The sequence below is a fragment of the Vibrio aerogenes genome, from assembly GCF_024346755.1.
GTDB lineage: Bacteria > Pseudomonadota > Gammaproteobacteria > Enterobacterales > Vibrionaceae > Vibrio > Vibrio aerogenes.
The window spans coordinates 576,717-807,402 of record NZ_AP024862.1 but is presented as its reverse complement, the minus strand read 5'-3'; the positions used below and the strand labels follow the sequence as shown (position 1 = coordinate 807,402).

The window sequence follows — 230,686 nt, the reverse complement described above, 5'->3', positions numbered from 1 at the left end:
TTTGAATGGCTGGATAACGTATTAGACAGACTGGCAGAGAATGGCATCTCTGTTTTTCTGGCAACGCCAAGTGGAGCGCGTCCGGCATGGTTGTCTCAGCGATATCCCAGCGTATTGCGTGTCGATGAAAACCGGGTGAAGCAGCGACACGGAGAGCGGCACAACCACTGTTACAGTTCGCCGGAATACCGGGAAAAAGTGACGGTCATCAATACAAAACTGGCAGAGCGCTACAGCCATCATCCGGCTGTGATTGGCTGGCATATTTCCAATGAATATGGCGGTGAATGCCATTGTGAACATTGTCAGCAAGGGTTCAGGGAGTGGCTGAAAGCACATTATGGAACTCTGGAAAAACTGAATGCAGAGTGGTGGACGGCATTCTGGAGTCATACATTTACAGACTGGTCTCAGATTGAGTCACCGTCGCCGGTCGGTGAAAATTCAATTCATGGACTGAAACTTGACTGGAAACGCTACCGGACCGACAGAGTCGCGGACTTTTGTCGCCAGGAAGTCCGGCCGTTAAAAGCTGAAAATCCTGACTTACCGGTGATTGCGAATTTCATGGAATACTTCTATGACTACAACTACTGGAAGCTGAGTGAAGCGGTTGACATTGTTTCCTGGGATAACTACCCATTATGGCACCGTGACGACGATGAAACCGGTCTGGCGTGTTATATCGCGATGTATCACGATTTAATGCGAACGCTCAAGCAAAAGCCTTTTTTGTTAATGGAATCCACACCCAGTCAGACGAACTGGCAGCCGATTACCAAGCTGAAGAAAGACGGGATGCATTTGTTGTCCTCAATGCAGGCCGTGGCGCATGGCTCGGACTCTGTACAATACTTCCAGTGGCGTAAAAGCCGGGGATCGGTTGAGAAGTTTCACGGTGCTGTGATTGATCATGTGGGTCATGCGGATACCCGTACCGGCCGCGAGGTCACGCAGGTTGGTCAGATGCTGGAGAATATTTCTGCGGCCTGCGGTAGCCGGACCGTTTCAGAAGTCGCGATTATTTTTGACTGGGAAAGCCGCTGGGCAATGGATGATGCCTCCGGCCCGCGTAATGAAGGCCTGTTTTATGAGCAGACCGTCGCGGATCATTATCGTGGTTTCTGGGAACAGGGGATCAACTGCGACATCATAGAACAGTTATGTGATTTTACGCCGTATAAAGTGGTGATTGCGCCGATGTTGTACATGATTAAGCCTGGTGTTGCGGAGCGTCTGGAACAGTTTGTTGAAGCGGGCGGTGTATTAGTTGCAACCTACTGGAGTGGTATTGTCAATGAAAGTGACCTCTGTTTTCTGGGTGGTTTTCCCGGCGGAGAGAACAGTCCGTTGCGCCGTACACTGGGGATCTGGGCCGAAGAAATCGACTCTTTGTACGATCATGAGCGCGTCACGCTGGAAATCGCCGCAGAGAATACATTGGGGATGTCCGGTCGCTTTCAGGCAAAGCATTTGTGTGAGCATATTCATGCTGAATCTGCACAGGTTCTGGCGCATTACACGGATGATTTATTTGCCGGTACACCTGCATTAACCTGTCATCATTATGGCCGGGGAGCGGCATACTATATTGCGTCCCGGAATGACCCCGGTTTTCATCGCCAGTTTTATCAGCAATTAACCAGAGCACATGGTTTAAAAACAGTGATTCAGGATATACCTTACGGGGTTTCAGTGACCACCCGGCAGAATGATGAGCAACAATTTATTTTTATCATGAATTTTCTGACGACACAGATCGAATTAATACTTCCCGACAAAGATATGTTTAATTTAATCAATCAGGAGGAAATAATAAGTAAAAAACTAATACTTCAGCCTTACGAAGTGAAAATATTATCCGGAGAAACACAGAAATAATAATAACCCTCAGATGAATGTTGTATTTTATATCTGATGATCGATGGTTTAATTATCTGTTGACTTACTAATTATATTCATTGGTTTTATCAGGGGCACACATGATATTTATCAGGATTTTCCTGAGGGGTTTGTATTGCCTGTTATTGGTGATTGATATTCAGGCAATACATATTGAAACAAAAGGAAAACAAGGAGAACAAAATGAAATTTCAGAAAAAAAATCTATTTCTTGCCCTGAGTGTTGCATTCGCTGTTACCCCGGCTCATGCAGTGGATTTTAACGGTTATGTCCGCGCGGGAATTGCCGCAAATGCAGATGGCGGAGGCCTGAAAGGCGGGGATGAATTTAACAAAAGCAAATTAGGCCGGTTGGGGAATGAATTCGACAATTATGCAGAAATTGGGTTAGGTCAGGAACTGTTTAACGATGATGGCCACAGCATGTATCTGGATACAATGTTCTCTATGGAATCTTCGGGAAGCATGAACAATGAAACGACCTCCCGGAGTAATTCTGAGGAAGCAACGTTTGGTATTAAGCAGGCAGCACTGAAGGTCAAAGGTTACATTCCTTCTGCACCGGAGGCGACTATCTGGGCCGGAAAACGTTTCTATCAGCGTCAGGATCTTCATATCATCGATACCAAATATCTTAATATCTCTGGCTACGGTGCTGGTGTGGAAGGGGTGAATGCCGGGCCGGGAACCGTGTCAGGGGCAATTGTCCGTGGTGACGGTGAAGCATGGGATGACTCGGTATCCATTGGTGATCTGAACATTTACTACGCGGATTTTCGCTACTCAAACCTGAAACCATGGGAAGGTTCATGGGCAGAAATTGCGGTTGATTATGCGATAGTCAATCCGAGTGATGCGCAAAAAGAAACCGGGGCAGAAGTTGCTGAACTGGATAATGGATTGATGCTGACAGCACAAGTGAGTCAGAATTTCAGCTGGGGCTGGGATAAAGTCGTGCTCCAGTATGGGGACAAAGGGTTGGCGCAAAATATGATCTCGCAGGGAGGCGGATGGTACGATATCTGGAGTGGCGATGTGAATCACGCGAAAGGGTATCGTCTGATTAACACCGGTGATATTAATCTGTCTGATAATTTCATGATTGACCATGTGCTGACTTATGGTTACGCCAAAGATCACGGAGACTGGGTTGATGACGAAAATTTGCTGTCGTTTGTACTGCGCCCGGCGTACACCTGGTCTCAATACAGTAAAACAATGCTGGAACTCGGTTACTTCAAGAGTAAGAAAACCTGGGACGGTGGTCATGAAGACAAGTCAGCAGGTAAGAAAATTACACTGGCTCAGGCGCTGACAGTCGGCAAAAGTTTTTTCTCACGTCCTGAACTTCGCTTTTATATTTCTTATCTGAAAGATGATGAAGGAAAATCATTAAATAATGGTACCGATAATAGTGGGGTTAATTATGGCGTACAGTTTGAAGCATGGTGGTAAAGACCCGGTTTAAATTTTAATTGATGACTTGCCTTTTCTTATTTCCCACAGACTCCCCCGGTCTGTGGGCTTTTTATTATATTTCTTGTGTCTTGAATTTACCGGAGAATAAAAGAGAAAGATATTATTCTGTTGACTTTATTTTTATTGGTTCAGGTTGTGAATATATAAGGATCGCATCACTTTGAATGCAATATCACCATGTGACTGTGGTTTGTTTTTATAGTAAAAATTTACGCCTGAGAATTGAAAGTTATCACAGAACGATTCTAAACAATCAAACAATTTGTTTAAGTGTGATCTGTTTGTTATTTGAACAGTCTCAGGTTTGATTATATACCCAAACAACCTGAACAGAGCATCTTCAGGTTGCTTGGGTATATATCCGGGAAGTCCATTTTCAGAGGGAGATTATCATCAATGAAACAGACAATAAAAATGATTATTGGGACAGGCACACTTTTGCTTGCAACACACACTTTTGCTTTTACCAAAGGGGCTGATATCAGCTGGTTAACTGAAATGGAGGACAGTGGTTATCAGTTTTACAATGACTGGGGTTATAAACAGGACGTTTTGTCAATTCTGCGGGATCATGGCATGAACGCAGTTCGCCTGAGAGTGTGGGTGAACCCTGCTGATGGTTATTACAACTCACTTCAGGATGTCATTGTCAAAGCCAAATGGGCGAAAGCTGCTGGTATGGATGTCATGATTGATTTTCATTACAGCGATAAATGGGCGGATCCCGCCAACCAGTGGAAACCCGGCAAATGGGACAAGCTGAGTTTTAATGATCTGATGGCGAAAGTCTGGTCATATACCAAAGAATCTCTGACATCACTGAAAAATGCCGGTATTACTCCTAAGTGGATTCAGATTGGCAATGAGACAAATAACGGCATGTTATGGAATGACGGGATGGCTTCAAAGAACATGCGGAATTTTGCCTGGTTGTACAACAGTGGCCGCAATGCAGCGAAAGAAGTTTTCCCTGATGCGAAAATGATTGTTCATCTGGCAAACTGCCATGACAATGCGAATTTTCGCTGGATATTTGACGGCCTGAAAGCCAATGGATCGCAATGGGATGTCATTGGCGCTTCTTCCTATCCGCGCAGTGCAACCGGGATGACCTGGCAACAGGCAACGGCTAAGTGTTTAGCCAATCTCAATGATATGGCCGAGCGGTATGGATCGGAAGTGATGGTCACAGAAGTTGGTGTTCCCTGGGATGATTCGGAAGCGAAAACGATTGTTGCTGACGTGATAAAGAAAGTCCGTCAAGTCAAGAATGGTAAAGGCTTGGGCGTTTTCTATTGGGAACCTGAAGCATATAACTGGAAAGGATATACCTGGGGAGCATGGAATCCGGATACCAAACAGCCGACTGAAGCGCTGGATGCTTTTCTGGAGTAGGTGATGAAAGATAAATAAACCGCTCTGGGACAATACATCCTGTTCACCTGAACAGGATGTATTGTCCGTTATTTGAGCGTGAACCCGGTGGGGTGCATTTAGCACGTCTGGCTCGTTTTTGTTATCGTTTACATTTTTGTATTGTCTCTTGTTGCTTCTCTGCTCACGGTGGCTTTATTGATCCCTTTGAATGCCTCATGCTTCCTTCCGTGTTATCTGATTTGAGAAAGATAAACAGCCAGTTTATGGTCCGTCTGATACATATTATAATTTATTTAACTTTCTGATTATTTGATAAAAATGTAAAAATTATCAAATCTGGCTGAACCATGTCTTGTCAGACTGAATTTTCTGGTTTAGATCACTGAAACCTCAACTCTGGAGATATCAATACAAGATAAATTTAAGTGGAAACGTTTACACTATGTGGATTTGATCACAATCGGGGATCGCTGAGGTTGATAAACTACAGTCAGATTTTGCCGGTGTTTCACTGGCTGATGAGATTTCAATCTGGCAGCAATTGCGAAAGAGAGGTGAATAGTGGAAGTTCTGGTGACTGGCGGCATGGGATATATCGGTAGCCATACCTGTGTTCAAATGATTGAAGCAGGGTTCACACCCATTATTATCGATAACCTGTGCAACAGCAAATTCGTGGTACTGGATCGGATAGAAGCATTAACTCAGGTCCGGCCTTTATTTTATCAGGGTGATATTCGTGATGAATCGTTTCTCGATCACGTGTTCAGTCAACACAATATTCAGGCTGTCATTCATTTTGCCGGATTGAAAGCCGTGGGAGAGTCGGTAAGCCAGCCATTAGCGTATTATGATAACAATGTGACAGGGTCACTCGTATTGGTGCGTGCAATGTGTAAAGCCGGCGTAAAAAGTATCATTTTCAGCTCTTCTGCAACGGTGTATGGCGACCCGGAGCGAGTTCCCATCACAGAAGAGTCACCCATTGGAGCAACGACCAATCCGTATGGCCGGAGTAAATTTATGGTCGAAGCCTGCTTGTCAGACTTTTTCCATGCTCAACCGGACTGGAGTGTTACTCTGCTGCGTTATTTTAATCCTGTGGGTGCCCATCCCTCCGGCACCATGGGGGAAGATCCAAATGGTTTGCCGAATAACCTGATGCCGTTTATTGCTCAGGTTGCTGTGGGGCGCCGGGAAAAACTATCGGTATTTGGTCAGGATTACCCGACGGTTGATGGTACCGGAGTCCGTGATTATATCCATGTCATGGATCTGGCGGACGGACATCTTGCTGCACTCAATGCGGTGGGCAGACAGGCTGGATTACATATTTATAACCTGGGAACCGGCAATGGGGCGAGTGTACTTGAAATGGTCGATGCATTCAGCAAGGCTTGCGGGAAATCCATTCCTTATGAAATTTGCCCACGACGACCGGGAGATATTGCCCGTTGCTGGGCGGCGACGGCAAAAGCAGAAAAAGAACTGGGCTGGAAAGCGACCCGGACAATTGCTGACATGACCGCAGACACATGGCGCTGGCAGTCACATCATCCGCAAGGTTATCAGAGTGAATCGTGACAGTGTCTGGTTTAGTAAAATTTTACCTGGCTTCTGTTCGCCGGAAGCGCATGAGCAAGAATAGAGAAAAGTATGTCGAATATTAAATTTAACCCGGTAGATCATCCACATCGTCGTTACAATCCTTTGACTGGTCAGTGGATTCTGGTTTCGCCACATCGTGCGAAGCGTCCGTGGAGTGGTCAGGATGAAAAGCCACAGCCGGCTGCTCTGCCTGAGTATGATGCCCAATGTTTTTTGTGTCCGGGTAATACGCGGATATCCGGCGATAAAAACCCGGATTATCGGGGCACCTATGTATTTAGTAATGATTTTGCCGCATTAATGCCGGATTCTCCTGATGCGCCTGAGTCTGATCATCCGCTGTTCAGAACACAAGGTGTCAGGGGATTAAGCCGGGTCATCTGTTTCTCTCCGGATCACAGTAAAACACTGCCTGAACTTCCGGTTGAACAGATCCGGTGTGTCATTGATACCTGGAATGAGCAGATTGAATCTCTGGGTAAAACTTATATCTGGGTTCAGGCATTTGAAAATAAGGGAGAAACAATGGGATGCTCGCAGCCTCATCCCCATGGACAGATCTGGGCAAACAGCTTTTTGCCTAACGAAATCGAGCGTAAAGAAAAACATTTGAAAGCCTATTACCGGCAGTACGGTTCCAGCCTGTTGGTTGACTATGTTCAGGCGGAGTTAAAAGACGGGGCACGTCTTGTCGTCGAAACTGAACACTGGGTCGCTCTTGTACCTTACTGGGCGGCATGGCCGTTTGAAACCATGCTGCTGCCAAAGACGCATATCCGCCGGATGAGTGATTTGACGGAAGCACAACGAGATGACCTGGCGGTTGCCTTGAAGAAGCTGACCAGTCGCTACGACAATCTTTTTCAGTGCCCGTTCCCGTATTCAATGGGTTGGCATTATGCCCCTTTCTTTGCTGAAGGCACCGATATTTCTCACTGGCAGCTTCATGCACTGTTTTATCCGCCTCTGCTGCGCAGTGCTTCGGTTCGCAAGTTTATGGTGGGATATGAAATGCTGGCGGAGTCTCAGCGGGATTTGACACCGGAACAGGCGGCGGAGCGCCTGCGGGCACTGAGTGATATCCATTACAAAGCAAGAACAGTATAAAAATCAGTCAGCTGAGACAATTTCCGGTGCCTCTGATACAAACTCAAAGCATCATACAAACTCAAAAACACCAGGCTATCAGGTAAAAGAGAACAGACTATGAACCAGTTAATCCAGAATGTGCAAGCGGTATTTTCCACTGCGTTTGGTTACGCACCAACCCATTTGATACAGGCGCCCGGACGGGTCAATCTGATTGGTGAACACACCGATTATAATGATGGTTTTGTGTTGCCTTGCGCGATTAATTATCAGGCGATGGTGGCGGCAGCCAGACGTGAGGATGATCTTGTCCGGGTTCTTTCCGTCGATTACGGTCATGATATCGATGAGTTTCACCTGAATGATGACATCGCGTTTCAGCCAGACTGTATGTGGGCGAACTATATCCGGGGGGTGATGAAATGTTTGTTAGCCCGTGATTATTCGTTTGGCGGCATGGATATCGTGGTCAGCGGAAACGTGCCACAGGGCGCGGGTCTGAGTTCATCAGCGGCACTGGAAGTTGTGACAGGACAGACCGTCAAGGCATTGTATGCTCTGGATATTTCTCAGGCAGAGATCGCACTGAACGGGCAACAGGCCGAGAATGAGTTTGTCGGCTGTAACTGTGGCATCATGGATCAGTTGATTTCGGCTGAAGGGCAGGAGAATCATGCATTGCTGATTGACTGCCGTTCTCTGGAAACCAGGGCCGTCAAAATGCCGGAAGACATGGCGGTGATGATCATTAACTCGAATAAACAACGGGGTTTGGTTGACAGCGAATACAATACCCGCCGGGAACAGTGTGAAGAAGCGGCCCGGATTTTTGGCGTCAAAGCATTAAGAGATGTTTCTGTTGAACAGCTGAACGCCCGGATTTCAGCGCTGGATGAGGTGGTCGCAAAGCGTGCCCGTCATGTCGTGACAGAAAATGAGCGTACAAAAGCCGCAGTAAAAGCACTTGAAGCGGGTGATATGAAGCGTATGGGGGCGTTGATGGCTCAGTCACATCTTTCTATGCGCGATGATTTTGAAATTACGGTTAAAGAAATCGATACGCTGGTTGAAATGGTCAGCGGTGTGATCGGGGAAGAAGGCGGTGTGCGGATGACTGGTGGTGGTTTTGGTGGCTGTATTGTTGCACTTGTCCCGCCCGCTTTGGTTGATCAGGTGAAAGCGACGGTCGAAAGCCGTTATGAGGCGGAAACAGGTTTGCGGGCGACAGTCTATGTTTGTCAGGCAAAAAATGGTGCAGGACCCGCTGTCCCTGTTTCAGGTTGAGAAGAGAGTAACATGACAGGTATTTCCCTTTTAAAAGCAATGACTGCCGAGCCTGCATTTGATGGTTGTCCGGCCAGGCTGGTGACTTTGAAAAATACGGCAGGCATGTCTGTGACTTTGATGGATATTGGTGCAACCTGGCTGAGTTGTGTGATTCCCCTGCAATATGAAAACCGCGAAGTCTTGTTGGGCTGTGCAACGATGGCCGGGTTTAAGCAGATGACGTGTTATATGGGAGCGACCATTGGCCGGTACGCGAACCGGATTGCATCGGGACAGTTTGCTGTTGATGGTCAGGTTTACCGGTTAAGCCAGAATCAGGCCGGAAATACCCTGCATGGCGGAGAAGAGGGATTTGATAAGCGTCGCTGGGAGATAGCCGATCAAGGCAGTGACTTCGTGCGTTTCAGCCTGACTTCACCCAATGGTGATCAGGGGTTTCCGGGCAGGCTTGAGGTGTCGGTCACTTATCAGTTAACGGCAGATAACCGGATGGAGATCGATTATCAGGCGTGCACAGATCAGGTGACGCCGGTTAATCTGACAAACCATGCTTATTTTAATCTGCTGGGGCCGGCATCCGGGACTGATTGTAAAACGCATGTCGTACAGATCAATGCAGATGCTTATCTGCCGGTGAATCAGCATGGCATTCCCGTCAGTCAACCTGTACCAGTCCATGGAACTGGTTTTGATTTTCGTCACCCCAAAACGATTGATAAGGATTTTTTGACTGATGAACAACAACAGCTGGTAAAAGGGTATGACCATGCCTTCCGGCTCAATGCGGCATGTCGCTCCGGGCGTTGGGCTGCCGTTGTTTCTTCTCCGGATCGGTCGGTAACAATGAAAGTGTATACAGATAAACCCGCGCTACAGTTATATACGGGAAACTGGCTGGCCGGAGAACCCGATCGTTGCGGTGGCGAATATGGTGATTATGCCGGGTTTGCGCTGGAAACACAGTTCCTGCCGGATTCTCCCCATCATCCGGAGTGGGATCAGGAAAGCTGCATGCTTTTGCCGGGGGAAGAATACCGCTACCGGACAACTTATTTATTTGAGTTCTGAATTCATTGAATGCTGATTTCCACATTTATTTTTCTGAAAAATTTTTTTATAACAAGGAATGCTCCTGTTTCCGGACAGCCTGAAACTGTATGGGTTGTCCGGTTCTTTTTTAAATTTTTTGTACTGAATCTCTGCGTATGATGGTTGGTGTAAAACGATGAGAGATGTCTTTTGGAGCTTCCCCTTCAGCCAGTGCAAGTGAAAGCCGGGCAGCCTGCTCTGCCATCAGTTGGATCGGGTAGCTGATGGTTGTCAGTTTCGGATACATATATTTTGCAATGAAGCTGTCATCGAATCCTGTCACGGAAATATTCTGAGGTATTTTGAAGCCATTTTCTTCGAAGACTGTTATGGCGCCAGCAGCCATATAATCGTTGTAGGCGACGATGGCAGTAAAACCGACAGACTTTGCCAGCAGATTCCGGGTCGCCAGCTCACCACCTTCACTGTTTGGTTCACCATATTCAATCAGGTTATCAGGTACATCCAGACCATTATCCGTCATTGCGGCACGAAAACCGTCAATCCGTTCGGTGACATCTTCAATCGGATGATTGGAAGCAATATGGGCAATTTTGCTGTGTCCGTGCCGGATCAGCAGCTCTGTCGCCAGATAGGTGCCTTTCCTGTTATCCAGCGAAATACAGCGACTGGCGAGTGCCGGGATATAGCGGTTGATAATCACCAGACCTTTTACCTCTCCGGCATAGCGGATTAATTCATCATCAGACAAGGCTTTTGAGTGAATCACCAAAGATTCACAGCGGCTGTTGATCAGGAGTTCAAGGGCTGCTTTTTCTTCACTGTGTACATGATAGCCGTTACAGACTAACAGGTGTTTTCCTGCCGGTTTTGTGACATTGTCAACGGCTTTGACCAAAGTACCGAAAAATGGATCCGAAACATCCGCAACCAGTATCCCCATCGTCTGTGTATTTTGGCTGACCAGGGCTCTCGCATTTGCATTTGGCCGGTATCCGAGCTTTGACATGGCTTTGCGGACAGCGTCAACAGAAGCTGCACTTGCTTTGGGTGATTGATTAAGTACCCGTGAAACGGTAGCGATTGATACACCGGCTTCTTTTGCTACATCTTTGATGGTCGCCATGATTTCGTCCATGTGTGCTTTCAAAGCCGCTATTATCGCTTTAACTGTGAAAAGAAGAAATGGGTGAAAAGAAGAAATGGGTGAGATTTAAAAAATATATTCAATTGCCGGTAATGAAAAAGTGATGACAACAAAGATATGGTATTCATACCATTCTGAATCAGTTTCTGATCAAAATATATCTGGTTCCACAAACCGCTCAATACACCCCTAAATACCTGTTCCTAATTGTAGGTCACTCAGGCAGATATCGAACACAGACACGCATAAACCCATCCCTGGGGCTCTGCCGCGCCTTCCCTGGCGCGGAAGGTCTGCTTATCGATACCTGCCTCGTAACCAAAAGTGGCGAATATTTAGGAACAGGTATTTAGGCCCTGTATGTTTGAGCCTTGTGATATCAAAGGCTATCGTCAATTCAGGTGTTATTTTTATGCTGCGTCAATAAAAAGTGATAAAAAAGTCATAGTTATGTCAATCATTAATTTTCAGGGTTATCGCATAGATCAAATAATGATAGATTAATCATCATATTCGGAAAGTCTTGCACAAAATGATACTTTAATTATTGATAAATAAGGTATTACGGAGTCACTTTGTTGTTGATTTTGTTATTAAAAAAAAGACTTAAAGCGCATTAAGTCTCAGAATGGTAATTTTTTCAAAATTCTGATGGTTTTTCTTATAGTTTAATAAAATCATATGTGAAATTTTAATCACGAATTATTTCAATAATAAATCAGGTAACTTAATTATGGATACGTTTTTTCAGTTAGTCAGAATGACCAGCCGGACTCATCCTGAAATGAAAGTATATTTGGATGTCATCGAAGAAGAAGCTGAAAAATATGCCGGGTCCTCATTAATATCCAGTATCGAAAAGGTTTGTAATGAGTCTCAGTTGATGAATGAGTTATTTACAGAAGATGAACGTATTCTTTGTGAAATATTCTTAATCTCTCAGATACAGCATAATATTGTCCATTAGATAGGTCCGGGTGATCTCAAAGTCCGGGACTCGCCACGCCTTAAGCTATATGTTTACCAAGGCAGTTGTTTACCAAAGCAGTTGCTTACCAAGACAGTTGTTCACCAAGGTATATGTTTACTAAGTCATTTGTTTACCAGAAAATCTGTTTGCGTTGATACAAGGGCATCATGCCCTTGTATATCCAGTCAATTCTCGCTGAACATTTATCCTGAGATATCCTTGTTTGCCGGATTCATTTATATAATCAGTGCAAATACAATGGCGAATATGGTCGTACTGAAAGCAAGTCCGTAACTGACAATTTTACCTGTGTTGCCGGTGTGGATTTTTAAATCATGCATGCCGTGATGAACCCGGTGCATTGCATGCCACATAGGCAGTGACAGGGTGCCAATGATAAACAGTGCACCTAACGTATGTGAAGCGAAACGAATCATATGTGCATAACTCATGATTTCCGGATTGAGGATCCCCATTGGAACCAATATACCAACAACCAGAATTGTGATGGGCGAGACCATTGCAAACCAGCTGCCTCCGGCACCGAATAATCCCCACCATACAGGTTCGTCTGAACGTTTTGGGTTGGTCTGAATCATTTGCGGTCTCCTTTAAATGGTGATCAATACGATCAGGGAAATGGCAGTAACGAGACACCATTGCGCCAGAACGATTGTTTTTTTATGGATCAGTTTTCCTCTCAGGCGGATGGGAACAACCTGTGGCATCATGCTGAAGAAAGTACCGGCATGAAACAGGCTACCCGCCAGTGCGATCACATGAATGATCATGATGATTGGATTCGCCATATAATTCAGCCATGATTGCCATGCCTCCGGGCCCTTCATCAAACAGCCAAGACCAAACAGTAATGAGAGTGTGAAAAATATCAGTGGTAATACGGTGGCTTCCCGCAACATGTAAAGTCGGTAGAAAGCGTGCTTTTGCCACCAGGTTGCATTCATTTCACGAATGTAAGGTTTTCGATGCGTCATTTTGCTCTCCTATGGTTTCATCATGGCAATAACAAAATCAGTGGATGACTCTATTTTCCCCTGATTGACCGCCGCTGCCGGATCAACATTTTTGGGACAAACTTCGGAACAGAAGCCGACAAAGGTACATCCCCAAACACCATTTTCACCATTGAGCAATGTCATGCGCTGGGCTTTGCCATTATCCCGGCTGTCAAGATTATAGCGATGGGCTAATGTGATGGCTGCCGGGCCGAGAAACTCCGGATTCAGACCAAATTGAGGGCAGGCGGCATAGCACAACCCGCAGTTGATACATCCGGCAAACTGTTTATATTTTGCCAGTTGTGCCGGTGTCTGATTATTCGGGCCGTCCTCTGGTGTTCTGTCGTTGCCAAGAATATAGGGCTTCAGTGCTTCCAGACGCTCAATAAATGGCGTCATATCGACAATCAGGTCTTTTTCGATTGGAAAATTTGCCAGTGGTTCGATAAAGAGGCCATCCGGATAATCCCGCAAAAATGACTTACAGGCGAGTTTCGGGATCCCGTTCACCATCATGCCGCAGGAGCCGCAAATCGCCATCCGGCAGGACCAGCGGAACGAGAGGTTTTTATCCAGGTTATCTTTGATGTAACCCAAAGCATCCAGGACTGATTTTGTTTCATCGAACGGGACTTCAAATGTTTGCTTATATGGTTCGTTATCTTTTTCCGGGTCATAACGCAAAATTTCAACTTTTTGAACTCTGATATCTGACATGTTATTCCTCCGCTTGTGTGGCTGCAGTGGCTTCTTTTGCGGCAGCCTCTTCTGCTGCAGCGCCATACAGACGGGCTTTAGGTTGAGATTGAGTGATGGTCACCTGACTGTAATCAATGACCGGATGTTGTCCGGGCTGATAAAACGCCAGCGTATGTTTGAGATAATTCACATCATCCCGTTCGGTACAACCTTCATCCAGCCTTTGATGTGCGCCTCTGGACTCTCTGCGCTGAATGGCGGAATGAGCCATAGCTTCTGCAACATCAAGGCCATAACCCACTTCAATGGCATAGAGCAAATCAGTGTTAAATACTTTGCCTTTATCCTGAATCCGGATATTTTTGTAGCGGGCTTTTAACTCACTCAATTTAGCAATGGTCTCTTCCAGCAGATCTTCCCGGCGATAAATACCACATCCGGATTCCATCGCCTGGCCCATTTCTGTCCGGATATCAGCCCAGTTTTCATTACCATCCTGAGCAAGAAGTTCTGTGATACGTTTTTCAACCACGGCGACCTGTTTTTCAATTGAATGTTCGTTCCAGCGGGTGAACTGGTGAGCATGCTGAACGGCATGTTCTCCTGCAACGCGGCCAAAAACCACGAATTCTGCCAGTGAATTTGAACCCAGCCGGTTTGCACCATGGAGACCGGAAGAAGCACATTCTCCGACAGCAAACAGTCCTTTAATTCTGGTTTGGCAATGAGGATCGCATTCAATACCACCCATGGTGTAGTGTACTGTGGGCCGGATAGGAATTGGCTCTTTGGCCGGGTCGACATTGACATAGGCTTTTGCCAGTTCACAGATAAAGGGCAGGCGTTCGTGCAGATAATCCTGGCCCAAATGTGTCAGGTCAAGATGTACCACATCACCCAGCGGATGTTTGATGGTGTTACCTTTCTGCTGCTCATGCCAGAATGCTTGTGAAACTTTGTCCCGCGGACCCAGTTCCATATATTTATTTTTGGGCTGACCGACGGGGGTTTCCGGGCCCATGCCATAATCCTGTAAATAACGATAACCGTTTTTATTGACAATAATTCCGCCTTCACCACGGCAACCTTCGGTCATCAGGATACCGGTTCCCGGCAGGCCGGTTGGGTGGTACTGAACAAATTCCATGTCCCGGAGTGGGACGCCATGGCGATAAGCCAATGCCATACCGTCTCCGGTGACAATACCACCGTTGGTGTTTGTATGATAAACCCGTCCCGCGCCGCCGGTGGCAAGGATGACGGATTTGGACTTGATGACGACGAATTCACCTTCAGACATATGTATGGCGACGACGCCCTGAATTTCTTCGTCTTCAACCAGTAAATCAACCACAAAATATTCATCAAGTCGTTTAATTTGCTCATACTTGAGAGAGGTCTGGAATAGCGTATGCAACATGTGAAATCCGGTTTTATCCGCTGCAAACCAGGTCCGTTCGACCTTCATGCCCCCGAAACGACGGACATTCACTTCACCGTTATCCTTACGGCTCCAGGGACACCCCCATTGCTCCATCTGGATCATTTCTCTGGTCGAATTTTCAACAAAATATTCAACAACATTTTGCTCACACAGCCAGTCTCCACCGCCAACAGTGTCATTAAAATGGTTTTCCAGACTATCTTCTTCTTTAATGACTGCCGCAGAACCACCTTCAGCAGCAACGGTATGAGAGCGCATCGGATAAACTTTAGATATCAGCGCGATATTGATATCCGGATCTGCTTCAGCAGCGGCGATAGCGCTGCGTAGCCCGGCACCTCCGGCACCGATAATCGTAATATCTGTGGTTATTGTTTTCACAGTGAATCTCCAGTGATAATGATATAAAAGTCGGGTAACAGGGATAACTGGTACCCCATCGATTGATGAAAGCGGTCATCTATGGGAGCGGTCAGGGTTTAACCGCTCTTTTGTTTTTTGTTATTCGCAATACTGCTTCTGTTATTCAGAATAGAGAGAGTCATTGATTGAAACCGGCGCTTCCTGCAAATCGTCATCCCCGGCGATTTCTTCATGCGTTGTCATTCTGTCAATAAATAACGCGATTACACCATCTCCGGTGACATTACATGCCGTGCCAAAACTGTCCTGAGCCAGATGAAGGACAATTTGCAATGCGATCATTTCTTCAGTAAATCCAAGCATGGAGCCAAGTAATCCGGCAGATGCCATCACGGCACCTCCCGGAGCCCCAGGTGCTGCAACCATGGTAATACCCAGCATGGCGAGAAACGGGAGTGCCTGTAACAGTGTTGGCAGTGCCGTTGTTCCTGACATCAGCATGACAGCGACTGCAACGCCGGCAATACTGATGACTGAACCAGACATATGAATATTGGCACAAAGCGGTACAACAAAGTTGGCAACCGGACCTGAAACACCGTTGCGTTTCGTTTGCTGAAGGGTTACCGGAACGGTCGCCGCTGATGACATGGTTCCTACCGCAGTAAAATAAGCCGGCATCATTCTGTGCAATATTTTCATGGGGGAGTGGCGCAGGATGATGCCGGCGGAGCAAAACTGAATGGTCAGCCAGATCCAGTGCATGACAATAATGGCAAGCAGGACAAGGCTGAAGGTCTTAAGCGTAGCAAAAACGGTTCCTTTGACTGTGATGTCAGCAAACACACCGGCAATATAAAAGGGCAGGGCAGGGATCATGACTTTATTTAAAAACATTTCAATAATATCCCGTCCCTGATTACTGACTGTCCGGAGTTCTCCTGCATCGTGATTCGATATGCCCAGCCCGAAAATAAATGCAATTGTCAGCGCGGTCATAATATTCATCATGGGAGGAATACGGAGCTGGAGAAAGGGTTTGATAGCCGTATGAGCTTCAGGAAGATGACCAGCACCATGAAGCAGCACCGGGAACAGTCCGGAAGCGACAGCATAGGCAAAGAGTCCTGCGCCAAGCGTAGAGAGATAGGCCAGGCCAACGGTTTTTCCAAGTAATTTACCTGAATTTTTGGGTAATCCGGCGATACCGCTGGTGACATAAAATAATATGAGGAGTGGTATAGTAAATTTAATTAGCTGACTTACAATGTATTTAATGGTGATTAAACACTGAACAATTACTTCCGGCGCGAATATTCCCATGAGAATTCCCATGATTATTCCGCAGAATAACTTAATAATTAAACTCATTGTTTTGACCTTTTGTTGAGAGTAAGAATTTTTATATGTTTATATTTATTTGTATTTATTATATTAATATTTTATTAATGATTTAAATATTTCGTTATTTATATATGGGGCTGTTACAATATAAATGATATATTTGTATTTACCTGATGTGAAATGCCAAAATGAAGTGAACAATTATTATATTGCATCACGACAATTTACTTTATGTGATCTGGTTAATAGACAAGAGTAAATATAATTCATGACAATGAAATAATTAAGATAGACATTGAGACTTATTTCTTGTATTTTCTTTTTGGTTTCTAATTTCAGGATCGTAACTTTGATGACTTAGCTCATCAGCATATGAGAACACCACGGAGAATGGATTTAACCCCTTTTATATGCATGGTGGTGTTTAAATTGCAAGATATATTATATTTATTTCATATATACCCGTTGCTATTCATATCTGCTGCTGACTTCAATTCAAATATTCACATCGCATGGATTGCTCCCGATAACCCTATAACAACAAACAGAGCTAATTTTTGATGAAAAATATAGAAACAAAATGGTTAAAAGATTTTCTCACTCTTGCTGAGTTAAAAAACTTTTCCCATGCCGCTGAAGCCCGCAATGTCACTCAACCTGCTTTCAGTCGCAGGATAAAATCACTTGAATCGGAACTGGGACTTGAACTGATTGACAGAACGAAAACACCGATCGAGTTAACTCTGGCAGGAAAGCAGTTTAAAACGAGTGCATTATCTATTCTTCATCAGCTGGATGAAGAAGTGAAGCGCTTGTCTGGCAGTTCTTTTGACGGATGCCATACCGTCCGGCTGAGTGCAGTTCATTCGATTGCGATTACATTATTACCCAAGTTGCACTCATGTTTATTCCACCCTGAGAAAAATACCCGATTGTCGGTTGTGGCAAATGAAGTTGAAGATGCTGTCGAGTTGCTGATTGATGGAAAGTGCGATTTTCTCTTTTCTTTCTACGAAGATAAACTCCAGGTTGCACCATATCGTTCCATTCATTTGGGGAGGAGTTATTTATATTGTGTTTCTGCGGTGGACTCTCAAGGGAATGCATTGTTTGATTTATCAGCTGATAATGACGTACCGTGCCTGGATTATACACCTGAAAGTTATATGGGCAGAATTATTCAACGGACCAACAGTCATCTGACATCTAACTCAGTTTGTTCATCTTCAATGACCAATTTTATCAAAGCGTTAGTGATGCAGGGGAAAGGAATTTCCTGGTTGCCTGACTATGCGATTCGTGAAGAACTTGAATCCGGTCAGTTAAAAATATTGAAAGAAAGAGAGCCGGTCCCGATCGATTTGTATGTCTATCGTTATTACTCCCGGTTACATGAATCCTGTGAAGCCATCTGGAGTGAGCTGAATAAAATTTGTCCGATAGAAGATCTGAATGGTGAATCTCTTTTATCCGGTAAAACCATTTAAAATGAATCATATCACCTGATTCGAAGAAAAAGGGCTGATTTTTCAGCCCTTTATCAATAATCAACCAAGATTAATAAAACCGGAACATTTTCTGAATTTCACGGTAATTGTGAGTCTGTGTCAGTGATAACATCAGCAGGATTCGTGCCTTCTGCGGATTAAGTGTGCCAGCGGCAACAAATCCATACTTATCGTCATCAACCTCTGCATGTAATGTTGTCGAGCCTGTAGGTGTTCTTGAACTGCGAACAACCATCGTGCCATTTTTACTTGCTTTGGCTAATGCATCAAATACAGTGTGATACATATTGCCATTTCCAACACCAGCACTGACAATTCCATCATAATCAGCACTGACAAATGCCTTCACCGGTAATTCAGAAGCATTCGCATAGTTATAAACAATGCCCACTTTGGGTAACTTCTTCACTTTGGAAATATCGAATGTTGTATCCGTTGTATGGTGACGGGCAGGGGTGCGCTGATACTGAATTTCACTGTTGTGAATATAGCCCAGCGGACCAAAATTCGGTGCCTGAAAAGTTTGTACAGATGTGGTGTTGGTTTTCGTGACATCTCGCGCACCAAATACGGTGTCATTCATTGCCACTAATACACCACGTCCTCTTGAATCTTTATCCGTTGCGGTCACCACTGCGTTATATAAGTTCATTGGGCCGTCGGCACTTTTGGCTGTCGAAGGTCGCATTGAACCCACAAGGACAACCGGCTTATTACTTTTGACGGTCAGGTTGAGGAAGTAGGCGGTTTCTTCCATCGTATCTGTCCCATGGGTAATGACAATGCCGTCGACATCATCTTCTGCCAGAAGTGCATTGACCCGTTTTGCCAGTTTCAGCCAAACCGCATCGTTCATATCCTGTGAGCCGATACTTACAACCTGTTCACCACTAATGTGCGCAAGCTTTCCAATTTCCGGAACAGCATAGACCAGTTGATCGACACCAACTTTACCCGCGGTATAGCTGGAATCAGTTGCACTTTTTCCTGCACCGGCTATTGTGCCGCCAGTTGCCAGAATTTTAATATTCGGAAGGTCAGCTGCAAAGGAAAAAGAGCTGATACTGAGTGCTGCAATAATCAAACTATTTCGCATTGGATTGAGCGTCATAAGCGGTTTGTCCTTATTATTTTTTGATTGAAAGAATACAGAGGAAAAAGCTCAGAATGAGTACAAACTGAGCTTTCAATCGGTTATTTATATAATTCGGCGGTATATTTCGGATGCATCAGATTCTTCACAGAAAATATTTCATCAATCTCATCTTCTGACAGTAAATTCCGTGACAGGGCGACATCCCGGACACTCTGGCCCGTTTCTGCGCAGATTTTTCCGATAATATCACCTTCATGGTGACCAATCAGTGGATTCAGATAAGTGACAATACCGATGGAATTCAGAACAAAGTTTTCACAGACTTCTTTGTTCACTGTAATTCCGCTGATGCACTTATCCGCAAGATTGATACAGGCATTATTCAGCAGAGATATCGACTCGAATATCGCTTGTCCGATGACCGGCTCCATGACATTCAACTGCAACTGACCTGCTTCTGCAGCAAATGTTACCGTGGTGTCATTCCCGATAACTTTGAAGCAGACTTGATTGACAACCTCCGGAATGACAGGGTTAACCTTTGCTGGCATGATGGACGATCCCGCCTGCATTTCAGGAAGATTGATTTCATTCAGACCTGTCCGGGGACCAGATGAAAGAAGTCTCAGGTCATTACACATTTTGGATAGTTTCACAGCTAAACGTTTTAAAGCAGCGTGGACCATCACATAAGCACCACAGTCAGATGTTGCTTCAATCAGGTCTTCTGCCGGTTCACAGTTCAGGCCGGTAAACTCCGCCAGGTATTTGACTGCAAGTGCCTGATAACCTTCAACAGCATTGAGGCCAGTACCAATCGCTGTCGCACCAAGATTGACTTCAAGCAGCAGCGCTGCGGTATGTTTTAAGTTTTTCTCTTCTTCTTTTAATGATGTACTGAAAGCGTTGAACTCTTGTCCGACAGTCATTGGAACTGCGTCCTGAAGCTGAGTTCGTCCCATTTTCAGAATATCTTTATACTCCTTACTTTTATGGTTCAGTGTTGAACGTAAGTGCTCAACCGAATTCAGCATTTTGATAATACTGTTGTACACCGCAATGCGGAATCCGGTTGGATATGCACAGTTAGTGGACTGACTTTTATTGACGTGATCGTTTGGATTGATTATGTGGTATTCACCTTTAGGGCACCCTTTGAGCTCGAGTGCTATATTTGCGATCACTTCATTGGCATTCATATTGACCGATGTTCCGGCGCCTCCCTGATATACATCAGAGATAAACTGATCCATACCTTTTCCGGTATTCAGAATCAGATCACAGGCTTGCATAATATACAGACCTACGTCTTCAGGGATGGTCCCAAGTTCCATATTGGCTTTTGCTGCTGCTTTTTTTGTAAAGACCATACCTCTGACAAGTTCTGGTACATCAGAAATCTTTGTTGAGGAGATATTGAAGTTTTCATACGCACGTAATGTATGAATACCGTAATAAGCTGATGCAGGGATTTCGCGTTGACCCAGCAGGTCTTCTTCAACACGAAAATCGTTAGAAGTTCCGGACATAGGAGGCTACCTTTTTGATTATAATTAATTCCTTTCCAAGATGTTATTTTTGCGCCTTAAAGTGAAATGCTTTAAATATAGCGATAATGCATTTATTGCATAGAGATGAGGATGTACATTATTTAGTCGTATTGTTGTTATTACAAATGATATGTTTGTTTTTTGTTATTGAATATAATCTGTTTGTTTTCACTAAACCTGAAAATAAAAATTAATGTGATCTTCTTCAGGTTATGATGATGCATTTTTTTTATGGATAAGCTTTTTTAAGCATTTCAACCAGTGAGAAGACTTGGGTAAGTTATTTTATTAATAGAAGATGAAAATTTTCGAGCGAATTAAATATATTATATTCGATAAAGGATTATTAAATTAATAATAAAATATGACTCATATGATTATATGCGGATAATATTTTTCTTATAAGTGTTTATTTTACTTATCGTTTGACTTTTTCATGGTATCACTTCTTGTAACGTGAATGATTAATTGATGTTACATCCAAAAGAATTAAATAATAAGGAAGTAATTGCTATGTTATTAATTGAAACAGTACTACTCTTAGGGTGTATTATACTCGCTGCCCGGTTAGGTGGAATCGGTGTCGGACTGGCAGGTGGCGTTGGAATGGTCATTGCCGTCTATGTATTAGGTCTGGCACCCGGTTCTATTCCCGTCTCCGTTATTTTAATTATTATGTCGGTGATTCTGGCACTATCGGTTATGCAGGAAGCCGGTGGAATGGGCTATATGGTGAAATGTGCTGAAAGCCTGCTTCGTAATAATCCCAAATATATCAATATCATTGCCCCGGCGACCACTTTTGTTCTGACAACACTTGCCGGAACAGGGTATACCGCAATGTCTGTCCTGAATGTGATTCAGCAAGTTGCCAAAGATAACGGTGTACGTCCCAGCCAGCCTCTGAGTTCGGCTGTTGTTGCATCCCAGATAGCAATTACAGCGTCACCGATTTCCGGAGCAACGGCAGCCATGTATGTCGTCGTTGAACATATGGGCGTTAGTTTTCTCGATGCGATCTGCGTCATTTTACCAGCTGCATTATTTGGCTGTACTATTGCTGCTTTTGTCGCCAGTAAGCAAGGATGTGAATTAAGTCAGGATCCGATTTATCAGGATCGTTTGAAAAAGGGACTGGTGAATTTCAGCTCCGAAGAGGAAAAAAATTCTGAGACGACTCCGGAAGCAAAGCGTTCGGTATTTTTGTTCCTTGGTGGTGTCACTTTTATTGTTGCGATGCTGATGTTTAAATCTGTGATTGGCCATCATTTGGGATCGAAAGACATCATTATTATCACCATGTTTTTTGTGTCTTTTCTGACCGCAGTGACGTGCAAAGTCCCGCTGTCAAAAATCAAGCATGCACCGATATTCCGTGATGGTGCGGAGTCAATTATTGTCATACTTGGTATTGTCTGGTTAAGTTCAACAATTATCGGTGCGCATATTGATGAGATTAAACATATTGCCGGTAGTTTACTTAATGAATATCCTGCACTGCTTTCTTTAGTATTTTTCGGCACCAGTGCGTTATTGTTCAGCCAAGGGGCAACCAGCGCTTTATTAGTACCGATTGCAGCAACGTTGGGTGTGGATGCAGGAACAATTCTTGCGAGTTTTGCGGCAGTGAGTGCTTTGTATATTACGAATATTTATCCGACGACTGCTTTTGCGATTGCAACGGATGATACCGGTTCTTTCATGAGTAACCGATGGAATGGTTCTTTGATTATCAATCACCCTTTCTTCCTGCCTGGCGTGATGGGTATCATGAGTGCGGTTCCAATGGGATTTTTACTGGCGCGGATTTTTATTTAGTTTTTCTGATTGCTTTATTGTTGAAACTGCTGGCGTCTCTCAGGCGTCAGCAGTTTTTTTGATCATGCGGATGGTCGTTTCAGCCGGACACGCGCTGGGAAGAAGGACTTATACCATTCTAAGTCATTTTCTGATCTGGATATATCTGGTTCCACAAACCGCTCAAGCCATCCTCTTTTCGTTGATAAAAAAGGGCTTAAACAAGGGTATCCATGCCCTAATGCTCTTGTATTTTAGCTCAAATCTAATCTGACGAAAGCACCGGAAAAATGGGTAACTGCCAGATCAGGTCTGAGCTAAATACCTGTTCCTGAATATGCGCCACTTTTGGTAACGAGGCAGATATCGATAAGCAGACCTTCCGCGCCAGGGAAGGCGCGGCAGAGCCCCAGGGATGGGTTTATGCGTGTCTGTGTTCGATATCTGCCTGAGTGATCTACAATTAGGAACAGGTATTTAGTACAATTTATGGTAACTACTTAACGATTTTGACTCTGTTACGTCCGGCTTTTTTCGCTTTATATAATGCCTGATCGGCTAATTTAAGAACTTCGTCAGGTACTTTACTTGAGTGACTGTCACTGACTCCGATACTGATTGTAACATTCACGGTTTTATCCGGTTTCGGTTTTTTATTACTATTCCGGCGTTTTAATAAGCCTTGTTTATTATCTTCAGGCCGGTCAGACGAATTGCGGATACTCATTTTATAATCCTGAATATCCTGACGCAGAATATCAAGATACTTTGATGCTTCCTCAGCATCTTTGCCCTTAAAGATGATAGTAAATTCTTCGCCGCCATAGCGGTACGCTTTCGCCCGGCCTTTCACATGAAGCATCCGGCTGGCGACGAGCTTGAGCACGTCATCACCGGTATCATGGCCATAAGTATCATTAAATTTTTTGAAGTGGTCGACATCCAGCATGGCAATGGCAAAGCGACGACCTAAGTGTCTCATGTCAAACTCAAGGGCTCTGCGCGCCGGAAGTGTCGTCAAACGATCGTTAAATGCCATTTCCTGACCTGCAGAGATCAGGTACAGGATCAAAAAGATACCAGAGACTGAAGCCAGTAATGTTGAAATATAAGGTACATGGAAGAAGATAAAAATATTGGCATTGAGCAGAATGGATGTGTAGGTAATCGCATCGAGTGCTTTATTTTTATTCAGTAATAAAATTGCGGTAATCCCGGTGATTGCGAACAAATACAGGACAATTACAAATGGAAGTCTGGAAAATTGCGGGACGGAAGCCAGCAGCCCAGCCGAAATATCATCAAATCCCCCCTGAGTTGTGTGATTGATAATCAGCATGGCCCATGCAAAAAACAGAATCAGAATCAGAATATATAAGAGGAAATTTTTAGTCAGAACGGCCGCATTCCTGAACGCATAATTTAACATGCATGTGACCGGGAAAAGGAAACTCAGTAATGACAGCTCCAATTTTGCTGAGCCGATTGAAAGAGGGACCTGAAGACGATACTGAATAATGCCATAGCAAAGAAGTTGTGAAATGGCGAGCATTCCCATTCTGCTTTGCTTGAATATTTGAGCAATGATAAGGGAGACAATAAACAGCACATACGGCATGTTGACCAGGACAGAATCATGGAACGGAAGCCGTAAAAAGTTTTTCTCAATACCAACCCATACAGCGAGAACCACCACAACAGGAGTAATGAGGCGAAACCATGGGGAATTGATTTGCATCGGAGACATATGATGATTGTTTCGTCAAAAAATAAAATAAAGGCTGAAAACAGACATATCCTAGTATGTTTGGAAGGTTAAGTAAATCAACATGTTCAATGATTTGTCTTATGATGAGTTCATCTTATTACCTCATATGCATAATATACTCAAAATAACTATAGCTGATTTTTTCACTGTCTTTATTTCCCCGGATGATAAAGACCTGAGTGTCAGTGAATCGTTGTCCGGTCAGGTCACTGATCGATGCAGAACAGTGACGGTGCTGAGGCCGCTCAACAATTGATATGTTACGCATCTCATGTCTCTTTAAATGAACTATGCTTGGGTAATAAATATGTAGAGACTTTTAGTTTCACAGCATGGTGGTATCAAAAAGACTGGAATGAGAGAGGATAAACATTATGCAGATTAATGTTGAAGTGCATAACTACATGGAAACACTGGTCGGTCAGTTTTTGGCAGCGGACAAGTACACCGACCAATATAGTCATGAACAACTGGCCGATTTGGCATGTTTATCATTAAGTCAGATAAGACCCGTCTATATTCGTTATGATGTCGATTTTCTGTCTGCAATTTCTGAAACTCGTTTGATACAGCTAAAAAAATATGCAAAAGATGCAGTTGAAGCCGCTGAATTGATGATCAAGAATGATCGGCGTAAAAATCGCGATAAAACAGGGGAAATCCCTGTCGTCATTTCAAGTGCTCGATTTGATGAAGCATTGGAACTGGAATGGTATGAGCGGCCAATCAGAGGCCATCATGAGGAGAAGTAAGTGGGTTTTTTATCTCGGCTGTTTGGAAAGAAAACGCAGCAAACACAGGCTGCTGCAGAACCTGTTGAATATAAAGGTTTTTTTATTTACCCCGAAGCGATTGCTGAAAGTGGACAGTACCGGATTGCAGGGCGTATTTTGCTGGAAAAAGAGGGGGAAACCCATGAACATCGATTTATTCGCTCTGATGTTGTCATCAGCCGTGGTGATGCGGATGAACTGATGGTTGCAAAAGCGAAAATGATGATCGATCAGATGGGAGAAAAAATCTTTCATTAACTTCCTGAAAAATAATGAGTGTCAGTCAACCACAAGTGTCCGGCTTGTGGTTTTTTTATGTGCATCATCCTGAGGTATAACTTTAGGGCGTTTATCTTTCATCGCTTAACCTGTCGTCGCCCGAAGGGATGGCGATGAAAGATGAAAGATGAAAGATGAAAGATAAACAAGCCTCAAGAGAACAGAACCGGGTATATTGCTGCATAGCTCTCTCTTACAAAAAATGACTGTTGCATCAGGGCAGGAAGTCAAATACAACATTAAATCAATGTGTGTTGAATAGTCATATTACCGCCTCCTGAGAAGATGTATCCATGCTTATTTCAGGGGTTGATATGAAGAATTGTTGACTGCGATAGATTATAACCATGCGCTATATGTAATAATGTTGTTGGACTGTTATTACGATTTGATTGATGTTAAATAACCTCTTAGACGAAAAAAGAATATAAGAATTGCAAATAGTAAAGGAATAAACATATGCAGATTGGTGTACCTACAGAGCGACTCCCCGGAGAGACGCGGGTAGCTGCTTCTCCGGGCTCGGTGAAACAGTTATTAAAATTAGGCTTTGAAGTTGTGATTGAATCTCAGGCGGGAGAAAAAGCGAGTTTTGATGATGAAGCTTTTAAACTGGCCGGAGCACAAATTGTATCATCAGATGATATCTGGAATGCGGATATTATTCTGAAAGTAAATGCCCCGACGCCGGAAGAAATTGAACTGATTAAGGAAGGCACAACCCTGATTAGTTTTATCTGGCCAGCACAAAATCCTGAATTACTGGAAACTTTATCCACGAAGAAGATCAATGTGATGGCCATGGACTCTGTACCCAGAATATCAAGGGCTCAGGCGTTGGATGCACTTTCTTCTATGGCAAATATTGCCGGTTATCGTGCTGTGGTTGAGGCTGCCCATGAGTTTGGCCGTTTCTTTACTGGTCAAATTACCGCGGCAGGGAAAGTTCCGCCAGCGAAAGTATTTGTCGCCGGAGCCGGTGTTGCGGGACTGGCAGCGATTGGTGCGGCAGGAAGTCTGGGAGCCATTGTCCGTGCATTTGATGTGCGTCCTGAGGTAAAAGAACAGGTGCAGTCGATGGGCGCTGATTTTCTTGAGCTTGATTTTCAGGAATCTTCCGGGTCAGGGGATGGCTATGCGAAAGAGATGTCTGATGAATTTAATCAGAAAGCGGCTGAACTCTATGCTGAACAGGCAGAAGACGTTGATATTGTGATTACAACTGCCTTAATTCCCGGCAAGCCAGCACCCAAACTGATTACCAAAGAGATGGTTGACAGTATGAAGGCCGGCAGTGTCATTGTTGATTTGGCAGCAGCAAATGGTGGTAACTGTGAATGTACGGTTGCAGATCAAGTCGTGACAACTGATAACGGAGTTAAAATTATCGGTTATACCGATATGGTTGGACGTCTTCCCACACAGTCTTCACAATTATATGCGACAAACCTGGTCAATTTACTGAAGTTACTGTGTAAAGACAAAGACGGGTTAATCAATATTGATTTTGAGGATGTCGTGCAACGTGGTGTTACAGTCATCAAAGAAGGTGAAGTGACATGGCCGGCCCCGCCAATTCAGGTTTCAGCCCAACCTCAGGTAAAAGCAGAGCCTGTAAAGCCTAAAGTTCAGAAAGAAGAGAAACCGATTTCACCGACAAAAAAAATTGTGGGTGTTGCTGTTGGTGTCGGTATTTTTGCCTGGATTGCCTCAGTTGCTCCGGCTGCATTCTTAAGTCACTTTACCGTTTTTGTACTGGCGTGTGTTGTCGGCTATTACGTGGTCTGGAACGTCACTCATGCGCTCCATACACCATTAATGTCTGTAACGAATGCGATTTCCGGCATCATCATTACCGGTGCCTTACTCCAGATTGGTCAGGGCCATGGTTTTGTGAGTTTTCTCTCTTTTATTGCTGTGCTGATCGCCAGCATTAATATATTTGGTGGTTTCACTGTGACCAAGCGTATGCTTGAAATGTTCCGTAAAAGTTAAGGAGTAACAGAATGTCTGCAGGATTAGTACAGGCAGCGTACATTGTTGCTGCTTTATTCTTTATTATGAGTCTGGCTGGTTTATCAAAGCAGGAAACTGCAAAGTCAGGAAATTATTATGGCATAGCTGGAATGGCGATTGCTCTGATCGCGACGATTTTTGCTCCGGATACTTCAGGTTTCGGCTGGATTATTGTCGCGATGGTAATCGGTGCCAGTATTGGTATCTACTATGCGAAAAAAGTAGAAATGACCCAGATGCCGGAACTGGTTGCGATTCTCCATAGTTTTGTGGGGATGGCTGCGGTATTAGTCGGATTCAATAGCTATCTGGATTCACCGGAAGTTGCAACACATGCAGAGCATGTGATTCATCTGGTTGAAATCTTCCTGGGTGTGTTCATTGGGGCCGTGACTTTTACCGGTTCAATTGTTGCCTTTGGCAAGCTCCGCGGGGTGATTTCATCCTCTCCGCTGAATATTCCGCACAAGCATAAGTGGAACCTTGCCGCTGTTGTTGTTTCTGCATTACTGTTGATTTATTTTGTGCAGGTAGATGGCAGTGCCTTCGCTCTGCTGATCATGACATTGATTGCTTTTGTATTTGGCTATCATCTGGTTGCTTCGATTGGTGGTGCAGACATGCCCGTTGTTGTTTCAATGCTGAACTCCTATTCCGGGTGGGCAGCAGCAGCAGCTGGTTTCATGCTGGCCAATGACTTATTGATTGTGACCGGTGCCTTAGTCGGTTCTTCAGGTGCGATTCTTTCTTACATTATGTGTAAGGCGATGAATCGTTCCTTTATCAGTGTGATTGCGGGTGGTTTTGGTCAGGAAATTGTGATTTCTGAAGGTGATGAGCAGGGTGAACACCGCGAAACTTTTGCTGAAGATGTCGCAGAATTACTGAAAAATTCAAAATCAGTCATTATCACGCCGGGATATGGTATGGCGGTTGCGCAGGCACAGTATCCGGTTTATGAAATTACTGAAAAACTGCGGGCACTTGGTGTTGAAGTCCGTTTCGGGATTCACCCGGTTGCCGGACGTTTACCCGGTCATATGAACGTACTGCTGGCTGAAGCGAAAGTACCTTATGAAATTGTTCTTGAAATGGATGAGATCAATGATGACTTTACTGAAACAGATACAGTGCTTGTGATTGGTGCAAATGACACGGTGAATCCTGCTGCGCTGGAAGATCCAAACAGTCCGATTGCGGGAATGCCGGTACTGGAAGTGTGGCATGCCAAAAATGTCATTGTATTTAAACGTTCAATGAATACTGGCTATGCCGGTGTACAAAATCCGCTGTTCTTTAAAGAAAATACCCAAATGCTGTTTGGTGATGCAAAAGAGAGTGTTGATTCAATAGCAAAATTCTTATAAAAAATAAACACGCTCTAGTGAGTAAATTTCATTCAATCAAAAGCCAGCAGTTATAAATTGCTGGCTTTTTAGTGATGGGTTCCATTATTGACATCAACATAACATGCAGAAAGGCATTTTTGTCATAATGTTAACTTAGTCATAGAACTTAAATGCAAACATAAAGCCCTACAGAATAATGATATTAAAACAGTTTATGTTGTTCATCTTCCTTGTTAGTCCATATGTGCATGCAGATTCACTACCAACAAGAATTAACCATTTTATTTCTTTATTTAAATATGGAAACGCTGAGGTATCCTATGACCTGCGGGAAATTGAATCAGAATATGCAACGAAACTGTTAACACCGGACTCTATGCTGCCTCAGACATCTTTATACCCATTAAAAGATATCCAGCAATTACATTTTCTGGCAGAAAATTGTACCGGAAATTTTCCACTGAGCCCGTTGGTCACGGAACCACTCGTTTTTATACGGGCGATGTGTAATGGTACAAAGCTTCCTTTTCGCTGGTTTGCCCGAAGCTCATTAATTCATCCGGGGGGAGGGACTTATGCCGCCCGGTATGTCAGGAAGCATCCTGAGTCTTTCAATGAACTGAAAGTTTTTATGCATATTCAGGAGCGACCGAAAGCCTTATCAAATACTTTACTGGGACGTTTACAGCATATGGAGCGTGACTCCGTCATGTCTTTGATCTCGGGTGATTCCATGTTCACTGAACAAAATGAGCTTTGGCTGAGGAAAGGGGATAAATACTATGTGTTTCCTGAATATATTTGGAAGGAGAACGCACAATCAGCCGGTCTGACCTTTACATACGCAAATTCTGATTCAAGCTGTTTTGTACGGCGGGGGAACCTGTGCTGGAAAAAAGAAGATCAATCAGAGTTTTTGCGCTTTGTGCTTGTCGGGTTGGTTGTTGCAAATGTGCTGATGGTGATTGGATGGTTTATCTACCGGTGGAACAGTAAACGCCATGAACTGAAAAGCAGGATGCTGGTTCTGCAGATTCTGACGCATGAACTCAGAACCCCGATTGCCAGCTTATCTTTAACAGTGGAAGGATTTCGCCGGGAATTCGAACAACTGCCGGAAACTGTTTACGATGAATTCAGACGTTTGTGTGAAGATTCACGACGGCTGAGACAACTGGCAGAAGCCAGTAAAGACTATTTGCAATCGGACACAAAACCGTTAGCTGTCGATTGGATTCCATCCGTGAAAGAATGGCTGCAATTCAAAATCGAAGATGAATTTAACTCAGAAATAATTTTTTCAATCAATGAGGATATTGCTGCAAAGCTGAATGTCTACTGGTTGGGAACCTGTATTGATAATTTACTCCGGAATGCAATGAAATACGGTATTGCCCCGGTTAAACTGGACGTCATTACTTCAAGTCATATGGTTACATTTAAGGTGATCGATCAAGGTCAGCTGACGCAAAAGAACTGGCGTCATTTGCGCAAACCTTTCGTCAGTAAAAGTGGCTTAGGGCTTGGTTTAACAATTGTTGAATCTATGGTCGGGAGAATGGGAGGCAAAATGTCTCTGATTGGTCCCCCGACAACATTTATTTTGGAGATACCCTGTGAAACAAACGTTACTTCTTGTTGAAGATGATAAAAACTTGGCTGACGGACTGCTGGTTAGTCTGGAGCAAGCCGGATATAACTGTCTGCATGCAGAAACAATCGCAGAAGTAAAACCATGTTGGGAGCAAGCGGACTTAGTGATTCTGGACAGGCAATTACCGGATGGCGATTCCGTTGAGCATCTGGAAGACTGGAAAAAACTGAAAGATATTCCGGTGATTCTTTTAACGGCACTTGTCACCGTAAAAGATAAAGTGGCTGGGTTAGATTCTGGTGCAAATGATTATCTGACTAAACCATTTGCCGAAGCTGAACTTTTTGCCCGAATCCGTGCTCAGCTCCGCATGCCGGATGGTCAGAATGATGACTCTAAAGTTGCAACGACCGATCTGATCATCGACAAAGCAACCCGTGAGGTAAACTATAAAGGCGAACTTGTTACTTTGACCCGGACTGAATTTGATTTGCTGTTGTTTTTAGCCAGTAACCTGGGGCGTGTTTTTACCCGCGATGAATTGCTGGATCATGTTTGGGGATATAATCACTTCCCGACAACACGGACGGTTGACACGCATGTCTTACAGCTTCGGCAAAAGTTACCCGGACTGGAGATCGAAACATTGCGTGGTGTCGGGTACAAGATGAAAGCCTGATTTATGCGTAAACTCCTTATTGCGGTTATTCAAAGTTTGGCTTTATTCATGGCGGGAAGCGTTGCTCATGCTGAGTGGTTCGAGCAGAGTACACCGTTGACGAAAGCTCATGAACATTTACTTGATAACCATTTATCAGAAATGTTTGATTCTATGGTAGAAGTCTGGCAGAGCCAGCGTAGTTCAGATTTAACGAATCATCTGAATGACTTGCTGCTACAGTCACTGGATGTTGACTGTGGCAAAAGTCTGGTCCAGTCATCTTTTCCTGATTGGATACAGTCACTGGCAGTCAGACGTATCGAGATACAGAGCCCCGGAAGAGACGCGTATCAGTTGTTGATTGAATTAGTTACAACGTCACAAATAAAAGATATTTCATTGACGAAATGGCTGGATCACTCAATATCTCTGGATACTTCTTTCTCCAGATTGAATAGTGACAATGTCACTGATAAAAAGGCTCTTGCCTATGTCAAACGCTATAATTTGAATAACCGCCTGGATATGGGGTTGTATCGCTTAATTATCTCCCGCCAGTCGGGAGATTCCTGGAGCACCTGGATCATTCTTGAGCATCCAAAGACTTATCACAAAATTCACTGGACTTCGAAAGATCAGTGGGGCGTGACAAAAACAGCGATTCCAAATCCATATTGCCCACTCCCCAAAATGAGGGTTTCTATGTATAACTTTCGGGGAGGCAAATATTCAGAAGTATGGCGAAAAACGTATGAGTCCAGTTATCCGACACACTTGCCGGATAAAATCCTCCCGCCAGACCGGTATATCTTGGCGGTATCAATGAATCATCAACGCTGGCAGGGACCAATAACTATAGAGCAATCTCAAGTAATTAGTAAAAACTACAATATTTCTCTAGAGGAATAGCTCAAGTTATATAACAATGTACCGTTATAAGATTAGGCATTCATTTCACTTTAGATTGGTTATGAAAATTAAATTAAAATATCTGGTTCCTTCATTGTTAGTTTTTTCATCTGGTAGCTTTGCCGCCTCACATGCAGTTGAAGCCAGAGGTGATGCAATGGGTGGTACAGGTGTTGTTTCAGCCAACTACCTGACCGCTCCGTTTTATAATCCGGCGATTGTTGCGATTTACCGCAGAAGCGATGATGCCGGAATGATTTTGCCAAGTGTTGGTTTTACTTACGATGATCCGGACGATATTACCGGAACACTTGATGATATTGGTGGACTGATTGACCAATTGTCCGGTGGTGATACAAGTGTTGCGCCTGAATTACAGAATCAGCTTGATAATCTGGCGGGTACTGAAGTCAGGGCAAATATTGGTGGAGCTGTCGCTTTTGGTATTCCAAATAAATACATGTCGATGAACTTATTTGGTAAGACTTATGCTGAAGTCTATGCTGCGCCGGCAATTGAAACAAGTGGGGCGACAGTACTTCAGAACGCTCAGCGAAGCACCGTCGATATTGTGACTGTTGCTGTCACAGAAGTCGGCCTGTCACTGGCGAAATATCAAACATTTTTAGGTCAGCATGTTTCTTTTGGTATTTCTCCTAAGCTTCAATACATCAATACTTATGTTTATGAAGCCAGCCTGGAAAATTATGACATTACCGATGCTGATAAAAATGGCAAAGGTGATACTGCAATTAATTTGGATTTTGGTGCTTTGTGGTTTTATGGGCCATTCAGAGTTGGATTTGCCGCAACAAACCTGATATCTCAGGATATTCAAACGGCAAGAGTCGCCTCAAACATCTCTGGTAAAAGTGATCTTCAATACGCTTATCAATTAGGGCCGCAATATACTGTTGGTGTTGGATTAGTTGGTGATTATGTTTCTGTGAGCGCTGATTTAGATCTGAATGAAGAAGAGCACTATACCGGCTTTGACGACAACACCCAAATGCTTCGAATTGGTGGTGAGGTTGATTTACGGCAAATGAAACTCAGGGCAGGGTATAAGAAAAACCTGGCTTATAGTGGTTCAGAAAATACTTTTACGGCAGGTGCGGGAGTCGCTATATTGGGTCTTGAGGTTGATGTTGCCGGTAGTTATACCAACTCAAATGCTATGGGGGCTTACATCAATTTCTTAGCGTCATACTAATATTTCTCCTGCCGAATTTCGGATATCGTTTTTTTGAAAAGGCTCTCAGATATGAGAGCCTTTTTCATTCCAGCTCCTGTTTTCCCTCAAGCTTATACCAATCTGGAAAATTAATTGATCTTCTGACTGCGTCTGGTGGAGCAGGCCGGTACATACAAGGGCGTGGATGCTCTTGTTTCAGCGCCCATGGATAGCTTGAGCACTTCTTTTTGACCTCCTGTTATCCTAAATCACCACATCGATAAGTAAAGACTCGCTTTCATAGAAAGGGCTGTTATATCTTGTTATTTTCCAGAAAAAAATAAGTTGATCTTATTTGTTAACCAGAGCGTGGTTTATTTATTTTATTAATTAAATCAATGGTTTATATTAGATTAAATCACTTTTCTCCGCGTGGTTTATAAACGGTTTTGTACTCTTTTTTCAATCTGGATCTAATAAGGATCGATATGAGGGAGATTATTCTGATGTGTGATGTTGTCACATTGATTGCATGGCTGGGTTACCTGAAAGGTAGCATGAGGGAATGTTGGGACTGGTGGTTTGATGTGAAGGGTCAATACAGATTAGAAGTCAGGCTAATATGATAAAATTGTTTTCACAAAGACATCAGCATTCACTTTATACCTGACGATGGCACATGGCCAGATGAATAGAGGCAGGGAGCTTTCTGAAGTGCAGGATATAAAATCTGGATTAGATTCACATCTGTGAGTACAAAGTAAAATTTGGTGGTTATTCTTACAGATTACTTTGTCATAAACGAAGCAAGATATCCGTTCAAAAATACATGGCATGCTCTGCCTTTCCCCTGGAACAGGATCGTTGTGTGGTCAGAGGCTGATAATTCTGCATTAATTTTTTCTATGCAGTAGTCACTTTCATTGTAAACCAGTGCCAGTCTTTCTTGCCGGATCTCTGAAGACAGCTCATTGATACATTGAATTTGAGCGTTAATCACTGGTAGATAGTTATTTTTAAGCGTTTCTATACCGGACATATGAAAACTTCCTTATCTTGGTATACTGAATTAATTAATGAAACTTACATCAGAATAAGAATTTATAAGTTCTCTTTATATCTATGATCTTAAAATATAGATCTATAAGACAATTAATAGCTTTATATACACAGAGAAGTATCACTATATATAAATTTGTATTATTATAAGTTAGTTAACTTAATATATTACCAATGTCATCAATAAAGATTCATGTCATTAATAATAGTAAAGTGTTCATAAGCTAATAATAGATATTGTACAAATTCATGCTATTTGTGTTCAGTCTTGCAGGCTTTAAATATGATGTGTGTCACAAAAAATAATTTGTATAGCGTGTCAACACTTTCAGTGTATAGTATGGAGACAGGATGAAAATAAGTAAGAAAGACAAAATTGATAATATTAAGAATAATCTTTCCTATGGTATTAAAAGCCGCAACGAAACAAAGAAATCTTTTTCAGAAAGAACAGGAATAACCAGAACAACGTTATATAACATTCTTGATGGAAAAGTTGACAGAATACAGACTCAAACAATAGAAAAAATTGCTGATTTTTTTGGAACAACCTGCTCTGTGATTGAAGAAGGTTGTTTGGAGTCAATTGAATACAAAAATAGTCTTATTTCAACAGATGGTAATAAAAATCCACTGTGTATCCCTGTGTTAACAGAGGTCGAATTAATTGATAATTTAAATGGTTATATCGGTGAGTTAATTGTCAGTTATCCATCTACATATTTTTTCTCAGAGGGAACGAATATCATTGGTCTGAAAATTACCAAGAAAATACATAATGATTACGATATCGGTAGTTTATTAGTGATTGAACGGTTTAAGAGAGACCATATTGATGATTTGGTTATTTTATGTCCTCACGCTGAGATAAAAATAGTACCTGCAAGTTATGTTCTGAGAGAGCAGGATATACTGATTGGCAGTATCAGAGAGGAAAGGGTTCATGCATAATAAAAAATACAAACTGATTGGTTTTAGCAAACATCCGGAACAAGTTGCAAACGTGATGGTTTTGGCAACTGGCAAGCAGTTATCAATTCCGCTGGCAGAAATATTCAATACTGCAGTCGCGGATGACTTAACTCATACAGAAACAAAAGAAGTGTGCAGGAAACTTTATAGTGCAAAAGGTTTTCAGGGGGCATATGAGATTAAGGAACGTAAAGAAATATACTGGATTACATTTGCCATAATCACGACGATGCTTTCAGCATTGTTTACATTGTCTAATATCAGTGGCGTGAAACCGATTGAGGTTGGCAGCAGTGGCTTTGTTGTTCCGTTTGCCATTTTCTTGTATCCGGTTTCATTTGTTTTAGTTGATATCCTGAATGAATTTTATGGCTTAAGAATGGCCAGAACAGCCATTGTTCTCTCGACAGCAATTAACATTTGTTTTCTGATGATGCTGAACTTGTCCCGTTACGCACCAACAATCAGTGAATGGGAAACGTTGAACGAAAGTTACAAAGTGATTGTTGATGGAATAAACTCAGTTTTTGTTGCGTCAATTCTTTCATATTTTATCTCAGAAAATATTAATGCTTACCTTTTACAGAAAATCAAACTGCTGACTAATGGTGAGCGTTTAATCATAAGAGTATTTTTCAGTACATTTTTTGCCTCTCTTTTTGATAGCGCTATTTTTGTATTTCTGGCATTTCATCATGTGCTGAGTACATCAGTCATGGTTAATATGTTCTTGTGTCAGGTGTTTGTGAAATCTCTTTATGCGATTGCAGGCATCGGACCTATTTATGGTGCACGTAAAATATTTAATAAATACATCAACGGATAGTTATTGAACGGATAATTATGAATACAGCATATTCAAAAAACCTCGGAAAAAAAACGAGTTATATATCAACATACTCACCAGAACTATTGGATCCAATCCCCCGGGCTTATGGCAGGGAAAATATCACTGACTGTCAGAATCACTGCTTTTCCGGGTATGATTTATGGACTGGCTATGAGCTGTCCTGGCTAAATTTAAAAGGGAAACCAATGGTTGCTGTGGCAGAATTTATCATTCCGGCAAACAGCCTCAATCTTATTGAATCGAAATCATTCAAGCTTTATCTGAATAGCCTGAATCAAACGAGGATTTCGTCTGAAGACGAATTAGTTTCCATGTTAGTTCGGGACTTAAGTCAGGCAGCAGAAGGTGATGTAGAAGTAAAATTATTGAATGTAAACCGGGATTTTTCACCCCGGGTCAATACGACTTTTGAATGCATAGATGATTTAGATATTGAAGTGAATTCTTATGACTACGACGAAAATCTTCTGCAGGGTTCAGTATCAGAAACACACGCAGAAGAAAGCTTGTGTTCCCATTTGCTGAAATCCAACTGTCTTGTTACACATCAGCCTGATTGGGGAAGCGTGTATATTAAGTACAAAGGTAAAGCAATCAACCGGGAAAAACTACTTCGGTATATCATTTCTTTCAGAGAGCATAATGAGTTTCACGAACAGTGTGTCGAGCGAATATTCTCTGATATCAAGCGCTGTTGTTCACCAGACCAACTGACGGTTTTTGCCCGTTATACGCGTCGTGGCGGATTAGATATTAATCCATTCAGAAGCAACTTTGAAGATGAAATGAGTGTCGAAAGGGAGTACCGGCAATAGTTATGCTGAAAAGAGCCGGGCAGGGAACCCGGCTGATTCAGAGTCATTATTTTTTAAGTTCAGGATGCTGAAATTCTGGGTACTGTATTAAAAAGTCGAAAAAATCAAATGGTGAAACGCCACCTTCTTTTTCATACCAAGACATTAGTTCAGACACATCCAGATTTTTAAAAGTATTTTCAAGCATTTTATTTCTGTATACCTTAGAGAAATAAAGTCTTTCATTTAGCTGCTTCTTATCATTTGATTCAGCGGCATATGATAATAATGCTGATTCATATTTTGTCAGTGCGTCTCCCCAACAATCTTTGTCAGCTAAATATTGTATATAGCTTGCCGCGGCTAATTTTTCATTTTTGGATAAATGGATAAACCAGTCATCTGTGATTTTTTTCAGTGGCTGTTTATTGGCGTTACAGTAGGCAATTTTCTCATTAAATTCCGTATATGCTTGATCTACATTGGATTTCAGTAGAGCTTCCCATGTTGTCGAATAGCTCGTTAATGGTATGCAGAGTAACGTTAGCAGATAAAACTTATTAAAGCGCATTGGAAACACATCTCCAAAAATCATAATCTTTACCACTTGAAGTAAAAGCCATTACACCGGCAATTTTTTGCAATTGTGATCGTCTCTCATCTCCGACACCTTTTAGAGCTTGAGAGAATAAGTTCCAGTCATATCTGGTAACGTTGTATCCGGTTGTTGCAACAGAAACACTTCCATTTATAACTATTGAACCGGCAGGGCTTCTTGAAGCAAAAAGTTGAAACAAGGGAACGCCAGCTAAAATGCGTTCTAGCATATTAGAAATATTAATGACTCTGTTCATCTCTTTGATTCCATCCAGTGTATTTGAAGTTGGCTTGAATGAGTCGATGTTACAAAAATCGCCTTTAAAGTGTGCAACGGGCATGTTAAAAAACCTCTGACGTCAGTTAATTATTGTGAAGTTGTGCACCTTAACACACAAAATAACGGGGCAAAAACTTGCCCGGCAGTCAGACAGGCCATTTCATAAAGGTGCGCATTATATACGTTATGTTAAATATATATAATGAACCTTTTCAAGGTGTTATCTCAGAACTGATACATTATTTATCTTTGTGTCACTACATCAATATTCATACTACCTCTGATTTTGAGCCTTAGAGTAAATTACTCCCCTCTAACGCTCAAAATCATCAATCTCTATTTTTTTGATGATTATTTGAGGTATGTCACATGAAAAAACTAAAACAACAAATCAAATTACGTGATGAATTGCATCGGTGTGGTGTTTTCAACCGTCAGTTAACTGATATTTTGTTGTATGAATTCGATTCTATGGAAGAAGCCGCTGATTATTTGGGATGCTCTGTTTCTTCTCTGTACCGTTTCAAGAAGACAAATCATTGGCCTGTTGCTCAAGCCCGGCTTTTGCTAATTCGTCATCGGGGTTTTCTCCCTACAACCTCGCCTTGGTGCGGATTTAAAATTAAGGGGGAAAATCTGATCACACCATCAGGCCGCGAGTTCTCCGCTTTGGAATTGAATATACCAAAGAATACTGAATCTAATGATAGCTATGCGTTACTGATGAGGAGTAAGAGACGCTTCCGACGTTGAAATTAAATTTGATTTTCAACATATATAGATTAATAATATTAGGGTTCGGTTTCATCTGTTTGTAGCTAGGTTGCTACCAAACGTAAAGTTGGCCGATGGCAAAAATTAGCAATATAAGGAGTCTATTATGACTACACTATCCCTAGATCCATCTAATAAACCTCAAAGCAATTTTGTATTACCATATCATTCTCTTCGTAATATTTCTTGTCCAGATGACACGTCAAATAATCGTAAGATACTATCTGGCCATGTAGCTGCTAAACATGTTTTAGAAATGTCGACAAATGAAAATGTGCGTACATATTTGTTAGAAGCTGAAGGTAAAAAAAGGAAGGTTCCTACTGCGGTTCATCGTGCTATAAGAGAGACTCTGGAAAATTCTCCGGAAAAATTTTCTGTATTGAACGGGGGTCTTACTATTGTATGCTCTTCTTATTCTGTAGATGAAAAGAAAAAAATACTCACTCTTGTCAATCCAAGCATAATTAATGGTGCACAAACTCAGGGTATTCTACGTGATTATTATAATTCATTAGATGATCCTGAGACTAACTTCCCCGATATCCACATTTCGTATCAATTAATTGTCACAGAAGATACATCTTTGGTCGCTGAAATATCGATTTCTCGTAATTTCCAAAACGATGTTAAATTGTTATCTATTTCCGGGAAATTGAGCTATTTAGATGACTTAGCACATTGTATGGAAAAAGGGCTTGGTAAAAAAATAAAACGCTCAGAAACAGACGTATCCGATTCGTATATTGATACAGAGAAGTTGTTACAAGTGCTGACAGCTTTTATTCCTGAACCTATCTGGGTTAGCGTTGGTCGTGGTGAGTTATCTAATAAAACTTATGCTTATAACCAGAAAGCTAAATGTTTAAAAGAGTTTATAGAACTAAAAAAAGCTATGAGTAATAATCCTACAGAGGCTCAGTCGGAGTTATATCAGTTATTATTAGATATCGCTCCACGTGCTTGGGAGATCTATAATGGATGGAAAGTACATGATGGTTTTCAAGGCACTGGTTTACGATGTATTCAGAGAAATGGTAGAGATATTGTCGATGTTCCTGATGGAATTGTGTTCCCTATAATTGCAGCTCTTTCAACATTTGTTACCAAGATAGATGATAAATGGATTATTGATATTCCCGATATTTTTCGAGATGATGATCTAATTCAGGCTGCAAAATCAACGTATATGGAAATTGCAGGTAGCAAACCATATGTAATGGGACGTTCAAAAGCTTCGTATTCCTCTTTAAGTCAAGTGACTAGTATCTACAAACGGTTGATATCTTCTCAGCACTAACAAAGTCATAGCAAAAAGCCCCTTCCGGGGCTTTTATCATCATTTCTTTTTCCGAACTCTGGCGCTTTTCTTTCCTGCTGCGCTGAGCTTTTTTCTCATGGCTTCAGCAAAACGTTTATTGGTCTTCCATTTCCGTTTGGTTGCGTTGCCACCTTTCCGGCCAGCCTGACGAACGGTCATTGATTTAGCCATGACTTTCTTTCTCCAGCTGGGTGATCCGGTTGTTGTGTTGATCGAGTATCCGCTTAATCCAGCTGATATCCGTTCTGAGCGTCACACCAACCCCGACACCGCTAAACAGCGCACTGACTCCGGCAACAATTAACGTCTGATAATCTGCCATTATTTAAACTCATTGCGCAGTGTTTCCCATAAACCAAGCAGAACGGGGACTGTAGTCCCGATGATGCCGCCATACTGCACGCCGGTATCTGTCACACTGGCTGTGAGTAAATCCGGGTGTCCCATTGCCAGTGCTGCACCGGCCCCGACCAGAGCCAGACCTTTTTTAGTTGAAGGCTGACTCAAGTCGATACCTAATTTGTCTTTGATAAAATCACTCATAGTAAACCGCCCTTTTTCAGATATTTAATTGTGTACGCTGCAACAATCGCCCCGGCGACCGACAGCGCTATTTTTTGCAGATAGAATTTGGTTGTTACATTCATGCAAGCATCACCCCATCGCGGGCCGTGCCGATATCGTAATACTGGCCGCACTCCTGCCGACTCATTGCAAGCAGCACATTCGATAAGGTGTTTTTGTCGTAGACATCGACCACCTGACCGGGCGCAATGCCGGTCCAGTTACTCACGTTCTGAATGTATATAGCTGTGTCGTTCTCGCTGGCCGGTGCCCAGCGGCTGATCATTTGTGACAGGGTTTTGTATCCGCTCCGGTAGTACGTGCGCAGAATCCTTGCTCCGGCCCTGAATCCGTATTCCGGGGATTGAAACTCAACAAAGGACGGGTCAGCGTTGACCGTGCACATGCCCTGCCAGCTTGTGCCGTTGTCGCGGATATTGAGCGGGTTATTGTTGCGAACGCCCCGCGGTTGATTTGATTTCACTGTATTCTCTCCTGCTCCTGTTGTTGCAGTGCTGGCCGTATAGGTCCGGTACATCAGGTAACTGATACCGGCCAGTGATGAAAGTGCAGCACTGAGCAACACCCATTTATTCATTGCTGGCTGGCTCCGGCTCTGTGAACTGGCCGTTGATGTATTGCTTGCCCAGTAAACTATCGTCAAATGCCTGTACAGCGATTTGATTAGGCACTTGAGGCGGAAATGACATCACTCCGACAACAATATTGTTTTCATTCAGTTGTACGCTAAACATATTCAATGACCTGTATTCTCATGTATTTATCTGCTGAGCCGATTCGGTTCAAACTCAGTGTTGTTGATGACGTCAGCACTGCATACCCAGCCGAATCTTCTACATTCACGTTCACAAATGTTTTTGCCGGGTTCACCGCAGGAATGTTGATGGTCCCGTGTGACTTGACTGTGATTTGATAAATGCGCCGTATCACGCTGTGATTACTGATGGCCGTCAGAACCTTTGTTTTTGAATCGGAGCAAGCCGTAATCACCGCTGTTTCTGTCGCTGCAACAGCCGTTTTTGTTGATTCAATCGCCGATTCAAGCGCTGTTCTGGTCTGTGTGAGTGTTGTCGATGCCTGCTCACTGACAGAGCTGAGCGATTCAGTCACATCGGTTTTCACTGCATCAAGCTTTTCTGTGACCGCTTCAGATAAAGCGCTCTGGCTGCTCTGCATCTCTGTCTGAGTTGCTGCGAGTTTCTCAGCCAGCGCCGCAAAATCTGAAGACAGGTCAACCGGATTGTTAATTTTCATTGAACCCCCATAATGGTTAATATTGCGGTGGTCTGACTGGCGTTATAAGCATACAGTTCACCCGTATAATCAATGCTTAGGCTACCAATCGCGGACTTACTCCCCATCACCAGTAAGCCCCGGTTCGCACCTGTACTCTTGTCACCAATCCTGACTTTCGTCATCTCATCACTAATCACCTGAATCGTGACCTGACGGAACCCGCCAGCGGTGAGCCGGACGCTTTCACCCGGCTGGATGGTGATGTCATCAAACGTACTCATCTGAGCGGGCAGAATGGTTTTCACTTTCAGCCCGTCATCTACTTTGACATGAGCTTCAAATTGAATTGGTTCAACGATACGGCGGATCACAATGTCATCGGTTGCCGCCGGTTTGTGCTCCAAATCTGAAATCTGATAGTCAAAATTCACATCATCTGACTGATGATGCTCGATAAACATCTGTTCGAACTGCTCGACATTGATCCGGTCTCCGGTTTGTAACCGCTGAGGCCGCAGGCCGTCGGCAGAAATAAACACCGGGGCGGACGTGGAACGGACTATCAGATAACGGCCCCGGCCACCGACTGAGATAGCTATCTGTTGACTTGGTTTGACAATCATCAGTTATCTCCTCATCACTGCAATGGCGACCAGACCGACACCAAAGGCCGCAGCTACAGCGATGGCGACTTTCATCATGTCCGATGAAGCCCCGGTTTGACTGCGTTGTGCTGTTTGGCCCGCCATGGTGAGCGCTGCCCTGGCATTCTCATTACTCTGATTCGCCATAGTCTTGACGGCACTGATACTGTCCGCGCTGTTCTTGCGCAGATTTTCCATAGCTGCCTTGGTTGTTTCCGTCTGTTGCTTCACTGACTTTGAACCAAAACTAAGTGCATCAGAGAATGACTCCTGAGCGGTAGACAACGCGCTTTTCAGTGCTGCCTGATTCGACTTCAGGGCCTCTTTCGTGGTGTCTTTACTGAAGTCGAGCGCCTGATTACCAAAGTCGAAAGCGCCTTTCATGGCTTTCTCATTTGACTTCAGAGCATCTTTACCAAAATCCAGTGCATCACTACCAAAATCAAACGCGGCTTTCGTCGTCTTTTCATTTGACTTGAGTGCATCAGAGACCGCCGCTGAATTGCCTTTAATCGCAGCCCCGGCGATGTCTGCCGCCGCTTTAACTGCCCCCTGATCTGTCATGGTTGCGTTCAGTGTGCTGTTGTTCGCACCACTGATGACCACCCCCAGATTATCGCCACTGATCGCACTGGTTCCGCTTGTGTTCGTGTTTGTTGTTGTATTTGAACTTGAAGATTTTCCCCCGCCTCCCATAGTTAAAGCCCTCCGGTATTCATAAACATCACCGGCATCATTTGAGGCCTGTGATATACCGGCCGGGCGAATCCGGTTTCAGCATTTCTTGTTAACCCGTACCCGGCCCGGATAGCTTCCTGACGATTTGATTTGTACAGATTCAGAGACAAGACGGATTCAGCACCGGAAGTTTTGATAACTTTAAAACCAAATGACCGCAATAACCGGGTCATACCGGGCCGGACTGTATGATATTTAATACTGCGATACCCCTGAGACCTTACTGCTTCGATGATATGCGGTGCTGCCTGTTTCAGTCCCTTTCCTGTCATGGCCAGAATCAGATATTCGTTATCACCTGTCACATAACCGATAAAGCGCACTGATGCCCCATGCCCTTTTAGTTGATAGAAACTGGCTCCCAGATTCATCACTGATTCACGACAAAACTGATATTCGTATTTCGCTGCCGGAACCCCGTTAAATGCCGGACGAATTAATGAAAATTGCGTGTTGATATCGGCCCGTCCGGGCCGGATTAGTGTAAATTTCATTTTTTCATCACCCACCATGTCACCCCCACTGCGACAACAATCCACGGTAACCATGTACCGGGGCCGTTGCTGCCAAAATTGATTGAACCATTCTTGATTCCCCCGATATCGTTCTGACCTTTCGCCGAACTCGGGCCAGCGGTTCCCCCGCTGGCACTAATCGGCATTGAGCCACTGTTTGTCAGGCCGCCGCCAAAGCTCGGTATCATTTCGCCCCCTTAACCATCTTGTAAGCGAGATAGCCCCCGCCCCCAATGGCCGCAAGTTTCAGCATCTTGGTTGCACCTGAGCCGGACCAGAACCCGGCACCAAAACCGAGCGTTCCGGCTGCTCCGGCAACAAGTGGGATCAAATAAAGTAACGGCATGTGACCCCCTATTTCTTCAGTGCCATGACACACACCCCCAGAACGAGCACCGCAGCGATACCCCCGCCAACATAAATCAGCGTTTTATCTTTCTGGCTGGCTTGTGCTTGCTGGCTGCCGGTCACAGCATTGCCGTGATTATCAGCCTGCTTTGTACTCTGTGGCTGGGTGTTAGCATTGACTGTACTTGCATCTGGCCGGGTGACACTGTCAACCAGTGAATCCCAGCCTTCCCCAACGCTGTCGAGCATGTCTGTCCCGTAATTCAGGGCGTCATCCACCCATGATCCCCATGACATAGAGCCCCCTTAAGCCTTCGCCGCCTGAGCTGCTTCGAACACTTCCGGACGAACAATTTTCACGGATTCAACGATGATCGGGATAGCTTCGCCCGGCTCATCGGTTTTCACCGTGAATTTCAGCTCATTGATATGCTCTGTACGGAACAGCTCATCAATAAAGTAACCGCGCATGATTGGATCAAAGACATACATATCTGAGGGCCAGTATTTCTTGTTCCGTTTGGCCCGCATCATCTCGACTGTTTTAGTCGTGTCATAGACCTTGATGTAGTCGTTATGAATTTCGAGGGCATTGACCTTTTCAGAGAGAAAGAACATCCGGCGGACCAAGATATAGGGGCCGGATACCAGATTCAGAAATTCATTTTCTGTAGAGCTGGCCTGCATGGTTTGTCTTTTGATTTGCGGTACCACAACCCGCATCGGTTGCTCTGGTGAAACGCTCGCATGACCCTTGAGCATAATTCCCGGCGCGTTATCATCTGAGCTGGAAGCGATTTCAACTTCAAGAATGATGTTGTCCCCCTGTTCAGTCACCAGTGCCGAGTACCGCATTCCGTTTTTAGTCTTGGCTGAAATATCCGCCAGCGGGATATGATAAAAGCCGGGACTGCTTGGCATGCCTTTATAGGCTTCCAGTGCTTTCATCAGTTTTCCATCAAGTACAATGATTTCATCACCGTTGAGCGTCACTGAGACCCGTTTAAGCTGTTCCGGGGTGAGGTTTGTTTCTAAGAAGATCTCTTCATAGGTTGGCCCGGTTGGTACGGTCAGAGTGGCCTTTTCACCATAGCCCACACCGGTAAATGAGTTCATTTTCATCACTGAATTCATGGTGTTAGTCTCCGATCACGTCTTCGACTGCATCAACGTTGTTCGATGCCCAGACTACGCCAGCCGCTACAACCGCAGCAATGATGCCAACAATGGCAATATTTTTTCCTGTAAGTTTCATTTCTACCTCAATAAAAAACCGTCCGATGTTGGACGGCTTTATTGATACAGGGAGAAACGGCTTGAATGCCTAATACGGATATGGCTTCAATATGGCTTAAGTGTGATTTACCTCTCAAAAAAACCGGTTTACCAGCGGATTTTACCCCTTTCAACCGTGATACCGGACTGCTTAAAATACTCAAATTGTTTGAGCTGTGACTGTTGTGTTTCGCTGATACCGGTCAAATCTTCAAGATACCGGCGTCCCTTGGGTGTTTTGGTCAACATGATGTAGCCATACTCACAATTATCAATAATCGTCTTGCTGACTTCCTGCCCGCGCTGAAACAGGTTAATTGTATGGATATTGTAAGAGCGTCCCAGACGTAATAATTTACCGTGATAGCCGGTTGCTTTCCCGGCCCCTTTTGAGTTCTCCGCCACTTCCTCGCATATCACTTTGAGTGGTTTGATATGTTTGCCGTTGCCACACCCCCAGATAACTTTACAGAACAGATCAAAGTCATCCGGGCCGGATTCTTCAGGCCGGTAGGCGATTTTAAACCCCTGCCCGGTTTCGCGTCCGGCCAGCATTGCCCGCGCAAACTCCCCCGGATGGGTATAAACCCGAATTTTGCGACCCTGTAACAGACCGTCATACTCCCGTTTGGGGTCGTAGATAGCCACTTGGTCAGTCGGCTTTATCAGTAATTTCTTTGCCAGTGATGATTTCCCGGACCCGGACATCCCGACCACGTATGCATGATTGTTGCTGAGTCTGTTGTTGTTATTAATTGGCTCCATAATGCCACCTCAATAAAAAAACCGCCCACATCGGGCGGTTCTATTGATATGTCTTTATATGGCTTCAATGCCTAATACTTATATGGCTTGGATACCATATAAATGTGAGATACATCACGCCGGGACTACTTCAACCTGTGCTTCCTGTTGGGCTTGAAGTGCAATCCGGTCAGCAATTTTATTACTCCGGTACTGACGGGCCACAGAAAGGCCTACCGTCATCAGGGTCAAGCTAAGCATGGCTTCATCTTTGAATTTCATGACTTTGGCCAGCCATGGCGGAACTTCATTACCATACTTGAGGATGAGCGGCGCGGCGTACTTCGTCAGTGCTTCCGCATTTTCCTGACCAATCTCAAGTCGTTTATCCAACAGGGTCTGAATCCCTTTTTCCAGTCCGCCAACGGCAATCATGGCAGCAAATTCAGCAGATTCCTCTGTCAATTCATCATCTTCCGCCTGTGCTTTGGCCTCTGCCGCTTTTTGGGCTTCTTCTGCCGCAGCATCAGGATCAAATTCCTGATTAATCTCCGCGACAAAACTTTGTTTATCCGCATCAGAGTGCGTTTCTGTTTCACTGGCCTGTTCAGTCTCAGGCACTAAATCTGTTTCTTCACTCATGGTTTTTCTCCACTGGTTAAAAAGCAAGCCGGAATAAGCCGCCTAAGATACTGCCCAATAACCCGCCCGCGATAACACATTTACCCATATCAGAATGACCTGATTCAGGCTCACCAGTGCGGATTAACTCACCTTTGACAGCTTTTTCCGGGGATGACGGCTCAGGGATAGTTTTTTCAGGCACTTTATCAAGTTCCTCAAGTGGCTTGTAGCCGCTTAAATAGTCCTGAACCTGTTTGGTGCTGCGTTGCTCTGTTCCGCAGTTCTCACAGCGACCTATCAGAAATCCGGCACGTTTCCCGGCACAAGACCTGACGGCCATTGGCCGGGAGCACCCCGGTGCAGTACATTTGACATACCCGAGGATTTCTTTGTCGTCTTTATCCATGCTGGCGAGACTCCTCAAGCAAAGAGAACTTGCGGTTCAGCTCGTTGATTTGCTCCTGATGATTGCGAAGCAGATCAATCAAGCGATCAAAGATCCGGTTTGCACTTTTGAAGTGCGTGACAGCAAAGTCTTTGACCACGCTAACAAGCTTATAGACGGAAACTTTTGACCAGTCCGGGGATTCAGCTTCAAGCTGGTTCCGGGTGGTGATGATATCGTTCAGATTGTTCGTGAACTGTTCGTGAAGTGAAGAAGATATTTTTTGTTGGCTCATATTCATTTGATACCTATGAATAAGAACGCATCCAAAGTCACGCACACTGTATATTTGTGCATATTAAATGTCAAAATTTCCGCCCTCTCTCCTGCTAAGCCCGTCGCGAAGCGACAGAAACGGCCCCTGTCACTCAAGCGCATGATGAAGCTGATCGACTGTGTTGAAAGAGTCTCGTTCCGGGGCCCGTTAAATCGCCTGATGCAGTGTTGATAGGCAAGTTGTCCAAGGCGATTTAATGGGAGGTATTTTTATCCCCGGTTTTCCGGGGATAAGGAAATAAAACTCTTTATACCCTTAAGGGTATCTATTCTAGTCTTTAGACTATGAGTGCATGTTACAGGGGCTGTGAACCGGGCCGGTCAACCGGGAGTAGTTTTAGTTACCTATACATAGGCTTATCCACATGTGGATAAAAAAAACGGGCAAATAATGAACAGCAAAATAGATCTGCATTGTGGATAAAGGATCTAAACTTCCGCTTCCCGGTTTACGTTTGCTTATAAAGTGAACAATAAAAAATGACAGGTACAAAAAAAGCCCCAGTGAAGGGGAAAAACAACGTCAGTAAGGCTAGGTATGAATGGGTTCTGATGCGGCCTGACGCGCTTCTTTGCGGCGTCGGCGTAATAAAGTGATTGGGGTCTGAATATATTTCACAGGACGATTCAGGCGCTTAGCGAGCAGCTCAAGCCATGATTTTGAGGCTTGCCGGGCTTCTAAATACTGTTCGTAAATGCCTAAATCAATAAAGTATTCGACGGTGACACGCTTGATAGATGCCAGTCCCCGCCATTGATCGCGGTTTTCTTTCCCGGTGTAACGTTCTCTGGGCTGTTTTGAGGTGATCCAGCCTTTGATAAAGGCATACTTTGCGCATTGCTTCACGCGCCAGACCGGAAGCCCTGCCGCTTCGGCAATGAATCCCCACGTTCTGAGTGAAAAGCCGTGTACCGTTGCGACACCAACTTTGTTTGAACGAAAGCACATCTCATTGACAAGCACAGTCATCACTTTGCAGATGTCACGGACAAATGATTGCCGGGTCGCCCTGCCGTTATCAGTAGTGAATGCTGATGAAGAAGACGGACACTGAGCCACCTTTTCCAGAACAGCACGATTCAGCGCCGCCAAGGGGCGGTCTGAACGTTGTTTGCCGGTCTGGTTGATTAGGCTCATGCTGATAGTTCTTCCTGCAATTCACGGATCGCATGTTGACTCAGGTAATGCTCAAGTCTGGATGTCGAATGATAGATGTCTTCTCTTGCTTCAAATGCTTTTATAGCCGCTTCAAAGAAGTCAAAGTGTTTGAATGGCATGTGTTCAAGAACTGAGGTCACAGCATGATTAAAGTCATCAAACTGATTTGGATCGAGCTTCAGAGCTGGTTTGTAGATCGTTTTTATGATGCGGTAAGCATTTTTAAATGCTTCCTTTTCTTGAGGGATATCACAATTTACAGAATCGTGTAATTTTCGCTTATTAACCATGCGCTTAGTTCCTTGTGTTCAATGCCTTGTGTTGCCTTCCAAGAAGGCGCTCTCTTCCCCGGCACTGATTCGACTTCGGATGGTTCCCGGTTTCAGAGTTGCAATCCGGAGAAGAGAGCTAACACGGAATTGATGTTATTTGACTTACTTTGCATACGCAATCACTTGATAGCGTAGTGCACTGCTCCATGTCCTAGTTTATCCTTGGCTTTAGGAGGCAAATATGATCACTAGTCTTGAACTTTTGGACATGCTAAAAGCAGAAGCTGACTTGCATAGCGATTATGCCGTTGCAAAATTTCTGAATGTTTCTCATCAGGCTGTATCAAGGTGGCGAAATGGTAAGGTTATGAGCGAGGAAACAGCGACAAAGATAGCAAGAATTTTAGAAATAGACGAAGACGTTATTATCTTGTCTAATATAGTTGAGAAGCAAAAAAATGAAAAAGCGAAAGCAGCCTTGTTAAAGCTAATGGCCTCCTGACCTTCTCAAAATAAGAAATGTATATTCAATGATAAGCCTCTGATTTCAGAGGTTTTTTGTTTAACTTAAATAGTCGTGATTCTATACGTTATGTTAAATATATAATGATCCAAAGCAACCCACAAACAACTCGCCCACAAGTTTATAAGCTGTATTCATTCAATCAGTTAAAGGAATTTTATTCAGCGATTCTCTTCCTCTTAAGTTTTCCTTAAGTTTGTGCCGTAATACTGAAACCGTAATTTATACAGCCATTAAGGAATATATCATGAAGCTTAACAAAACAACGTCTCTGATCACCCGTGGTTTTCTGTTGTCATTTACTTTGGTCTCTGGCGCAGTATTTGCGGATCCGCAATGTACAACCGCACCTGAAAATAACTGGATTCCTTTCGAAAAAGCCAAGCAGCAAGTTTTGGATATGGGGTATAAAATTAAAGTATTCAAAAGAACACATACACAATGTTATGAACTTTATGGTTATGACAAAACCGGAGAACGGGTAGAAATCTATTTTAATCCGGTTGATATGAGCAAAGTTAAAGAGGAATGATATGTCTAAACATTACCGTTGGGACCTATTTGTCAGACTGACTCACTGGATCGTTGCTGTTTCGTTTTTTGCGAACTTTTTATTGACTGAAGAAGGCGGCTTAACCCATCGATGGGTTGGATATACGGTGATCGTGACTGTCAGCTTACGTTTGCTGTGGGGGCTGATTGTCAAATCCCCTGCCCGGTTATCTGCTTTTAAACCTTCGGTGAGTGGTGCACTTGAACATTTGTCTGAAGTATTTAAAACCAAAGAAGACCGGCATGAGGGACACAATCCAGCCGGGGCAATAATGGTCTGGGTGCTTTGGTCTGGGTTATTACTGACAGGTTTGTCCGGATGGGCAACACAGTGGGATGTATTCTGGGGTGAATCCTGGCTTGAAGACGTCCATGAAACTGCAGCAAACCTGACAATGGCCGCGGTTGTGATTCATGTCAGTGCAGTCATTTTTATGACTCACTGGACAAAACACAACTATATCCGGGCAATGTGGTTCAGAAATAAATAAGACTTTAAGAAATGAAAGCCTTACAACAATGATGCAGTAAGGCTTTCATTTTATTCTGGTATAAATGCTGTGATGGATACCGGTGCTCCGGATCCTTGATTCAGCCGCAATAAACCAATGGCTATCGTAGCGCCTTTTACAGGCATTTGATCCAGATTTGCAACACATTCAAGAGCGATTTTGTGATGAGTGGCCAGTAATGTGTTCGTTTGGTATATCTCGCTCTGGCTTGGGTCCAGCCCGTGAGTATCAATCCCTAATCCACCAATTTGTCTCTGAGAGATTAAAAAACCGGTGACTTCTCCGCTGATTCCAGGGAAATGTAAAACACCCTGTTTATCCTGATTAATAAACTTCTCCGGAGTGCTCCAGTAGTCTCCCCAACCCGTATTAAAAAAAACTAATGTTTCGGCTGGTATTTGTCCGTTCACTTTTTTCCCAGGACTGAATATCTTTCATCGAAATAATATAGTCCGGATTGTTTTTTACGGCAGCCTTCACATTGATGACAATGGCCGGAAGTACCAAAGAAGAAGCCGGAAAGCTATCAATTCCCTGCCCGTTATCAACAAAACTATTTGGGGCGTTCATATGGGTTGCACTATGTTCGCCAATTGTAAACTGCCTCAGGTAATAACCATCTTTGCTCATGGTTGCGACGGATTTGAATGAAACTTCAGGATCTCCTGGCCACAGAGGTATTGACTCTTTAATCGGGTGACTCAATTCTAATATATGGCTGTACTGTATACTTTTCTCTTTCATTTCTTTCGTAAATCCATAAGGGCTGATGAGTAACATACTGAAGAGTAATGGAATTAATGTATATCCGGATAAAGTTTTTTTTAAAGGGAGGCTCTGATAACGATACTTCATAATTTTTCATTCCTACAGCGAGAGAAAAACCGGTGCCCGGAAGCATACCATAGTTCTATATTCAATAAATATTATCCAGCCATATTTCATATATAACTATTTTTATATATAAGTTCTGTTAATCAATATGTTATCCGGAAATACGATGTTTGGCTCTGGATAATACCTTTTTGATATCCTTTTGCAGAACCGGTTTAATCAGGATGTCATTCATACCGGATTTCCGGTACTTCTCAATATCACTGGTATAAGCATTGGCTGTGTAAGCGATGATATAAGGCTGTTTTATTCCATTCATCTGCCGGATCTCTCTTGTCAGATCAATGCCATTGAGTCTGCCCATGTGAATATCCATTAAAATCACATCATATTGATTTTGATAAACGGACTGAAGAATAGTATCCATATCTTCTTCTCCCCGTTGTATTTCAACCTCATGCCCCTGATGTTCAAGCATGATTTTAGCCAGTGACAAATTGACATCACTATCATCGACGACCAATACCCTCAGGCTTTTGGAAAGTATTGAATTGACTCCTGTTCCATGAATCTGACTTTCAGAGTCTTCAACAGGAGCCTGAGTGGCCACCTGACATTGAATATCAAAGAAAAAAGTTGTCCCTTCATCAACTTTGCTGTTCAAATCGATAGATCCACCCATCATTTGAATCAGCTGCAGGCTGATTGATAAACCGAGCCCGCTTCCGGCGGATTTATTTTGATGATGGTTTCGTATTTGGTGAAATGGCTTAAACAGTTGATCCCGGTATTCCGGCGCAATTCCGATACCTGTATCTGATACTTCAAATCTTAAATTCAGTGCCGGTAACTCCGAGACCTGCTGTAATACAGTTAAACGGATATGTCCTTTATCAGTAAATTTTGCTGCATTACCTAATAAATTGATCAGTATTCTGCGTAATTTTTCTGGATCTGCGTTGATATACCCGGGAACAGTCTCCGCCAAATAATAGTCAAGGACAATATCCGGTGAATTTAGCTGGGGCCTGATTAAACCGAGTATCGACTGAATAAATGGTTCTAAGGCAAAATCATGGCATTCTAAAGTCTCCTGCTCTGATTCTATCTTTGACAGATCAAGCACATTATTTGCCATGGACAAAAGAGAAAGGCTGCTGGAGCTGATAATATGCAGGTACATTTGCTGAGAAGAGTCCAGAGATGTTTCTGAAAGCAATTCTGTTGCTCCGATCACACCATTTAGTGGTGTGCGTAACTCATGACTCATGACGGCGACAAACCGGCTTTTTGCCAGATTGGCTTCTTCGGCAGCTTGTGTTGCTTTCTGAAGCATCTCTGCATGAGCCTGAGCCTGAGTATACCGGTTGCGGATATATGAGAAATACACTGCAACAAACATACTGAAATCAACAAATAAGAAAATGGAAAATCCGGCAAAGTGGATGATCTGGTTATATAAATGCTCATAGTAATCTTCCATTGAAACTTCAGCACCGGCAATATAAGTTGTGCCATCAGCTGAACGCTCCGGAACAAACACAGCCCGGAAATCACCCCAGTGATCACTATAATCTGTCCAGATAACCCGTTTTTCCCGTAAAGCAGTTAATAACGCCTGACTGGCATCTGGATATGGGTCAAAAAAGCGCACGTAATTATTTTCTTTCAGCTCTTCTTCTGTCGCACTGGAAGAAATAAGAATAGCTTCTCCGTTCCTTTCTATAACGGTATATAAATAAGTTAAATTCAGTTGACGGCTGAAACGGGTCAGATTCTGAATCGTATTCCAGTCTTGTGCTTCTGTTTTGTCGTGTTTACTTTTCAGATGATCATGATAATGATCACCCAGCGCAGCGACTGTCAGTAAAGCGCCACTATAGAGACGGCTGTTAATTTCTTCATCAATTGACTTTTTTGCCTGACCATAAAGATAAAAAACAAATGAAATGCACGAAAGTACATAGATAAAACCAAACAGGATGAACTTCCATTTACTGCGGAAATAGTGGTTATTTATCTTATCCTGCTGCTCCTTCACTTCAAAGGCTTGCCCCATGTACTTCATCCTGCTTTTCTGATCATGCGATGAAAACGACCATTTTATAGAAACATGATTTAATATAACAGCTATCTTGATCAACCTGCGGGCGCTATCTCAACTATAAGAAAATCTTAAATATAAGAATATCTTAATTATAAGAAAAAGCTTGCCTGATCGAACCAGACAAGCCTCTGTTATGAGAACGTCATGTGACAGGACGTGACAGATCATCTCAGTTTTTAATCAAATATCGAATCCAGCTCTTCATTGGTGATATCGATATCAAATGACGAAGTTTCAGAGTGAGACTCATGATAACAGGTCAGATATTCAGTCAGCTTTATCAGACTATCTTTAAAGAGGCTGACCATTTGCTGAATTTGCTCATCACTATATTGTTGTCCGCAGCTGATAGTGACCATCAATCCGGCTGCTTCCCTTAACATCAGCCAGTCCAGTTCATGTTCGCACGGCATATCCGGATGCTGTGCCAGCCCCGGAACATCGAGATCCAGCCTGAGATCTGCTGATGCAGATGACTGATGCTGTGAAAAATCGCCCAGATAATTAAAACTTACCTGAGGCGTGAACTGATACTGCGCGTCATTCTCAGCCCAACGGCATAACATATAAGCCAGACCTGGTTCCGTGATTTCTCCGGCTTCTGCCGCTAATTGCTGCAATGTTGCTGCATCGTCCGGCTGATTTTTCAGCCTGAATGGATAGAAGCAGGTAAACCAGCCGACGGTCCGGCTGATGTTCAGCCTGACTTTGTCGGCTGGGAGACCGCTGCGGCCATGCCCTTCCATTGTGATCAGATGTTCCTGATGACCTGTCAGCGACTGCAAAGCCCGTCCAAGTGCTGTCAGATATACATGCTCTGTCTGATAAGGTGTCTGGGCCAATTGTTCTGTTAAAGCCGCCACTAGCGTATTATCGATGCAGAAGGTATGACTCCGGCTGGTTCCGGCAGTTCTGCCGCAATGATGCGTGCTTGTTGTATGTGATAGTTCCGCCAGTGATTTCCAGTGGTCATGATGTAACTGGTGCATGACCGATGAATCAGATTTTAATTGCATCACATGTTGGCTCCAACGGCCGTATGAGTCTGTTTTTGATGGCAATTTTGTTTTTGATGGTAACTGTGCGTGAGCATCGGTCAGCAGCGTCGTTAAGTCTGTCAGAATAATCCGCCATGAAACCGTATCAATGATCAGATGGCTGGCAAGCATCAGTAATACATCGTGTTCTTTCAGATGGATAAGAATCACCCGGAACAGGGGTTGCTCTGAACAAAATCCGGATTGCCACTGATTGAAGCACGCTGTATCCATCTCATCGATCTCAGTTACCTTCCGTTGATCTGAAGTTTCAAGCCGGAATACAACCTCTCCACCGATATGGCAAACATACGCATCATTATGACGATGAATCTGTGCTCTTAATAAGTCATGGTGCGCCAGCAGGTGCGTGAATGCCTGTGTCAGGCTGTTTTCGTTCAGACGTCCGGCCGCGTGCAACATACAGTTTTGATTAAACCAGAACGCCTGATCACCAAATGTTGAGAAAGCCCAGCGCTGTACCGGACTGAGCGGGAATGTGCCCGAAACTATACCCTGATCGATGGTTTCACTTCTGTGCTTATCCGCAACCAATGCCAGTTGTGCAATTGTCGGATTGAGGAATATATCCCGGGTGTCCAGACTGATATTCACCTCTGATAAACCTGCGACAACCCGGATTGCACTGATAGAGTCACCGCCCAGCGCAAAGAAATTATCTTCGGCACTGATCTGTGAGACAGACAGCACCTGTTGCCATATCCGGGCGATTTCCTGCTCCATTGTGCCGGAAAGTGGCACGGGTTCTGAGCCCGTGGTTTCCGGAAGCGGTAAGCGGCTTTGATCGACTTTGCCATTGACCGTCAACGGAAAAGAATCAACCAGATTGATCAGATGAGGTACCGAATAATGCGGCAGACGGTCAATCAGATATTCCTGGATACTGGTTGCCTGCAGCGCTGGTTTTTCCAAAATCACACCGGTTTGATGCTCAGGAAAGACCCGCCGGTAAAACTCACTGTCCCGGAAATGATGACTTTGATGTAACGAGTGACAGTCTATTGCCGTGCTTTCTCCATTTGATTGCTGCAACTGACCCGTGATGTAAAAATCCGGATTCAATCCGTTATCGCAAAGCCGTCGTTCGATCTGTAAAATCAGTTCATCGCCAGGTGCGACTGTTTTCGTTTGCCCGTCAAAGAGCGGAATGTACACTGGCAGCCAGCTTTTATCCGCGAAGAGTGAATCCAGATAATTGTCCTGATCAACGTATAACTGCAGCCAGCAGATTAAACCGGACAACGGGGCCGCCTGAGTGATCGAAAGCCGGGTTTCGTGCGTTGCTTCCGGCGGAACCGGCTGTGTGTAATCCAGATCTTCGAACACGCCATAATCACTGATAACAGCCTGCTGCGGTAAGTTTTTGATACAAAGGCGTAAATCAAACGGCTGCCCGTTCGATTCAAAAATCTGCGTTATATAATGAGATGCAATCGGCGAAAATCCTGCATATAACATATCGTGATCCAGAGATACGGCTGCAAGCGATGTCAGGGTTCGCATCGGCAACATATGAGATGGATCTTTGAGTAAATGCCGGCAACTGTTGATCAGCTTTGCGGCGCCCTCTGAGCCACCAATACCGCCGATAATTTCAGAAATACACCAGTCTGCCGGTTCGGGTAACACAGCCTGCCGGATATCGGCATGGATGATTTCTATTTTTTCTTCCAGCCCCAGTGACTTCACTTTTTCGGTCGCTTTACGGTAGGTTTCTTCCAGTAACTCAATGGCATACACTTTTTTTGCGCCGGCCTGCACGGCCAGACGGGATAGAATGGCTTCCGAGCCCGGTCCGATTTCCAGGACCACTTTATCTTTCAGATAACGACGAAATGCAGCGGAATACACCGCATTCCGGGCTTCATCATTCGCCATCGCGCCGTACAACACATCGTCATAAACATAAAACTCAGCCACTGAAGGCCACAGTTCCGGTTGCTGCTCCAAAATCACCCATGCTGCCAGTTTGGTTTGCTCACCCGCCTGATAACCAGCCACATGAGCCGCAGCAATCTCATGATGTGCCAGCAGATGGTTTTCAACTTCGCTGGTATCAATCCGGAACGCATTGATTTTCACCTGATGATCGTTACGCCCCGCATAGATTAAGCGCCCTTCCCGGTCCCGGCATGCCAAATCGCCGGTTTTATACATCCGGGTTTGATCGGTGAATAATCGCAGAGATTCGGGCACATCGACAAAAGCCATTTCAGTGGCCTGCGCATCATTGACATAACCTCTTGCCAGCCCTTCTCCGGCAATCCAGATTTCTCCCGGTACACCCACCGGGGCCAGGCAGTGATCGTCAGTGACAATCCACATTTCTGTATTCGCCACTGGGTTGCCGAGTGAAACAACGGCATCCGGGTTAATTTGTTGTTCAGACATCGCAGCAATGCTGGCACACACTGAAATTTCCGTCGGGCCGTAAGCATTGAATACGTTCATTGACCGGCTGTAATGCAACATATCTTTCGCATCTGCTGCTTCTCCGGCCGTAATCAATGTTTGCAGCCCCGATAAATCCGGCTGATTCAGCGCCTTGAGATAAGCCGGAGGCAGCGTTACGGTCGTGATCTGTTGTTCACTGAGATATTGCAGAAAGCGTTGCGGCTGTTCAATGGTTTGTTGATCGATCAGAATCAGCCGTGCCCCGCTGAACAGTGCCATAAAAATATTCGCCAGCGATGCATCAAATGATAGCGCGGCAAACTGCAGCACCCGGCTTTCCGGATGTATCTGAAATATCTCAATCTGGGCCAGAGACATGTTAACAAAACCACGATGTTCAAGCAGGACGCCTTTGGGTGTGCCGGTAGAGCCCGAAGTGTAAATCAGGTAAGCCGGCGCCTGAGGAGCGATGTCTGGTAAAACAACAGATGAGGTGACATTGTCACTATTTGTGGCCCCTTGTGATGATGTTGCGCATAATTCTTCCGGAGAAAAGCAGCGTATTTCAGGCGGGAGTAACGCACTGAAGGCAGCTTGTGCACAGATGACTTTACAACAACCACTCTGTTCGAGCTGAGAACGGATTCGCGCCTGTGGCAGAGCGATATCCAGCGGCATATAAACACCACCCGCCATCAGGGTAGCCAGCATCGCCACAACACTGGCTGGATGTCTGTTATAGGCGACGCCAATGATTTCACCGGGCTGACATCCGTTCGCCAGCAGCGCTCTTGCCTGGCTCCGGGCTGCGGACAATAATTGCTGATAAGTTATTTCGTCACAGCCATCGCTCAGCGCGATTGCTGATGGAAAGCGCTGGCAGGTTTGTGTAAACAGCGACGGAATCGTGTGAGACTGGCGCGGTATCACCGGCCCCTTGCTCCATTGCCGGAGCTGCTTCTGCTCATCTGGCGGCAAAATATTCAGACTGCTGAGTGTCTGTCCGGTATGGTTGATCATCCCTGTAATCAACTGAGTAAAGTGTTCTCCGCAGCGCCGGATGCGGTCCGGTGAGAAAATATCACTGTTGTAGTTAATATCCAGCAATAGCCCGTGCTCATCTTCCTGAACATGAAACAGTAAATCACACCGGCTGATATCCCACTGGCTGCTCTTTTCGACCGGGATCAGCGCGGTGTCTCCCAGCCGGAGCGCGGCAACGTCAAAGTTTTGCATCACTAACATGACATCAAATACTGCGGCACGGGAAATATCACCGGCAATATCCAGATCTTCAATCAACGCTTCATAAGGATAATGCTGGTGTGCCAGTGCTTCATTGATACAGGCTGACGTCTCTTCAATCGCCCTGCCAACCGGCGCGAGCGGGTCAAGTGCTTGTCGCAGTGCCAGTGTATTGACGTAGTAGCCAATCTGTTCATTCAGTTCCGGGTGCAACCGGCCTGCAACCGGTGAACCAATCACCACATCTTTCTGGCCGGTGTAGCGATACATCAGGGTTCTGACGGTCAACATCAGCACAGTGAACAAGCTGACTTTGTGTTGTTTTGCCAGCTGGTTCAGCCCCTCACTCAATAATGATGACAACGCAACCCGCTGGGTTTTCCCGTTGAATGTCCGCATGGCCGGGCGCGGATAATCCCGCGGGAGTTCCAGCACCGGTAAAGGTCCGGCCAGATGATTCAGCCACCATGTGCGGCTCTCCTGCCCGGAGACTGACTGCATCTGTTGCTGCTGCCAGATGACATAATCTTTAAACTGCAGGCGCAGGGGGGCTTCTGTCTTGAGTGGATTCAATATGGGTTGATTCGACATGGACTGATTTGCAACAGCGTCTTGTCTGTATGACTGATATGCATCTGCCAGCTCTTTGATGAAATTCGTCAGAGACCAGCCATCACAAATCATATGATGGATGTTAAACAGGAAAAGCTGTTTGCCGGTTTGCTGACAGCGGCAGACATCCATCCGGATTAATGGCCCCTGTTGTAAGTTAAAGCTCAGATGCTGGTTTTCATCGCAGAGCTGCTGAATCACAGTGTCGCTCAATTGATCATACGTCTGCTGTCCAACCTGAAAGGTCGTTTGTGGCTGTATTTTCTGCCAGACTTTGCCCTCTTTTTCGAAAAAGACGGTCCGGAGCGATTCATGACGTTGAATCAGTTGCTGACACGCCTGATTGAGAGCAGGAATATCAATCTCTCCCTCGACCAGATACTCTTCAGGCAGGTTATACACATGAATGCCCGGATACATTTTATGCAGCGTCCACAGTCTTTCCTGCGCTGCCGTCACCGGATAAGCATCCTGTACGGGTGCACAGGGAATGGTGAGATATGTGTGTTGCTCCTGCTGTGATAAATATGTCGCAACAGACTGAATCCGTGAATCAGCCAGCCACTGTTTGATACTGACTTCCTGACCGAATTCTTTGTAAATTGCTGACAAAACCCGCATCATTTTGAAGGAGTCACCACCCAGATCAAAAAACTCAGTCGCAACACAGACGGTTTTCAATCCCAAAATCCCGGCCCAGATCTGAGCCAGCTTTTCTTCAACCGGTGTCTGCGGTGCAACAACATCCTGACAGGCATACAGCATTGCTTCGGGCTCCGGCAGAGCCTTACGGTTAATTTTGCCATTGATCAGTGTCGGGAACTGAGGCAGATGAACAAAGTGTGCCGGGATCAGTGCCTCACCGATCCGGGTCGATAACGCCTGACGAATCTCCGCTGCCGTCAGTGTTTCCGCCAGAGTCTCTTTGCAGTTGTAATAACAGCAAAGCGTTTTCTGATGATTTTTTTCGATGGCTTTCACTGCCACCTGATGTATGCCGTCAATATCACGGCAGGCTGCTTCAACCTCTCCCAGTTCAATCCGGATACCGTTCACCTTCACCTGATTATCCAGCCGCCCCAGGCACATGATATCGTCGTCATTGAGATAACGCCCCAGATCACCGGTTTTATATAAGATATCACGCTGATCATCCTGCAGAGGATTTTGCACAAATACAGCATCGGTGGTGGCCTGATCCTGTAAGTATCCCAGGCTGCGATAAGGTGTGCGGATGTAAATTTCACCAATAGTGCCGGGCGGACATAACTGTTGCCCGCTGATAATCAGCACATTCGTTTGCGGTAAAGGTTGCCCGATGGGAACCATTCCTTCTCCGGTTTCATCCCGATCAATCACATGGAATACTTTCGCCAGCGTGGTTTCCGTCGGGCCATAGAGGTTGACCAGAGAAATATGCGCACCACCGGCCGCCCGCCAGGCAGAAACATCCTGATAATACAGCGGCTCACCGGCCAGTAAAACGCGTTTCAGGGCGGGTAACTTTTGTGTCTGTTCTGCCGGTATTTGTGACTGTTGCAGTGCTTCAGTCATGAGCCTGAACACCGAAGGCACACAATGCATATGCGTGACACCGGCTTCTGCCAGCCAGTGAAGTAACCGGTGTACCTGCCGCCGGATTGCTTCTGTCGGCACTGCCAGCGTGCCCCCGGCAGTCAGTGGTAACAGAATATCCCGCAGACTGACATCGAAGGTGACCGGTGCCAGCCAGGAACAAACGTCGTCCTGAGTGAAGGCAAAAGTCTCTCTTTCCCAACTGAGGAAATGGGCCAGCCCTTTGTGCTGCCCGACCACAGCCTTCGGCAGACCGGTTGATCCAGAGGTAAACATGATATAGCAAGGATCGGCTCCCTGAACCGTAATTCCCGGATTGTTATCATACTCAGCCTGCTGACATTGCGTCTCATCAAATCTGACATCAATCGTGAACAGGTCCGGATGCCCGGCGGGTAAATCCGCTTTATTGCGGGTATACAGCACGGTATTAATCTGTGCTTTCTCCAGCAAATAGCTCAGACGCTCTTCCGGCAGGCGGGTATCGAGCGGAACAAAACACTTCCCTGCTTTACCGCAGGCAAGCATTGCCGCCACATAAGCCGCTTCACTCTCAATCATAATACCGGTATGAAAAGAGAGCTGAGGCGCTGAAAGCTGCCGGGCAATCATATTGCTCCAGCGGTTTAACTGACGGTAAGTCAACTGATGTGTTCCGGTGTTGAGCGCAATATGTTCAGGATGGTGAACCACCTGATCTTCAAACTGTTCAAAATAAGCATGACGTGACATGACGTTTCCCCAGAGTATTGTTGTAATCGAAAGTTGTTTTAATCGAATATTGCTGTGATCAAATATTGTTGCCATCAAATATTGCTGTAATCGTCCGGTGACAAACCGACAGCTTCTCTGGTTGCCCGTGTTCTGATCTGATCCCGGTCAGATCATTTTTCCCTGTCAGGCGCAGTAATCCGGCAGTCCGAATTCATCGAGCCAGATACCGAAAGTCAGCACAATCATCAGTAAATCATCTTCAAATGTCTGATTTAAATGATGATCGGGCTGTAAGTAGCTTTGGCGCAGGTATTCCACTGTGTCCGGGTCAAAGTATCCCTGACGCCGGATACGATCCGGCGCCAGAATATCGCCGGTCAACTCCGGATAATCCCGCAGCAGGTACGCACTGGAAGGCGCGACAAAGCTGAATTTTTGCCGCTGGATAATGGCCTCGGGCAAATAGCGCCGGGCCAGCTGTTTGAGTAAATATTTTTCTTCGCCCTGATGTGTCAGCCATTGAGGCGGAATCCGGGTAACTTCATCAATCAGATCTTCATCCAGAAACGGATACCGGCCTTCAACCGAGTGAGCAAACGCGACCCGGTCGCCATGGTCAGCCAGCAGGTGATCAGCAATTCTGAGTTTAAAATCAAGGTAAGAGCGCTGATGTACCGGATGACGGTCTTTGAGTTTACGGGTATCGACCAAAGGATACTGCAGGCAGTCAAACTGCGAATGCTGCTGTTGAACGGCTTCGCTGTAGAGGCAAACTTTCTGCTCCCGGTGCGCATAGTAGTTTTTCTCATAAAACAGATTTGAATCACCCCAGAGCTTCTGCCTGAGTTCATTTTCCAGCATCTCTTCCAGCGTATCTGCCTGTCCCTGATGGCGTCCCTGTTGATGAGCTTCCTGCAAACTCGGGTCTTGTAAACGCAGATCTTGTAAACGATAGCCAACATAGCCGGCAAATAATTCATCAGCACCTTCACCGCTGACAACCGCTTTAATCCCTTCCGCTCTGACCAGACCAGAAAGAACCAGCGAGCAGGCATTGTAAGATTCTCGTAGCGGGGCTTCTGCCCGGTTAACGATCTGATGCAAATGTCCGGCAAGATGTTCCGGCCTGAATTCAAACGAATGATGCCGGGTTCCCAGATGATTCACCATCATCTGCTGATAACGGCTTTCATCAAGCGCATCTGAAGGAAATGTGATAGAAAAACTATCACGTACCCTGTGAGGCGATACCTCTTTGACAATTGCAGCAATCAGAGAACTGTCCAGCCCGCCAGAGAGATATAATCCAACCGGTACATCACCTTGCAGCCGGCGCTCTACCGCTTCACACAATCGGGTATCCAGCTGATTGATACATTTTTCTGTCGCAGTTTCAGTGAAAGGCTGATCGTGAAACGATGCCGGATAATTCAGATCCCGGAAACACTTCTCTTCACAGCCTTGTGGATGAAAGATCAGACAGTGACCCGGCCGGAGGCTGAAAATGTTATCGAAAAAAGTCTGTGGACTGACGCTGCCAGGAAACGTCAGCAATTGATCCACCGCCGTCATGTTGACCTGCTTTTTCACACCCGGTACACACAATAACGCTCTGATTTCTGAACCAAACAGAATTTGTCCGTTCTGACGGGTCCAGAACAGCGGCGCAATTCCTGCACCATCTCTGGCCAGCAATAGTTTGTGTGCCTGACGGTCATAAAGTGCGATAGCAAACTGCCCTTTGAGCTGGCTGACAAAGTCATCTCCATACAGTTCGTAAAGGTGAGGAATCACCGCGACATCACAACGGTTTTGAAGTGTAATCCCTTTGCTTGTCAGCTGTTCTCTCAATGCTTCATGGTTATAAATTTCCCCATTAACGACCGCAATGACACTATCATCATGATTAACGACGGGCTGCTGTCCATGCCGGATATCGACAATCGATAAACGGCGAAATGCCAGCCCGATGCCGTCACCACAATAAAACCCATCCTCATCCGGACCACGATGCCTGATCGTTTCCGCCATGGTGTGTAACAGTGACAGATGAATGTGACTGTCCGGGCTTATTTTTTGTTCCGGCGACTGAATAGCAGCCGGCGAATAGATTCCTGCGATGCCGCACATTTACCAATCCTCTTCTTCAATCTGATTATGAATCAGTGACATCTCATCCTGTGACGTTGTCACCGTTTTGATGTGTTGAACCACATCGTTAGCCGGACAGGATGCCAGAACCTCTTCAACCGTCTGCGTCTGAATTCCCTGCTGCTGCGTAATGCTGTGCGCGATCGTCACGATATCTGCCATCATCGACCGGGTGGTTACCGGCTCAAACAGTGCAGTTGCGTATTCCAGTTGCAACTCAATATCATCGTCATTACTAAACATGATATTCAGATCAAATTTGGCACTGACCGTTTCTTCCTGATGCATCGTCAGCCATGTATTGCCGAAATCCAGTTGCAACTGCGGATTGTTCTGCAAAATAATCTGCACATCAAACAGGGCGTGTCTGCCGGGTTGTTTCTGATAACCGACCGCCTCGGCAAGCTGGTCAAATGCAAGCTGCTGATTGGCAAACGCTTCTGTGATCAGGCTGCGGTTTTGTTCAAGCAACCGGGAAAATAGCTGATTTTCGTGACACCGTAACCTTAATGGTAATACATTCAGGAAGCATCCAATCAAAGGTTCCAGTGCCACATCATCCCTGCCGATCACCGGTGTACCAAGCACCATGTCGTTTTGCCGGGTGTAGCGGTAAAGCATCAGCTGTGTGATCGTACTGAGCAGCATAAACAAGGTGCATTGTTGCTGCTGTGCTAACTGGCGCAGCGCCTGAGACAAGGGCTCTCCCAGATGACAGAGGTGCATCGCGCCCTGATGATCAACCTGTGACTGGCGTGGCCGGTCTGTCGGTAAATTCAGCTGTGGAATCCCATCTGCGAATACCTGCTGCCAGTAATTGATCTGTTGATCCAATACACCGGTGCGGTGGATGTGTTGTTGCCATGCCGCGAAGTCACGAAACTGAATGGTCAGCGGTGCCGGCAATTTCACCTGCGGGTCAAAGTGATGCTGATAAAAAGCAGACAGCTCATTCATCAGTACCACAACAGAAGCGCCATCACTGATGATATGGTGCATATTGATTAACAGATGACCCGCCTCCTGGCTGCCTGTTTCAGGTGCGATCAGAAAAGCGCGGATTAAACAGTCATTCGCCAGGTCAAACTGATAGTTCAGCTCGGACTGTTTCAGCGTGCTGAGATCGGTGTCAGCGCCGGTGACTTTAGTCAGAATATGTGCCTCCTGCTGCGAAGGGACAACATGCAGCGCCCCGCCCTGCATCCGGTAGCGGCAACGCAGCACTTCATGCCGGGCAATGACCTGCCGGAATGCTTCACTGAATGCTGCATACAATACATCAAATCCGGGTGTCTGCGGTGTCCGCTTCAGGCTAAACACACCGACGGAGTTATAAGATGTGTCCTGTGGATTTTGTTGCTGCGTCAGCCATAACCGTTGCTGAGAAAAAGATGGCACGGATGCTTCTTGTGAACCTTGAGGCAGTAGTTTGGGTAAAGCGCCTTCCTGTGCGGGTTTATCGTTTATCAGCTGATCAATAAACGACGCCTGAATCAGAAAATGGGGATGACTGAAGAAATCTTTCAACGTCAGAGACGGGCATAAACGTTCCCGGATGCGAAGCAATGCGCTGTTGGCTTTCAGGCTGTGCCCGCCGATTTCAAAGAAATTATCATCATGACTGACCTGTGAAACCCCAAGGACTTCACACCAGATATGGCGTAGTTCACGATCGGTGCCGGAATCAATTTCATCCGCCTGTAATTGTGCCACAGCCATTGATTTCAGCGGCTTGTCACGGCATTTCATCAACGCTTTTTTATCCACTTTACCATTATGGTTGAGCGGAATATCGCTGGTAAACCAGAAACCGGAAGGGATCATATATGCCGGTAGCCGGTCACCCAGCCATGAGAGGAGTTGCTCGTGGCTGAAATCCGGCTGTCCCGGCTCAGGAACCAGCCAGGCCACAATGGCTGCATCATCACCGGATACGCCTTGTGCGACTTCATCTGTGACCAGCACCACGGCAGCATTGCGGATACCGGGATAATGAAGTAAAACCTGTTCAATTTCTCCGGTTTCAATCCGGAACCCCCGCAATTGAACCTGCTCGTCCTTCCGGCCGAGATAAATCAGTTCGCCGTCCGGTGTCTGACGGGCTAAATCGCCACTACGGAATGCTTTGCCCTTGATCCCCGGTAATTCAATGAATGCTTTGTCATTCAGTTCCGGGCGATTCAGATATCCTCTTGTGACGCCGTAACCGGTTATCACCATTTCACCAGGAACCCCCGGAGCGCTCGGGACAAGCTGATCATCAACCAGTAAAACACCATAGTTTGGCAACGGACGGCCAATGTTGCTTTGTCCGGATTCGCATGCGATATCATCAATATCTTTATATGTGACGTGTACGGTTGTCTCGGTAATGCCATACATGTTGATTAACCGCACCTGTGGATAATGCTGCCGGAATGCCTTGAGGCGAGCCGGTTGCAATGCCTCTCCGCCAAAAACAACTGTCTGCAAAGGCAGCACCGGCCAGTCCTGTGCTTCCAGCTGTTCCAGCAAAGCATAAAAAGCTCCCGGCGTCTGACTGAGTACCGAAATCTGATTCTCCACAATACAGTGTAAAAACTGCCGGCTGTCGGGAATTGCTTCCGGTGGAACAACATAAACGGTTCCGCCAGTCATCCAGGCCCCAAATGTTTCCCACACCGAGAAGTCAAACGCATAAGCATGATAAAGCGACCAGCGGGCTCCCGCTTCAAACTCAAACCAGTTTTTTTGTGGCGCTCTCTCCTTAAGCAGTTCAACCTGCGGAAGCACAAGCTGCACGACATGGCGGTGTTCCACCTGCACGCCTTTCGGCTGCCCGGTTGAACCCGAGGTGTAAATCAGGTAAGCCAGCTGGTCTGGCTCAACGACCGGCAGTTGTACCGGGTCAGATGTCGTCAGCGCCTGTTCGTGAATGACCAGTCCGTTAATGACCAGTTGCTGTCCGGATAATCCGGTAATGAAAGCTTCAGCTGTTGGCGGACAAACCGCAGCGTAGTCCGGATCTGCGGTAATCAGCAGGCATGCTGACGCATCCTCTGCAATGGCTCTGAGCCGGGCGGACGGATGCTTTTTATCCAGTGCCAGATAGGCGCCGCCAGCCTTGAGAATAGCCAGAATAACCAGCGACTGCAGCAGTCCGCGCTCCATATAAACAGCAACCACACTCTCCCGCTGCACTCCCTGCTGAACCAGAACTGCCGCCAGATTGCGGGCCAGCTCATTGAGCTGAGCATAACTGAGCTGGCTGTAACCATCATCCAGCGCCGGGTTATCCGGATATTGTGCAGTCATCGCATCAATCACGGACACAATGGTTTGCGTCTGGTCAAACCCGGAGAATTGGCAACTTTGTTCTGTCAGCTGTCTGGCGGTCTCATCTGTCAGCAGGCGAAGGTCGCAACATAAAGCTGATGTATCGGTTAACGCCGATTCCAGTAACTGGATATAAGCGGTCATCATTTGCTGAATTTTACTGCCATGATAAATGGTGTTGTTAAAACACACCGCCATCTGGCTGATATCTTCAGGGTTATCTGCCGCTGTCAGGCAAAAGACCAGATCATATTTTCCCCAGCCCTGCGCATTGACCAGCAACCGATCCGTGAAGGCCAGATCAAGGTCATGCTGCGGCTGTTCAAAAACAAATAACACATCAAATAACGCTGTCCGGCTCATATCATTATCCGGATTGACCGCCAGCACGACATCATCAAATGGCACATCGCCGTGGCGACGGGCGTCGGCGATGGTGGCTTCCATGATTTTACTCCAGCCGGCAAAACGCCGCTGCGGGTCATGCTGACTGCGGATAACAACCAGATTATCGTCTGCCCGCAGATATTGACCGTCCGGCATTGGGTTGTCAGCCGTCAGCACCATCCCGGTGACGATATCCTGCTGACGCGAATACCGGTGCAGGAGCTCATGCAGCAGTGTCAGCGCAACCGCTGTCTGGCTGCAGTCAAGCCTTTCTGCCAGTTCTCCCAGCCCGGTGAAGGCCGAAGTTTGCTGTTCGCCCTGATACACATGAATGGTTTTCCGCGGCATATCTTCAGGCAGTTGTAACGGAGTCAACTGCGCTAACTGCTGTTGCCAGTAGTTGAGCTGACGGTCTTTCTCCTGTGCGCTCAGTGACGGTGGCGTCAGACAAAGGCCGGTCAGCGCACCGGATGCCTCAGAGACTGAACCGGCAGCCGGAAGCGGTTCTGTTTCGTAACAGGTCATCACCGCAGCAACAAAGCGACACAGGGCCGATTTATCAGCGATCATATGATGGGCGGTGATCTGCAAAACAGCCCGGCCATCCGTGCAACAGACAAGTAAAGCCCGGAGCAACAGATCAGAAGATAAATCAAAGGGTTGAAAGTTAAACGCACTGAGTTGCTCTGTCAGCTGCTCCGGTCCGCATTCGGCGACCGACAGTGTGGGTGTTTGTCTTTGGGCGGGAACCCAGCAGTGACTGTGTTCTGAATCCTGATCGGGTTCACTGAGGCAAAAGCCCAGAATGATCTGCCGGGCTGCAACCTGCTGAATCGCCAGCTGCAACTTCTCTTTATCGATCGTATCCGCATCGAGAACCACCTGACATGGCATGTTGTAATACACTGGCGCTGCATCATAAAGATAGCCATTCTCAAATGCATCGACGAACCATAACCGTTTCTGCTGGGCGGTCAGCGGATAACGCTGACTGACGGGCAGTTGTGCATCCGGTGCTGAGACAATCTGTTCAAGAATCTCATTCAGTGCGGACAATAGCTCGCTCACCCGCTGGCGGCTGTATAAGTCACTGTTATATAAAGCATGCATTCGTATCCCCTGACGGGAATAACTGACATACAAAGTAAAATCAAACTGATTTTGCCGGACCGGAATTTCCCGGAAACCCAACGCATGACTTTGGGCAATCTGGTTCAGTTTTTCCCGGTCATCCATCACCAAAACAATATCCAGCAGAGGCTGGCGATCAGGTTTCCGGCTGATATTCAGCTTGTCGATAAAGGTATCCAGAGTCAGATGACCATATTGCATCATCTGTGTCATTTTTGCGGCACAATCCCGGATAAAGTCATCGTTGGTCATACCCGGTATCAGCTCAAAACGAACCGGCAGCGTGTTGGCAAAAAATCCCAGCACATGTTCAAGACCTGCATATGCCCGCTGGGCAATGACAGTCCCGATGATCATCTGCCGGGCTCCCTGCTGCTGATGGACAAGCAGTGCCAGTGCCGCAGAAGTGATGGCGTGTAAGCTATAATCCCGCTGTCCGGATAACTGATACAACTGCTGCGTTAATGGCTGATCGATCCGGATAAAGAAGCTTTCTCCGGCCAGACTCCGCGGTGTCTGGCGGGGTTTATCCGGATTCAGATCAACCGGCTCAGGCAGAGGCTGCAAACTGTGCAGATAAGCCTCTGTATCACGGTCATAACGGGCAGAGTCCTGATAATCATTCATAGCAACCGCGTAGTCATGGTAAGTGAGCATGGCGGATTTTGCCGGCAGCTGATAACCAAACTGTAGCTGTTGTAATGTCCCTGCCAGCTCATGACAGAACAGTTCAACCGACCAAAGATCACAGATAACATGATGCATGGTCACTATCAGGGTGCTTTTCTCCGCTATCTGTTGCAAACGTATCCGCCATCCGGGCTGGCTTTCCGGCATAAACGGCGTTTCGACCTCCTGTTGTGCATCAGCCATGGCTTCTTCTGCCGTAGCAAATGAAGCGCTGCTCATCAACTGCCGGGGATCGATATCAATCACAACCGCCGTTTCAGGCTGCGGGAACCAACAGCGCAAAACGGGGTTGGCCGTGATAACGGGCTGAAGTGCCTGAGCTAACAATGCCGTATCAATCCGGGTTGGTAAAGACACAGAAAAACCGACGTTGTACGCGTAAAACTGGGGTTCTAAAATCTGTAAAAACAACAAGCGCTGCTGATTATTCGAGCAGGTGATCAGCTCCGGTTCTCCCTCATGCAATGGTTGCTGATGCAGCGGGATAATTTCCGGCCCGGCAGTCTGCTCATCTGCCATGGCTGCATGCTGAATCAGTTGTTCAATACCGGGAGCCTGAAGCAGATCGCTGAGACTCACAGAAAAGTTCAGCTGAGTTTGCAGTTTATGAATGACATTCAGCGCTGCCAGACTATTCCCGCCCAGCTGAATAAAAGAAGCATTCACCGGCGGGAGTTCTTTGAGTCCGAGTGTCTGAGCCCAGATCCGGGCAACAGCTTCTTCCTCTGCTGATGTCACCGGCTTCTGCACATGGATGGCGACATAACCGGACGCATCCGGCAGCCAGATGAAAGCCGGTTGCCATGATAAAGCGATTGACTGACTGATTTTCTCTGCCAGAACCGGCAGCGCAATCGATGCCAGTGGATGGAGCGGACTCTCAACCTTCAGGGCTATCTGTCCTTGCCAGAGCTCAATTCTGACGCCTTCAGCGGGCATCTCAAGCAAGTCAAGCAGGGCGTGGGCATAAACGGGTTGACCGTGCCAGTTCAGCGGAGACTCATCGGGAGCCAGTTTTTGAATCCGGCTGTCTGCGGTCAGCCGTGCAAGCCAGTTTTTATCCTGATGCGCGTCGTGATGCCAGCCACAGGCACCGGCAAACAGCGGAATTCCCTGCTCATCGGTCAGTACACCCTGATAGGGATCGATGGCTTCCATCAATTGTTCAATGGTTTGCTGTGTATCACTGCACAGTTGCCGGACGATAGTCATATAGTGGGATAACCAGCATTGACCGGTTTCTGGTGTCGCGACCGAAGTATCGACATCAAAATCAATACAGAACTGATCATTGAATTCAAGAATATTGAGAAACAGCGGCTGTTTGACACAGCTGACAGGCACATGTCCCCAGCGTGGCCGGGAGTCGAGCGTGAGTGAAATACCCCGGTCGACATTAAACAGACAGGACACCGGAATTTGTGCGGTCGCCTGATGCTGCTGCGCTTCACGAATCCGGCCGGTCAGTTGTACGATCCAGTCGCCGATTGTCTGCTGTGGTGCAATGTCAATTGGTACACCTCTGACTTCAGAGGCATAACCAACCAGATGTCCGGCTCCCATGCTGTTATGTCCGGCAACCGGTATACCAATCACAAACCGGGACCGGGCACTCAGCCGGTTAAGTAATATCGCCCAGGCTGCCATCAACAGACTGAATGAACTGACCTGAAGCTGTTGCGCACAGACTTTGACCTGTGCAAAAGTTTCCGGCATCAGCCGGGTTTGAATCCGGGTGCCCTGACCGGTTGCCGGCGCGTAAAGCTGACTGTCTCCGGCGATATAAACGGGTAGCAGATACTCAGACTTCAGCGGATGCGTTGTGACTGATGTCTGACGGTCTCTCACACCGTCCTGTGCCAGCAACTGCAACAAGGGAATCACCGGTTCCGTTAAAGGGGGCTGCCCCGCTTTGAGTGACTGATATATGGTGGCCAGTTCGTCCGCCACAATGCCCATCGACCAGCCATCGACAATCAAATGACTGAAACTCAGCAGCAAATCACACGCTTGTGGTGTGCAGACCAGATGGATCCGCCAGAATGGACCGTACAGGGTATCAAAAGGCTGCTCCAGTAACTGACGCCGGAGCTCTGTGCGTTGTGCTTCAGTTGCCTGCTTCACGGTGATGACCGGATCCATTGTGGCCGAAACATACTGACCTGTAGCTGTGATCCGGCTGACCCTCAGCGAATCATGACGTTCCACAACTAACCCCCAGGCTTGTTGCAGGCGTGCATGATCCGGTGAATGATCAAATTCAAGCACCATCATTTCAGTGTAAGCCGTCGCATTATCCGGCTGAGATTCCAGTAAGAAATGCATGGCCTGCTGGCCATGACTTAACGGCAACATCAGAGACTGATTTTCACAGCTCAGCCCTTCGGTCCAGCCCCCATTGACCAGTTCCCAGGCACTGCGCTTGACTATCTCAATGATTTGACGGATATCGTCATCGGTATGTGCGCACCCCAGAAAACAATTGCGCCCTTCCCAGACATATAAACCATTTTTCAGCAGATGGAAATTCAGCAGCTCGGTCTCTGGTGAATATTCAAACCGGAACAGCGAGCCAAACCAGACCAGATGTACCGGAATATGATTGTCCTCAAACCATGTATTCAATGTCTGACACATGGCTTCGGTTTTCTGATTCAGCGTTGCCAGCAAACTTTCACCTTCGGCAAGCAGCTTATCCAGTACTGCATTCGCTGCCGTCATTGCCAGCGGATGACTGTTAAAAGTCCCGGCAACAAAAGCGGTTCTGCTCTGTGGTACCGACTCATCCCCATAGCGCCAGTCACCCCCGTCGACTGCATCCATATATTTGCAGGATCCAGCCAGTACACCAACAGGCTGACCGCCGCCAAGTACCTTACCGTAAGTCACCAGATCCGGCGTAATACCGAGCCAGCTCCGGCTGCCATCCAGTGCGTAACGGAAGCCGAGAATGATGTCATCACAAATCAGGGCAATCTCTTTCTCCTCAGTCAGTGCCCTTAATTCACGGACAAACTCAACCGGCTGGAGTGCCGGGTTCCGGCTTTGAACCGGTTCAATGATCACTGCTGCAATTTCACCGGCATGTTCACGAATGACATCCAGCGAGCGAGCTTCGCCATAAGTCAGGACGATGGTGTCATCCACCATGCCCTGCGGCGAACCATCAGTCAGTGGCACGGTTTGCGGCTGTCCGTTTTCAAGCCAGCCGGACGCAAGCACGCCGTCGAAACTACCGTGAAAAGCGCCATGGAAAATCACAATCTTCTTACGCCGGGTGACACTGCGGGCAATCCGCACACCAACCATAATTGCTTCTGTACCGCTGGTAAAAAAGCTGGCCCGTTCATTGCCGGTCAAACGGCACAGTTTTTCAGCCGCAGTCGCCGCCTGAGGGTTTTGCGGGCCGACCGGTGCACCTGATGCGAGCGCCTCTGACAATGCCTTTTTGATGAAATCCGGATTGTGGCCAAATAAAACCGAACCAAAACCCATGGTGATGTCGATGTAGCGATTGCCATCCAAATCCCACAGATAAATGCCTTCAGCTTTATCCACATGAACCGGATAGGTCATCTCTTTGGTTTCGGGTTTAAAGCCGAGAATACTCCGGCTGTTGGCGTAATGCGCACGATGTGTTGCGGTGTATGCTTTAGAAGTTTCTGTGCGTTGATTCAGCTGCTGCTGCAACCAAATCAGATGTGCACGCTGACGGTTTGAAAGTGACTCATTTTTCTCTGTCTTCAGAGACTGATATAAACCTTTAATTTCAGTGCGGGGCCGGTTGACTTTTGGAGAGGCTTCCGGTGCAGATATTGCCAGCGTTTCAGCCCGGCTTTCCGCTTGCGGCTGTTCGGAAAATGCACTCAGCTGGGATGCAAATAGCTGATTCATGGCCAGCATTTGTTGTTGACACAGAGATTCAAGTGAGCCGGGCGCTGCGGGCAATGAAGGGTTAACCGCTTGCTGCACCGCAGTATGATTTGCAACCGCAAGCGCTTCTCCGGTTTCCTGTACTGACACTCCGGGCGCCATTTTTTCAGGCTCTTGATTTTCAGGGGACAGAACACCGATTTGTGCGGCCAGTTTGTGACAGGTATCCAGTTCCCCCATCAGGCTTGCCAGCTCAAATTCAATTCCGAAATGTTTGATCACCGCCTGCTGAATCTGAACAATGACCAGCGAATCCAGCCCGAGAGCAAACCAGTTGGCGTCTGCATCCAGCTGTGCTGATTGCAGCCCGGTGACGGAAGCAATCAGCTGCTGTACTTCCGCCTGTCTGTCAACGACATTCCCTGAGCAAGCCGTTGAAGGGACAGACAACTCTGAAGGGACAGGCACCTCTGAAGGGACAGGCACCGCAGCCGGTTCCCCGATGATTGCGCTTGGTTGCGCTGCGACAGTCAGCGGCTGGCTGGTCACGCTATCAGCAGCATGCTCCCGGGATTCAGGTATTTCCGGCCGGTGCCGGTAAGACTGAAACGGATACAGCGGTAACGGACAGGCATGCAGGCGCTCTGCTTCGGGTAACACGCCACCGAAGAGTGGCGGCCACTGCACATCCATGCCAGCCTGATATAGTTCGCGAACCGCCTGCCGGAAGGAATCTGTCATCTGTTTTGCGGTTTGGCTGCATATCCAGTGACTGTCCGGGCAGCACTGTTTTCCCGGCAACATCAGGGTTGGCCTGGGTGAAATTTCCAGAATCAGCGAATTCTCTTGCTGCGGCAGGCTCATCATGGCTTCCTGAAACAGGACCGGATGTGTCAGATGATCGACCCAATATTCCGGACGCTGCCAGTCATCCGGATGCAGCTGTTCACCCGTCACAGTTGACATCACATGATATTTGGGCGGCTGAAACGCAATTTTGCTGACTGTATTGGCAAATTCAGCCAGTACCGGTTGTAGTAACGGGCTGTGGAACGCATGAGAAATATCCAGTTTTTTCACCCTTATACCGGCTTGCTGCAAGTCTTTCAGTGCCTGTTCCAACAGTTCATTTTCACCGGAAATCGTCACACTTTCCGGCGAGTTATGCGCTGCAATCACCAGTTGACTACCGTCACCGAGACGATCCAGCACTGACTGAACCCTTTCCGGTCCCGCCATGACTGCTGCCATCGCCCCGCCAGCCGGTAAAGCGGCAATGAGCGCTCCCCGGCTGGCAGCCAGCAGAATGGCATCTTTCACAGACAGACTGTCGCAAACGACGGCCGCTGCAATTTCGCCAACAGAATGGCCGACACAATACGCAGGTATCACCCCGAAAGATTGCCATAATTTCGCGAGTGCAATCTGGAATGCGACAACCGCGACCTGAGTCACTGCGGTATGATTGAGCGTTTCCTGCGGCATTTGCGCATCGGTCATGACTTCAACCAAATCATAAGGCCACACTGGTGCCAGCACCGCTGCCATTTCATCAATACAGGCTTTAAAACCAGGGAAACAATTGTAAAGTCCGGCTCCCATCGCCGGATACTGACAGCCCTGCCCGCTGAACACGAAGGTCAAAGTTGGCTTTTCCCGGTGGAACGTCAGTGTTTGTGGTGAAAATCCGGCTAACTGCTGGCTGAGGTCTTGCTTGTCCGTTGCGTAAAAGCAGGTCCGGTAAGGCAGATGAGCCCGGTGCACCGCATTGGCAACACAACAGACAGCCAGTGTTGGTTCATCTTCGCAGTCAATCAGCGTCCGCCACTGGTTCAGTAACTCAGACAGACTTTCCGGTGAGGCCGCGCTGAGCGGCAGGCAAAAACCTTCGGTTTGCCAGCTTATGTCCTGTACATCTGCCTCTGCATCTGTCTGTAAATCCGGCGCTGTTTCTGTCTTGTCATTCCGGTAACTTTTTAAGATCACATGACAGTTCGTCCCACTCAGACCAAACGCACTGACGCCGGCATAACAGGTTTCATCAGGCAGCGGTTGCACGTGGTCAGCAATGGTTGCAGGGACAGACGGCCAGTCAATATGCGGATTCAGCGCTTCACTATGTAGTGTGGCTGGAAGTTGCTGATGCGTCAGTGCTAAGGCGGATTTAATCACCCCGGCAATCCCCGCAGCCGCTTCCAGATGGCCTATATTGGTTTTTACCGATCCCAGATATAACGGAAAAGCGTCAGGATCCCGCCCGGCATAGACCTGACTGATGGCGTTCACTTCAATTGGATCGCCCAAAACAGTACCGGTGCCGTGAGTTTCAATAAACACCACATCCTGCGACTCACAACCGGCATCACTCAGCGCCTGCTGTAACACCGCCTGTTGTGCTTTACCGCTGGGGGCGGTCAGCCCGTTACTGGCACCGTCATGATTCACGGCACTGCCCTGAATCACCGCCCGGATCCGATGGCCCGCCGCGTCTGCTTCACGGCGCAGAAGGATGACTGCACACCCTTCTCCGCGGCCGTAACCATCTGCCTGCGCAGAAAAAGTTTTACTTTGCCCGGAGCCGGATAAGGCCTGCATACTGGTCAAAGCAGCGGAAGTACTGCCGTCCAGTATCAGATTTACGCCACCGACAACGGCCAGGTCGCAGGCTCCTGACCGCAGATCCCGTAAAGCGTAATGAATCGCAACCAGTGATGAGGAACAGGCGGTATCGATAGTGATCACCGGGCCGGTAAAATTAAAACAGTAAGCAATCCGTCCGGCAGCGATGCCGGGAGAGTTACCGGTCAGCCGGTAAGCATTGAGTGCCTGGGGATCACCGGAGCGTTGCAGGATATGATCATAGTCGAGTGTCGACAGCCCCAGATAAACGCCAGTGTTGCTGCCGGCCCACTGCTGCGGATCCATACCGGCATCTTCAAACGCATGCCAGCAACATTGCAGCAGCAACCGCTGTTGCGGATCCATCGCCAGTGCTTCTGCTGGTGAGATACGGAAAAACTGGTGGTCAAAACACCATGGGTCGTCAAGAAAGTGACCTTTGTTCAGGCCCGGATACTGCTCAAGGCGTTCAGCGCTCACCGGCTTGCGATCGTCCGGCAGGTCGCTGACGAAATCGGTTTCTGCCATTAACTGTTGCCAGAAGGTTTGCGGGTCACGGATGTGGCCGGGAAAATAACAGCCAATCCCAACCAGTGCCGCTCCGGTTTGATGAGGGTGATCCGTATGGGCAGACTCAGCGGACAATGACTGACTTTGTTCGCACAACATATCTGCCAGCCTTTCAATAGTTGGATAATCAAACATCACCCCGACCGGGTAAGCATGACCGGCAGCCTGACTGATCCGGGAAGCAATTTCAGTGAGGTGCACTGACTGCAACCCCTGCTCCATCAAGGGCTGGTGAATATCCAGAAATAGCGGTTCCTGCCCCGGCTGAGCTTCAGACTGTTGCGGCAGCAGCGGCTGAATCAGCGCTTTCAGCTGGCTGACAATTTCACGATGATCCCGGCTGAGAATCGCCCACTGCATGGGGTGCATGCCGGCAGAAGATTGCGCCTGGCTCAGCTGATGAATCACGGCATCAAACGTACCCTGCTCATACTGGCGGACCAGATCAAACCGCTTGAGTTTACCACTGGTGGTTTTCGGAATATGTTTTACCGGCAGGCAATGATCCGGTTTAATGCCCAGTTCCCGGATCAACAGTTCCTGAGTCTTTTTCATCAGTGGCACAAAGGCTTGTGGTTTGTGGCGGAACAACAGGAACACGATGAACACGGCTTTTCCGCCAGCGTCCTGTGCTGACACGGCCACAACCTTATTCAACCCGAGCTCCGGCAGTTCAGCGCAAATCGTTTCAATGTCCTGCGGGTAATAGTTTTTACCGTTAATAATGATGATGTCTTTGCTGCGTCCGGTAATAATCAGCCTGTCATCGCGGAGAAAACCCAAATCGCCGGTATCCAGCCAGCCATCAGTGGTAAACAGTGCTTCTGTGCGGTTTGGTGCGAAGTAATAACCCGGCGTGATGATATCTCCCTGAAGCTGAATTCTGCCGATATGCTGCGCGGCAACCGATTGATTGTTATCATCTGCAATCCGCCACCGGACATGATGACCGGGATAACCGACATCGACAAATTCACAACCATCCTCCTGATAGTGAACCTGATCGCCCGGTTTGAGAAAGTTCCGGTCACAACGGTAAGTCACCGGAGTTTCTCCCAGGTTTGCAGAAGAAACCAACAAGGTAGCCTCAGCCAGTCCGTAGCAAGGTGTAATGACTCCGGCAGAGAGACCATAAGGCGCAAATGTTTCTTCAAAGCGATGGCAGATCTCTGCGTTGATGGGTTCTGCACCATTAATGATGTAGCGGACATCTCCCAAATCCCACGTTTTTGCGGCATCAGGCCGGAACATTTTCATCACATGCTCAAACGCGTAGTTAGGCGCACCGGAAATCGTTGCCCTGCTGCGGTTCATCTGCTCCAGCCACAATACCGGATTACGGGCAAATATTTTGGTCGGAATCAGGGTAAAGCGTAGTCCGCAGATCAGCGGGAATAGCATAAAATAGATCACCCCGAAATCGTGACTCAGCGGCATCCAGCTCAGAAAAGCGTCCTGAAGGGTGATTTGATGAATATGAACGGCAAGGTCGCAGTTGGCGATCAACATCCTGTGGGTGACTTTCACGCCTTTCGGATCGCCGGTTGAGCCAGAGCTGTACTGGATAAAAGCCAGACTATCCGGATCAGGTATGATGATCTCACCGTCCGGTACTTCCCGCTGCGTCTGTGCTGTATCAATCAAGTCAGTCTCAATCAAGTCAGCGCTCAGGGTGCGTGAAAGTAAATGGCTGGCATGTTCATCATCGTATTGACCAAATACGGTATCAAGCGGCTGATCAGAAATAATCCAGGGGTGACGCAGTTGCTTCCACACGGCTAAAACTTTTTGCCGGGAAGATTCACTGGCAGGAAAGCTCAAAGGCACCGGGACGACCGAAAACAGCATGGCTGCCACAAAAGCACGGGTAAAAAAAGCGACATCGTCAGAGAGAATGACCAGCTCATCTCCGGGTTGAATGCCGTGGGCAACCATTTGCTGGCCTGATACACAAGCTTGTGAAATAAAATTCTTATAATCAGTGACCTCTGATTCATTCTTACGCCGGATGAATTCAATACTGATGTCCGAATCTTTGTGCGACAAAACTGCCGACACTACATCTGTATAACTGATTTGCATCATGGGTTACTTTTCTCCGCAACAGTCTTACTCTCCGGCGGATCAGAAGCCAGAGTCTGTTCTTTTTGCTTAGTCTTATTTTTGGGGTTGACTTCATCACACCCGTTGACACAGCGCGATGAGCCATTCACAGTCACGTGTTCTTCTTTTTTCAGCTCATCAGGCTTCACGGATAAAAATGTGTCGGATCGGGCTTGTTCCGTTGTAGTTTTCTCTGTGACACTACTTTTAGCCTCCCCGGCAGTGTTAAGAATGATCGGCAATCCGTCCTGACCGCCGCCAATGACAACGACTTTGCTGTTATCTGATTTCGCCAGCTCAAGCGTCGCTTCTATCCCGCGCCAGCGGAGATAAGTGTCTGAAATACCGCCGGTGACAATACTCTGAAATTTTGCAATCCCTTCGGCTTCTTTCTCTTTACGGACCGCTTCTTTTTCGGCCACGGTGATCCGCCAGTCATACTCATCTGCCAAATGTGTCTGTTCTATTTTTCTGACAATGGCTTCTCTGATACCCTTTGGTAAGTCAATGCTTTGAATCAGAAAATCCTGAATTTCAAAGTAATCTTTAGCACTGCAATGCGCGTTTCCGAAATGGCCGTCGCCATCATCTTCAGTTAATTCACAACTGAGTCCTTCATCACTTTCCAGCGTTTCCACTTCCCCTTTCAGCAGAGAGAAAATCTCTTTCTGTACTTCAAGCCGGTTGGATGAGTAAACTTCTTCTGCTGAATGGCGGGCTATCACCAGACGGGACCATGAACCAATTTCCGGTAACAGCATGCGTTCGATATAGTGAACACCGGCATTCACATGCAGGTATGGCAAGGTACTGCGGATGACCCGGAAACGGAGAATGACATAAACTTTTGTGGCCAGACCGTTTTTGGTCACCGCTTCAAATTCATGGGTAATGGTCTGATATTTGGTTGAATAAATATAAATCCGGTTCCACGGCATCACCAGTGCAGTCCCTTCACGCAGGGTTTCGCTTAAATCGGTTCCTCCCCCAAAACGTTTCCAGAGTACACCGGCATGACCGTAAGGCACCGGAATCAGGACTTTCGGCCCGACAGTGAGCAAGATAAAAATGAAAAACAACGCCGTCAGTGACAGCTGAATCCGGTTCTTTCTGATAAAACGGATGATCCAGAAACGCTCCGGATAATGTTTCGACAGAAAAAAATACATGCCGCCAAAGGTTATCAGGCCGAATAAAATTGATGGCAACAGCCAGACAGGAAGATTAATATTCAAAGCGGAGACTCCATATGACTGTGATGTTCAATGATCTGACCATCAACCATTTTTAACCGCCGGTCGGCACGGTCGAAGTACATATCGTCATGCGTCACTGCAATCACGGTCTGCTGGTTGGCTTTCAGCCGCGGAAGAATGTCTGAATAGAATTTCTCCCTGAATGATGGATCCTGATCTGCGGCCCATTCGTCAAAGATACAAATCGGCCGGTTCTCCAGAGCGCTGACCATCAGCGCCAGCCGTTTTCTCTGACCGGTGGATAATTTTATGGTGCTGAACTGTTTATCCCTGACTTTGACTTTGTGTGACATTCCAAGATATGCCAGCCATTCTGAATAAACCGCTTCGTCTTTATCAGTGATACCATATATTTCCTGAAATAAATGAAAGTCCGCAAATACGGAAGAAAATAAATTCCGGTAGGCCATACAATTATTTTTATCGATAATCCGGCCATCAACTTTTATCATGCCGCCACTGGCCTGATATAAAGCCGTCATCAAGCGCATAAATGTTGTTTTACCACTCCCATTACCACCGGTAATAAATATCGTTTCGCCACGGTTAATGACTAAATTGACGGGGCCGACAGTAAATGGTTTTTCATCATCACTATGAGAATGACTGAAATAAATCCCGGCCAATTCTATTTGCTTAAACCCATTTGAAAAATCATCAGACGGTTGATCAGAAATTAAAGTTTTTTTGCCATCCTGCAACATTTGTTCAAGCTCAAGTACATTCTGAATTGCAGCATTAGCATTGGAAAAAATAGGCACACCACCGACAATATTAGAAATGGGACCAATCAAAAATAAAGATGCGGTGGTCACTTTCATGACCACATCCGGATAAACACTTGACAAGATCGGGACAAGAAAAACCATGGCTCCGGTCGGAATGAAGAATGTCAGCTGTGAGATCACAAAATCAACGGCATATATTTTCTGGGTAGAAATCTTGGTTTCTGTCACTTCTCCGGATAAACCAAGAATCCGTTCTTCCAGCTCACCGGCCCGGTCTGAGTTTAGTTTCACTTCTTTGAAACCATTGAGTAAATCTGAAAGCCGGGTCACCAGAACATTTTCAATATCAAAGGCTTGCCTGAGTTTTTCCTTGACCTCTTTTGAGCGCAGAATATGCCAGCCACTGCCAATAGATAAGAAGATAAATGTCAGAAAAAATGCCATGGGTGATAGCCAGGCGACATATAAAATTGTAAAAAACAACAAGATGGCGGCCTGTCCGCAAATCACAAACAGTGCGGATGCCTGCGACATGGTTTGCAGCTCTTTACTGACAATGGTGTATATTTTTTCTTTTCCAATCTTCTCAATGGTACTTAATTCACTGTGAAGGATATCTTTCACCAGTTTAATCCGCAGACTGTTGATTGATTTTTCCACATGGCTTGTGGCTTCCATCATCAGTTGTTTCTGGGCAATCGCATAGATAGCACTGACCACAATAAACAGCGCCAGATAATAGAGGGTATCCTGCTTATTGGACACATGCTCTGCGGAAACATTAATCACAGCAAGAATTGCCGCATTGGCAAATCCTGATATTCCGGCAAAGGCTAAAAAACTTTTTCTGTTGATTTTTAATTCACGATCAATTAAACGAAAAACATTCATAAATCTTGATTCTTTTTATCTGGATCAATACGTGATTTTTTATTCGTAACAATCAGGAAGAACAGCGCAATCGGGGGCGAAAATATACAAGATAGTAAAAAATAACCGACCGCACCGGCAAACGTATTACGTCCCATATAACCGACTAATACACTGGCGAAAAAATATATAATTAAAATATAAATATTCATTAAAAACCTGCTGACGAATAAGGGTGAAACTTTATTATTTTCCGAAGAAATAAGGCTAAAGTTTCACCAGTTCTATTCCCGGGTCATCGCCTGGGTATCCATTATGCTTTTGCGGTTTCTTCATCCGCGACAGAGGCATCCTCATCATCTTTGTTTTTATTTTTGTATTTTTGAACGTTTTCTTTCACTGCATCCTTCATTGAACTGATATTCAGACTGAGCAGTGTTCCGCCATTGGCAAAATGGCTGATAAAAGCGCTGCCAATGGCATAACTCGCACCGGCAGACAGTAATGGCATGGTAGATAAACCAACCAGAGTGCCATAAACCGGAATGGCTTTCACTGTCGAGCTGACACCGCCGGTGGTCAGTGCCTGTGGCATTGCTGCACCGAGCAGCGGAACCAGAACTGACTTCAGCTTGTGCTCACTGAATGATTGTTCAAATGCTTTGCAGATTTCAGAAACCATTTTGATCTGCACAGCAGTCAACGCAACCAAATCAATCGCAGGGGCAGGAATCAAACCTGTCGCCAGCGACCATTTGCTGTACTTCTCAACAACTTTTTCTGCTTTTTCTTTGCAGGCAGCCAGGTCAACAGGCGGTTGCTCTGTTACCTCTTCAGCCGGCGCTTCTTTTTCAGGAACGGCTTCGGCTTTCGCCTCCTGGGCTGTGGTTTTCTTTTGTGGTTCTCTCATCACTGTCTCCATCGGTTAACGGTTAGGTTTGAACGTAATTAACTTAATTCCACTTTGCTTAACATTTGCCGCCGTTGTCCGGGCTCTGATTGCCCGGGATGCATGAGTCGTGTCATTGCATCGCGGATGTTGCTGAGTAATCCGTTAAAATGTGGCGGCTGGAACATACTGTAATGATCACCGGAGGTGGACATGACCCGGCAATGACCTGTTGTTTTCCGGCCAAAACAGTGCATATACCCCTGATCAGCGTTTTCGCTGCTCTCAATACAGATCATTTCTGAATGCAGTAAATGATGATTTATTTTTTGCTGGTTCAGGTAGCGGGAAAGTATGTGCTGATGACGAATCACCCCGGCTTCGATTTGCCGGAGTTCGGCCTGATTCAGGTGTTTTTCAAACAGAGAGATAATTTTGTCCCAATACCGGATATGACGCATTTCATTCAGGGTTTGGCCAGTGTCGGTATGCTGTTTTAAATTTGAATCCAGCAATAATAAAGTGATGGTATGTCCGTTTTTCTCCAGCCGCTTAGCGACTTCAAGCGCAAGAATTGCCCCGAAAGAGTAACCAAAAAGCATGATGCGGGGCTGCTGATTTGTCATGGTGATGCTTTGACTGACCATGCTTTGACTGGCCATGGTCTGATAATGCTGTGTAATACTCTCAGCCGCCAGATCAGCAAGCTGTAACAGGTTTTCCGGGAGCGCTTCACTGACAAAACCACCACATTGAAAGCCGAACACCTGAACCGGCATTTTTAACGCCTCAAAAATTTCTTTATAAACCGTTGAAGTCCCTAAAATGGCCGGTAAGCAATACACCAGAGGGTCTGTAGTTTGTGCTGAGTTGCCGGTCTTGACAGAATTCCCATCATAAAGCGGCAAAATCCGCTGATCGGTATGAGTCATCAGCACCGGTTTATCCTGAGATTCGCCGTCGTCCAGAGTGAGAACCCGGTCTATCTCCGCAGCGAGAGCCTCAATTGTCGGATGGGTAAAGATCTGAGTGACCGGCAATGTGATATCAAATTGCTTGCGGATTTCACTGATACAGATAATCGCTTTAATTGAATGTCCACCCAATTCAAAAAAACTGGTTGTCGTACTGATGGGGTGTTTAAGAAAAATCTTCTCCCAGATGCCGGCCAGTTTTGTTTCTGTTTCTGTCCGGGCAGCCTGATAAGACGTCCCGGAGGTTATGTTGAGGCGGTTTGTCCAGAATTGCAGCAGTGTCTTCCTGTCCAGCTTTCCGTTTGTGGTCATCGGAAAGCGGGAAACTTCGATAAAATCGGAAGGATGCATATAATGCGGTAACTGCTCTCCCAGCCAATGGCGTAACTCATGCAGGCAAATTCCGCTGTCATCCGCAGGAATCACCAGTGCCACAATCATGATGGTGTCATCATCGCGCCGGAAACTGTCAACCAGACAATCCTTAATCGCACTGTAATTTTGGATGACACGCTGCACGGCATTTAAGTCCACCCGGTAACCATCAATTTTGACAGATTGTTGCTCCCGCCCAACAAAAATAATATCGCCCTGTAAGGTACGGAAGGCTCTGTCACCAGTCCGGTAAACCGTCTGATTGTTGAAAACCGTAAGACGATTGTGATTATGGTCCGGATTCAGATAAGAATGCATGAGCTGGCTACCAGACAAACACAATTCACCTTCGACATATGGCGGACATTCGTTCATGTCCCGGTTCAATATACAGGCACCGGTATTGTGTGCCGGCCGCCCGATATTCTGATACTGCCCGGAAATATCACGCGGCGTCATCTTGTTGGCACAGCATCCAATGGTATTTTCAGTCGGTCCGTAGTGGTTAAAAAGATGTAATGCCGGGTTGTGCTGACTCAGCCGTGACAGATCGCTGTAATTCAGCGGTTCTCCCCCCATAATCAGTCGGGTCAAATGGCTGTCATTCAATGCCTGTGGACCCAGAACTTCCAGCAACATATGCAGATAGGAGGGCGTCAGTTTGAGGAAAGTCACCTGATGCGCGCGGATATAGTCAGCCACCCATTGCGGATCGCGCCGCTGTGTCTCACTGGCGATATGTAATGTGCCACCGGAGAGCAAACTGCCAAATATGGCGGTATAGCCCAGATCAAAATTGAACGAAGTCAGAAGTATGCTGCTGTCAGAGGCAGAGAACTGAAACCGGTCGCGGCACCAACACACATAGTTGATCAATGATTGGTGAGTGACCGGAACGCCTTTGGGTTCACCGGTCGTGCCGGAGGTGAAAATTATATACGCAATGCTGTCTGCCCCGGCCTGAGCCGGGCAGGATAAAGCATGTGTCTCCGCTGCCTGCGAGGCGTCAGAGAGAATTTGATCAAGGTTGACATTCAGACATGCAATGCCAGAGTCCATCGTCAGCAAATCGGTTTGTTGGCGGCTGGTCATTATCAGCCCGGCATTCGCCTGTTTCAGGACTTTTCCGGAAATCGCCAGCGGATTGGCCGGATCCATCGGTACATAAGGTATTCCCAGATGGAAACAGGCAAAAATCGCGACTATCATTTCAGTCCCTGCGGTGTCATACAGTGCGACTGTTTCCGTGTTTGAACTGAGTCTTGATTTGATCTGACACGCCAGAACGAGACTGGCTTGCCGGAGCTGTTGATGTGTCAGATGTCTGTTCCCTTCAATCAGCGCGGTATGCTCATCACGGGCATACTGTTGATGAAATCCGGTTAAACAAGATGCAGTTAATGCAACCTGCCGGCCAGCTGAGCTGAGCCCGGAGGCTGACGGTCCGGATAAAGAGATATCAGCAACCGGTGAATCAGGCGCGGCAAGACAGTCTTCAATAAAGCGGCAGAAAGTATAGGCGAGTGACCGGACATTGTCTTTCTCCACTTTTCTCGGTACATATTTGAACAAAATCTGTAGGGTTTGACTGACGGATGAATCTGGTTTTACTGAGACATCTGATTTTACCGACACCTCTGAGCTTACAGCGCGCTTCGTGGGTAATACCGCAATATGAAATGGATAAGATGTCGGCATATATTCACGAAACTCATCGGCATACAGCCCTTCAGTCAGTTTTTCTTTACCACACGCTTGTGTATCGGATGCCGGATAGTTTTCAAAGGCAATAAAATGGTCAAACAGCTGACCAGTCTGACTGCACTGGGCCTGAATCTCACTGACTGACATCGTCGCATGTTCGGGGCAGCCCAGTTGTTCAAGCTGTAGCTTGCCCGCAATCTCTTCCAGGCTGTCTCGCGCGGAAAAACGAACCCGGAAAGGGATCGTATTTATACATAAGCCAATCAAACGTTCAAACTGCGAGTTGGCCAGTGGACGAATCGACTGGACACTGCCAAACACAACATCATTGGTTTCATTCACTTTTGCCAGAAACAGTCCCCACAAACACTGGAATAAGGTGCTTGGTGTCGCGCCTGTCCTGATACTCAGCTCACTGAACGCCAGCCATTGCCGCTGCCCGATCAGGCGAACTTCTGTGTCATATTCATGATGGCTTGATTCATCATGGCATGACACTTTCCTGCGCTTCTGATCATCATGGTGTAAGGTTGGCAGCGGTGGCGATGTTGTCGTTGTGTAACCGCTCAGATACTGACGCCAGAAGTCCTGATGGGATTCCTGACTTTTATACCACTTGATATAACGGCTGAATGAAGGCGCCGGTGGTAAGTCAACCGGGCAATGATGAATCAGCTGCTGATAAACAGTAAATAGCTCCTGTTGAAGTGATGCAACGCACCATCCGTCGAGGCAGATATGATGAAATGACCAGACAAACCAATATTCCTCCGGACCAGACTTCAGCAGAGATACCCGCATCGGAATATCCCGTTCCAGTACAAATGACCGACGTTTATCAGACTCAATAAAACTATCAAGCTGCTGCGTCTTCTCCCGTTCATTCAACGCAGTCAAATCCATCACATGAACAACGAAGTCCCGTTCTTTCAGAACAATTTGAATCGGCTCAGCGGATTTGTCATGTTTGAACACCACACGGAGAGCGGCGTGACGGTCAATTAAACACTGCCAGGCCTGACGAAAAGCATCAACATTCAATGTGCCGGTCAGCCTGAATCTGACCTGCTGGTTATAAGAGACATGATGATGACTGTCTTTCTCTAACAGATCGTGATAAAGCATTCCGGCCTGAAGTGGTGTAAGCGGAAGGATATCCTCGATATTATTTTTACTGAGTTCCATCATGGGGTATTTCCATTCATCTCTCCTGTCAGGAAGATGATTCCTTAGCCACTGATTCTCCGTCAGCAATAACAACTGGCATTGAACAGGTGATACGACAGACCTGAAATGTCATAAAGGACAGAACTAGTTATAGTTGGAGCACTTTTCAGGGAACCCGACCCCTGAATACATATTAAATCATATTAGTATATGCATGATATAAGTGGTAATTTTCTATATTTATTTTTTATGAAACTACAATTCTCCGATACCGGAACAGCCCACCCAACAGCAAAATCACCAAGAGGAAAGGCCCGAAAACACCAGAGCTTTTGCCGGATGCAAAAGAGAAATGAGTATCAAACAGAGATGTGCTGACTTTTAAAGCCAGTGAATTTAAATCATCGCTTTGATAAACCACTAAATCGTACAAACCGTTGTTATCAATATCGACGGGGATCAGCAAAGTCTCAGATGAAATGGTGTCGTTGTCTATGGTGACTTCAGTCAAACTTTGATTCTGTGTGTAGCGCCTGATGCGTTTCTGTGCATCAGTAATTGTGACCTGATTATTGCTGACACCGACCGATAAGGAACCTGTGCCGCCGGATAAGATCACATCCGGTGTGCTCAGAAGCACATTTCCGGTGAAGGATGCACCGTCTTCCAAAACAAGTTCGTTGTTGCCCGCCCCCAGGTCAATATCACTACTGACAGAAGCCCCGGAATACATGTTGACCGTTTCATTGCCGCTGCTGCCTTTGATTGCCTGACTGCCTGTCCCTTCTGTGGTAATCGTGCCGTAGATATTGAGCACCGGAGAGCCGGTTGTTGCAATCGCACTGCAATCCCGGCCACTGCATTGCAAAATAGCGCCACTTTCCAGTGTGAGTGTCCCGGAATCAATCTGAATGCCTTCCAGATGATGGCCGTAAAACACCAGTGTAGGCGCAGTATTATTTTCTGCGGTACATGTCATTTCTCCGGTTGTACTGTCAGTTGAGCAATCACTGGTATTATAACCGGTGTAAATTACCTGGGAGGGGTCGATAATCAGCGAATTACCGGACGGAATGGTGAGTGAAGATGTTCTGACACTAAGGCCGGTGCAGGTTGAGGGAACCGGCTGGGGTGAACCCGTACAATTCCCGTTTTGATCCTGAGAGAAACGGATACCTTTGTCGATTTGCCACAGGAAATCTCTGGCGGTTTGCCAGGCTGGGTATTGATTCACATCCACAGCATAAAACAGATCCGTTTCCTTGTTATAAAACAGCGAACTGGTGAAACCAAAAATAGCCCCCGAGTGGCCGGTAAATTCAGAACCGTTATAGTCTGAATTCATATGATAAACGGCGAGGCCGTAGCGCGCCGGAATACCGGCGACACTTCCGGCAACTGTATCGTCCAGACGTTGACTTTGCATCGACGCTGAAAGCAGGCTCTGATTATTTTTGACCAGCTGGCGGGCCCAGATAATCTGATCATCAAGCACTGAAATAATCGCCCCGGCAGCCCAGGGAAGTTTAGGATTCAGGAAAGTAAAAGAATCGATCAGTTCGTTGGCATCGTCACTTTCCAGTGATGCTGTCCCGGTGATTTCTTTACCTGACTCTATCATCACGTATCCGGACGCATGTGCCAGAGAGAATTGATCATCCCCGGGGAAAATGGTGCTGTTCAGCGCTAATGGCTCAAAAACGTAGTGAGAGATCAACTGTTCAATGGTCTGGCAACTGGTAAAGTCCGGCATATCACAGGATGTTTGCTGGGCAATCAACGCCAGAATCGCAAAATTGGTATTCGAGTAGCTCATACCGGACGTTCTGTCCTGACTGTTAGTTGCCATGATATAAGCATCTGGCGGGGTAATTTCAAGCTGCCCATACTGAATCACATATTGATCATTGATGGTTAAATCTGTATCGGAACCGTAATAAAGCGCTGGCGCGTTAAGGTAATCCGGTATCGTGCTGGTCATCTGCAGGAGATTTTCAACCGTGATGGATCCGGCATTGGGAATATCAAGAAACGGGGCCAGCGAATCCAGTGTATCGGTTAAATTCAGATAACCGTCATCAATCATCTTCAAAATCACTGTACCGGTATATGTTTTGGTCTCACTGCCAATCCGGAATTGATCTGTGGTATTGACCACAGAGTCAGGACAGGCAAATCCTGACGATTCATATTGCTCATCACAGTTACTTTTGCCTGTCCATATCACCGAATCATCATCAGCGATCGCAGTCACTGCTCCCGGTATTGTTGACTCATCCTGTTCCAGATCCAGAGCCACCTGAGCAATGGTTGCGACCTGTGTATTGTCCAGACTATATGCTGACGTCGTGAGCAGCATAAAGGTGAACATAAAAAAGCGTGATTTGTATTTCATCCTGAAATCTCCGGCCATCGTGACGTGTGTTGATCGAATATTAAAATTATCGATATAAATATAGCCACTATGCGTGTAAATGCATTTTGAGGAGGTGATGTTGATGAAATATTGTTGTTTCCCGGAAAGATCTCAAATGAGCGAAGTATTTTCTGTTCGGGACAGAAGCCAGTCACACAAAGGAAAAGTGATGTTGCAATGTGACACAGAAGCCAGCAAAATAAATTTTTATTAATATGAATTGAGTAGATATACTTATTCAGGTACAGAGACTTTTAGTACAGCCACTTTGAGTACAGTAACATTAAGAACAGTAACCTTAAGAACAGGGATGAATAACTCTGCTCAGTCAGGTATGAAAACAAAAGGAATATTCATTGGAATTGATCTGCTTTCCTTATGCTGGCGGAAGCAGCCGGGCTTACAGTCAACTGTTCAGCCGGCTGAACCAGCACATTCATGCGCGGTGTATGGAATATCCGGGTCATGGCATCAAAAGTCATGAGCCGCTTCTCTATGAAATTGAAACCATCGCCACTCAGCTGTTTCATGAGCTGGAATGTACGAATACCTTTCACTCGGACTATGTATTTTATGGGCACAGCATGGGCGCACTGGTTTCATATCTGGTTGCCAGGATCGCCGCAGAGCATGGATACCGGCCTCCCTGTCATTTGATTGTTTCAGGCAAAAGTTCTCCCACATTACCATTCACGGGAAGAAAGCATCTGCTGGATTCTGAAGATTTCTGGCAATCACTGTCTGCCATGGGCGGAATACCTGATGAACTGATGCATGATCAACAACTGAAGTGTTATTTTGAACAAATACTCAGGGCTGATTTCACTGCCGCAGAAACCTGGCAATGGCAACCGGCCCGGCCTTTACAATGTCCGGTGACCGTCTGGTATGGGGATCATGAAAATGTGAGTTTTGAGACGGCGTCAGCATGGCGACAGGTTACAACAAAGTCTGTCAATATCCAGAGCTTTCCCGGCAACCATTTTTTTATATTTGATCACAGCCCGTTACTGTGTGCAGTGATTAATCAGCTGTTAGCTCCGGTACCGGTTCAGCATGCATGCTAACAACGATTTCGTATGATGAAAAATCTGAACGCGATTGACTCAGATTGCGTGACATAAAAAAGAGCCATTTGAAAATGGCTCTTCAGGCTTTTCTTTCAAGGTGCGGGTTTCAAAGCACGAGTCTCCAAATACAAGCCTCCAAATACAAGCCTCAAACTACAAAACCTGAGAACTATCCACCTGCAAGTTTGACGGAATACCCTTTTTTCTCCAGAAATGCTTTCATCTTATCTCTGGCATCTCCCTGAATTTCTATGGCGCCATCTTTCACTGAACCACCACATCCGCAGTGCTTTTTCAGTTCGGCGGCAAGGCGTTTTAGCGGTGCATCATCCAAATCAATCCCGGTAATGATACAAACACCTTTGCCTTTGCGTCCTTTGGTTTGACGCTGAATCCGGACGATACCGTCTCCTTTCGGGCGGGATGGCTTCTCTTCTTCCGGCTTAATCCGCCCTGTTTCTGTTGAATAAACGAGTGACATACTATTCTTTCTTTGCCTGGCTTGCCTGTCGTAACTCTATAATAGTTTTTTCAATGTGTTTTTGAAGTCCTAATTTAGAGCCTTTGATCAATCGACCATTAAACATACAGTACCAGTCTCCAGGCTGGCCGGTATCATTTTTTAACGTAAAACCGGCAAACTGTTCCTGCATCCCTTCACTTGTTTCGTGTTTTGAAGCTAAAGATTCAAATTCTTTTGGATCAATAATGGAGGCTGATTCACACCACCAGTCAACACTTTTTTTGACAGCAACCATACTTCCGGTCAGAACCCGGTTTTTGATTTTTACCTGCCAGATGTCCGTTGACTGGCCCACTGTTTTCAATTCCATACCCCGATAGCTTGCGACTGCCATATTCTGGTAAGCCTCCGTTGCATTTTTTTAGTAGTATTAATTGTAATTCCATAGTTATCAAGTATATTTACATCAAAATACTTAGTTATAGTGCGTTAAAATGTTAAAAAGACGAACGAGCTTCACAAAAAAAGAAGAAGTTAGTAAGTATAAAGAAATTTTAAGTAAAACAATCACAACAGAACAGCTGGCATTACTGACCGATCATCAATATGCTCACAGTTCCTTACTGGCCATGGCTAAGGACTGGAATTTATTTTCTGAATTTTGCCGGCAGCATCAGTTATGTGTTTTACCTGCATCTTCGACGACCGTTCGTCGGTTTATCGAATATGAGAGCCGGAAGCGGAAATTTTCCACCATCAGACGCTACACCGTCACTATAACCGTCATTCACAAGTTTATGTCCTGCCCCGACCCCATCCGTCAAACCGATGTCAGGTTATTACTCATGTCGCTCAGACAGGAAAAAAAGGGGGATAACAAACAAGCTGATGCTTTTGATTTAACTCATTTGCAGATACTGAATAAACGTATGCAACATTCAAAAAGCAAACGGGATATCCGGGATCTGGCGATTTATTTTCTTATGTTTGAGTGTGCTCTGAAACGGGCAGAACTGAGAGACTTTCAAACCAGCCAGCTGCTTGATCATGATATACAACATCTGCACGTCACCCTGCACCAGGAAACTTACGGACTGTCAGCAGAAGCCACACTGGCTATCGGGAAATGGCGCTCCCTGATTGATACCGGAGAAAGCCCCTATCTGTTCCGCTCCATTGACAGACATCAAAATATCGCAGCCAATAAACTGAATGATTCCTCAATTTACCGGATATTGAGAAATGCCGGAGAAAGACTGGGCATGAAACACCTGAAATTTTCCGGGCAATCAACCCGGATTGGTGCAGCAAGGGAGCTACATAAGCAAGGGATGAAGGTGAAAGAGATTCAGTCATTCGGACGCTGGCACAGCCCTGTGATGCCCGCTCAGTACGTCGGGAACACACACAGTGCTGAAACCATGATGTTACATTACAAGTCGTTTAAACCCTGGAAGTAATACTCTGTTCGATGCAGTTGTACAAAAACTGACTGAACTGATGCCCGTTATGCTCAAGCATCTTGGGAAACATCGAGATTGGTGTCATTCCCGGAAAAGTATTCACTTCATTGAGGTAGATTTGTCCCTCTGGTGTCAAAAAGAAATCGATTCTGGCCAGATGACGTAACTTCATATGCCGGAATACTTTTTCACAATATTGGCGAATCAGACTTAACTGTTCCTGTGACAGGTTTTGCGCTTCAACCTGCGTATGGGAGTGACTGTCCTGACTATATTTTTCTTCATAAGTATAAAACTTATCCTCCGGTGCAATCACTTCCCCCGGTTTTGAAATATACAGTTCCCCGTCAATCTCATAGGCTGCCACTTCCAGCTCTCTTGGCTTGACCGCTTTTTCAAGCAGTACCTGTTCTGAATAATCAAACGCAGCTTCTATCGACTCACGAAGTTGTGACACTTCAGTGACACTGTAACACCCAACGGAAGAGCCCTGCCGGGCGGCTTTCACAAACACGGCTCCCCACTGCTCAAAAGCCTGCTCTGCCTGTGCCAGCGTTTCATCATTCAGCTCAGAAAGAAACAGATAGGGTGTATTCGGGATACCGAGCGCGTCATACCACAATTTTGATGTGATTTTATTAAAGCTGTTTGTACTCGCTTCAGGTCCACAACCGAGATACGGAATGCCAGCCAGCTCAAGCATTGACTGAATATCTCCGGTTTCCCCCGGATAACCATGAATACAGGGCACAACAAAATCAATTTTATGCTGTGACGTCTCAGCATGTAGTGTCGCTGTATTAATATCCAGATAAACCAGTTCCCCACTGCCAGAAAACCAGCCATCGGATTTCATTTCTATACGTATCACATGATAGCGGTCACTGAGTGCCAGCTGCGCCTGAATAAAATCTGCCGAGACGACAGAAACCTCATGTTCTGAAGAACCTCCTCCGCAAAGGAGTAAGATATTTTTCCGATTCATTCGACGAGTATTGTCCTGTTTTTTTAAGCGGAATGAGTGAAAGGAAGGGGCCAAATGCCCCCTTCTCTTATTTTATTAATTTAGCTTATTTAAGGTCGGATATTCAGAATTCTTGATTGCATCAAGACTTTTAACAAAAGGTTTCAGCTGGCGGAAGTCTTGAGGCAGAGTCTGGATGGCGTTTTTTGCCTCTGCACGGGTCGCAAAATCACCAAACAGGATCGTATACCATTTCGTGCCATTGACCACTTTATAGTTTTCCCAGACTGGCTGACCATTTTGTGGCAGTTTCGATGCAAACATATCAACTTTTGCCTGATTGCCAACGGCTATCACCTGAACTGTGTAACCAAACCGGTGTGCCTGATGCGCCATATCTTTTTTAGTCGGCGCAGTAATGACAACTGACGGCGCTGTTTTTTCAGGTTTAGATTCTGTCATTGCTGGCGAAGGTTCAGACATTGGTGCGGTGTTCATGTCCTGCATCGACGAAGCAACTACCGGTTCTTCGGTTACACCATTCATCGAACCATTTTGAGAAACCACAGGCTTCTGTACGGTTGCTGCCGGATAATCTTCTTTATGTGTTTCAACGGTCACATCGCTGACATAAGAGCCAGTAGAACATGCCGCTAAAAGAAAAGCAGACATTCCGACAATGATTCTTTTTTCCATAGTATTTATGCCTTTCATAAAAAGTATATCAATCATGCCCATAGCTGTCTCCGGAATCAAGTTTGACTCGTCAATTCGACCGGATAACCTGTGATATTAAACACAAAGTCTTCAACAAGTTTAGCCGGAACGACAAGTTTTATCCCTGCTGCTCGGTGATTCCACTGTCTGATTATATAATCAAATCAATATCCTTGCAGATGTGAGACCCAAAATGAATGATTTGTCCCATTTTCTGAATCCCCGGAGTGTGGCTGTAATCGGTGCATCAAACCGCCCGCTTCGTGCCGGAAATGTCGTGATGAAAAACCTGCTTCATGGCGGATTTAACGGCACCATCATGCCGGTTACTCCAGCCGACACATCTGTATGCGGTGTCTTATCTTATAAATCTGTCAACACACTGCCCATCATACCTGATATCGCAGTTTTGTGTACGCATGCTTCCAGAAATATAGCCATATTTCAACAACTAGCTGAGAAAAAAGTTCCGGGCGTGATTGTTCTTTCATCAGATATGTACAGTGATGACGCAGAAGGACACCAAATTCAGGCGCAGTGTATGGAAATTGCCCGCCAGGCTGATATCCGTATCATCGGACCAAACAGTCTGGGGATCATTCTTCCGTGGATCAATTTTAATGCATCATTCTCTCCGGTCGCCGCTGTCAAAGGCAATATCGCTTTTATCTCTCAGTCTGCTGCGCTTTGTACCACCGTACTGGACTGGGCTAATGAGTCACACATCGGATTTTCTGCATTTATTTCACTTGGGAATGCTTCCGATATTAATTTCAGTGACTTGCTGGATTACTTCAGTACGGACAGGCACACTGATGCGATTTTGCTTTATATCGATACCATCCGGGACGCGCGCCGTTTTATTTCCGCCGCCAGAGCCGCCTCGCGTAACCGGCGAATTCTGGTGATAAAAGCCGGACGGACCCGCGAAGGCCGAAAAGCCGCACAGTTACATACCGGTGGCGCAGATACACTCGATATCATCTATGACTCTGCAATCCGGCGCAGCGGGATGCTGCGGGTTCACAACACCCATGAACTGTTTGCCGCCGTTGAAACCCTGACTCACCCGCTGCCTCTGAGAGGAGAACGGCTCGCCATCATTACCAATGGCGGCGGCCCGGCAATTATGGCAATCGACACTCTGCTGGAACGGGGCGGCACACTGGCCGGATTGACCCGTGATGTGATTTCGCAACTCGATCAGGTCTTACCTGCCAGCTGGTCTCACGCAAATCCAATCGATTTAGTCGGCGATGCCGGTCACCAGCGCTATGTGGCAGCATTGAACATATTGCTTGATGCTGATATTGCCGATGCGATTTTGATTATGCACAGCCCTTCCGCTGTTGCAGCATCAGATCAAACCGCACAGTCGGTGATTGACGCGCTGAAAAAGCACCCCCGGACACGGCAGTTTAATATTCTGACCAACTGGGCAGGTGAAAAAACCGCAAAACCCGCCAGACAAAGTTTTTATCAGGCTGGTATTCCGACCTACAGAACACCGGAAAGTGCCGTGATTGCATTTATGCATATGGTCAATTACAAAAGAAACCAGCAACAGCTGATGGAAACACCTACCACCGCCGATTCCCTGCCACAGACACAAATTAATCAGGCAAACCAGTGGATTCAAAAGCGGCTCAATGCCGCAGAGATCATTCAGTTTGATACCCACCTTGCCGGCGAGTTTCTTCGCTATTTCGGCTTTCACGTTTTGCCCACCTGGATGGTACAGGACAGTTCAGAGGCGATTCACGTTGCTGAAAACATCGGCTATCCCGTAGCCGTTAAGCTCCGATCACCCGATATTGCCCATAAGTCAGATGTGCAGGGGGTGATGCTGAATCTGCGGAACCGGCATGAAGTCAGCAGCGCGGCACAGGCCATCCTCGACCGGACACATCTTTTCTATCCTTCCGCCAACATCCATGGTCTGGCGGTTCAGGCCATGGCCCGGCGTGCCGGTGGTGAGGAATTACGGGTCAAAATCAAACATGATGACACCTTTGGTCCGGTGATTCTGCTCGGTCAGGGCGGCTCCGAATGGCAGGAAGCCACAGAAGCAGAAGCGGCTCTGCCCCCGTTAAATATGGCGCTGGCCGAATACTTCATCGCAAATGCGCTCAAAAATAACAAAATCCGCTTTCAGCGTCAGCCTGATCCAATCCACCTTAACGGACTGGCTGAGTTTCTGGTCCGGCTGTCGCAACTGATTGAATCTTGCCCGGAAGTTCATGAAATTGATATTCATCCACTGCTGATCAACGGCGATCAATTCACCATTATTGATGTAGATTTAACCCTCAGGCAGTATAGCGGTGATGCGCAGGGCCGGTTAGCCATTCGCCCCTATCCGGCAGAGCTGGAAGAGATGATTTCTATTAAAAAAACACAGGAAAACCTGTTGATTCGCCCGATCCTGCCGGAAGACGAACCCTGTCATGCAGCTTTCATTCATAAAGTCTCAAAAGAAGATTTATATAAACGCTTTTTTACTGAAGTGGGTGAATTCAGCCATGAAACACTGGCGAACCTGACACAAATTGATTACGACCGTGAAATGGCTTTTGTGGCTGTCCGTCAGTCAGATGAACCCGAAATATTAGGCGTTTCCCGCGCATTAATCTCACCGGATAACAGCAATGCAGAATTTGCAATTTTGATCCGGACCGATCTGAAGGGGATGGGACTGGGAAAAATTCTGATGAAAAAAATCATTTGCTATTGCCAGACAAAAGGAACGCAGCAGATTTCCGGTATGACGATGCCAGCCAATCAGGGCATGTTGTCACTGGCCCGCTCTCTGGGTTTCACCACGAACATCGATTTTGAAGATGGCACAGCGACGATGCAGCTGAACTTACAACAGGAAGCCGGTTCATGACCGGCCTGCTGTTATACTCTCTGCGCCCTGTTCAGGTAATACCCAAATGTTCAGACCATACTCAAATGTTCAGGTGATACTCAAATCATGTGCCAGTGTTTTTTAAGATACTGAATACACCACGATTTCGCCTCTCCCATTTTATTGCGCCGCCAAGCCAGCACCAGCTCAGAAGTTCGTGTATCCGTTCCGTCAATGAGCCTGAGCTTGCCCTGTTCAATGTAAGCATCCGCCACCTGTTTTGGTAATGTCCCGATTCCCAGCCCATCCACCAACGCTTCACATTTGGCGGCCATGGTTGTCACCGTCATCCGTGGTTGTTTGTGTAAGATATTCACACTCAGGGGCGGCTGTTCGCGGGCTGTATCTGAAATCGCAATAATCCGGTACTTTAACCGGGCTTCTTCATCAAACACCCCCCGGCGTTTATGAACATAATGATCGGTTGCTGCAACCCAGATAAATGAAATTGAACCCAGCGTTTCCACTTTAACATCATGAGGCAACGTATCCAGACGCGGACAAATCAGCAAATCAGCCCGATCTGTTGCCAGTGACTCCCAGCATCCTGCCAGAATCTCTTCCTGCAACCGCACCCGTGTTTTGCTGATATCTCCGAGTGCAGACACCATCGGAAAAAAATTATTGATCGGAATAATGCCATCATAAGCGATGGTTAAATCCAGCTCCCAGCCATTAGCCAGTACCGTCGCATCATTCACCAGTTTATCCGTGGCCGATAAAATTAACCGCCCCTGATCCAGCAGGAGCCGGCCAGAGTCCGTAAAATTCGCTTTATGCCCTGAACGATCAAAGATAATAATATCCAGTTCCTGCTCAAGTTTCTGAATCTGATAGCTCAGTGAACTGGGCGCACGGTTCAGTTCATGGGCCGCCGCTGCAAAACTGCCCCGCCGGTCAATGGCATCAAGAATATATAATGCTTCTAATGTAATCGGACTATGCACAACAAATTTCCTTTATTGACCGGATACATGCAGGTCAGGTTTAACCCATACCCGGCAAAAATCAAACCATCCTAACGCATTACACTGCGCATTTTGTAAGGCACCACACTGATCATGATTCACGCCCAGCCAGCAATGAAAAAGCGGAACAATCTGGTAGCGTTCGATCAACGACTTCCCTATCTCAGCTGCCGGGAAAGGCTGATTCATCTCTGATCGCCAGTCATCAATCCTTTGTTGCCAGGCTCTGAAATCGTCATCCTGACTCATTTCGCTCAGGTCAGAGTAGTCCAGCAACCATCCGGCCAACGCATCATCCCGGCGGTTGGAAATTCCCATCGCTTTGATCCAGATATCCACACCCGACATATCATCAATTGTATGTTCGTAAGTCACAAACTCAACATGAATCCCATCTTCACTTAAGACCGCCTGAATAATTTTCTTTAAATGCGGAAACATCGGATGACGGGCATGGTATGCAACTGTCAGCGTCGCTGCACCGGGCGGATCAGCCTGATGCTGCGGACTATGATGATACCAGCCGGGTTTGAGACCATGTGCCGGTAAAATGCCCCATTCGACAATGGTTTCTTCAGGGCAACGGCTGAAGAAATTAAGTGCATTGAGCTTCTGAGTCAGATAATCCGCCCAGCTCTCATCCTGAGCAATTCCATTTTTGCGGTTCAGTTGCAGGTAAATACACCCCGGATCCAAATCCACTTCTTCCGTCAGCCGGTTTCTTTGCCGGTTTTTCATCGGAGTGTTTAACGTCGGAAAAATCAGGCAGGAATGAGTTTCATCAATCACATAAACTTCGATCTTATCCAGCAGGGGACGATAACCGAAATAGCCATCGAATGCCTGAAGAATCAATCGCTTGTCATCATTTAAAACCACTTTATATGGCCCGGTCCCTACCGGCATTAGATCCGGATCGCTGCAATGAAAGTCATCAGCAATGATTTTTGCGCAGGTTTCAGCCAACAAAACCGGCAGGCGATAATCCGGCTTTTTCAGATAAATATCAACCACATAATCGCCCGGAGATATCACCGATTCAATATGCTCAAACAACCGGAAGCGGCGTAAATCAAGCAGGTTGTGAACCACCAGCTCAGGAACCAGCAATTCACCATTATGAAAACGCACCCCCGGACGCAAATAAAACCGCCAGTGGCATGGCGACAGATTTTCCCAGCTGTGAGCTAAATCAGCCTGTACTTCATCCCGTTCATCAAGCGTGGTGAGACCACTGAAAATCTGCCGGGCAATATGTTGCTCGGAGCGGCGCATTTTTTTACGCGGGTTCAGCATCGATAAGGGACGGTAATAAGGCAAACGTACCACCTGTAAACCTTCCTGATGCTGCACACCCAGATAATTTTGAATCACCTGGGTGAGCTTTCCCGCATCCTGATCCAAAACCGACAACGCCTGACTTATTTTTCCTTCTTCGAGATAGCGCCGGGCCAGATTCTCACTGACATCACTGCGGCTTCTTTTGAAGATCAGTTCAGACAGCTTGCCTCTGCCAGCAGCCGGGTGCCATTCAATCCAGCCTTCTTCTTCCATTTTATTCAGAACAATCCGGGCATTACGCCGGGTGCAGAACAGAATGTCGGTCACATCTTCCAGCCGGATGCTGGTATTTTGCCCGTTAAAATATTCAAACAGTGTTTCGAACTGAACCCGTAATCTTGGACTGCTCATAAAGAGGAAATTCCACCCGGAATGATAATAAGACTATTTTCCTCATTTCTGTAACCAGCTGCAAATGCTTTCATGGAATTAGTCGCGGCGATCACGCTTTTTCTTCACCATGACCGTTAACCGACTCTGACAAACCAACCGTCCCCGTTCATCAGTGATATTGATTTGCCACACCTGAGTCGAAACACCCAGATGAACCGGCTCCGCCGTACCGGTAACTTCCCCTTTATACATTGCCCGGATATGATTGGCATTGATATCCAGCCCGACAGCGTAGTGATCATCATCGACACAGAAATTCGCCGCCACCGAGCCCAGAGTCTCCGCAAGCACCACAGATGCCCCGCCGTGTAACATGCCCAAAGGCTGATGGGTAAAGCTGCATACCGGCATGGTGGCCGAGACTGAATGATCCGTAACCTCGCTATACACAATGTTCAGGTGTTCGATTAACGTATTTGGCGATGTCTGGTTTAACACATCCACATCAATTGGTTTTTTCCAGATTTTCATGCTGTTCCTCTTTTTTGCCCGGCATTGCGTGGTTCAGATATCGTTCCACAACATCAGCACATTCACAATTCACCGGTTTAGTCTATCATGAGCGCCGATATCGCGGTTTATCTCATACTATTTATCGATTAATCCTTTCATTTCGTGTCACAGAATGGATAATACCCCCTTAATTTTTCAGACAGGATCAAGATGCGATGTCTACAGAAGCAACTTTATTAGAACGCTGTGGTTCAGCATGCGAGCTGTGCTCAGCAACATCTCCGCTTCAGCCATTTGTGGTGGCACCCCATACTCAGGTTACCGTTGATCACGCGATTATGCTGTGTGATACCTGCCGTGAACAGATTGAAAACCCGGAAACGGCTGATGCAAACCACTGGCGTTGCCTGAACGACAGTATGTGGAGTCAGGTCCCACCGGTACAGGTCGCTGCATGGCGTCAGTTAAAACGCCTGTCTGAATCCGAGGGCTGGGCGCAGGATTTGGTAGACATGATGTACATGGAAGAAGACGTCGCCAAGTGGGCCGAGATCGGCATGGACGAAGACGGCCAGAAGCACGTCGATTGCAACGGTGCAGAACTGAAAAAAGGTGACGACGTCACAATTATCAAAGACCTGCCGGTGAAAGGCTCCAGCATGGTGGTCAAACAAGGCACAGTGGTGAGAAACATTGGCCTCGCGCAGGATGACCCTGATCTGTTCTCCGGTAAAGTTGAAGGCCAGTCTATCTGGTTGCGATGTGAATTTTCACGCAAAAAGTAATTTTTTCTGCATGAATTCAGATGGAAAAAGGCGCAGGGTTGCGCCTTTTTTGGTGAAAAGAGGAGAGTGAACCAAGGACACACGCTTTAATACCGGATGACAGCGCTATTTTATATGCTTTTTCACGTAGTCCAGATTATTAGCAATGATCACCGTATTCGGGTGCGCCGCACCCAGGATATCTTTCATAATATTGAGCGCACGCTGAACCAGCGGCAAAGCCTCCTGATACTGGCCTTGTGACAGATACAACCCAGCCAGATTATTCAGGCTGGTCGCCACATCCGGGTGACTTTCTCCTAAGCTCGCTTCACGAATCGCTAACGCCCGCTCATACAGCGGCAAAGCCTCCGGATACTGGCCCTGTGACTTATACAACAAAGCCAGATTATTCAGGCTGGTCGCCACAGACGGGTGACTTTCTCCTAAGCTCGCTTCACGAATCGCTAACGCCCGCTCATACAGCGGCAAAGCCTCCGGATACTGGCCCTGTGACTTATATAATCCCGCCAGATTATTCAGGCTGGTCGCCACTGACGGGTGACTTTCTCCTAAGCTCGCTTCACGAATCGCTAACGCCCGCTCATACAGCGGCAAAGCCTTCGGATACTGGCCCTGTGAATCATACAACAAAGCCAGATTATTCAGGCTGGTCGCCACTGACGGGTGACTTTCTCCTAAGCTCGCTTCATAAATCGCTAACGCCCGCTCATACAGCGGCAAAGCCTTCGGATACTGGCCCTGTGAATCATACAACAAAGCCAGATTATTCAGGCTGGTCGCCACATCCGGGTGACTTTCTCCTAAGCTCGCTTCACAAATCGCTAACGCGCGCTGAAACAGCGGCAAAGCCTCCGGATACTGGCCCTGTGACTGATACAACCCAGCCAGATTATTCAGGCTCCCCGCTACATCCGGGTGACTTTCTCCTAAGCTCGCTTCACGAATCGCTAACGCCCGCTCATACAGCGGCAAAGCCTTCGGATACTGGCCCTGTGACTTATATAATCCCGCCAGATTATTCAGGCTGGTCGCCACATCCGGGTGACTTTCTCCTAAGCTCGCTTCACAAATCGCTAACGCGCGCTGAAACAGCGGCAAAGCCTCCGGATACAACCCAGATTGATACAAACAATATCCCAGTTGATTCATCAAAAATACTAAAGGTAGTTCATGCCTGTTTTGAATATCCCAAAGATACTGAGCAAAAGCCCCGGCGGCTGCAAACTTATCCTGATGCTCAATACCATGCCCGGTTTCCCCCACAGCAAGTGATTCAACCACGTTTTCAGTCAACCGGTCGGTTATTTCATCCGTCAGATAAATCTCACGACATGCAACATCGACAATTACCGGGTGCAGACTAAAAAATTGTTGATTATTTTCATCTTGTGAACGCTGAAGCCACCCTGTTTTGACCAACTTTTGCAGCGGCGTTTTATTGTCTAAAGACAACCATTGCGTCAGGTGGTCTGCGGCATGTGCGCTGGTTCCCAGCACAGCAATTTGTTTGAGGATGATTTTCTGCACGTCATCCAGAGTTGCTATATCAAAAAGCATCCGGATGTGGTCATACAGCAATTGTTCACTAAACTGCTCTTGTTCCCCATAGCAAGCTTCTACGGTTTCCTGACAGGTTGATGATAAATCAAACCCTGTATTTGTCAGGGTCTGGCATAAATCAGCGGCTGTTGTGCCCGAATTCGCGGCTGTCTTGCCAAATAATTCAACCACCAGCGTGTGATAACCAGCCTGCTGCACCAGCTTGCGAACCTGCTCTCGGTCATCGTCAAATTCACAGTGCTGAAGATAGAGTTCAATACATTCTTCTTCAGCCAGAAATTGAATATGTTCTTTGTGAAAACCACCCAGTTGATGGCGGCTTGTTGCTAAAATCCGCCAGTTCGGACAACGCATCAATAGTGTAAACTGCTGTTGAGTTTCCTGAGACAAATTATCAATAACGGCCAGACATGGCCCCGGTAAATTGGATAAAGTTTGCGTGAGTTGTTGCGGCCAGTGTTCCTGTGTCACATCAACATTCAGGGACTGAGCGAGCCGTGCAAGTTCATTCGGATTATTGGCATGAAGCCAGATTAAATGGCTGAAACTATCGTCTGCATAGCTGCGGGCAAATAAAGCTTTTGCTAATGACGTTTTTCCGATGCCCCCGATTCCCTGAAGCAATAATCTGACAGACGTCGTCTCCTGATTGGTTAATGTCTGATACAAAGACTGTTCAACAGACTGACGGCCAATGAGTGATTCTGATAAAAACTGTGGCAGTGATGACAAGACTCTGGGAAGTTGCTTCGTCTGGTTTAGCCTGGTATGAAAATGTACACCACCTTCAACATCACCACCGATACTAACCCCTGAATTATCTCTGCCAATCTGTGTTCCTGTCATTTTTGATGAACTCCCCCATACACATCACCACCAATGACAATACCGGAATTATCTCCTTCAATATGGATATGCGTCTGTTTCAGGTGTTTTTCGAGAACCGGACGGACATGCTGAGAACCAAGGTATTCTTTTAACGCTTCAGGGGAAGACCTGGCATAAGATGGCACATTCTGTAATTCATCAGCCCATGCATCAAGTGCTGGTTGATCAACCGGCATAGAAATTTGCTGTTGTTTCAATTGATCTTTCAGCCATTCTCCCGTAATCAGTGTGCCGCTTTTAATCGCATCATAAAATACGCCACCAGCCACAGTACTGATAAAAAACGAGATCACATCCATCATCATTTCCTTATGCATAATCATCTGGTATTGATGCAATTTAGCACACAAACTTGTATATCATCTATGATTCAGGTTTGAAATTGCCCTGACGATGCCGGCCTGTTTTCCGGTCACATTAAAGGCCGGTAATTTTTATAGGGAAGATGATTTGATTTTAGCGTCTGTCCCTGATTTTAGCGTCTGTCCCGATTATTCCGCTTCAAGTTTCTGGTGATGAAAGTGGTGAGTTGCCAAAGCCTGAAATGTTTCCTGCACTGCCTGCTCACCTAATCGTTGCCGGGCCTGTATGCTTTAATGAGATTTTTCAGACTTTTTACTGGTCTCCAGTTCAAGCAGCACCTTTGCTTTATGACTCACACCAGCCAAAAGTTTTTGTAGTGCACAAACACCAACATTTTCGCAAAGCATTGTTGAGGTCAATGCCAATATTGCCAATTCTGTATCATCAATAATCGATTCTAATTCACTCATTGTATTTTTCATATTTAACCACCTGCGTTTTATTTAAGTATCATCATGAACATGGCCTGACTTAGTTGACAGAATTAATCCCATCCCTTCAAACCCGCTATAGCTCACAAAACCTCATACAAAAACCACACTTTTGGCTTCTGAGATAAAAGTAACCTTAGTGATTGCCATTACGTAGCGTAAACACTACACTTTTCATGAGATATCAGGTCAGAAGAACGAAAAGCTTTATCCTCTGGATGTCAAAATTAAAGGACAGACAGGCAATCAGTGCGATTGAACGAAGAATTATCCGGGCCAGTCTGGGCAATTTCGGAGATATCAAAACGGTTGGTGGTGGGGTCTTTGAAATGCGGTTGTTTGTATCCAAAGGTTACCGGATATATTTCGCCCTTCAGGAATATGAATTAATTCTGCTGATTCATGGTGGGCATAAAGGCACACAACAAACGGATATCCAAACTGCAAAACGAATCCTGAACAATCTGGAGAAATAAATTATGGGCGAAAAAACCTACCCTTATAATCCATTTGATTTCATGGAAACTCAGGAAGAAATTAACAGCTTCCTGTGTGATTGCTTTTATAATGAAGATTCACGGGTTTTTATTGAAGCGCTCGGTTATCTGGTAAAAAAACGGGGCATGACTCATGTTGCCAAAGCCGCCGGCCTTAACAGGGAGAACCTCTACCGTTCATTGAACGGCAAAACGCAGCCCCGCTGGGACACCATACACAGGGTCATGCATGTTTTAAATCTGAACATCGTCTCTTCCCGATAGGCACTTAATTCCGATAAATCAGATCGTTACGACAACCCCAGATAATCTCCAACGGTTTGCCGCATAATTTCTACCAACTCACGATCCATATACTGATAATCATCCGGGATATCTAAGACCTGAATGTCTTTGTACTGAAGCAATCGGGTAAATGACGCTTTCAGCCTGTTTTTATGTTTTTCTTCCATCACAAAGATCACATCGGCCCATTGAATATCTTTGGCACTGACCGTTCTTTTCGCTTTCGGGCTGGTTCCGGCAGAGCGGACCTCAAGCCCCGGATGGTTTTTCCACACCTGTTCACCGGTCGGACTGCGCCACTGATTTCTGCTGCATATAAAAAGAATGTTGGTCACATCATTACCTTAAATAGTTGGAGTCACATCATGGGGCTGTGAGCTAAAATGCTTCTTTCACCGCTTGTGCAATATAGTGAATGCATGAAACCGCAGACTGGCTGACGCCAGCTAACTGAAAGAATCCATGGATCACACCTGCATAATGCTTATGCTGAACGGTTACACCTTGTGTCCGGAGACGTTCATACAGCGTAAAACCCTCATCTTTCAGCGGATCAAATTCAGCCGTAATAATCCATGTTTGAGGCAATCCGGACAAATCTGCCGCCTGTAATGGATGTAACTCCGGATTACTGCACACAGATTCAACGGTTTGATTGGCTGTATACATCGCAAAACCCGAAAGGAGTGCCTGCGCCGTAATCATATAATCTTGTCCGTTCATCTGATAACTGTGTGATGAACCAAACGGATCGAGCATTGGATAAATCAAAATCTGTCCGGAGGGCAACCCTTGCTGCCTTTGCTTCAAACGTAGTGAAGTCACCAGCGCCAGCTGCGCTCCGGCACTGTCACCGATAAAAAACATCCGCTGCGAATCCACTCCCAAGCGCACTGCTGAATCTTGGATGCCAAGTACAGCCTGATAAACATCATCATGGGCTGCCGGATAAACATGTTCAGGCGCTAAACGATACCTGATACAAATGACCATGCATTCCGACAACTGCGCCAGCTGTCTTAACTGGGGTGTGTGAGTCTCAAAGCCACCACTCACAAAACAACCGCCATGAAAATAGACAATCACGGGTAAATCATGCCGCACCACGGGTTTAAACACTTTTAACTGAATGCCATTCAATTCACAGATAAACTCTTCTGCCATGTCCGGGCTCTGGCCTGCCAGTGAAGTACTGGCAACATACCCTTCCCTGCGTTGCTGAATCGTTTGTTTTGAAGAACAGGGTTTTCCGGATGCGATAAATTCCTGAACTAATTCTCTGATACCCGGTTCGATTTGCTCATACATGGGTGAGTGCTCCACTAATTATACCAAATGACCTGGACACAATATCTTCAGGTTGTGTGGGTGTACAATACCGGAGGATTATAAATGAGTCTCATATTACTGTATATAAACACAGGAAAGAAAATGTCTGTCCCGGAAACTCATTAAACCCGCTAAACCGCCTTCTGAGGTCTGTTCGGTTATAAAATCTCAATTATCAGTTGCAGCCAGCGCCTGAAAGCCTCAGAATATTGCACCTTTCGCCACCATGAAACCGGGGCGAATTTTCTTTTCCATCAACTATTGAGAATCAACTATGGGTTTTACCTCGTTAGGTCTGTCTGCACCAATCCTTCGCGCCATACAGGAAATCGGCTACGACACACCTTCACCTGTTCAGGCGCAAGCCATTCCGGCCGTACTGAAAGGTCACGATGTGATGGCTGCTGCACAAACCGGCACGGGTAAAACCGCAGGCTTTACACTCCCTATACTGGAACGCCTGACTCACGGAGCCCGGGTTCGCAGCAACCACGTCCGGGCACTGATACTGACACCAACCCGCGAGCTGGCTGCACAAATTCAGGATAATATTGAGACTTACAGCCGTCATTTATCACTCAGCAGCACCGTGGTGTTTGGTGGCGTCAAAATCAATCCACAGATGCAGCGTCTGACAAAAGGTGCCGATATTCTGGTCGCGACACCGGGACGGTTGCTGGATTTACATCAGCAGAATGCGGTGAAGTTCGCACAACTGGAAGTTCTGGTTCTGGATGAAGCAGACCGGATGCTGGATATGGGCTTTTTGCGTGATGTCCGTAAAATTCTGAAAGTTCTCCCGGCAAAACGTCAGAACCTGCTGTTCTCCGCCACATTTTCTCAGGAAATTCGTGACTTAGCGAAGGGACTGGTCAATAACCCGGTTGAAATTTCGGTTAACCCGGCAAATTCTACCGCCCGGACTGTTGAACAGTGTATTTATCCGGCGGACGTCAAGAAAAAACCGCCCATGCTGGCGAAACTGATCAAAGAAGGAAACTGGCAACAGGTGCTGGTATTTACCCGGACCAAGCATGGAGCCAACCGCCTGGCTGCGTTTTTGACCAATGAGAAACTGGCAGCAGCGGCTATTCACGGGAACAAAAGTCAGGGCGCGCGGACAAAAGCACTGGCTGATTTTAAATCCGGTCAGCTGCGTGTACTGGTTGCCACAGATATTGCAGCCCGCGGGATCGATATTCCGCAACTACCTCAGGTCGTGAACTTTGAACTGCCGAAAGTGCCGCAGGATTATGTCCACCGGATCGGCCGGACAGGGCGGGCCGGAGAAACAGGGAAAGCAATTTCACTGGTTTCAGCCATTGAAGCGCCGGATCTGTTTGCGATCGAACGCCTGACACAACAATTGCTGCCACGCCTGGCACTCAATGGTTACCAGCCAACCAATCCACTGCCGGAATCAAAGCTGGACACGCGCCCGATCAAGCCGAAAAAGCCCAAAAAGCCGAAGAAAGTAAAAACAACTGAAGGCCGGAAACCGGATACCGCCGGGCAAGCGTCTTCAGCTTCATCTCAAAAACCAAAACGCCGTCAACCCCGCCGGTCAGATGGAACAACGGCAACAGCCAGATCTGGCCAACCCAGCTCTAATCAACATCAGGGAATGCACCAGGGAAAGACATCCGGCGAAGGCCGTTCAAAGCAGAGGAAACCTTCGGGCAAGAAGCCCCTGAATCAGCAAACACACCCTTCAGATGCCGCAGGAAAAACCAAGCCAGCCGGACAGCGCCGCAGAACACGTCGGCCATCAGGTGCAGCGAAGACACAATAAGAATCTGCCGATTCCCCTGATACAGGAAATGTCATCTTGTATCAGGTCAAGCAACAATATCCAGCAAGGTGCCATCAAGGCACCTTGATGATTCCCCCGCACAATCAGGCTCAGTTCAGAAATCTTCCCGGCCTTTCAGCTCCGTAAAATCACTCATAATCCACCGCTGATAGCCGGAACGTTGTTTTAACTGCTCATACCAGCGTGCCACATGTTCTGGTAATGGCACCTCCAGCCCCTGAGATGTCAACCGGTAAAGGATTGCACCGGTGCTGATATCCCCGAGACTGATTGTTTTACCTGCAATAAATTCGTTTTCAGCCAGTGCCCGATCCAACTGCGCCAGACAACGCATACAGCGCGCCAATGCCTCATCAACGGCCGCCATGTCTCTTTTCTCTGCCGGCTTCCGGTAATATCCCCAAAACATATCCATGAATGCCTGTTGAAAAGTCAGGTGTCCCCAGTCCATCCAGCGTTCAGAGAGCGAACGCTCGTAAGCACATTTTGAATACCATGCTTCACCACCAAATTCAGCGGCAAGATACCTGAGAATGGTATGGGATTCCCACACGACATGGTCGCCATCGATCAGAACCGGTACTTTCTGCATCGGATTCATCCGGATAAATTCCACAGTGTCCAGCCCCCCGAACCTGCCCCCACATTCAATATGCTCATAGCACAGGTTGAGTTCTTCCAACAGCCACAGTACTTTCTGTACATTAAATGACGTTTTTCTGCCGTATAACTTCATTTTTTATTTACCTCCGGCTAAATCTACTGACGATCCGGTCACATAAGAAGCCTTTTCAGACAATAGCCATACAATCGCTTCAGCAACTTCTTCGGGTTCCCCGCCGCGTTGCATTGGAATTTGTGGCGATAAACGGGCCACCCGACCCGGCTCTCCGCCATCAGCATGCATGTCAGTGTGGATAAATCCCGGACGCACAGTATTCACCCGGATTCCCTTTGAGGCGACTTCCAGTGAAAGACCTTTGGTCAGCGAATCCATGGCGCCCTTTGAGGCGGCATAATCGACATATTCAAATGGTGCGCCTGTTCTTGCAGCAGCAGAAGACACATTCACAATGGCGCCTGCCTGCGAAATCCGCTGCACAAACTCCCGGCAACATAAAAAGCAACTGGTCACATTTGTCAGTAAAACCTGATTGAAACGGGCAAGGCTCATCTCCGCCAGCAATGTTTGTTCAAACAGAATACCAGCGTTATTCACCAGATGCGTCACCGGCCCGAGTACCTGCTCAGCAGCATCAAATAAAGCCATGACCTCATTTTCATCCGACACATCCCCCTGACAGGCAAAGGCAGTTCCTCCTTCAGCCTGAATATCAGCGACCACGGCCTCCGCACTGATTTTGTCTGATCGATAATTCACACACACGGCATATCCTTCTTTTCCGAGCAGCCGCGATGTTGCCGCGCCAATTCCCCTGCCACCACCAGTAACAATGACTGTTTTCTTCATGAGCTATTTCCGTGATCCGAACAATCTGAAGATGAAGATTTATCACTGATTACAGGATGAATCAAATGGAATGAAAATTATTGTTGCCTGAACCGGTTGAGGCTATTTGGGTATAAATATTTGAATATAATGAATTCTTGTCTTAGGCTCATAAGAGTGTTTATGAAACTGGATCATTGAACATGATGTCCCCGACATTCTTAAAGAGCTACAGAAAGTACATTTCCTACTTTCTGTTATTTGGCTTGGTCATTGCTGTGGTTTCTTCTTTTGCCAGTTATTTTTACTTCTATAATTTTTCAGAAAAATTAGTCGAACAAAGAATTAAATTTCAGTTTGAGCGGGCAGAAAGTGCCTCACGCTTTTTTATAGAAGATACCAAAAGAAAAATCAGCTCTCTCTCTGAAAGTCAGGTTGCTGAACAATATGCAACATCACCAATCAATCAGTATTTACTCAAGCTGGAAGATTCGATGCTCAATATTGTTCGCTCAAGCTCGAACATTTATCAACTCAGATATCTGGATGAATATGGCGATGAAATTGTAAAAATTGAAAAAATCCAGCGGCTTGATGCTGAAGTGAGCATAAAGAAAACCGAAACCCGGGACCTGCAAAATAAATATAAACGTTACTACTTTCAAAAGACGAAAGGGATGCACCGCGGTGATTATTACATTTCACACTTAGATCTTAACAACGAAAACGGCAGAATTGAGGTTCCTTATAAACCAACACTCAGAGTTTCCACCCCGGTATTTGACACGAAAAAAAATACGTTCAAAGGCATCGTGATTGCAAATATGGATGCCTCCTATATGCTCAGGATTCTGACCAAATCAAGTGAACTTGATCTTTATCTGGCTGATAAAGAAGGGTTCATTTTAAGTGCATCCGAACCAGATTTAAACTGGTCAAGATATACCAGGTCAGGATACACCATCCGCAGTGAATTGGGACAGAAGTATGAACATATCCGGCAAAATGGCGATCCAAGCATACAAATGTTTGATATGTCTGGCATTTTTAACAATGGAGAAGGATTAAAGCTGGTTGCAAAACCTTCTGAGAAACTCTACAGCACGTTGGCCCGGGATGCGATTCAGTCCAGCTTTTTTACCTTATTGGTTGTCATGCTGGTTGCGATTCCGTTAGGTGCATATATTTCTTATACACCGTCGAAAAATGCTTTTGAACTACAGCGCATCACCAAAACCAATCAGCTTTATGCCAATATCATCGACCAGCATGTCCCGATTGTTGATACAGATCTGGAAGGCTATATTACCCGGTGTAATGATGCGATTTGTACACTGAGTGGCTACAAAAGAAGAGAACTCATCGGAAAACATTCATCCATATTCCAGACTGATGAAGCCCAGCCAAAAGATTTTTCAGTGATGTGGCGGGAATTAAATGACGGCCGGAGCTGGAAAGGAGAGTTTCACAACAAATCCAAATCCGGTCAAAGCTTCTGGGTCAGCAGTTATATCATTCCCAAATATAATGATGACGGCGAAAAAATTGGATATATCTCTGTTTCAACTGATATTACAGACAAAAAGAATCTGGAACGCTACTCAGAAAAAGATACCCTGACCGGCCTGTTTAACCGGTCAAAAATCAACCGGATTCTGGACATCGAGCAACAAAGAACACAAAGATACAGTATTCCTTTCACTCTGCTCCTGATTGACGTCGACCACTTTAAAGCAATCAATGATAACTACGGGCACCTGATTGGCGATGAAGTGTTAAAAGAAGTCTCAAACCTGTTCAGGTTTAATATCCGGCAAACTGACTATGTCGGCAGATGGGGCGGAGAAGAGTTTATTGTTGTCTGTCCCCAAACTGAAATTGAAGAAGGGAAGTACGTTGCAGAAAAGCTCTGCACTCTCATTGCTCAATTCGATTTTGAAAAAGTGGGGCAAGTGACTGTGAGCATCGGCGTATCCGTTTTCGAGTCAGGTTCGGGACTATCTCAGGTGCTTGATTCTGCCGACCAAAACCTTTACGAAGCCAAAGAAAGCGGCCGCAACCGGGTTGTCAGTGATGTGGATAAATATAAAGTACTTCACTTTCCCGGCCATGACCAAACATGAATACAAATGCCTGAATTCAGCACGGCACCGGAAAAGCCATCGACCTGTATACAAACGATTGACAGGACTAAACTAAACTATTTACACTATAAATCGATACAATCATGTGACAACGTCACTAAAATCAAGAGAGATTAACCGCTTACCCTTGTCTTTCTCATCACGGTTAAGCATCATCGTGCTCTGCTGTTTTATCGTTTTTTTCTTCGCATACATTCCACAGCATCACTGTTGTAGACATCACACCATGATTTGTCCGGTGCAGAGCATGAAAACCGTATTTACGGTACAACCCGATATAGTCATCTTCACACTGAAGATAAAGTTTTGTCAGCCCGAGTTGTCTCGCATGTTTTTTTGCCGTTTCCAGTAAGTGCCCTGCGACCCCTTTCCCCCTGAATTCCGGAGAAACATATACACCACCAATCCAGTGTTCATAATCCGGATGATTGGCATTCTCACGATATTTCAGTTCAATGGCCCCGATGGGTTTGTCTTGCTGATGAATCACAAATATCAGTGGAATATCATTTCGGCTCTGCGCTTTTCTCAAGACATTTTCTTTCACTGTTCCTATCGTGATTTCAGGGACTAAATATCCCCATTGCTCAAAATACCAGTGCGCGATTTGTTCAGCATACTGCGGATAATCCGCTAAAAATGAAACTTCCATGATTTTTCCTGTATTCACCGATAAGATTCTGTCAGCCACTTTTCCATCCGGACTAAGTCCCATAGTTCGCCCCCATAAGATCGGGTCCCTTTCTCAACCGCTGTAATCTGAAAGCCAAGTGATTCATAACAACGCCGGGCAACCTGATTATGGCCAAACACAGCCAGACTTAACAACAGACAATCAAAGTCTGTCTTCGCTCTGTCAGCCAGGAGCAACAGCATCGGCTTTGACAATCCCTGTCCCCGAAAATCATCAGCAATAAATACCCGGCAGATTCGGTAATGCCGGGGAGCAATCTGATACAGCTCAACAAAACCAGCACGTTGTTCATTGACCCGAAACAGAAAAGGAAAGACTTCCCGTTGCCGGCAATGACGTACGATCTGACGCCGGGTCAACGGATATTTATATGACGGCCCACCCCACAGATAATTCAGTTCAGGTGAATCGATCCAACCAATCAATTGATCATAATCATCTTCGGTAAATGTTGCTAATGTCAGTGAATTTGGCACCATGATCTTCCCTGCTTCTTTTGGCTTTCCGGCGGGACTGCACATTTCAATTATACCTGAACATCCCCGATATGCATCGTTCAGGATATTTTATGCGGTAACCCATCTTTTATACAGTCCCGGGAAGACTTGGTACGATAGTTTACCGGGCCTTACAGGTCACATTCGATTCATTACAGTAAAAATCATCAATACCAGCTTGCTGACACTGATTGACCACATCGAAGATCGCGGCAGATTTGTTCAGCGATGTCGCCATAAATTTCTGTTTTTCAAATGTAGGAGAGAGAAAACAAGCCCATGCATGAACACCGCTGTGAGATTGACTGCTGCTGCCCTGAGCCGTCTGATATTCGAGCCTTGCCAGTTTGCTCTCCAGTGAATAGACCTGGTTTTTCAGGCTCATGATCTGCCCGGTCAGATTCTTTTCCATCGTATTGAGTTTCGCCAGCAACGCAGATTCCTGTATACATTGTTCAGACTGAGACACCGGCTGGGATTTCTGTGTGGTTGCCAACGCACTGCCTGCTGTCAGGCTGCATGAGATGGCCACCATCAGTAAAGCAATATGGGAAGGTCGAAAATGATACATAGTAAAATCCTGTGTCTTTAGAAAATAGATACCTGAAATATATCATATACCTGATAGTTATTATTCAATGAAACACATCTGCAATATAAATAATATGGCATGGCGCAATCAAACGATTGTAAATAATACAGGCTGATCACATCTTTATCACGACAAAGGAAGAAAGGGAACAAGCCCCCTGAGATACAGGAGGCTGGCAAGTATCAGATTTTTTCAGGAACAGCCCAGCTCTGCTATCAAGCCGCCCAGAGTGCCCTCTGTTTCAGGCTCATCAATCACAGAAAGTCCGGGCATGAAATCAATACCGGATCTTTGTTCTGCTTCATTCACGGTAACTTCAGTATCACAGTAGTCATCATAGCGACCAGCAGTTTGCTCCATAATAAACGCAGAAGCTTTCACTGTACTCCCGCTTTTTTCAGCAATCACCTTAAAATAGCCACTTGGAATCGTATGAGTTTTATCGGTATTTGGCAAAGAAGCAAAATAGCTCTCATATAATGGCCCGGAGACAACATACACATCATGGCCTGATTTCACATATTGCCGAACGGCATTTTCAAGTTTATTCCACGGCCCCTGATTTAACGCTGAAGACTGCGGTGTAATATTCGACAGGAAGTTCAGCTGAGCCCAATCCGGTGTATTACTGAATGACGCCAGTGGAACCTGATGTCCGCGATCGGTATGAATCGTCGCATATGCATTTTTATAGTCAGATGGCTCCAGCGTATTGCCATCAGCTAATGAAGGATCTGTTTTCCAGTTACGTTTCCGGGTTGGCCCACTGATGGTCTTGGTGGTGACATGATATGCGACCCAATCGGCAAATTTAGTCGTTGCATTATTCTTCAGTGTATAAACCGATCGGGTAATTGTTTTTCCGTTATTGACCCCGGCCGGACACTCCATTAAACAATTATCAGCATAGGCTGCGGCACTGACCATGCTGCAGGCAATTGCCAGGTGACGTTGCAAGTTTCTCATTATTTTTTCCCTGAATTCGGTCAATTCCGGTGCTTCAAACCGGACTGATCGTCAATGTGTTTGCATAAGAAACTTGTCACATTAATGTTACATTTTTACTACGGTTAACCTTAAATTTACACACCTTAACAAAACTGAAATGTTTGAGTAAATTTTCACCACCTCAGCGGTATAAAAAAACCGGGACTGAAGTACCCGGCATATCATGATTTATTTTAATTCAGCGTTATTCGCCTTGTGTTATTTATTCTACGTCTCAGACTTCCTTATCTTTGCTTCTTGAATCTCCTTAACCAATGATTCAAATTTATCAAACACGGCCTTGTCTTGAGAGTCACCTGCAAATGAATCCCCACTGATATTCTCTTTCTCAGCTATTAATTCAAGAAAGTCGATCACCGTTCCCAACTGACTACCGTAGCTGGCAACTTCCTGAACAATATCAGCTTCCAGATCGGCTTTTCCTTTCATTTCTTTGGTCAGACTAATCAATGAAAAACTCCACGGGTTAATCGTCTGCTGAAGAAATTTCGGGCAAAGATTAATCAGCTCCTGAAATGGCTCAACTCCCCAGAACATGTCCTGATAATTTCTGGTAATCTTTTTCTGATACACAGATATTTCCGACAAAACTTTGAATTGATCCCGCAAATGATTCAAGTATTGCAATGATGATTCTTCATCTGTTTCGGTCATAACCAGCCTCTTTTTAGTGGAATACTTCAGTTTTGTTAAGTATCAGACAATATGAGCAAAGTTGAGTAATGAAGAAGCAGTTCTGTGATGAATGATCAGAAAATATCATTGAAAAATGAGTGAGTTATAAAGACAGTTATGATTTAAAAATGGTCAAATGAAGTCTCAGCCAAAGCCGGGCAAAGATAGCCCGGCACCGTCATGTTCAACACTTATCCTTTGACACCGCCTGCGGTCAGGCCACCAACCAGCCATCGCTGAGCCAACAGAAAAACAACCGTGATCGGCACCGCTGAAAGCACAGCTGCGGCTGCAAAGTCCCCCCACAAATAGTTTTGCGGATAAAGATACTGTTGCATCCCAACGGCCAGCGTATATTTATTAATATCAGATAACAGCAGTGAGGCGACCGGTACTTCGCCAACAACCATAATAAATGACAAAATAAACACGACGGCAAGAATGGGGACAGACAAGGGCAGCAGGACCAGACGAAATGCCTGCCATGGTGTCGCACCGTCCAGAGCCGCCGCCTCTTCCAGTGAATGATCGATTGTCTCGAAATATCCTTTGATCGTCCAGACATGCAAGGCAATCCCGCCCAGGTAGGAGAAAATCAGCCCGCCGTGGGTATTCAGGCCTAAAAACGGAATATACTGACCGAGCTTATCAAATAAAGTATATAAAGCGACCAGCGCCAGTACTGCCGGAAACATCTGAAATATCATCATCGCTTTGAGAATGAGACTCTTACCACCAAATTTCATCCGGGCAAATGCATATGCGGAAGTTGTTGATAATACAACGATAAACACCGATGAAATTCCGGCAATTTTCACCGAGTTCCATAGCCAGAGCAACACAGGAAAAGGTGGGGGTGTCACCGAACCATCCGCATTGGTCACTGAAAAACCAAGGGCCAGTTTCCAGTGCTCCAGCGAAGGGTTTTCCGGAATCAGACTACCGGTTGCGAAATTCCCTTCCCGGAAAGAAATCGCCACAATCATCAGCAGCGGAAAAATGATCATTGACAGAAAAACCCACAGTGCAATATGAGTTGCCCAGATCCGGTATTTCTGATTTTTACCTTGTACCATTGCCATCATCAGCTCCTCATTAGTCCTGTTCCAAACGGGTAAAACGCAGATTAAACAGTGCCAGTGCACCCACGAGTAAGAAGATCAGGGTTGCAATGGCACTCGCCAGCCCGAAGTCCCTGCCACCACTACCTTCAAATGCAATCCGGTAGGTATAACTGACTAACAGATCTGTATAGCCAGCCGGCTCACTCGTACCGATCATATTCGGACCACCGGAAGTCAGCAGATAAATCATCACAAAGTTATTGAAGTTAAATGCAAAACTGGCAATCAAAAGTGGCGTCAGGGGTTTAATCATGAGTGGGACGGTAATTTTCATAAAATTATAGAAAGGCCCGGCGCCATCAATCGCAGAGGCCTCATATAAATCATCCGGAATCGCTTTGAGTAAACCCATGCACAAAATCATCATATATGGAAAACCCAGCCAGGTATTGACGATAATCACCATAGACCGCGCCAGAAACGGATCAGAAAACCACGCAGGACTGAGGCCAAACAACGCTTTAAGCACCAGATTGATTTCACCGAAACTCTGGTTAAATAACCCTTTGAAGATAAGAATTGAAATAAATGCCGGCACCGCATAAGGCAGGATGAGCAACACGCGGTACACTGCACGCCCCTTTAAAGCTTCCCACTGCACCAAACTCGCCAAAATCAGGCCGATTGCCAGTGTCAACACAACGGTTGCAACTGAGAAGACCACCGTCCAGATAAAAATACTGACAAAGGGTTCTTTGATGCCTTCATCCTGCCAGACCCGTTGAAAATTTGCCGTGCCTGTCCTGACAATAAAACCAGGAGAAACGGGCTGTCCTGTAAAAGCCCCTGCTTCATCGACCGGCTGATAAAACCCTGTCGACATATTGGGTTTGAGGTCTTGTCCTGTCTGATGATTATGAAGTGTCTGTCCCTTATCGATCCGGCTGTATAAAGGTGAAATCGCTGCAAATTTCCTTAGGCCATTCATTCTGACTAGCGCACCGTCCGGCATCTGCAATGTCGTCTGTCCTAATTGCTTGCGGTGTTGAATCACAGTTTTCAGTTTGACTTTCTTCAGTCCGGCTAAGGAAGCATCAGATACAGATAAACTCATCCGCTCACGAGATAGTTTATGAAAATCAAAAGGGGCGGTCGTCAACTGCTTGCCACCAGCGTTGATGATAATCCGGTATCCTTCCTCCCCCTGATAAAGCGTGAAGGGGAAGTTTTTCCCGCTCCGAAACGTTTGAGCAAGCAAGACAGATTGCGCACGTTCCAGTGATAACTGATTTTTAGCGCTGTAATTGGTAAATGACAATCCGACGGTATAAAGCAACGGAAATAAAATAAACAAAATCATGCCGGCAATACCCGGATAAATATAGCGATGCGCATATGTTTTCCGGCTGCCGAATATATAGATCGCCAGCGCGGTTAATACGATGGTTAACATCGCAAACGCCAGTTCTCCACGGGAAAACATCAAAATACTCGCATAACCATTGCATATACCGATGATGAGTAACACTCCCCATTTGAGAAGCATTTTTTTGCCGGAAAGTATGTTCATAGAAGCATGAACCCCGGACCCCTGAACTAACTGCATAAAAAATCCCGCCAACGAATGATATAAAACCGAGTCATCTCAGTGTAAAAAGAGAAGTTTGTGAAAATATCGACTGTAAAGTCAGTTTGGAAAAAGCCGGTGAAAACTCATATTCAGCACAATATACGGCGCTGTCTGTCGTGCCTGTCCTTTAAAATAGTGCCTGTCCTTTAAAATATATCCTTTAAAACAGACAGATCCGTAACGACTGAACGGTCAGGATTCGAAAATCCTGACATCTGCCTGATTATCTGGTCATTTGTTTTCTGGCATCAGACAACGCAGCATCTACCGGCTGACGACCATCTGCTATATTGATGATCGCATTTTTAACCGAACTCCAGAAAGCGCTCATCTGGGGAATGTTCGGCATAATTTCACCATTCATGGCATTCTCCATGGTCGCTGCAATCCGGGGATCTTTCGCCAATATTTTTTCAAATGACTTCAATGCAACTGCGCCAAGAGGTTTATCGTCATTGACCAGTTTTAACCCCTGATTCGTTAGCAGATAATTTTCAATAAATTCAACTGCTAAGTCTTTGTTTGGTGAAGCAGTACTGATACCGGCAGACAGTACACCGACAAAAGGTCTTGAAGGCTGACCATTAAATTTCGGTAACGTGGTGACGCCATAATTTATGCCGGATTTTTCAATGTTACCCCACGACCACGGCCCATTGATTGTCATCGCCGTGTGTCCTTTGTTAAATTCTGCTTCGGAAACCGAGTAATCCATATCCGGTGAAATAACCTTCTGATTGATCATACCTTTCAGAAATTTCATTGCCATCTTCACACCAATCAGATCAACGCCGACATCTTTCACATCATACCCACTGGCCGGATTGTATTTGAATGCATATCCGCCATCTGCGGCCATGAGCGGCCAGGTAAAATAGGGCTCTTTCAGGTTCCACATCATGGCTGATTTTCCCTGTTTTTTCAGCTTCGCATCAAGTGCTGCCACCTCTTCCCAATTCTTCGGTGGCACAGGAACAAGGTCTTTGTTGTAGATTAAAGAAAGTGACTCAACCGCAATCGGATAACCAATGTATTTTCCTTTATATTTCACCGCATCCCAGGCAAAACTGACCATGCCATCTTTAATCGCTTTGGAAGGATGAACTTCGGTCAAAAGTCCGGCTTCAGCATAACCACCAAACCGATCATGGGCCCAGAAAACAATATCCGGCCCGTCTCCGGTTGCCGCTGTTTGCGGAAACTTATCCTGCAAACCATCAGGATGGACGACTTTAACCGGAACCCCGGTATCTGCTTCAAATAATTTCCCGACACGTGCCAGACCATCATAACCTTTGTCGCCATTAATCCAGATGGTTAACTGACCTTCCTGAATGGCAGCATTCGTACTAAAAACACTCAATGATCCAAGCGCAGCTAAGGTGCAGACAGCAACAGTACTCAGAGCTTTTTTCATAATTTATATCCTTTTTTATAATAATGCCGGACAAACCGGAAGACGCATTACTCCGTTTATCCGGGAATCAGACGCAGGGTTATCCCAGACACAACGCCGGAAATCCAATTCATACATGGTGATTCAGACTGCTATCCACCAGAACAACAGGGCTTTCACCGGATAACATGCTGAAGCAACTCTGGTTGATCATGTAAGAATATTGTCATCAAATCATCATCCCGAAAGCTACGCCTTTCATTCCCCTGTATATTTTCGTGATCTGAATCAGACTGTCACCTCACAGACTTCACAGATAAACGGCTTAATTTAATCTTGATCACAATTTGTTTGCCTGTTTTTTTGAAGTTGATCAGAACATCTACTGCTCTCCTCCCTCCGGCTCCTCCTCCCCTGCTCCCCCTGAAATTTATTCGGTCAGGATGATGTGTCTGTCCTCTGAATCAAAGACACTGGAGCCCTCCAAGAGGAGTCTCTTTCAGCATACAAACGTATTGCTGTTTTATTACCGGATACAGCACGCCACTGATTTCGAAAGTCGTCATATTATGTCGTCGTATTTTGGGGGGACACTTTCTGACTGAAAGTATAAAAACGGGCTTTTTCGGGTGATAGCAGGTGGATGAGGTGTTTCTCTCCACCTTTTTTCTTATGATAACATACTGATTTAATACAAAATCAGAACTGACTGAAGTTGCAGCCAGGTTAGCTCCCGCGACATTCATCCCGGTAATCACTTCAGACAAAGCTGAAATCAAAATCAGAAGACATAACCAATTGATTCGAGGACTGGCAGCATGGCGAATGTCACGTTAAAAAATGTATGTAAAGCCTATGGTGATGTAATGATCTCCAGGGATGTGAATCTGGAAATCAAAGAAGGGGAATTTGTTGTCTTCGTCGGTCCTTCTGGCTGTGGCAAATCGACCTTACTCCGTTGCATTGCCGGCCTGGAGGATATTACATCCGGCGATCTTTATATCGGTGGTGAAAAAGTCAATGATATTGAACCTTCCAAACGAGGGGTTGGTATGGTGTTTCAGTCTTACGCGCTCTATCCACACCTGAACCTGTACGATAATATGTCCTTCGGACTGAAACTGGCCAAAGCAGATAAAAAAGAGATTGATAAGCGGGTCAATCACGCGGCTGAAATTCTCCAGCTCAGACATCTGCTTGACCGGCAACCCAAAGCACTCTCAGGCGGGCAACGCCAACGGGTCGCAATCGGCAGAACTCTGGTTTCTCAGCCCGAAGTTTTTCTGCTCGATGAACCGCTGTCTAATCTGGACGCAGCACTCAGAGTCAATATGCGCAGTGAAATCACCAAACTGCAGCGTCAGCTTGGCTGCACCATGATTTACGTCACTCACGATCAGGTTGAAGCCATGACGATGGCGGATAAAATCGTTGTGCTGGATACGGGTTCAGTTGCACAAACCGGACAACCACTGGAGCTCTATCATTACCCGAAAAACCGTTTTGTGGCCGGGTTTATCGGCTCACCCAAAATGAACTTCATCACTGTACAAATCGAATCAGTGGAAGCTGAACGGGTTATGGTTCAACTGGCAAATGGTGAATCATTCTGGATTCCCGTTGACGGCACCTCCGTTCAACCCGGAGAAAGAATGTCACTCGGCATCCGCCCTGAACATTTATTACATGCCGATAGCGCCAGCGCAACCATTGAAGGTTATGTTCAGATTGTTGAAAAACTCGGTAATGAAACACAGGTTTATCTGCATCTTGACAGTGCTGATGCCGATGTTATTTACCGGGCTCCAGACACTCTGCCTGTTGAAGCTGGAGAGACTTATACGATCGGGATTGAACCAAACCGTTGCCATTTGTTCCACAGTAATGGCAACGCATGCAGACGTTTATACCGTGAAAGCGGCGTCGATTTTGATGCCATCTCTTCCATCGCCTGAAATTTGTCTGGTCCATTGTTCAACAGCGGTCATTAGATCGCTGTTATTCTGAAGTAAAATCACAATCTTACAATCTTCCGTTTTGAACACGGCACGATTTCCCTTTTCTTTATGAATCAGAATGTTTATTCAATTATGATGAATATCTTGTAACTGTTTGAGTTGCATATTGGTTGAATCATGAGCTGCATCAGACCGTTTCCCTCCCCGGATACGCCAGCCATTGGTTCATCAAAAACAAATTAAAAATAAAGAATAAGAGATATCATCATGAAAAATCATTTAAGAACTGTTCTCAGTACGTTAGTCAGTGCTCCTTTTTTTATATCAGCGGCTTCCGTTGGTGCAGCAACAACACCGGACTGTGAATCTCTCAATACACGCTGGCATTCAACCGATGTGCAGGTTGCCGGCTATCCGGCACCAAATGATGAATATACGCCTGCGGTTGTGGCTCCGCTTGCAACCGGAAATACTATCCTGGCCTGGAAAAACCAGTACAGCGATGAAATCAGGCTAATGCAATTAAATTCTCAGGATCAAAAACTGAAAAGTCTTAGTCCGCTTCCCGGTCTGGAAGTCCATGATGCGATTGCAACCAATAATGGCATTGCACTGGCTGTCATGGCTAATGACCCGGATATTTATTCCTCAAAATACTGTAAAAGTTCTGCCACACCAGACAAAGCGGTCTGTGGAAAAATGGATGTCGTTTTGCTCGATGAAAGCGGGACGCAAACAGCAAGAACAACCTTAACGAAAAAGACCAATGTAGATGCCAACAATGCACACTTTATCTGGTGGTACGGACATACAGCAAGACTAGCCACAGACGGAGATAAAGTCGCAGCTTATTACCGCTCTGCACTGTCGGTTAACCGCCCGAATACACCGGGAGAAGTAGATATCCATGCAGGCGATACACTTAAGTTTGTTGATCTGACCAGTGGCAAGCTCCTGAGCGGTGGCTGGGATTGGGGATGCAGTCACAGCTGGTCCGTTCGTCTGGGATATAACGGAAATAACTGGGCAGCCGTCTGCCACGGCGATGCTTATCCGAACGCGATGCGCATAGCACGCATGACGAGTACGGCTCAGGCAGATTATTCAACCTGGCTTAATAACACGGACCCAAGCAAGCGTGCATTAGGCGGTATAGTGCCAACCGATGATGGGTTCTGGATGAACTATATCCAGACAGAAAACAACGCATTGGTACTGAAACTGGCAAAATTTCATGATAATTCTGATCAGCCAGAGCAAATTCAAACGGTCACTATTGCCACCGACCTGGACAGCGGTTATCCGTTCAGGGCTTATATGGCAAAACTCGGCGATGATCAGCTGCTGTTGGGATGGAAATCAGGCGGAAAATTAGTGATTGCGACTGCCGATGCGGCAACTGGCAGCATTCTTGAAGGACCGGTTCAAACCACACTGAGTATCGATAACTTTCAGGATATGAAAACCACCGGAAATGGCGATGTTATCTGGCCTTATACTTCAGGCAGAAATCAAACGATTCAAGTTAACCGGATTTCAGCCTGTCATGTGACAGAATAATGCTCCATCACGATTGTTCATTTTAATCAAAACCAGCCCGTATTTTTGAGCGGGCTGGTTTTTAACAGGGACAGGCACTTTAATTGAGTTTGGGGACAGTTTTTGAGGACAGTTTCAGGGACAGACGTTTTAATTACTGCCGGTTTGGTTTCATTCTAATAGCTGAGCAAAAACCATACATACATGCCTGAGTAGGGACATACACGATAAATCGGGAAACAAATTGCCTCACATCACAAATAGTCAGTCTGATATGACACTGGTTTTTCACTGACAGAATGACATCTCCCGCATTGTTTTCAATCCGGCTTTTCATTCTGATTCGTTTGCTGCAAGCTCTTTCTATTCATCCACAATTTCACCGGACCAGATGACCACAGCCCGCTCACAACTGATATCTCTCGATGTCACGCCTTATTATCACTGCGTGTCCCGCTGTGTCCGGCGTTCATTTCTATGTGGAGAAGATTCTGTCACTGGAAAATCTTATGAGCATCGCCGGGACTGGCTGGAAAGCCGGATTTTAAAACTGGCGACCATCTACTGCATCGATATTTGTGCCTATGCTGTGATGGCGAATCACTATCACTTAGTCGTACATGTGAACCGCTCAAAAGCGGAGTCTTTGAGTACATTTGAAGTGATCGAACGCTGGCAACAGGAGCATCATTTGCCCTGGTTAATCCAGCGGTTTATGAAACAACAGCTCACCTGCAAAGCAGAAATCAAACGCTGCCATCAAATCATTCAGCAATGGCGGGAAAGATTATATTCACTGAGCTGGATGATGAAGGAGCTGAATTTTAACATCGCATTACAAGCCAACCAGGAAGACGACTGCACCGGGCACTTCTGGGAAGGACGGTTCAAATCTTATGCGCTTTTAGATGAAGCAGCCTTACTCGCGGCGATGACATACACAGATCTCAATCCTGTCCGGGCAAAAATAGCTGAGACGCCGGAAACATCACAATACACATCACTAAAAAAGCGACTGGATGCTCTGGAAGAACATCAACCAACACCACACGGCTTGTATCCATTTATTGGCGATAGACACCCGGAGCAGCCAGCAGGTATCCCTTTCCGGCTCTCCGATTATATTGAATGGGTTGATTTCACCGGACGACAGCTCCGTCAAGACAAATGTGGGTATATCAGCCAAGATCAACCCGCCATTCTCACCCGTTTGTCACTCAGTCAAACCAAAGCGCTGAAACTCGTCACTCATCTTGAACGAAGAAGAAAGCGATGGATTGGCAGCCCCGGGCATCTGCTCCTTGCAAAACAACGCCTGAATAAAAAACGAATCGATGGGTTAACAGTATAACTCATTGACTTTAGTCGAATAAAACCCCAACTATCTTATCTTTCTCAGCATATTTATCCTGAATTGAGCCCCCAAATGATCAAATTTTGATGACTCTCAGATAAATCAGCTAAAAATCATCTCTGGCAGCTTCTGTTTGATTACAAACTTATAAGGTCTGTACCCATTTTAAATGGGTCTGTCCCCGCTAATCGGGGACTGTCCCTGGTTACACGCCGAGGACAATTCTCCACGCCAGTATCACCCTGCATTTTTTCTTACTTCCGTCAGCTTATGGGCTATCTCATTGACATCATGACGGGCAAATAAGTCATCCAAATTGACTGACAATTTACGCCGCCAGTTGGGATATTCATCCACAGTACCGGGAATATTGACTGGTTGATCCATCTCCAGCCAGTCTTCCAGCTGAACACTCAATAGTGCAGAAGCACCCGATGCCAGATGAATGTGCAACGCTTCGCTCAGAGCATGATCCATCGGGACGGTAGTTGCATCCATACCAACACCCTCCGGTAAATTACCATGCCAGTTCACACTGTTAAGAATCTCCTGTTTACAACGTAACCGGCTATCAAACAAGCCTTTCAACTGTTCTTCATCCGGATACAACCCAAGCTCCCGGCCGGTTTTTAAATCTTCACAATGCCAGAACCCGCGCAGTGTCGGCATGTCATGAGTACACAGTGTCGCCATCGACTGAGAGACATAGTGAGCCGGAGAATAATAGCCGCCATCTTTTGACGTTTCGAAGAAAAACACTTTGTACGAATGAATCCCGGCTTCAGCAAGGATATCGACAATTTCATCCGGCACTGTGCCTAAATCTTCACCAATTACGGCACACTGATGACGGTGCGATTCCAGAGCAAGAATCGACAACATGTCCTCGACCGGATAATACATATATGCGCCATCAGAGGCAGTTTTCCCTTTTGGAATCCACCACAAACGCAGTAATCCAAGCACATGGTCAATCCGCAACGCACCGCAATGTTTCATGTTGGCACGCAGCAAACGGATATACGCATCATAGGCTGTATTCAGTAATACCTCAGGGTTGAGCGGCGGGAGTCCCCAGTTTTGTCCGAGCGGCCCAAGCACGTCCGGTGGAGCACCAATACTGACATCCTGAACCAGACTACCATCATCAGCCCAGGTTTCAGAACCGGAATCAGCCACACCAACTGCCAGATCCCTGTACAGACCAATCGACATCCCCTTCTCTTTCGCCAACACCTGGGCTTCATTAATCTGACTGTCCGCAACCCACTGTAAATACATATACAGATGGACCAGATCCCGCTCTTCTTCAATAAATTCTTTCACGGCAGCACTGGTATAGTGGCGATATTGTTCAGGAAAAACCGGCCATCCCCATATTTCAGGGTTTTCCTGATGTAATTTGACGTGTAAAGCATCAAATGCAGCCTGATGAAGCAAACTATCCCCACCATCCTCTACAAACGCCAGAAATGCATCGGCCCGATCGGTACCCTCGCTAAGATGACGGGTTTTGAACTCTTCGTATAACAAAGGCAACACATTCATCTTCAAACTGGCGACTTCAGAGTAATTGACCCAATGCTCCGCCCTCACTTGCTGTAAACGGCGCTGAAAATCCGCATGACCAACCACTTGCTGCGCCTTCTCACTTAACACAAATTCAGGCACAGAGCTCACATCTATGTACAAAATATTCAGCCAGGAGCGGGAGGAAGGACTGTAAGGACTAGCCCCTTCAGGATTAGCCGGAAACAGAGAATGAATCGGATTCAGACCAATAAAATCCCCTCCCCGGGTAGCGATTTCAGCAACCAGTTGTTTGAGATCTCCAAAATCACCAATGCCCCAGTTATGACTGCTGCGCAATGTATACAGCTGCACACTCGGCCCCCACATTTTTTTATTTTTCCCCAGGTCATCCTGTTTATAACAGGATTGAGGCGTGACAATCAGCGTCATACTGTAGGGCGATTTTCGGCGCTTGCGGGTCACGGTCAGCTGGTGATATCCCCAGGATAACATCGGCAACTGAAAAACCAGCGGTCCGCCATCTTTTCTTTCATCCCGGATAATCTGAGACTGCAGATAACCTTCTAATATCTCTCCCTGCTCGGTTTCAACCCGCCAGCAAAACTCACTCTCTCTGGCACTCACACCAAGGTTCAGATCAATTTCTATCGGCTGATCATTACTCTTGATAACCTGAACCGGTGCCAGTACGTCTTTTCTCTGTTTCTTTTCCGCTGATTTCAGTAACTTCTCATCATTTGATGTATCGTAGCCCAAAGATGCCAGCAGAGAACGAATCGTCTCATCAGAAACACTGGCGTCTTCTCCCCACGCATTAATATAGTTATCAGAGATATTTGCTGCTTCAGCGACTTGCTTTAATGCTGATTTTTTTGTCATTTTTTTGCTCCGAAGATGTCATCACCCCCAGACAGGGATAAGATAAAAATCCACTCAAGCAGAGGACTGTCCTTTTCATCGTGCTTTTTCCTGACCGCTTTCTCAGGAAGTCCCTGAAAATACTGCCATCAAGCAAGCCGCGACGAAAACGGCAAACCACTGTTTGAATGATCCTCAGTTTTTATATGCTTCAGACCGGAGCCTCCACTCCGGTCTGTCTGTTGGTTAACGATGTACAGCTTTCAGATGCCATATATTCTCAACATAGTCCCGAATTGAACGGTCTGAAGTGAATTTTCCGACCGAAGCAGTATTTAGTATGGTCTTACGGGCCCAACCTGTCTGATCCCGGTACTGCGCATCAATTGCTTCATGAGCCTTCACATAGGAAGCAAAATCTGCAAGACATAAATACGGATCACCACCATCAAGCAAGCTGTCGTATACCGCTCTCAGTTTATCCGGCTGACCGGGCGTAAATGTTTCGCCAATCAATAACTCCATAGATGATTTTAGCAGTGGATCGGCGTAATAATAATCAAACGGGTTATATCCCTGCTGCTTTAATGCTGTGACCCCCGTGACATCAAGGCCGAATATGTAGATATTTTCATCGCCGACCTCCTCACGGATTTCGACATTCGCACCATCCATCGTCCCGATGGTCAGGGCGCCATTCAGTGCCATCTTCATATTCCCGGTCCCTGAGGCTTCTTTTCCGGCTGTTGAAATCTGTTCCGACACATCAGCCGCAGGAATAATAATCTCAGCCATGCTGACCCTGTAATCCGGTATGAAAATCACTTTCAGCTGATGGTTCACACGCGAATCGTTGTTAATGGTTTGAGCAACTTTGTTGATGGTATAGATAATCTCTTTTGCCAGATAATAGCCCGGCGCAGCCTTCGCCGCGAAGAAGAATACCCGTGGTACCATCTCAAACTCAGGGTCGTGAAGTAACCGGTGATATAAAGACAGAATGTGTAATAAATTCAGGTGCTGGCGTTTATACTCGTGCAACCGCTTAATCTGTACATCAAAGATCGCCTCTGTACTGATGTTGATACCGAGATGCGTCATCACCCAATCAGCCAAACGCTGCTTGTTGCCTTTTTTAATGGCCAGATAAGACTGCTGAAAGACCGGATCATCAGCATAAGAGGCCAACCTTGAAATCTGCTCCAGTTCACCGGCCCATCCATCCCCGATTTTTTCTGTAATCAATGCGGACAGTCCCGGATTACAGAACTTCAGCCAGCGACGTGGCGTGACACCATTGGTCACATTCTGAATTTTTTCCGGATAAAGTTCATGAAACTCAGGGAACAGATCCCGTTTCACCAGTTCGGTATGCAGTGCGGCAACACCATTGACCGCACAGGAGCCGACCACGCACAGATTAGCCATTCTGACCATCCGGTGTACCCCTTCCTCAATGATGGACAGTTTCTGTTGCTTGCCGACATCTCCCGGCCATTTCTGCCGGACTTCAGTTAAAAACTGGTAATTAATCTGGTAGATAATCTCCATATGTCGGGGCAGCAAACGCTGAATCAGCGATTCACTCCAGGTTTCCAGCGCTTCAGGCAACAATGTATGGTTGGTATATGCAAAGGTTTTTGAACAAATCGCCCAGGCATCCTCCCAGCTTAAATCCCGTTCATCCATCAATACCCGCATCAGTTCGGGAATAGCAATTGTCGGATGCGTATCATTAAGCTGAATCGTTTCATAATCAGGCAGTAACCTGAGCGGATGTCCGGCTGCTTCATGACGACGCAAAATATCAGCAATTGATGCAGCACTATGGAAATACTGCTGCATCAACCGTAAAGTTTTACCCTTTTCATGGTTATCATTCGGATACAGAATTTTTGTAATGTTGCCTGCATCAATCAAAGATTTCTGTGCATCGAAATAATCACCATTGTTGAAGCTTTCCAGAGAAAACGGTGCAATCGCCTGACATTCCCATAAGCGCAGCGGATATACGGTCTCACTCTGATAACCGACAATCGGTAAATCCCAAGGCATCGCTTTGACAAACATCCCCGGCACCCAACGACGCCGCTCCCGTCCATGTTCCTCATAAATTTCAACCTGACCATAAAATCCTATCTGCTGAGCCAGCTGCGGCCTTGCAATCTCCCATGGATAGCCTTCAACCCCTTGCCATGCATCGGGTGATTCCTGCTGCTGCCCATCCAGAAATGATTGTCTGAACAGGCCATATTCATAATGTAATCCATAGCCAACTGTCGGAAATTCCTGCGCTGCACAGGAATCCATGAAACAGGCAGCCAACCGGCCTAATCCACCGTTTCCTAATGAAGGATCGCGTTCTTCTTCCAGCAGGTCACTCAGGCTGTGTCCAAGCTCTTCCATCGCCTCGCTAATTTGCGTATAAACGCCCATACTAATCAGATTATTGCCTGTCAGGCGACCAATCAGAAACTCCAGAGACAGATAATTCACACTTTTGGAGTTTTTAATTCTGATGTCATTTTCTGTTTCAAGTAAATCGAACGCGGTCAGTTCTGACAACGCTCTTGCCATCGCCAGATACCAGGTTCTCGTACTTGCCTGCTCAACGGTTTGAACATACGTCGAGGTCAGGTGGCGTTTCACGTTGTCTTTAAATTGTTCTTTATCAAATTGCTTTTGCTGATTCAGTTTCATCATGACATCTCATCATCGTTCCAATCCTGTTATCACATCCTGCATGGGGTTAACGGCTATAACATCCTCCCGGAACTTCTGTGATTCAGGAGGAGCAAACAGGGCGTAGACCAGTTTTCTCCATATGTACATTGATATTGATCGCATAAATTTATCCGGAAATAATTCATTTGGTGATTTGAGTCACACGATATTGACCTGAATATGATCCAGCCAGAAACGAAAACAGAGATAAGAAATGTGGGCAATGCCACAAAGTGCGATGATGCTGATGACAAACATACACCTTCCTTGCGCAATGCAACTTAGCCAATATAAATAATCAGCACTTTAATGTGATACATATCCCATATTCAGGGCGTAGTGACCCGAACAGTACAGCCTGTACCGGCAGATTAGAGCTGGATCAATTTATGAGCAGAACACCCTGACGTAGGATGCTCTGAGATTAACTTATCATCCGGGCTTGTTGATTTTTCTGATGTTTTTTAATGAAACAGAGGCCCGGTATAACAAAGGAATATGTGGGTTAAGGTATGTGGATTCCTTCTAAACTCACCCGTCCGGGCCGGTTACACAATGCAATCGTACGTCCGCGGGTACTCGAAATGCTCCGGCAGGCCCCCTGCTATAAAATGGTTCTTTTTTGCTCACCCGCTGGTTATGGCAAAACAACCATGGCAGCTCAGTGGCTGACCGATAAAAATGCGGTTGGCTGGTTCAGTCTTGATGAGGGGGACAATGATCAGTTTCGCTTTATTAATTACTTTATCCGTGCAATCAATAAAGCAACAAATAATTGTTGTCCGAACTCTCAGACTCTGGCAGAACGCAGGCAGTTCTCTTCTTTACGCTCTTTATTCAGTGAAATATTTGCTGAACTCAGTGAATTTCATCATGAATGCTATCTCGTTCTGGATGATTACCACCTGATTCAGAATGATGAGATTCATGAAGCGATTCGCTTTTTTCTGAAGCACCTGCCGGATAACATCACTCTGGTCGTCACCAGCCGGGCAACCCCACCTCTGGGAACTGCAAATCTGCGGGTGCGGGACATGATGATTGAAATCGACAATCATATGCTGGCATTTGATGCCGAAGAAACCACCCGTTTTTTCAGTCAGCGAATATCAGACGTCATTGATGACACGACCATTAACAATATCCGTGACTATGTGGAAGGCTGGCCATCGGCGCTTCAGCTCATCGCCCTTCAGGCCCAGCATCAAAACCGGACGCTGGCTCAGTCGGTCCAGTCCGTTTCACAGTTCAATCATGCTCATTTATGGGATTATCTGGCTGAAGAAGTATTTGACGCGATTGATGCAAAAACCCGGCACTTCCTGATGCAGTGTTCCGTACTGGAAACATTCAGCGATCAGCTGGTGAATGAACTGACAGAACGCAGCGATGCACTGAGTATGATTGAATCCCTGAACCGGTACGGACTGTTTATTTACCGCCTGGACAGTGAAAGTAACTGGTTTCGCTTCCATCATCTGTTCGCTGAATTTCTGGCGCATGAGCGTAAAGCACGGATTCCGGAAGAAGAACAACCTCTCCATCGCAGAGCGGCCAATGCCTGGCTGAAACTGGATATCCCGCATCAGGCACTTCGGCACGCCCAGAGAGCCAACGATGCAACATTAATTTCCCACATTCTGATTGATCATGGCTGGCGCATGTTCAACCGGGGCGAACTCCACATCATGGAGACCGCTATGAACGAACTGGGCACAGAACAATTGTATGCCACCATGAAACTGCCCTTGCTCCAGGCCTGGCTCGCTCAGAGCCAACACCGTTACAATGCGGTGGAAGACATGTTGCTGACGGCGGAAAATGAAATGGCCAGCCGCGATATCAAACTCACCACCAGTGAAAAAGGCCAGGTGAATGCGCTCCGGGCCCAGATTTCGATCAACAAAAATAACCCGGAAAATGCCCGTAAGCTCGCCGAACTGGCTTTGAGTCAGCTGGATACGACAGACTATCGCAGCCGGATTGTTGCCACATCGATTGTGGGTGAGGTCAATCATGTTCAGGGAAAACTGAACAGGGCCCTACCGCTGATGCAACAAACAGAAAAACTGGCCCGCCAGCATCAGGTTTATCATCAGGCACTGTGGGCTCTGCTGCAGCAAAGTGAAATTCTGCTGGCGCAGGGGTATGTACAGGCGGCTTATGAACTCCACGATTCAGCCTTCAGGCTGATTGAAGAACAGAAGCTTCATCAGGTACCGCTGCATGAATTTTTGCTCAGGCTTCATGCGCAGGTACTCTGGTGCTGGAATCTGCTTGATACTGCCGAAGAATGCGCCTACAAAGGCATTCATGTACTGGGCAATATCGACCCGCTGAAGCATCTGCACTGTTATTCGATGCTGGCCCGGATCGCCATTGGCCGGGGTGAATTAGATAAAGCAGGAAAGCTGATAGAACAGATCGAATTACGTCTGCAACAATCGACTTACCATCTGGACTGGACGGCGAATGCATCGATGTCTTTATTACTTTACTGGCAGGCCCGGAATGACAAAGATTCGGTGATGGTGTGGCTCGAGCATGCCACCCGCCCGGCAGAAGCCAACAACCATTTTCTCCAGTTGCAGTGGCGCAACATAGCCCGTGCACAAATTTTCACCGGCGCTCTGGAAGAAGCCGGACAAAGCCTGAGTTTTCTGCAAAGTAAAGCCCGCACATGCAACCTGATCACGGATATCAACCGTAATCTGATCGTTGAAGCGGTTCTGGCGGTGATGCAGAAAGATGAAACAACCGCGGCATTGAAGCTGAGCGAAGCGTTAACGCTGATGAATCAAACCGGAATGACCGGGAATTTCCTGATCGACGGACAGACGATCTATCCGGTTTTACAGCAACTGATTCAGCAAAATGCGCTGGGTGATATGGAAAAGCACCGGGCGCAGCATTTAATCAAAGAAATTGCTCACAAACAACGCAGTCATTCGGTTCATTTCGACGAAGGCTTCATCGATAAGATCATCCATCACCCGGATGTTCCGGAGCTGGTCAGAACCAGCCCGCTGACACAACGGGAATGGCAGGTATTGGGACTGATTTATTCCGGCTTCAGCAATGAACAAATCGCACAAGAGCTTGATGTCGCCGGAACCACAATCAAAACCCATATCCGTAATCTGTACCAGAAACTGAACATTGCGAACAGAAAAGAAGCCATCGAAACAGCAGAAGGCCTGATTCGTCTGATGGGATATTAGGCCATTTTCGGTCGCCATCTGCTTATTGTCTTTCCCTCAAAACAACATCCCCTTCCCGGCCGGGAAGGGGATGTCTTTGATTTATCTCCGCCCTGAATCAGTGATCAAGTCAGCAAATCACAACAAGGCTCATTTGATCTACGCCTGCCTGCTCCCCCGTTTTTTTTTCCGCGGTGGAGGAAGTCATTTTTAATTAATTTTCATAGGATAAGTCGTGTTGAAACAAGCGGATGGCATATCACCATTCTTACCCTGCACTTTTTTGGACACGCAGCTGACCGGGCTGCTTACCCAAAAAACACCACAATAATAAAATCGTTAAGGAGCTAACGAGATGAAAAAAATCAGCTTAACCGCCGTTGCCGTATCAAGCGCTTTGTTAGCCGGTACTTTCTCAGTCAGCAATGCTGTTGCCCAGGATAAAGTGACTGAGGGATGGACTGTCAATGGATATGGCCACCTTTTATACAATGTGGGTGAATCTCTGTCTTTAAACGACAGCTACCATCACCGCCGGGATTATCATGCCGCCGGTGCCGCTTTTTCCGGAAACCCGACTCAGGTCGAGTTTACCATCACCAAAGGACATAATTATGACAGTGGCGCATGGTCAAAGTATGTCCTGAAAACCGAATATGGCAATCATGAAGGCGGGAATGGCCGCGGTTTTTATACCTCCTCATCCGGTAACGAAGATCACCTCGAAAGTGGCCAGTTAGAGCTGAAAGAAGCCTATGTTGAACTGGGTGATTTGTCCTATTTTGCCGATGGTTTAAGCCTGTGGGCAGGCCAGCGCTATCTGAACCGTCAGTCAGGCATCATTACCAAAGAGTTCTGGAAACAATCCTCCGGGGTTGGTGCCGGTGTTCAGTATCACAACGCAGGGATTGCCGTTATATCTGCAGATCCGGGAGAAGGCAGCTGTCAACTATCCGGGACAGACAGTGATGTCAATGCCAAGCAGTGTACACTCGATAGTCAGGGACGGAGCAGTACACTGACTTCTGCTGATTTCTATTACTATGGTGTTGAGGCGCTGGGAGGCAAATTTGATTTTGACCTGAAACTGATGTCAAGAAGACGCCTGTCAGAAAGTGAAAGCAGTTCCGGTGATCCGGCGAAAAAAGGCTATGGCGCGGCTATCACATACAACCGTGATTATTATGGTTTTGATGGCTGGTCAACCACAGCGATTACCTACGGAAAAGATCTTTCTGCCAACCGGGGTGTCAATTTTGGTCAGTGGAGCAGTAACTGGCAAAAACATGATCGCTCAATTTTCCTGACATCCTACGGTGTCGCCAACGTCACTGACCAATTGCAAATCGGTACAGAAATCACTTACTGGGATCTGGATAACACCACAACAGACAGTGTCTGGGGCTCTGAAAATGGTTTATCCCGCTTTATTGTCGGTGTTACCCCCTCTTATCAGGTCAATGATAATTTCCGGCTGGAAGGTGTTTTCACCTACGCGCTTGAAAGTCTCGGTGCTGACGGTACCTGGGGACGTGAGGATGCAGACACCAGCTTTTATACTGTCACGCTGGCTCCTGTATTTACGGTGAATGCAGATTACTGGGGACGTCCGCAAATTAAACCGTATATCACTTACATGAAATCAAGTGACAGCGGTTATGCATGGACGACCGGCGGCGATGACGACGACACCCGGTTTGGTATCGAAGCCGAAATCTGGTTCTGAGCATCATTGTTAATGCAAATGGTTCTGAAGATAAATGATTCGGCAGACACAGAAAAGACAGCCCTGGGCTGTCTTCTTCCTGACATCTCTGAGGCACACAAATGAATAAAGCATTCAGTACATTCATGATCGGCCTGACTGTCAGCGGATGTTCATCCGTTGCCCCGCCAGACAGCCACTCTGCCCGTCAGTCACTTTCCGCAGCACAGATTTGCTGTTCTGCTTACGCCGGTTTTTACTGGACCGAAGTTAACAAAAATGATCCGATCAGGCTGAAACTCAATCAGAGATCTCCCGTCTGGTCTTTTCCGGAAGGTAACTCTTATTTTGGTGCATTTCATTTTTCTGAGCTCTCCGGTGAGGTGAGTGTCAATATCCGCAGTACGATGTCAACAGGGCAGGTTTTTGCACCCACCGTTCTGTTGCTGGATGCGCATTTTCAACCCCGGATTAAATGGGATTTAACCCATTTTGAAATTCGCTATGCCGATGCTTTCGGCCAAAACCGCTACGAAGGCCGGTTTAACATCAACGCTGAAGAAACACCTTATATGGTGATTTACACGAATGCAGAAAAAATTGGTGACAAAGTCATCATCCCGCATCCGGCTAAAAGAAGAGCAAAGGAAAGTGGTGAGCCCTTACCGATTGTGTCAGATATCAGTTACGCCCGTACTTATCAGGGTACAATGGATATTCAGGTAACCACAGAATCTGTCCGTCAGCACCCGGTCACCCCCCCTTCCCCGCAGAGACACGTTCAGGATACCCGCGTGGTTGAAGCTGACTCCACACATTACTACCACCACGCCATTCAGCAAGCCGTGGCGAATCATCATATCGATAAGGCTCTGGCGCTTCTTGAAGAGGCCAAAATACTTAACGTCCCAAAAGCCCGTCAGGTATTTATTGAAGCCATCAACAAAGAAACCGTGAAGTAAACCGTCTCCTTCATTTAGTCAGATAATTTGACTCGGGTGATTCCCTGACCAACTGGGGGAATCACCCTTTTTTTATATCCGGACCTCCGTTCAGAAAGGATAGCTTTCCCATAACAGACGAATCGCTTTGCCCGGATCTTTGACTTCAGCGGATTGCCCATCAAACCGCATCACCCTGCGCTCCTGAGACTGGTAGACAGACCAACCCGCCTGACCGGTTTGGATAAAGCGTACCCACGTGGTATGCATATCACGAATCAGTGACTGAGGTGGATGATCGCCGAGAAAAACTTTCGATTTGGGTGCCTCTGTCGTATCAAAAGCAAACGGGACATCCACCAGATGTGCGGCCCCTAACCGGTTGTTAAATGCCGGCGAGCGCCATGCAAAATCATAAACCCAAACGGCATTCCCGTGATTCACCAGTGTCTGGGCAATATGTTGGGTCGGCATTCTGAACGTATAATCTGATAAAAGCGCCGCGTAAACATCCCCGACCGTTGGATTCCCTTTTTTATATGTTTTGATGATATCAGCATCCATGTTTAAGTCATGAATCAGCTGGAGCGAATCTGACATATGCACTTTATCAATCTGACCATTTGGCACCAGATAGAGTCTGGATTCCTGTTCCGTACTGCCAATCAGGACGGAAACGGATGGATCAGCATGATGGGCCAGATTTCCGGTCAGCGTTCCGGTCAGCAATGACTGATCAATCACAGGTAAAAATGCTGTGCCGCCCCACGACATCATCCCCCATTGCGACCGATCCTTGATCTCTTTGCCCGTCTGAACAACAGCTTTCACCAGTTCAGCGAAAGGCACACGTGCCAGATTCTCTGTAGTTGGTTTGATGCCAAGCAGTTTGCCGACAGTTTGTGCTACCCGTTCTGACTGCGCCAGCGTCACAGTCTGGACCGGGGAACTTTGCATGATCACACGCCGGAACAGTCCTTTGGTTCGCGGAATACCGGACAAAATTGCAACACACTCAGCGCCGGCCGACTGACCGGCTAAAGTCACCTGCTCTGGATCCCCACCAAAGGATGCAATATGAGACTGAACCCACTCGAGAGCGGCAATCTGGTCTAAAATTCCCCGGTTATCCGGTGCTCCCGGAATATGCATAAAACCATCAATGCCAACCCGGTAATTCACGGTAACCACGATCACACCGTCACGGACAAAACTTTCCCCGCGATACATCGCATCCGAGGCATTTTCACGGATAAATGCACCACCGGGAATCCACACCATCACCGGCAGTTTTTTTGCTGTCTTCACCGGAGCCAGTATATTCAGGGTTAAATCTCCCGGAGCACCCAGTAAGACGGTTTCTTTACCGCGATCAGGTTGTGGTACCGGCGCTTTATAACGGGTTGCATCCAACACACCATGCCAGGGCTGAACTTTTTCCGGTGCCTGAAAACGCCTTGTTCCTTCAAACGGATTCACGGCATACGGTACACTACGAAATTCTGCAATCCCGTTTTCAACCACACCTTTCACTTGACCCAACGCAGTATTCACAACCGTCGTTGAGACTTCTTTTTTTGAGACTTCTGTTTTCATATTCGTCGTCGCTGACTGTGCCGGCACTGTACAACAAAGACTGATCAGGCTAATCAGTAAAACCTTTAATTTCATATTTTCACCGTTCTTTTCTCAGACAGACCAGGACTGTGACAACGCATCATCCGCGTTTATTGTTTTGAATGACCGCCAAATACTGTCTTTAACTACTGTCACAACCCGATTTCAAACGCACCTTATCATTGAATTAATAAATTGATAAACGTAATATTTAGGATTTACCATCTAAAAAATTGATGATTATGTATCGATCAACCATTGAACAATGGTTTGTTTTGCAAACCGTCATTCAGGCAGACGGGTTTACCGCTGCTGCTGCACAACTACACAGAAGTCAGTCATCTGTCAGTTATACCATCAGTAAACTACAGGAACAGCTGGGTGTTTCCCTGATTGAAATCACCGGGAAAAGAGTCCGGCTGACAAAAACAGGCGCAGCACTGCTGGAAGATATGCGGCCATTAATGGAAGAGTTTGCCACCATAGAAAATAAGGCGCGTGCGCTCCATGCCGGTGCACCGGCAAAAATCAAACTGGAAGTCGACAGCCTGTATCCCAAGCCTTTACTGTTTTCTGCATTAACCGAATTTCAGCAGCAATATCCTTACACTCAGGTTGAACTGAAAGAGTTACTGCGTCTGGTCTCTCCGGATGATGCCCGAAACTGTGATCTGGCGATTGGCTTGCCATATAACCGTCAGCTGATGAAAAACAGGCTGCTGGAGATAGAACTGATCGCGGTCGCTCACCCGGATCACCCTTTACACCAGCTGGATAAATCAGCGCTGACAGCCGCGGATGTCAACCGCTACACCCAGGTCTATCTGGACAATAATCACGAAAGAACCAGCGAAGTGATGGAGCTGCCCCGCTACCGCTGGATTGTGAATACCATCGATGCAGCAATTGAAGCTGTTCGCAGTAAACTCTGCTTTGGCTGGCTGCCGAAAAGCCTGATTGAAACTCAGCTGGCAAAGGGAGAACTCAAACCTTTACCTCTGGAAGTCGGCCTGGTACGCTCAATTCCCCTGTTTTTAATCTATACAGACTTTGACCGGGCAACCGATGCAATCAAAGGGCTGGCTCAGATGATCTCCGACGCGGCCAAATCTGCTGATTAATCCGGCGGGCCTGAATCTCACTGTGCATTCATGATGACAGCGCCAAACAGACTCAGGCCCTTTCGTATCTTAATTTCCGGCGGATATAAATCTCTTCAACATAAAATATCTGACTGTAAACCTCTGATATATATAGTTTTTGATATATACCTTGGTATGGTTTTTATGATGCCGAAATACGCACAATTTCCCGGGCAAATACCAGATCCTGAACGGCTAATCCTATCGATTTAAACAAAGTTCGCTGTCCGGTCAGTTGAAGCGGTTGTTCAGGATGCAATTCGCCAATTTCCCGTCCCGGATCTTCGGGAGAAAGATAACCCTTTGCTCTCGCCTGCTGCAAACATTGTGATGCTGCCGCAGACGCATTCCGTGAATCGAGAAAATAATCACACACACGGTAAACATCCGCATCCAACTCCTGAAATCCCATTGCGGAAGCCCCAACAGCATTGATATGACATCGCTCCGGCAAATCAGCTGCGGAGAGCAAAGGCTCACGTGACGCCGTCACAGTACAAATAATATCCGCATCGGCAACGGCTTCTGCAGGTGTCTGTACAATCCGAACGTCAATCCCGGTTTCTGTTTGTGCCCAGTCTGCAAAACGCTGAGCACTGGCCTCCCGCCATCCCCAAACCGTCACAGAACGGATGGGACGCACCGCTTTCATCATCTGCAAATGTTTTTTTGCCTGTATGCCTGTCCCCAGTATTGCCAGACGGGTTGCCCCAGCCGGAGCCAGCAGATGCGTTGCCCAGGCCGATGCTGACGCCGTGCGGATTTCTGTCACCGAACTGGCATCGACTGCCATCATCCCCCGGCGGTCATACAATAAGATACAGCCTTCGTGAGGTTCAGAGACTGAAAAGTCAGCCAGAATCGCTTTCAGACCAAAACCGGCATAATTTCCTTCACTGATATATGCGGGCATTGTTCCCATCAGCCGGCCATCACCGGAAGCAATTATGGTTCGGTCCGGCTGCTGCACTAACCCCTGAGACTGGAGTTCAAACGCCTTTTGACTGAGGTTTAGGCATAAAGAGATATCCAGACATGATTCAACATGCCGGCGATCGAAGTAACGCATAATATTTCCTTTTTGATAACGGAACAGATGCAACCGTCTGCTCCGGATAACACTTTGGGTTGTTGTGTTTCACTTTTTTTATGATGCCGGATGACCTGTTTCTGATTATCCGGCTCGTCATTATTTTCCGGCCGGTTGCTCTTTTATCTCCCTGCCAGTTTGCATAAATAACGCTTCTGTGGGCGTTTGCGCGAGACTATTCACCAGAGCCCCATAAAGTTTTTGCGACAAAGCGAGAAAAATTTCCAGCATATTCCGCCGGGTGTACCCTGCCTGCAGGAACTTCAGTGCGGCCTGATGCGGAATGTTTCCACGGGCCAGACAAACCACCTGGGTAAACTCACGTAAGGCAGCAAGCCGGGCCGGTAACTGCTCCGGCGTTTCATCCAGCTGACGCAGTAACTCTGGTGAGACACCACGCTGAACCGCAATATACTGATGGACGTGCACAGTATACGTACACTGAAATGTCTGCCCCATGGTTATCCAGATGACCGTGCGATCTTCTTCTGCCAGCGTACAGCCGGAAAACAGTTGATGCACATACTGATACGCATCAAGTAACTCTGGAGATTCCGACATATAAGCACTCTGGTTGACGATAAAACCGAACGTATCCAGCGAGCATTGCAGCAGTTTCCGGCTCTGCTCCGGTGCCGTATCCATTGTGTGTTTTTGCATTGTCAGCATACCATTTCTCCCCGTGTATCAATGTCACCCGGACTGTCAGGTGATTGAGTGCTCTTCACTTCATCATCCACGCTATAGCCAAAAACAGACCACAGCATATGAATGGGACGAATTCTGGAAATAAACCTGAGCTTGTGCAAACCAGCTGCAATTTCCGTTGTCAGAGCCATGTCGACTTCATTATTGACAACCGCTTTAGCTGCAGCGCTGGTTGATGTCATCCGGATGATTTCGCTGACCTGCAATCCATCAGGAATCAGTTCTTCAATTAAAGGAATGGGAGCAGGATGTGAAGCGACCCGCAATTCCCGATCGGGAACCTCCTGTTTTACTGCCAGCCCGTAAAGCGGGGTATCAAAAACAAAAGTCGCTAATAACTCGAGATTCGGATCCATATAAAAGTCATTAATACTGGCGTACGCATTTGCCACGACCATCACACCATGTTGATTTTTGACCTGATCCCTTGCTGCCTCGTAGGTTGGCATCAAATTAATCCGGTGCCTGCGCTGCTGATAGTTCTGGTTCATTCTGTTGCAAAAATACTGAGAGGCAAATTCACTGCTGGTTCCCGGAGGGCCCAGCGTATAAACAGGAAAATTTACAACGCGATTCAGCCCCATATCCATAAAGTTGAATTCCATTATTCTAGCCTCCTGTCGGGGTGTAAACGGGTGTCAGCCAGTGACGGAACGCCGGAAGTTCACCGCGTACCGCTTTCAGATAAGCCGACTATATCTGGCGGGTCACACTCTTTTCTTTGTTACTGGCAAGAAAGCAGTGGTCGATCTGCGTTACCGGCCTGATCTCTGCGCCTGTCCCCGTCAGAAAACACTCATCCGCAGCAAAGATCTCCGATGGTGCAATATTCCGCTGTTCGACTGTCAGCCCCATGTAATCGGCCAGCTGAATCACTGAATCTCTGGTAATCCCTTCCAGAATATGTGCACTGACCCCAGGCGTGATCAATTTTCCCTGACGCACCAGAAAAACATTCGAAGTGGTTGCTTCCGCCAGATAGCCCTGCACATTGAGCATCAGTGCTTCATCGAACCCGCCCTGGCGGGCGGATTCCATTGCCAGTGCAGAATTTACATAGCTTCCGGTAATTTTAGCTCTGGCCGGAATCACATTATCCGGGACCCGCTGCCAGCGGGAAATGGTACAGCGGCTGACCAAACCCGCATCTGTGGCAGGCATATTCAGGGAATTGACCGACAGACCACTGCTGACCCCTGTCAGCTTGACACCAAATCCGGCACCGGGAAGCAGGCTCTGCTTATACGCCACGGGACGGATATAACAATCCTGCGACACGCCATTTTTTTGCAGCAGTTCCAGTATAATCATGGCGAGCTTTTCTGCCGAAGGTAAACTGTCTATCAACAGCAGATCCGCAGATTGATTCAGTCGCTGCAAATGGTCAGCTAAGCGAAAAACTGACAATGTCCCGGTCCGGGGGTTCAGATAACCACGGATACCTTCAAATACGGCAGTGCCGTAATTAAATGCCTGTGTTGTTACAGCAATTGAAGCCTGTTCAGCAGACACATACTCCCCCCTGAGATAAACCCAGTGGTGATGAATCTGTGCCGGTGAGCCAGCTCCGGTTGTTGATTGATTGAGTAATTTTCCCGGATGACTCATGACCGAAACCCCCGGCTTAGCAACGCCAACGCAGCATCGCGATCCGAATTATCCCCCTCCTGACGTAAATCATGCAGCCGGGCTGCTTTCCAGCTCACCATCGCAGAGGTCGCAGTCAGGGCGGAAGTTTGACCAGCATTCAGCTCAATCGTCACACCGGCCAGCTGCGCTTCCATGTATGCTTTCACCTGCGCTAATGTACCGGCATCATGGGCTGATGTATCGGTCAGCTCAGCAATGATGTTCAGGCAGTCTGAGCCATTTTCACTTTGAATCTGAATGGCATAATCAAGACAACCCGGCAGATGTTCTAACAGGGCGGCTTCCAGGTCCCAGGCATAATACTCTGTGCCGTTGAGTATCAAGCGATCACGCACCCGGCCAACCGGTGTGATTTTTAACCGGCCGTCCGGTAATTGCACGGCACGGACCATATCACCTGTCCGGTAACGAATTAATGGTTTCTGTCCCGGATATAAATGAGTGATCACCAGTTCACCAGCCAGCTCATCATCTCCGGGAGTCAGTAACGCTCCGGAATCCGGGTCAATCAATTCATAATAATTATTCAGCGGCACGGTATAAAGGCATTCGTCAGCGGCACAAACGGCCAGAATTGATGATTCCTGCGACGCATACATACAATTGTAAATTTTTGCTCCCCAGGTACGCCCAAGATTGCGTAACAGTGCCGGTGTAGTCAGCTCACCCAGGGTGAGAATCAGACGAACCGGACTCTCTGCGGCTGATTTTCCGGCATCAATCATGTATCGCGCCAGATCAATGGCAACTGCGGGGGTACAAACCAGTGCGGTGATTCCCAGCTCTTCAATCAGCGCCACGGCTCTTTTCATTCCAACCACCGGAGAACGTGGCCACATTTTAACCACACTATGGCCGAGGCTGCGCATGACATCTTCAAAGGTGTCGCCGGTCGAATGTAATTCAGTTGGCCCCATGACACCAACAATATGCTGTGACCCATGCTGACTGAATATATCCCGGTAACGGAGAATCAGCGGGGTGTTATTATGCATCGAATCGGTTTCACTTCTTGGGCATGGTGTCGGTGCGCCTGTAGTTCCGGTGGTCTCATAGTAAACCCAGGACTCATGTAAGGGCGCAGACGGTAGCTGGGTCCGCGCCTGTCGCATCTGTTCTTTGGTGGTGAAAGGCAATAACTTCAGCTGGTGTAAAGTCATGGTTTCACAAACCTGCTCACTGAAATCTTCCAGTTGTTTCCGGTAAAACTCAGATCCCTGCCGGACATATCCCAGCACCTGGCGCAGTTGTAATTCCTGATACTGTTTGAGCTCATCAGGCCCGACACCTCCTTCTTCAAATCGTTGATGGAATTCATAAACTGCTTTTGCTTTCTCATATAAGCCTTGCTTAAAAATTGCGTACATAATGATTATCACTCCAACTGACTTTTGTTTCTGACTGACTTTTATTTATGCGTGTTTATCTTTCATCGCCGTTCCTGCTGGAGGCTATGAAAGATAAACACGCTCTAGCGACAGGTATATTCAGCTCCGCCCTGAGCTATCTTTGCCGGCGAATGCAACTGTGGCAGCGCTGATACGGTGCTGATTGATGTTTGAGGGCAGTTCCCTGCTGCTGTTCCGGCTCAAGCGCGGAACATCATGGTCATGTTCAGGAAAACCGGCGCGATCAGGCTATCGAAAATGGTCAGACCATTTGTAAAAGAGACAACCTGCCCGCACTATGGCAATCCTCACCAGACAAATTGATGTCCACAACCTGCCAGTCTGCAAGTGCCTGCCAAAGTCTGACGCCTTGCTGATGATCCGGGTGTAAGAGATAACTTTGCAGCTCATCCGTGTTATTGAACAGACCCAACACAGCAAAATCAGCAGCAACATCACGCAAAGTCATATTTCTTCCACAAAACCAGCCCTGAATTTCATCGATCTGTGTCGGGTGGTTTCGTGTTACCTGTTCGGCTTTCTGTACTTGCTCTGCCGACCAGTCCCATGGAGCCCGGAACTGAAACAGGACAATATGTAATATCATAGGTGTGCTTCCTTATCTGACTAATATACTGTTTTTATTAGATTTATAATTTTAACTGCCTTGTTCTTCCATCTGGCAGTCAGATACCCGCGACCTGAAAACATATGAATCAGGTTGTCTTGGTATAAAAACATTATGCAAAAGCAAGCCTGAAAAATGTCACCTTTATTGAAAGAAAAAGGACAGGAAACATTCAAATTTCACCATGACATTCAAAGAATCAGAAAAATTTCACCGAATCGGTTCACAAATAAAATTTAATCAATAAAATAAACTAATTATTTGATGAATTCAGATTAGTTCCATCGGATTTTCTTATCACAACGATTGCTAATACTGATTTTCATTACTCATAAGCACACATATATACTCTGAGGGATTGAACTGAGAATCACAGCTTCCGGAAGGTCTCAGGAAAACGTCATCCGGAACTGATAATAAATAACAAATGGCAACGACATAAACGTTCAGAAGGCTAACAAAGAGGAACTCTACACCATGACTCTCAATAAAACGGATAGTAAAATCCTGATGTTGCTGCAGCAGGATGCCCGGATCACAAATCAGGTGCTTGCAGATAAGGTTGGCATCTCTGCCTCACCCTGCTGGAGAAAAGTCAGAAGACTGGAAAAAGATCAGGTGATTCAGGGCTACCGGGCCGTGGTTGATCGAAAAAAAATTGGCTTAAATGTGATGGTTTTTGTCCGTGTTCTGCTCGATAAACACGGAGAATCCGATTTAAAACAGTTTGAAGAGGAAATAGGCACCACAGAAGAAGTCATCCTCTGCTATAGCATTGGTGTCGGTGAATTTTTACTCCAGGTGTTGGTACCCAATCTGGACACTTACGATGAATTTACCATGAAAACAATTCGTCGCTTACCTTTTATCCGTGAAATGCAAAGCATGTATGTTCTGAAGGAAGTAAAACCGTCCGGGATTTATCCTGTCCTTTAGAGCCGTTATGTTATCGTTATGTTATACAAACACGTCCTGATTTGACTGCTCATCCCCCCACGGGAACAGTCACCGGTTTGCAGGAAAAGCCATCACAGTCACTCCCCCCGACACCTTTGGCTTTTTCCTGCTTTTTCCTGCTTTTTTTGTTTTTTCTACTTTTTCTGCTTTTTCAGATAAAAATGGCTTCGCTCATATCAGATAAACCATCAGAAAGCGTGTCAAAACCTGCCCGGTTTTTTCAGGCTGGCACCTCTGGAAGCAATCACTTCTTTATACCAGTAGAAACTTTTCTTCCGCGTGCGCTTGAGGCTGCCATTGCCCTCGTCATCACGATCGACATAAATGAACCCGTAACGTTTTGACATCTGCGCCGTGCTGGCACTCACCAAATCAATCGGCCCCCAGCTGGTGTACCCCATCAAATCAACCCCATCTTCGATCGCTTCACCAACCTGTACCAGATGATCATTGAGATACTGAATGCGATAATCATCTTCGATTTCACCCGATGCCGTGACGGTATCAACAGCACCCAGGCCATTTTCAACAATAAACAATGGCATCTGGTAACGATCGTACAGGAAGTTCAGCAGATATCGTAACCCGGTCGGATCAATTTGCCAGCCCCACTCCGATGCATCCAGATGCGGATTTGCAACCATCTGCAGCATATTTCCGTTCGCTTTGTCCTGCTGTGACGGATCAGCACTGGCACATCCGGTCATGTAGTAACTGAATGAAATAAAGTCGATGGTCGCTTTCAGGGCTTCCTTATCTTCCTCGGTTATCTCAAGCGTCACCCCGAGTTCTTTGAGTTTGCGGGTCATGTACGACGGATAATAGCCACGGGCCTGCACATCACCAAACATCAACCATTCCCGGTTCTGTTGCAGGGTTTTCATCATATCATCCGGATGACAGGTCAGCGGATACATCATCGCACCCAGTAACATATTGCCGATCTGACCATCCGGAATGATCTCATGACACAACTTCACCGCTTTTGCACTGGCGACTAACTGGTGATGAATCGCCTGATACCGGGTTTGTTCGGAACAATCATCCGGCAAACCAGAGCCTGTAAAAGGATGATGCAGCGTGATATTGATTTCGTTAAATGTCAGCCAGTGTTTGACAAAATGACCGTAGCGCTGAAACACTGTCTCTGCATATTTTTCGAAAAAACCGATCAGCCGCCTATCTGACCAGCCCTGATAGTGCTCCGCAAGATGAAGCGGTAATTCATAATGCGACAAAGTCACCAAAGGGGTGATATGGTGCTTTTTCATCTCAGCGAACACCTGATCGTAAAATGCCAGCCCGGCTTCATTGGGCTGCGCATCATCCCCGTGAGGAAAAATACGGCTCCACGCGATAGAAATTCTCAGGCAGGTAAAGCCCATTTCAGCAAACAACGCGATATCTTCTTTAAACCGGTGATAAAAATCTATCGCAACATCTTTAATATTAAAATCTCCCTCCTGACGGGGATGCAGCGCACCAAATGAGCCAAATGGCTGAATATCAGAGGTTGAGAGTCCTTTATTATCACTAATGTGGGAACCTTCGATCTGATTGGCAGCCGTCGCACCACCCCATAAAAAATGTTCAGGAAATTGCGTTTTCATGATGTTCTCTCTTCTGTAGCCTGATTCTGAATACGTTGAATTTCCGGGTAATATATCCGATGCGACTTCTGACGGGTATACAGTATAGTCACAGAATCATTCATGGCTTCCTCCCCATATGACCCGTTTCCATCACGTCTGTCCTTTATCTTTATCTCTATCTCTTCTTTCTGCGCTTTCTTTATCTCTCTGATTTGTTCCTCCGGGCAGAACCTGAGTGAAAAAATAAATAAAAAACATTTACAATCGAACACCGTTCAATTAAACTCCATTTCATCAATTGAACACGTGTTCGATTACAGTGGAGAATCCGTGATGAATAACGTACTGAAAATGAAAGGCTTCGTAACATTCTTACTTGTTGCATTCATGAATGCCTTTGTTGATTTAGGCCATAAAATTGTCATTCAGAATACTTTGTTCAAAAGTTTTTCTGATAATCATCAGGTCTTGATGACTGCCGTCGTCAATGCGCTGATCTTAATGCCTTTTGTATTGCTGTTTACCCCATCCGGGTTTCTGGCGGACCGATACAATAAAGTCAAAGTGATGAAAGTCAGTGCGCTGCTTGCTGTCGTCATTACCCTTCTGATCACCTGTTGTTATTATCAGGGATGGTTCTACGCCGCTTTCGGTCTGACATTTCTGCTTGCAATGCAAAGTGCCATTTATTCGCCCGCCAAATATGGCTACATCCGGGCGCTGGTTGGTGCTGAAAACTTAAGTGCCGGAAACAGCTGGGTTCAGGCGGTTTCCATGATTGCTATTCTTGCCGGCAGTGCTGTTTTCTCAGCTTTATTTGAAATGAAATTAAACTGGACAGACACCATGCAACCCGATGATATTCTGAAAAATATTTCGGTATTAGGCTGGCTGTTGGTTGCAGGCTCTGTCATTGAATGTGTCCTGGCGTTCCGCTTACCGGAAAAAGATACACCGTCTTCTGCGCCATTTAGCTGGAACGACTATCTGTGTGGTAAAGCGTTAAGCCGCAACCTGACTCTGTTATTTAAAGAAAAACCCGTGTGGCAATCGGTGTTAGGTCTTACGTTATTTCTTTCTATCAGTCAGGTGATGATTGCCGCCTTTCCTGCTTATGCAAAAAGTCATCTTGCAATCGATAATACCTTCATTGTGCAAAGCATTATTGCCATGGCCATTGTCGGTATCATGCTGGGCTCATCGCTGGCAGCAAAACACTCAGTCAACCATATCAATCTGGCTTTGATTCCATCCGGAGCGGTGATTGTTTGTGCCGGTTTATTCATTCTGCCTCAGACGACGTCGTCTGTCCTGCTTGGTCTGGTGTTTCTCACCGTCGGCGCTGGTGGTGCGCTGATGATGGTGCCGCTGAATGCGCTGATTCAGTTCCATGCCGGAGAATCTCAGACCGGTAAAATTCTGGCCGGTAACAACTTTATCCAGAATATAGGAATGCTGTTTTTCCTCGCCATTACTGTCGCATTTGCCACCACAGATGCAGACGTCTCATACCTGCTGTGGGGCTTATTCATTCTTGGAAGCATCGTTGCTCTGACCGCAGTGATTCTGCTTCCGGATGTATTGATCCGTGCCATCATGGGCAAGTTAATCGGCCATAAATATCGTTTAAAAGTACTTGGGTTTGATAATCTGCCTGAGTCCGGACGCGGGACGCTGCTGCTGGGCAATCACATCAGCTGGCTGGACTGGGCCATTGTGCAAATGGCTTCTCCGCGCCGGGTTTACTTTGTGATGGACCGTGGTATTTACCAACGCTGGTATCTGAAATGGTTATTTGACTTATTTAAAGTGATTCCTATCTCTCCGGGAAAAAGCCGTGATGCGCTGCAAAAAGTAACGGATTTACTCAATCAGGGTGAAATGGTTTGTCTGTTTCCCGAAGGCCGGATCAGTCATTTAGGCCAGCTGGGAGAGTTTAAGAAAGGATTTGAGCGGGCCTGTGCAGAAGCAAATGGTGTGATTGTACCCTTTTATCTGCGGGGCATGTGGGGAAGCTTCTTCTCACGTTCCAGCAAAAAACTGGCTCAAATCAGAAAAACAGGTATGAAACGAGATGTGATTATTGCATTTGGCCAGCCAATGGATATCCATTCCGGCGCTTCCGAAGTCAAACAAAAAGTCTTTGAGATGTCCGTTGCCGCCTGGAATGAATATGCTGAAACACTCGAAACACTCCCTGAGGCCTGGATTACCACAGCTAAAAGCCGTCCGGGTCACTGGGCTGTGACCGACAGTCAGAGCAAGCCGGTTTCTCACGCGAAATTTCTGGCTGGCAGCCTGATGTTGCAGCAGCGCGTGAAAAAACTGGCCGGGAAAAATCTGGGGCTGCTGGTTCCGACATCTTCTGCCGGACTCATGAGTAACCTCGCTGCAATGATGGCTGGTAAAACCGTCGTCAACCTCAATTACACCGCTTCAGCAGAAGCATTGCAGGCAGCAAAAGCGCAGGCAGACATTCAGAGTATTGTCACCTCACGACGCTTTATCACCAAACTTGAAAAACGTGGTATCAACTGTGAAGCCATTCTCGACGGCTGTGATGTCTTCTGGCTGGAAGACTTTAAGGCCCGATTGACGAAAACAGAAAGTCTGCTGATTATGGCTGCTGTAAAATGCCTGCCTGCCAGCTGGATTCAGGCGATCTGGTGTAAAAAACAACACCGGGATGACACCGCTGCCATTTTGTTTTCTTCCGGAAGCGAAGGCACCCCCAAAGGCGTCATGCTGACGCATAAAAACATGATAGCAAACCTGCGTCAGGTTTCAGATGTGCTCAATATGCAGGACAACGATCGCATCATGGCAACCCTGCCATTGTTCCATGCTTTCGGATTAACCGTCACCGGCATGCTGCCGCTGATTGAAGGACTGCCGGTGATTTGTCACCCGGATCCGACAGATGGCCTGAACATTGCCCGCGCCGTCGCGAAATTCGAAGCCACTATCATGTGTGCCACATCAACGTTTCTGCGGATGTACCAGCGAAACCGCCGGATTAATCCGATGATGTTCAGCTCACTGAGGACAGTCGTCTCCGGCGCAGAAAAACTCGATACCAAGGTAAAACAGGCGTTCCAGCAGAAATTCATGGTACCGGTACTTGAAGGGTATGGCACAACAGAAACCACACCGGTAGCCAGTGTCAACCTGCCCGGCCATCTGGTCAGAACTCAGGGATATATTCAGGAAGCGGCCCGTGAAGGAACTGTCGGACTGGCACTGCCGGGGACCACATTTAAAATTGTTGATCCGGTGACACTGGAAACCCTGCCAGCGGGTGAAGATGGCCTGATTCTGATTGGCGGTGCGCAAATCATGAAAGGTTATCTGGCTGATCCACAAAAAACGGCGGACGTCATTATCGAACTGGAGGGGATCCGCTGGTATAAAACCGGAGATAAAGGTCACCTGGACGAAGATGGCTATCTGACTATTGTTGACCGGTATTCGCGCTTTGCCAAACTTGCCGGAGAGATGGTGAGTCTCAGCGCCGTCGAGCAGTCAGCGAAAGAGTTGCTGGAAGAGCCGGACATGAACTTAATCGCTGTGAACTTGCCGGATGAAAAAAAAGGCGAACAAATTGTGATGCTGGTTGAAACAGAAACCACGCCGGAAACAATCAGAAAAACACTGACACAAAAAGGCATGCTGGCGCTGATGTTACCGGGAAAAATCTTTCAGGTCGCACAAATTCCTGTACTCGGCAGTGGTAAACCTGATTTTGCAGCCGCAAAGAAACTGGCAATGAACTTAAGCTAACCTCCGGATAACATCTGTTAACGACAGGAAATACATTAAACAGGGACAGTCTGCCTTATCAGAGGTCTGTCTCTTAAAGGGACAGACAGCACAATGCGTTGCCTGTCCCGGCTGTGGCATCAAAAGGTGTCAACACAAATATAAACATTTTGCATAAATATCACTTTTGACCATTTTCTTTTCAGGAATCTTTGCTAACATCGTTGGTTGATCCAGCGCGACCTATACTTTGAAACGGAAATGAATTCCCGAGGAACAAATATTATGTGGAACGCCAAAGAGCTTGCCCAATCACTTAACTGTGAAAAATTTCAGGCAGAAGCTATCACTGAGTCGTCTTTGTCTGTCATTGTAAAACAACATGCTGAACTTCCGATTGCCATGGTCATTCAGGATCAGTTTATGTTTGCCGAAGCCATTCTGGCGCGGGTTGCTGATGTACATAACCCGGATTTGCTGAACAGAAAACTGCTGAGCGTCACGAAATATCTTTCTTTATCCAGTTTTGCAATTGAGAAAATAGATGGTCAGCCGTGTTATGTGATTCTGGGTGAATCGTCCTCATCATCAACGCTGGAAAACGTTGAACTTGAGCTGGAAACTCTGGCAAGAAACGCCCTCGAAGTTGCAGAACTCATCGAAGATCATAACCAGGAAAATGAAGGTAAATAATCATGGGTCTACTAAGTAAATTGTTTAATCTGGGTGAAGCCGGTGTCAACAAAATCGAAGAAGCGATTGACGATAAATGGGGTGTTGAAATTCACGAAGCGAATATTGCTAAAGCCCGCAAAAGATTGATTGAAGCACAGGATAAAGTGGATTCGGCAGAAGCACGGGCCACGATTCAGAAAAAAGATCTCGAAGAATATGAAGCGCAGGTTGCTAAATACGAAAACAATCTGGCAGAGATGAAATCGCTGTATGAAAAAGCGGCCACCGGGGGTGACGAAGAGACCGCAACCAAATACCGTGACTTAGGTTTTCGCGTGAAAGCTGAAATCGATAAGCTGAAAAAGCAATATGCGCCGCAAATCGAAGCTTATGAGTTTTCAGTGGACTCTATCCGTGAGAACCGGGCTCTGATTGAAGAGATGACGGCTGAGATTACGCAGGAAGAGCAGATGATCAAAACTGTTCGCAGCAATCAGGCCATGATCGACGTGCATAAAGCACAAACCAAACTCAGCGAGGAGATTAAAGGCGCCTCAATCGGCGGCTCCAGCGCTGTCTCTAAGCTGCAGCGTCGTCAGGAAGAAGAACGTGAGAAAATCCGTATCCAGCGTGAACGTAAGCATCAGAAAAGCCGTTCACTGGAAGATGAACTCAACGATCTGAAGAAATCTTCAGGTGACGAAATGCCGTGGTAACCTCATGATTCTGAGAAATCCTTTGCTGCTGACGATGTTGCAACGGATTGTCGGCCAGACAAGATGGCGGCTGTTAGTCGCCATTTATCTCGGTCACTTTCTGGCAACCTGGGTGCTTTTATTTCTCTGCAATGAGCCGATTGCCGGAAACGTCTATGATTATATCTATTTTTATGTCGTTTCCAGTTCCACGATTGGTTTTGGCGACCTGTCACCGGTTACCAATGCAGGAAAACTGGTCTTTGCACTGTTGATAGCACCGATGGGAATTGCCTTGTTCGCGGTCTTACTTGCAAAACTCGGGGAACTATACTTCATATTGAGGAAGAAAATTTTGACCGGAGAAATTGAAATTCATCATTGTCAGGATCATGTCGTCATCTTTGGCTGGCAGGCAGACAGAACGCCGAAACTGATCGATCTGATTCATGCCGAAGATAAACAAGTCGTGATTGTTTCTGATGAAGAAGGCCTGGAACATCCGCTCGTTGACACCGAAACGCGTTACGTCAATGTCGGCAGCTATATCACCGAAAAAGCACTTCAGCGCTTGAGTCTGGATACCTGTACCAGTGTCGTGATTAATACCGGCGATGATGCGAAAAATTATCTCGCCTGTGTCGCCGTTGATCAATACCTGAAAAAAATTCAGGCTGATGCACATATCGTCGTCTATGCAGATAATGAAGATATTCAGGCGCTGCTGGAAAGTACCAGCCGGAAAATTGAAGTCATCTATGTTCACAAAGAACATCTTCTCTCCCGTTCCGCCCTGTTTGCCGGCAGCAGCTCATGCTCCGAAGCATTACTGAATCCCTATATTTCTGCAACGCAGTATACTCTTCAGCTTCCCGGAGAGATAAATCCCGTTGAATTTCAGCAATTATCAGGGCTTCTGCGTCAGCATTTTGGGGTCATAGCGATTGGTATCTCTGATAAAGACGATAAACTTGGCAGAAATCTGGTCCTGAATCCGGTTGATTCGGTTCAGCTGAAGGCCGGTGATTATGTCCATTATATTGCCAACACACCCATCGATCTCACACACAGTAAATTTGAGAACCTGTTATGTTCAACAAACTAAAAACATTGTTTGAATTGAAAACAGATCGCATCCCTGATGTTCAGGATATGAACGAACTGGCCACAAAAGGCATTGATTTAAACAGCCTGATTACCGTGGATTACCCACTGCTTGATTTAACGCCTTCGCTGATTTTTTCTTTGGGCGATAAAACCAAAAAAATCACCGGAAAGTCCAGTGCCTCAGAACGGGGAGAGCACACGCATCGTTTCTACACAGAAGACGATTACTTCTTTCAGTTTGATTTCTTCGGTGAGAATAAACGGGAGAACCTGAACCGCCTGGCTGTTTTTTCGTACCTGCTGGATGAAGGGGAAGCAATTGTTCCCGGTGATGAAGCTGCTGCTGCGCGCTGGCGACAGCTGATCGAAGATAAAGATACTTACACCTACGCCGGACAGATTTACCAACGTATTACCAGTGGTGTGCTTGGCGGTCTTGAAGTTGTCGAGCTCGTCGGTGATGACCTCAATACACTGGAAAATAACTTCGCTGTCTTTGCCCGGGAAATCTCTGATGATTTCTTTGAATTTCTGATTATCAATATGGAGCAGGAAGTTTCTGTTGATGATGACGACAATGTGTCCGGTTATGGCGATATGACCGCGACCATGGCCATTGGTGTTTCTATTCCTCATTCTCAACTTACAGTTAACCCAAATCAAGGTAAATAACCACCATGTTTAACTCTGAACATTTTAACTTAATGGAATCTCTTTCAGGCGTACTGCCTTTCCTTGCCTATTTTATTACTGCCGTCGTAATGACCGGGATTTTTACCTTTCTGTATACGCTTTCAACCCCGCATGATGAACTGAAGCTCATTAAAGAAAATAACGTCTCAGCGGCGATTTCTTTCGTCGGAGCACTGATTGGCTTTATTATCCCGCTCACCACCGCGATGAATGTGTCGGCCAATATTGTCGACTTTGTCATTTGGGGGATTATCGCGCTGCTGGTCCAGATCATTCTGTTTTATCTCATCCGTTTTCCTTTTCCGAAAGTCATTGAACGTATCAAAAACGGAGAAGCTGCAATGGGTATTCTGATTGCAGGTATTTCTATCGCTATCGGTGCTTTAAATGCAACCGCGATGAACTACTAATCTCTGCCCAAAATTTGACAGGTATCTGTTCAATGACGAATTCATTTAAAAATATAACTGCGGAATTATTATGAAAAGGGAAACGATCGCCTTAGTCAGTGGCGCAGTATTACTGACAGGATGCGGTGAAGAACCACCCAAAGTCGTTTACAGGGATCCGACACCGGAACAAATTCAGGCCGCCGTTGATCAGGCGCTTCTGAAACTCAACAAAGAACAGGAAGAGCTGAAATCATTTGTTTCTGAAATAAAGAAAACAAATCCGGATATTGTTGATGCCCGCTATGACTATGATGCAAATGGCGAAAAAGTGATTAAAATTGCCATGGAAGATCGAAATCATAGCTCAGGCCTGGTTGAGTATGCTTTACCAATTGCCACAGGAGCACTGGCCGGATATGCCGGGGCAAGACTGGCTCAGAAACTTCACTCGTATACGCGCCGAGGCGGAAATGGTTACGGCGATTGTGATCTTGAAGACTTGCTGACCAACGATATCGATTGCCGAAGATACAGCCGGCCTTCATTTTTCAATACCTACCCTTCTTATCGTTACTCAAGCTGGAACCGCTATCAGACGGTTGCCCGCAAAGAACGGAAAGTCTATAGCGCCAAAACAACCCGGAAAACAGCCGCTGAACGAGCCAACCAGATCAAAAGTAAGTCGAAAAGTCATTATTCCAAGTCGACTTTATCCCAGTCGAGGCAAGCTTTTTCGACCAAGCGTTCTTCAAGCCGTTCAAGCTCGATGAGCTGGGGAAGTTCCCGTTCCTGGGGCGGTTAAGTGAGTCGCATCCGGTACAAACAAACACTCCGGACAACAAACTCCGGTGGTTTGTTTGAAATATTCGTCTGAAAGAGAGATTCGTCAGAAAATAGCCAGGGTCTGTTGACCCTGGCTTGAAAAGTTTACCATGAGAAAAATCACACTGAATGTCGTTCCGGATTATGATCAACTGGAGGACGATTGCCCCCGTACAACCGCAATTGCCGCACTTCATGGCGACCAAACGCCATTGACACCACTGCAAGATGAATTTGTATTTCCGGAGAACCAATCCGGTCAAACTCCGTTTTACACGTTCACCCGTGAGGAAGTCAAAGCACTGAATATTGCGTCCGAGCAGGTTTATAATTTGCTGGCTGATTCGCTCGATTTTCTTTTCAGTGCCAAATACCGGCATCTGATTCCTGAGTTTTACGGCAAAGAATTTATTCAGGCCTATCCGGAATTTGTCGATTACGCCATTTACACCTTTCAAAATGAGCATGAAGCTATTTATGGCCGCTTTGACATTGCCTATGACTTTGAACAGGGAAAAGTCCTCGGGTTTTATGAAGGGAACCTCGATACACCGACGATGTATTATGACAGTGTGGTGATGCAGCACCATTTGCTCACCCGGCTGGGACGTGAGCAGGCACAGTACAATCTGCATCAGGAAAATCTGGCTAAAAATATCCGCAAAGTTTTAGGCCCGCAGGAAAAACGTATTGCTTTTTTATGTGATACGAACATCACCGAAGACTGCATCACAACAGAACTGCTTTTCCACACATTTAATGATCATTGCGACGATATCGTTCTGTTTTCAGATATCAACCAGCTCAGATATGACTTTTCTGCCAGCCGCAACAAATGGGTGCTGGATGAGATCGAAGTTGATGTCATATTTACTTTATATCCCTGGGAAGATATGGTCGCCGATTTATACGCGGACTCCCCTAACCCACTCACAGAGTGGCAAAAATGGGCTGGTAAAACCCGCTTTCTTGAACCGGCGTGGCGTTGGTTTATTTCAAACAAAGGTGTCTGGGCCTGGCTGACTTATCTGAAAGATGTGCTTGCTGCTGACGATCCGGCGCTGGCTCAGTTTGTTCACGAAAATGAAGCCGCATGGCAATATGTGATTCCTTCTTATATGGACAAACCGCCCTGGCTGAAAAACTATGTCCGTAAACCACTTCAGGGCCGGATGAGCAACAATATCGGCTTCTATGAAAATGACCAGCTGACTCATGAAACGGAAGGATTCTATGCTGAAGACGACTGTATTTATCAGGCTGTTTGTCCAACCACATCAGCAGATGGTGGCCACACACGCGCAATTGTCTGTACCTGGCTCGCGCCATGGGATCAAGGACTCCCGCTGGATATGGAGTCATCAGGCATTGCTGTGCGGGAATTCACCGGTGAAGTACTGAAAGTCAAACACGAACGCTTTATGCCACATATTGTGACGGATTAAATTTGTATCCGCTTATTCTGGGTAAGTCTTGCTGTAAATGGCTGTATGCGCCAGTTTTCCTGATGGTAACCGCCGGGCATTGCGGAGGATGCCATCAAACTGATAACCACAACGTTCAGCAACTGCCCGGCTTTTCATGTTGCAGGAGGCCGCTTTGATCTCAATCCGCAGCGCTCCGAATTTTTCAATCGCATATTGCTCCACAAGCCCCACAGCTTCTGAGGCATAGCCGTGACCTGTCACCGATGTCCTGAGCCAGTAGCCAATTTCAAAATATGGCACGGACATATCACGGATAATTAATCCAATCATCCCAAGTAAGCAATTCGTCTGCCGGTGCCAGATAGTCAGTCTGAGCTCTTTCTGACAAGTCTCAAAATTCTGTATCGCCTCCTCCGTTGTGCTGACAACAAACGCCTGTGTCATGTGCTCTGGTACCCAGGGAAGATATTCTTCCAGTACGGTTTTACTTTCTTGTATAGCATCATAAACTTCAGCCGCATGGGCAACAGACGGAGCCGTCAGTCTGATACGGGATGTTTCTGAATTCAGCATATATTCTCCTTTCAAATGATTTTACAGGGACAGGCATATTGGGGCCGACATATTGGGGTCAGGTCAAACAGATAAAATCAGTGCCGGTAAATACCATCTCACCAATAAAAGCAGCCATACAATCATCAGGCAAATACACTGAATGGTACTATCCTGGCAAAACAGTTCCGACATCGTTAATCCATATTCTGGTATTTCTGTATTCATAACAAGTTTTATCCCAATGATCAGGCTGGTCCCGGAATAGAAATAAAACATCCCTCTTTTCAATCTGAATACCAAGGTCCGGATTCGCCCGGAATAATACTGAACGCCGGGTTCAATCGTCCGGTAAAAACACCAGCTCAACCATATGCCGGTATGTAATAACAGAATACTGCCACCGTCGGAGATAAAAAATTCATTCATTAACTGGAAGATTGAAACATGGTCATCAGCATCAAGACTGGCACCCAATAAAAGGAAGAGGCAATAAATGGTATAGAGATAGAAACAGCTGCCTTTGATTAAAAAAAGCAACTCAGTCACCCCCTGTGAATAACGCTTTCGCTTTCCGGGTAAATAGCCGCGGAAAAATAATAATAAACCGATCATCACCAGAGTCAGTATCGTCAGCATGCTTCCGGGCTGAGAAAACACCGACTTTATCTGGATGAATGAAAAATTACGGTGCGAATCCAGACTCGAAGAAAGCAGTAACATCAGACAAAATATACAGTACAGATAGAAAAAAAACCGTTTTGCCAAATAATTCAGCTCAACAATGAGTCTGGGTCTGAGTGTTATTTTTTCTTTGTACTTTGTCACATATTTCAGTACCAGAGAAATAGCCAGATGACGAAAACGGAGTGAATAGCGAATAAACCAAAAGCACCATAGTCCAAGCACAACAAACAGCGACCCTTCCTCTCCGGGAGATTGCAGGGAACGCACTAAAGAATGAAAAGCAAAATACCCATCATGACCCAGGCTGTCCCTGAACAACGTAAATAAACAAAAAGCAGAATAGATATAAAAACAATATCGCTTAAAGGCTGCAGTCCATTGTTTTTTGCGAAGGATGCTGGGCCGGACCTCTTCGCTGCTTTTCTCCTCAGATTGATTCTTTGGTGTGGCCACAGACGTACAAACAGCCTGCATCACGGTTTCATTTTGACCATCCTGAACGGACGTGTTTTTAATAAACCGGAATAAGTGCTGCTTTGTTTCCTGATCCACCTGCTGTGAAAAAGGTATCGTTATTTTCCACCCCTTCGATGTATATTCCACAGTTTTCTGACAGATTGACTGCCAATATACAATTCCCTTTTGTATATCACACAAAACAATTAAGACTGGTAATGAATGACCAAGCCAGTATTCTAAATGTGCAATATTTCCGCGGTATACAAAGCCCGTTTCATTCCTTTCACGAAACCATGACTTTCCTGATTTAATCTGCAACGCAATTAATTCACCGGAAGCCAGACTATCCTCTTTTATACGCTCAATATGGGCATCAATACCACAATCACTGACCGGTTGTTCACGAAATATATAGCCATGTTTTTCAAACATCAGTCCCGTCAGCTGTACACCAATTCTGCTGATATTTGCTCTTTGTGAAAATTTCATACAAGTTATTCACCGGAATTCCATGCCATTGCAGAGTTCTCCGTCTCACAATAGCGAACCTAACCTAAGCTGATCTGAATTTAATCAGTAAATTATAATTTTATCACTAAAAAATGTTATCATAACATCCTGATATATCGAATGAAATACTCTATTTCAGATGAAATAAAACACTTAATTATGAAACTTCACACAATCACAGGATTAATTAAAAAATACAGTCGACGGTATAAAACAATGTTTTTTACATTGTGCGAGAACTGTATAAAAAGGCAAACCAGCATGAATATTAATCTGGTAAATAAAAAAATAAACCATTATTGAACACAAAAGACAAAGAATATATCTCAGATCACCTCAAGTCTGTGCTTGGCAAAAGTTGACTGGCTGCTGGTTAGAGCGTGTTTATCTTTCATAGCCTCCAACAGGAACGGCGATGAAAGATAAACACGCTCCAGGGTCTGTTCCCTGATTCATATCTCAAATTCAACTGATTCATCATTTCGCTTGCAAAAAACAGAAACATTGAGATAATCCGGAACCGCTCCAGCCACTTCCTGAGACCGGGTTACATTCAGGATCCTGACTTTAACGGAGATAGTCATCATGTTGCGCTTTCGCAGTATTCAAATGCAAATTCTGCTTTCGTTTTTAGCCCTGTTGATCACGGTTCAGTGCATCCTCTTTTATTCTGTTTACCAGTCAAATTTTCAGGCCGGTCAGGAACAAACACAGCTCAGGCTAAATACTGCCAGAGCCGTTTTGCAGAATCAGCTGGAAGAAAGACGCAAATTCCTGTCAGATTTTGCATTAACTGTGGCCAAAGACTTCGGGCTCAAACAAGCGTTCAGTGAAGATGCGCAAAAGTTTGCTGCCGCACTCAATAATCACCGGCAACGGATTGATGCTGATTTAACGCTGGCTCTGGATAAGGAGGGAAATTTAATGACCAAACTTATCTATGATAAAGCCACCCGGGAAACGCATCCGGAACAATCGACATCATTGCTCAATCATGGCCTAACCCGGCTTTCATCTCATGAGCAACAAATTTTTCATCAAAGCGACAACACAATTTACCAGACGATTCTGGTCCCGCTCAAAAGTGACACACAAATTATCGCGTGGATAGGATTTGGATTTGCACTGGATACGGAGCTGGCCAGACATCTCGCTTTATTAACCGGCATGAACGTCGATTTAGCTTACTATCATCGCCGATCGGTTCCTCCGGTCACACCGGACAATACATGGCTTCTTTTTGCGACCAGTAATACTCAATTGCCTGCAAAGATAAACCACAGCGAGCACTTCAGACCGCTGATCGAGGCAGATAATCCTGATTATGTGTCGACATGGCGTCCGGTTGGCACCATGGATAACAAAACCATTGTGGCGGTTTTATATGATTCCCGTGATGATCTGCTGGCGACATTCACAAAACGCTGGTTTCATATTCTGCTTGTTGTCGTCGGTACTTTTGGTTTTTCAATTATTGCTGCGTATAAACTGTCCAAAAATATTGCCCAGCCCCTCAGAATTTTTGCAGCAAAAACCAAACAGGTTGCCCAGGGCACCTGTCAGCCAATTCTGACAGTCAACCGCAGAGATGAACTGGGAGTGCTGGCCAATGAATTTAATCTCATGAATTGTGCGATTGCCGAACGCCAGCAGGCACTGAATTTTCTGGCTTACCATTCAGATTTAACCCATCTGCCAAACAAGAAAAAGCTTTCAGAAGATATTGACTCCCGGATTCAGGCCGGAGAAGGCCCCTTTTGTCTGATCCGTTTCAGGCTGGCAGAGTTTATTGATTTAAATTACAGCCTCGGTATTGATACCGGCGATGAATTGCAGATTGCCACAGCAAACATGTTGTTACGGTCAGATCAAAACGCACAATTTTATCAGCTGGAATCTGCTGAATTTGCAGCACTGGTCCCATTGACTGAATCAACCGTCTCTCATCAACCTGTTCATCTGATTTCAGACAATGATGAAGTCCGCTGCCATCTACAGCATATTTCAGTCACTGTGCACCGAATCTCTGGCTTTTGCTATTATCCCAAACATGGCAATACAGCAAGGGAACTGGTTCATAATGCCGGGATTGCCCTGCAGGAAGCCCTCAAACTGAACATGCCATCAGTCGAATTTGCGACCCGCATGGCCGATCAGGCAATTAGCCGGGTCAAACTGATCAATGACCTTTCCGAAGCAATCCGCTCCAGCCAGCTGGCCCTTTTCTATCAGCCCAAACTGAATTTAAAAACAAAGCAGATCGATAAAGCTGAAGCGCTGGTTCGCTGGCACCATCCTTCACGGGGCATGATTTCTCCGGATGAATTTATTCATATTGCAGAAACTACAGGACAAATTAATGCTTTAACAGACTGGGTCCTGCATGCTGCGATGTCCCAGGTTGCGCAATGGCGACAGCAGGGAATTAACCTGAATGTGGCGGTCAATATTTCTGCCATCAACCTCAAACAGGCAGGCTTTGCTCAAAAAATAACCGCCCTGTTTGAGCAATATGGATTACCAATTGATGCAATTTCTCTCGAAATTACAGAAAGTACACTTGCCGACGATCCGGAATATGCTTTGTCTGTCCTCCGCCACCTCTCTGAGCAGGGACTGGCAATTTCTATTGATGATTACGGGACCGGCTACTCCTCACTATCCCAGCTGAAAAATCTGCCCGCCAGTGAGCTGAAAATAGACAAAGCATTTATCCTCAATGTCGCTGAAAATATGCAGGACCAGCATATCGCACTGTCGACTATCCGGCTTGCGCATCAATTTCGCTTACAAACGGTGGCTGAAGGGGTGGAAACTCAGGAAGCCATCGACTGGCTGGCACAGCATGGCTGCGAATATGCCCAGGGTTACCATATCAGCCGTCCGGTTCCTGCAGATGAACTGGCTGTGTTCATCAGACAACAAAATAAAACATTCACCTGAATACCTTTTCGTCCCTGCGGGTGGATTTTCCCGCCGGGACGAAAGCCATCGACGCAATCATCAAAATCCTGAAAAAACTGATTGATAACAACAGCCCAGACCATTGACGCCTTGTTCACATCATACAAATTTATCTGCTGCATCCCTCACTATTGACACGACAATCAATTTAATTGAGTGAAATATTTAGCATTTCATGAACACTCCCCTATATTTATTTTACTGTCTTTGTCAAAGGAAAACTGATCATGAAACAATGGCTTTTAATCACGCTAGCAGCAATCCCTACATTTTTATCTGCAAATGAGTATGAAGCACAACTGAAAGAACTGGCTTTTTCTAAAATTGAACCCCTGACAACTCAGCCTGATGTGATTGATGCCATTAAAGCCCAAAACGTAAAAAATGCGTCATTATCGGAAAATCAGATTATTGAACTGGATAACACCTGGCGAGCTGAAGTCAGCGCTTCAAACCCCACCCTGATCAATCAGGTCCTGAATAATCCCTTATCCATGAAACTGAAAGAAACGCAGGAGATGAGTGAAGGCATGTTTACTGAAATCTTCATCATGGATAACAAGGGACTGAATGTCGGTCAAAGCTCAATGACTTCAGACTATTGGCAGGGTGATGAAGCTAAGTGGCAGCAAACCTATCTTAAAGGTCCTAAGTCAATTCACATCAGTGAAGTCGAAGAAGATGAATCGACCCAGACATTCCAGTCTCAGGTCAGTATGAGCATTACAGATCCATCATCCGGACAGGTTATTGGAGCAATTACTGTTGGTGTCAATATCGAAGAACTCTGAAAACCATGTTTTGCGGTAAAGGAAATCAATCATGAATATACGCCGGATCCTGATCGCAGGGACTTCCGTCCTGATTGCCATTGCGATGATCATCATTCTCATCACCACCTGGAACATCAGCATGAAAGCGCTGCATGAGTCCAGTAAAAAGAGTTTTTTACAGGCAACAAATACCATTGCGGAAGGGATTGCCACATCGGTTCGTTTTAAAAAACTCAAAGCGGTTGAAGGCAAACTCACCCCTTTTATCGAAGAGAATCAGGACGCTTTAGCCGGGGTGAGTATCTATTTAAAGGATGGTCAGCACCTGTATGATGTTCCCGGACAGAGCCGCATTACCGCAGAACAAATCAGTGCTGATCTGAAAAGCACGCAGATATTGTCTGAAACGGATGAACAACTGTCACTGGTCACTGCACTCCGGTCTGGTAAAAAGGCAACACTGGTCGGGTATATGTATACCAACTGGCAGTTTTCTTTTGTGCAGCAGGTCGGATCAGACATGCTTCAGCAGGCTTTCATTATCGGAAGCCTGGTATTAATCGGAACGCTGCTGCTGATGTTTTTGTTTATCCGTTCACTGCTGGGGGTACCCTTTGATAATTTCATCGGGCTGACCCGCAAACTTTCATCCGGGGACTGTAACCTCGCCCAGCGAATTACTTATCACAGCAATAATGAATTTGGTCAGCTGGCACAATATATCAACAAGTTCATTGCGACACTGGAAACGTCAATCAACACCATCCATTCATCATCAACCAAAGTCGCCGGCATTGCCAACGATCTCGAATCCAATGTGGAAAATCTGGAAAATCAGGTCAGCCATCAGCGAACAGAAATCAAAGATTCTGTTCATTTAGGAGAAAACCTGCAGCAATCTGTTGAAGAAGTGAAATTAAAAGTTGAAACTGCATCGTCCTCTCTTGAAGAAGCCGTCAGCTCAGCTCAAACCGGGCAGCAACAGCTGAATCAGGCTGTCGATCAAAACCTTGAGCTGGCTGAAAATACCCGCAAAAGCTTTCAGGTTGCCGATGAGCTCAGCACTCAAACAGAAAAAGTCACCACCATCCTGGAAATTATCCGCAACATCGCCGATCAAACCAATTTACTGGCGTTAAATGCTGCCATTGAGGCAGCCCGTGCCGGTGAAAATGGCCGCGGCTTCGCCGTTGTCGCTGATGAAGTCCGCACACTGGCAGAAAAAACATCAACCTCAACGGATCAGGTTGAGGAAATACTGGTTCACCTCCGGCGCTCCTCCACCGAGCTGACAAAAACGATGAAACAGGGACTGGAGCACTCTGACGCCTGTGTCGAAAACCTGCAACTGACATCCAGTCAGATTCATGAAGTGATTACCAAAATTGAGTACACCAATACACTCAATTCAGATGTGGTAGAAACAAACCATAATCAATACGGCTCGATGACTGGCCTGATTGATAAACTTGGTATTCTGGACGAACAGATTGATGAAATGTTCTCCGAAAGCCAGAACATGACCAATTACAGCAAAGCGCTCCGGAACAATGCCGGGCAAATGCATTCAAATCTGGCGGTATTTAATCTCAACAAATAACGGCGATGAAAAATAAACACGCTCTAATACGGGACAACAGAGTCATCATCATGATCCATCGTTTTTACCGATGAACAGAATAGGTATATCCGGCTACCCATAGTGCGGTATACCTCATATACTCATTGACGTAATCTGCACTACAATCGGTATTAAACGAAGGAGACGTGCTTATGAGACATTCCGAAACTGAACATACCGTTGATGATATCAACACTCCGGCGGATACTCCGGCGCCTTCTTCGATGCAGAGTGATTCTTTTCTGTCTGCTCAATATCAGTTTGTTGCATCACTGGCTTCTGAAGCCGATGAGTATTCAATCCGGGATATATTTTTCTGATATCCCTTATCCGGACAATGTGAAACAGGAGTAAAAACATGGCGCATAATAATAATTCAGGCGCAGGAAAATGTCCTGTCATGCATGGCAGTCACACCCGTTTACGGAGTGAAGGCATGACAAACAATGACTGGTGGCCTAATCAGCTGAACTTAAAAATTCTCCATCAAAATGATAAGAAATCGAATCCTTTAGGTGAAGATTTTGATTACGCTGCAGCATTCAGCACGCTGGATCTGAACGAAGTCAAACAAGATATTACCCATGTACTGACCGACTCTCAGGACTGGTGGCCAGCAGATTATGGTCATTACGGCCCATTTATGATTCGCATGGCATGGCACTCCGCAGGAACATACCGTACGGGTGACGGCCGCGGGGGCGGTTCAACCGGGAATCAGCGGTTTGCCCCATTAAACAGCTGGCCGGATAACGGTAACCTGGATAAAGCACGCCGCCTGCTCTGGCCGGTGAAAAAGAAATATGGGAATAACCTTTCCTGGGCCGATTTATTTATTCTGGCCGGAAACGTTGCTTATGAATCCATGGGGTTAAAAACCTTCGGGTTTGGTGGTGGCCGTGAAGACATCTGGGAACCGGAAGAAGATATTTACTGGGGCGCGGAAGACGAATGGCTCGGGAATAAAAACCGTTATACCGGAGAACGGGATCTGGAAAATCCACTGGCTGCAGTTCAGATGGGACTGATCTATGTCAATCCTGAAGGTCCGGACGGTGAGCTCAATCCACTCGGTACAGCCAAAGACTTGCGGGATACGTTTGGCCGGATGGGAATGGATGACTACGAAACCGCTGCGCTGACCATTGGCGGCCATACGGTCGGTAAGGCACACGGAGCCGGAGACCCAAGTCACGTTGGTCCGGACCCGGAAGCGGCACCACTTGAAGAAATGGGCTTTGGCTGGAAAAACAGCCATGGTAGTGGTAAAGGCCGGGACACAATCACCAGTGGTGTGGAAGGAGCCTGGACACCCACCCCAGTCGTTTGGGATTACAGTTATCTTGATGTTTTATTCAAATACGAATGGGAAGCCACCAAAAGCCCGGCAGGGGCCAATCAATGGCGTCCGGTTGGTCTGGCAGAAAAAGATCACGCACCAGATGCAGAAGATGATGCGATTCGCGTTGGTCTGATGATGACAGACGCAGATATGGCGATGCGGGAAGATCCCGGATTCCGTAAAATTGCCCTGCACTTCCGTGATAACCCACAAGAATTTGATGATGCGTTTGCCAGAGCATGGTTTAAGCTGACTCACCGGGATATGGGACCGAAAGTCCGCTATCTTGGTCCTGAAGTACCGGCTGAAGATCTGATTTGGCAGGATCCGGTTCCTTCAGTTGATCATGGTCTGGTCGATGCCCATGACATTGCAGCTCTGAAAGTGAAGATTCTGGAAGCGGGTTTAACCGTATCTGAACTGGTTTATACGGCCTGGTCTTCTGCAGCAACATTCCGCGGGTCAGACAAACGCGGTGGCGCAAACGGCGCACGTATTCGTCTGGTGCCGCAAAACAGCTGGGAAGTCAATCAGCCGGAGCAGTTGCAGAAGGTACTGCGGGTTTACGAAAGTCTTCAGCAACAATTCAATCAGGCTCAGTCAGGCAATAAAAAAATCTCTCTGGCAGATTTAATTGTTCTCGGCGGTTCAGCAGCGATTGAACAGGCGGCAAAACAAGCGGGTCACGCGATTACGGTGCCGTTTACGCCGGGCAGAATGGATGCACTGGCTGAAGAAACTGATGTTGAATCATTTGAAGTCCTTGAACCGGTTGCTGATGGCTTCCGTAATTACTCAAAATACCGGTTTACCGTACCGGCAGAAGAGATGTTACTGGACCGGGCCCAGTTGCTGACCCTGACCGCACCGGAAATGACAGTCCTTGTCGGAGGGATGCGGGTACTGGATGTCAACTTTAACCAGTCTCAGGATGGCGTGTTCACCAATCAGCCAGGCACACTGACGAATGACTTCTTCGTCAACCTGACAGACATGGGAACGGAGTGGAAACCAACGTCTCCGGAAGCAGAACGGTTTGAAGGGATTGACCGCAGGACAGGTCAGGTGAAATGGACAGCCAGCCGTGTTGATCTGGTTTTCGGTTCCAATTCACAGCTTCGGGCATTATCTGAAGTGTATGCACAGGATGATGCACAGGAAAAATTCATCACTGACTTTGTCAGCGCATGGGTGAAAGTGATGGAAGCGGACCGGTTTGATTTAAAATAATCAGCCGGATACAGTAAAAATACAATCCCCTGCCCGCAGGGGATTTTTTTTAGCAACAACGGCGGACACGTGCCATATGATAAGCATTCACATATTCACCATTTCTGAAAGCGAAATCTCTGGCTTCTCCTTCAATTTCAAAACCAAATTTTTTATACAGATGCACCGCCTGCGCGTTATCGACAAATACCGTCAGTTCCAGCCGTTTGATATTCAGCCAGTTATCGGCCAAATCAACCACGGTCGCTAACAACTGACTGCCAACACCTTTACCCTGAACACTGTCTTTCACTGCCATGCCAAGGTAACCCGAATGACGACGTCTGGGCTGGCTGCACATTTCGAACCCGATAATCCCGATCACTTCATCCCCCAGTAAGGCAACGTAGACATAATGATCTGACGGAATCTTTGAAAGCCGGTTTTCCCATACTTCCAGAGAAGGATGAGGCAGCTGCAACGTTCCGGAATACGCATTGCTTCCCTGATATAATTCCTGTAATGCCTTTGCGTCTGAAGGCTCTGCTCTTCTGATTTTTACTTCCATCATTGACTCCGGATGAGGTGATATAAAATCCCCGAACGACCTGAAGAGGTCATGTTCAGATCGTTGGGAAATAAAAAAGATAAATTATGACGGAATGTGACAGAGTTCAAGCAGTTTGTTCGGCAATAATTTCTATACAGTCAATCAGTTGCGATTCAAATGAGTCATCTGTTGTTGCAGAAATCAACTCAATCCGGCTCCCGGAACAATCATCCAGTTCCACCTCTGTCACCCCATCGGGGGTGAGGTTGTAACCAAAAATACCGCTGCTGGTAATAAATACAGCTTTCATCCGCTCAACTTTCAGCGCCACAAATAATAGAATCAGTTTTCTGCGACTGAAAACTTTATCCGGGGAAAAACGCCACCCGATGCTGTGAAACCCTTCTCCCTGATTCACAGCTTTCAGAATACCGCTCTCCGGCATTGGCGCTTCAGAAATGAGCGGTTTATTGTGATGTTCATGGTGATGATGATGTTCATGATGAGGGTGATGCGCGTCATGGTGATCGTGGCGACCTGCAGGCTGCTCATACAGGGCGGTTTCGCCTTCCAGCACCTCTAAAGAAAGATGACCATGCTGCGTAAAGCACACCTGCGTCTCCGGGCGTCCGTGCACTGCCACATACGCGACTAACTTTTCCTGATCACCCTCCTGATACAGATCCTGCTTATTCCCGACCACGATATCGGCAATCGCAATTTGCTGGTTAAAGGTTTCATGGCTGGTATAACGGGTATCGGACAGGTGCCTTGCATCCACCAGAGTTACATTTTTTTGCAGTGAAAGCACCTGGCGATAATGCTCTGAGGATAATGCCTGCAACACTTCTTTTGGATGACCCAGCCCGGTCGGTTCAATCAACAACCGGTCAGGTCTGGCTTCCGACAGCAGCTGATTCAGGGCAATTTGCATCGGCAAACCAGCGGCGCAACACATACATCCTCCCGGCACTTCGCGAATAAAAAGCTGTTGGTCTTTATTTTTCCGGCCCCGGAATAAACTGCCATCGATTCCAATTTCCCCAAATTCATTGACCAGCACCGCCCAGCGCTCATTCTCTGGTTTATGCTTCATCAAATGAAGAATTGCTGATGTTTTCCCAACCCCCAAAAAACCAGTCACAATGTGTGTGGGAACACATAAAATCTGTTTATTTTCAGTGCTCATCATGTGCTCCTGTCGCTCTGAAGTCATCTTGATATTGCATCTGCTGCCTGCAGCGTCACTGACGAAAATATCGTTGCATTAAATTAAAATGTTATAACATAACAATTTCAAACAATAAAGCCAACATCAGGATATTGCCAACAGATGCTCATGCCCGAATGACCGGCACATCACGCCAGCAGGTCGAATACTGTGGCGTCAGGAATGCCCGGCGCATTTGCCACTTCTGTTCGATCCCCTGTGCAGCAAGAAACAGCGTATCATTGCCGTACCGGGTATTGATGTCATCGTAAACTTTCATCAGCGACAGGTTATTCGGTGCCGGATTCATCAAATCAAACTGCTCGTGCTGATCACTGATTAGATCGAGCAAACCCACACCAATTTTGTAATACTGTACTTGCTGTTGAAACAACGCAGGGACCATCTGACTCACCGTGCTGGTGAGATGATGTACATCAGCCGTCGGGTAACTAAACCGGTGCACCACCCGTTTACTGACCGGATACCGATCATAAGGGCTGCTGGCGGCAAAACACACCATGACCCGGCATAAAGAGCCCTGACTTCTGGCTTTGCGTGAAGCAATGCCTGCGTGTTTACTCAATGCCTGTGCCAACCCGGTGCTATCTGTGATTCTTTCGCCGACACTCCGGGTCGAAAAAATTTGTTGCTTATCCGCCCTTGCCGTCTCCCAGCTGATGCAGGATTGTCCGTTCAGCTCCCTGACCGTACGTTCGATCACCACATTGAAATGCGCCTTGATCACACCGGGCGGTTGCTGTGCCAGCTCCAGCGCGCTCCGGATTCCCATTCCAGCCAGACGCCGTGCCACACGGCGACCAATCCCCCAGACTTCTGAAGCCGCCATCTGTGATAACACGCGCACTCTCTCTTCCTCACATTCAAGCACGCATACACCGTCATAACCGGCCATATGCTTCGCTGCATGATTTGCAGCTTTGGCTAACGTTAATGTCTGCCCCATACCAACCCCGACCGGCAAACGACACTCTTTCCATACCGCTTGCCGGATGACATGTCCGTACTGCTTCCAGTCACTGACCACAGCAGCACAATGGCGGAAGGCCAGAAATGACTCATCAATCGAGTAAATATGCTGCTCCGGTGCAAAACGACCAATCACGGACATCATTCTGGCGGATAAATCGGCATAGAGTTCATAATTTGAGGATAAAACGATCACACCATGGCGTTGACATAAAGCCTGTACCTGAAAATAAGGTTTAAATTTAGGGATCCCAAGCGCTGTAGCCTGCCGGTTTGCGGCAACCACACAGCCATCGTTGTTCGATAACACGACGATGGGTTTGCCACGCCAGTCCGGCCGGAAAACCTGCTCAGCACTACAATAAAAGGAATTCGCATCGACAAGGGCAAACATCATTCACTCCGTCAGCAAATAGCTGCTTCGGTGACACCGGACAGAACGTACCACGACACCTTCAAGCGTAAAGGTATCATGCCCGGATACCGGTACCGGTGGCATCTCAGCATTGGCAGACAGCAGTAACCGGCGGGACATATCAAGCAGTTTACAGACAAATTCGCCATTCAGATTTGCCACCACCACATCGTGATTTCTGACGTTTAACGATCGATCAATGATCAGCAGATCGCCATCAAAAATACCCACCCCCTGCATCGAATCGCCAGCGGCCCGTCCAAGCCACGTCGCTCCGGGATGCTCAACCAGCAATTCATCAAGACTCAGTTCCAGTTGTTTATACTCTGCAGCCGGGCTTTCAAATCCGGTAATACCGGCACTTGCTTTGATCGGAATAACTTTCATCACACACTTGTACTGTATTTATATACAGTATAAATTTATCACAGTTTTCACCATCTTCAAGATACAAAGTGTTTCTCGTCCTCAAGGCTCATAAAAAATACTTTCACACTCCACCAGACCAGTTATTACGTATGACGTGCCTTATTCAGCAAACATCTCTTCCTGATAATCAACCAGATAAGTAAAACGATCATCATAAGAACTGTAAACCTGAACCCGCAAAACTCATTTTTTACAACGTACAGAACTTCTCATTCTATTATTTGTAACCCGTTCAAAAAATATATAAATCCAATTGATTGCATTCATTTCGTTTATAAGAATGCACATGCGCCTTCGCAGAACGAAACAACGTTCGTTATCAAATAACATACCACTGCAGGAAAATCATCATGTTTCATCTCAGGCAACAGACAGTGAATGCCAGCCAGTCATGGTTCAGGGCATTCCTGATATCTTTTCCGTTACTTACTACAGCATCCGGGGTTTTAGCTGCTGACATGTATTACGTCGCTAAATCAGGAGACGATGCAAACAACTGCTCACAGACTCAACCCTGTTTCACATTACAAAGAGGTGTCAGCCAGCTGCAACCGGGAGATACATTAAATATCGGAGCCGGTATTTACTCAGATATAGGTTCCTCAAGTACTTACTTCAACGGCGGAACGACCGAAAATGGAACCACTCCGAAAGTGAGTGACTGGCTCATCGCTTTTGATCGTTCAGGGACCAGGGACAACCCCATCACGATTCAGGCTGATCCGGCCAATCAAGGAGAAGTCATTCTGGATGGTGGCTATCTGGGCGTTGAATCGGCTAACCGTGTCGGCGGGATTATGATCCGCCATCATGACTATATTCACTTCAAAAACTTCACGATCAGAAATGTCTCAGCAGCTGGCATTTATAACTGGGATCATGAAGGAGAAGTGGAAGACCCTGATCATATCTCTTACGGTGTGGTCATCGAAGACATGACCATTCACCATGTCGGTAATGTCGATAACCTTGCTGCCATTGGCATGTGGTCAAGCAAAGACTGGATTGTCAGAAATAACCATATCTATGACGTTTACCGTGACCATGAAAAAGATTACGGTAAAAAAGGTGCAGGAATTCAGTCTTACGGCACCATCAATGCCCTGATTGAGCATAACCTGTTTGAAGATGTCGGCAGCGGTATTTTCCTGAAAGATCACTATGTGATAAATGCAGAAACAAGAGCACCGGTCTTTGAATCAGAAATCCGCTTTAATCTCATCAGAGCAACCCGCTCAGGTGTGCAAATTGGCGTTCAGCCGCAAACGGAAGCCGGCGCAAATTATATTCACCATAATATCGTTCACACGACCGGTAAAACAGCCAAAGCCATTCTTTACAATATGGCTGCAGTCTCAGAACCCACAACCGCACCACAGCGGGTAGAACATAACCTGCTCTATGGTGAAAACAGCAAAGATACCACAGCCATTCGTTTATCCGGTGTGGCTGACGTCAGTGTGAAAGGCAATATCATTTCTGGCTATAACAAGGTATTGAACAGTGTCTATATCACGAATCACCCGGCAGGACTGAGCGACAGTGATTACAATATCTTCGCAGCAAACGGAAAAATGGCGTTCCTGGATGCCTATTCTGCCAGCGGCGGCTATACACCGGTTTCTTACACATCTCTTGCCTCTTGGCAGACAGCACTAGCATCGGGCTCTGTGACCCTGAAGTTTGATCATCCCGATACACATAGTCTGTCCTCATCTGTGACCGATCTGTTCAGTGAACTAAACACCTTCGCCTATGCAGACAATTCACCGGCAACGGCCTTGATGGAGGATGGTTCCAATGCGGGTCCGTATCAAACCGGCAATGAAGTGATTGGTATCAACAAGGGAAGCCTTTATTATGTGGCTAAGTCCGGTAATGACTCGGATGACTGTTCGCAAACCTATCCTTGTCTTACCCTGCAAAAAGGTATCAGCCTGCTGCAACCGGGAGATACATTAAATATAGGCACCGGGGTTTATTCTGACATCGGTTCATTAAGTCCGTATTTTTCTGGTGATACTAGCGGTATTGTTGAAAATGGTACGGTACCTAAAGTATACGACTGGTTAATTGCCATGGACCGTTCAGGAACCAAAGATCATCCCATCACGATTCAGGCCGATCCGGCCAATTCCGGAGATGTGATTCTCGATGGCGGTTATCTGGGAGCAGCTTCATCGCATCTTGTTGGTGGCATCACCATTCGTCATAACGATTATATCCATTTCAAAAACTTCACGATCAGAAATGTCGCTGCCGCAGGGATCTACAACTGGGATCATGAAGGAGAAGTGGAAGACCCTGATCATATCTCTTACGGTGTGGTCATCGAAGACATGACCATTCACCATGTCGGTAATGTCGATAACCTTGCTGCCATTGGCATGTGGTCAAGCAAAGACTGGATTGTCAGAAATAACCATATCTATGACGTTTACCGTGACCATGAAAAAGATTACGGTAAAAAAGGTGCAGGAATTCAATCTTACGGCACCATCAATGCCCTGATTGAGCATAACCTGTTTGAAGATGTCGGCAGCGGTATTTTCCTGAAAGATCACTATGTGATAAATGCAGAAACAAGAGCACCGGTCTTTGAATCAGAAATCCGCTTTAATCTCATCAGAGCAACCCGCTCAGGTGTGCAAATTGGCGTTCAGCCGGAAACAGAAGCCGGCGCAAATTATATTCACCATAATATCGTTCACACGACCGGTAAAACAGCCAAAGCCATTCTTTACAATATGGCTGCGGTCTCTGAGCCCACAACCGCGCCACAGCGGGTAGAACAAAACCTGCTCTATGGTGAAAACAGTAAAGATACTCTTGGTATCCGTATCAATGGTATCAGTGATCTGATGGTAAAAGGGAATATCATTGTCGGATATAAAAATATCTTCGGTAGTCAGGACGTTGATAATGAGCCGGCGAAGCTGAACAGCAGCGATTATAATATTTTCGCTCCGACGCAGAAAATAGCTTATTTTGATGCTTCATCGGTCGGCTATCAACCAGTTTCATACACTTCTTTGACATCATGGCAGGCTGCACTGGTATCGAGTTCTTTCACCCTGAATACGGACTATCCGGATACACACAGTCTGAGGTCTTCAGCTGACGCTCTATTTCAGAATTTGACCACATTTACTTACCCGGAAGATTCACCGGCAATTGGCTTAATGCCTGATGGCTCAAATGCCGGCCCGTATCAGATCGGGAATGAAATCATTGGTTTATAAATATTAAGCGCATGAAACGCGACAGCCCCGTCAGGGGCTGTCAAACAAAACACAAGCCTTTAGTATCATTTCCCAAATACCGGTGACATGCCGAATGTGCCCTGATTGAGTAAAATCAGACCCAATAACACCAACACAATCCCTGCCAGTATTTTGAGAATCAGACCGGTATGTCTGAAATCTGCCAGTGAATCCCTGGTATAGAAACTGATGAATTTTTTTCCGGATACCGTAAAAAACGCGATACAGGTTGTCGTCAGCGCAGTTCCGGCTCCCATCAGAATACTGCTGATCACCCCCAGCCAGTAAGCATTTGCCAGATGCGCAAAGAACAGCACCAGTAATGCGCCGGTGCATGGCCGGGCACCAATACTGAAAATCAGTGCCAGATATTCTTTCAGACTGCTGGCATTATTAATCGCATCCGCACTGACAACATGCTGGTGCCCGCAGCTACAGTGATGATCGTGATTGTGGTCGTGCTCATGTGCCTGTCGACGCCAGGTCATGACTGATCGTCCCACCAGATAAATACCGATCAAAATAACCCCTGACGCACTGGCATGGAAGAAGTACTGCACCGTGGCGTTGAGCTGATGCATCGTGGTGTGAAAAATATATAAAAACAGCGTGACCAGAAAGATCGCCACCAAAGCCTGAATCAATGCGGCAACCACCGGAATCACCAGCCCGATTCTGATTTTAGTTTGATGGGTCGCCAGATAAGTACTGACAACCACTTTGCCATGCCCCGGCCCAAGGGAATGAAAAATACCATACAGAAAACTGATTTCCAGCAGCAACCGGACTGAACCGGGATCGTGCCGGGCGGTATAGATTAATTCACTCAGTTGATTGATGATGTTTTTCTGCCAGTGAATACTGGTCATCAAAATGACCGGCCAGTGAGACCAGACAATCCAACCGGCGGCTATCATGACCATCAAGACAAGATACAGCGGATTGAGCCGTAAGTATCGGGGTTTTTCCGGATGCTGATGATTGACTTTACAATGTTCAGTATGCTGGTGAGATGGCATAGATTCAGAATCCTTATCAGGAATGGTTCGGTTCGGGGTGACAAGTCAGCTCAAGCGTCTGAGTAAAAAGCTGGCCCAGCGTATCATCCGGATCAGCATCTGCCGGGATCGACATCGCATAACTGACCTGTGCAGATGTTGGATGAGGCGCTTTCAGCCGGGTGACACAATGTTCCCCTGCTGCCGGATTCAGTTTCACATCTTTGGCTGATTTCCACGACATATCGACATAGTAAGTCGGGTCAAAAATCCTCAGCTGCAGCGTATGACCATTGAATGGATAAGGCTTGACCAGATTCAGTTCAAAGCTGAGCGTGGCTTTACCGGCATGTGTGGTCAGTTTTGCTGTGTTGACTTTCTGATAACGGACTGGCGTCTTGTTATCGTAAAAGTAGGTGAAATAGTGCGTTGAAAGCATATTGCGGATCATCGAGTCAGCCAGTTTCTGCAAGGTCTGTTTACGATGGCCATCTGACATATCCTCACCATCAAACAGATAAGCAGTTGTCATAGGGTCAAAGGTCCAGACCATGGAAAACCCGGTCAATGCTGTCTGGCTGCTCTTGATATAAGTCTGAAGATCCATCCATGAATGCGGGTGTGCAAATGTCCGGCATGGCAGGCTCAGCAACATAAGACAACACACGATCCGGAGTTTGATTTGATTTTGCCGGTTCATCACAAACAAAATGGCACCTGATACGTCACATGAATTGTTACTTTATAACATATCACTTCCCGGATAAAGTCAAGAATCTGTCAGGGAATCCATCACCTTTTTCTTCCGCAATAACCCGGCTTATCGTGCTGCTGCTTCAGGTGTCAGACATAATTCACAAATCGTTTCACACACTTCATAGCCAACAGAGCGGTATATTTCCGCTGCAATATATTCACTGTCAGCATGCAGAATTAAATGCCGGATTTGAGGATGTTGCTGCATCGCTGCAACCGATATATCGTAAACCATGGTTTTACAAATACCGCGTTGCCTGAAGTCCGGATGGGTCTCAACATTCTGAAAACGGCCAATCTCCCCATCAAAAAACAGCCCCAGACTTGCGACCAGCTGATCGCCAATAAAGGCGCCGTGCAACCCTCCGAGCCCGGCAGCCTGCATGCTGCGATACGCCGCATAAGTCCGGTCAACATAAAGACACTCCGCTTCATTCCGGCAGCTATCCGGATAAACCAGTAAGTGCAGTGCAATCACCTGTTGCCACTCTGCATCGGTTAAAACCGGCCGGCACTGAATCTCTTCATTCCGGCGTCCGGGCAAACAGAACTGACTGCCTTTTAATACCAGTACTTCATCATATTCGAACCCCTGAGACAGAAAGTCTGAATATTCAGTCTGAATGTGTTCTGTCGGTTTCAGCCAGCAAAATGACATATGTTTAACATCTTGATCATTCCGGAATTCAGAGACGAACAGGTGACGCCAGTGCAGAAAATCCCCCCCAAGCGGCGGCTGCGGAAAAACCAGATAATTCCCCCAGTAGAACCCCGGGTTGGATGGTGTTTTAACAACGACATAATTTTCCTTCTCCGTGACCTGCCCGGAGAAATGATGAAAAATCATATCAGAACGAATGCCGTCAGAATCGATATGCATCTTTACCTCAAATCAACATAAAAGCCGAATGCAAATAAAATCAGTATATTACATCCTCAAACAACCTAAAGTAACCTCAAGATGCATACATATCATTTCTGACCTGTCATCCGGGTCAGAAACGAGGTCACCATGAGTCAGGCCATGCAATAAGACTCTGCAATTTCATTCGCTTTGACCATCGCCTGATACACGTCATCCACACTGACCGGGACCGGCATATTACTCATGGTATCTTTCTCATCACAAGCCACTTCAGCCACTTTTCGCCAGTCGGCTTCAATGAAGGACTTCAGGCCCATTTCTTTCAAACTCAAAGGCAACTCAGCCGCTTTCGCAATCCGGATCACTTCATCAAATTCATCCTGCGGTGCATCTTCCAGCACTAACTGCGTCAGCAGCCCAAAAACCACTTTCTCACCATGCTGGGTCTCATGCAGATCAGCAATGACAGACATCCCGTTATTCACGGCATGTGCAGCAGCCAGACCGCCGGCTTCAGCACCGACACCACTGAGATAAATAGTGGCTTCCAGCATTTGTTCCAGCGCCGGTGTCATGACTTTATCGCGAACCGCTTCCATCGCCTTTTCTACATTTTCACTCAGCAGCTGATAACATAAACGCGCCAGCCCTAAACCTGTTCGTGAGGGCCTTTTCAGCACCAGATTCACCCCGTCTGCCTCATAGCAGGCTCTCGCTTCGAAGTAAGTTGCCAGCGCATCCCCGACACCCGCAGAAAAGAAATATTGCGGGGCTGCGGCAAGAATCCCGGTATCCGCCACCACAGCATCCGGATTACGGGGTAAAAATAAGTAACGTTCAAACTCCCCTTCTTCGGTATAAATCACAGAGAGTGCCGTACACGGCGCATCCGTCGATGCGACTGTCGGATAAAGCACAAGGGGCTTTCTCTGGTAATAAGCAACGGCTTTAGCGCAATCCAGCGCCTGACCACCACCGACCCCAACTATCACATCAGCTCCCCGCTGAACAACGATTCGCCCCAACCGCTGAATTTCTGCTTCGGTGCACTGACGATTAAATTTTTCAATGACACATCCAATCCCGGCTTCTTTCAGCGCCGGAACGGCCAGTGATTCAACCCGATCAAAATTAGATTGGCTTGACAAAATAAAGGCATGTTTTCCCAGTGGAGAGACATATTCAGCCATTTGTGCCAGTTGATGTGTTCCAATGATGAATTTTGTTGGTGAAGTGACTGTGCGTGGCAAATTGCCCATAATAAACTCCTTTTATAAATGAAAGAACAAATAGACAACGCGTCACATATTACGGCAGCAATTGAAAACACTCTATCAACATAAAACCAAGCTTAATTTAACAATATCCACCAACAATCATCAAAAGAACAGGGGATTTCACTGACATTTAACACGGGCAACCATCCAAACAGTCACTATCACCATAATCAGGCCATTATGCGGTTAAATTTTTCCGGCATCAGTTTGAGGTAAATCAATCAAAACAAAGATATATATACCCAAGTGACCTTAAGATGCATGTTCAGCGAGAGTTGATTGGCTTCTGACCAAGGCACTGATTTGTAAACATAGTCATTCTACGTTGAAAATCAGTAACACAGGGCAGGAGCCAATCAATCTCGCCCTTCGGGAGCGCATCAACAGGTCCATTTCTGCGTCAAATAACTTCGAAAGGCGGGTGCATTCCTTCAGTTCTTTTCCTTGAACCGGACCTGTTGATGGCGCTCTGAATCCTGCATCTTAAGGTCACTTGGGTATACACATATGACCTGAAAATGTACCATACGGCCCAGGTCAAAATACAAGGAAAGACAAATGGCACGAATTACCATCTCAGCACCTGACCCGCAATGGCCACAGGCATATAAGCAAATTGAACAACAACTACAAAATGTTCTGGAAAGTCTGGCAATCCAAATCGATCATATCGGTTCTACATCTGTTCCCGGACTACCGGCCAAAAACGTCATCGATATTCAGGTCACCGTCCGTGATCTCAGTCATCCGGAAATTACCGGAAAACTATCTCAGGCGGGTTACAGGTACTTACCTGACATACAGTCGGACAACTTAGTCGGTGAAGATGAAAATTCGGATGAACTGAAAAAATTGTACTTCCGTGAAAAAAACGGTGAACGTGAAGCGCATATACATATCCGCGAATCCGGCCGGCTCAATCAAAAATATCCATTATTATTCAGAGACTTTCTGCGTCACGATTCGATGGTCAGACAAGCATACGCGACCGTAAAACAAGCGCTTGCCAAACGCTTTCCTGACGACGCTGAATCCTACTACGCAATTAAGGATCCGTATATGGATACCATTTACCGCGCTGCCTGTTTATGGGAACAAACACGCACCAGGGTCTATTGACCCTGGAAATAATGAGTGAGAAAGCGTACATAAGGTAACAATGACCTCATATAAGTAAAAATGTCATGACCGTACTTTCCCTGCAACTGTATTTGCTATTTGATTTCGGTCGTTAATACCCAATGCTAATATCAGTAACACAGAAAAAATTCCCAAAGCTAAGTACGACACACTAACACTATGATGTTTCGCCAACCAACCTAACCCTAACCCGATGATTGCGAAATGAGCGCGGTTGATCAAGGATGTAAAAGAAAGAACGGTGCTCCGCTGTTCATTTTTAATCCTCATATTCATGAGCGTACTGTAGAAAGGGCCGGTTACTCCCTTCAAACATCGCAAGAGCGCATAGGCAGATATTGCCGACCATACTGAAGAAGACAGACCAAACCATATCAATGAAACAGCAATCAAAAGATTAATAAGTCGTAAAGCACGCCTTTCCTGACCTATCCATGAAGTGACCACATGTGAGTATTTTGATGACAACGATACCAGCATGCTAAAAGCAAAGAAAACGTAACCAAACCAAGTGTAGTCCATATTAAATTCACGGAAAAACGCTTGGTAGGTTTGGTTACCATATTCCATCGCAAACGTGAAATATGTGACACTCATAATCAGTGTCACTAATACTCTGTCTCCGGACAAACTTTTTATCGCTCCCCGGAGATGGGCCAAAACACCTTGCCCGGCTTTCCGTTCGGTCTGAAACGGATCTTTCATTCCCAACAAGCACAAGAATGAAAGGCTTACCGGAATCAGCGTCAGAAAATAAGGCAATCGCATATTGTATTCAATGACATATCCAACAGGAATCGAGAGGAATGCAACGAAAAGAAAATTAAAGAACCCAATTTTTCCCATATATTGATGAAACTCTTCCTTTCGGCCCAAAGATTCCAGAGATTCAAAAAACAGAGCAGAGTCCGTACCTGAAATCATTGCAGCCGAACAGCCAGAAAGGAATGAAGCAATATATAAATCAATAGCAGTCTGACTCAAAGAAAATAACAACACAGAGATAAAACTCAATATAGCACCACATACTAAGGTTCCTTTGCGGCCAAACAGATCAGCCAGAATACCCATAGGTACTTCCAAAGTAACCACTGCAACAGAGAAAAAAACCTGTACGAGAATAATCTGATCATAGCTAAGACCAATTGTCTCTCTGAAAAAAATCGTCATCATCGGGAGAAACAAAAATAGTCTTGAACAAACTGCATAGGTCATAAACAGTGGTATATTTCTTTGCATTTAATGTCCTACATTCTTTCTATAATTTTTGGAACAACATGTTTCACAACGTAACAACGATATGGATCGGGTTTATAAATATCTCCGGAGACATGATAATTCCTTGAGGGACATCCCCCTGCACAGTTATACTTCATAAAACATACTTTACAGTCATCATTTGCATCAGAGATTGGGTTATTTTTAACCAAAGTCTCTGTTGTTAAATCGTCAACCATGAAATAATCTTTTGCTTCATGATTTAAATCATTTACTTCCACGCAACTGCTAACACTACCATCATAATTTATTATTTTTCTTTTATCTCCCATACCATCACAGTAGTGAACTGAAGGTGTGAATAATCTCGCGTATGCTGAGTTTAGTATTTTCATATTATTATCTGATGCAATATCAATTGCTTCAAATAACATACTGACAAAATCTTCTCTAGATGGTCTTGGAGTATTTGTTCCTCTTCCACTTTCAGTTACTGGTTCAAAATGAATTTCTTTCACTCCCAGATTTCCTAAATATTTGACAATCTGCGGCATGTGAAAACAATTTACCTTGGTTACAGTCACCCGAATTTTAGGATAAATATTATTCTTTATTAAGCGAGTAATTGTTTTTTCGACAGATTTTGCCGACCCTGCACCATTTTCGAACGGTCGCTGCAAATTTTGCACTTCAGGAAGCCCATCCATACTCAGGCTAACAGCAATATTATTTTCTATAATAAAATCAGAAACCTGCTTTCCAAAAGCACCATTAGTCGTGATTGAATAACTTACTTTAATATCTTCAGGTTTCTGTTTATTTACAAAGTTAATAGCATGTCTAATTAAATCAATACAAAGAGTCGGTTCTCCACCAAAAAAGCTCAATTGAAAGTTTGATATATCTTGATTTTGTATAAATTTAAAAGACTCTTCAATACGTTCTTCTATTAATTCTTCAGTCATCCGTGATTTAATGTGGCCACCATTAACGAAACAATAAGTACATCTTAAGTTACAGTCATTAGTTAATGATAAAACCAAATTGTATCTGTCGAGATAATCATTCACAATCTCTTTAGGTCTCTGAAAAAAATCTGGTGATAATAAATTTATTTCATTACATAGCTCTTCAGAGAAATAATCCTTATTATCGATAATTATTTTCTCTCGGGTATAGGGAGAGAAAAGTATATATTTACCTTGTGATGATATAACAGGTAATTCATTAAATAAAAAGTGACTCACTATATGACAGCTCCATTGTTATTATCCTATATTGGCAGTAAAACCACATACATAGTATGTGGTTTGTTTTTAAAAATTAGTCGTCACAATTAGATCCACCTCCGTGAGCTGAAACACCAGAGACTTCTTTAATTTTTTCAATTTTAACATTCATAGAATTAATCCTTAATATAAATTATAAAACATTAACAAATCACTTTAATTATGAATAACAATAACCACAATATTAGAAAGTGATTAACATAATAATACAATCTTAAATACTATAGCTCAAGGGAAAATATATCAATTTATTCATATAAAATAATTATATATAAATCATTAAAAATTATTTATAGATATTTAATGTCAAATTACTGCCTGAATAAATTATTGAACAATTATAATTTTAGAAGATAATCAAAAAGTACATTACCCTTAGTATGAAGGATCAAACATTCAAAATACTGCGCATCATTAACAAAACAATAAACTTTAACTTGTCCCTCTCTTCCCGGAACATGCCACCTATATTTTCAAGATACCACCCAAAAATCAGAATGTTGGGAACCGCCCGGCTTTCCGATTAACGAAGAAAAACAGAACCGGCGTATATCCGGACGGGTTACACGATGCATCACCGTGCAGGACTGTTCAAATTAGCTCCTCAGCTTGATTGACTGAAAGACAGCAGCAACAACCACATGATTTATCCCTGGTATGCATGTTGAGGACGATGAATGAATCATCTCAAATCCGGCCATCTTTTGCATCACCCTCCTGACTGCTCGCATATTGATTAGTGCCACTTTAATAATATATTTATCAAAAAATATGTGTTATCATTTAGGCCAAAATCACTCATCCCGTGAATATAAATGATGCCATTTGGCTTAAAATTATCCATTTTGTGAACAAAAGGTAATCTCAGGGATGAGGGATTTTGCACGAATACTGCAACTCCTGATTATCACAGCACACAACCCGTTTCAATATATCTCGAATGATAAAGAGAAGAACAAGGGGCGACATGCGCACGATTTTACTGACTTTGGCTTACACCGCAGCTCTGTCACTCGTCTGTGGCACAGCATCCGCAGCAACTATTTTTGACAGTGAACAAATTCGCTTTGGGAATGGCACAGAAGACTCAATCAACAATTCAGGGCTGCCAAAGCAACCTTTTTATTACAATGACAGCGCAACAACCTGGTATCCGTTAACTTACGATGATTATCCACTGGATTCAGCCATTGGTGTTGGTGGTGACGGCACTGATTTGTGGAATATCAACGGACAGATAAGTTCCGGCTTTACGCTCTCCGGCCAGACAACGGACACCTCGTTGTTTACCAAATATGATGGTGATCGCGGCTATGGCATTTTAACCACCGAAGGCAGTGTGACGCTCAACAGTATCAATCTGGGTTACAGAGCAACTTATCAGGTCAGCCAGAATTCGCCTTATGTCAATATCATTATCCAGCTGACCAATAACAGTGCTCAAAATGCTGAAAACCTGCGTTTCTGGCTCGGAACCAGAGACGATTTTATTGATACTGAAGATCAACCTCAAAAAACCAGGGGAAATTTAACCAATGGTAGTTTTGTCTCACTGACCTCGGCTGGCGATCAGGCACAGGCACTGCAAATTACCAGTGGTGACAGTGGTGTACTTTTTTTCTCCACTTCGGATAATTCTTATGTGATTCAGAACCTGTGTTGTTCTTTTCAAAATGTGATCGACCAGAACCCCACGACATCATCCGTTCAGGCAACAAATGATGGTTCATACGGTTTTTATGTCCGGATGAAAGACCTTGCACCCGGAGAATCTGACAGCTTTACCTGGTTTTATGGTGCCGGTGATATCGCCGATCTGGCAGATATCGCTCAAAGTATTCAGGACGCAGCGACTTCAAAAGAGATTGTCGAAGATGTTTCTTCAGGGTTTGATAACGCCGATTTTACCGGTGATTCAGGCCTGATAACCCGCATCCGCATTGCTTCTTTGCCTGCGCACGGCACACTGACATTAAACACGACACCGGTGAGCGTTGGTCAGGAAATCACCAGTGCTGAATACTCCCTGCTGAACTACACACCTGATGCTGACTTTACCGGTACCGATCAGTTTACCTGGCAGGGCTGGGATGGTTCAGGCTTTAACATCCTGACCACCGTTTCATTGCAGGTGCTTCGCGATACAGACAGTGATGGCATCGCTGATGTGAATGACGATGATGATGATGGCGACGGCGTTGATGATACCAGTGATGCTTTCCCGCTTGATGCCACTGAAACCACAGATACTGACGGTGATGGCATCGGGAATAATGCTGATACAGACGACGACAACGACGGCGTGGATGACACCAGCGATGATTTACCCTTAGATCCCACAGATAGTGTCGACACCGACGGCGATGGTATCGGGAACAGTACCGATACGGATGATGACGGTGATGGTGTTGATGATGCCAGTGATACTTTTCCGCTTGATGGCTCAGAAACAACAGACAGCGATGGCGACGGCACCGGAGACAATGCCGATACGGACGACGACAACGATGGTGTCAGTGACACCAATGACGCTTTCCCGCTCGATGCCACTGAAACGACAGACACTGACGGCGATGGTATCGGGAACAATGCAGACACCGATGACGACAACGACGGCGTCAGTGATACTCAGGACACCTTCCCGCTCGATGCCGGTGAAACAACTGATTTTGACGGTGACGGTATTGGTGATAACTCCGATACAGACAATGATAATGATGGCATCGGTGATGCTGAAGATCTGTTCCCGCACGACCCGGCTGAGTCAGCAGATACCGATGGGGATGGTATCGGCAATCATGCAGACACAGACGATGACAACGACGGTGTCAGCGATGCCAGTGATGCTTTCCCGCTTGATGCCACTGAAACCACAGATACAGACGGCGATGGTATTGGTAACAATGCGGACACCGATGACGACAATGATGGCATGAGCGACAGCTGGGAAAACACATGGGGATTTGATTCACTCGACAGCAGTGACGCTGCACTCGACAGTGATGGCGATGGTGCAACTAATGCCGCGGAAGCCGCCGCCGGTACCAACCCACATCAGGATACCGTTCCGCCCCAAATCAGCCTGGCGTCCGTCATCCGGGTCGATGCCACCGGGCTTTTCACACTGGTGAATCTTGGCGATATCACTGCAACCGATTATCTTGATGGCGCCGTTGAAGTCAGCGGGAACCGGGAAGCACGCCTGTCTCCGGGGCAACATACCCTGACTTATCAGGCTACGGATTCCGCCGGAAACACCGCTCAGGCAACGCAAACAGTTTATGTCCGCCCCTTAATCAACTTCGCCAAAGATCAATCGGTCACAGAAGGGAATCAGGTCACCGTCAAAGTCCTGTTAAATGGCCCCTCTCCTGAATATCCGGTGACCATTCCTTATCAGGTCACCGGTACCGCCATTCCGGGAGAAGATGATGACCTCAGTGATGGTGTCGTGACCATTTCATCGGGAACAGAAGGAAGCATCACCTTTCAGACACTGGCAGATACGGTTGAGGAAAGTGACGAAACGATTGTGATTTCCATGCTCAACTCCGACGGTACACTGAATACCGGCAATAAACCGATCCATACCGTGACCATCAGTGAAAGTAATATTGCGCCGGAAATCAATCTGTCTGTCATCCAGAACCAGATACAAAGTGCTGAGATCTCGCGTCGTGGCGGCCCTGTCACGATTACCGCGACAGTGACCGACAGCAATCTGCAGGATACGCATTCGCTCCAGTGGAACCTGCCGGCAGAGATTTCAGACAACGCCGCCATGACCAACCAATCTGCCATTACTTTTAATCCGGCCACACTGGCGTCAGGGTTGTACCGGATTGGTGTGACAGTGAATGATTCCGGCTCCCCACAACGCTCTGATTCCGCAACTCAAATCATCAGTATTACTGAAACAACAGAAGTACTCACAGAAACAGATGATACCGATCAGGATGGCTTGTCAGATCTGGAAGAAGGATACAATGACAGTGATAACGACGGTATCTACGATTATATGGATAATCAGTACCAACTGGCGAATGTCATCGGACATCTGGCATCTGAAGGGAATTACAATCTGCTGGAGTCCGATCCGGGCACCCGTCTGCACCTTGGCCAAACGGCACTGAGGACCGGGCGCAAAGGTACACTGGTTCATACCAGTGATGCTTATGATGACACGCAAACCATCGAAGCCGATAGTGCCATTCATAGCGGCGGCCTGTTTGACTTCGAAGTGCATGATATTGCTACCCACGGCCAGTCTGTCAATGTTGTGATTCCTCAGCGCTCAGCCATTCCGGACCATGCCATTTACCGGAAATGGTCTGCAACCAGAGGGTGGCGGACGTTTACAGAAGACAGCCGTAACAGTCTGGCTTCTGCGCCCGGACAGCCCGGTTACTGCCCGCCTCCCGGAGATAAAAGTTTCGAAACCGGGCTCATTGCCGGTTACTGGTGTGTGCAGCTGACCATCGAAGATGGCGGTCCGAATGATAACGATCAAAATGCCAACGGCACGATTATCGATCCCGGCGGCATCGCAACCCGAACCGCAATCAGCGAAAAAGTAAAAACCGGAGGCGGCGGCTTCAGTCCATTTGCAGGGCTGTTATTAGGTTTGCTGTTCAGTATCCGGCTCCGTCAGTATCCCAACCATCACCGGGCAGAGATTCAATCATGAAGAAAATTTATTTATTGCTGATCGCGGGCAGTGCTGCCACGACTTCCTGTCATGTTTTTTCAGAAACTGAAGTCAGCACCGAACTGCCGCAAAATCCGTGGCAATTCAGTCTGGGAGCCGGCTGGCCGCTCACAGATACAGACGCTTCAGCAGTCAATCATGCACTCCGTCAGGCTGGTGAATCACAGCTCAGGGTTTCAGACATTAGCCAGCGACCCGGTTTCAGTCTCTGGGCGGGTTATCAATGGTCGGCCCATTATCGTCTGGAAGCGGGCTATCTGAACTTTGGCCCCGCCTCAGGACATCTTTCCGGTTTTGTCAACAACCCGCAGACAGCCAGCCAAATCCTGACCGACCAGTTTCCACTTTCAGCACAGGGCATCGCGTTTACCATCAAGCCATCTTACAACCTTTCAGACTCACTGTCGGTGTACGCTCGTGGCGGGCCGTTTTTCAACAAAAGTGAAATATCAGCCGGACAACTGGCAGAAAAGACCGTCCGGGGGATGGATTTGCTTTTGGGTGTGGGTGCCCAGTGGATGTTTTCCCAAAGCTGGGGAATCGGCATGGACTGGAACAGAGGATTGATCGAATCCCGGCAGACCGATCTAATCACTTTTAATATTGTTTATATGCCTGAGTGACACCGTCACAATGAAAGGATAAATCACATAACCATCCGCCGGTATCCGCTCAGGATTTCACGACAATCATCCGGGCTGAAGCATCCATTCAATTCTGAAAAAATCAGAAGAAAAGATGTTTTACGATTGACTCTGGTTAAAAATTACTTTTACTATGACCTCACACTGTTATTTCATGGATGAAAAGCAATGGGGTCATCACTGTCGAAAAAATACACGCAGATTTTTCTGAAAACCTACTACATTATCGAAGCCGTCTTGCTTGCAGCCATTATGCTGTCCACTTTGTTTGCAATCGGAAATGAGTTTCATCACGTCTTTACCGCCAGGGCCGTTTTACTGACAGACATTTTGCTGATGTTTATTTACCTTGAAGTCCTCACCATGGTGCAGCAATTTGTGACCTACGGGAAAATTCCGGTCCGCTATCCTATCTATATTGCGATTATGGCAATTGCCCGTTACATCACGCTAGGCATGAAAGAACTGGACGGAATATTTGTTGTCTGGCTTTCTCTGGCCGCATTAATTTTAGCGATTGCAACGCTGGTGATTCGGTTTGGACATCACTACTGGCCCTATAAACCGACCCGGAGCGGTTTCGCCGCTTTTTTCGATTCAAAATTAAATGAAGAAGAAAAAACCAAAGAAGCAGCGCCTCTTCAGTCGTCCCCCCGGAAAACTCAGCAGGAATCCGGAGAAGAATAACCGGTACAAGATCGGGCTCCCGGCATACAACCCGGATTGAATCCGCACAGACCGGTTTGCAAGCAAACGACCAGCGACAAACAACTCAGGACAGGTATTTTTCAGTTTTTTTGAAATTTTTAATTTTTTCAAACGATTAATACCAATTCCACTTATTTTCTGATCAGAATGCGTCTGGTTCCGCAAACCGCTCAAGACAGCCATGTACGCTTAATCCATGTACGATTTAACAAGGAAAAAAATGCCGCTCACGTCAAGTGAACGGCACAGCATAAAAGATAAAGTTTTGTCCGGCAGTATCAGTCACCCATTGCGGTTCCCTCACGACGGGGATCTGCACCACCGGATAGCTGACCATCTTCGAACACAATCCCTTGCAAACCTGAGTTCAGATCCCGGATGTTCACCCTGAAACCCATTTTTTCCAGCGGCGCCTGCATTTTTTCAGCCGCCGTTCCCGCTTCCAAATCATAGGTGCCAAAGCGGTTCAGCAAATGCGGCAAAGAAATCGCCTGCTGGATATCCATCCCCCAGTCAATATGAGCAATTAAAGTGGAAGCAACATAACCGATAATCCGCGAACCTCCGGGAGAACCCACCGCCATGTAGGGTTTTCCGTCTTTCATCACAATCGTAGGCGCCATCGAAGAGCGGGGCCGCTTTCCCGGCTCTACCCGGTTCGCGATGGGATAACCATTCGCATAGGATGCAAAAGAAAAGTCCGTCAACTCATTATTCAGCAGAAACCCATGGGACATCACCCGCGAACCAAAGCCATTTTCAATGGTACTGGTCATCGAAATAATATTGCCATACTGATCTGCAATAACGATCTGCGTAGTGCAAGGTAATTCAATCGCCTGATCGTCCGCCAGTGTTATCTGGTTTTTCCATGGTGGTTCACCGGCAGACACCGTCTTCAGTGCCTCACCCGGCCGGATTAATTTTGCCCGCGAGGCGAGATAAGCCGGATCTAATAACCCTTCAGGCATCGGGACAAAATCAGAATCCGCCATATAGCGTCCGCGATCGGCAAAAGCCAGACGGGATGCATCACCAATAATCTGCCAGGCTTCAGGACTGTCCGGCCCCATTTTTTTCAGGTCAAAATGGCTGACCATTCCCAGAATCTGTCCAACGGTCAGTGCACCGGAACTTGGCGGCCCCATTCCACAGACATCATACTGACGATAGGACGCACAAACCGGCTCTCTTTCTTTCACCCGGTAAACAGCAAAATCCTGTGCCGACAGCACACCCGGATTATCTTTAACACCGTTCACCTTTGCTGCAATATCTTTGGCAATCTGGCCATGATAAAACGCCTTTTCTCCCCCGGTAGCCAACAGCTTCAATGTTTTGGCATAAGCTTGATTGACCAGCAAATCACCTTCTGCCAGCGGAGAACCATTCTGATGAAAGAAATAAGCACGGGTATCGGGATAACGGCTGAGTCGCTTCTGATCATCGGCGATAGCACCAGCCAGACGCTGAGAGACTTTAAAACCATGTTGCGCCAGATGTTCAGCCGGCTTAAATAGCTCTGCCCAGGGTTGCTTCCCGTATTTTTGATGCAGCGTCGCCAGTAGTTTTACCGTACCGGGTGTTCCCACAGATCGACCACCCACCACCGCATCATAAAATTTAAGCGGCTTGCCGTGTTCATCCTGAAACAGTGCAGGACGCGCGGCCATCGGTGCAGTTTCACGACCGTCAAAGGTTGTTAATTTTTGCTTTCCGGCATCGTAATACACCAGAAAAGCGCCGCCGCCTAAACCAGATGACTGTGGCTCGACCAGTCCGAGTACTGTCTGCACCGCGACCAGAGCATCAGCCGCCGTACCCCCTTTTTTCAGCACGTCATAGCCAGCTTTGACAGCATGCGGATTTGCAGCAGCCACCATATATTGCTTTGCCGTGACGAGATACTTGTTGACAACCGCCGTAGTCGATTCCGGCGCAACAGCATCCGTTACCTGAGAAGCCGCCAGTGTAAAAGAAGAAAAAGCCAGTAACGACGTTATCGTGAATAATTGTATCTTCATAAATATCCTTATTTAATCGATGAGAATCCCTGAAATATCTCCCCTCACGGAGAAACAAGCATCGGTGTTTCCCCGGATGAGATAATTGTCAGTTTAAACAATAAATCACCTGAAAATAAAGTACTTATACCCATATGGCCTGAAGATGAATGATTCGGCGCCAGCCCAAAATGCTGTTCAGGAAAAATAGCTCAAGGGATGATAACGCCTTTCTTTGATGCAGAAATGAGCCTGTTGATACGCTATCGCGGGGCGGGTTTGAGCCGGATTGATTCCGGTGGCTGAAAATATATTTTATCTAATTTAAATAATTCACACAAAAACAGCCACAACAATGTGGCTGCTCGTTTATTTTAATATTAATTTTTACTACAAAAACCTATCGTGACATCTTCCACATAAAAATATTCTTTAAATTCTCCATGAGGATCGATATGACTGATCCCGAGTGTTGTTTTACCGGTTCGTTTGATTTGGTCGGCATAATATGAACTATCTAAATTATCAAACCGGATCCAATCATATCCTTGCACACCTAATTTCCAGTAAATATCCTGAACATTGGAACCTGTAGGGACAACATAGACGTTATGTTCGTTATATTGGGTTTTATTTCCAAAGACGACCTGAACAAAGAAGTTACGAATATTCTGGGCTTTATTTTTATCGATCGAAAAATTGGCCCAGGCGATGTTAGTAACAATGTTATCCCCGGCGCTAAAACCATGAATAGGAGAGAAACTATAAGTATCCCATACCAGTGTTTCATCAGCATTGCATGTTGGAACAGGTCTGTGAAGAGTGCTTTGATATGCAAATGCCTGGGAAGCGAATAATGCTGCAACTGAACATAATCCGGCAGCTATTTTAGAGTATTTCATACATTAACCTATTATTTTATTACATTATAATTTCGCCATGTTTATACCACTTAAAAAATATTAATAAAGGACATCACGATGACACATTCATAAAATAACAGTATATTTGTGAATAATCACAATTCACAATCACTATATTGATTTTAATATTCATAACAAAAAACAATAAAAATTATATAACTTCATCAATTCATAAAAATTTAAAATACATAACAAACTGATTCATTGAAAAATAAAATAATCATCTATGATTCAACACACCTTAACTGATGGCAAAAATCTGATAATTTTATAAGTGGAAGCATCTAATAATACACGGGAATATCAATTCTCACTGAATCATGCATTTTCAGGTCTTTTTGGTATATGTAACAATTCTGTCATGGTATCGTGCATAAAGACACCAAAATAGTTTTGATTGATATTGACTTAGCTCCAAAAGACAAAGCAGGCCAGCAAATGAAAATTTTTCCCCGGTATCCACCTGATATTCAACTCTCTGATTTTTTTGCCACGCTTTTATCCTATCTGATGCCCTTAGACAGAGACCCGCTGGAAAAAGATATTCTCTCATTCTGGCATCGTGAACATGTCACCGTGATGGACGATAAAGTGATTCACAGCCTTGCGTGGAACCATCCCCGGAAGAAACAACATGCTTCTTCCGGGTCAAATCAGCTATTCGGCTTCAACCAGTTCATGACCAGACGAATTGCCCTGTATAAAAGCAGTCACACTATCCAGTGTTGTTGTCGCAATATTACGTAAAGCATCTTCAGTCAAAAATGCCTGATGTCCGGTAAACAACACATTGTGACAGGCAGAGAGGCGACGGAACACATCGTCAACAATCACATCATTCGATTTATCCTGAAAAAACAAATCCGTTTCATTTTCGTAAACATCCAGCCCGAGTGACCCGATACGTCCCGCTTTCAGCGCCTCTATCGCAGCACTGGAATCGAGTAATCCCCCACGGCTGGTATTGATAATCATCACGCCGTCTTTCATCTGCGCAAATGCCTCATCATTGAGAATATTGCGGTTTTCTTCCGTCATTGGACAATGCAATGTAATCACATCCGACTGTGAAAAGATGGTACTCAAAGGCACATAGCGGGCATCCAGTTCGATTGCCTGCGGATTTTCGAACGGATCAAAACACAATACATTCATCCCTAGCCCCCGTAAAATCCGGATGACCGCCAGACCGATTTTTCCTGTCCCGACCACCCCGGCAGTCTTACCGTAAAAGTTAAACCCAACCAGCCCTTCCAGGTTGAAATTTGCATCACGGGTACGCTGATAGGCCTTATGAAAGCGGCGATTCAGACTCATCATTAACCCGACCGTATGTTCTGCAACCGCCTCCGGTGAATAAGCCGGAACCCTGACAACCTGGATCCCCAGCCGTTTTGCCGCTGCTAAATCCACTTTATCGAATCCGGCGCAACGCATTGCAATCAGCCGGGTCCCGCCTTCGCTGAGCGCGGTCAGCACTGCATCATTTAATTCATCATTGACAAAAGCACAGACGACCGGAAAACCCGCAGCCATTTTTGCGGTGGTTTCAGTCAGACGAAATTCATGAAAATGAAGCCGGAACGATGCTGAATCAGCAACCTGGCTAAACGAAGTCCTGTCATAAGATTTGGCACTAAAAAAAACGATGTCGATCATAACTTTCTCCGGAATCAGTTTCAGGTCAATAACCTGTGAAAACAAACTGTGATAATTATCATTAAAACACAATTCATCTGATGGAATCTATTTTTTGACCCGGATCATGTTCAGGCACATGCAAAGCACCCGTGTCACATGATATGCATAGATATGTGTCCGATCAATTTTTAACCAAAACCACTTTCAACTATAATCAATTGGATGCTTAATACCAATCCCATTAAATACTTGATCATCTGGGTGAGTCTGGTGCAGCAAACATATAAAGACATGGATGCCCTTGTTGAAGCCTCTTCTTATAAACGAAAGCTGGATGGCTTGAGCGGTTTGCGGGACCCGGCTCATTCTGATCAGAAAATCATGGAATTGGATAATTCAGGATCTGTTGATCCTGAGTGATCTTAATTTGTTTATTCTGAAAAACAGAAAAGGAAGTTGATATGAAAATGACACTCACTTTTATTGCGCTGAGTATTGCCGCAGCACCGGTTATCGCCACCCAGATGTTGCAAACTGAAGCGGCGATGATGCCACATCAGGCGATACCTTATGTTCCGTCAGACACGCCATACAGCCCAGCGCTGAATGAAAAGATTCAGTCCCCTTTACCGACACTGAAACAATTCCGTGGCTGTGACGATCCCCTGAACTGCTGAATCCCTGAGATGATATTCAGGCCTCAAAAGACCTGAATATCCATTCAAAAAAATGAGTGATGCCCCGCCGTCTGAAGCCCTGCCTGCATCATTTGCTGGGCTTTTTCTATCCCCGGCCCGAGATCAGCCAGCGTGATCTGACTCTGATTCCCGCTCATTGCCCTGAGTGCTGCATAACGAACAATGTTAATGATGTCTGCACCACTGAATGGGTAATCACGGGCCAGCTGACGAAGATCAATCTCCGGTGCACGTTTAAATGACGGCAGTGCATTTTCCCACAGCGCCAAGCGTACTGCTTCATCCGGCTTTGGAAAATAAACGGTAGACTCAAACCGACGGAAAAATGCCTCGTCTAAGTTATCCTGTAAGTTCGTCGCCAGAATAATAATCCCGCCAAAAGACTCAATTCTCTGCAACAAATACGCCACATTCTGATTCGCGAACTGATCATTTGCCCCACTGGTCTGAACCCGCTGACCAAACAAAGCATCCGCTTCGTCAAAAAACAGCAGCCAGTGATGACGTTCGGCCAGTTGAAACACCTGCTCCAGATTCTTCTCCGTCTCTCCGATATATTTGGATGTCACCGCACCGATATCAACCCGGTACACAGGCCGGTGAGTTCGCTGGCCCAGCAACGTCGCCGTCAGCGTTTTTCCGGTGCCCGGCGGACCGTAAAACAGTGCCCGGAACCCATCGCGGATTTTACCGGCCAACTGCCATTCAGTATCCAGTCGCTCACCATAAGTCAGCCACAACTCAATTTCATCCAGATCCTGATACACCGCATCCGGCAGGATTAAATCCGGCCAGCGCAGTGACGTTTCGAGGCGGGTTGCCAGATGATTGATGATCACCGGCCGGGCTGGTATGTCCGGCAAGAGTAATTGCTGTAAAATCTCCGGACGCAATTGCAGTGCCTGCCACAAAACCGGCGCAGCTTCGGCGGATGTATCCCGGACCAGCCACTCGCATAATGGTGTCTGTCCCGACAAAGGCGACTGTCCCGATAAAGGCGCCTGTCCCGATAAAGGCGTCTGTCCCGACAAAGGCGTCTGTCCCGATAAAGGCGCCTGTCCCGATAAAGGTGCCTGTCCCGACAACGGCGCCTGTCCCGACAAAAGACGCAACGCCTGAAGACGGCTTTGCAGCGGGTCGCCACCGGGTAAAAAACCGAGCGTGTGGCCGGTAGCCCGGACAATACCGTCACATTCCACCAGACCAAATTCGGTGTAGGGCCGCTGGGTCTGTTCATTGATCTGAAGCAGTCCGTCAAACAGATAAGGTGCCACTTCAGGAATGATGGCAAGACAGATTGCCAGACGGGTCAAGGCATCACAGCCCTGTGCTTTGATGAAATGCCCGTACGGATCGGTTTCTTCAGGCTCAGGCAAATCAGCGACAAATCTTCCGGTTGGTGGTTCTGACAAACGGGTGTGAATCAGATTCCGGCACCAGATAAGTTCTGCCGCCAGTGATCGGCCTGCCGGTTGCAATTCATGATGAAAAGTAAATCTCGTATTTCTGTCTCTCATGTCCATTCAGCTCTGATAAATAACCGACTGTACGGACTTCACAAATGCAGGTATCGGATAAACCGGGGGAATTTGCGGTGAGAATGAACAGATATTCCACAGCGCCCTGAAGATGCAGACACCATTAAGAAGATCTGACTTTCCCGGTCAAACAAGCCAGTCAAAAAATAGATACGCTGCCAAAGCTTTTCCTGCATCCGCCAAAGATCGGTCTCTGTTCCCCTCCATACACTGAAAAGTGCAAATCTTCTTTTGATAAACAGGAATTCACAATGAAGAAAAACAAAACCAATCCGGTACCGGCCCGGTATATTTTATCCGCGCTGCTCTTTCCGCTGGCAAGCTACGCAACCGATAAATTACCGGCTGTCGGCGCTGAAATCAGCAATACATCAGTCTCAGGATTGTCATCCGGTGCTTTTATGACCACCCAGTTTTTTGTCGCACACTCTGCCATCATGCAAGGTGCCGGGATCATTGCCGGTGGCCCCTATTTATGCGCACAATCCTGGCCAACCAGTAGTTATCTGGAAAATGCGATGAATACCTGTATGAATCCACTGACCAAAAGTTCAGGCCCAAATACACCGTTACTGGTCAAAAAAACCCGGCAGCTCGCCAAATCCGGAAAAATTGATCCGGTCGAAAACCTGAAAAAAGACCATTTGTATTTATTCAGTGGCAGCAGTGACAAAACGGTCAGTACGCTGGTCATGGATCAGACCCGGAATTTCTATCAGTCGCTGGGCGTGACGGATATTTTTTACAACCATAATACCAATGCCGGTCATGCAATGATTACAGCAAATGCCAAAGACAGCACATGCAGTGCCACCAAACCCCCCTTCGTCAATAACTGTGATATCCCGCAGGCCAAAAATATTCTGAAAACAATTTATCCCGGACTGAATACCAGCAAGATGAATCAAAGTGCCAAAGCAATTCCTTTTGATCAATCGGAATTTATCAAAGCACCTTATACCAGCATGGACAAAACAGGTTATGTCTACATTCCCGGACAATGTAAAAAAGGGACTCATTGCGGCATCCATGTGGTTTTCCACGGCTGTGAGCAGGGCGCAACGGTGATTCAGGATAAATATTATAACCAAACGGGTTATAACGCTTATGCCGATGCCAACAACCTCATCATGCTCTATCCACAGGTTCACCCTTCGACCGACAAGCCCTATAACCCCAAGGGGTGCTGGGACTTCTGGGGCTATTCTTCACCGGACAATCCGGAGCCGGATTACTTCACCAAAAAGTCACCACAAATCAGCGCCGTCTATCGCATGGTCGAACGCCTGAGCAGCAAGCCGTAAGGTTTGTGGCTCGATCACTGGTCAATCAACCGGTTTATAACAAAAATCAAAATTAATGGAGATAATGTATGTTTTATCTGATGCCTTTTCAGCAAGACTGGTCAAAAGTCATAACTTCGATGAAGCACTGGTTTGATTTTCAGCAACAATCACTGAAAGAGGTCACCGATTTTATGGCGGCCATGTCACCTCAGAAAGATATGGCTCAAATGATGGCCGAATTAAAAGCGGCTCATGCGGGGCAAAATGTCTATGCCGGGATGAACTTCTGGCTTCATCCGGAAAAAAGCCATCAGGCGGTGATGGAATTATTTGAAATTTTTCAGGCCGTTGATCAACGTTTACGTACCAGTCAGAATCACGCGGCCAAAGTCTGTCTGGAAAATGCATCCGGCACCAGTGTCCTGTTGCATCAACACAGCAACTCACCGAAACTTCTGGCAGATCTGATTGAACACCAGCTGGACACAGCAAAATCACTGAAAGGGGATCAGGGTGAGATGATTGGCGCTTTATCCGCACTTCAGGTGGCCTTAAAAGCATGGACATACCGCCAGATCGCACAGGAAGAGGAAAGCACAACAACAGAAGCCGTGGCAGAATAGCTAAAGCTATTTCCTGTCTGACGTGCTTCATCTGTAAAAAAGCGATGCACCCGCATCGCTTTTTTTACCCCCGTCAATTTATACCGGAGCCGGTTGCGTCGCTCCAGAACCGGACCGTTTGGCCGTGCCGTACTGATGCCGGAGACGATATTCGCTGGGTGAACAGCAAAATCTCTTTTTAAATGCAGTTGAGAAATTATTCGCGTCAGGGTACCCCACCCGATAAGCCACCTGACGGATATCAAAATTGGTTCGCAACAGATAAGCTGCCGCTTTCTCCATCCGGCATTGATACAGCCAGTGAAACACCGTACAGCTGAATGCCTGTTTAAATGCTTTCGACAACGTCGTCCGGTTGGTATTCATCTGCTGTGCCAATCTGGTCAGTGTCACCGGTTCTGCGAGATGCTGACGCAGGTAATCAGCGGTTTTATTTGCCAGTTCATGATACTCAGGCAGGTCCGAAAACAGTGCCTGAAAGCGATCACCAGACCGGTACGGTGTCAGGCCGTGATGAGCCGCTTTCAGCAATAGCAGGCTGTATTCAATCCGCATCATCATTTCCTGCACATCAAAGGGATAATTGATGCAATCAACCACACCACAACGCAACACATCGCCCCGCTGGCCGCAGTTTCCTTCGATCACAGCCAGTACCGGCGGCACTGCCATCTGCTGGCTGTTCATCTGTTTTTGTAATAACTGACAAGTCGCGCTGAGATGATGAATCCTGCCGTAAGTGGCATCGACAACAATGACATCAGGGGCGATATCAATCACCCGATCAACCAGCCTGTTCAGCGTCACCGGAATTATTTTCACTGGTTGGTCAAATAAATTTTCACAAAATTGCGCCAGCACCGTCTTATTCCCTGAAAGCACAATGATGCGATAAGGCACATCTTCCATCATTCATTCCTCTGCGAGAAATGGAGATAAAATAATCCGGCAGGTATTGATATACCCCGCCAGTCCGATGCAAAAACATGGTCAACCCATGAACTCAAAAGATCCGGCTCTTTTGTACGGTCACCCCAGGCGACATCCACAGATTTTTTGATGCTGGCAAAGACATTTCTGTCGCAGCAAAAGAACAACCCCGGCAAGTCTCATAAAGTTATATGACCCGTCATCCACCTGAGAAGAGACATGACAATGACAGAAGACACAGCCAATACTTCGCCACAGCCGTCCCATACAGAGCAAGTCACCCCATCCCCGGAAAAACCAGATGCCATTGTCGCCAAAGCACGTCTGGACTATGAGTCCGAACTGAGCTGTGCCATTGAAGAAGTTGATTTAATTTTGAGTTACCTGTGCCGTAAAGGAATGAAAATTCCGCCCGACATCATTCAGGACATTTTAAATACCAAACAGGCCTTTACAGAAAACGGGAAAGTGTCAGTCACAGAAGAGTCCCGCTTCTGGCAATGCTACTGCGCACTGGCCGAACAGATAAAACCAGCCACCTTAACCAGTGTCAAAGAAACCGCCCCCTCGGGTTTCTGGCAAAAGCAGCATAAAGGTCATTATAAGCGGGTAAAACGTGTCCCGGTTTACTACGGTATTGCTATCTGTATTCTGATTCTGCTCACAATGATGATGCAGTCTTACTATATGATTGGTCTCGATGTATTAAACAAGTCCGACAAGCTTTATCAGGCACAGGCTGACCTGCAACAACAGATTTCACAGTTAACCAGCCAGCCGCAGGATACACTGTCCGGTGAACAAAAAGAGCAACTGAAAAACCTCATCCGGGAAGAAAAAGAGTCGGGGCAGAAATTTGATTCCAACCGTATCTTTCTTGATCAATGGAATGCGGTATGGCGGCTTGGCATTCAGCCTCAGATCCGATTCTCTGAGTATGATGACTATATCTATCACAAAAAACTCAGTACCGCCCAAAAGCAACTCGAACAACTGAAAACTCAGGAACGTACCAGACAAATCACCCGGAAAATTGTCCGCTATCAAAAAGTCGTTGACCAGCTGACCTCAGAACGTCAGCTGCAAATATCCAACTATTTGTTTTTCGGCGCACGCATCTCCGCCGGTCATATGATTGATTTACTCGAAGGCTATATTCTGCCGTTATTACTGGGCTCTCTGGGCGCATTCACACTGGTACTGCGTTCGATTTATCAATCATTCAAAGAAGAAACATTCACTGTAAAAAGCTGTCTCGACTATAACCTCAGAATCCTGTTAGGCAGCGTGATGGGCATTTCCAGCGGCATGATCTTCAACAAAGAACAAACCGTTATCGATGCAGAATATTCTCCGATGCTGATTGCTTTCCTGATTGGATATAATGTCGAGATTCTGTTTTCGCTGATGGATAATCTGGCCAGACGCTTGTCTCAAACCGATGTCTCCGGTAAACGAATGTCCTGAAGAAAGAGACATCATGTGTCTGATCCAGAAGTTCCGCAAAAGAAAGGCACCTGAACACGGTGCCTTTTTCATTGACTTCATCCTGAGACGGGAAGAACAGTACAGACAAATTAATCCTGTAGTGCCGCTTTCATCGCAGCGCCCCACGACCCGTCTGTATCGCTGTCAATACACCAGCCCATGATACCGCCAAAACCAATGCCCGCTGCTTTCGCCTGTTTCAGAATCGCCGTCAGATCTTCCGGCGACAGATACCCGGTTCCATCCAGATCTTTCGTTGAAACAGGTTTACCGACATACAGTTTTTCTGCCGGAATCCCCTGCTGCTGACTGATGCTGGTGATCGACGTCGGGTTGGCATAATCCCGGCCACTGTCATTGTAGGTTGTCGCAAACATCGAATCATAATTCTCATAACTTTGATAAGCCCAGGTGCCCTGGTTGTAGTACTGAATATAATACGCATCAATCCGGCCTTGTGTTGCCGACTCGAGCGCAGCATATCCGCCTGGTCCGGTGAAGTAAGGGCCCTGTGGTGCATGGGAGATACTCAGATTTTCAGCCCCTGACACACTCAGACAGGCATTGGTTGCTTTTGCCAGCCATGCCAGTGACGTTGAGTTCAGCTGAATATTTTCAATATCAAAATCGACCCCGTCAAAACCATGTTGCAGGGCAAACTCGGCGGCGCCTGTCCCGAATGCCTGTGCACTGCTTAAATCATCAGTTTGGGGTTTGAATGTCGAACCACCGACACTCAGCAGACAACGTTTGCCCTGCTGTTTGACATAATCGATCAGAGCCGGATTCCCCGCCGCAGAAGCTGCGGCGCCAGAAGCCCCTTCTTGCGGGCTGACCCAGAAAGCAAAAATCACCACATCATAATCTTTCGCTTTCGTTTCGATCTCTTGTTGTGTGACGCTACCATTAAAGTAGCCAACGACGCTTTGTTTACTCATGTTTTTCTCCCTTTTCTGTATCCTGGGTACTCAGGATTTAACGTGTATTTCGGTGAGTGAATCTGCCTGCTTGGTGGTGCCCGTAAAGCACATCCGGAATGCACTGAGCTTATCGGTACAACTCAGCTTCGATGATCCCGCTGCTGACGGCAAAAGTTGTCGCACTGCCAATATCCATAATCGACTGAATTCCCAGTGCGTTAGAAGTGTGTTGCAACATTGCTGTCTGTTGCTGCCCGGAAGCAAGGTTCTGGCTGGAGGCTGATAAAGACTGACTGCTCAGCGTCATCACATTGGCACAAGCCATCGCCGGAGAAAGAAATTCAGTAAAAGTTTCGTCAGATAACTGCGGCGCAGATTCAAGAGATAAAGTGACCAGTGCTTTCCAGGCATAAGACCACAAACGGTTGACATAGCGGGTCGGCTGAAACTGAATTACGATGGGCTGGCCGGATTGCACCAAAGCAGAAATATCCTTATCCAGCACATGTTGAAAGACCTGCTGATGATTACCGGTGGTGATCGCGCCTGCTTTCATACCATTGATATATAAATCAAGATACTCATTGGATGCACCTAAGTCTCCTTGCAAATCAATCCCGACTTTAGCGGTATCAAATGGATGCAATGGCTGAAAGGTCAGGATTGCAGGTTCACTTTCTCCGGCGGTCACCGCCAGTGTTTTCGTTTGTTGTTGTACATTACTGCGGGCTCTGACTGTCATAGAAATTCCTCCGAACATTTCTGCCCAGCATAAATCAACGATTCAGGTAATAACCGGAGAAAACGGTCAGGTAATTTGGTCAATGGATGTAATGATCTGCTTATCAGTTTTAATCATTCATCACCACCATGAATAAATCATTCCTCTAATATTAACCAGATGGCATAAAAGAATCCGATAAAGCACCATCAGGCAGCCCGAAACAACAATTAAACTCCACCGGAGACCAGGCGCTGTAAACACAACGAAGGAAGGCGACTATGAAACGTATCTGTTCCATCACGGGTGTATTGCTGCTCGGAATTCATGGTGTCGCATTCGCGGCACAGGAAGCAAAAGAGATCACATTCACTTATTCAACGGAGCAATATCAAACCATCCTGTCCGGATGCCGGCAACAATTACTGAAAGCCCCGCAAAAGGTGCTCAACTGTTCAGACAAGGATCCATCCACGATCTGCCAGTATCAGGTCGATCGCTGTCTGTCTCTGAATGAGGAAGCAGGCAAACTGACAATCCGCTGCCCGGAATTACCATCACCGGATACGGATACAACCAACCAAAAATCAGAAAAAGAGATGGCAAGACAGGAGGCAGAAAAGAAAATCAGTCTGGCTCTCAATCAGTGCCTTGAGGAACAAACACCGGCTCTGAAACAGACAAACCGGACAGAGAACATCCAGTACAGTGAGCTCAGAAAAAACTGGCTCAGCACTTTTGAGCTGGGGTACAAGCGGCAAAATAACTATAAAGAAGAGGGGGAGCGCTCGTTTGACAAGAACTCCTATCTGGCTGCTCTGAGTGTCAATGGGCGTTGGTACAACGATAACAACTGGTTCAATTTGCTGAGCCTTGAGTGGCTGCCCATTGATCTGCTGGGAATGGAAACAAAGGTGACATTTTCCGAAGCCCCTTCAGCGCAAAAGAAAGACGGCATCAAACCGACTAATTTTAACGCAGTGACCAACTCAGTCGATGCTTACACCACCCTGAGGATGGGTAAAGCATTAGATAAATATAACAGCATGAATCTGGGCCTGACCCTGGGACTGAGGACACTGGACGACGCCGTCAGTTCAGATGAACTTACCCGCTATTGGGGACCGGGGATTGAATTTAACGTCTACAGTCAGGCAATCAGTCAGGGGCTGAACACCCAGCCAAGAGGATCACTCAAAGCATACTGGACCCGGTTTTCTGATTATGCCACCCGCAGTGGTCAGAATGTCTGGATGATTCAGGCCCGCTTCCAGCTGATTGAGGCTCAACCTTATATTATCTCGCTGGATGCAGAGCTGGATAAAAATGAACGGGATAATTACTCGGTGTCTTTTATTGTCCGGCAGGATACCAGTACATTACTGAGTTTTTTGGGGCTTAATGGTCAATAGACGGAGATGATATTGCTCCGGCGTGATGTCTTCTTCAAAAGACTCACGCCGGTGAGTTGGCTTTTACGCAATCTGTTCAAACATATCTGTTCAAACATATCTGTTCAAAAATATCTGCTCAAAAATGTCTGTTCAAAAATACAGCAGACACAATTCCCCCAACGGCTTCCCCTGTATTCTCAGCCGGATCCGCCAAGAACATGCCTCCCGCTTCCGCTTATGATTGGCTGGCAATCTCCATGGTGGTGGTCTGCTTTCAACCACTATGAAGTCTGTTAATCAGTATCAAGTGAGGAATGCATCGTCAATCCATCACTTTCCATTTTTATAAGGAGAAAGCTATGTCCGGATTAGCATCCATGGCACAACAGTTTAGTGGTTTACCGATGAAATCGCTGATCGGTGCGCCACTGAAGGCAGCAACCGACGCAAACGGGATGATGGCGCGCAACCAGACGCAGTTTCTGTTAAGTACCTGCTTTGATAAAAAAAACGATAAATTAGAGCCGATTATGATCGATTTCAACATTACCCGATCCGTGCTCAATCAGGATGGCAGCGAAGGTTCACCGCCAACGGCAAGCGTCAAATTCAGTCTGCCGCTGATGACCATTATTCCGCTGAACTCTCTGGCAGTTGACGATGTCAAAGTCCACTTCGAAATGGAAGTGAAAAGTTCCACCTCCACAGACAATGAATCCAGTCATGAGCAGGAAACCGCTGCAAAAGCGGACATCACCGCCAAATATAATGCCGGGTTGTTCTCCGTTGAAGTCCATGGTTCCGTGTCACACAACAGCAAATCCACCTCATCCCAGAAAGAGCACTACGAAGCGTCGAATCAGGCTAAATATGAAGTGGATGTCCACGCCGGACAACTACCGCTGCCCACCGGCGTGACCACGATTATCAGTGCCTTTACCCGCAATATAGATCCAATCATGCTCAAAGGCGGCGACCAGCAAACCAAAAACCCTTAGTTCAACGCCAGATGTATTGAGCTATCCCCATATAAGGGTATAAGTTATCCACCGGAAGAAAAACATGATTGAATTTCAAGCTTTAATGCGCGCCATACACCGTGGCGCCAAAGACGCAGCCAAGTCAGTCGAAGGGGAAACCATCGATTTTATCCGGCGCTTCTTCGACGAAGTCCCTGCCGATGAAGGCCCTGACGATCGGGTGCCATGTGATCATTGCCACGCAGAGGAGCACAGCGCACCAACGCTCAGGCCCAAAACGTGTGCCATGCAGTTTCCGGGGCGCTCAGCCGATGGCGTGGAAACCGTCACGGTCAAGGTGCCGTTACTGGCACTGGTTCCGGTGTCGTCTCCCCGGATTACCGAAGTAAAATTCTCTGCTGAACTGGAAATCAGTACAGATCATGACGACAAGCTCATCGTCTCTTTCCCGCAAGCAAAGAAAGGCAACCTGCTGAGTTCAAAATCGCCTGTGCACACCCCACCGAAATCCGGGAATGCGCACATCGAAATCACCCTGACCGGGCACGAGCCCCCCGATGGGCTGAAAAAGCTGATCGAAGGCTATGAGCGGGCCCTCCGATCACAGATTCCGGGCTAAACGCCCCGCCACTGACGCACATAAGGGATAAAGATGGCCAGCACACACTTAGCAGAGCAATTTTCCGGGCTGCCAATGAAAGCTTTAATTGGCGCACCACTGAAAGCCGCAACCGATGCCAATGCGATGATTTCACAGGCACAAACACAGTTTTTACTCACAACCTGCTTTGAGCAGGTCGCAGAAAACAGCAAGGATCTTCGCCCGGTGATGGTGACGTTTCAGCTCTCACGACAAGTCCTGGAGAGTGATGGTCAGTTCAGCAAACAACCGGTCACGATGAATATAGCCATCCCGCTGATGACATTGATCCCCATCAGTTCACTGGCCGTTGAAACCCTGAAGATTTCTTTTAATATGGAGGTGAAAAGCTCAGAGGAACTGAGCAGCACAACCTCATCAAAACAGAATCGGCACCAGACACAAAAAAATCCGGATCAAGATCATTTGTCTCACGAGTTCAATGTCGAACTTTACGGCACATTAACCGCTCAGTCCGGCAACACACAAAAGTCCGCGGCGGGCACCAACTATGAAGTCACCCTTGAAGCCGGGCAACTCCCGTTACCACGGGGGGTGACGACGATTCTGGATATTTTTGAAAAGAACCTCAATCCCATTCCTGAAAAAAAGTAACCTGAACCCTCACGAAGCACCAAGGAGAACCCGATGAGCATTCAATCGAAAATAGACTGCCCTGATTGCGGCACCCCCATTTATGTTGAGTCAACCCTGTTGCTGACCGGGAAGAAGTTCAGCTGCCCGAATCCGGACTGTCATACCTCCATTTCGTTATCTCCATCCGATGTCAACACGGTTTCAAAAGCATTTGGACAATTTGAAAAAATCCGGACGGAATATACCCGGCACACCGGAAACGTTGAATAAGAGATGTGAAGCGATTCAGTATTTGAAAAACCCTGACGTACTCCCGCTGCAAAACTTTCATGTATGTTTTTGCCTTTGAATCAAACCAGCGGCGAGTCCGGTCACATTTATTTATCAAAACAATATCAGCATCATGAACTGACATATACTTGAGGTATCAGTACCGTTGGTGTGGTGTCGGCAACAAGCGGCACCATAAAAACATGGGAGGAACCTTATCCTTATGTATGATGCCACTGTCATTGTCGCCTTTTATAACAATGTCGATGCGTTAAGATGTATTATCCGTGCGCTTGAGAAACAACCTGAACACTTCGAAATCATGATTGCTGATGACGGCTCGACTCAGGAGAATGTCGATTTGGTGAAAGCCCTCATCGCCAACAGTCACAAAAAAATAACCCATGTCTGGCAGGAAGATAAAGGATTCAGGAAAAACCGGCTGCTGAATAAATGTATTCACGCTGCACAGAGCCCTTATATGATTTTTCTGGATGGCGATTGTATTCCTCAGGAACACTTTGTTTTTGATCACCTGAAAAACAAAGAGGAACATACCTTCCTGAATGGCCGGCGGGTGAACATCCACGCGGATGTTAAACATGATCTGTACCGGGATGCCAACCCACACCGTTTTTTTGTCTCCAATATGATCCGGCTGTTTGTCCGGTATCTGATCGGCTATGGCAAGCATATTGAAAAAGGCGTCCGGATCACGGCCTCATGGCTGGCAAGTTACATCAATCGTCGTGAAAGAGGATTATTAGGATGTAATTTTTCAGCCTGGAAAGCCGACTTAATCGCGATTAACGGATTCGATAACAGATACGAGACACCCGGCACAGGTGAAGATACCGATCTCGAATTTCGGTTATTGGGCGCAGGCATGAAGAAGAAGAACATTCTTCATCAGGCAGTGGTCCTTCATATTATGCACCCCCGGTTGAAACTCGGACCGGAATCCGGGCTGATTTTCTCAGAAACACGCAAACACAATCAAATCATCGCCACGGATGGCTACGCGCAGGCATACCAAAAGGATTAAAGGACAAGGGAATCAAAGTGTCTGTCCCGGTTCTTCTTTATCATTTTGTGTGATGAGTTACAGCAGCGGATAAAAAAAAACCAGCAGACAGGCATCTGCTGGTCAAATGACCTGGGCCGGTTATTATTTTTCTCATCACCCGGATCTGTTGACCCTGAGTACACTTACAGCCGGCCCATCGCTGTAAGGTCGTGATGGCGTTTCACGTTATCTGTTTTTGTTTGATGGTCAGCCGTCTTATCCCTGCTTACGAATCAGGTAATCGAATGCCCCTAAGCTGGCTTTTGCCCCCTCACCCATCGCAATGATAATCTGTTTATAAGGGACCGTTGTGGCATCTCCCGCAGCGAATACGCCTTCAAGGCTGGTTTCACCATGGCTGCCGACTTCAATCTCGCCGCGTGGAGAAAGTTTCACTTCAGAATCTTTCAGCCATTCCGTATTCGGAACAAGACCAATCTGGACGAAGATACCTGACAGGATCAACGTTTTAATTTCATCGGTGTTGCGGTCTTTGTATTGAAGACTGGTGACACGCTTGCCATCACCCACCACTTCCGTGGTTTGTGCCATCGTAATAATGTCAATGTTCGGCAATGAGTTCGCCTTATCAATCAAGACCTGATCAGCGCGCAGCACATCAGCAAATTCAAGCACGGTCACATGCTCAACAATACCGGCTAAATCAATCGCCGCTTCAATGCCTGAGTTACCACCGCCAATCACGGCAGTCCGTTTACCTTTAAATAGCGGACCGTCACAGTGTGGGCAGTATGCCACGCCTTTATTGCGGTATTCCTGTTCACCGGGCACATTCATTTCACGCCAGCGGGCACCGGGGCTCAGAATCACACTCTGACTTTTCAGCACGGCACCGCTTGCCAGCTGAACATGAATCAGACCATCTTCCGTATGTGCGCTACTCATCAGCTTTTCAGCCTGTTGCTCGGTCACGACGTCGACATCGTACTCTTTGAGGTGTTCGCCAAGATCCGCCGCTAACTTTGGTCCTTCGGTGCGTTTCACAGAGATGAAATTCTCAATCGCCATGGTATCCATGACCTGTCCGCCAAAGCGTTTTGCCACCACACCGGTGCGGATGCCTTTCCGGGCTGCGTATAAAGCTGCAGCACTGCCACCCGGGCCTCCACCGACGACAAGAACGTCATAAGGATCTTTTTCATTCAGTGCTTTTGCTGCTTTTTCACTGGCGCTGTCATCGACTTTATTGAGGATTTCTGTCAGAGACATCCGCCCCTGACCAAACAGCTCACCATTCACAAAAACACTGGGAACCGCCATGATATCGCGCTGTTTTACTTCATCCTGAAACAGAGCGCCGTCAATCATAGTGGCTTTAATTTTCGGATTAATTGCCGCCATCATGTTGAATGCCTGAACCACATCCGGACAGTTCTGACATGACAGAGAAATAAAGACTTCAACATCAAGTGTTTTATCTAACGCGGCAATCTGTTTAATCTGGTCATCTTCGAGCTTCATTGGGTGTCCGCCGGAATGAAGCAGTGCCAGAACAAGAGAAGTAAACTCGTGCCCCATCGGCAGGCCGGCAAACCGCAGAGATGTACCTTTCTCCGGGTTTTGAATGGACATCACCGGTTTACGATCACTTGCATGATCATCACGCACAACCGTAATACGGTCACTTAATTGCGCAATCTGGCTGGCAAGAGACTGAACATCGTCCGATGCTTTGCTTTCGTCCAGGCTCACCACCAGACGAATATCTTCTTTTAAATTGGTCAGATATTGTTTGAGTTGTTGTTGAATCGTTTGGTCTAGCATGGTTTTACATACCTTTTTAGGATGATGCCGGATAAAAACTTATGCCGGGTAAATCAGCAGAGGAGAGAGCAAACCAGGCCGATGGTCGTCAAGGTATCAGACCCGGAATGCCCTCTGAATTTAATTTAGTTTCCGGAACCGGTGTCGGTTCGTTCAGGATTAGATTTTACCGACAAGGTCCAGAGAAGGTGCCAGTGTTTCTTCGCCTTCTTTCCATTTCGCCGGGCAAACTTCACCTGGGTGAGCTGCAACGTACTGAGCCGCTTTTACTTTGCGCAGCAGGTCGTCTGCATCACGGCCGATACCTTCAGCAGTGATTTCCATTGCCTGAATGACACCTTCAGGGTCAATCAGGAATGTCGCACGGTCAGCAAGGCCCTGACCTTCACGCATCACACCAAAGTTGTTTGTGATGTTGCCGTTCTGGTCGCCCAGCATGAAGTAGTTGATTTTGCCAATTGTATCTGAACTATCGTGCCATGCTTTGTGCGTGAAATGTGTGTCAGTTGAGACTGAATACACTTCAACACCACGCTTTTGCAGCTCTTCGTACTGGTCAGCCAGGTCACCCAGCTCTGTCGGACAAACAAAGGTAAAGTCCGCTGGATAGAAGAAGAATACTGCCCATTTACCCAGAACATCTTGTTCTGTCACTTCAACGAATTCACCTTGTTTGAATGCTGTTGCGCTAAATGGTTTGATTTTGGTGTTAATCATTTCTTTACTTTCCTTTTGTTGTTTTGGAGGAGCAAATCTTGCTTTCGGGAAGTATATTGTCATCAGGGCGTGCTGAAATAAAATCGGTAATATCTATCTTATTGATAGGTGATTTTAATCAGTCTCATCAATCCATATCCCGATATATGAATAGTCATATATGGATAGTCATATATGGATAGTCAAACGACCTGAAGAAGTCTCTTCAGGTGATCGTTCATCAAACAAACTGAAAGATCGTTTGGACACAGATAGTGATAGTGCATCAAAAGATTCAATCACCTCACACGCATCTTTAGAAACCTGTCAGAATAAATATTCAACCCGCAAAATAGACAAACTTAAATATATTCAAACTCAGATTTAATAAAAATATTAGTTTTAAATTTAAAACCGCTTAAACCTTTTGTTTTAAATTTAATTTATATATTTAAAAAATTCATACTTAAAAGCAACCCACCAATTAATTTCACATTTAAACAACAATTTAATATACTGATTTTATTGTAATTTTTATTAATTTTTTATTATTACAAATTTATTTCAAAATTTATGAAATCCATTACATCCATATTGTCCTGAACGGTTATCACAGTTTAAATTTATTTAACTCGTATTGACATTTTATTTATTTAGTATTTTTCAGGCAGTGATAAATAGTCAGTTTCATTGCATAAAATTAAACTTAACACGAAGAAATAAATTGAGAATAAAATGATGAAATTAAAGAAACTGGTCATCGCAACCAGCATCTTCGCTGGCTTGTGTGGATATCATACGGCGGCAATCAGCGGCACCACTGTTGCTGAAGTGCCTCAAATGGCTTTGCCGCTAAACGCAGCGGGCTGGACCGACTTTTCGAAACTCATTGTTCCCAGTGATGGTTCAAGAAGCCTCGGCAGCCTTGGGGCAAATTATTTCAATTCAACCCGCGACAGCGGCTCAAAAATTGTTTATTTCAACCCGGATTCCGGTGATAACGAATCTGCTGAAGTTTACTGGTGGAACGGCACCAACATCATCGACTCTTCAGGCAGTACCACCAACAGTGAAGGTCTGGTTTACGGGACCGATCCGATGCACCCGAATGAAGCAGCGATTCAAGCCTTTGCTGATATGTCAAACACCGCAAACGACATTCGCCTGAAAACTCACCTGACCACTGCGAGAGAGATGGATCCGGAGCAAGTAGCCGGTGGTTACCCGGATTGGTTTCTGTTTAAACGTGGTTCGAAACATACCCGGTTTGACACCAAACTATTCGGCGGACGCAGCGAAGCAGAGCCCATGGTTGTGGCTGCTTACGGGAATAATACTGATGGCCGTGCTGTCTTTGATGTCGGTGAAAATCTCAACCCACTCAGATATATAGACAGAGACAGAAAAACGCACTGGATTCATCTCCATCTGTTCTCTATTGAGTTCAATGAAATGGGTATTGGCGCATACAAATTCCATGAAGATATGTCTGCCAATGGAGAAGGCCCGGTGACCATGGTGGTGGAAGACTGTAAAATCAATCATGTGAATGGCAATGCAATTGGCTATTTACCGGCAAAATCCATGGTGTACCGTTCAGTGATCACCAATGGCTGGTATGAGCCGGGTCATAATCAGGGCTATTACACCAGTGGTGAATCCCGTGCCATTATTGAAGATACGATTTTCTACAAAAACGGTTATAAAGAGGACCCATACTTGTATGCCAATCCGCGCCGGGATGTATTCTCCCGCAATATTTATCAGGGCGGCGGCCAGCAGATGGGACACGTCTACCGGAATATTATTTCCGCTGATGGCGCATCCGGCGGCCCGCAAATGCGCTACGGTGGCTTACTGGAAAAAAGCCTGATTATTGAAGGCACCTTCTATGCGGCAACAAATTCAAATCATGATGCCACGACCTGGATGGAGAGAGATGGTCAGATCGGCCAAAGTGCTGTTGTCCGTGACAATGTACAGCTGATTTATCAAAACGGGCAGAAATATAACCCGGAAAAACCGACCTCGGACCTGCGCTCCCAGCCGGGCTGGGGATTCGGACTACAGGGCGCTTCTTTCGGCAGTGAGATCAAAGGCAATATTATCTCCAGTGCGATGCTTCACGATGAGCTCACGGACATCGGCTACGCCGGACCGTCAAAAGACAAGTATTACTCTTACGGTGATTACGCCTTCCGCTTAGTCCCCGAAATTTATACCTCACAGTCTGAAGATGCAGTCGCCAAACAATTCTTTATGAAGGATAACACCATTGAAGATAACATCTTCTACCGGACACGGACGACACTCCTCCACAGCGGGGATGCAAAGAACGTCAGTAACATCGTCTTCCGGAACAATGTTGGCGTCAACTATGACTCAATTGCACTCGATCAGGTCGCTATCTCGAAATATATCAACCCGGATTATCCACGGGATCCGATTACATCCACAGATGAAGTCTCGGTAGAGCACAACCGTTTCTATACCCGGATGAAAGATCGCAAGCTGCCATTTGTGAAAAACAACGAAGTCTACCGATCAATTGAATTTGCTGATGCCATCAAAAAAGCAAAAGAAGTTGAAGGATGGACCGATCCGGACAGAACCCTGAAGCGTTACGTTACCGAAAAGCTGGGACTGCAATTACTCGACTGGGATGATGATAAAATCTTACCGGCTGAGGAAATCGCCAAACACCGCGACGCAGGAGAGCCCTATGATCCCACCGGGATGAAAACATTCATGGCGATTGCAACAAATATGCGTTTCGGCGGGAAAAAACCGGTCCCGTCATGTGGAAAACCTGACATGACAGGCGACTACGCATGGGACAGCAAATTCACAGCTATCAGCGTCGTCAACTGGATTCGTGAAGGATTTGGGCAGAGTCAGTTAACAGACGACTGATTCAGACACTGATATAAATATTTCCTCCATCAACCGGTGCCGGAATGCTCTGCAAAGGACGTTGCTCAAATGTACCAGCGCAGAGCAGACTTCCGGCACCCTTTCCCCAAACATTGATCAGAATCCATCACCCAAACCGGGCACCAAAAACACTCACCGAAGCCAGCAGCCCGCTTTTCTTGCTTTTCTTGCTTCAGAAATAACTGTTCCTGAATATGCGCTCCTCTTGGTCACGCTCTAATGATAAAACAAAATTTATTATGACCAATTAATCTGGCAGAAATCACATATAAAACTTATTACATATGAAAGAATTGGCGCGATTTTTTATATGATGAGGAAACAGAAATAATGCAGAAAAAACTATTGACGACGCTGGGCTTAACCGTGCTGACCAGCTCAGCCCTGGCCGCAGATGCCCCCGCATGGACATCATCTTTGTGGCTGAACAGCTTTGGTTACAATGCTGGTGGCTGGCGGGTTGATCAACATCCGAGAGTTCTGGCAGATGTCAACGGTGACGGGCTGGCTGATGTGGTTGGTTTTGCCCACAGTGGTGTTGTTGTCGCAACCTCAACCGGCTCTGGTTTCAGTACCCCTTCTACCTGGGTCGAAAGTTTTGGCTATAAAGCCGGTGGCTGGCGCATCGGTGTTCACCCAAGGATGCTGGCTGATGTCAATGGTGACGGGCTGGCCGATGTGGTTGGATTTGCCAGTGACGGGGTGTACGTTTCAACATCGACCAGTACAGGGTTCAGCGCACCACAGCTTTGGGTGACAAGCTATGGCTATAAGGCCGGTGGCTGGCGGGTTGACCTTCATCCAAGAATGATGGCTGATGTCAACGGAGACGGCAAAGCTGATGTGGTCGGTTTTGCCACCGATGGCGTGTATGTTTCGCTATCAACCGGAAACAGCTTTAAAGCACCAGTGCTGTGGGTCAATGACTATGGTTATGCCGCAGGTGGCTGGCGGGTTGGTAAAGATCCGAGAATGATGGCTGATGTCAACGGTGATGGTAAAGCAGATGTGGTCGGATTTGGCGGCGCTGGTGTGTATGTTTCCCTCTCTACCGGCACCAGTTTCAGTGCACCGTCATTATGGGTCAATGCTTTTGGCTATAATGCCGGTCAGTGGCGGGTTGAAAAACATCCCAGAATGATGGCCGATGTCAATGGTGATGGCAGAGCCGATGTGGTCGGATTCGGCAATGCCGGGGTGTATGTTTCTCTGTCAACCGGCAGCGGATTTTCGCAGCCATCCAAATGGGTGAGTCAATATGGTTACGATGCCGGTCAGTGGCGGGTTGAAAAACATCCGAGAATGATGGCCGACGTCAACGGAGACGGCAAAGCCGATATCGTTGGTTTTGCTGACGATGGCGCCTATTATTCTCTGTCACAAAAAACCAGCTTTGCCGCGCCTGTTCATGCGATCAAACAATTTGGCTATAACGAAGAGGGCTGGAGAATCGATAAACATCCACGAATGATGGCGGATATCGATGGCGACGGCAAAGCCGATATTGTCGGTTTCGCCAATAATGGTGTTCATGTGTCTTTATCGCCGCTGGCGAAATAGCCTCACGAAGAAACACAAAGCAAAAAATAGCGGGGACAGGCACAAGACTGTCCCCGTCATGATTTAATTTGGTACTCCCCTTTTCCTCCCACTTCCGTTATCCTTTTCAGAGACTTGCTGAGAATAAAAGAGCCGATACCTGATGAAAAAATCACTCGACCACCTTCCTGAATCCAACCAGCATCAAATCCGGCAGGTGGCGAATATCATTCGTAATGAAGTCGATGAACTGGTCAGGCAGCGGGCCGGGAAGCAGCCTTTGTTCAAAGTTCAGAAAATCATCCTGTTTGGCAGTTATGCCCGTCAGCCGGATGCGCATGGGCGAACGCCCTGGGTTTATGACCCGGCCAATGGCTATCTGAGTGATTACGATATTCTGGTGGTCGTCAATCATCAGGCACTTGTCGATGACCACCGCTTATGGCATCTGGTCGATGACAAAATTCAGCGCCTGATACCGGATATTCCCGTCGGCGTGATTGTGCATACCTTAAATGAAGTCAACAACTGGCTGAGTCAGGGGTTGTATTTCTTTAAAGATATCCGCGAGCAAGGGATTGAATTGTTTAGTGAAGGCACCCGCGAACTGGCACGGCCGGGCCATCTGACTGATGAAGAAAAACGCGCCATCTCGCAAAAGCATTTTGATATCTGGTTTAAGAAAGCCGAAGATAATTTCATTGTTTACGATCTGGTTCGCCAACATCCACAGCTGGATGTTGCAAAAGCAGCCTTCGAACTGCATCAAGCCACGGAAGCCCTGCTTGCCTGCACACTCCTGACCTGCACAAACTACCTGCCCAAAGTACATGACCCAATCAAACTCAAAAGCTTCTGCGCCCAGCAGGATCCGCGCTTTGCCGATCTGTTCCCGATGGAAACAAAATTCCACCGCCGCAGTATGCAGCGCCTTAAACGTGCTTATGTGGAAGGCCGTTATTCCGATCATTACGAGATTACCGAAGAAGAACTGACTTATCTGGCCGGAGAAGTAGTGAAATTAAAGGCATTAGTGGAAGTGGTTTGTTTGGCGCGGTTGGGTAAGGGTTGAATGGGCTGATGCTCAGCTGGGCCTTTATGCGATTCCAGTTGAGCATCCGTTTTCCAGCCCGGCTGAATAAACATCTGGATTTGTGAAAATGAGCGTGACACATAATATTTAACAGGCTCGATTTATTCATTGTTATAGGCTTTCTTCATTGCTTATAACAGTTGAGCTAAAAGACGTTTTCAATGGTTTTTAGGTTTTGTTATGGACTTGAGTTAAAAACTTTGATAGATGTCACTACTTATTCTAACCAAAACCATTTCTCCTAAAAAAAGCTCTACGTTCCTCACCTTCTAATCCTAAGTCATTTGCTAAATCAGTTAGGTGGCCAATCTGTTCGTAATCGGCTTGTTGTGGATCATTATCTACATTGCCTAACCCATCCACAATTCCCAATCCAAAATTTAGCAATCCGTCCCGTATTCTATCCCGTAATGTTCTTTCCGGAGCAGGTTGATGAACCATCGGAGGTAGAGCGGGACGCCTTCGTACAAATGCTCTGCCTATTCCAAAGCCTCTGCGAAGCATAAGTTGTACAGGTGATTTATTGTTAGAAATGTTCTGAAAAGATCTTAACTGCGAAACATGAGGACTATGATTTGCCATCTCTTGCAGTTTTCTTTGCGCAACGGCTTCAAGTCGATCTACAAACCCAAAATCTTGCTTTACATTACTTTTCTTCAGAGTAACTGAGTTAGCAACCGCCCTAACTTTATTCTCTTTTGATTTCTCTACTTGTGCATACATATCCCAAACCTCTAATTTTACTTTAGTGATTGTTACAGATCTTCTTCAATTGCCTATAACAATCCGGCTAAAAGCCGTTTTTAATGGCTTTTAGGTTTTGTTATAGGCTTTTTGTCTATGAATAGGCTATATGTAAATTATGTTTTTCGCATTTAGCTTCAGACATTTAATAATAAATAATGGTTAAGGCTGTACCGCATTTGGCATGATATGAGCTAATGCTGCTCCTGTCATATTTATTTGGTATCCAGCATCTGGTGCTCCTCCCCTACCATGAGCTCCTGATCTGCTAGTAAGACGGGCCATTCGAAGAAGCCTCGCGGCTGCTCTGGGATCAGCTGCAATCATAACATTAGTTAAAGCTCCTGCCGCCTGAAAATAAGCAGCATCTGGGTGAGCATTATTTACAACTGGGTCGACTCCTGCCGTCAAGGTATTTGCAAAATAATCGCGTTGAGCCTGCATTGCAGCAATGTCCGCAGGAGCAGCAGGCCCTGCCAAAGACATTCCGTCAGCACTTAAACTTAGACCCGCTAAACCATTATCCAACGATTCAAGTTCATGTAGATGTTCTGCATTTAAACGTGTATCCCAAGTATTCAGGTTCCCACCAGCTATTGGTGGCCCTCCAGCGTTTCTTCGGTTTGCTCTATCTATATTTGCTACGCCATGTTCATGAGCCCGTCCTACGCTTCCTCCAAGCTGTTCAATAACAGACTTTGATGCTGCACCTCCTGCAGGATTCATGTTCAATTGTTGAACACCTCTTAAATTGGCGTTGATCCAACGCAACACCGCTGGAAAAAGGTGGGTCGCAACACCTGCGTTGCCACCTCCAGCTGCAGCAGTATGTAATGTTAATTCACTATCATCATAACCTGCACCGGGTAGTGCTGGGGCTCCCGGAAGTAATGGCCCTTGCGTAGCCGCTCTTGGAGAACGATCTATAGTTACAGTTCCTATATTCCCCCAAGCATTGTTCTGCCATACATGAAGCGTAATAACTCGATTGGTGATATCTCCATTAGCATTTGCTATATTTCTAATCGTAGTACGGGCTTCACCAGTATCAATTGCATTGCATCTGGCCTGATTATTCGGAAGTCCCGCAAAATATGCACCCCATCTATATCGTGACATTATACTTCTTTGTACAACGCCCATATCAACATTTGTTTGAGCACTAATACTCCCTATCTCTTGTATTTTCTTTTGAATAATACTGCGAGGACGATTATCCACAAACCCAAAACCTTGCTTCACATTACTCTTCTTCTGAGTAACAGAATTAGCAACTGCTCTACTTCTATTTTCTTTTGGTTTCTCTACTTGCTCATACATATCTAAACCTTCTAAATTGGGTTTTATTGCTTGTTATAGGCTTTCTTCATTGCCTATAACACCCTGCCCAAACCAATGACCCTTTCACACCAATAAACGCCGCTAAAAGACCACTGACCCCATTAGATCACCCATACAAAGAAAAGCATTCATGGATGAATGGTTAGGCTTTTCAGTGCAGGGATGCACTTAAAAGCCGGTTCTGGGCGGCGCGTGATGCAGCTCACCCAAACGCCCTTTCTGGTTTCTCTTTGGGCGAGCAAAGAGAAACAATGCGCGAACCCTGATGGCAAAGGGATCGATACAACTTTGGCGCATTCACAACACCACTCAGGCAAAGCCACCCCATCAATACCCCACCCGCACCGCTGCTTCCCCCAGCGCCGTGGCATGGCCTTCCAGCTGCGGATCGTCATTCACGTCGACCCCATTGACCTGAGTGGTCGGTTGCACCATGCCTTTGGCCTGCTGAATAATATGCCCCAGCTCGTGGGGCAGATGATGCACCTGCCCCGGTGCCAGATAAATATCCAGCCCCTGCGCATAAGCGTGTGCATGAACCTGCGCCGGTTTGGGTGAGTTATAAAACACCCGCACCGGCTGCAAATTCATCCCGGTAATTTTTTCCATGCCCCGCCTTAAACGCGAAGGAAGCGGATAGCCCACCGCTGAACGCTGTGGCTGCATTGCATATTGAGTCATGGCTGCGATACCCGTTTGATTACGATATGTTCAATCTAGAACCGGAAGGCAGGGAAAACTCAGTCAATCAAACGCTTGTTTCAGGTAAAACCACGCAAGTGATGGCCTGATTCACAACCAACACCAAAGAGCATTCATTCTGCTGAAAAATCACCACAATCCCCCGAAAGTTCTCTGCCTTCAGAGATTATGCTGAATGCCTTCGCTCTCATTTTCAGAAGGAATACTTATGTCTGTCCCAGAACAATCACCAGAAATCAGCAGCCCACAGGATGGTGCACCGGCGATCACACCGCAGGTTAACGCGCCTGCACCAGCAACACCGGGGGTGAGTGAATCTTCACCGGTACAGTCTTCCATGGTACAAAAGGCCGCCGTCGATGAAGTCGCAGTTGCCGCAGAAACCCCCGTCACCGCACCCGAGCCACCTGCGCCGGTTATCCCGGCGCCACCAGTGCCTCAGCCGGTTTACGTGGCAGGCAAACTACGGGTGGTATTTCCCGATAAAGGTTTGGAAAAAGAGTGTGAAGCCGCCGCACAGGAGATTTCATCGCAAACCGGAAAAACCGTCGCCCCTTACGATTACGGCACTATTTTTGGCTACCAAACCGACCCCAGTCAGCAAAACGGTGCTTATTCGTCACGTAAAACCAAGCCCTACCGCTATATTGCCGAGCAGATCAACTGGGTCCTCTCGGTCGATGAACAGGATGTCTACTTAGTCCGGCCCAACAGTGTGGTCGAGTTAAATGAATTCATTGATTATCTTGCCACCGTCGAGCAGAGCGACGGACAGCTGCCTCATTTGTTGTGTGTCCTGATTGGTGAGCAGCAAGGGACGGCGCAGAGTGATAACCTGGATCAGTCGCTATTGCCGGTGATCCATTGTCGTCACATCTTTGCGTTTAATGCCGACCCGCAGACGATCAAAGATAAAATCGACCATACCGGAGAAAATACCACCACAACCGCGATTACCAATCTGCTGGAACTGATGGAGACCCGCAAAAATCTGGGCAACAGTGATTTTCTCCGGGCCAAAAATTTCCTCACCTTCCGTTACCCCGAAATCTACCAGATTCAATCGGATGCGTCGGGCTCCCGGCTCAGCAGTGGCAGTCATTCACAGGGAGATGCGGCATTTTTGCTGAATATTCAGATCGAATACGCACCGTCGACCAGCAATCAAACGCTGGTCAATGTCATCTTTCACTATCAGAAAGCCGTCAGCGGCCGACTGTTCAGTTATTACGCCTCTGTTGATGTCACCGGCTTGTTTCCCTATCTGAACACCCCACTGACAGATTATATTCCAGCCCAGCCATAAGGAGCCTCTGATGAATTTGTCTCTCTCAGCCTTATCCGGAAAATACATGCCTGTGCAGGCGTCTCCCATCACCGGCAATATTGTTCAGAACATCAATCAGCAACCCGTTCAGTGCCAGCGCAATGATTTCTCCTTTGGATTACATGCCTTAGAAAATGATGTTTGCGTGTTAGGCCGGATATCCGCACGCTGGCCGGATACACAAATTGAACGGGAGTTTCGGTGCGCCGCTCAGGTCATCAAACAATATCCCCATGACATTCTGGATTATATCAACGGTTTGGCACCGTTCTGGCCGGTACCGGTCCCGCAAACGCCGCCCCCCATGACCGCCGCACAGGCAAAAGATGACATGTTAACCGTGATCAATACCGTGCTGTCTTCCCGGTATTTTCGTTATCTGGCACGGGAGCTGGAATGGCTGCTGGAAGATGAATACAGCAATGCGCTCTACCAGCTCCTTCCCAGCGAGTACAATATGCAGCAGCTGATTAATGCGCTGGATGACACACAAGCCCCGCCGCCATCCGGTCAGGGAACCTTTAATCCACCGCCACAATCCGGCTATGACGACAGTCATGCCACTATCAATACACTCATCGTCGGTTCAGTGATGCCCGACGCAGGACAATTGAGCCAGCTGCAGATTCATAAATTCTGTCAGGTCGACCCGGCCACCATTGCCGATCAGGTCAGCTATTTCCACCAGCACAATCAGCAGACCAGCATGGCACAGCTGATCAAAAGTTACCTGCTGCTGGCGAAAAATGCGGGCATGACAGATGAAGAACGCGCGCTCAACTATCTGCTGTGCTACGACACCGGCTTTTACAGCAAAATCTATGAACAACGCCAGCAATCACAGCGTCAGTCGGTCCATCTGGTGGGCATTGATGCCCGGCTTTACTATGCCGGAGAGCGCACGCTGGTGTGTGTCATTTTTAATTATCAGGATCAGAAAACCAGTGTGATTGAATCCTGGTCATCCACTATTGATGTCACCAATGAATATCCGTTTATGGTGAGTGAGTTTGAGCCATATATCAATGTGCTTTAAGCCGCGATGAAGGCTCTTTGATAGCTCTGGCCGGGCACATCGATCCCGGCCTTTTTTACCGGTTAATACATTATCGGTTAATACATTATCGGTTAATACATGACTGGTTAGCACATGACCGGTTCGCGCAGTTTCACGGATTTCCCTGAATGTCTCTGAAAATCCCCCAATCCCTCTTTCCCCTGACAACTTACGATCTCAATTATGTCCGTCACCATACGAGAATCATCATGACTCAGGATCACTCTTATCTGAATAGTTTTACCGGCAACGAAGTCAGAACCGATTATCAGAATCTGTTTCCCTATTTCCATCAGGGTGAAGTTCCGGATGTACCACCACCCATGGTGAATAATGCCTTTATTACGATCCCGGCCGCACTGACCAGCACACCAACATTCACAGATTTGGCCAAAGCAAAACAGGCAGGAAACCGGGGTGAAATCGAAAAATGGGCGGCTGACTTTATTTCTCAGCCTGCCCAACCGGGCGATCTGACCTGCTATATTGCATCGGTGGCTCAGTTGCCGGTCTGGTCTTATCCGTTGGTAAACCTCCGGCTGGAACACACGCCGTCCCATGAACAGGCTGAAGCCTTGGGTGACATCGTGAATGTTGACCAGCAAAAAGTCACCCAGACGGAACTCAGCCAGCTCACGCAGTCGCTCTGGTGGAGCGTGCTGGCGCTGGTCATTCAGATTGACTACGAATATGCCTGGCTGGATCAGCTGCTGTCCCTGCTGCGTAAAATCCATATCGGGTTGCGCTACAATCAGGCCCAACAAAAAAATCAACCGGCAGACGATACACTGTTATCCTTCTGGTGGCATGCCAGTGTGCTTTTGCCTGATGCGATTTTCCCGCTTCCGGCTCAAAGCGATGCCACGCAAACGCCTCAATCTATTCAACCCCCACAATCCCCCGCGGCAACCGCAACACCGCTGACGGGAAGCGCCCGCTATTATGCACTGGGGATTTTGAATCAGTTCCGGTATCGCCTGGTCGGTTATGAGGCAGGTGAGTTACAAAAGGTCGAAACCGTGTTACCGGGAGAGACAAGAACCCATGTCTCCAGAGAAGTCACCCACACCCATCAGCACGAGCATCATCAGGATACCGATCGTCAGGGACACGATACCCAACAGCATCAGCTGGATCAGGATTTAAGCACCTATGTTCAGCAGGTGATGGCGAAAAAGCAGCAGGAAACCGCATTTAATCAATACAAAACCGGATACAACCCCGGCAATCAATCCGATACATCCGGCGGATGGACCATCACCGATACACCGCTGAGCACCGGCGTAGATAAACATGAAGATTTTATTCAGCAGGTGCTGGCCGAAAGTAAAGCCAGTGCGGTGAAAGATGTCAATCAACGCCGGGAACAGCAATCCATTCTCCAAAGAGAACAGACATCCACTCATGAATTCTCCAATCAGACGCAAAACATCATCAATGGCTTTTATTTCTGGCTGAATAAGCGCTATAAAGTCACGTCCTCGTCTTCTTATAACCGGCTGTTGATTGAAATCATTTGCCCGGTCGAGAGTTCAGATCTGGGTGATTTTGCCGGCCTGAAAGAGCTGGTGAATCTGAAACCACCTCAAACTCTGGCTGAATGCGGCGTCAATGACTTTCATGCCATTCAGCCAGACTGTTCTGCAACCCCTGCTGCAAACTCAAAAGGCAAGACAAAAACGAAAACGCCAGAACCCGCGATGTGTCCGGACTATTTATCGCTGGCGGTCCAGTTTGAGGTTTCAGACCTGCCTCAGCCACCGGCAGCGACTTGTGTCCGGTCATTGACTCAAAGCAGTGACAAAATGGCGACAACGCTGATGATGCCGGTGCCGGATGGCTATCAGGCCACGAAAGTGACAGTCGGCCTGTCTGCGGCTGAAGGTTATCAGTATCAGGTCAATGTGGCCGGACAAGTCAGGACATCCGCCTCCGGCACCTGGACATTCCCGGCAAAACCGGGCGCAGACACACCGCCACAGTGCGGTGATATCCCGGTTTCGGTTTTGGCCACACCACCTGCGGCCAGCAGTGAGACTTCACCCGCCTTACCCGTGCAATATACAATACAGGTCAGCGCAGAATGTACCTGCCTGCCCTCAATATTTGCCCGCTGGCAGTTTGATGTGTATCAGGCGTTGCAAGCGGGTTACCAAAAGCAGCTCGACACTTATCTGCAACGCCGGAAAGAGGCAGAAAAATTACTGCAACGCGCTGCAACACCGATGACCCGTTCGCTGATGAAAAACTATGTCATCCATCAGGGCATGATGGCGCTTTATCATCAGGCGATGGACAAAATCGGTGATGATCTGTCTTATCCCCATGAGCCCATGCCTTTCGAGCAGTATGCCAGCAGCGTACTGGACTGGGAAAATCTCTGTATTGCTTTATACAACGGTTCACCGGCTGATCCGGACACACTCAAACCAACGGCTGAACTGGTAGCCGCTTTAGATGCGCCGTTGTATCTGAAAGATTTTCTGACAGCAACGCAGGCGAGGCTCTATATCCCGGTGCAGGAGAATCATGTGCTGCGGTTTTTATACTTCCTCGATACCGGGAAAATATGGCATGGTGAAGAACAATACACGCCGGTGAACCGCCATTCAGAAGCGATCACAGCCGACTATAAGCGCTTTAATCTGCCCCGGTCTGAACAGGATAACCGGGGGCATGACTGGTATATCACTTTGCCAACCACCATGGCCGTGTTAGGTGATGACCATCAGCGGGATCTGGAGGATTATTTAGACCATGAACGATAGTCAGGAAAGCGGCATTGTGGTGTCGTCTGCGGCGACACAAGCCTGCCCATTCAGCCCGGCCGGGGCTGTGATTGCTTATGCCGGTGTGATAGAAACGAATCCTTCCAAGACGCCCCGGCCATTTGACTGGCTACTGTGCAATGGAGCCACCGTCGACATTGCCGTCTATCCCGCGCTGTTTGCTGCGCTGCAAAACCGCTATGGCGGCGATGGCAAAACAACCTTTGCGGTGCCGGATTATCAGGGTACATTTTTAAGAGGTGTGGATGACGGCACTCACTTCTCCGGTAGTACAGAACACCGGACCGCCCCGAAACATGGCGGCACCAATCAGGTCGGTTCGCGTCAGGATTATGCGCTCATTAACCATCAGCATGCGTACCAACATAAAGGTTCCGGCATGGTCACGCCGTCCGACCCGCCTGCAGGCAGTGCTATCTCGGCGACGAATGAGACTTTCAATACAGATCGGATTACTCAGCCATCAGACCCATATATCAGCCAGACGGAAATCCGCCCGGTCAATACCTTTGTTTACTGGCTGATTAAAGCCCGGTAATTCCGGCAGAATGCGCCGGATATCTGCTGTTCCGGATGCATCCTGTTTTCCGTCTAAAATCAATAATTATTGCTTTGCTTCGGGCACCCTCAGATATTCAGGCATATCCTGGCGGATACGTCCGGTATCTATGCCCGCACGCTGATAATATTTTGTCATGATCATTTGGTAGGTGCCATTCGCGGCAATTGTTTTCAACCCCCGCAAAAATTCAGCTCTTAGCTGCTCATCTTCTTTTCTGAACATCACCGACATGAAGTCTGTCGCCACCGGATTTTCAATCGTCGCAAAACTATCGATTTGTTCAGGATACCGATCACGGATAATTTGCCAGCCAGACAATTCAGCAATCACTGCCAGATCAACCCGCTCTGCCTCCAGTTTCATGATATTTTGTTCAATCCGGGAACTGTAAGACACATTCAGGCCGGCCTTTTCATAAGCATCCGTAAAAACACCGCCCCGGACACTGCTGATCGTATAAGGCAATAAATCGGCAAACTGATGAAACTCAAATCCGTCAGGAAAATGCTTTTTTTTATAAAACAGCGTCAGATTCATGGCTAAAATATCGACTTTTTCAACCTCTGAAGCAAAACCTTCGGCTTTAAACCACTGATAAAAACCCAGACTTGCCGTGCTCTTGTTTTCGATCACTGACCAGACTGCACGGGTCAGGGGAACAATATAAACCTCAGACTGAAGTGATACCGCCCGAAACGCTTCTTGCACAATTTCACATCCGAGCCCGCATCCGTAAAATGGGATACTTTTTTGATACACAAAGGGCGGCACGTTTGGAGAGGATATTTTCAGCGTGGGCTGAGCAGATAAAAGAAACGGGAACAATAACAAATAAATGCCGATAATCACCATTTTGGGTTGAATCGTATGTTGAAACCGCATGAAGCCTGCCTGTTAATTATCCTGATAATCAATCATGGACAATGCTGGAAAAACAGCCAATCCAACGTTAAAAAAAAATGTAACAAAATACGCTTGAGTGTGAAGGTTGCTGCAATCCGTGAAACAGTCGCCAGGCACAAAAAAATCGCCGGCGTGCAGCGATTTTTTCTCAATTTTTGCAACAAAACCCCGGCCATCATGCCACCGGGATCATCCATCATTCTGTTCAGTGTCCGGCTCCCCGGTCTGATGATTTTCCGCAGACTGAGCGGCCGGACCAAACATGCTGTTCAGGGCGTCTCTCTGCTCTGATTGCAGTGTCATCAATTCCGACAGATGCGCTTCTTGTGTCGCCCGCATCTCGATGAGCTGCTGGTGTAATGTATTAATTTGTTCATACAATGAAGACTGAAAAGCTTCAAAATCAACCTCCGGCAGTTTCATCCCGGAGACCCGTGATGCATTGCGGGGTGTATAGCGGCCGGATTCTTCGTGTGAATCTGTCCGTGTTGTCTGTTCAGACCGCTCCTGCGGATGTTCCCCGCGATCGGCAGCGTGATTTGTTGGTTCATTGGTTGGTTGCGTCGGCCCGGCTGTCATCATATTTCCTCTTCCTTGTCTGGCATGTCACCGATGTCAGACGATCAGGGAACTCAGGCTGACCAGCACCAGAGAAAGCACCAGCCCGAGTCCCAACAGTGTATGCATTGATCGTGGTTTGGCGGTAGTTTCAGGGGAAGCTACAGCCACTGTCTCTTTTTTTTCTTACACACATTCTGTTTATTCACGCCTCCCTCTTCTGCGGGTTTGTCTTGCGCTTCATCTTCAGTTTTTTTTGCCGCAATTTTCGCTTGAGCCTGAAGAATCCGGGCACAGGCACTGGTCACGGCACTGGAAGACGCCATTTGTGCATTTTGCTGGGAGACAATCGCATTTTGCATGCCTCTGGAAAGCGTATCTGCAAAAATCGTATCGACCATATCCAGTGAATAGTTTTCCGGCGCATATTGTTTTTCCGGCAAACAGTCATCGTCAACCTGAGTTTCATTTCCCATGATTATTCTCCAAAATAATTAATCTTTAACAACTGTTCCTGTTTCTGCAGGATTACCGTCCTCTTTTTTGGCGGCTTTGTCCAAATCGCTGTTTTTCTGGTTGCCCTGCCGGGCCTGATTGACCTGCATATATAAATCGATAAAGTTATTTTTTGATGCCTGAGCCTGATGATTGATCGTATCTAATGCTTTGAGATACTGTGCATCTCCGGTTTCGATAAAGTTCGCCAGTGCGACACCGCTGGCCGTTGTCAACAGGGTATTCATATCGCGATAAGAGTTCGCCGCATCCTGCACAGCCAGTGCGCCGGACTGCGCCAGTGACTTATCAGCAATATTGGCCGTTTGTTCCCTGTCCTTTTTGATATCACCCTGACCGGGTTCTGGTGAATGATCCTGTCCTGCTCCCATGAACGGACTCCTTTTACCTGACTGAAAAAGATATACCTGACTGAAAAAGATATACCTGACTGAAAAAGAAGTTCAGAGGCTTCACCCTCTGAACTCTGAATCATGATTACCGGCCAGCAATAATATTGCCGGAAACCTTACCTGTCACCGCTTCACCGGTGTTCATCAGCGCATTGATGCCCTGAACGGTTGCGGCCTGCCACATCACATTCGCCTGTTGCTGACCTGTGGTCAGGTTTTGTGCCGCAATGCCCAGCGCCTGGCTGGTACTCATCATCAGATTTCCCATTGCGGTTGCGGGTACATCACCAAGAACTTTGGTATTCACTTGCGTTACAGAGTCTGTAATCGCGCCATTGACTGTATCTGGCATAATATTGTCCTTATTGATCGATAGTTACGGTTGCGGAAATAACGGGTTACCGCCGCATGATGATGCCTTCAGAGACTGTCCCTGTAACAGCTTCTCCGGTATTCATCAGTGCATTAATCCCCTGCACGGTGGCGGCCTGCCACATGATATTGGCCTGTTGCTGCGCGGTGATCAGGTTTTGAGCAGCAATGCTCAGTGCCTGACTGGTGCTCAGCATCAGGTTACCCATCGCAGTTGCCGGTACATCCCCCAGTACTTCCGTATTTGCTTGTGTCACTGAGTCTGTAATCGCTGAATTGACTAAATCTGGCATGATTTTGGTCCTTATTGATTCATATTAGTGACGGGAAGTCCGGGTTAACGGCCCTGGATAATGCCTTCAGTGACGGAACCCGTCACAGCTTCACCAGTATTCATCAATGCATTAATGCCCTGAACAGTCGCAGCCTGCCACATCACATTGGCTTGTTGCTGTCCCATCGTTAAGTTTTGTGCTGCCACACCTAATGACTGGCTGGTGCTCATCATCAGGTTGCCCATCGCAGTTGCAGGCACGTCACCCAGCACTTTGGTATTCGCCTGAGTCACGGAGTCTGTAATCGCTTCATTCACATAATTTGGCATGATAATTTTCCTTATTGATTAGTATGATTTATGAGACAAATAAGCCTTAGCGGCGTGTAATGATGTTTTCAGTCACAGAACCTGTCACTGCTTCACCCGTATTCATTAACGCATTGATTCCCTGCACGGTCGCAGCCTGATACATCACGTTGGCTTGTTGCTGACCTGTGACGAGGTTTTGAGCTGCAACACTGAGCGACTGACTGGTTGGCATCATCAGATTACCCATCGCAGTTGCAGGTGTATCACCCAATACTTTTGTATTCACCTGAGTGACAGAATCAGTAATTGAACCATCTACTGTACTTGGCATAATTTTCTCCTGTATAGAAGTGACGAAGCTATCGCTAGCTTGCTGGTGTACAAACGTGATATCACGTCATGATGAGTAAAGTGATTTACCCAATTTCTGAGGTTTATTATTGGTGAAAACCGGCGGGCTATCTCCGTGAAATCAGGGAGCTTTTCTGGTGAATCTATGCAACTGAATCTGTCTTTCTCATACCAGCTCATTCAGGCAGACAGCAGGAACAGAAAGGAATAATGACCATGGGTAAATACCGTATGTAAAAAATCAATAAAAATAAAAAATCCTCCCCCGGTTTCAGGGAAGGATAAAGCGGGAGGCCGCCAAAATTTACCGGCAGCAAGCAGCGTTAAAATCAATATTGATAAACAGAGACCATACAGCCCAGATAATCAATCAGTTCAGCACCACCGCCCTGATTATTCCAGAGAGCACGGTGACTGTTAAAACTATATTCATTCTCAGCTAACGTCGTTTTATCCGTAAAAATCTTCAGTGAGGCTCCGGGACGAAGCTTACTCCCCGGCGGAAAAGTGAAGGTTGTTTGATTGCGGACAGATGTCACCTGCCAGTCGCTCAAATCAACGATATGTTCCGAGATATTGACGATTTCAATAAACTCATCGCCCTCTCCCCGGCCCTCATGACCGTCGGCCTTGATCCGGCTAATCACCACATCTGAATGCGCATGTTGGCCGTAGGCCCAATAACACACCACATCTCCCTGATGATTTTTCAACGTTGCCAGATCCCCCCGGTTATTCCAGATCGGATGATGGAACTGAAAACTATGTGTATGTTCACCCGACGTGTGAACAACAAATTGCTGGTGTGGATGCAGCAACGAGTGTTCAGGAAAAGTGTAAATCTGATGGGGTGAACCGGCTTCAATGGTCCAGCCGGACAAATCGGCAATCAGAGTTCCCCGGTTTTTGATGGTTATGGTTTCATTCAGCTGATCGGTCTCATCCTGGAAGCGGAGATGAGCGATCTCAATCTGATATTGAAGTTGCAACTGATTCAAATCTTCCCAAACCTGATCGACCGCCTTGACAGCAGGCAAATCATGAGTGGAAAGTTGATCAATCAATTTCTGCATATCCTGACGGATCTGACGATGAATCACTGACACGTTGTGCTCCTTTTATTCCGGACAATTGCGGATTGTACCCGGTAATATACTAGCCGGAATCTTGCCACATAAATTGGGTTAATCGCCGGATTTCCCGGTAAAACCAAAGAGAAACCAGTACCCCCAAAAGAAAGCAGGATGATCCAAAACAGAGTGGTCCTAAAGCTGAGTTCTCTTAAACCAGAGCTCTCTTAAACCAGAGCTCTCTTAAACCAGAAAGCTCTAAACCAGAAAGCTCCGGGGCGGAGCCTGCGCCTTTTCACGCCTCATCTCCACCATCCGGATACGCCTGCAATCCATGCGCAGTGCCATACAGGTTCAACCTGCATACAGTGATAAATCCCGCTAAATAATTGATTCATCATCTGAAAAAAAACAACACCTGCCCCGGTCACATTCAGTAGCGACAGAACATTTTTAGGATGATGCGTATCAATCACCATGTTATGGGATAAACACGTGTACAACCGATTCTTACACAGACTATTTGAGGTCAGAGACATATGGCCTGCCAACGGCGGCCCGATCATCATCCCCCTGTTGCTTGCCGGGCTGTTGAACGGATGCCATTCATCAGACACTGAGATTTCCGCTCAACCGGCGCATCGCAACGCTGAGCGGGTGTACTACAAAGCGGAGGACGATCTTTATGATCAGGCAACACTGTATGTCTGGAATGATGACCACTGTCATGCTTATGCCGCCGGCAACCCGGACGCCGCTGACTGGACAAAAGGTCTGTCTCCGGACGGTGTCGATGCCCGATATGGTGCGTACTGGGACTTAGACGTCACTGACGATCAAACACAGTGTATCAATTTCATCCCGCGGATTGGCGGAGAAAAACCACTGGGTGACTTCAATGCCACGCTTGATTTCACCCAGACCGATACAAACCACGCGGTGTACACCCGCCAGGGTGTCGCTGCGGTTTACCCGGAACTGATTCCTCAGGGAGCCGTTCCGGAGAACACAGCCCGTATTTACGTCAACAGTAGTGATAATGATATAAATAGTTTCACTCTGCATCTCTGGAACGACACAAATTGTACTAGTTTTAATGGAAGTGATACGACATGGCCGGGGATCACACCAACGGGATACAGCGAGACTTACGGCGCTTACTGGGATATCCCGGTCCGTTCAACAAGGGCACCAACACCAATGAGGACGGAAGAAATCAGCCCGTGTATTCATCTGATTGCGAATAATAAAACCAGTGGCGACTATCAGACGGCTGATCTGAAATTTGAATTTGATAAAACTACAGCCATCGGACTGATTGGCTTTATTTTTAAAGGGACAGACACCGTGTATTATCAGGCGCTCTCACATCATCCCGACGGACAGGTTCAGCTCAGCGGTGCCAGTGCAATCTTTGCCGATGCGCAAACGTTGCTGGTGAACCGGCCTGACGCGACCAAAGTCACACTGTATTATTCTGAAGATGGTGCGCTGAGTTATGACAGCCAGACTAAAACTGTATCCGGTGCCAGCGGAAAAATTGCATCAACCCGGCACAGCGATACCGGATGGCAAACCACCAAACCGCATCTCCGGGAGAACTTCACCGGGTTCAGTTTTGATTTTTCAGCCCATGGGCTGTCACTCAAAGACCTGCTCAAAGATCAGTTCATCGTGACGGCCAGTGATGCCAGTGGTGTTATTCTGGCGACTGCGGTCCAGCCAGCCGGTGCACTGGATGCCCTGTATGCAAAAGCCGCAACTCAGCTTGAATATGGCGCGATCATCAACGATGACGGCAGTACCACATTCCGCTTATGGGCCCCGACGGCACAAGATGTCAAGCTGATTCCTTACACAGCCGGTAAACAGGCGCAGGCAGCCATTCAAATGGATTTTGACCGCACATCAGGCAGCTGGGTGGCAGAACAGACCGCCCTGACAGCCGGTGATTTCTACCGCTACCAGGTGACAGTTTACCATCCGGCCACCCAACAAATTCACACTGACGAAGTTTCAGACCCGTACGCGCTGAGCCTGTCTATGAATTCTCAATACAGTCAGGTGGTTGATTTGTCGGACCCGGCACTGAAACCCGCAGGCTGGGATGCTCTGACCGCACCTCATGCGCAGAATAACCCGGCCCGTATGGTTATCTATGAGGCGCATGTACGGGATTTTTCTGCGACCGACACTTCAACCATCCCCGCATACCGCGGCAAATATCTGGCGTTCACTCAGGCAGATTCAGTCCCGGCAGAACACCTCAAAGCGCTTTCAGCAGCAGGGGTAACGCACCTCCATCTGTTGCCGGTTTTTGATATCGCAACCATCAATGAAGATCCCAGCCAGATTGCGACCATAGATACCCGGTTTTCTTTTTTGTGCCAGCTGGATGGCACAATTCAGAATGATCCGGACTTTGGCCATTACTGCACCAGCGATGAGACGTTAGCATCGGTCTTTCAGGCATTGGCAGAAACCGATCACAAAGACAATGCGGTCGTGCAGCGACTCAACAGCCATGTCCGCAATATTGATGCGTTTAACTGGGGCTACGACCCGTTTCATTACACCGTTCCGGAAGGCTCTTATGCCACAGATGCGGAAGGCATGGCCCGCATTAAGGAGTTCCGTGACATGGTGATGGCAATCAAACAGGATATCGGTATGAATGTGATTATGGACGTGGTTTATAATCACACCAATGCTTCCGGGATTGCAGATACCTCCGTCCTTGATCGGATTGTGCCCTGGTATTACCAACGGCTGAATGAAATAACCGGCGCGGTTGAACAATCAACCTGTTGTTCCAACACGGCACCGGAAAATAAAATGTTCGGCAAGCTGATTGATGATTCCATTTCCGTCTGGGTCAAACAATACAAGATTGATGCATTCCGCTGGGATCTCATGGGCCATCATCCACTGGCACAGATTCAGCAAACGCTGGCTGCCGCCAGAAAAATTAATCCGCAGGTTTACTTCTACGGCGAGGGCTGGAACTTCGGTGAAGTCGCAGATGACCAGATGTTTCAACAAGCGACACAGGCTAACCTCGGTGGCACCGGCATAGGATCTTTTTCTGACCGCCTGCGGGATGCCGTGCGGGGCGGAGGACCATTCGACAGTGATCAGGATCTGCGCCTCAATCAGGGCTTCGGCAATGGTGTGTATGTTCAGGTCAACGATCTCAATACACAAACACCGGCTCTGAAAGCGACCGCGCTGCATCTGGCCGATCTGGTCCGGCTTGGGATGGCCGGAAATCTCAAAGATTATCAGTTCACTGACAGCACAGGTAAAGCGGTGAAAGGGGCTGAAGTGGATTACAACGGCCAGCCTGCCGGATATGCGCAGGATGCATGGGAAGTGCAAAACTATGTGTCCAAACATGATAATCAAACGCTGTGGGACAACAACCAATATAAGATTGCGTATGACGTCAGCACAGCGACCCGCACCCGGATGCAAGCCGTCAGCCTCGCCACAGCAATTCTCGGCCAGGGAATTCCGTTCATTCATATGGGCAGCGAGCTGTTACGCTCCAAATCAATGCAGCGGGATTCTTACGATTCCGGCGACTGGTTCAATAAGGTAGATTTCACCAAAAATGATAATAACTGGAATACAGGTTTGCCGCGTGAAGATAAAGATGGCAGTAACTGGTCCATGATAGAACAGATTCTGCACAATGCCGGAGACAATGCCCAACCGTCGCCGGACAATATCGCCGCGATGGATCGTTATTTCCGCGAGCTGGTTGCCCTGCGCGCCTCTTCCGGGCTGTTCAGCTTAGGTAAAGGCAGCGAGATCAAACGCCGGGTCAGATTCTGTAACACCGGTCCGGATCAGATTCCCGGCCTGATTGTCATGGCAATCGATAACAGTGGCAATTTGCATGACAACAGCATCGATCCCGACAGAGACGGTCTTGTGGTGGTGATTAATGCTTCCCCGTCAGCCGTCAGCGACTACGCAGGATTTGATGCTACCGGCTATACGCTGCATACCATTTCTCAGCTGGCGGGCTCTGATTCAATTGCGGTTCACGGACAAACCACCGCCAGCGTTGAAGAAAACCAGCTGTCTGTCCCGGCATGGTCTGTGGCTGTGTTTGAGCAACAGCACCAGGATCTGCTTTGAATATGTGATCTGTTTTGAGCATGGGATCTGTTCAGCGCAATTCATAGCCGGTACAGACTGTGATTTGAAGATCACAGCACAAAAAAGGGACGCCGAAGCGTCCCTTTCTCATCAATATTGATTTGAACCGGTCTTAAGCCCGGCGTGCAGGACGGCTGTGTCCGCGCTCACCCCGGTATGAACCCCGGTTATCACCGCCACGGTTGCGGTCGAAACGACGCTCACCGTCGCGATTACCATTTTCACGATTACCGTTAAAGCGGCGTTCACCTTCACGACGTCCGCCACTGTGATTTCCATCACGACGACCCGCGCCACCGCGTGATTCACGGGACTCGCGGAAATCATTGAAATCACAAACCACAGCACCCACACTCTTCTGGCGAATGCGTAATTTACCGAGTTTACGTGTGACGTCAGATGACATAGTTTTTGGTAACTGAACAAATGTATGTGTCGGTGCCAGTTTAATCGCACCAATTGAGCCCTTACCCAAACCCAGTTCGTTTGCCAGTGCGCCAACGATATCTTTGACCTGAACGCCCTGCTCACGGCCAACCTGAAGTTGATAAGTCTCCCAGTCACCCTGAGCAAAAGTACGGCCTTTTCTGCCATCCCGGCCACCCGTTTCTCTTCTTTCACGGCGACGTTGTTTTTCACGCTCAATTTCAGCAATCATCGGATCTTCACCGATATAGAATAAAGGACGCTTGCCCTGCTGACGTTTCAGTAACATCGCAGCCAGTGTGCCCGCATCAATATCCAGCGTGCTCTTCAGTTTATCCACTAAAGATTCAAAGCGATCCAATACTTTATGTTCTTTTTCGATATCCAGTTCCTGGCTCAGTTTCACCAAACGCGCTTCCGCGACTTTATCACGGTGCGGCAGCTGGATCTCTTCCATCGAGGAACGGGTCACGCGTTCAATCGTCCGCAGCATACGAATCTGATTGGTGCGCACCAACAGAATTGCTTTACCTTTTCTTCCGGCACGGCCAGTACGGCCAATCCGGTGAATATAGGATTCAACATCGAAAGGAATATCGTAGTTAAATACGTGTGTAATCCGCGGCACATCCAGACCACGTGCAACGACATCAGTCGCAACCAGAATATCGGTCACACCTTTCTTGATGTGTTCAACGGTACGCTCACGCAATGACTGAGGAATATCACCGTGCAGCGCAGTTGCTTTAAAACCACGGGAAGACAGCCAGTCCGCCAAACGTTCCGTATCCTGACGGGTGCGGACGAACACGATCGACGCATCCGTTTCTTCCGTTTCCAGCAGACGAACCATTGCTTCATCTTTTTCTACGCCCTTCACCACCCAGAATTGTTGCTCAACCTTGGCAACCGTCTGATTGGTTCCTGCAACATCGACTTTCGCCGGATCACGCAGGAAGCGGTCGACAATGTTTTTCACCATCGGTGGCATTGTTGCAGAGAACAAAACACGCTGTGCAGATTCAGGTGCCTGTTCCATAATCCAGGTCACATCGTCTACAAAACCCATTTTGAGCATTTCGTCCGCTTCATCCAGCACAAATGTATGACACTCGTCCAGATGCAGGCGGTCACGGCTGATCAAGTCTTTCACCCGGCCCGGTGTACCGACAACAATGTGCGCGCCAGATCTGAGCGCTCTCATTTGATCAACGATAGAAGCACCACCGTAGATTTCCAGTACTTTCAGACCATGGATGTTTTTACCAAGATTTTTGATTTCCGCAGCAACCTGAATAGCCAGCTCGCGGGTTGGCGCCATGACAATAGCTTGTGGTTTGTGCTGATTCAGATCGAGTTTATTCAGTAAAGGCAGTGAAAATGCGGCAGTTTTTCCCGTACCCGTCTGTGCTTTACCCAGTGCATCACGTCCTTCCAGAAGGAAAGGAATTGCTGCCGCCTGAATTGGCGTTGGGGAGACAAAACCCATTCCATCCAGAGCGGACAGGATTTCATCAGTTAAAGACAGATCGCGGAATTGAATTTGATTTTCTTGCATGGGGTTCCCAGTCAGTAAAATAAATAACACATAGCCCCATACGCTTTACCCATTCTCACCCGGTTAAGGATAGATTCCTTTCTATAATTACTTAAGATTAAACTTCGTCTGAAAGCGGCAAGGGACATAAACAGGGTGCGGATTATTCCCTAAACGCATAAAAAAAGCCAGAAAAAATTGAATTTCATCACATATTTTTCGAATTGAGCACTTTATATATACACCTCCTGTCATAAAAATGACAAAAAATCACCAGAACCGGCATGACAAGCCGGATGCACAGGCACCTGCCACCGGTAATTGACACATCCGATGATAGTCAGGAACATGGATATACTTTCATCCAATTACCAGTTACTATGTGGCACCGTATTGCGTAGTAACACTTTTATTGAAAAATAGCCCCAACTCAAACGCCCTGTATACATTCAGTCTCATTCTTCTTGGGGCGGAATTTGGGGAGATTTTGGGGAATGGCAGTTTCCCGACAGAAATCAAAGGTTTAATTTATAAAGATGTTTTCAGATAACCCACTGTTAGCCCAGCTAAAACAACAAATCCAGGAAAATCTTCCTAAAAAAGAAGGCTTGATTAAAGCGACCGATAAAGGATTCGGTTTTTTGGAAGTCGACAGTAAAACCAGTTTCTTTATCCCGCCGCCATATATGAAAAAAGCCATGCACGGGGATAAAGTGGTTGCCATTATCCGTACGGAAAAAGAACGGGAAGTCGCAGAACCTCAAGAACTGATTGAACCTTCTTTAACCCGTTTTATCGGCCGGATAAAACTTTATAAAGGTAAACTGAATGTTGCACCG

The 230,686-nt window shown here is 46.5% G+C and carries 189 protein-coding genes and 2 pseudogenes (2 of these 191 only partly in view); 80 read left to right on the top strand and 111 right to left on the bottom strand.

The window, feature by feature from the left end; translation table 11 throughout:
* The 7 genes from OCV29_RS21165 to galM all read left to right on the top strand — a co-directional run.
* Positions 1-1,881: the 3' portion of a beta-galactosidase gene (locus OCV29_RS21165; protein ID WP_073604517.1), read on the top strand. 195 nt of this gene lie to the left of the window's left edge; only the last 1,881 of its 2,076 coding nucleotides appear in the window; the start codon falls outside the window, past its left edge; it ends in the stop codon at positions 1,879-1,881.
* A gap of 204 nt (positions 1,882-2,085) precedes the next feature.
* Positions 2,086-3,357, top strand: a complete 1,272-nt coding sequence (gene lamB / locus OCV29_RS21160) for a maltoporin LamB (RefSeq protein WP_073604518.1) — start codon at positions 2,086-2,088, stop codon at positions 3,355-3,357.
* 420 nt (positions 3,358-3,777) lie between these two features.
* Complete coding sequence (locus OCV29_RS21155) at positions 3,778-4,776, top strand: glycoside hydrolase family 53 protein (protein WP_073604519.1); 999 nt, start codon at positions 3,778-3,780, stop codon at positions 4,774-4,776.
* Positions 4,777-5,319: 543 nt separating this feature from the next.
* Positions 5,320-6,342, top strand: a complete 1,023-nt coding sequence (gene galE / locus OCV29_RS21150) for a UDP-glucose 4-epimerase GalE (protein ID WP_073604520.1) — start codon at positions 5,320-5,322, stop codon at positions 6,340-6,342.
* 72 nt (positions 6,343-6,414) lie between these two features.
* Positions 6,415-7,473 (top strand): UDP-glucose--hexose-1-phosphate uridylyltransferase, encoded by a 1,059-nt coding sequence (locus OCV29_RS21145; RefSeq protein ID WP_073604521.1) that lies wholly within the window; start codon positions 6,415-6,417, stop codon positions 7,471-7,473.
* A 99-nt stretch (positions 7,474-7,572) separates the two neighbouring features.
* The gene (gene galK, locus OCV29_RS21140; protein ID WP_073604522.1) at positions 7,573-8,739 is read left to right on the top strand and encodes a galactokinase; all 1,167 of its coding nucleotides are present in this window, start codon (positions 7,573-7,575) and stop codon (positions 8,737-8,739) included.
* Positions 8,740-8,751: 12 nt separating this feature from the next.
* Positions 8,752-9,810, top strand: coding sequence for a galactose-1-epimerase (galM, locus tag OCV29_RS21135; RefSeq protein ID WP_073604523.1), 1,059 nt, complete (start codon positions 8,752-8,754; stop codon positions 9,808-9,810).
* Between the two features lie 109 nt (positions 9,811-9,919).
* On the opposite strand, the gene OCV29_RS21130 is transcribed toward galM, so the two are convergent.
* Positions 9,920-10,918: a substrate-binding domain-containing protein gene (locus OCV29_RS21130; RefSeq protein WP_073604524.1), complete on the bottom strand. Its 999-nt coding sequence runs from the start codon at positions 10,916-10,918 to the stop codon at positions 9,920-9,922.
* A gap of 754 nt (positions 10,919-11,672) precedes the next feature.
* Here OCV29_RS21130 and OCV29_RS21125 point away from each other — a divergent pair.
* Positions 11,673-11,906: a hypothetical protein gene (locus OCV29_RS21125; protein ID WP_073604525.1), complete on the top strand. Its 234-nt coding sequence runs from the start codon at positions 11,673-11,675 to the stop codon at positions 11,904-11,906.
* Between the two features lie 239 nt (positions 11,907-12,145).
* Here OCV29_RS21125 and frdD read toward each other — a convergent pair whose 3' ends face one another.
* The 5 genes from frdD to OCV29_RS21100 all read right to left on the bottom strand — a co-directional run bounded on the left by frdD (position 12,146) and on the right by OCV29_RS21100 (position 16,805).
* Complete coding sequence (frdD, locus tag OCV29_RS21120; protein WP_073604526.1) at positions 12,146-12,508, bottom strand: fumarate reductase subunit FrdD; 363 nt, start codon at positions 12,506-12,508, stop codon at positions 12,146-12,148.
* Between the two features lie 12 nt (positions 12,509-12,520).
* Positions 12,521-12,904, bottom strand: a complete 384-nt coding sequence (frdC, locus tag OCV29_RS21115; protein WP_073604527.1) for a fumarate reductase subunit FrdC — start codon at positions 12,902-12,904, stop codon at positions 12,521-12,523.
* Between the two features lie 9 nt (positions 12,905-12,913).
* Positions 12,914-13,645, bottom strand: a complete 732-nt coding sequence (locus tag OCV29_RS21110; RefSeq protein WP_073604528.1) for a succinate dehydrogenase/fumarate reductase iron-sulfur subunit — start codon at positions 13,643-13,645, stop codon at positions 12,914-12,916.
* Position 13,646: 1 nt separating this feature from the next.
* Positions 13,647-15,452 (bottom strand): fumarate reductase (quinol) flavoprotein subunit, encoded by a 1,806-nt coding sequence (frdA, locus tag OCV29_RS21105; protein ID WP_073604529.1) that lies wholly within the window; start codon positions 15,450-15,452, stop codon positions 13,647-13,649.
* 141 nt (positions 15,453-15,593) lie between these two features.
* Positions 15,594-16,805, bottom strand: coding sequence for a dicarboxylate/amino acid:cation symporter (locus OCV29_RS21100; protein WP_073604530.1), 1,212 nt, complete (start codon positions 16,803-16,805; stop codon positions 15,594-15,596).
* 533 nt (positions 16,806-17,338) lie between these two features.
* Here OCV29_RS21100 and OCV29_RS21095 point away from each other — a divergent pair.
* Positions 17,339-18,265 (top strand): LysR substrate-binding domain-containing protein, encoded by a 927-nt coding sequence (locus OCV29_RS21095; protein ID WP_073604531.1) that lies wholly within the window; start codon positions 17,339-17,341, stop codon positions 18,263-18,265.
* Positions 18,266-18,335: 70 nt separating this feature from the next.
* On the opposite strand, the gene ansB is transcribed toward OCV29_RS21095, so the two are convergent.
* Together ansB and aspA are read right to left on the bottom strand one after the other, a co-directional pair.
* Positions 18,336-19,397 (bottom strand): L-asparaginase 2, encoded by a 1,062-nt coding sequence (gene ansB, locus OCV29_RS21090; protein WP_073604532.1) that lies wholly within the window; start codon positions 19,395-19,397, stop codon positions 18,336-18,338.
* Between the two features lie 83 nt (positions 19,398-19,480).
* Positions 19,481-20,911 (bottom strand): aspartate ammonia-lyase, encoded by a 1,431-nt coding sequence (aspA, locus tag OCV29_RS21085; RefSeq protein WP_073604533.1) that lies wholly within the window; start codon positions 20,909-20,911, stop codon positions 19,481-19,483.
* Positions 20,912-21,445: 534 nt separating this feature from the next.
* Here aspA and OCV29_RS21080 point away from each other — a divergent pair.
* Entirely contained in the window at positions 21,446-22,750 is a 1,305-nt protein-coding gene (locus tag OCV29_RS21080; RefSeq protein ID WP_073604572.1) for an anaerobic C4-dicarboxylate transporter, read from the top strand.
* A gap of 475 nt (positions 22,751-23,225) precedes the next feature.
* Here the strand turns inward: OCV29_RS21080 and OCV29_RS21075 are convergent, their stop codons facing one another.
* Together OCV29_RS21075 and OCV29_RS21070 are read right to left on the bottom strand one after the other, a co-directional pair.
* Positions 23,226-24,476, bottom strand: coding sequence for a GGDEF domain-containing protein (locus OCV29_RS21075; RefSeq protein ID WP_073604534.1), 1,251 nt, complete (start codon positions 24,474-24,476; stop codon positions 23,226-23,228).
* A gap of 118 nt (positions 24,477-24,594) precedes the next feature.
* A complete protein-coding gene (locus OCV29_RS21070; protein ID WP_175561560.1) occupies positions 24,595-24,765 on the bottom strand; it encodes a hypothetical protein in 171 nt (56 codons plus the stop codon).
* Positions 24,766-24,871: 106 nt separating this feature from the next.
* Here OCV29_RS21070 and OCV29_RS21065 point away from each other — a divergent pair, with 106 nt between their 5' ends.
* From OCV29_RS21065 to OCV29_RS21030, 8 genes are all read left to right on the top strand, one after another.
* Entirely contained in the window at positions 24,872-25,249 is a 378-nt protein-coding gene (locus tag OCV29_RS21065; RefSeq protein WP_073604535.1) for a late competence development ComFB family protein, read from the top strand.
* Complete coding sequence (locus tag OCV29_RS21060) at positions 25,250-25,528, top strand: HlyU family transcriptional regulator (RefSeq protein ID WP_073604536.1); 279 nt, start codon at positions 25,250-25,252, stop codon at positions 25,526-25,528.
* Between the two features lie 480 nt (positions 25,529-26,008).
* The gene (locus OCV29_RS21055; protein WP_073604537.1) at positions 26,009-27,544 is read left to right on the top strand and encodes a Re/Si-specific NAD(P)(+) transhydrogenase subunit alpha; all 1,536 of its coding nucleotides are present in this window, start codon (positions 26,009-26,011) and stop codon (positions 27,542-27,544) included.
* 11 nt (positions 27,545-27,555) lie between these two features.
* On the top strand, positions 27,556-28,932 hold the full coding sequence (gene pntB, locus OCV29_RS21050) for a Re/Si-specific NAD(P)(+) transhydrogenase subunit beta (RefSeq protein ID WP_073604538.1): 1,377 nt from the start codon (positions 27,556-27,558) through the stop codon (positions 28,930-28,932).
* A gap of 178 nt (positions 28,933-29,110) precedes the next feature.
* Positions 29,111-30,556, top strand: a complete 1,446-nt coding sequence (gene vxrA / locus OCV29_RS21045; RefSeq protein WP_073604539.1) for a sensor histidine kinase VxrA — start codon at positions 29,111-29,113, stop codon at positions 30,554-30,556.
* A complete protein-coding gene (gene vxrB / locus OCV29_RS21040) occupies positions 30,531-31,187 on the top strand; it encodes a response regulator transcription factor VxrB (RefSeq protein ID WP_073604540.1) in 657 nt (218 codons plus the stop codon). The genes vxrA and vxrB overlap by 26 nt, the downstream gene beginning before the upstream one ends.
* 3 nt (positions 31,188-31,190) lie before the next feature.
* Positions 31,191-32,078 carry a DUF2861 family protein gene (locus OCV29_RS21035; RefSeq protein WP_073604541.1) on the top strand — a complete coding sequence of 296 codons (888 nt, stop codon included), beginning with the start codon at positions 31,191-31,193 and terminating at the stop codon, positions 32,076-32,078.
* A 61-nt stretch (positions 32,079-32,139) separates the two neighbouring features.
* Positions 32,140-33,291 carry a conjugal transfer protein TraF gene (locus tag OCV29_RS21030; protein ID WP_073604573.1) on the top strand — a complete coding sequence of 384 codons (1,152 nt, stop codon included), beginning with the start codon at positions 32,140-32,142 and terminating at the stop codon, positions 33,289-33,291.
* A 748-nt stretch (positions 33,292-34,039) separates the two neighbouring features.
* Here the strand turns inward: OCV29_RS21030 and OCV29_RS21025 are convergent.
* Positions 34,040-34,291, bottom strand: coding sequence for a hypothetical protein (locus OCV29_RS21025; RefSeq protein WP_073604542.1), 252 nt, complete (start codon positions 34,289-34,291; stop codon positions 34,040-34,042).
* Between the two features lie 371 nt (positions 34,292-34,662).
* On the opposite strand from OCV29_RS21025, the gene OCV29_RS21020 reads away from it, so the two are divergent.
* Genes OCV29_RS21020 through queF form a run of 3 tightly spaced genes read left to right on the top strand, consistent with a single transcriptional unit; the run spans position 34,663 to position 36,948 of the window.
* The gene (locus tag OCV29_RS21020) at positions 34,663-35,262 is read left to right on the top strand and encodes a helix-turn-helix domain-containing protein (RefSeq protein WP_073604543.1); all 600 of its coding nucleotides are present in this window, start codon (positions 34,663-34,665) and stop codon (positions 35,260-35,262) included.
* On the top strand, positions 35,255-36,109 hold the full coding sequence (locus OCV29_RS21015; protein WP_073604544.1) for a queuosine precursor transporter: 855 nt from the start codon (positions 35,255-35,257) through the stop codon (positions 36,107-36,109). The genes OCV29_RS21020 and OCV29_RS21015 overlap by 8 nt, the downstream gene beginning before the upstream one ends.
* Before the next feature lie 17 nt (positions 36,110-36,126).
* Positions 36,127-36,948: an NADPH-dependent 7-cyano-7-deazaguanine reductase QueF gene (gene queF / locus OCV29_RS21010; RefSeq protein WP_073604545.1), complete on the top strand. Its 822-nt coding sequence runs from the start codon at positions 36,127-36,129 to the stop codon at positions 36,946-36,948.
* 46 nt (positions 36,949-36,994) lie between these two features.
* On the opposite strand, the gene OCV29_RS21005 is transcribed toward queF, so the two are convergent.
* Complete coding sequence (locus tag OCV29_RS21005) at positions 36,995-37,522, bottom strand: hypothetical protein (protein WP_175561561.1); 528 nt, start codon at positions 37,520-37,522, stop codon at positions 36,995-36,997.
* Complete coding sequence (locus tag OCV29_RS21000) at positions 37,488-37,865, bottom strand: hypothetical protein (protein ID WP_073604547.1); 378 nt, start codon at positions 37,863-37,865, stop codon at positions 37,488-37,490. Before OCV29_RS21000 ends, OCV29_RS21005 begins: the two co-directional genes overlap by 35 nt.
* Before the next feature lie 308 nt (positions 37,866-38,173).
* On the opposite strand from OCV29_RS21000, the gene OCV29_RS20995 reads away from it, so the two are divergent.
* Entirely contained in the window at positions 38,174-38,557 is a 384-nt protein-coding gene (locus OCV29_RS20995; protein ID WP_073604548.1) for a DUF3653 domain-containing protein, read from the top strand.
* 127 nt (positions 38,558-38,684) lie between these two features.
* Positions 38,685-39,878, top strand: coding sequence for an AIPR family protein (locus OCV29_RS20990; RefSeq protein ID WP_073604549.1), 1,194 nt, complete (start codon positions 38,685-38,687; stop codon positions 39,876-39,878).
* A gap of 39 nt (positions 39,879-39,917) precedes the next feature.
* Here OCV29_RS20990 and OCV29_RS20985 read toward each other — a convergent pair whose 3' ends face one another.
* The 19 genes and pseudogenes from OCV29_RS20985 to OCV29_RS20895 form a co-directional block, all read right to left on the bottom strand.
* Entirely contained in the window at positions 39,918-40,070 is a 153-nt protein-coding gene (locus OCV29_RS20985; protein ID WP_159440295.1) for a hypothetical protein, read from the bottom strand.
* On the bottom strand, positions 40,063-40,221 hold the full coding sequence (locus tag OCV29_RS20980) for a hypothetical protein (protein ID WP_175561562.1): 159 nt from the start codon (positions 40,219-40,221) through the stop codon (positions 40,063-40,065). Before OCV29_RS20980 ends, OCV29_RS20985 begins: the two co-directional genes overlap by 8 nt.
* On the bottom strand, positions 40,221-40,442 hold the full coding sequence (locus OCV29_RS20975; protein WP_073604550.1) for a hypothetical protein: 222 nt from the start codon (positions 40,440-40,442) through the stop codon (positions 40,221-40,223). Before OCV29_RS20975 ends, OCV29_RS20980 begins: the two co-directional genes overlap by 1 nt.
* 100 nt (positions 40,443-40,542) lie before the next feature.
* Positions 40,543-41,061 carry a virion protein gene (locus OCV29_RS20970; protein ID WP_245796906.1) on the bottom strand — a complete coding sequence of 173 codons (519 nt, stop codon included), beginning with the start codon at positions 41,059-41,061 and terminating at the stop codon, positions 40,543-40,545.
* A complete protein-coding gene (locus OCV29_RS20965) occupies positions 41,054-41,218 on the bottom strand; it encodes a hypothetical protein (RefSeq protein ID WP_175561563.1) in 165 nt (54 codons plus the stop codon). The genes OCV29_RS20970 and OCV29_RS20965 overlap by 8 nt, the downstream gene beginning before the upstream one ends.
* Positions 41,211-41,738: a hypothetical protein gene (locus tag OCV29_RS20960; protein ID WP_073604551.1), complete on the bottom strand. Its 528-nt coding sequence runs from the start codon at positions 41,736-41,738 to the stop codon at positions 41,211-41,213. The genes OCV29_RS20965 and OCV29_RS20960 overlap by 8 nt, the downstream gene beginning before the upstream one ends.
* The gene (locus OCV29_RS20955) at positions 41,735-42,343 is read right to left on the bottom strand and encodes a YdcH family protein (RefSeq protein WP_073604552.1); all 609 of its coding nucleotides are present in this window, start codon (positions 42,341-42,343) and stop codon (positions 41,735-41,737) included. The genes OCV29_RS20960 and OCV29_RS20955 overlap by 4 nt, the downstream gene beginning before the upstream one ends.
* 3 nt (positions 42,344-42,346) lie before the next feature.
* Complete coding sequence (locus OCV29_RS20950; protein WP_073604553.1) at positions 42,347-43,060, bottom strand: hypothetical protein; 714 nt, start codon at positions 43,058-43,060, stop codon at positions 42,347-42,349.
* Positions 43,061-43,197: 137 nt separating this feature from the next.
* Positions 43,198-43,596 (bottom strand): annotated as a pseudogene (locus OCV29_RS20945) (hypothetical protein); the annotation flags it as partial.
* A complete protein-coding gene (locus tag OCV29_RS20940) occupies positions 43,593-43,805 on the bottom strand; it encodes a hypothetical protein (RefSeq protein WP_073604554.1) in 213 nt (70 codons plus the stop codon). The gene OCV29_RS20940 and the pseudogene OCV29_RS20945, both read right to left, overlap by 4 nt.
* Positions 43,802-43,963 carry a hypothetical protein gene (locus tag OCV29_RS20935; protein WP_175561564.1) on the bottom strand — a complete coding sequence of 54 codons (162 nt, stop codon included), beginning with the start codon at positions 43,961-43,963 and terminating at the stop codon, positions 43,802-43,804. Before OCV29_RS20935 ends, OCV29_RS20940 begins: the two co-directional genes overlap by 4 nt.
* A gap of 8 nt (positions 43,964-43,971) precedes the next feature.
* Positions 43,972-44,262 carry a hypothetical protein gene (locus OCV29_RS20930; protein WP_073604555.1) on the bottom strand — a complete coding sequence of 97 codons (291 nt, stop codon included), beginning with the start codon at positions 44,260-44,262 and terminating at the stop codon, positions 43,972-43,974.
* A 9-nt stretch (positions 44,263-44,271) separates the two neighbouring features.
* Positions 44,272-45,099 (bottom strand): major capsid protein P2, encoded by an 828-nt coding sequence (locus tag OCV29_RS20925; RefSeq protein WP_073604556.1) that lies wholly within the window; start codon positions 45,097-45,099, stop codon positions 44,272-44,274.
* 249 nt (positions 45,100-45,348) lie between these two features.
* Positions 45,349-46,005: a helicase HerA domain-containing protein gene (locus OCV29_RS20920; protein ID WP_073604557.1), complete on the bottom strand. Its 657-nt coding sequence runs from the start codon at positions 46,003-46,005 to the stop codon at positions 45,349-45,351.
* A gap of 114 nt (positions 46,006-46,119) precedes the next feature.
* Positions 46,120-46,626 carry a hypothetical protein gene (locus OCV29_RS20915; protein WP_073604558.1) on the bottom strand — a complete coding sequence of 169 codons (507 nt, stop codon included), beginning with the start codon at positions 46,624-46,626 and terminating at the stop codon, positions 46,120-46,122.
* 16 nt (positions 46,627-46,642) lie between these two features.
* The gene (locus tag OCV29_RS20910) at positions 46,643-47,014 is read right to left on the bottom strand and encodes a hypothetical protein (protein ID WP_073604559.1); all 372 of its coding nucleotides are present in this window, start codon (positions 47,012-47,014) and stop codon (positions 46,643-46,645) included.
* The gene (locus OCV29_RS20905; protein WP_073604560.1) at positions 47,007-47,288 is read right to left on the bottom strand and encodes a hypothetical protein; all 282 of its coding nucleotides are present in this window, start codon (positions 47,286-47,288) and stop codon (positions 47,007-47,009) included. The genes OCV29_RS20910 and OCV29_RS20905 overlap by 8 nt, the downstream gene beginning before the upstream one ends.
* A gap of 573 nt (positions 47,289-47,861) precedes the next feature.
* Complete coding sequence (locus OCV29_RS20900; protein ID WP_073604561.1) at positions 47,862-48,467, bottom strand: uracil-DNA glycosylase family protein; 606 nt, start codon at positions 48,465-48,467, stop codon at positions 47,862-47,864.
* Entirely contained in the window at positions 48,464-48,778 is a 315-nt protein-coding gene (locus tag OCV29_RS20895; protein WP_073579377.1) for a hypothetical protein, read from the bottom strand. The genes OCV29_RS20900 and OCV29_RS20895 overlap by 4 nt, the downstream gene beginning before the upstream one ends.
* A gap of 223 nt (positions 48,779-49,001) precedes the next feature.
* Here OCV29_RS20895 and OCV29_RS20890 point away from each other — a divergent pair, with 223 nt between their 5' ends.
* The 3 genes from OCV29_RS20890 to OCV29_RS20880 all read left to right on the top strand — a co-directional run bounded on the left by OCV29_RS20890 (position 49,002) and on the right by OCV29_RS20880 (position 50,326).
* The gene (locus tag OCV29_RS20890; RefSeq protein ID WP_073579376.1) at positions 49,002-49,262 is read left to right on the top strand and encodes a helix-turn-helix domain-containing protein; all 261 of its coding nucleotides are present in this window, start codon (positions 49,002-49,004) and stop codon (positions 49,260-49,262) included.
* A 268-nt stretch (positions 49,263-49,530) separates the two neighbouring features.
* The gene (locus OCV29_RS20885) at positions 49,531-49,815 is read left to right on the top strand and encodes a PepSY domain-containing protein (RefSeq protein WP_073604562.1); all 285 of its coding nucleotides are present in this window, start codon (positions 49,531-49,533) and stop codon (positions 49,813-49,815) included.
* Between the two features lies 1 nt (position 49,816).
* Entirely contained in the window at positions 49,817-50,326 is a 510-nt protein-coding gene (locus tag OCV29_RS20880) for a cytochrome b/b6 domain-containing protein (protein WP_073604563.1), read from the top strand.
* A gap of 50 nt (positions 50,327-50,376) precedes the next feature.
* On the opposite strand, the gene OCV29_RS20875 is transcribed toward OCV29_RS20880, so the two are convergent.
* The 12 genes from OCV29_RS20875 to OCV29_RS20820 form a co-directional block, all read right to left on the bottom strand.
* Positions 50,377-50,757, bottom strand: a complete 381-nt coding sequence (locus OCV29_RS20875; RefSeq protein WP_217653306.1) for a cyclase family protein — start codon at positions 50,755-50,757, stop codon at positions 50,377-50,379.
* Positions 50,717-51,202 carry a cyclase family protein gene (locus OCV29_RS20870; RefSeq protein ID WP_217653307.1) on the bottom strand — a complete coding sequence of 162 codons (486 nt, stop codon included), beginning with the start codon at positions 51,200-51,202 and terminating at the stop codon, positions 50,717-50,719. Before OCV29_RS20870 ends, OCV29_RS20875 begins: the two co-directional genes overlap by 41 nt.
* A 130-nt stretch (positions 51,203-51,332) precedes the next feature.
* Positions 51,333-53,240, bottom strand: a complete 1,908-nt coding sequence (locus OCV29_RS20865; RefSeq protein WP_175561565.1) for an ATP-binding protein — start codon at positions 53,238-53,240, stop codon at positions 51,333-51,335.
* 224 nt (positions 53,241-53,464) lie between these two features.
* Positions 53,465-60,979 (bottom strand): non-ribosomal peptide synthetase, encoded by a 7,515-nt coding sequence (locus OCV29_RS20860; RefSeq protein ID WP_261887401.1) that lies wholly within the window; start codon positions 60,977-60,979, stop codon positions 53,465-53,467.
* A gap of 90 nt (positions 60,980-61,069) precedes the next feature.
* Entirely contained in the window at positions 61,070-63,016 is a 1,947-nt protein-coding gene (asnB, locus tag OCV29_RS20855) for an asparagine synthase (glutamine-hydrolyzing) (RefSeq protein ID WP_073604130.1), read from the bottom strand.
* Positions 63,017-77,707, bottom strand: a complete 14,691-nt coding sequence (locus OCV29_RS20850) for a non-ribosomal peptide synthetase/type I polyketide synthase (RefSeq protein WP_261887400.1) — start codon at positions 77,705-77,707, stop codon at positions 63,017-63,019.
* Complete coding sequence (locus tag OCV29_RS20845; protein WP_073604641.1) at positions 77,704-78,960, bottom strand: prohibitin family protein; 1,257 nt, start codon at positions 78,958-78,960, stop codon at positions 77,704-77,706. The genes OCV29_RS20850 and OCV29_RS20845 overlap by 4 nt, the downstream gene beginning before the upstream one ends.
* Complete coding sequence (locus tag OCV29_RS20840) at positions 78,957-80,600, bottom strand: cyclic peptide export ABC transporter (RefSeq protein ID WP_261887399.1); 1,644 nt, start codon at positions 80,598-80,600, stop codon at positions 78,957-78,959. The genes OCV29_RS20845 and OCV29_RS20840 overlap by 4 nt, the downstream gene beginning before the upstream one ends.
* Positions 80,597-80,791, bottom strand: coding sequence for a hypothetical protein (locus tag OCV29_RS20835; protein ID WP_073604639.1), 195 nt, complete (start codon positions 80,789-80,791; stop codon positions 80,597-80,599). Before OCV29_RS20835 ends, OCV29_RS20840 begins: the two co-directional genes overlap by 4 nt.
* 101 nt (positions 80,792-80,892) lie before the next feature.
* Positions 80,893-81,489 carry a YcjF family protein gene (locus OCV29_RS20830; protein WP_073604638.1) on the bottom strand — a complete coding sequence of 199 codons (597 nt, stop codon included), beginning with the start codon at positions 81,487-81,489 and terminating at the stop codon, positions 80,893-80,895.
* Positions 81,490-81,527: 38 nt separating this feature from the next.
* Entirely contained in the window at positions 81,528-85,709 is a 4,182-nt protein-coding gene (locus OCV29_RS20825; protein WP_073604637.1) for a non-ribosomal peptide synthetase, read from the bottom strand.
* Positions 85,710-85,935: 226 nt separating this feature from the next.
* On the bottom strand, positions 85,936-88,083 hold the full coding sequence (locus OCV29_RS20820) for a serine hydrolase domain-containing protein (RefSeq protein WP_073604636.1): 2,148 nt from the start codon (positions 88,081-88,083) through the stop codon (positions 85,936-85,938).
* 377 nt (positions 88,084-88,460) lie between these two features.
* On the opposite strand from OCV29_RS20820, the gene OCV29_RS20815 reads away from it, so the two are divergent.
* A complete protein-coding gene (locus OCV29_RS20815) occupies positions 88,461-89,171 on the top strand; it encodes a thioesterase II family protein (protein ID WP_073604635.1) in 711 nt (236 codons plus the stop codon).
* Positions 89,172-89,343: 172 nt separating this feature from the next.
* Here OCV29_RS20815 and yciH read toward each other — a convergent pair whose 3' ends face one another.
* Positions 89,344-89,655 (bottom strand): stress response translation initiation inhibitor YciH, encoded by a 312-nt coding sequence (gene yciH, locus OCV29_RS20810; protein WP_073604634.1) that lies wholly within the window; start codon positions 89,653-89,655, stop codon positions 89,344-89,346.
* Position 89,656: 1 nt separating this feature from the next.
* Positions 89,657-90,031, bottom strand: coding sequence for a DUF3319 domain-containing protein (locus tag OCV29_RS20805; RefSeq protein WP_073604633.1), 375 nt, complete (start codon positions 90,029-90,031; stop codon positions 89,657-89,659).
* Between the two features lie 100 nt (positions 90,032-90,131).
* Here OCV29_RS20805 and OCV29_RS20800 point away from each other — a divergent pair, with 100 nt between their 5' ends.
* A complete protein-coding gene (locus tag OCV29_RS20800) occupies positions 90,132-91,097 on the top strand; it encodes a tyrosine-type recombinase/integrase (RefSeq protein ID WP_073604632.1) in 966 nt (321 codons plus the stop codon).
* Here OCV29_RS20800 and OCV29_RS20795 read toward each other — a convergent pair.
* Both OCV29_RS20795 and OCV29_RS20790 read right to left on the bottom strand, forming a co-directional pair.
* Positions 91,081-92,085: a D-alanine--D-alanine ligase gene (locus OCV29_RS20795; RefSeq protein ID WP_073604631.1), complete on the bottom strand. Its 1,005-nt coding sequence runs from the start codon at positions 92,083-92,085 to the stop codon at positions 91,081-91,083. The genes OCV29_RS20800 and OCV29_RS20795 overlap by 17 nt on opposite strands.
* A 75-nt stretch (positions 92,086-92,160) precedes the next feature.
* Complete coding sequence (locus tag OCV29_RS20790; RefSeq protein ID WP_073604643.1) at positions 92,161-92,760, bottom strand: SPOR domain-containing protein; 600 nt, start codon at positions 92,758-92,760, stop codon at positions 92,161-92,163.
* A 214-nt stretch (positions 92,761-92,974) separates the two neighbouring features.
* Between OCV29_RS20790 and OCV29_RS20785 the strand changes: the two genes are divergently transcribed.
* Positions 92,975-95,671 carry a bifunctional acetate--CoA ligase family protein/GNAT family N-acetyltransferase gene (locus tag OCV29_RS20785; protein ID WP_073604630.1) on the top strand — a complete coding sequence of 899 codons (2,697 nt, stop codon included), beginning with the start codon at positions 92,975-92,977 and terminating at the stop codon, positions 95,669-95,671.
* An 80-nt stretch (positions 95,672-95,751) separates the two neighbouring features.
* On the opposite strand, the gene OCV29_RS20780 is transcribed toward OCV29_RS20785, so the two are convergent.
* From OCV29_RS20780 to OCV29_RS20770, 3 genes are all read right to left on the bottom strand, one after another.
* Positions 95,752-96,639 carry a LysR substrate-binding domain-containing protein gene (locus OCV29_RS20780; protein ID WP_261887398.1) on the bottom strand — a complete coding sequence of 296 codons (888 nt, stop codon included), beginning with the start codon at positions 96,637-96,639 and terminating at the stop codon, positions 95,752-95,754.
* Between the two features lie 12 nt (positions 96,640-96,651).
* Entirely contained in the window at positions 96,652-98,352 is a 1,701-nt protein-coding gene (locus OCV29_RS20775) for an SgrR family transcriptional regulator (protein WP_073606210.1), read from the bottom strand.
* A gap of 78 nt (positions 98,353-98,430) precedes the next feature.
* Complete coding sequence (locus OCV29_RS20770; RefSeq protein WP_073606209.1) at positions 98,431-98,865, bottom strand: hotdog fold thioesterase; 435 nt, start codon at positions 98,863-98,865, stop codon at positions 98,431-98,433.
* Between the two features lie 197 nt (positions 98,866-99,062).
* Between OCV29_RS20770 and OCV29_RS20765 the strand changes: the two genes are divergently transcribed.
* A complete protein-coding gene (locus OCV29_RS20765) occupies positions 99,063-99,632 on the top strand; it encodes a PhnA domain-containing protein (protein WP_073606208.1) in 570 nt (189 codons plus the stop codon).
* A 105-nt stretch (positions 99,633-99,737) separates the two neighbouring features.
* On the opposite strand, the gene OCV29_RS20760 is transcribed toward OCV29_RS20765, so the two are convergent.
* The 3 genes from OCV29_RS20760 to OCV29_RS20750 form a co-directional block, all read right to left on the bottom strand.
* Positions 99,738-102,041, bottom strand: coding sequence for a tetratricopeptide repeat protein (locus OCV29_RS20760; RefSeq protein ID WP_261887397.1), 2,304 nt, complete (start codon positions 102,039-102,041; stop codon positions 99,738-99,740).
* Positions 102,038-102,400, bottom strand: coding sequence for a hypothetical protein (locus OCV29_RS20755; RefSeq protein ID WP_139281480.1), 363 nt, complete (start codon positions 102,398-102,400; stop codon positions 102,038-102,040). Before OCV29_RS20755 ends, OCV29_RS20760 begins: the two co-directional genes overlap by 4 nt.
* A 276-nt stretch (positions 102,401-102,676) precedes the next feature.
* On the bottom strand, positions 102,677-102,868 hold the full coding sequence (locus OCV29_RS20750; protein ID WP_073602022.1) for a hypothetical protein: 192 nt from the start codon (positions 102,866-102,868) through the stop codon (positions 102,677-102,679).
* Between the two features lie 185 nt (positions 102,869-103,053).
* Between OCV29_RS20750 and OCV29_RS20745 the strand changes: the two genes are divergently transcribed.
* Together OCV29_RS20745 and OCV29_RS20740 are read left to right on the top strand one after the other, a co-directional pair.
* Positions 103,054-103,353, top strand: a complete 300-nt coding sequence (locus OCV29_RS20745; RefSeq protein ID WP_073602021.1) for a type II toxin-antitoxin system RelE/ParE family toxin — start codon at positions 103,054-103,056, stop codon at positions 103,351-103,353.
* Positions 103,354-103,356: 3 nt separating this feature from the next.
* On the top strand, positions 103,357-103,638 hold the full coding sequence (locus OCV29_RS20740; RefSeq protein ID WP_073602020.1) for an addiction module antidote protein: 282 nt from the start codon (positions 103,357-103,359) through the stop codon (positions 103,636-103,638).
* Between the two features lie 26 nt (positions 103,639-103,664).
* On the opposite strand, the gene OCV29_RS20735 is transcribed toward OCV29_RS20740, so the two are convergent.
* Positions 103,665-103,994 (bottom strand): low molecular weight protein tyrosine phosphatase family protein, encoded by a 330-nt coding sequence (locus tag OCV29_RS20735; RefSeq protein WP_073602019.1) that lies wholly within the window; start codon positions 103,992-103,994, stop codon positions 103,665-103,667.
* A 43-nt stretch (positions 103,995-104,037) separates the two neighbouring features.
* A complete protein-coding gene (locus OCV29_RS20730; RefSeq protein ID WP_073602018.1) occupies positions 104,038-104,967 on the bottom strand; it encodes an alpha/beta hydrolase in 930 nt (309 codons plus the stop codon).
* A gap of 295 nt (positions 104,968-105,262) precedes the next feature.
* On the opposite strand from OCV29_RS20730, the gene OCV29_RS20725 reads away from it, so the two are divergent.
* Positions 105,263-106,780, top strand: coding sequence for a DEAD/DEAH box helicase (locus tag OCV29_RS20725; protein WP_073602017.1), 1,518 nt, complete (start codon positions 105,263-105,265; stop codon positions 106,778-106,780).
* A 115-nt stretch (positions 106,781-106,895) separates the two neighbouring features.
* Here the strand turns inward: OCV29_RS20725 and OCV29_RS20720 are convergent, their stop codons facing one another.
* Complete coding sequence (locus tag OCV29_RS20720; protein WP_073602016.1) at positions 106,896-107,537, bottom strand: glutathione S-transferase family protein; 642 nt, start codon at positions 107,535-107,537, stop codon at positions 106,896-106,898.
* A 3-nt stretch (positions 107,538-107,540) separates the two neighbouring features.
* Positions 107,541-108,272, bottom strand: a complete 732-nt coding sequence (locus OCV29_RS20715; RefSeq protein ID WP_073602015.1) for an SDR family oxidoreductase — start codon at positions 108,270-108,272, stop codon at positions 107,541-107,543.
* A gap of 182 nt (positions 108,273-108,454) precedes the next feature.
* Here OCV29_RS20715 and OCV29_RS20710 point away from each other — a divergent pair, with 182 nt between their 5' ends.
* Positions 108,455-110,374 carry a sensor domain-containing diguanylate cyclase gene (locus OCV29_RS20710; protein ID WP_073602014.1) on the top strand — a complete coding sequence of 640 codons (1,920 nt, stop codon included), beginning with the start codon at positions 108,455-108,457 and terminating at the stop codon, positions 110,372-110,374.
* Positions 110,375-110,540: 166 nt separating this feature from the next.
* Here OCV29_RS20710 and OCV29_RS20705 read toward each other — a convergent pair whose 3' ends face one another.
* The 8 genes from OCV29_RS20705 to malE form a co-directional block, all read right to left on the bottom strand.
* The gene (locus OCV29_RS20705) at positions 110,541-111,047 is read right to left on the bottom strand and encodes a GNAT family N-acetyltransferase (RefSeq protein WP_073602013.1); all 507 of its coding nucleotides are present in this window, start codon (positions 111,045-111,047) and stop codon (positions 110,541-110,543) included.
* A 14-nt stretch (positions 111,048-111,061) separates the two neighbouring features.
* Complete coding sequence (locus OCV29_RS20700) at positions 111,062-111,553, bottom strand: GNAT family N-acetyltransferase (protein ID WP_073602031.1); 492 nt, start codon at positions 111,551-111,553, stop codon at positions 111,062-111,064.
* Positions 111,554-111,707: 154 nt separating this feature from the next.
* A complete protein-coding gene (locus tag OCV29_RS20695; RefSeq protein ID WP_073602012.1) occupies positions 111,708-112,157 on the bottom strand; it encodes a hypothetical protein in 450 nt (149 codons plus the stop codon).
* Positions 112,158-112,370: 213 nt separating this feature from the next.
* Entirely contained in the window at positions 112,371-113,144 is a 774-nt protein-coding gene (locus tag OCV29_RS20690) for a DNA/RNA non-specific endonuclease (RefSeq protein WP_073602011.1), read from the bottom strand.
* Positions 113,145-113,393: 249 nt separating this feature from the next.
* Positions 113,394-113,840: a hypothetical protein gene (locus OCV29_RS20685; protein ID WP_073602010.1), complete on the bottom strand. Its 447-nt coding sequence runs from the start codon at positions 113,838-113,840 to the stop codon at positions 113,394-113,396.
* A 212-nt stretch (positions 113,841-114,052) separates the two neighbouring features.
* Positions 114,053-114,943 carry a maltose ABC transporter permease MalG gene (gene malG / locus OCV29_RS20680; RefSeq protein WP_073602009.1) on the bottom strand — a complete coding sequence of 297 codons (891 nt, stop codon included), beginning with the start codon at positions 114,941-114,943 and terminating at the stop codon, positions 114,053-114,055.
* Positions 114,944-114,956: 13 nt separating this feature from the next.
* Positions 114,957-116,531 carry a maltose ABC transporter permease MalF gene (malF, locus tag OCV29_RS20675; RefSeq protein ID WP_073602008.1) on the bottom strand — a complete coding sequence of 525 codons (1,575 nt, stop codon included), beginning with the start codon at positions 116,529-116,531 and terminating at the stop codon, positions 114,957-114,959.
* Between the two features lie 247 nt (positions 116,532-116,778).
* Positions 116,779-117,972: a maltose/maltodextrin ABC transporter substrate-binding protein MalE gene (gene malE, locus OCV29_RS20670; RefSeq protein WP_073602007.1), complete on the bottom strand. Its 1,194-nt coding sequence runs from the start codon at positions 117,970-117,972 to the stop codon at positions 116,779-116,781.
* A 797-nt stretch (positions 117,973-118,769) separates the two neighbouring features.
* Between malE and malK the strand changes: the two genes are divergently transcribed.
* The 3 genes from malK to OCV29_RS20655 all read left to right on the top strand — a co-directional run bounded on the left by malK (position 118,770) and on the right by OCV29_RS20655 (position 122,799).
* Complete coding sequence (gene malK / locus OCV29_RS20665) at positions 118,770-119,906, top strand: maltose/maltodextrin ABC transporter ATP-binding protein MalK (protein ID WP_073602006.1); 1,137 nt, start codon at positions 118,770-118,772, stop codon at positions 119,904-119,906.
* Positions 119,907-120,176: 270 nt separating this feature from the next.
* Positions 120,177-121,469 (top strand): hypothetical protein, encoded by a 1,293-nt coding sequence (locus OCV29_RS20660; protein WP_073602005.1) that lies wholly within the window; start codon positions 120,177-120,179, stop codon positions 121,467-121,469.
* A 370-nt stretch (positions 121,470-121,839) separates the two neighbouring features.
* On the top strand, positions 121,840-122,799 hold the full coding sequence (locus tag OCV29_RS20655; protein WP_073602004.1) for a transposase: 960 nt from the start codon (positions 121,840-121,842) through the stop codon (positions 122,797-122,799).
* A gap of 240 nt (positions 122,800-123,039) precedes the next feature.
* On the opposite strand, the gene malQ is transcribed toward OCV29_RS20655, so the two are convergent.
* Positions 123,040-125,214 carry a 4-alpha-glucanotransferase gene (gene malQ, locus OCV29_RS20650; protein ID WP_073602003.1) on the bottom strand — a complete coding sequence of 725 codons (2,175 nt, stop codon included), beginning with the start codon at positions 125,212-125,214 and terminating at the stop codon, positions 123,040-123,042.
* Between the two features lie 225 nt (positions 125,215-125,439).
* Positions 125,440-127,893 carry a glycogen/starch/alpha-glucan phosphorylase gene (locus tag OCV29_RS20645; RefSeq protein WP_073602030.1) on the bottom strand — a complete coding sequence of 818 codons (2,454 nt, stop codon included), beginning with the start codon at positions 127,891-127,893 and terminating at the stop codon, positions 125,440-125,442.
* Between the two features lie 536 nt (positions 127,894-128,429).
* On the opposite strand from OCV29_RS20645, the gene malT reads away from it, so the two are divergent.
* The 3 genes from malT to OCV29_RS20630 all read left to right on the top strand — a co-directional run bounded on the left by malT (position 128,430) and on the right by OCV29_RS20630 (position 133,784).
* The gene (gene malT, locus OCV29_RS20640) at positions 128,430-131,138 is read left to right on the top strand and encodes an HTH-type transcriptional regulator MalT (RefSeq protein ID WP_073602002.1); all 2,709 of its coding nucleotides are present in this window, start codon (positions 128,430-128,432) and stop codon (positions 131,136-131,138) included.
* A 334-nt stretch (positions 131,139-131,472) separates the two neighbouring features.
* On the top strand, positions 131,473-132,843 hold the full coding sequence (locus OCV29_RS20635) for a carbohydrate porin (RefSeq protein ID WP_073602001.1): 1,371 nt from the start codon (positions 131,473-131,475) through the stop codon (positions 132,841-132,843).
* Positions 132,844-132,944: 101 nt separating this feature from the next.
* The gene (locus tag OCV29_RS20630) at positions 132,945-133,784 is read left to right on the top strand and encodes a MalM family protein (protein WP_073602000.1); all 840 of its coding nucleotides are present in this window, start codon (positions 132,945-132,947) and stop codon (positions 133,782-133,784) included.
* A gap of 90 nt (positions 133,785-133,874) precedes the next feature.
* Here OCV29_RS20630 and OCV29_RS20625 read toward each other — a convergent pair whose 3' ends face one another.
* Positions 133,875-135,434: a carboxylesterase/lipase family protein gene (locus OCV29_RS20625; protein ID WP_217653272.1), complete on the bottom strand. Its 1,560-nt coding sequence runs from the start codon at positions 135,432-135,434 to the stop codon at positions 133,875-133,877.
* A gap of 188 nt (positions 135,435-135,622) precedes the next feature.
* Between OCV29_RS20625 and OCV29_RS20620 the strand changes: the two genes are divergently transcribed.
* Positions 135,623-136,501, top strand: coding sequence for a LysR family transcriptional regulator (locus OCV29_RS20620; protein WP_073602028.1), 879 nt, complete (start codon positions 135,623-135,625; stop codon positions 136,499-136,501).
* Between the two features lie 163 nt (positions 136,502-136,664).
* Here OCV29_RS20620 and OCV29_RS20615 read toward each other — a convergent pair whose 3' ends face one another.
* The 6 genes from OCV29_RS20615 to OCV29_RS20590 all read right to left on the bottom strand — a co-directional run bounded on the left by OCV29_RS20615 (position 136,665) and on the right by OCV29_RS20590 (position 141,965).
* On the bottom strand, positions 136,665-137,591 hold the full coding sequence (locus OCV29_RS20615) for an ornithine cyclodeaminase family protein (protein WP_073602027.1): 927 nt from the start codon (positions 137,589-137,591) through the stop codon (positions 136,665-136,667).
* Positions 137,592-137,711: 120 nt separating this feature from the next.
* Positions 137,712-138,281, bottom strand: coding sequence for a carboxymuconolactone decarboxylase family protein (locus OCV29_RS20610; RefSeq protein WP_073601999.1), 570 nt, complete (start codon positions 138,279-138,281; stop codon positions 137,712-137,714).
* Positions 138,275-138,925, bottom strand: a complete 651-nt coding sequence (locus OCV29_RS20605; RefSeq protein ID WP_073601998.1) for a prephenate dehydratase domain-containing protein — start codon at positions 138,923-138,925, stop codon at positions 138,275-138,277. Before OCV29_RS20605 ends, OCV29_RS20610 begins: the two co-directional genes overlap by 7 nt.
* 88 nt (positions 138,926-139,013) lie before the next feature.
* Complete coding sequence (gene ilvE / locus OCV29_RS20600; RefSeq protein ID WP_261887438.1) at positions 139,014-139,928, bottom strand: branched-chain-amino-acid transaminase; 915 nt, start codon at positions 139,926-139,928, stop codon at positions 139,014-139,016.
* Complete coding sequence (locus OCV29_RS20595) at positions 139,925-141,337, bottom strand: phenylacetate--CoA ligase family protein (RefSeq protein WP_261887437.1); 1,413 nt, start codon at positions 141,335-141,337, stop codon at positions 139,925-139,927. The genes ilvE and OCV29_RS20595 overlap by 4 nt, the downstream gene beginning before the upstream one ends.
* 283 nt (positions 141,338-141,620) lie before the next feature.
* Positions 141,621-141,965 carry a Dabb family protein gene (locus OCV29_RS20590; RefSeq protein ID WP_073601995.1) on the bottom strand — a complete coding sequence of 115 codons (345 nt, stop codon included), beginning with the start codon at positions 141,963-141,965 and terminating at the stop codon, positions 141,621-141,623.
* Between the two features lie 498 nt (positions 141,966-142,463).
* Between OCV29_RS20590 and OCV29_RS20585 the strand changes: the two genes are divergently transcribed.
* Positions 142,464-142,922 carry an Lrp/AsnC family transcriptional regulator gene (locus OCV29_RS20585; protein ID WP_073601994.1) on the top strand — a complete coding sequence of 153 codons (459 nt, stop codon included), beginning with the start codon at positions 142,464-142,466 and terminating at the stop codon, positions 142,920-142,922.
* A 221-nt stretch (positions 142,923-143,143) separates the two neighbouring features.
* On the opposite strand, the gene OCV29_RS20580 is transcribed toward OCV29_RS20585, so the two are convergent.
* On the bottom strand, positions 143,144-144,553 hold the full coding sequence (locus OCV29_RS20580) for a glycoside hydrolase family 1 protein (RefSeq protein WP_073601993.1): 1,410 nt from the start codon (positions 144,551-144,553) through the stop codon (positions 143,144-143,146).
* Between the two features lie 315 nt (positions 144,554-144,868).
* On the opposite strand from OCV29_RS20580, the gene OCV29_RS20575 reads away from it, so the two are divergent.
* The 8 genes from OCV29_RS20575 to OCV29_RS20540 all read left to right on the top strand — a co-directional run bounded on the left by OCV29_RS20575 (position 144,869) and on the right by OCV29_RS20540 (position 154,123).
* Positions 144,869-148,315, top strand: a complete 3,447-nt coding sequence (locus OCV29_RS20575; RefSeq protein ID WP_073601991.1) for an acyl-[ACP]--phospholipid O-acyltransferase — start codon at positions 144,869-144,871, stop codon at positions 148,313-148,315.
* Between the two features lie 264 nt (positions 148,316-148,579).
* Positions 148,580-148,987: a DUF2170 family protein gene (locus OCV29_RS20570; RefSeq protein ID WP_073601990.1), complete on the top strand. Its 408-nt coding sequence runs from the start codon at positions 148,580-148,582 to the stop codon at positions 148,985-148,987.
* Between the two features lie 2 nt (positions 148,988-148,989).
* Entirely contained in the window at positions 148,990-149,685 is a 696-nt protein-coding gene (locus OCV29_RS20565; protein ID WP_073601989.1) for a PspA/IM30 family protein, read from the top strand.
* Between the two features lie 4 nt (positions 149,686-149,689).
* On the top strand, positions 149,690-150,769 hold the full coding sequence (locus tag OCV29_RS20560; protein ID WP_073601988.1) for a potassium channel protein: 1,080 nt from the start codon (positions 149,690-149,692) through the stop codon (positions 150,767-150,769).
* On the top strand, positions 150,754-151,443 hold the full coding sequence (locus OCV29_RS20555; RefSeq protein ID WP_073601987.1) for a DUF2491 family protein: 690 nt from the start codon (positions 150,754-150,756) through the stop codon (positions 151,441-151,443). The genes OCV29_RS20560 and OCV29_RS20555 overlap by 16 nt, the downstream gene beginning before the upstream one ends.
* A gap of 5 nt (positions 151,444-151,448) precedes the next feature.
* The gene (locus OCV29_RS20550; RefSeq protein ID WP_073601986.1) at positions 151,449-151,874 is read left to right on the top strand and encodes a DUF350 domain-containing protein; all 426 of its coding nucleotides are present in this window, start codon (positions 151,449-151,451) and stop codon (positions 151,872-151,874) included.
* A 70-nt stretch (positions 151,875-151,944) separates the two neighbouring features.
* Positions 151,945-152,658, top strand: coding sequence for a hypothetical protein (locus OCV29_RS20545; protein ID WP_073601985.1), 714 nt, complete (start codon positions 151,945-151,947; stop codon positions 152,656-152,658).
* 130 nt (positions 152,659-152,788) lie between these two features.
* A complete protein-coding gene (locus OCV29_RS20540) occupies positions 152,789-154,123 on the top strand; it encodes a glutathionylspermidine synthase family protein (protein ID WP_073601984.1) in 1,335 nt (444 codons plus the stop codon).
* Positions 154,124-154,135: 12 nt separating this feature from the next.
* On the opposite strand, the gene OCV29_RS20535 is transcribed toward OCV29_RS20540, so the two are convergent.
* Both OCV29_RS20535 and OCV29_RS20530 read right to left on the bottom strand, forming a co-directional pair.
* The gene (locus OCV29_RS20535; RefSeq protein ID WP_073601983.1) at positions 154,136-154,678 is read right to left on the bottom strand and encodes a GNAT family N-acetyltransferase; all 543 of its coding nucleotides are present in this window, start codon (positions 154,676-154,678) and stop codon (positions 154,136-154,138) included.
* Positions 154,679-154,741: 63 nt separating this feature from the next.
* Positions 154,742-156,292 carry a DUF4365 domain-containing protein gene (locus OCV29_RS20530; RefSeq protein ID WP_073601982.1) on the bottom strand — a complete coding sequence of 517 codons (1,551 nt, stop codon included), beginning with the start codon at positions 156,290-156,292 and terminating at the stop codon, positions 154,742-154,744.
* A 606-nt stretch (positions 156,293-156,898) separates the two neighbouring features.
* Between OCV29_RS20530 and OCV29_RS20525 the strand changes: the two genes are divergently transcribed.
* The 5 genes from OCV29_RS20525 (at position 156,899) to katG (ending at position 164,243) form a co-directional block, all read left to right on the top strand.
* Positions 156,899-159,256, top strand: coding sequence for an EAL domain-containing protein (locus OCV29_RS20525; protein WP_073601981.1), 2,358 nt, complete (start codon positions 156,899-156,901; stop codon positions 159,254-159,256).
* 245 nt (positions 159,257-159,501) lie between these two features.
* Positions 159,502-160,068, top strand: coding sequence for a hypothetical protein (locus OCV29_RS20520; RefSeq protein WP_370737155.1), 567 nt, complete (start codon positions 159,502-159,504; stop codon positions 160,066-160,068).
* Positions 160,069-160,099: 31 nt separating this feature from the next.
* Complete coding sequence (locus tag OCV29_RS20515) at positions 160,100-161,650, top strand: methyl-accepting chemotaxis protein (protein WP_073601979.1); 1,551 nt, start codon at positions 160,100-160,102, stop codon at positions 161,648-161,650.
* Between the two features lie 173 nt (positions 161,651-161,823).
* On the top strand, positions 161,824-161,991 hold the full coding sequence (locus OCV29_RS20510; protein WP_175561494.1) for a hypothetical protein: 168 nt from the start codon (positions 161,824-161,826) through the stop codon (positions 161,989-161,991).
* 38 nt (positions 161,992-162,029) lie between these two features.
* Positions 162,030-164,243 (top strand): catalase/peroxidase HPI, encoded by a 2,214-nt coding sequence (katG, locus tag OCV29_RS20505; RefSeq protein WP_073601978.1) that lies wholly within the window; start codon positions 162,030-162,032, stop codon positions 164,241-164,243.
* A 49-nt stretch (positions 164,244-164,292) separates the two neighbouring features.
* On the opposite strand, the gene OCV29_RS20500 is transcribed toward katG, so the two are convergent.
* The 4 genes from OCV29_RS20500 to OCV29_RS20485 all read right to left on the bottom strand — a co-directional run bounded on the left by OCV29_RS20500 (position 164,293) and on the right by OCV29_RS20485 (position 167,774).
* Entirely contained in the window at positions 164,293-164,790 is a 498-nt protein-coding gene (locus tag OCV29_RS20500; RefSeq protein WP_073601977.1) for a GNAT family N-acetyltransferase, read from the bottom strand.
* Positions 164,791-164,896: 106 nt separating this feature from the next.
* Positions 164,897-165,961, bottom strand: coding sequence for a CobW family GTP-binding protein (locus OCV29_RS20495; protein WP_073601976.1), 1,065 nt, complete (start codon positions 165,959-165,961; stop codon positions 164,897-164,899).
* A gap of 148 nt (positions 165,962-166,109) precedes the next feature.
* Complete coding sequence (locus tag OCV29_RS20490; RefSeq protein ID WP_073602026.1) at positions 166,110-167,366, bottom strand: Y-family DNA polymerase; 1,257 nt, start codon at positions 167,364-167,366, stop codon at positions 166,110-166,112.
* A gap of 3 nt (positions 167,367-167,369) precedes the next feature.
* The gene (locus tag OCV29_RS20485) at positions 167,370-167,774 is read right to left on the bottom strand and encodes a LexA family protein (RefSeq protein ID WP_073601975.1); all 405 of its coding nucleotides are present in this window, start codon (positions 167,772-167,774) and stop codon (positions 167,370-167,372) included.
* A gap of 392 nt (positions 167,775-168,166) precedes the next feature.
* Here OCV29_RS20485 and OCV29_RS20480 point away from each other — a divergent pair, with 392 nt between their 5' ends.
* A complete protein-coding gene (locus tag OCV29_RS20480) occupies positions 168,167-171,058 on the top strand; it encodes a right-handed parallel beta-helix repeat-containing protein (protein WP_073601974.1) in 2,892 nt (963 codons plus the stop codon).
* A gap of 65 nt (positions 171,059-171,123) precedes the next feature.
* Here the strand turns inward: OCV29_RS20480 and OCV29_RS20475 are convergent, their stop codons facing one another.
* The 4 genes from OCV29_RS20475 to OCV29_RS20460 form a co-directional block, all read right to left on the bottom strand.
* On the bottom strand, positions 171,124-172,098 hold the full coding sequence (locus tag OCV29_RS20475; RefSeq protein ID WP_073601973.1) for a nickel/cobalt transporter: 975 nt from the start codon (positions 172,096-172,098) through the stop codon (positions 171,124-171,126).
* 16 nt (positions 172,099-172,114) lie between these two features.
* Positions 172,115-172,777 (bottom strand): DUF1007 family protein, encoded by a 663-nt coding sequence (locus OCV29_RS20470; protein WP_245796758.1) that lies wholly within the window; start codon positions 172,775-172,777, stop codon positions 172,115-172,117.
* Between the two features lie 120 nt (positions 172,778-172,897).
* A complete protein-coding gene (locus OCV29_RS20465; RefSeq protein WP_073601972.1) occupies positions 172,898-173,713 on the bottom strand; it encodes a GNAT family N-acetyltransferase in 816 nt (271 codons plus the stop codon).
* A gap of 137 nt (positions 173,714-173,850) precedes the next feature.
* Positions 173,851-174,957: a glycerol dehydrogenase gene (locus tag OCV29_RS20460; protein WP_073601971.1), complete on the bottom strand. Its 1,107-nt coding sequence runs from the start codon at positions 174,955-174,957 to the stop codon at positions 173,851-173,853.
* Between the two features lie 576 nt (positions 174,958-175,533).
* On the opposite strand from OCV29_RS20460, the gene OCV29_RS20455 reads away from it, so the two are divergent.
* A complete protein-coding gene (locus OCV29_RS20455; RefSeq protein WP_073601970.1) occupies positions 175,534-176,094 on the top strand; it encodes a GrpB family protein in 561 nt (186 codons plus the stop codon).
* 63 nt (positions 176,095-176,157) lie between these two features.
* On the opposite strand, the gene OCV29_RS20450 is transcribed toward OCV29_RS20455, so the two are convergent.
* Both OCV29_RS20450 and OCV29_RS20445 read right to left on the bottom strand, forming a co-directional pair.
* Entirely contained in the window at positions 176,158-177,354 is a 1,197-nt protein-coding gene (locus OCV29_RS20450; RefSeq protein ID WP_073601969.1) for an MFS transporter, read from the bottom strand.
* 8 nt (positions 177,355-177,362) lie between these two features.
* Positions 177,363-178,580: a radical SAM/SPASM domain-containing protein gene (locus OCV29_RS20445; RefSeq protein WP_073601968.1), complete on the bottom strand. Its 1,218-nt coding sequence runs from the start codon at positions 178,578-178,580 to the stop codon at positions 177,363-177,365.
* Positions 178,581-179,589: 1,009 nt separating this feature from the next.
* Between OCV29_RS20445 and OCV29_RS20440 the strand changes: the two genes are divergently transcribed.
* The 3 genes and pseudogenes from OCV29_RS20440 to OCV29_RS20430 form a co-directional block, all read left to right on the top strand.
* Positions 179,590-183,309, top strand: coding sequence for a thrombospondin type 3 repeat-containing protein (locus OCV29_RS20440; RefSeq protein WP_073601967.1), 3,720 nt, complete (start codon positions 179,590-179,592; stop codon positions 183,307-183,309).
* The gene (locus OCV29_RS20435) at positions 183,306-183,953 is read left to right on the top strand and encodes an outer membrane beta-barrel protein (RefSeq protein WP_073601966.1); all 648 of its coding nucleotides are present in this window, start codon (positions 183,306-183,308) and stop codon (positions 183,951-183,953) included. Before OCV29_RS20440 ends, OCV29_RS20435 begins: the two co-directional genes overlap by 4 nt.
* Positions 183,954-184,142: 189 nt before the next feature.
* Positions 184,143-184,550 (top strand): annotated as a pseudogene (locus OCV29_RS20430) (phosphate-starvation-inducible protein PsiE); the annotation flags it as partial.
* A gap of 410 nt (positions 184,551-184,960) precedes the next feature.
* On the opposite strand, the gene ggt reads toward OCV29_RS20430, so the two are convergent.
* The 3 genes from ggt to OCV29_RS20415 all read right to left on the bottom strand — a co-directional run bounded on the left by ggt (position 184,961) and on the right by OCV29_RS20415 (position 189,267).
* Complete coding sequence (gene ggt, locus OCV29_RS20425; protein WP_073601965.1) at positions 184,961-186,706, bottom strand: gamma-glutamyltransferase; 1,746 nt, start codon at positions 186,704-186,706, stop codon at positions 184,961-184,963.
* A 359-nt stretch (positions 186,707-187,065) separates the two neighbouring features.
* Positions 187,066-187,587: a hypothetical protein gene (locus OCV29_RS20420; RefSeq protein ID WP_073601964.1), complete on the bottom strand. Its 522-nt coding sequence runs from the start codon at positions 187,585-187,587 to the stop codon at positions 187,066-187,068.
* 678 nt (positions 187,588-188,265) lie between these two features.
* The gene (locus OCV29_RS20415; protein ID WP_261887436.1) at positions 188,266-189,267 is read right to left on the bottom strand and encodes a 2-hydroxyacid dehydrogenase; all 1,002 of its coding nucleotides are present in this window, start codon (positions 189,265-189,267) and stop codon (positions 188,266-188,268) included.
* 443 nt (positions 189,268-189,710) lie between these two features.
* On the opposite strand from OCV29_RS20415, the gene OCV29_RS20410 reads away from it, so the two are divergent.
* Positions 189,711-189,926: a hypothetical protein gene (locus tag OCV29_RS20410; RefSeq protein ID WP_073602233.1), complete on the top strand. Its 216-nt coding sequence runs from the start codon at positions 189,711-189,713 to the stop codon at positions 189,924-189,926.
* A gap of 44 nt (positions 189,927-189,970) precedes the next feature.
* Here OCV29_RS20410 and OCV29_RS20405 read toward each other — a convergent pair whose 3' ends face one another.
* Entirely contained in the window at positions 189,971-191,464 is a 1,494-nt protein-coding gene (locus tag OCV29_RS20405; protein WP_073602232.1) for an ATP-binding protein, read from the bottom strand.
* Positions 191,465-191,736: 272 nt separating this feature from the next.
* Here OCV29_RS20405 and OCV29_RS20400 point away from each other — a divergent pair, with 272 nt between their 5' ends.
* Together OCV29_RS20400 and OCV29_RS20395 are read left to right on the top strand one after the other, a co-directional pair.
* Positions 191,737-192,789 (top strand): extracellular catalytic domain type 2 short-chain-length polyhydroxyalkanoate depolymerase, encoded by a 1,053-nt coding sequence (locus OCV29_RS20400; RefSeq protein ID WP_217653281.1) that lies wholly within the window; start codon positions 191,737-191,739, stop codon positions 192,787-192,789.
* Between the two features lie 68 nt (positions 192,790-192,857).
* Positions 192,858-193,394 carry a hypothetical protein gene (locus OCV29_RS20395; RefSeq protein ID WP_073602231.1) on the top strand — a complete coding sequence of 179 codons (537 nt, stop codon included), beginning with the start codon at positions 192,858-192,860 and terminating at the stop codon, positions 193,392-193,394.
* A 78-nt stretch (positions 193,395-193,472) separates the two neighbouring features.
* Here OCV29_RS20395 and OCV29_RS20390 read toward each other — a convergent pair whose 3' ends face one another.
* The gene (locus tag OCV29_RS20390; RefSeq protein WP_084193189.1) at positions 193,473-194,306 is read right to left on the bottom strand and encodes a helix-turn-helix transcriptional regulator; all 834 of its coding nucleotides are present in this window, start codon (positions 194,304-194,306) and stop codon (positions 193,473-193,475) included.
* Between the two features lie 243 nt (positions 194,307-194,549).
* Between OCV29_RS20390 and OCV29_RS20385 the strand changes: the two genes are divergently transcribed.
* On the top strand, positions 194,550-195,791 hold the full coding sequence (locus OCV29_RS20385) for a hypothetical protein (protein WP_139281495.1): 1,242 nt from the start codon (positions 194,550-194,552) through the stop codon (positions 195,789-195,791).
* Between the two features lie 110 nt (positions 195,792-195,901).
* Here the strand turns inward: OCV29_RS20385 and OCV29_RS20380 are convergent, their stop codons facing one another.
* Together OCV29_RS20380 and OCV29_RS20375 are read right to left on the bottom strand one after the other, a co-directional pair.
* On the bottom strand, positions 195,902-196,750 hold the full coding sequence (locus OCV29_RS20380; protein ID WP_073602227.1) for a glycosyl hydrolase family 18 protein: 849 nt from the start codon (positions 196,748-196,750) through the stop codon (positions 195,902-195,904).
* 109 nt (positions 196,751-196,859) lie between these two features.
* Positions 196,860-197,474, bottom strand: coding sequence for a RebB family R body protein (locus OCV29_RS20375; protein ID WP_073602226.1), 615 nt, complete (start codon positions 197,472-197,474; stop codon positions 196,860-196,862).
* A 260-nt stretch (positions 197,475-197,734) separates the two neighbouring features.
* Here OCV29_RS20375 and OCV29_RS20370 point away from each other — a divergent pair, with 260 nt between their 5' ends.
* From OCV29_RS20370 to OCV29_RS20345, 6 genes are all read left to right on the top strand, one after another.
* Positions 197,735-198,865, top strand: coding sequence for a hypothetical protein (locus OCV29_RS20370; protein ID WP_073602225.1), 1,131 nt, complete (start codon positions 197,735-197,737; stop codon positions 198,863-198,865).
* Positions 198,866-199,206: 341 nt separating this feature from the next.
* Positions 199,207-199,845, top strand: a complete 639-nt coding sequence (locus OCV29_RS20365) for a DUF2589 domain-containing protein (RefSeq protein ID WP_073602223.1) — start codon at positions 199,207-199,209, stop codon at positions 199,843-199,845.
* 64 nt (positions 199,846-199,909) lie between these two features.
* A complete protein-coding gene (locus tag OCV29_RS20360; protein ID WP_073602222.1) occupies positions 199,910-200,446 on the top strand; it encodes a DUF2589 domain-containing protein in 537 nt (178 codons plus the stop codon).
* 33 nt (positions 200,447-200,479) lie between these two features.
* A complete protein-coding gene (locus OCV29_RS20355; protein ID WP_073602221.1) occupies positions 200,480-201,082 on the top strand; it encodes a DUF2589 domain-containing protein in 603 nt (200 codons plus the stop codon).
* A gap of 33 nt (positions 201,083-201,115) precedes the next feature.
* On the top strand, positions 201,116-201,334 hold the full coding sequence (locus OCV29_RS20350; RefSeq protein WP_073602220.1) for a hypothetical protein: 219 nt from the start codon (positions 201,116-201,118) through the stop codon (positions 201,332-201,334).
* A gap of 223 nt (positions 201,335-201,557) precedes the next feature.
* On the top strand, positions 201,558-202,379 hold the full coding sequence (locus OCV29_RS20345; RefSeq protein WP_073602219.1) for a glycosyltransferase: 822 nt from the start codon (positions 201,558-201,560) through the stop codon (positions 202,377-202,379).
* Positions 202,380-202,616: 237 nt separating this feature from the next.
* On the opposite strand, the gene ahpF is transcribed toward OCV29_RS20345, so the two are convergent.
* Positions 202,617-204,185, bottom strand: coding sequence for an alkyl hydroperoxide reductase subunit F (ahpF, locus tag OCV29_RS20340; RefSeq protein WP_073602218.1), 1,569 nt, complete (start codon positions 204,183-204,185; stop codon positions 202,617-202,619).
* Between the two features lie 159 nt (positions 204,186-204,344).
* Entirely contained in the window at positions 204,345-204,902 is a 558-nt protein-coding gene (gene ahpC, locus OCV29_RS20335) for an alkyl hydroperoxide reductase subunit C (protein WP_073602217.1), read from the bottom strand.
* A gap of 160 nt (positions 204,903-205,062) precedes the next feature.
* Here ahpC and OCV29_RS20330 point away from each other — a divergent pair, with 160 nt between their 5' ends.
* The 4 genes from OCV29_RS20330 (at position 205,063) to OCV29_RS20315 (ending at position 210,426) form a co-directional block, all read left to right on the top strand.
* Positions 205,063-205,269 (top strand): hypothetical protein, encoded by a 207-nt coding sequence (locus OCV29_RS20330; protein ID WP_073602216.1) that lies wholly within the window; start codon positions 205,063-205,065, stop codon positions 205,267-205,269.
* 347 nt (positions 205,270-205,616) lie between these two features.
* Positions 205,617-207,794 (top strand): hypothetical protein, encoded by a 2,178-nt coding sequence (locus OCV29_RS20325; protein ID WP_073602215.1) that lies wholly within the window; start codon positions 205,617-205,619, stop codon positions 207,792-207,794.
* 351 nt (positions 207,795-208,145) lie between these two features.
* Positions 208,146-209,375 (top strand): FG-GAP repeat domain-containing protein, encoded by a 1,230-nt coding sequence (locus OCV29_RS20320; protein ID WP_073602214.1) that lies wholly within the window; start codon positions 208,146-208,148, stop codon positions 209,373-209,375.
* 142 nt (positions 209,376-209,517) lie between these two features.
* A complete protein-coding gene (locus OCV29_RS20315) occupies positions 209,518-210,426 on the top strand; it encodes a HEPN domain-containing protein (protein ID WP_073602213.1) in 909 nt (302 codons plus the stop codon).
* A 243-nt stretch (positions 210,427-210,669) separates the two neighbouring features.
* Here the strand turns inward: OCV29_RS20315 and OCV29_RS20310 are convergent, their stop codons facing one another.
* From OCV29_RS20310 to OCV29_RS20300, 3 genes are all read right to left on the bottom strand, one after another.
* A complete protein-coding gene (locus OCV29_RS20310) occupies positions 210,670-211,170 on the bottom strand; it encodes a hypothetical protein (protein WP_073602212.1) in 501 nt (166 codons plus the stop codon).
* Between the two features lie 183 nt (positions 211,171-211,353).
* Positions 211,354-212,511 (bottom strand): hypothetical protein, encoded by a 1,158-nt coding sequence (locus OCV29_RS20305; RefSeq protein ID WP_073602211.1) that lies wholly within the window; start codon positions 212,509-212,511, stop codon positions 211,354-211,356.
* Between the two features lie 348 nt (positions 212,512-212,859).
* The gene (locus OCV29_RS20300) at positions 212,860-213,213 is read right to left on the bottom strand and encodes an eCIS core domain-containing protein (protein WP_084193185.1); all 354 of its coding nucleotides are present in this window, start codon (positions 213,211-213,213) and stop codon (positions 212,860-212,862) included.
* Between the two features lie 229 nt (positions 213,214-213,442).
* Between OCV29_RS20300 and OCV29_RS20295 the strand changes: the two genes are divergently transcribed.
* The 4 genes from OCV29_RS20295 (at position 213,443) to OCV29_RS20280 (ending at position 218,945) form a co-directional block, all read left to right on the top strand.
* Entirely contained in the window at positions 213,443-214,540 is a 1,098-nt protein-coding gene (locus OCV29_RS20295; RefSeq protein WP_073602210.1) for a cyanobactin maturation protease PatG family protein, read from the top strand.
* 10 nt (positions 214,541-214,550) lie between these two features.
* Positions 214,551-215,597, top strand: coding sequence for a cyanobactin maturation protease PatG family protein (locus OCV29_RS20290; protein ID WP_073602209.1), 1,047 nt, complete (start codon positions 214,551-214,553; stop codon positions 215,595-215,597).
* Positions 215,598-215,746: 149 nt separating this feature from the next.
* On the top strand, positions 215,747-218,386 hold the full coding sequence (locus OCV29_RS20285; RefSeq protein WP_073602208.1) for a hypothetical protein: 2,640 nt from the start codon (positions 215,747-215,749) through the stop codon (positions 218,384-218,386).
* Positions 218,376-218,945, top strand: a complete 570-nt coding sequence (locus tag OCV29_RS20280; protein WP_073602207.1) for a phage tail protein — start codon at positions 218,376-218,378, stop codon at positions 218,943-218,945. The genes OCV29_RS20285 and OCV29_RS20280 overlap by 11 nt, the downstream gene beginning before the upstream one ends.
* A 66-nt stretch (positions 218,946-219,011) precedes the next feature.
* Here the strand turns inward: OCV29_RS20280 and OCV29_RS20275 are convergent, their stop codons facing one another.
* From OCV29_RS20275 to OCV29_RS20230, 10 genes are all read right to left on the bottom strand, one after another.
* Entirely contained in the window at positions 219,012-219,851 is an 840-nt protein-coding gene (locus OCV29_RS20275) for a substrate-binding periplasmic protein (RefSeq protein ID WP_073602206.1), read from the bottom strand.
* Between the two features lie 32 nt (positions 219,852-219,883).
* Positions 219,884-220,072 carry a hypothetical protein gene (locus OCV29_RS20270; protein WP_139281494.1) on the bottom strand — a complete coding sequence of 63 codons (189 nt, stop codon included), beginning with the start codon at positions 220,070-220,072 and terminating at the stop codon, positions 219,884-219,886.
* Complete coding sequence (locus OCV29_RS20265) at positions 220,062-220,454, bottom strand: hypothetical protein (protein WP_073602204.1); 393 nt, start codon at positions 220,452-220,454, stop codon at positions 220,062-220,064. Before OCV29_RS20265 ends, OCV29_RS20270 begins: the two co-directional genes overlap by 11 nt.
* 137 nt (positions 220,455-220,591) lie before the next feature.
* The gene (locus OCV29_RS20260) at positions 220,592-220,906 is read right to left on the bottom strand and encodes a RebB family R body protein (protein ID WP_073602203.1); all 315 of its coding nucleotides are present in this window, start codon (positions 220,904-220,906) and stop codon (positions 220,592-220,594) included.
* A gap of 18 nt (positions 220,907-220,924) precedes the next feature.
* Complete coding sequence (locus OCV29_RS20255) at positions 220,925-221,317, bottom strand: hypothetical protein (protein ID WP_073602202.1); 393 nt, start codon at positions 221,315-221,317, stop codon at positions 220,925-220,927.
* A 106-nt stretch (positions 221,318-221,423) separates the two neighbouring features.
* Entirely contained in the window at positions 221,424-221,690 is a 267-nt protein-coding gene (locus tag OCV29_RS20250) for a RebB family R body protein (RefSeq protein ID WP_073602201.1), read from the bottom strand.
* 46 nt (positions 221,691-221,736) lie between these two features.
* Complete coding sequence (locus tag OCV29_RS20245) at positions 221,737-222,003, bottom strand: RebB family R body protein (protein ID WP_073602200.1); 267 nt, start codon at positions 222,001-222,003, stop codon at positions 221,737-221,739.
* Positions 222,004-222,047: 44 nt separating this feature from the next.
* The gene (locus OCV29_RS20240; protein ID WP_073602199.1) at positions 222,048-222,314 is read right to left on the bottom strand and encodes a RebB family R body protein; all 267 of its coding nucleotides are present in this window, start codon (positions 222,312-222,314) and stop codon (positions 222,048-222,050) included.
* Positions 222,315-222,360: 46 nt separating this feature from the next.
* A complete protein-coding gene (locus tag OCV29_RS20235; protein ID WP_073602198.1) occupies positions 222,361-222,627 on the bottom strand; it encodes a RebB family R body protein in 267 nt (88 codons plus the stop codon).
* A 349-nt stretch (positions 222,628-222,976) separates the two neighbouring features.
* Positions 222,977-223,753, bottom strand: a complete 777-nt coding sequence (locus OCV29_RS20230; RefSeq protein ID WP_073602197.1) for a lamin tail domain-containing protein — start codon at positions 223,751-223,753, stop codon at positions 222,977-222,979.
* A gap of 501 nt (positions 223,754-224,254) precedes the next feature.
* On the opposite strand from OCV29_RS20230, the gene pulA reads away from it, so the two are divergent.
* On the top strand, positions 224,255-227,863 hold the full coding sequence (gene pulA, locus OCV29_RS20225) for a pullulanase-type alpha-1,6-glucosidase (protein ID WP_245796763.1): 3,609 nt from the start codon (positions 224,255-224,257) through the stop codon (positions 227,861-227,863).
* Positions 227,864-227,996: 133 nt separating this feature from the next.
* Here the strand turns inward: pulA and OCV29_RS20220 are convergent, their stop codons facing one another.
* A complete protein-coding gene (locus OCV29_RS20220) occupies positions 227,997-229,868 on the bottom strand; it encodes a DEAD/DEAH box helicase (RefSeq protein ID WP_073602196.1) in 1,872 nt (623 codons plus the stop codon).
* Positions 229,869-230,383: 515 nt separating this feature from the next.
* On the opposite strand from OCV29_RS20220, the gene rnb reads away from it, so the two are divergent.
* On the top strand, positions 230,384-230,686 hold the 5' end (the start) of the coding sequence (gene rnb / locus OCV29_RS20215; RefSeq protein ID WP_073602195.1) for an exoribonuclease II. 1,689 nt of this gene lie beyond the right edge of the window; 303 of the gene's 1,992 nt are visible here — the first part of the coding sequence; its start codon is at positions 230,384-230,386; its stop codon lies beyond the right edge, outside the window.

What these genes read in the sequence shown, in the direction of transcription:
- OCV29_RS20380 (WP_073602227.1), bottom strand. Translation starts at nt 196,750, where the DNA reads ATGAGTAAACAAAGCGTCGTTGGCTACTTTAATGGTAGCGTCACACAA.
- malF (WP_073602008.1), bottom strand. Translation starts at nt 116,531, where the DNA reads ATGCAGTTAGTTCAGGGGTCCGGGGTTCATGCTTCTATGAACATACTT.
- OCV29_RS20460 (WP_073601971.1), bottom strand. Translation starts at nt 174,957, where the DNA reads ATGGGCAATTTGCCACGCACAGTCACTTCACCAACAAAATTCATCATT.
- OCV29_RS20685 (WP_073602010.1), bottom strand. Translation starts at nt 113,840, where the DNA reads ATGACCGAAACAGATGAAGAATCATCATTGCAATACTTGAATCATTTG.
- OCV29_RS20925 (WP_073604556.1), bottom strand. Translation starts at nt 45,099, where the DNA reads ATGAATTCAGTGATGAAAATGAACTCATTTACCGGTGTGGGCTATGGT.
- ilvE (WP_261887438.1), bottom strand. Translation starts at nt 139,928, where the DNA reads ATGAGTCATCCGGGAAAATTACTCAATCAATCAACAACCGGAGCTGGC.
- OCV29_RS20830 (WP_073604638.1), bottom strand. Translation starts at nt 81,489, where the DNA reads ATGAGAGAACCACAAAAGAAAACCACAGCCCAGGAGGCGAAAGCCGAA.
- OCV29_RS20960 (WP_073604551.1), bottom strand. Translation starts at nt 41,738, where the DNA reads ATGAAAATTAACAATCCGGTTGACCTGTCTTCAGATTTTGCGGCGCTG.
- OCV29_RS20720 (WP_073602016.1), bottom strand. Translation starts at nt 107,537, where the DNA reads ATGAAGTTATACGGCAGAAAAACGTCATTTAATGTACAGAAAGTACTG.
- OCV29_RS20455 (WP_073601970.1), top strand. Translation starts at nt 175,534, where the DNA reads ATGGCACGAATTACCATCTCAGCACCTGACCCGCAATGGCCACAGGCA.
- OCV29_RS20465 (WP_073601972.1), bottom strand. Translation starts at nt 173,713, where the DNA reads ATGCATATCGATTCTGACGGCATTCGTTCTGATATGATTTTTCATCAT.
- OCV29_RS20410 (WP_073602233.1), top strand. Translation starts at nt 189,711, where the DNA reads ATGAAAATGACACTCACTTTTATTGCGCTGAGTATTGCCGCAGCACCG.
- ahpF (WP_073602218.1), bottom strand. Translation starts at nt 204,185, where the DNA reads ATGCTAGACCAAACGATTCAACAACAACTCAAACAATATCTGACCAAT.
- malQ (WP_073602003.1), bottom strand. Translation starts at nt 125,214, where the DNA reads ATGACAAAAAAATCAGCATTAAAGCAAGTCGCTGAAGCAGCAAATATC.
- malT (WP_073602002.1), top strand. Translation starts at nt 128,430, where the DNA reads ATGTGGATTCCTTCTAAACTCACCCGTCCGGGCCGGTTACACAATGCA.
- OCV29_RS20485 (WP_073601975.1), bottom strand. Translation starts at nt 167,774, where the DNA reads ATGAAAGTTATTCCGATCAAAGCAAGTGCCGGTATTACCGGATTTGAA.
- OCV29_RS20590 (WP_073601995.1), bottom strand. Translation starts at nt 141,965, where the DNA reads ATGATATTACATATTGTCCTGTTTCAGTTCCGGGCTCCATGGGACTGG.
- OCV29_RS20740 (WP_073602020.1), top strand. Translation starts at nt 103,357, where the DNA reads ATGGGCGAAAAAACCTACCCTTATAATCCATTTGATTTCATGGAAACT.
- OCV29_RS20580 (WP_073601993.1), bottom strand. Translation starts at nt 144,553, where the DNA reads ATGAAAACGCAATTTCCTGAACATTTTTTATGGGGTGGTGCGACGGCT.
- OCV29_RS20790 (WP_073604643.1), bottom strand. Translation starts at nt 92,760, where the DNA reads ATGGAAAAAAGAATCATTGTCGGAATGTCTGCTTTTCTTTTAGCGGCA.
- OCV29_RS20470 (WP_245796758.1), bottom strand. Translation starts at nt 172,777, where the DNA reads ATGAACCGGCAAAATCAAATCAAACTCCGGATCGTGTGTTGTCTTATG.
- OCV29_RS20450 (WP_073601969.1), bottom strand. Translation starts at nt 177,354, where the DNA reads ATGCAAAGAAATATACCACTGTTTATGACCTATGCAGTTTGTTCAAGA.
- asnB (WP_073604130.1), bottom strand. Translation starts at nt 63,016, where the DNA reads ATGTGCGGCATCGCAGGAATCTATTCGCCGGCTGCTATTCAGTCGCCG.
- OCV29_RS20555 (WP_073601987.1), top strand. Translation starts at nt 150,754, where the DNA reads ATGTTCAACAAACTAAAAACATTGTTTGAATTGAAAACAGATCGCATC.
- vxrA (WP_073604539.1), top strand. Translation starts at nt 29,111, where the DNA reads ATGATATTAAAACAGTTTATGTTGTTCATCTTCCTTGTTAGTCCATAT.
- OCV29_RS20570 (WP_073601990.1), top strand. Translation starts at nt 148,580, where the DNA reads ATGTGGAACGCCAAAGAGCTTGCCCAATCACTTAACTGTGAAAAATTT.
- OCV29_RS20235 (WP_073602198.1), bottom strand. Translation starts at nt 222,627, where the DNA reads ATGCCAAGTACAGTAGATGGTTCAATTACTGATTCTGTCACTCAGGTG.
- OCV29_RS20900 (WP_073604561.1), bottom strand. Translation starts at nt 48,467, where the DNA reads ATGAGCCTAATCAACCAGACCGGCAAACAACGTTCAGACCGCCCCTTG.
- OCV29_RS20980 (WP_175561562.1), bottom strand. Translation starts at nt 40,221, where the DNA reads ATGGCAGATTATCAGACGTTAATTGTTGCCGGAGTCAGTGCGCTGTTT.
- ansB (WP_073604532.1), bottom strand. Translation starts at nt 19,397, where the DNA reads ATGACGCTCAATCCAATGCGAAATAGTTTGATTATTGCAGCACTCAGT.
- OCV29_RS20835 (WP_073604639.1), bottom strand. Translation starts at nt 80,791, where the DNA reads ATGAATATTTATATTTTAATTATATATTTTTTCGCCAGTGTATTAGTC.
- OCV29_RS20820 (WP_073604636.1), bottom strand. Translation starts at nt 88,083, where the DNA reads ATGAAATACAAATCACGCTTTTTTATGTTCACCTTTATGCTGCTCACG.
- OCV29_RS20510 (WP_175561494.1), top strand. Translation starts at nt 161,824, where the DNA reads ATGAGACATTCCGAAACTGAACATACCGTTGATGATATCAACACTCCG.
- OCV29_RS20950 (WP_073604553.1), bottom strand. Translation starts at nt 43,060, where the DNA reads ATGGGAGGCGGGGGAAAATCTTCAAGTTCAAATACAACAACAAACACG.
- OCV29_RS21055 (WP_073604537.1), top strand. Translation starts at nt 26,009, where the DNA reads ATGCAGATTGGTGTACCTACAGAGCGACTCCCCGGAGAGACGCGGGTA.
- OCV29_RS20320 (WP_073602214.1), top strand. Translation starts at nt 208,146, where the DNA reads ATGCAGAAAAAACTATTGACGACGCTGGGCTTAACCGTGCTGACCAGC.
- OCV29_RS20625 (WP_217653272.1), bottom strand. Translation starts at nt 135,434, where the DNA reads ATGAAATTAAAGGTTTTACTGATTAGCCTGATCAGTCTTTGTTGTACA.
- OCV29_RS20910 (WP_073604559.1), bottom strand. Translation starts at nt 47,014, where the DNA reads ATGGATAAAGACGACAAAGAAATCCTCGGGTATGTCAAATGTACTGCA.
- OCV29_RS21000 (WP_073604547.1), bottom strand. Translation starts at nt 37,865, where the DNA reads ATGCCCGTTGCACACTTTAAAGGCGATTTTTGTAACATCGACTCATTC.
- OCV29_RS20370 (WP_073602225.1), top strand. Translation starts at nt 197,735, where the DNA reads ATGAAACGTATCTGTTCCATCACGGGTGTATTGCTGCTCGGAATTCAT.
- OCV29_RS20285 (WP_073602208.1), top strand. Translation starts at nt 215,747, where the DNA reads ATGTCTCTGAAAATCCCCCAATCCCTCTTTCCCCTGACAACTTACGAT.
- ahpC (WP_073602217.1), bottom strand. Translation starts at nt 204,902, where the DNA reads ATGATTAACACCAAAATCAAACCATTTAGCGCAACAGCATTCAAACAA.
- OCV29_RS20400 (WP_217653281.1), top strand. Translation starts at nt 191,737, where the DNA reads ATGAAGAAAAACAAAACCAATCCGGTACCGGCCCGGTATATTTTATCC.
- OCV29_RS21095 (WP_073604531.1), top strand. Translation starts at nt 17,339, where the DNA reads ATGAAAAATATAGAAACAAAATGGTTAAAAGATTTTCTCACTCTTGCT.
- OCV29_RS20565 (WP_073601989.1), top strand. Translation starts at nt 148,990, where the DNA reads ATGGGTCTACTAAGTAAATTGTTTAATCTGGGTGAAGCCGGTGTCAAC.
- OCV29_RS20655 (WP_073602004.1), top strand. Translation starts at nt 121,840, where the DNA reads ATGACCACAGCCCGCTCACAACTGATATCTCTCGATGTCACGCCTTAT.
- OCV29_RS20610 (WP_073601999.1), bottom strand. Translation starts at nt 138,281, where the DNA reads ATGCTGACAATGCAAAAACACACAATGGATACGGCACCGGAGCAGAGC.
- OCV29_RS20880 (WP_073604563.1), top strand. Translation starts at nt 49,817, where the DNA reads ATGTCTAAACATTACCGTTGGGACCTATTTGTCAGACTGACTCACTGG.
- frdD (WP_073604526.1), bottom strand. Translation starts at nt 12,508, where the DNA reads ATGATTCAGACCAACCCAAAACGTTCAGACGAACCTGTATGGTGGGGA.
- OCV29_RS21125 (WP_073604525.1), top strand. Translation starts at nt 11,673, where the DNA reads ATGGATACGTTTTTTCAGTTAGTCAGAATGACCAGCCGGACTCATCCT.
- OCV29_RS20375 (WP_073602226.1), bottom strand. Translation starts at nt 197,474, where the DNA reads ATGACAGTCAGAGCCCGCAGTAATGTACAACAACAAACGAAAACACTG.
- OCV29_RS20750 (WP_073602022.1), bottom strand. Translation starts at nt 102,868, where the DNA reads ATGAAAAATACAATGAGTGAATTAGAATCGATTATTGATGATACAGAA.
- OCV29_RS20645 (WP_073602030.1), bottom strand. Translation starts at nt 127,893, where the DNA reads ATGAAACTGAATCAGCAAAAGCAATTTGATAAAGAACAATTTAAAGAC.
- OCV29_RS20495 (WP_073601976.1), bottom strand. Translation starts at nt 165,961, where the DNA reads ATGAGCACTGAAAATAAACAGATTTTATGTGTTCCCACACACATTGTG.
- OCV29_RS20260 (WP_073602203.1), bottom strand. Translation starts at nt 220,906, where the DNA reads ATGGGAAATGAAACTCAGGTTGACGATGACTGTTTGCCGGAAAAACAA.
- OCV29_RS20530 (WP_073601982.1), bottom strand. Translation starts at nt 156,292, where the DNA reads ATGAAATTTTCACAAAGAGCAAATATCAGCAGAATTGGTGTACAGCTG.
- lamB (WP_073604518.1), top strand. Translation starts at nt 2,086, where the DNA reads ATGAAATTTCAGAAAAAAAATCTATTTCTTGCCCTGAGTGTTGCATTC.
- OCV29_RS20915 (WP_073604558.1), bottom strand. Translation starts at nt 46,626, where the DNA reads ATGAGTGAAGAAACAGATTTAGTGCCTGAGACTGAACAGGCCAGTGAA.
- OCV29_RS20385 (WP_139281495.1), top strand. Translation starts at nt 194,550, where the DNA reads ATGACAGAAGACACAGCCAATACTTCGCCACAGCCGTCCCATACAGAG.
- OCV29_RS20290 (WP_073602209.1), top strand. Translation starts at nt 214,551, where the DNA reads ATGAATTTGTCTCTCTCAGCCTTATCCGGAAAATACATGCCTGTGCAG.
- OCV29_RS20890 (WP_073579376.1), top strand. Translation starts at nt 49,002, where the DNA reads ATGATCACTAGTCTTGAACTTTTGGACATGCTAAAAGCAGAAGCTGAC.
- OCV29_RS20405 (WP_073602232.1), bottom strand. Translation starts at nt 191,464, where the DNA reads ATGAGAGACAGAAATACGAGATTTACTTTTCATCATGAATTGCAACCG.
- OCV29_RS20515 (WP_073601979.1), top strand. Translation starts at nt 160,100, where the DNA reads ATGAATATACGCCGGATCCTGATCGCAGGGACTTCCGTCCTGATTGCC.
- OCV29_RS20280 (WP_073602207.1), top strand. Translation starts at nt 218,376, where the DNA reads ATGAACGATAGTCAGGAAAGCGGCATTGTGGTGTCGTCTGCGGCGACA.
- OCV29_RS20575 (WP_073601991.1), top strand. Translation starts at nt 144,869, where the DNA reads ATGAATAACGTACTGAAAATGAAAGGCTTCGTAACATTCTTACTTGTT.
- OCV29_RS20660 (WP_073602005.1), top strand. Translation starts at nt 120,177, where the DNA reads ATGAAAAATCATTTAAGAACTGTTCTCAGTACGTTAGTCAGTGCTCCT.
- OCV29_RS20795 (WP_073604631.1), bottom strand. Translation starts at nt 92,085, where the DNA reads ATGAATCGGAAAAATATCTTACTCCTTTGCGGAGGAGGTTCTTCAGAA.
- OCV29_RS20695 (WP_073602012.1), bottom strand. Translation starts at nt 112,157, where the DNA reads ATGTATCATTTTCGACCTTCCCATATTGCTTTACTGATGGTGGCCATC.
- galM (WP_073604523.1), top strand. Translation starts at nt 8,752, where the DNA reads ATGACAGGTATTTCCCTTTTAAAAGCAATGACTGCCGAGCCTGCATTT.
- OCV29_RS20500 (WP_073601977.1), bottom strand. Translation starts at nt 164,790, where the DNA reads ATGGAAGTAAAAATCAGAAGAGCAGAGCCTTCAGACGCAAAGGCATTA.
- OCV29_RS20345 (WP_073602219.1), top strand. Translation starts at nt 201,558, where the DNA reads ATGTATGATGCCACTGTCATTGTCGCCTTTTATAACAATGTCGATGCG.
- OCV29_RS20765 (WP_073606208.1), top strand. Translation starts at nt 99,063, where the DNA reads ATGTCTACAGAAGCAACTTTATTAGAACGCTGTGGTTCAGCATGCGAG.
- OCV29_RS20825 (WP_073604637.1), bottom strand. Translation starts at nt 85,709, where the DNA reads ATGATGGAACTCAGTAAAAATAATATCGAGGATATCCTTCCGCTTACA.
- OCV29_RS20840 (WP_261887399.1), bottom strand. Translation starts at nt 80,600, where the DNA reads ATGAATGTTTTTCGTTTAATTGATCGTGAATTAAAAATCAACAGAAAA.
- OCV29_RS20905 (WP_073604560.1), bottom strand. Translation starts at nt 47,288, where the DNA reads ATGAGCCAACAAAAAATATCTTCTTCACTTCACGAACAGTTCACGAAC.
- OCV29_RS20630 (WP_073602000.1), top strand. Translation starts at nt 132,945, where the DNA reads ATGAATAAAGCATTCAGTACATTCATGATCGGCCTGACTGTCAGCGGA.
- pntB (WP_073604538.1), top strand. Translation starts at nt 27,556, where the DNA reads ATGTCTGCAGGATTAGTACAGGCAGCGTACATTGTTGCTGCTTTATTC.
- OCV29_RS20435 (WP_073601966.1), top strand. Translation starts at nt 183,306, where the DNA reads ATGAAGAAAATTTATTTATTGCTGATCGCGGGCAGTGCTGCCACGACT.
- OCV29_RS20480 (WP_073601974.1), top strand. Translation starts at nt 168,167, where the DNA reads ATGTTTCATCTCAGGCAACAGACAGTGAATGCCAGCCAGTCATGGTTC.
- OCV29_RS20725 (WP_073602017.1), top strand. Translation starts at nt 105,263, where the DNA reads ATGGGTTTTACCTCGTTAGGTCTGTCTGCACCAATCCTTCGCGCCATA.
- OCV29_RS20545 (WP_073601985.1), top strand. Translation starts at nt 151,945, where the DNA reads ATGAAAAGGGAAACGATCGCCTTAGTCAGTGGCGCAGTATTACTGACA.
- OCV29_RS20965 (WP_175561563.1), bottom strand. Translation starts at nt 41,218, where the DNA reads ATGTTTAGCGTACAACTGAATGAAAACAATATTGTTGTCGGAGTGATG.
- OCV29_RS20895 (WP_073579377.1), bottom strand. Translation starts at nt 48,778, where the DNA reads ATGGTTAATAAGCGAAAATTACACGATTCTGTAAATTGTGATATCCCT.
- OCV29_RS20525 (WP_073601981.1), top strand. Translation starts at nt 156,899, where the DNA reads ATGTTGCGCTTTCGCAGTATTCAAATGCAAATTCTGCTTTCGTTTTTA.
- OCV29_RS20310 (WP_073602212.1), bottom strand. Translation starts at nt 211,170, where the DNA reads ATGTATGCACAAGTAGAGAAATCAAAAGAGAATAAAGTTAGGGCGGTT.
- malG (WP_073602009.1), bottom strand. Translation starts at nt 114,943, where the DNA reads ATGGCAATGGTACAAGGTAAAAATCAGAAATACCGGATCTGGGCAACT.
- malK (WP_073602006.1), top strand. Translation starts at nt 118,770, where the DNA reads ATGGCGAATGTCACGTTAAAAAATGTATGTAAAGCCTATGGTGATGTA.
- OCV29_RS20710 (WP_073602014.1), top strand. Translation starts at nt 108,455, where the DNA reads ATGATGTCCCCGACATTCTTAAAGAGCTACAGAAAGTACATTTCCTAC.
- OCV29_RS20940 (WP_073604554.1), bottom strand. Translation starts at nt 43,805, where the DNA reads ATGATACCGAGCTTTGGCGGCGGCCTGACAAACAGTGGCTCAATGCCG.
- malE (WP_073602007.1), bottom strand. Translation starts at nt 117,972, where the DNA reads ATGAAAAAAGCTCTGAGTACTGTTGCTGTCTGCACCTTAGCTGCGCTT.
- OCV29_RS21025 (WP_073604542.1), bottom strand. Translation starts at nt 34,291, where the DNA reads ATGTCCGGTATAGAAACGCTTAAAAATAACTATCTACCAGTGATTAAC.
- OCV29_RS20935 (WP_175561564.1), bottom strand. Translation starts at nt 43,963, where the DNA reads ATGCCGTTACTTTATTTGATCCCACTTGTTGCCGGAGCAGCCGGAACG.
- OCV29_RS21035 (WP_073604541.1), top strand. Translation starts at nt 31,191, where the DNA reads ATGCGTAAACTCCTTATTGCGGTTATTCAAAGTTTGGCTTTATTCATG.
- OCV29_RS20255 (WP_073602202.1), bottom strand. Translation starts at nt 221,317, where the DNA reads ATGGGAGCAGGACAGGATCATTCACCAGAACCCGGTCAGGGTGATATC.
- OCV29_RS21155 (WP_073604519.1), top strand. Translation starts at nt 3,778, where the DNA reads ATGAAACAGACAATAAAAATGATTATTGGGACAGGCACACTTTTGCTT.
- OCV29_RS20390 (WP_084193189.1), bottom strand. Translation starts at nt 194,306, where the DNA reads ATGATGGAAGATGTGCCTTATCGCATCATTGTGCTTTCAGGGAATAAG.
- OCV29_RS20330 (WP_073602216.1), top strand. Translation starts at nt 205,063, where the DNA reads ATGGATAGTCATATATGGATAGTCAAACGACCTGAAGAAGTCTCTTCA.
- OCV29_RS20615 (WP_073602027.1), bottom strand. Translation starts at nt 137,591, where the DNA reads ATGCGTTACTTCGATCGCCGGCATGTTGAATCATGTCTGGATATCTCT.
- OCV29_RS21030 (WP_073604573.1), top strand. Translation starts at nt 32,140, where the DNA reads ATGAAAATTAAATTAAAATATCTGGTTCCTTCATTGTTAGTTTTTTCA.
- OCV29_RS20885 (WP_073604562.1), top strand. Translation starts at nt 49,531, where the DNA reads ATGAAGCTTAACAAAACAACGTCTCTGATCACCCGTGGTTTTCTGTTG.
- yciH (WP_073604634.1), bottom strand. Translation starts at nt 89,655, where the DNA reads ATGTCACTCGTTTATTCAACAGAAACAGGGCGGATTAAGCCGGAAGAA.
- OCV29_RS20250 (WP_073602201.1), bottom strand. Translation starts at nt 221,690, where the DNA reads ATGCCAGATACAGTCAATGGCGCGATTACAGACTCTGTAACGCAAGTG.
- OCV29_RS21110 (WP_073604528.1), bottom strand. Translation starts at nt 13,645, where the DNA reads ATGTCAGATATCAGAGTTCAAAAAGTTGAAATTTTGCGTTATGACCCG.
- OCV29_RS20865 (WP_175561565.1), bottom strand. Translation starts at nt 53,240, where the DNA reads ATGGGGCAAGCCTTTGAAGTGAAGGAGCAGCAGGATAAGATAAATAAC.
- OCV29_RS20850 (WP_261887400.1), bottom strand. Translation starts at nt 77,707, where the DNA reads ATGATGCAAATCAGTTATACAGATGTAGTGTCGGCAGTTTTGTCGCAC.
- OCV29_RS21020 (WP_073604543.1), top strand. Translation starts at nt 34,663, where the DNA reads ATGAAAATAAGTAAGAAAGACAAAATTGATAATATTAAGAATAATCTT.
- OCV29_RS20955 (WP_073604552.1), bottom strand. Translation starts at nt 42,343, where the DNA reads ATGATTGTCAAACCAAGTCAACAGATAGCTATCTCAGTCGGTGGCCGG.
- OCV29_RS20550 (WP_073601986.1), top strand. Translation starts at nt 151,449, where the DNA reads ATGTTTAACTCTGAACATTTTAACTTAATGGAATCTCTTTCAGGCGTA.
- OCV29_RS20730 (WP_073602018.1), bottom strand. Translation starts at nt 104,967, where the DNA reads ATGTATGAGCAAATCGAACCGGGTATCAGAGAATTAGTTCAGGAATTT.
- OCV29_RS20990 (WP_073604549.1), top strand. Translation starts at nt 38,685, where the DNA reads ATGACTACACTATCCCTAGATCCATCTAATAAACCTCAAAGCAATTTT.
- OCV29_RS21100 (WP_073604530.1), bottom strand. Translation starts at nt 16,805, where the DNA reads ATGAGTTTAATTATTAAGTTATTCTGCGGAATAATCATGGGAATTCTC.
- OCV29_RS21005 (WP_175561561.1), bottom strand. Translation starts at nt 37,522, where the DNA reads ATGATTTTTGGAGATGTGTTTCCAATGCGCTTTAATAAGTTTTATCTG.
- OCV29_RS20870 (WP_217653307.1), bottom strand. Translation starts at nt 51,202, where the DNA reads ATGAAGTATCGTTATCAGAGCCTCCCTTTAAAAAAAACTTTATCCGGA.
- OCV29_RS21130 (WP_073604524.1), bottom strand. Translation starts at nt 10,918, where the DNA reads ATGGCGACCATCAAAGATGTAGCAAAAGAAGCCGGTGTATCAATCGCT.
- OCV29_RS20305 (WP_073602211.1), bottom strand. Translation starts at nt 212,511, where the DNA reads ATGTATGAGCAAGTAGAGAAACCAAAAGAAAATAGAAGTAGAGCAGTT.
- OCV29_RS21070 (WP_175561560.1), bottom strand. Translation starts at nt 24,765, where the DNA reads ATGCGTAACATATCAATTGTTGAGCGGCCTCAGCACCGTCACTGTTCT.
- OCV29_RS20395 (WP_073602231.1), top strand. Translation starts at nt 192,858, where the DNA reads ATGTTTTATCTGATGCCTTTTCAGCAAGACTGGTCAAAAGTCATAACT.
- OCV29_RS20770 (WP_073606209.1), bottom strand. Translation starts at nt 98,865, where the DNA reads ATGAAAATCTGGAAAAAACCAATTGATGTGGATGTGTTAAACCAGACA.
- OCV29_RS20360 (WP_073602222.1), top strand. Translation starts at nt 199,910, where the DNA reads ATGATTGAATTTCAAGCTTTAATGCGCGCCATACACCGTGGCGCCAAA.
- OCV29_RS20325 (WP_073602215.1), top strand. Translation starts at nt 205,617, where the DNA reads ATGATGAAATTAAAGAAACTGGTCATCGCAACCAGCATCTTCGCTGGC.
- OCV29_RS20265 (WP_073602204.1), bottom strand. Translation starts at nt 220,454, where the DNA reads ATGATGACAGCCGGGCCGACGCAACCAACCAATGAACCAACAAATCAC.
- OCV29_RS20440 (WP_073601967.1), top strand. Translation starts at nt 179,590, where the DNA reads ATGCGCACGATTTTACTGACTTTGGCTTACACCGCAGCTCTGTCACTC.
- OCV29_RS20985 (WP_159440295.1), bottom strand. Translation starts at nt 40,070, where the DNA reads ATGGCTAAATCAATGACCGTTCGTCAGGCTGGCCGGAAAGGTGGCAAC.
- OCV29_RS20295 (WP_073602210.1), top strand. Translation starts at nt 213,443, where the DNA reads ATGTCTGTCCCAGAACAATCACCAGAAATCAGCAGCCCACAGGATGGT.
- OCV29_RS20705 (WP_073602013.1), bottom strand. Translation starts at nt 111,047, where the DNA reads ATGGAAGTTTCATTTTTAGCGGATTATCCGCAGTATGCTGAACAAATC.
- OCV29_RS20420 (WP_073601964.1), bottom strand. Translation starts at nt 187,587, where the DNA reads ATGAAATACTCTAAAATAGCTGCCGGATTATGTTCAGTTGCAGCATTA.
- OCV29_RS20785 (WP_073604630.1), top strand. Translation starts at nt 92,975, where the DNA reads ATGAATGATTTGTCCCATTTTCTGAATCCCCGGAGTGTGGCTGTAATC.
- frdC (WP_073604527.1), bottom strand. Translation starts at nt 12,904, where the DNA reads ATGACGCATCGAAAACCTTACATTCGTGAAATGAATGCAACCTGGTGG.
- OCV29_RS20995 (WP_073604548.1), top strand. Translation starts at nt 38,174, where the DNA reads ATGAAAAAACTAAAACAACAAATCAAATTACGTGATGAATTGCATCGG.
- OCV29_RS20475 (WP_073601973.1), bottom strand. Translation starts at nt 172,098, where the DNA reads ATGCCATCTCACCAGCATACTGAACATTGTAAAGTCAATCATCAGCAT.
- OCV29_RS20315 (WP_073602213.1), top strand. Translation starts at nt 209,518, where the DNA reads ATGAAAAAATCACTCGACCACCTTCCTGAATCCAACCAGCATCAAATC.
- OCV29_RS20300 (WP_084193185.1), bottom strand. Translation starts at nt 213,213, where the DNA reads ATGACTCAATATGCAATGCAGCCACAGCGTTCAGCGGTGGGCTATCCG.
- OCV29_RS20350 (WP_073602220.1), top strand. Translation starts at nt 201,116, where the DNA reads ATGAGCATTCAATCGAAAATAGACTGCCCTGATTGCGGCACCCCCATT.
- queF (WP_073604545.1), top strand. Translation starts at nt 36,127, where the DNA reads ATGAATACAGCATATTCAAAAAACCTCGGAAAAAAAACGAGTTATATA.
- OCV29_RS20270 (WP_139281494.1), bottom strand. Translation starts at nt 220,072, where the DNA reads ATGATGGATGATCCCGGTGGCATGATGGCCGGGGTTTTGTTGCAAAAA.
- OCV29_RS20535 (WP_073601983.1), bottom strand. Translation starts at nt 154,678, where the DNA reads ATGCTGAATTCAGAAACATCCCGTATCAGACTGACGGCTCCGTCTGTT.
- OCV29_RS20620 (WP_073602028.1), top strand. Translation starts at nt 135,623, where the DNA reads ATGTATCGATCAACCATTGAACAATGGTTTGTTTTGCAAACCGTCATT.
- OCV29_RS20415 (WP_261887436.1), bottom strand. Translation starts at nt 189,267, where the DNA reads ATGATCGACATCGTTTTTTTTAGTGCCAAATCTTATGACAGGACTTCG.
- OCV29_RS20560 (WP_073601988.1), top strand. Translation starts at nt 149,690, where the DNA reads ATGATTCTGAGAAATCCTTTGCTGCTGACGATGTTGCAACGGATTGTC.
- OCV29_RS20860 (WP_261887401.1), bottom strand. Translation starts at nt 60,979, where the DNA reads ATGGCAACAATATTTGATCACAGCAATATTCGATTAAAACAACTTTCG.
- OCV29_RS21065 (WP_073604535.1), top strand. Translation starts at nt 24,872, where the DNA reads ATGCAGATTAATGTTGAAGTGCATAACTACATGGAAACACTGGTCGGT.
- OCV29_RS20920 (WP_073604557.1), bottom strand. Translation starts at nt 46,005, where the DNA reads ATGGAGCCAATTAATAACAACAACAGACTCAGCAACAATCATGCATAC.
- OCV29_RS20975 (WP_073604550.1), bottom strand. Translation starts at nt 40,442, where the DNA reads ATGAGTGATTTTATCAAAGACAAATTAGGTATCGACTTGAGTCAGCCT.
- OCV29_RS20605 (WP_073601998.1), bottom strand. Translation starts at nt 138,925, where the DNA reads ATGGAATTCAACTTTATGGATATGGGGCTGAATCGCGTTGTAAATTTT.
- OCV29_RS20755 (WP_139281480.1), bottom strand. Translation starts at nt 102,400, where the DNA reads ATGCATAAGGAAATGATGATGGATGTGATCTCGTTTTTTATCAGTACT.
- OCV29_RS20800 (WP_073604632.1), top strand. Translation starts at nt 90,132, where the DNA reads ATGTTAAAAAGACGAACGAGCTTCACAAAAAAAGAAGAAGTTAGTAAG.
- OCV29_RS20805 (WP_073604633.1), bottom strand. Translation starts at nt 90,031, where the DNA reads ATGGCAGTCGCAAGCTATCGGGGTATGGAATTGAAAACAGTGGGCCAG.
- OCV29_RS20635 (WP_073602001.1), top strand. Translation starts at nt 131,473, where the DNA reads ATGAAAAAAATCAGCTTAACCGCCGTTGCCGTATCAAGCGCTTTGTTA.
- OCV29_RS20355 (WP_073602221.1), top strand. Translation starts at nt 200,480, where the DNA reads ATGGCCAGCACACACTTAGCAGAGCAATTTTCCGGGCTGCCAATGAAA.
- OCV29_RS21145 (WP_073604521.1), top strand. Translation starts at nt 6,415, where the DNA reads ATGTCGAATATTAAATTTAACCCGGTAGATCATCCACATCGTCGTTAC.
- OCV29_RS20690 (WP_073602011.1), bottom strand. Translation starts at nt 113,144, where the DNA reads ATGAGAAACTTGCAACGTCACCTGGCAATTGCCTGCAGCATGGTCAGT.
- OCV29_RS21075 (WP_073604534.1), bottom strand. Translation starts at nt 24,476, where the DNA reads ATGTCTCCGATGCAAATCAATTCCCCATGGTTTCGCCTCATTACTCCT.
- galK (WP_073604522.1), top strand. Translation starts at nt 7,573, where the DNA reads ATGAACCAGTTAATCCAGAATGTGCAAGCGGTATTTTCCACTGCGTTT.
- OCV29_RS20490 (WP_073602026.1), bottom strand. Translation starts at nt 167,366, where the DNA reads ATGTTTGCCCTTGTCGATGCGAATTCCTTTTATTGTAGTGCTGAGCAG.
- OCV29_RS20585 (WP_073601994.1), top strand. Translation starts at nt 142,464, where the DNA reads ATGACTCTCAATAAAACGGATAGTAAAATCCTGATGTTGCTGCAGCAG.
- aspA (WP_073604533.1), bottom strand. Translation starts at nt 20,911, where the DNA reads ATGTCCGGAACTTCTAACGATTTTCGTGTTGAAGAAGACCTGCTGGGT.
- OCV29_RS20540 (WP_073601984.1), top strand. Translation starts at nt 152,789, where the DNA reads ATGAGAAAAATCACACTGAATGTCGTTCCGGATTATGATCAACTGGAG.
- OCV29_RS20970 (WP_245796906.1), bottom strand. Translation starts at nt 41,061, where the DNA reads ATGAATAAATGGGTGTTGCTCAGTGCTGCACTTTCATCACTGGCCGGT.
- OCV29_RS20930 (WP_073604555.1), bottom strand. Translation starts at nt 44,262, where the DNA reads ATGTCATGGGGATCATGGGTGGATGACGCCCTGAATTACGGGACAGAC.
- OCV29_RS20745 (WP_073602021.1), top strand. Translation starts at nt 103,054, where the DNA reads ATGAGATATCAGGTCAGAAGAACGAAAAGCTTTATCCTCTGGATGTCA.
- OCV29_RS20715 (WP_073602015.1), bottom strand. Translation starts at nt 108,272, where the DNA reads ATGAAGAAAACAGTCATTGTTACTGGTGGTGGCAGGGGAATTGGCGCG.
- OCV29_RS20275 (WP_073602206.1), bottom strand. Translation starts at nt 219,851, where the DNA reads ATGCGGTTTCAACATACGATTCAACCCAAAATGGTGATTATCGGCATT.
- OCV29_RS21080 (WP_073604572.1), top strand. Translation starts at nt 21,446, where the DNA reads ATGTTATTAATTGAAACAGTACTACTCTTAGGGTGTATTATACTCGCT.
- OCV29_RS20245 (WP_073602200.1), bottom strand. Translation starts at nt 222,003, where the DNA reads ATGCCAGATTTAGTCAATTCAGCGATTACAGACTCAGTGACACAAGCA.
- OCV29_RS20595 (WP_261887437.1), bottom strand. Translation starts at nt 141,337, where the DNA reads ATGTACGCAATTTTTAAGCAAGGCTTATATGAGAAAGCAAAAGCAGTT.
- OCV29_RS20365 (WP_073602223.1), top strand. Translation starts at nt 199,207, where the DNA reads ATGTCCGGATTAGCATCCATGGCACAACAGTTTAGTGGTTTACCGATG.
- OCV29_RS20760 (WP_261887397.1), bottom strand. Translation starts at nt 102,041, where the DNA reads ATGACAGGAACACAGATTGGCAGAGATAATTCAGGGGTTAGTATCGGT.
- ggt (WP_073601965.1), bottom strand. Translation starts at nt 186,706, where the DNA reads ATGAAGATACAATTATTCACGATAACGTCGTTACTGGCTTTTTCTTCT.
- OCV29_RS21015 (WP_073604544.1), top strand. Translation starts at nt 35,255, where the DNA reads ATGCATAATAAAAAATACAAACTGATTGGTTTTAGCAAACATCCGGAA.
- OCV29_RS20240 (WP_073602199.1), bottom strand. Translation starts at nt 222,314, where the DNA reads ATGCCAAATTATGTGAATGAAGCGATTACAGACTCCGTGACTCAGGCG.
- OCV29_RS20220 (WP_073602196.1), bottom strand. Translation starts at nt 229,868, where the DNA reads ATGCAAGAAAATCAAATTCAATTCCGCGATCTGTCTTTAACTGATGAA.
- OCV29_RS20775 (WP_073606210.1), bottom strand. Translation starts at nt 98,352, where the DNA reads ATGAGCAGTCCAAGATTACGGGTTCAGTTCGAAACACTGTTTGAATAT.
- katG (WP_073601978.1), top strand. Translation starts at nt 162,030, where the DNA reads ATGGCGCATAATAATAATTCAGGCGCAGGAAAATGTCCTGTCATGCAT.